208 protein-coding genes and 1 pseudogene (2 of these 209 only partly in view) are annotated in these 230,686 nt (G+C 56.8%); 98 read left to right on the forward strand and 111 right to left on the reverse strand.

Going from position 1 to position 230,686, the window contains the following annotated elements; genetic code table 11:
- The 5 genes from ACWHYZ_RS22105 to ACWHYZ_RS22125 form a co-directional block, all read right to left on the reverse strand.
- Positions 1-45 carry the 5' portion of a HEAT repeat domain-containing protein gene (locus ACWHYZ_RS22105; protein ID WP_447984824.1) on the reverse strand. It extends 1,065 nt beyond the left edge of the window, so the window shows 45 of its 1,110 coding nt (coding positions 1-45); the start codon lies at positions 43-45; its stop codon lies off the left edge, out of view.
- Between the two features lie 69 nt (positions 46-114).
- Entirely contained in the window at positions 115-1,200 is a 1,086-nt protein-coding gene (locus ACWHYZ_RS22110) for a HEAT repeat domain-containing protein (RefSeq protein ID WP_447984825.1), read from the reverse strand.
- A gap of 24 nt (positions 1,201-1,224) precedes the next feature.
- Positions 1,225-2,592, reverse strand: a complete 1,368-nt coding sequence (locus ACWHYZ_RS22115) for a HEAT repeat domain-containing protein (protein WP_447984826.1) — start codon at positions 2,590-2,592, stop codon at positions 1,225-1,227.
- 17 nt (positions 2,593-2,609) lie between these two features.
- Positions 2,610-3,032, reverse strand: coding sequence for a hypothetical protein (locus ACWHYZ_RS22120; RefSeq protein ID WP_447984827.1), 423 nt, complete (start codon positions 3,030-3,032; stop codon positions 2,610-2,612).
- Between the two features lie 5 nt (positions 3,033-3,037).
- On the reverse strand, positions 3,038-4,093 hold the full coding sequence (locus tag ACWHYZ_RS22125; RefSeq protein ID WP_447984828.1) for an alkaline phosphatase family protein: 1,056 nt from the start codon (positions 4,091-4,093) through the stop codon (positions 3,038-3,040).
- 163 nt (positions 4,094-4,256) lie between these two features.
- Between ACWHYZ_RS22125 and ACWHYZ_RS22130 the strand changes: the two genes are divergently transcribed.
- Positions 4,257-5,519 carry a hypothetical protein gene (locus ACWHYZ_RS22130; RefSeq protein WP_447984829.1) on the forward strand — a complete coding sequence of 421 codons (1,263 nt, stop codon included), beginning with the start codon at positions 4,257-4,259 and terminating at the stop codon, positions 5,517-5,519.
- A 14-nt stretch (positions 5,520-5,533) separates the two neighbouring features.
- On the opposite strand, the gene ACWHYZ_RS22135 is transcribed toward ACWHYZ_RS22130, so the two are convergent.
- The 3 genes from ACWHYZ_RS22135 to ACWHYZ_RS22145 form a co-directional block, all read right to left on the reverse strand.
- Positions 5,534-6,418 (reverse strand): peptidoglycan-binding domain-containing protein, encoded by an 885-nt coding sequence (locus ACWHYZ_RS22135; protein WP_447984830.1) that lies wholly within the window; start codon positions 6,416-6,418, stop codon positions 5,534-5,536.
- A gap of 329 nt (positions 6,419-6,747) precedes the next feature.
- Entirely contained in the window at positions 6,748-9,426 is a 2,679-nt protein-coding gene (gene polA / locus ACWHYZ_RS22140) for a DNA polymerase I (protein ID WP_447984831.1), read from the reverse strand.
- Positions 9,427-9,446: 20 nt separating this feature from the next.
- Complete coding sequence (locus ACWHYZ_RS22145) at positions 9,447-9,857, reverse strand: PGPGW domain-containing protein (RefSeq protein ID WP_447984832.1); 411 nt, start codon at positions 9,855-9,857, stop codon at positions 9,447-9,449.
- 49 nt (positions 9,858-9,906) lie between these two features.
- Between ACWHYZ_RS22145 and hutH the strand changes: the two genes are divergently transcribed.
- From hutH to ACWHYZ_RS22165, 4 genes are all read left to right on the forward strand, one after another.
- The gene (hutH, locus tag ACWHYZ_RS22150) at positions 9,907-11,484 is read left to right on the forward strand and encodes a histidine ammonia-lyase (protein WP_447984833.1); all 1,578 of its coding nucleotides are present in this window, start codon (positions 9,907-9,909) and stop codon (positions 11,482-11,484) included.
- Complete coding sequence (locus ACWHYZ_RS22155) at positions 11,481-11,870, forward strand: hypothetical protein (RefSeq protein ID WP_447984834.1); 390 nt, start codon at positions 11,481-11,483, stop codon at positions 11,868-11,870. The genes hutH and ACWHYZ_RS22155 overlap by 4 nt, the downstream gene beginning before the upstream one ends.
- A 1-nt stretch (position 11,871) precedes the next feature.
- Complete coding sequence (hutU, locus tag ACWHYZ_RS22160) at positions 11,872-13,524, forward strand: urocanate hydratase (RefSeq protein ID WP_447984835.1); 1,653 nt, start codon at positions 11,872-11,874, stop codon at positions 13,522-13,524.
- A gap of 62 nt (positions 13,525-13,586) precedes the next feature.
- A complete protein-coding gene (locus ACWHYZ_RS22165; RefSeq protein ID WP_447984836.1) occupies positions 13,587-14,006 on the forward strand; it encodes a DsrE/DsrF/DrsH-like family protein in 420 nt (139 codons plus the stop codon).
- Between the two features lie 78 nt (positions 14,007-14,084).
- On the opposite strand, the gene ACWHYZ_RS22170 is transcribed toward ACWHYZ_RS22165, so the two are convergent.
- The 8 genes from ACWHYZ_RS22170 to ACWHYZ_RS22205 form a co-directional block, all read right to left on the reverse strand.
- Entirely contained in the window at positions 14,085-14,741 is a 657-nt protein-coding gene (locus ACWHYZ_RS22170) for an endonuclease III domain-containing protein (RefSeq protein ID WP_447984837.1), read from the reverse strand.
- A gap of 58 nt (positions 14,742-14,799) precedes the next feature.
- Positions 14,800-14,994, reverse strand: a complete 195-nt coding sequence (gene rpsU, locus ACWHYZ_RS22175) for a 30S ribosomal protein S21 (RefSeq protein WP_447984838.1) — start codon at positions 14,992-14,994, stop codon at positions 14,800-14,802.
- A 53-nt stretch (positions 14,995-15,047) separates the two neighbouring features.
- Entirely contained in the window at positions 15,048-16,598 is a 1,551-nt protein-coding gene (ftcD, locus tag ACWHYZ_RS22180; RefSeq protein ID WP_447984839.1) for a glutamate formimidoyltransferase, read from the reverse strand.
- 2 nt (positions 16,599-16,600) lie between these two features.
- Positions 16,601-17,782: an imidazolonepropionase gene (hutI, locus tag ACWHYZ_RS22185; RefSeq protein WP_447984840.1), complete on the reverse strand. Its 1,182-nt coding sequence runs from the start codon at positions 17,780-17,782 to the stop codon at positions 16,601-16,603.
- 206 nt (positions 17,783-17,988) lie between these two features.
- Complete coding sequence (locus tag ACWHYZ_RS22190) at positions 17,989-18,336, reverse strand: hypothetical protein (protein ID WP_447984841.1); 348 nt, start codon at positions 18,334-18,336, stop codon at positions 17,989-17,991.
- A 35-nt stretch (positions 18,337-18,371) separates the two neighbouring features.
- Positions 18,372-18,707, reverse strand: coding sequence for a hypothetical protein (locus ACWHYZ_RS22195; protein ID WP_447984842.1), 336 nt, complete (start codon positions 18,705-18,707; stop codon positions 18,372-18,374).
- A gap of 341 nt (positions 18,708-19,048) precedes the next feature.
- A complete protein-coding gene (locus ACWHYZ_RS22200; RefSeq protein ID WP_447984843.1) occupies positions 19,049-19,297 on the reverse strand; it encodes a sulfurtransferase TusA family protein in 249 nt (82 codons plus the stop codon).
- A 35-nt stretch (positions 19,298-19,332) separates the two neighbouring features.
- Positions 19,333-19,866 carry a DsrE/DsrF/DrsH-like family protein gene (locus ACWHYZ_RS22205; RefSeq protein ID WP_447984844.1) on the reverse strand — a complete coding sequence of 178 codons (534 nt, stop codon included), beginning with the start codon at positions 19,864-19,866 and terminating at the stop codon, positions 19,333-19,335.
- A gap of 143 nt (positions 19,867-20,009) precedes the next feature.
- Here ACWHYZ_RS22205 and ACWHYZ_RS22210 point away from each other — a divergent pair, with 143 nt between their 5' ends.
- Entirely contained in the window at positions 20,010-20,675 is a 666-nt protein-coding gene (locus ACWHYZ_RS22210; RefSeq protein WP_447984845.1) for a S16 family serine protease, read from the forward strand.
- A gap of 20 nt (positions 20,676-20,695) precedes the next feature.
- Here ACWHYZ_RS22210 and ACWHYZ_RS22215 read toward each other — a convergent pair whose 3' ends face one another.
- A complete protein-coding gene (locus ACWHYZ_RS22215; protein ID WP_447984846.1) occupies positions 20,696-22,702 on the reverse strand; it encodes a cation:proton antiporter domain-containing protein in 2,007 nt (668 codons plus the stop codon).
- A gap of 56 nt (positions 22,703-22,758) precedes the next feature.
- Between ACWHYZ_RS22215 and ACWHYZ_RS22220 the strand changes: the two genes are divergently transcribed.
- Positions 22,759-23,508, forward strand: coding sequence for an HAD family hydrolase (locus tag ACWHYZ_RS22220; RefSeq protein ID WP_447984847.1), 750 nt, complete (start codon positions 22,759-22,761; stop codon positions 23,506-23,508).
- Positions 23,509-23,513: 5 nt separating this feature from the next.
- On the opposite strand, the gene ACWHYZ_RS22225 is transcribed toward ACWHYZ_RS22220, so the two are convergent.
- Entirely contained in the window at positions 23,514-25,145 is a 1,632-nt protein-coding gene (locus ACWHYZ_RS22225) for an MBL fold metallo-hydrolase (protein ID WP_447984848.1), read from the reverse strand.
- Between the two features lie 69 nt (positions 25,146-25,214).
- On the reverse strand, positions 25,215-25,637 hold the full coding sequence (locus tag ACWHYZ_RS22230; protein ID WP_447984849.1) for a VOC family protein: 423 nt from the start codon (positions 25,635-25,637) through the stop codon (positions 25,215-25,217).
- A gap of 165 nt (positions 25,638-25,802) precedes the next feature.
- Between ACWHYZ_RS22230 and ACWHYZ_RS22235 the strand changes: the two genes are divergently transcribed.
- The 4 genes from ACWHYZ_RS22235 to ACWHYZ_RS22250 all read left to right on the forward strand — a co-directional run bounded on the left by ACWHYZ_RS22235 (position 25,803) and on the right by ACWHYZ_RS22250 (position 28,698).
- Positions 25,803-26,639, forward strand: coding sequence for a formylglycine-generating enzyme family protein (locus tag ACWHYZ_RS22235; RefSeq protein WP_447984850.1), 837 nt, complete (start codon positions 25,803-25,805; stop codon positions 26,637-26,639).
- A gap of 115 nt (positions 26,640-26,754) precedes the next feature.
- Positions 26,755-27,606, forward strand: coding sequence for a uroporphyrinogen-III synthase (locus ACWHYZ_RS22240; RefSeq protein WP_447984851.1), 852 nt, complete (start codon positions 26,755-26,757; stop codon positions 27,604-27,606).
- Positions 27,607-27,790: 184 nt separating this feature from the next.
- Positions 27,791-28,210, forward strand: coding sequence for a TraR/DksA family transcriptional regulator (locus ACWHYZ_RS22245; protein WP_447984852.1), 420 nt, complete (start codon positions 27,791-27,793; stop codon positions 28,208-28,210).
- A 32-nt stretch (positions 28,211-28,242) separates the two neighbouring features.
- The gene (locus ACWHYZ_RS22250; RefSeq protein WP_447984853.1) at positions 28,243-28,698 is read left to right on the forward strand and encodes a PA2169 family four-helix-bundle protein; all 456 of its coding nucleotides are present in this window, start codon (positions 28,243-28,245) and stop codon (positions 28,696-28,698) included.
- A 45-nt stretch (positions 28,699-28,743) separates the two neighbouring features.
- On the opposite strand, the gene ACWHYZ_RS22255 is transcribed toward ACWHYZ_RS22250, so the two are convergent.
- The 3 genes from ACWHYZ_RS22255 to ACWHYZ_RS22265 are packed head-to-tail and all read right to left on the reverse strand — an operon-like array spanning position 28,744 to position 30,881.
- A complete protein-coding gene (locus ACWHYZ_RS22255; RefSeq protein ID WP_447984854.1) occupies positions 28,744-29,706 on the reverse strand; it encodes a formylglycine-generating enzyme family protein in 963 nt (320 codons plus the stop codon).
- 37 nt (positions 29,707-29,743) lie between these two features.
- A complete protein-coding gene (locus ACWHYZ_RS22260; protein WP_447984855.1) occupies positions 29,744-30,385 on the reverse strand; it encodes a hypothetical protein in 642 nt (213 codons plus the stop codon).
- A gap of 19 nt (positions 30,386-30,404) precedes the next feature.
- Entirely contained in the window at positions 30,405-30,881 is a 477-nt protein-coding gene (locus ACWHYZ_RS22265) for a DUF4149 domain-containing protein (protein ID WP_447984856.1), read from the reverse strand.
- Between the two features lie 217 nt (positions 30,882-31,098).
- On the opposite strand from ACWHYZ_RS22265, the gene ACWHYZ_RS22270 reads away from it, so the two are divergent.
- The gene (locus ACWHYZ_RS22270) at positions 31,099-32,103 is read left to right on the forward strand and encodes a zinc-dependent alcohol dehydrogenase family protein (RefSeq protein ID WP_447984857.1); all 1,005 of its coding nucleotides are present in this window, start codon (positions 31,099-31,101) and stop codon (positions 32,101-32,103) included.
- A 175-nt stretch (positions 32,104-32,278) separates the two neighbouring features.
- On the opposite strand, the gene ACWHYZ_RS22275 is transcribed toward ACWHYZ_RS22270, so the two are convergent.
- Positions 32,279-32,887: a YceI family protein gene (locus ACWHYZ_RS22275; protein ID WP_447984858.1), complete on the reverse strand. Its 609-nt coding sequence runs from the start codon at positions 32,885-32,887 to the stop codon at positions 32,279-32,281.
- Between the two features lie 173 nt (positions 32,888-33,060).
- Between ACWHYZ_RS22275 and tdh the strand changes: the two genes are divergently transcribed.
- The gene (tdh, locus tag ACWHYZ_RS22280) at positions 33,061-34,095 is read left to right on the forward strand and encodes an L-threonine 3-dehydrogenase (RefSeq protein WP_447984859.1); all 1,035 of its coding nucleotides are present in this window, start codon (positions 33,061-33,063) and stop codon (positions 34,093-34,095) included.
- A 77-nt stretch (positions 34,096-34,172) separates the two neighbouring features.
- Positions 34,173-35,363, forward strand: coding sequence for a glycine C-acetyltransferase (locus ACWHYZ_RS22285; RefSeq protein ID WP_447984860.1), 1,191 nt, complete (start codon positions 34,173-34,175; stop codon positions 35,361-35,363).
- Here ACWHYZ_RS22285 and ACWHYZ_RS22290 read toward each other — a convergent pair.
- The 29 genes from ACWHYZ_RS22290 to ACWHYZ_RS22430 all read right to left on the reverse strand — a co-directional run bounded on the left by ACWHYZ_RS22290 (position 35,353) and on the right by ACWHYZ_RS22430 (position 72,682).
- The gene (locus tag ACWHYZ_RS22290; protein ID WP_447984861.1) at positions 35,353-36,312 is read right to left on the reverse strand and encodes a response regulator; all 960 of its coding nucleotides are present in this window, start codon (positions 36,310-36,312) and stop codon (positions 35,353-35,355) included. The genes ACWHYZ_RS22285 and ACWHYZ_RS22290 overlap by 11 nt on opposite strands.
- A 17-nt stretch (positions 36,313-36,329) precedes the next feature.
- Complete coding sequence (locus ACWHYZ_RS22295) at positions 36,330-38,468, reverse strand: ATP-binding protein (RefSeq protein WP_447984862.1); 2,139 nt, start codon at positions 38,466-38,468, stop codon at positions 36,330-36,332.
- Positions 38,469-38,504: 36 nt separating this feature from the next.
- On the reverse strand, positions 38,505-39,626 hold the full coding sequence (locus tag ACWHYZ_RS22300; protein ID WP_447984863.1) for an ATP-binding protein: 1,122 nt from the start codon (positions 39,624-39,626) through the stop codon (positions 38,505-38,507).
- A complete protein-coding gene (locus ACWHYZ_RS22305) occupies positions 39,623-40,030 on the reverse strand; it encodes an anti-sigma regulatory factor (protein WP_447984864.1) in 408 nt (135 codons plus the stop codon). The genes ACWHYZ_RS22300 and ACWHYZ_RS22305 overlap by 4 nt, the downstream gene beginning before the upstream one ends.
- Complete coding sequence (locus ACWHYZ_RS22310) at positions 40,011-40,400, reverse strand: STAS domain-containing protein (protein ID WP_447984865.1); 390 nt, start codon at positions 40,398-40,400, stop codon at positions 40,011-40,013. Before ACWHYZ_RS22310 ends, ACWHYZ_RS22305 begins: the two co-directional genes overlap by 20 nt.
- A gap of 127 nt (positions 40,401-40,527) precedes the next feature.
- Positions 40,528-41,478 (reverse strand): STAS domain-containing protein, encoded by a 951-nt coding sequence (locus ACWHYZ_RS22315; RefSeq protein WP_447984866.1) that lies wholly within the window; start codon positions 41,476-41,478, stop codon positions 40,528-40,530.
- Positions 41,479-41,646: 168 nt separating this feature from the next.
- Positions 41,647-42,891, reverse strand: a complete 1,245-nt coding sequence (locus ACWHYZ_RS22320; protein WP_447984867.1) for an acetate/propionate family kinase — start codon at positions 42,889-42,891, stop codon at positions 41,647-41,649.
- Positions 42,892-43,007: 116 nt separating this feature from the next.
- Positions 43,008-43,931 (reverse strand): MlaA family lipoprotein, encoded by a 924-nt coding sequence (locus ACWHYZ_RS22325; RefSeq protein ID WP_447984868.1) that lies wholly within the window; start codon positions 43,929-43,931, stop codon positions 43,008-43,010.
- A 439-nt stretch (positions 43,932-44,370) separates the two neighbouring features.
- Complete coding sequence (locus ACWHYZ_RS22330) at positions 44,371-45,558, reverse strand: methyltransferase domain-containing protein (RefSeq protein ID WP_447984869.1); 1,188 nt, start codon at positions 45,556-45,558, stop codon at positions 44,371-44,373.
- 257 nt (positions 45,559-45,815) lie between these two features.
- Positions 45,816-47,252, reverse strand: a complete 1,437-nt coding sequence (locus tag ACWHYZ_RS22335) for an efflux transporter outer membrane subunit (RefSeq protein ID WP_447984870.1) — start codon at positions 47,250-47,252, stop codon at positions 45,816-45,818.
- Complete coding sequence (locus tag ACWHYZ_RS22340) at positions 47,194-50,445, reverse strand: efflux RND transporter permease subunit (protein WP_447984871.1); 3,252 nt, start codon at positions 50,443-50,445, stop codon at positions 47,194-47,196. The genes ACWHYZ_RS22335 and ACWHYZ_RS22340 overlap by 59 nt, the downstream gene beginning before the upstream one ends.
- The gene (locus tag ACWHYZ_RS22345; protein WP_447984872.1) at positions 50,442-51,668 is read right to left on the reverse strand and encodes an efflux RND transporter periplasmic adaptor subunit; all 1,227 of its coding nucleotides are present in this window, start codon (positions 51,666-51,668) and stop codon (positions 50,442-50,444) included. The genes ACWHYZ_RS22340 and ACWHYZ_RS22345 overlap by 4 nt, the downstream gene beginning before the upstream one ends.
- 91 nt (positions 51,669-51,759) lie before the next feature.
- Positions 51,760-52,659 carry an NmrA family NAD(P)-binding protein gene (locus ACWHYZ_RS22350; RefSeq protein WP_447984873.1) on the reverse strand — a complete coding sequence of 300 codons (900 nt, stop codon included), beginning with the start codon at positions 52,657-52,659 and terminating at the stop codon, positions 51,760-51,762.
- 83 nt (positions 52,660-52,742) lie between these two features.
- Complete coding sequence (locus ACWHYZ_RS22355; protein WP_447984874.1) at positions 52,743-53,246, reverse strand: DoxX family protein; 504 nt, start codon at positions 53,244-53,246, stop codon at positions 52,743-52,745.
- 386 nt (positions 53,247-53,632) lie between these two features.
- On the reverse strand, positions 53,633-53,899 hold the full coding sequence (locus ACWHYZ_RS22360) for a DUF2630 family protein (RefSeq protein WP_447987630.1): 267 nt from the start codon (positions 53,897-53,899) through the stop codon (positions 53,633-53,635).
- A gap of 386 nt (positions 53,900-54,285) precedes the next feature.
- Positions 54,286-55,452, reverse strand: a complete 1,167-nt coding sequence (locus ACWHYZ_RS22365; RefSeq protein ID WP_447984875.1) for a zinc-dependent alcohol dehydrogenase — start codon at positions 55,450-55,452, stop codon at positions 54,286-54,288.
- 349 nt (positions 55,453-55,801) lie between these two features.
- A complete protein-coding gene (locus ACWHYZ_RS22370; RefSeq protein WP_447984876.1) occupies positions 55,802-57,862 on the reverse strand; it encodes a sigma 54-interacting transcriptional regulator in 2,061 nt (686 codons plus the stop codon).
- A gap of 261 nt (positions 57,863-58,123) precedes the next feature.
- Positions 58,124-58,792, reverse strand: coding sequence for an HAD family hydrolase (locus ACWHYZ_RS22375; protein ID WP_447984877.1), 669 nt, complete (start codon positions 58,790-58,792; stop codon positions 58,124-58,126).
- Between the two features lie 59 nt (positions 58,793-58,851).
- Complete coding sequence (locus tag ACWHYZ_RS22380; RefSeq protein ID WP_447984878.1) at positions 58,852-59,337, reverse strand: universal stress protein; 486 nt, start codon at positions 59,335-59,337, stop codon at positions 58,852-58,854.
- Between the two features lie 300 nt (positions 59,338-59,637).
- Positions 59,638-60,147, reverse strand: a complete 510-nt coding sequence (locus tag ACWHYZ_RS22385) for a DUF3015 family protein (RefSeq protein ID WP_447984879.1) — start codon at positions 60,145-60,147, stop codon at positions 59,638-59,640.
- Positions 60,148-60,350: 203 nt separating this feature from the next.
- The gene (locus ACWHYZ_RS22390) at positions 60,351-61,454 is read right to left on the reverse strand and encodes a M48 family metallopeptidase (RefSeq protein ID WP_447984880.1); all 1,104 of its coding nucleotides are present in this window, start codon (positions 61,452-61,454) and stop codon (positions 60,351-60,353) included.
- Positions 61,455-61,554: 100 nt separating this feature from the next.
- The gene (locus ACWHYZ_RS22395; protein WP_447984881.1) at positions 61,555-62,238 is read right to left on the reverse strand and encodes a TIGR00266 family protein; all 684 of its coding nucleotides are present in this window, start codon (positions 62,236-62,238) and stop codon (positions 61,555-61,557) included.
- 319 nt (positions 62,239-62,557) lie between these two features.
- Complete coding sequence (locus tag ACWHYZ_RS22400) at positions 62,558-64,030, reverse strand: amidohydrolase family protein (RefSeq protein ID WP_447984882.1); 1,473 nt, start codon at positions 64,028-64,030, stop codon at positions 62,558-62,560.
- 106 nt (positions 64,031-64,136) lie between these two features.
- Complete coding sequence (locus tag ACWHYZ_RS22405; protein ID WP_447984883.1) at positions 64,137-66,722, reverse strand: tetratricopeptide repeat protein; 2,586 nt, start codon at positions 66,720-66,722, stop codon at positions 64,137-64,139.
- A 284-nt stretch (positions 66,723-67,006) separates the two neighbouring features.
- Positions 67,007-69,382, reverse strand: a complete 2,376-nt coding sequence (lon, locus tag ACWHYZ_RS22410) for an endopeptidase La (protein ID WP_447987631.1) — start codon at positions 69,380-69,382, stop codon at positions 67,007-67,009.
- A gap of 195 nt (positions 69,383-69,577) precedes the next feature.
- Positions 69,578-70,186 (reverse strand): class I SAM-dependent methyltransferase, encoded by a 609-nt coding sequence (locus ACWHYZ_RS22415; RefSeq protein ID WP_447984884.1) that lies wholly within the window; start codon positions 70,184-70,186, stop codon positions 69,578-69,580.
- A gap of 205 nt (positions 70,187-70,391) precedes the next feature.
- Positions 70,392-70,823 carry a bactofilin family protein gene (locus tag ACWHYZ_RS22420; protein WP_447984885.1) on the reverse strand — a complete coding sequence of 144 codons (432 nt, stop codon included), beginning with the start codon at positions 70,821-70,823 and terminating at the stop codon, positions 70,392-70,394.
- 236 nt (positions 70,824-71,059) lie between these two features.
- Positions 71,060-72,250, reverse strand: a complete 1,191-nt coding sequence (locus tag ACWHYZ_RS22425) for a class I SAM-dependent rRNA methyltransferase (protein ID WP_447984886.1) — start codon at positions 72,248-72,250, stop codon at positions 71,060-71,062.
- 105 nt (positions 72,251-72,355) lie between these two features.
- On the reverse strand, positions 72,356-72,682 hold the full coding sequence (locus ACWHYZ_RS22430; protein ID WP_447984887.1) for a PilZ domain-containing protein: 327 nt from the start codon (positions 72,680-72,682) through the stop codon (positions 72,356-72,358).
- Positions 72,683-72,989: 307 nt separating this feature from the next.
- On the opposite strand from ACWHYZ_RS22430, the gene ACWHYZ_RS22435 reads away from it, so the two are divergent.
- The gene (locus tag ACWHYZ_RS22435; protein WP_447984888.1) at positions 72,990-73,217 is read left to right on the forward strand and encodes a hypothetical protein; all 228 of its coding nucleotides are present in this window, start codon (positions 72,990-72,992) and stop codon (positions 73,215-73,217) included.
- A gap of 108 nt (positions 73,218-73,325) precedes the next feature.
- Here the strand turns inward: ACWHYZ_RS22435 and ACWHYZ_RS22440 are convergent, their stop codons facing one another.
- Entirely contained in the window at positions 73,326-73,679 is a 354-nt protein-coding gene (locus tag ACWHYZ_RS22440) for a hypothetical protein (RefSeq protein WP_447984889.1), read from the reverse strand.
- Between the two features lie 11 nt (positions 73,680-73,690).
- On the reverse strand, positions 73,691-73,903 hold the full coding sequence (locus ACWHYZ_RS22445) for a hypothetical protein (RefSeq protein ID WP_447984890.1): 213 nt from the start codon (positions 73,901-73,903) through the stop codon (positions 73,691-73,693).
- A 103-nt stretch (positions 73,904-74,006) separates the two neighbouring features.
- On the opposite strand from ACWHYZ_RS22445, the gene ACWHYZ_RS22450 reads away from it, so the two are divergent.
- Positions 74,007-74,459: a TraR/DksA family transcriptional regulator gene (locus ACWHYZ_RS22450; RefSeq protein WP_447984891.1), complete on the forward strand. Its 453-nt coding sequence runs from the start codon at positions 74,007-74,009 to the stop codon at positions 74,457-74,459.
- A 132-nt stretch (positions 74,460-74,591) separates the two neighbouring features.
- Complete coding sequence (locus ACWHYZ_RS22455; RefSeq protein WP_447984892.1) at positions 74,592-74,744, forward strand: hypothetical protein; 153 nt, start codon at positions 74,592-74,594, stop codon at positions 74,742-74,744.
- Positions 74,745-74,771: 27 nt separating this feature from the next.
- Here the strand turns inward: ACWHYZ_RS22455 and ACWHYZ_RS22460 are convergent, their stop codons facing one another.
- From ACWHYZ_RS22460 to pfp, 3 genes are all read right to left on the reverse strand, one after another.
- Entirely contained in the window at positions 74,772-75,842 is a 1,071-nt protein-coding gene (locus ACWHYZ_RS22460; protein ID WP_447984893.1) for an efflux RND transporter periplasmic adaptor subunit, read from the reverse strand.
- 281 nt (positions 75,843-76,123) lie between these two features.
- A complete protein-coding gene (locus tag ACWHYZ_RS22465) occupies positions 76,124-76,420 on the reverse strand; it encodes a hypothetical protein (protein WP_447984894.1) in 297 nt (98 codons plus the stop codon).
- 308 nt (positions 76,421-76,728) lie between these two features.
- Positions 76,729-77,991, reverse strand: coding sequence for a diphosphate--fructose-6-phosphate 1-phosphotransferase (gene pfp, locus ACWHYZ_RS22470; protein ID WP_447984895.1), 1,263 nt, complete (start codon positions 77,989-77,991; stop codon positions 76,729-76,731).
- A gap of 260 nt (positions 77,992-78,251) precedes the next feature.
- Here pfp and ACWHYZ_RS22475 point away from each other — a divergent pair, with 260 nt between their 5' ends.
- The 6 genes from ACWHYZ_RS22475 (at position 78,252) to ACWHYZ_RS22500 (ending at position 83,555) form a co-directional block, all read left to right on the forward strand.
- Positions 78,252-78,704, forward strand: coding sequence for a PRC-barrel domain-containing protein (locus tag ACWHYZ_RS22475; RefSeq protein WP_447984896.1), 453 nt, complete (start codon positions 78,252-78,254; stop codon positions 78,702-78,704).
- Positions 78,705-79,031: 327 nt separating this feature from the next.
- Positions 79,032-79,934, forward strand: a complete 903-nt coding sequence (locus tag ACWHYZ_RS22480) for a YihY/virulence factor BrkB family protein (RefSeq protein WP_447984897.1) — start codon at positions 79,032-79,034, stop codon at positions 79,932-79,934.
- Positions 79,931-81,049, forward strand: a complete 1,119-nt coding sequence (locus ACWHYZ_RS22485; protein WP_447984898.1) for an AI-2E family transporter — start codon at positions 79,931-79,933, stop codon at positions 81,047-81,049. The genes ACWHYZ_RS22480 and ACWHYZ_RS22485 overlap by 4 nt, the downstream gene beginning before the upstream one ends.
- 114 nt (positions 81,050-81,163) lie before the next feature.
- Positions 81,164-82,519: an HD-GYP domain-containing protein gene (locus tag ACWHYZ_RS22490; RefSeq protein ID WP_447984899.1), complete on the forward strand. Its 1,356-nt coding sequence runs from the start codon at positions 81,164-81,166 to the stop codon at positions 82,517-82,519.
- Between the two features lie 35 nt (positions 82,520-82,554).
- Positions 82,555-82,923: a response regulator gene (locus ACWHYZ_RS22495; RefSeq protein ID WP_447984900.1), complete on the forward strand. Its 369-nt coding sequence runs from the start codon at positions 82,555-82,557 to the stop codon at positions 82,921-82,923.
- Positions 82,924-82,991: 68 nt separating this feature from the next.
- Positions 82,992-83,555 (forward strand): HugZ family pyridoxamine 5'-phosphate oxidase, encoded by a 564-nt coding sequence (locus tag ACWHYZ_RS22500; RefSeq protein WP_447984901.1) that lies wholly within the window; start codon positions 82,992-82,994, stop codon positions 83,553-83,555.
- Here ACWHYZ_RS22500 and ACWHYZ_RS22505 read toward each other — a convergent pair.
- A complete protein-coding gene (locus tag ACWHYZ_RS22505; RefSeq protein WP_447984902.1) occupies positions 83,541-84,536 on the reverse strand; it encodes a chemotaxis protein in 996 nt (331 codons plus the stop codon). The two genes, ACWHYZ_RS22500 and ACWHYZ_RS22505, sit on opposite strands and share 15 nt — an antisense overlap.
- 389 nt (positions 84,537-84,925) lie before the next feature.
- Here ACWHYZ_RS22505 and ACWHYZ_RS22510 point away from each other — a divergent pair, with 389 nt between their 5' ends.
- Positions 84,926-85,219 (forward strand): RNA recognition motif domain-containing protein, encoded by a 294-nt coding sequence (locus tag ACWHYZ_RS22510; RefSeq protein ID WP_447984903.1) that lies wholly within the window; start codon positions 84,926-84,928, stop codon positions 85,217-85,219.
- Positions 85,220-85,668: 449 nt separating this feature from the next.
- On the opposite strand, the gene ACWHYZ_RS22515 is transcribed toward ACWHYZ_RS22510, so the two are convergent.
- A complete protein-coding gene (locus tag ACWHYZ_RS22515) occupies positions 85,669-86,820 on the reverse strand; it encodes a sensor histidine kinase (RefSeq protein WP_447984904.1) in 1,152 nt (383 codons plus the stop codon).
- 240 nt (positions 86,821-87,060) lie between these two features.
- Positions 87,061-87,510: a hypothetical protein gene (locus ACWHYZ_RS22520; RefSeq protein WP_447984905.1), complete on the reverse strand. Its 450-nt coding sequence runs from the start codon at positions 87,508-87,510 to the stop codon at positions 87,061-87,063.
- Between ACWHYZ_RS22520 and ACWHYZ_RS22525 the strand changes: the two genes are divergently transcribed.
- Positions 87,509-87,721 (forward strand): hypothetical protein, encoded by a 213-nt coding sequence (locus ACWHYZ_RS22525; RefSeq protein WP_447984906.1) that lies wholly within the window; start codon positions 87,509-87,511, stop codon positions 87,719-87,721. The genes ACWHYZ_RS22520 and ACWHYZ_RS22525 overlap by 2 nt on opposite strands.
- Before the next feature lie 846 nt (positions 87,722-88,567).
- Here ACWHYZ_RS22525 and ACWHYZ_RS22530 read toward each other — a convergent pair.
- From ACWHYZ_RS22530 to ACWHYZ_RS22565, 8 genes are all read right to left on the reverse strand, one after another.
- Positions 88,568-88,792 (reverse strand): hypothetical protein, encoded by a 225-nt coding sequence (locus ACWHYZ_RS22530; protein ID WP_447984907.1) that lies wholly within the window; start codon positions 88,790-88,792, stop codon positions 88,568-88,570.
- Between the two features lie 147 nt (positions 88,793-88,939).
- Positions 88,940-89,170 (reverse strand): hypothetical protein, encoded by a 231-nt coding sequence (locus ACWHYZ_RS22535; RefSeq protein ID WP_447984908.1) that lies wholly within the window; start codon positions 89,168-89,170, stop codon positions 88,940-88,942.
- A 159-nt stretch (positions 89,171-89,329) separates the two neighbouring features.
- On the reverse strand, positions 89,330-90,385 hold the full coding sequence (locus tag ACWHYZ_RS22540) for a FecR domain-containing protein (RefSeq protein ID WP_447984909.1): 1,056 nt from the start codon (positions 90,383-90,385) through the stop codon (positions 89,330-89,332).
- A gap of 152 nt (positions 90,386-90,537) precedes the next feature.
- Positions 90,538-91,269 (reverse strand): hypothetical protein, encoded by a 732-nt coding sequence (locus tag ACWHYZ_RS22545; RefSeq protein ID WP_447984910.1) that lies wholly within the window; start codon positions 91,267-91,269, stop codon positions 90,538-90,540.
- 41 nt (positions 91,270-91,310) lie between these two features.
- Positions 91,311-92,057 (reverse strand): hypothetical protein, encoded by a 747-nt coding sequence (locus ACWHYZ_RS22550; RefSeq protein ID WP_447984911.1) that lies wholly within the window; start codon positions 92,055-92,057, stop codon positions 91,311-91,313.
- Positions 92,058-92,422: 365 nt separating this feature from the next.
- Positions 92,423-92,557 (reverse strand): hypothetical protein, encoded by a 135-nt coding sequence (locus ACWHYZ_RS22555; protein ID WP_447984912.1) that lies wholly within the window; start codon positions 92,555-92,557, stop codon positions 92,423-92,425.
- 463 nt (positions 92,558-93,020) lie between these two features.
- Positions 93,021-93,362, reverse strand: a complete 342-nt coding sequence (locus ACWHYZ_RS22560; protein WP_447984913.1) for a hypothetical protein — start codon at positions 93,360-93,362, stop codon at positions 93,021-93,023.
- 34 nt (positions 93,363-93,396) lie between these two features.
- Positions 93,397-93,801, reverse strand: coding sequence for a hypothetical protein (locus ACWHYZ_RS22565; protein ID WP_447984914.1), 405 nt, complete (start codon positions 93,799-93,801; stop codon positions 93,397-93,399).
- A gap of 332 nt (positions 93,802-94,133) precedes the next feature.
- Here ACWHYZ_RS22565 and ACWHYZ_RS22570 point away from each other — a divergent pair, with 332 nt between their 5' ends.
- The 4 genes and pseudogenes from ACWHYZ_RS22570 (at position 94,134) to ACWHYZ_RS22585 (ending at position 96,987) form a co-directional block, all read left to right on the forward strand.
- Positions 94,134-94,601: a CBS domain-containing protein gene (locus ACWHYZ_RS22570; protein WP_447984915.1), complete on the forward strand. Its 468-nt coding sequence runs from the start codon at positions 94,134-94,136 to the stop codon at positions 94,599-94,601.
- A 313-nt stretch (positions 94,602-94,914) separates the two neighbouring features.
- A pseudogene (locus ACWHYZ_RS22575) lies at positions 94,915-95,199 on the forward strand (DUF3391 domain-containing protein); the annotation flags it as partial.
- Between the two features lie 52 nt (positions 95,200-95,251).
- Positions 95,252-96,154, forward strand: coding sequence for an HD-GYP domain-containing protein (locus ACWHYZ_RS22580; RefSeq protein WP_447984916.1), 903 nt, complete (start codon positions 95,252-95,254; stop codon positions 96,152-96,154).
- 227 nt (positions 96,155-96,381) lie between these two features.
- Positions 96,382-96,987, forward strand: coding sequence for a hypothetical protein (locus ACWHYZ_RS22585; protein WP_447984917.1), 606 nt, complete (start codon positions 96,382-96,384; stop codon positions 96,985-96,987).
- A 93-nt stretch (positions 96,988-97,080) separates the two neighbouring features.
- Here the strand turns inward: ACWHYZ_RS22585 and ACWHYZ_RS22590 are convergent, their stop codons facing one another.
- Both ACWHYZ_RS22590 and ACWHYZ_RS22595 read right to left on the reverse strand, forming a co-directional pair.
- Complete coding sequence (locus ACWHYZ_RS22590) at positions 97,081-98,640, reverse strand: PAS domain S-box protein (RefSeq protein WP_447984918.1); 1,560 nt, start codon at positions 98,638-98,640, stop codon at positions 97,081-97,083.
- Complete coding sequence (locus ACWHYZ_RS22595; RefSeq protein ID WP_447984919.1) at positions 98,637-100,301, reverse strand: hybrid sensor histidine kinase/response regulator; 1,665 nt, start codon at positions 100,299-100,301, stop codon at positions 98,637-98,639. The genes ACWHYZ_RS22590 and ACWHYZ_RS22595 overlap by 4 nt, the downstream gene beginning before the upstream one ends.
- Before the next feature lie 407 nt (positions 100,302-100,708).
- Here ACWHYZ_RS22595 and ACWHYZ_RS22600 point away from each other — a divergent pair, with 407 nt between their 5' ends.
- Both ACWHYZ_RS22600 and ACWHYZ_RS22605 read left to right on the forward strand, forming a co-directional pair.
- Positions 100,709-101,701, forward strand: a complete 993-nt coding sequence (locus ACWHYZ_RS22600) for a multicopper oxidase domain-containing protein (protein ID WP_447984920.1) — start codon at positions 100,709-100,711, stop codon at positions 101,699-101,701.
- Between the two features lie 226 nt (positions 101,702-101,927).
- Positions 101,928-102,767: a hypothetical protein gene (locus ACWHYZ_RS22605; RefSeq protein WP_447984921.1), complete on the forward strand. Its 840-nt coding sequence runs from the start codon at positions 101,928-101,930 to the stop codon at positions 102,765-102,767.
- 275 nt (positions 102,768-103,042) lie between these two features.
- Here the strand turns inward: ACWHYZ_RS22605 and ACWHYZ_RS22610 are convergent, their stop codons facing one another.
- From ACWHYZ_RS22610 to ACWHYZ_RS22620, 3 genes are all read right to left on the reverse strand, one after another.
- Positions 103,043-103,447, reverse strand: coding sequence for a hypothetical protein (locus ACWHYZ_RS22610; RefSeq protein WP_447984922.1), 405 nt, complete (start codon positions 103,445-103,447; stop codon positions 103,043-103,045).
- 98 nt (positions 103,448-103,545) lie between these two features.
- Complete coding sequence (locus ACWHYZ_RS22615; protein ID WP_447984923.1) at positions 103,546-103,905, reverse strand: hypothetical protein; 360 nt, start codon at positions 103,903-103,905, stop codon at positions 103,546-103,548.
- A gap of 61 nt (positions 103,906-103,966) precedes the next feature.
- The gene (locus ACWHYZ_RS22620) at positions 103,967-104,197 is read right to left on the reverse strand and encodes a hypothetical protein (RefSeq protein WP_447984924.1); all 231 of its coding nucleotides are present in this window, start codon (positions 104,195-104,197) and stop codon (positions 103,967-103,969) included.
- Between the two features lie 439 nt (positions 104,198-104,636).
- Between ACWHYZ_RS22620 and ACWHYZ_RS22625 the strand changes: the two genes are divergently transcribed.
- From ACWHYZ_RS22625 to ACWHYZ_RS22640, 4 genes are all read left to right on the forward strand, one after another.
- A complete protein-coding gene (locus ACWHYZ_RS22625; RefSeq protein ID WP_447984925.1) occupies positions 104,637-106,103 on the forward strand; it encodes a sensor histidine kinase in 1,467 nt (488 codons plus the stop codon).
- Between the two features lie 2 nt (positions 106,104-106,105).
- Complete coding sequence (locus ACWHYZ_RS22630; protein WP_447984926.1) at positions 106,106-106,681, forward strand: hypothetical protein; 576 nt, start codon at positions 106,106-106,108, stop codon at positions 106,679-106,681.
- An 810-nt stretch (positions 106,682-107,491) separates the two neighbouring features.
- On the forward strand, positions 107,492-112,351 hold the full coding sequence (locus ACWHYZ_RS22635) for a multicopper oxidase domain-containing protein (RefSeq protein WP_447984927.1): 4,860 nt from the start codon (positions 107,492-107,494) through the stop codon (positions 112,349-112,351).
- 255 nt (positions 112,352-112,606) lie between these two features.
- The gene (locus tag ACWHYZ_RS22640) at positions 112,607-116,320 is read left to right on the forward strand and encodes an alginate lyase family protein (RefSeq protein ID WP_447984928.1); all 3,714 of its coding nucleotides are present in this window, start codon (positions 112,607-112,609) and stop codon (positions 116,318-116,320) included.
- A 380-nt stretch (positions 116,321-116,700) separates the two neighbouring features.
- On the opposite strand, the gene ACWHYZ_RS22645 is transcribed toward ACWHYZ_RS22640, so the two are convergent.
- Positions 116,701-117,426, reverse strand: coding sequence for a protein-L-isoaspartate(D-aspartate) O-methyltransferase (locus tag ACWHYZ_RS22645; RefSeq protein ID WP_447984929.1), 726 nt, complete (start codon positions 117,424-117,426; stop codon positions 116,701-116,703).
- Positions 117,427-117,680: 254 nt separating this feature from the next.
- Here ACWHYZ_RS22645 and ACWHYZ_RS22650 point away from each other — a divergent pair, with 254 nt between their 5' ends.
- Positions 117,681-117,890, forward strand: coding sequence for a hypothetical protein (locus ACWHYZ_RS22650; protein ID WP_447984930.1), 210 nt, complete (start codon positions 117,681-117,683; stop codon positions 117,888-117,890).
- A gap of 101 nt (positions 117,891-117,991) precedes the next feature.
- On the opposite strand, the gene ACWHYZ_RS22655 is transcribed toward ACWHYZ_RS22650, so the two are convergent.
- Both ACWHYZ_RS22655 and ACWHYZ_RS22660 read right to left on the reverse strand, forming a co-directional pair.
- Positions 117,992-118,183, reverse strand: a complete 192-nt coding sequence (locus ACWHYZ_RS22655) for a hypothetical protein (RefSeq protein ID WP_447984931.1) — start codon at positions 118,181-118,183, stop codon at positions 117,992-117,994.
- Between the two features lie 254 nt (positions 118,184-118,437).
- Positions 118,438-119,175, reverse strand: coding sequence for a response regulator (locus tag ACWHYZ_RS22660; protein WP_447984932.1), 738 nt, complete (start codon positions 119,173-119,175; stop codon positions 118,438-118,440).
- Positions 119,176-119,417: 242 nt separating this feature from the next.
- Here ACWHYZ_RS22660 and ACWHYZ_RS22665 point away from each other — a divergent pair, with 242 nt between their 5' ends.
- From ACWHYZ_RS22665 to ACWHYZ_RS22690, 6 genes are all read left to right on the forward strand, one after another.
- On the forward strand, positions 119,418-119,561 hold the full coding sequence (locus ACWHYZ_RS22665) for a hypothetical protein (protein ID WP_447984933.1): 144 nt from the start codon (positions 119,418-119,420) through the stop codon (positions 119,559-119,561).
- 77 nt (positions 119,562-119,638) lie between these two features.
- The gene (locus ACWHYZ_RS22670) at positions 119,639-120,208 is read left to right on the forward strand and encodes a thioredoxin family protein (protein ID WP_447984934.1); all 570 of its coding nucleotides are present in this window, start codon (positions 119,639-119,641) and stop codon (positions 120,206-120,208) included.
- Positions 120,209-120,226: 18 nt separating this feature from the next.
- Complete coding sequence (locus tag ACWHYZ_RS22675; RefSeq protein ID WP_447984935.1) at positions 120,227-120,643, forward strand: cupredoxin domain-containing protein; 417 nt, start codon at positions 120,227-120,229, stop codon at positions 120,641-120,643.
- Positions 120,644-120,796: 153 nt separating this feature from the next.
- Entirely contained in the window at positions 120,797-121,522 is a 726-nt protein-coding gene (pxpB, locus tag ACWHYZ_RS22680) for a 5-oxoprolinase subunit PxpB (RefSeq protein ID WP_447984936.1), read from the forward strand.
- The gene (locus ACWHYZ_RS22685) at positions 121,506-122,276 is read left to right on the forward strand and encodes a 5-oxoprolinase subunit PxpA (RefSeq protein WP_447984937.1); all 771 of its coding nucleotides are present in this window, start codon (positions 121,506-121,508) and stop codon (positions 122,274-122,276) included. Before pxpB ends, ACWHYZ_RS22685 begins: the two co-directional genes overlap by 17 nt.
- Complete coding sequence (locus ACWHYZ_RS22690) at positions 122,263-123,249, forward strand: 5-oxoprolinase subunit C family protein (protein ID WP_447984938.1); 987 nt, start codon at positions 122,263-122,265, stop codon at positions 123,247-123,249. The genes ACWHYZ_RS22685 and ACWHYZ_RS22690 overlap by 14 nt, the downstream gene beginning before the upstream one ends.
- 13 nt (positions 123,250-123,262) lie before the next feature.
- Here the strand turns inward: ACWHYZ_RS22690 and ACWHYZ_RS22695 are convergent, their stop codons facing one another.
- The 5 genes from ACWHYZ_RS22695 to ACWHYZ_RS22715 all read right to left on the reverse strand — a co-directional run bounded on the left by ACWHYZ_RS22695 (position 123,263) and on the right by ACWHYZ_RS22715 (position 126,242).
- Positions 123,263-123,394: a hypothetical protein gene (locus ACWHYZ_RS22695; RefSeq protein WP_447984939.1), complete on the reverse strand. Its 132-nt coding sequence runs from the start codon at positions 123,392-123,394 to the stop codon at positions 123,263-123,265.
- 22 nt (positions 123,395-123,416) lie between these two features.
- Positions 123,417-123,830 (reverse strand): hypothetical protein, encoded by a 414-nt coding sequence (locus ACWHYZ_RS22700; RefSeq protein ID WP_447984940.1) that lies wholly within the window; start codon positions 123,828-123,830, stop codon positions 123,417-123,419.
- Positions 123,831-124,068: 238 nt separating this feature from the next.
- Positions 124,069-124,539, reverse strand: coding sequence for a methyltransferase family protein (locus ACWHYZ_RS22705; protein WP_447984941.1), 471 nt, complete (start codon positions 124,537-124,539; stop codon positions 124,069-124,071).
- 9 nt (positions 124,540-124,548) lie between these two features.
- Positions 124,549-125,268 carry a Crp/Fnr family transcriptional regulator gene (locus ACWHYZ_RS22710; protein ID WP_447984942.1) on the reverse strand — a complete coding sequence of 240 codons (720 nt, stop codon included), beginning with the start codon at positions 125,266-125,268 and terminating at the stop codon, positions 124,549-124,551.
- An 812-nt stretch (positions 125,269-126,080) separates the two neighbouring features.
- A complete protein-coding gene (locus tag ACWHYZ_RS22715) occupies positions 126,081-126,242 on the reverse strand; it encodes an FmdB family zinc ribbon protein (RefSeq protein ID WP_447984943.1) in 162 nt (53 codons plus the stop codon).
- Positions 126,243-126,465: 223 nt separating this feature from the next.
- Between ACWHYZ_RS22715 and ACWHYZ_RS22720 the strand changes: the two genes are divergently transcribed.
- Positions 126,466-127,038, forward strand: a complete 573-nt coding sequence (locus ACWHYZ_RS22720) for a hypothetical protein (RefSeq protein WP_447984944.1) — start codon at positions 126,466-126,468, stop codon at positions 127,036-127,038.
- Positions 127,039-127,295: 257 nt separating this feature from the next.
- Here ACWHYZ_RS22720 and ACWHYZ_RS22725 read toward each other — a convergent pair whose 3' ends face one another.
- Positions 127,296-129,749 (reverse strand): family 16 glycoside hydrolase, encoded by a 2,454-nt coding sequence (locus ACWHYZ_RS22725; protein WP_447984945.1) that lies wholly within the window; start codon positions 129,747-129,749, stop codon positions 127,296-127,298.
- 325 nt (positions 129,750-130,074) lie between these two features.
- Between ACWHYZ_RS22725 and ACWHYZ_RS22730 the strand changes: the two genes are divergently transcribed.
- Entirely contained in the window at positions 130,075-130,488 is a 414-nt protein-coding gene (locus ACWHYZ_RS22730; protein WP_447984946.1) for a DUF2238 domain-containing protein, read from the forward strand.
- Between the two features lie 155 nt (positions 130,489-130,643).
- On the opposite strand, the gene ACWHYZ_RS22735 is transcribed toward ACWHYZ_RS22730, so the two are convergent.
- Together ACWHYZ_RS22735 and ACWHYZ_RS22740 are read right to left on the reverse strand one after the other, a co-directional pair.
- Complete coding sequence (locus tag ACWHYZ_RS22735) at positions 130,644-131,231, reverse strand: hypothetical protein (RefSeq protein WP_447984947.1); 588 nt, start codon at positions 131,229-131,231, stop codon at positions 130,644-130,646.
- A 564-nt stretch (positions 131,232-131,795) separates the two neighbouring features.
- Entirely contained in the window at positions 131,796-132,314 is a 519-nt protein-coding gene (locus ACWHYZ_RS22740; protein WP_447984948.1) for a hypothetical protein, read from the reverse strand.
- A gap of 112 nt (positions 132,315-132,426) precedes the next feature.
- Here ACWHYZ_RS22740 and ACWHYZ_RS22745 point away from each other — a divergent pair, with 112 nt between their 5' ends.
- On the forward strand, positions 132,427-133,320 hold the full coding sequence (locus tag ACWHYZ_RS22745) for a methyltransferase domain-containing protein (RefSeq protein ID WP_447984949.1): 894 nt from the start codon (positions 132,427-132,429) through the stop codon (positions 133,318-133,320).
- Positions 133,321-133,564: 244 nt separating this feature from the next.
- Complete coding sequence (locus tag ACWHYZ_RS22750) at positions 133,565-134,248, forward strand: CPBP family glutamic-type intramembrane protease (RefSeq protein ID WP_447984950.1); 684 nt, start codon at positions 133,565-133,567, stop codon at positions 134,246-134,248.
- Between the two features lie 463 nt (positions 134,249-134,711).
- Here ACWHYZ_RS22750 and ACWHYZ_RS22755 read toward each other — a convergent pair whose 3' ends face one another.
- Both ACWHYZ_RS22755 and ACWHYZ_RS22760 read right to left on the reverse strand, forming a co-directional pair.
- Entirely contained in the window at positions 134,712-135,533 is an 822-nt protein-coding gene (locus tag ACWHYZ_RS22755; RefSeq protein WP_447984951.1) for an AAA family ATPase, read from the reverse strand.
- A 226-nt stretch (positions 135,534-135,759) separates the two neighbouring features.
- Positions 135,760-136,806: an IS110 family transposase gene (locus ACWHYZ_RS22760; RefSeq protein ID WP_447984952.1), complete on the reverse strand. Its 1,047-nt coding sequence runs from the start codon at positions 136,804-136,806 to the stop codon at positions 135,760-135,762.
- Between the two features lie 136 nt (positions 136,807-136,942).
- Between ACWHYZ_RS22760 and ACWHYZ_RS22765 the strand changes: the two genes are divergently transcribed.
- Positions 136,943-137,977: an IS481 family transposase gene (locus ACWHYZ_RS22765; RefSeq protein WP_447982970.1), complete on the forward strand. Its 1,035-nt coding sequence runs from the start codon at positions 136,943-136,945 to the stop codon at positions 137,975-137,977.
- Positions 137,978-138,017: 40 nt separating this feature from the next.
- Here the strand turns inward: ACWHYZ_RS22765 and ACWHYZ_RS22770 are convergent, their stop codons facing one another.
- The 5 genes from ACWHYZ_RS22770 to hsdR are packed head-to-tail and all read right to left on the reverse strand — an operon-like array spanning position 138,018 to position 146,991.
- A complete protein-coding gene (locus ACWHYZ_RS22770; RefSeq protein WP_447984953.1) occupies positions 138,018-139,433 on the reverse strand; it encodes an AAA family ATPase in 1,416 nt (471 codons plus the stop codon).
- Between the two features lie 41 nt (positions 139,434-139,474).
- A complete protein-coding gene (locus ACWHYZ_RS22775; protein WP_447984954.1) occupies positions 139,475-141,316 on the reverse strand; it encodes a DUF262 domain-containing protein in 1,842 nt (613 codons plus the stop codon).
- 21 nt (positions 141,317-141,337) lie between these two features.
- Positions 141,338-143,077: a restriction endonuclease subunit S gene (locus ACWHYZ_RS22780; RefSeq protein ID WP_447984955.1), complete on the reverse strand. Its 1,740-nt coding sequence runs from the start codon at positions 143,075-143,077 to the stop codon at positions 141,338-141,340.
- Positions 143,074-144,525 carry a type I restriction-modification system subunit M gene (locus ACWHYZ_RS22785; protein WP_447984956.1) on the reverse strand — a complete coding sequence of 484 codons (1,452 nt, stop codon included), beginning with the start codon at positions 144,523-144,525 and terminating at the stop codon, positions 143,074-143,076. Before ACWHYZ_RS22785 ends, ACWHYZ_RS22780 begins: the two co-directional genes overlap by 4 nt.
- A 6-nt stretch (positions 144,526-144,531) precedes the next feature.
- Positions 144,532-146,991, reverse strand: a complete 2,460-nt coding sequence (hsdR, locus tag ACWHYZ_RS22790) for an EcoAI/FtnUII family type I restriction enzme subunit R (RefSeq protein WP_447984957.1) — start codon at positions 146,989-146,991, stop codon at positions 144,532-144,534.
- Between the two features lie 177 nt (positions 146,992-147,168).
- Between hsdR and ACWHYZ_RS22795 the strand changes: the two genes are divergently transcribed.
- The 3 genes from ACWHYZ_RS22795 (at position 147,169) to ACWHYZ_RS22805 (ending at position 149,279) form a co-directional block, all read left to right on the forward strand.
- Entirely contained in the window at positions 147,169-147,750 is a 582-nt protein-coding gene (locus ACWHYZ_RS22795; protein ID WP_447984958.1) for a DUF2726 domain-containing protein, read from the forward strand.
- A gap of 274 nt (positions 147,751-148,024) precedes the next feature.
- Positions 148,025-149,002, forward strand: coding sequence for a DMT family transporter (locus ACWHYZ_RS22800; RefSeq protein ID WP_447984959.1), 978 nt, complete (start codon positions 148,025-148,027; stop codon positions 149,000-149,002).
- A gap of 31 nt (positions 149,003-149,033) precedes the next feature.
- Positions 149,034-149,279: a hypothetical protein gene (locus ACWHYZ_RS22805; RefSeq protein ID WP_447984960.1), complete on the forward strand. Its 246-nt coding sequence runs from the start codon at positions 149,034-149,036 to the stop codon at positions 149,277-149,279.
- A gap of 169 nt (positions 149,280-149,448) precedes the next feature.
- Here ACWHYZ_RS22805 and ACWHYZ_RS22810 read toward each other — a convergent pair whose 3' ends face one another.
- Positions 149,449-149,739: a nucleotidyltransferase family protein gene (locus ACWHYZ_RS22810; protein ID WP_447984961.1), complete on the reverse strand. Its 291-nt coding sequence runs from the start codon at positions 149,737-149,739 to the stop codon at positions 149,449-149,451.
- A gap of 142 nt (positions 149,740-149,881) precedes the next feature.
- On the opposite strand from ACWHYZ_RS22810, the gene ACWHYZ_RS22815 reads away from it, so the two are divergent.
- Both ACWHYZ_RS22815 and ACWHYZ_RS22820 read left to right on the forward strand, forming a co-directional pair.
- Positions 149,882-150,397 (forward strand): response regulator, encoded by a 516-nt coding sequence (locus ACWHYZ_RS22815; protein ID WP_447984962.1) that lies wholly within the window; start codon positions 149,882-149,884, stop codon positions 150,395-150,397.
- Between the two features lie 166 nt (positions 150,398-150,563).
- Positions 150,564-150,863, forward strand: a complete 300-nt coding sequence (locus ACWHYZ_RS22820; protein ID WP_447984963.1) for a PilZ domain-containing protein — start codon at positions 150,564-150,566, stop codon at positions 150,861-150,863.
- Between the two features lie 204 nt (positions 150,864-151,067).
- Here the strand turns inward: ACWHYZ_RS22820 and ACWHYZ_RS22825 are convergent, their stop codons facing one another.
- A complete protein-coding gene (locus ACWHYZ_RS22825; protein WP_447984964.1) occupies positions 151,068-151,505 on the reverse strand; it encodes a response regulator in 438 nt (145 codons plus the stop codon).
- A 306-nt stretch (positions 151,506-151,811) separates the two neighbouring features.
- On the opposite strand from ACWHYZ_RS22825, the gene ACWHYZ_RS22830 reads away from it, so the two are divergent.
- Positions 151,812-153,068 (forward strand): putative DNA modification/repair radical SAM protein, encoded by a 1,257-nt coding sequence (locus ACWHYZ_RS22830; protein WP_447984965.1) that lies wholly within the window; start codon positions 151,812-151,814, stop codon positions 153,066-153,068.
- Between the two features lie 2 nt (positions 153,069-153,070).
- Positions 153,071-154,492, forward strand: coding sequence for a UdgX family uracil-DNA binding protein (locus tag ACWHYZ_RS22835; protein WP_447984966.1), 1,422 nt, complete (start codon positions 153,071-153,073; stop codon positions 154,490-154,492).
- A 22-nt stretch (positions 154,493-154,514) separates the two neighbouring features.
- On the opposite strand, the gene ACWHYZ_RS22840 is transcribed toward ACWHYZ_RS22835, so the two are convergent.
- The 3 genes from ACWHYZ_RS22840 to ACWHYZ_RS22850 form a co-directional block, all read right to left on the reverse strand.
- Positions 154,515-154,952, reverse strand: coding sequence for a response regulator (locus ACWHYZ_RS22840; RefSeq protein WP_447984967.1), 438 nt, complete (start codon positions 154,950-154,952; stop codon positions 154,515-154,517).
- Between the two features lie 142 nt (positions 154,953-155,094).
- The gene (locus ACWHYZ_RS22845) at positions 155,095-156,753 is read right to left on the reverse strand and encodes a Na+/H+ antiporter (protein ID WP_447984968.1); all 1,659 of its coding nucleotides are present in this window, start codon (positions 156,751-156,753) and stop codon (positions 155,095-155,097) included.
- A gap of 68 nt (positions 156,754-156,821) precedes the next feature.
- Complete coding sequence (locus tag ACWHYZ_RS22850) at positions 156,822-157,796, reverse strand: DUF5996 family protein (protein WP_447984969.1); 975 nt, start codon at positions 157,794-157,796, stop codon at positions 156,822-156,824.
- 441 nt (positions 157,797-158,237) lie between these two features.
- Here ACWHYZ_RS22850 and cynS point away from each other — a divergent pair, with 441 nt between their 5' ends.
- The 3 genes from cynS (at position 158,238) to ACWHYZ_RS22865 (ending at position 160,385) form a co-directional block, all read left to right on the forward strand.
- Positions 158,238-158,690 carry a cyanase gene (gene cynS / locus ACWHYZ_RS22855; protein ID WP_447984970.1) on the forward strand — a complete coding sequence of 151 codons (453 nt, stop codon included), beginning with the start codon at positions 158,238-158,240 and terminating at the stop codon, positions 158,688-158,690.
- 85 nt (positions 158,691-158,775) lie between these two features.
- Complete coding sequence (locus ACWHYZ_RS22860) at positions 158,776-159,654, forward strand: formate/nitrite transporter family protein (RefSeq protein WP_447984971.1); 879 nt, start codon at positions 158,776-158,778, stop codon at positions 159,652-159,654.
- A 326-nt stretch (positions 159,655-159,980) separates the two neighbouring features.
- A complete protein-coding gene (locus tag ACWHYZ_RS22865) occupies positions 159,981-160,385 on the forward strand; it encodes a hypothetical protein (protein WP_447984972.1) in 405 nt (134 codons plus the stop codon).
- 64 nt (positions 160,386-160,449) lie between these two features.
- Here ACWHYZ_RS22865 and ACWHYZ_RS22870 read toward each other — a convergent pair whose 3' ends face one another.
- The 4 genes from ACWHYZ_RS22870 to ACWHYZ_RS22885 all read right to left on the reverse strand — a co-directional run bounded on the left by ACWHYZ_RS22870 (position 160,450) and on the right by ACWHYZ_RS22885 (position 163,923).
- On the reverse strand, positions 160,450-161,334 hold the full coding sequence (locus ACWHYZ_RS22870; RefSeq protein WP_447984973.1) for a response regulator: 885 nt from the start codon (positions 161,332-161,334) through the stop codon (positions 160,450-160,452).
- A complete protein-coding gene (locus tag ACWHYZ_RS22875; RefSeq protein WP_447984974.1) occupies positions 161,331-162,242 on the reverse strand; it encodes an HDOD domain-containing protein in 912 nt (303 codons plus the stop codon). Before ACWHYZ_RS22875 ends, ACWHYZ_RS22870 begins: the two co-directional genes overlap by 4 nt.
- Complete coding sequence (locus ACWHYZ_RS22880) at positions 162,217-163,446, reverse strand: ATP-binding protein (protein ID WP_447984975.1); 1,230 nt, start codon at positions 163,444-163,446, stop codon at positions 162,217-162,219. The genes ACWHYZ_RS22875 and ACWHYZ_RS22880 overlap by 26 nt, the downstream gene beginning before the upstream one ends.
- Before the next feature lie 84 nt (positions 163,447-163,530).
- The gene (locus ACWHYZ_RS22885; protein WP_447984976.1) at positions 163,531-163,923 is read right to left on the reverse strand and encodes a response regulator; all 393 of its coding nucleotides are present in this window, start codon (positions 163,921-163,923) and stop codon (positions 163,531-163,533) included.
- Between the two features lie 491 nt (positions 163,924-164,414).
- Between ACWHYZ_RS22885 and ACWHYZ_RS22890 the strand changes: the two genes are divergently transcribed.
- Positions 164,415-164,837 (forward strand): hypothetical protein, encoded by a 423-nt coding sequence (locus ACWHYZ_RS22890; RefSeq protein ID WP_447984977.1) that lies wholly within the window; start codon positions 164,415-164,417, stop codon positions 164,835-164,837.
- A gap of 316 nt (positions 164,838-165,153) precedes the next feature.
- Positions 165,154-165,405, forward strand: a complete 252-nt coding sequence (locus ACWHYZ_RS22895; protein ID WP_447984978.1) for a hypothetical protein — start codon at positions 165,154-165,156, stop codon at positions 165,403-165,405.
- 632 nt (positions 165,406-166,037) lie between these two features.
- On the opposite strand, the gene ACWHYZ_RS22900 is transcribed toward ACWHYZ_RS22895, so the two are convergent.
- From ACWHYZ_RS22900 to ACWHYZ_RS22910, 3 genes are all read right to left on the reverse strand, one after another.
- Positions 166,038-167,732, reverse strand: a complete 1,695-nt coding sequence (locus tag ACWHYZ_RS22900) for a phospholipid carrier-dependent glycosyltransferase (protein WP_447984979.1) — start codon at positions 167,730-167,732, stop codon at positions 166,038-166,040.
- Positions 167,729-168,490 carry a glycosyltransferase family 2 protein gene (locus tag ACWHYZ_RS22905; protein ID WP_447984980.1) on the reverse strand — a complete coding sequence of 254 codons (762 nt, stop codon included), beginning with the start codon at positions 168,488-168,490 and terminating at the stop codon, positions 167,729-167,731. Before ACWHYZ_RS22905 ends, ACWHYZ_RS22900 begins: the two co-directional genes overlap by 4 nt.
- 995 nt (positions 168,491-169,485) lie before the next feature.
- A complete protein-coding gene (locus tag ACWHYZ_RS22910) occupies positions 169,486-169,884 on the reverse strand; it encodes a hypothetical protein (RefSeq protein ID WP_447984981.1) in 399 nt (132 codons plus the stop codon).
- Between the two features lie 1,664 nt (positions 169,885-171,548).
- Between ACWHYZ_RS22910 and ACWHYZ_RS22915 the strand changes: the two genes are divergently transcribed.
- Positions 171,549-172,067 (forward strand): CBS domain-containing protein, encoded by a 519-nt coding sequence (locus tag ACWHYZ_RS22915; protein ID WP_447984982.1) that lies wholly within the window; start codon positions 171,549-171,551, stop codon positions 172,065-172,067.
- A 57-nt stretch (positions 172,068-172,124) separates the two neighbouring features.
- Here the strand turns inward: ACWHYZ_RS22915 and ACWHYZ_RS22920 are convergent, their stop codons facing one another.
- From ACWHYZ_RS22920 to ACWHYZ_RS22940, 5 genes are all read right to left on the reverse strand, one after another.
- Complete coding sequence (locus tag ACWHYZ_RS22920; protein ID WP_447984983.1) at positions 172,125-172,466, reverse strand: DUF190 domain-containing protein; 342 nt, start codon at positions 172,464-172,466, stop codon at positions 172,125-172,127.
- 30 nt (positions 172,467-172,496) lie between these two features.
- Complete coding sequence (locus ACWHYZ_RS22925; protein ID WP_447984984.1) at positions 172,497-175,730, reverse strand: DUF2309 domain-containing protein; 3,234 nt, start codon at positions 175,728-175,730, stop codon at positions 172,497-172,499.
- On the reverse strand, positions 175,718-177,025 hold the full coding sequence (locus tag ACWHYZ_RS22930; protein WP_447984985.1) for a proton-conducting transporter transmembrane domain-containing protein: 1,308 nt from the start codon (positions 177,023-177,025) through the stop codon (positions 175,718-175,720). Before ACWHYZ_RS22930 ends, ACWHYZ_RS22925 begins: the two co-directional genes overlap by 13 nt.
- Entirely contained in the window at positions 177,022-178,719 is a 1,698-nt protein-coding gene (locus ACWHYZ_RS22935; RefSeq protein WP_447984986.1) for an NADH-quinone oxidoreductase subunit 5 family protein, read from the reverse strand. The genes ACWHYZ_RS22930 and ACWHYZ_RS22935 overlap by 4 nt, the downstream gene beginning before the upstream one ends.
- A 630-nt stretch (positions 178,720-179,349) precedes the next feature.
- Positions 179,350-179,730, reverse strand: a complete 381-nt coding sequence (locus ACWHYZ_RS22940; protein WP_447984987.1) for a hypothetical protein — start codon at positions 179,728-179,730, stop codon at positions 179,350-179,352.
- Between the two features lie 29 nt (positions 179,731-179,759).
- Here ACWHYZ_RS22940 and ACWHYZ_RS22945 point away from each other — a divergent pair, with 29 nt between their 5' ends.
- The 29 genes from ACWHYZ_RS22945 to ACWHYZ_RS23085 all read left to right on the forward strand — a co-directional run bounded on the left by ACWHYZ_RS22945 (position 179,760) and on the right by ACWHYZ_RS23085 (position 220,470).
- Entirely contained in the window at positions 179,760-181,427 is a 1,668-nt protein-coding gene (locus tag ACWHYZ_RS22945) for an NADH-quinone oxidoreductase subunit 5 family protein (protein ID WP_447984988.1), read from the forward strand.
- A 39-nt stretch (positions 181,428-181,466) separates the two neighbouring features.
- A complete protein-coding gene (locus ACWHYZ_RS22950; protein ID WP_447984989.1) occupies positions 181,467-184,721 on the forward strand; it encodes a DUF2309 domain-containing protein in 3,255 nt (1,084 codons plus the stop codon).
- Entirely contained in the window at positions 184,684-185,013 is a 330-nt protein-coding gene (locus tag ACWHYZ_RS22955; protein ID WP_447984990.1) for a P-II family nitrogen regulator, read from the forward strand. The genes ACWHYZ_RS22950 and ACWHYZ_RS22955 overlap by 38 nt, the downstream gene beginning before the upstream one ends.
- A gap of 614 nt (positions 185,014-185,627) precedes the next feature.
- Positions 185,628-187,028, forward strand: coding sequence for a sigma 54-interacting transcriptional regulator (locus ACWHYZ_RS22960; protein ID WP_447984991.1), 1,401 nt, complete (start codon positions 185,628-185,630; stop codon positions 187,026-187,028).
- A 300-nt stretch (positions 187,029-187,328) separates the two neighbouring features.
- On the forward strand, positions 187,329-187,595 hold the full coding sequence (locus ACWHYZ_RS22965; RefSeq protein WP_447984992.1) for a hypothetical protein: 267 nt from the start codon (positions 187,329-187,331) through the stop codon (positions 187,593-187,595).
- A 35-nt stretch (positions 187,596-187,630) separates the two neighbouring features.
- Positions 187,631-189,241 (forward strand): phage tail sheath family protein, encoded by a 1,611-nt coding sequence (locus ACWHYZ_RS22970; protein WP_447984993.1) that lies wholly within the window; start codon positions 187,631-187,633, stop codon positions 189,239-189,241.
- 27 nt (positions 189,242-189,268) lie between these two features.
- Positions 189,269-189,790, forward strand: coding sequence for a phage tail protein (locus ACWHYZ_RS22975; RefSeq protein WP_447984994.1), 522 nt, complete (start codon positions 189,269-189,271; stop codon positions 189,788-189,790).
- 29 nt (positions 189,791-189,819) lie between these two features.
- Positions 189,820-190,572, forward strand: coding sequence for a T4 family baseplate hub assembly chaperone (locus ACWHYZ_RS22980; protein ID WP_447984995.1), 753 nt, complete (start codon positions 189,820-189,822; stop codon positions 190,570-190,572).
- On the forward strand, positions 190,569-191,270 hold the full coding sequence (locus tag ACWHYZ_RS22985; protein ID WP_447984996.1) for a hypothetical protein: 702 nt from the start codon (positions 190,569-190,571) through the stop codon (positions 191,268-191,270). Before ACWHYZ_RS22980 ends, ACWHYZ_RS22985 begins: the two co-directional genes overlap by 4 nt.
- Complete coding sequence (locus ACWHYZ_RS22990) at positions 191,267-192,631, forward strand: DUF4255 domain-containing protein (protein ID WP_447984997.1); 1,365 nt, start codon at positions 191,267-191,269, stop codon at positions 192,629-192,631. Before ACWHYZ_RS22985 ends, ACWHYZ_RS22990 begins: the two co-directional genes overlap by 4 nt.
- 2 nt (positions 192,632-192,633) lie before the next feature.
- A complete protein-coding gene (locus ACWHYZ_RS22995; protein WP_447984998.1) occupies positions 192,634-194,541 on the forward strand; it encodes an ATP-binding protein in 1,908 nt (635 codons plus the stop codon).
- Entirely contained in the window at positions 194,538-194,801 is a 264-nt protein-coding gene (locus tag ACWHYZ_RS23000) for a hypothetical protein (protein WP_447984999.1), read from the forward strand. Before ACWHYZ_RS22995 ends, ACWHYZ_RS23000 begins: the two co-directional genes overlap by 4 nt.
- Entirely contained in the window at positions 194,786-200,623 is a 5,838-nt protein-coding gene (locus ACWHYZ_RS23005; protein WP_447985000.1) for an eCIS core domain-containing protein, read from the forward strand. Before ACWHYZ_RS23000 ends, ACWHYZ_RS23005 begins: the two co-directional genes overlap by 16 nt.
- Complete coding sequence (locus tag ACWHYZ_RS23010; RefSeq protein WP_447985001.1) at positions 200,620-201,276, forward strand: CIS tube protein; 657 nt, start codon at positions 200,620-200,622, stop codon at positions 201,274-201,276. The genes ACWHYZ_RS23005 and ACWHYZ_RS23010 overlap by 4 nt, the downstream gene beginning before the upstream one ends.
- A complete protein-coding gene (locus ACWHYZ_RS23015) occupies positions 201,273-201,629 on the forward strand; it encodes a LysM domain-containing protein (RefSeq protein WP_447985002.1) in 357 nt (118 codons plus the stop codon). Before ACWHYZ_RS23010 ends, ACWHYZ_RS23015 begins: the two co-directional genes overlap by 4 nt.
- A 47-nt stretch (positions 201,630-201,676) precedes the next feature.
- Complete coding sequence (locus tag ACWHYZ_RS23020) at positions 201,677-202,807, forward strand: hypothetical protein (RefSeq protein WP_447985003.1); 1,131 nt, start codon at positions 201,677-201,679, stop codon at positions 202,805-202,807.
- A 42-nt stretch (positions 202,808-202,849) separates the two neighbouring features.
- Positions 202,850-203,365 (forward strand): phage baseplate assembly protein V, encoded by a 516-nt coding sequence (locus ACWHYZ_RS23025; protein ID WP_447985004.1) that lies wholly within the window; start codon positions 202,850-202,852, stop codon positions 203,363-203,365.
- Between the two features lie 67 nt (positions 203,366-203,432).
- Positions 203,433-203,753 (forward strand): hypothetical protein, encoded by a 321-nt coding sequence (locus ACWHYZ_RS23030; protein ID WP_447985005.1) that lies wholly within the window; start codon positions 203,433-203,435, stop codon positions 203,751-203,753.
- A 32-nt stretch (positions 203,754-203,785) separates the two neighbouring features.
- Entirely contained in the window at positions 203,786-204,142 is a 357-nt protein-coding gene (locus ACWHYZ_RS23035; protein WP_447985006.1) for a GPW/gp25 family protein, read from the forward strand.
- Positions 204,143-206,551 carry a putative baseplate assembly protein gene (locus ACWHYZ_RS23040; protein WP_447985007.1) on the forward strand — a complete coding sequence of 803 codons (2,409 nt, stop codon included), beginning with the start codon at positions 204,143-204,145 and terminating at the stop codon, positions 206,549-206,551.
- 50 nt (positions 206,552-206,601) lie between these two features.
- The gene (locus ACWHYZ_RS23045; RefSeq protein ID WP_447985008.1) at positions 206,602-209,565 is read left to right on the forward strand and encodes a putative baseplate assembly protein; all 2,964 of its coding nucleotides are present in this window, start codon (positions 206,602-206,604) and stop codon (positions 209,563-209,565) included.
- A complete protein-coding gene (locus ACWHYZ_RS23050; protein ID WP_447985009.1) occupies positions 209,562-211,628 on the forward strand; it encodes a hypothetical protein in 2,067 nt (688 codons plus the stop codon). Before ACWHYZ_RS23045 ends, ACWHYZ_RS23050 begins: the two co-directional genes overlap by 4 nt.
- Positions 211,629-211,658: 30 nt before the next feature.
- Positions 211,659-214,004 (forward strand): DUF6519 domain-containing protein, encoded by a 2,346-nt coding sequence (locus ACWHYZ_RS23055; protein WP_447985010.1) that lies wholly within the window; start codon positions 211,659-211,661, stop codon positions 214,002-214,004.
- The gene (locus tag ACWHYZ_RS23060; RefSeq protein WP_447985011.1) at positions 214,001-215,224 is read left to right on the forward strand and encodes a glycosyltransferase; all 1,224 of its coding nucleotides are present in this window, start codon (positions 214,001-214,003) and stop codon (positions 215,222-215,224) included. Before ACWHYZ_RS23055 ends, ACWHYZ_RS23060 begins: the two co-directional genes overlap by 4 nt.
- 397 nt (positions 215,225-215,621) lie before the next feature.
- Positions 215,622-216,260, forward strand: a complete 639-nt coding sequence (locus ACWHYZ_RS23065; protein WP_447985012.1) for a hypothetical protein — start codon at positions 215,622-215,624, stop codon at positions 216,258-216,260.
- An 814-nt stretch (positions 216,261-217,074) separates the two neighbouring features.
- A complete protein-coding gene (locus ACWHYZ_RS23070; RefSeq protein ID WP_447985013.1) occupies positions 217,075-217,689 on the forward strand; it encodes a hypothetical protein in 615 nt (204 codons plus the stop codon).
- A 41-nt stretch (positions 217,690-217,730) separates the two neighbouring features.
- Positions 217,731-218,309, forward strand: coding sequence for a tetratricopeptide repeat protein (locus tag ACWHYZ_RS23075; RefSeq protein WP_447985014.1), 579 nt, complete (start codon positions 217,731-217,733; stop codon positions 218,307-218,309).
- 720 nt (positions 218,310-219,029) lie between these two features.
- A complete protein-coding gene (locus ACWHYZ_RS23080) occupies positions 219,030-219,251 on the forward strand; it encodes a hypothetical protein (RefSeq protein WP_447985015.1) in 222 nt (73 codons plus the stop codon).
- A 490-nt stretch (positions 219,252-219,741) separates the two neighbouring features.
- Positions 219,742-220,470, forward strand: a complete 729-nt coding sequence (locus tag ACWHYZ_RS23085; protein WP_447985016.1) for an MBL fold metallo-hydrolase — start codon at positions 219,742-219,744, stop codon at positions 220,468-220,470.
- 332 nt (positions 220,471-220,802) lie between these two features.
- Here the strand turns inward: ACWHYZ_RS23085 and ACWHYZ_RS23090 are convergent, their stop codons facing one another.
- Positions 220,803-220,970: a hypothetical protein gene (locus tag ACWHYZ_RS23090; RefSeq protein WP_447985017.1), complete on the reverse strand. Its 168-nt coding sequence runs from the start codon at positions 220,968-220,970 to the stop codon at positions 220,803-220,805.
- 135 nt (positions 220,971-221,105) lie between these two features.
- Here ACWHYZ_RS23090 and ACWHYZ_RS23095 point away from each other — a divergent pair, with 135 nt between their 5' ends.
- The gene (locus tag ACWHYZ_RS23095; protein ID WP_447985018.1) at positions 221,106-221,321 is read left to right on the forward strand and encodes a transposase; all 216 of its coding nucleotides are present in this window, start codon (positions 221,106-221,108) and stop codon (positions 221,319-221,321) included.
- Positions 221,322-221,492: 171 nt separating this feature from the next.
- On the opposite strand, the gene ACWHYZ_RS23100 is transcribed toward ACWHYZ_RS23095, so the two are convergent.
- A complete protein-coding gene (locus tag ACWHYZ_RS23100; protein ID WP_447985019.1) occupies positions 221,493-222,173 on the reverse strand; it encodes a polysaccharide biosynthesis/export family protein in 681 nt (226 codons plus the stop codon).
- A gap of 1,047 nt (positions 222,174-223,220) precedes the next feature.
- On the opposite strand from ACWHYZ_RS23100, the gene ACWHYZ_RS23105 reads away from it, so the two are divergent.
- The 3 genes from ACWHYZ_RS23105 (at position 223,221) to ACWHYZ_RS23115 (ending at position 226,013) form a co-directional block, all read left to right on the forward strand.
- Positions 223,221-223,904 (forward strand): response regulator, encoded by a 684-nt coding sequence (locus ACWHYZ_RS23105; RefSeq protein ID WP_447985020.1) that lies wholly within the window; start codon positions 223,221-223,223, stop codon positions 223,902-223,904.
- 494 nt (positions 223,905-224,398) lie between these two features.
- A complete protein-coding gene (locus ACWHYZ_RS23110; RefSeq protein ID WP_447987632.1) occupies positions 224,399-225,343 on the forward strand; it encodes a sensor histidine kinase in 945 nt (314 codons plus the stop codon).
- Positions 225,344-225,569: 226 nt separating this feature from the next.
- On the forward strand, positions 225,570-226,013 hold the full coding sequence (locus ACWHYZ_RS23115) for a response regulator (RefSeq protein WP_447985021.1): 444 nt from the start codon (positions 225,570-225,572) through the stop codon (positions 226,011-226,013).
- 329 nt (positions 226,014-226,342) lie between these two features.
- Here the strand turns inward: ACWHYZ_RS23115 and ACWHYZ_RS23120 are convergent, their stop codons facing one another.
- Positions 226,343-226,984 (reverse strand): hypothetical protein, encoded by a 642-nt coding sequence (locus ACWHYZ_RS23120; protein ID WP_447985022.1) that lies wholly within the window; start codon positions 226,982-226,984, stop codon positions 226,343-226,345.
- Between the two features lie 172 nt (positions 226,985-227,156).
- On the opposite strand from ACWHYZ_RS23120, the gene ACWHYZ_RS23125 reads away from it, so the two are divergent.
- From ACWHYZ_RS23125 to ACWHYZ_RS23145, 5 genes are all read left to right on the forward strand, one after another.
- Positions 227,157-227,531: a response regulator gene (locus ACWHYZ_RS23125; protein ID WP_447985023.1), complete on the forward strand. Its 375-nt coding sequence runs from the start codon at positions 227,157-227,159 to the stop codon at positions 227,529-227,531.
- Between the two features lie 442 nt (positions 227,532-227,973).
- On the forward strand, positions 227,974-228,564 hold the full coding sequence (locus tag ACWHYZ_RS23130) for a hypothetical protein (protein WP_447985024.1): 591 nt from the start codon (positions 227,974-227,976) through the stop codon (positions 228,562-228,564).
- 123 nt (positions 228,565-228,687) lie between these two features.
- Positions 228,688-228,897, forward strand: a complete 210-nt coding sequence (locus ACWHYZ_RS23135; protein ID WP_447985025.1) for a hypothetical protein — start codon at positions 228,688-228,690, stop codon at positions 228,895-228,897.
- Positions 228,894-229,475 carry a CHC2 zinc finger domain-containing protein gene (locus ACWHYZ_RS23140; RefSeq protein WP_447985026.1) on the forward strand — a complete coding sequence of 194 codons (582 nt, stop codon included), beginning with the start codon at positions 228,894-228,896 and terminating at the stop codon, positions 229,473-229,475. The genes ACWHYZ_RS23135 and ACWHYZ_RS23140 overlap by 4 nt, the downstream gene beginning before the upstream one ends.
- On the forward strand, positions 229,472-230,686 hold the 5' portion of the coding sequence (locus ACWHYZ_RS23145) for a DUF3987 domain-containing protein (protein ID WP_447985027.1). It continues 219 nt past the right edge of the window; the window shows 1,215 of its 1,434 coding nt (coding positions 1-1,215); its start codon is at positions 229,472-229,474; its stop codon lies off the right edge, out of view. Before ACWHYZ_RS23140 ends, ACWHYZ_RS23145 begins: the two co-directional genes overlap by 4 nt.

Raw genomic sequence — 230,686 nt, forward strand, 5'->3', positions numbered from 1 at the left:
GTGTACGAGTTCGGAAATTAGAGTTTCGAGTGATTCTTTCGGCATGATCCCTTAGAAAAACACGGCGTGATCAGTGAAGCGCTTGTTCAATAATCACCCCTCATTCGCCGCTCATCACGAGACTCGTCCCGCTCTCCATCCCAATTGACTGAGGGCCTCTTTCGCATAGTAGACGATATTTTGGTCGCGCTCTTTCTTGATGATCTCGAGAAGAAACGGAATCGCCGAAGGCCCAAATCGCGTCAGTGCCGTGGAGGACTCCGAGCGGGTCACGGTGTAGCGTAGCGCAGCGATTAAGGCAGGGATCGCCGTTTCGTCCCCGATATCGCCCAGGGCGCGGACCGCCAATCCCATGACGATCATCTCTTGATCCCATCGATCCCCGCATCCATCAAGCGGCCGGCTCTGATCCGGCCGGCTCGATCCGTTCACAATTTTCACGAGCGCCGGCACTGCACGCCGGTCGCCGATTTTGCCAAGAGATTCCACAGCGACCGGCCTCACATCGAGATCATTCAGTGCTGTCAGGAGATAGTCGACTGCCCGTGAGTCTCCGATATCCCCTAGTGCACGAACGGCATCAGTTCGGACCGCTGTATCCGGGTCGTTAAACAAGACAAACAACAATGGCTCGACGGTGTCCGGCGATCGCATCTTCCCCAGCGCTTCAATGGCATGGAGCTTCACGAGCCACTCCTTGCTCTGAAGCGCTTCAAGTAAGGGAGGCACGGCCGCCGCGCCGATACCCGCCAGCGCCGCAGCTGTTTCGACGCGAACAGCTTTCACTTTATCCTGTAGTAACGGCACCATCGGAGCGATGCACCGTGGCTCAGCAATCCGGCCAAGACCTTTCGCTGCATGCATTCTGACAATCCAGTCGCTGCTGGACAGCGCGCCGACAAGGACATCCAGCACACGGCTGTCTGCAATCGTCGCCAGAATGGACGTCGCAGATTCCTGAACCGTCAGATTCGAATCTTCCAGACAACAACCTAGCGCGGGAACAGCCGCCTCACCTATGGCCCTCAGGGCTTGCATGGCCGCTTCGCGCACGGCTCGATCATCATCGCCAAGCAACTGCACAAGTGGCCCGACGGCCCGCGCATCGCCGAAGGTTCCCAGGGTCGCGGCCGCTTCCTCACGAACGGCCCAGTCTTCATCCTTCAGCGCAGCAATCTGTTCGAGAACGCTGTCTGCCATGGTGAGCACATAGGCGCCGCGTCGTTACATGGCCCCCTTGGCGAGATCGCCGGACGGCCCAAAGCGACCGGTATCCCCCAGGGGCATATTGACGCGTAGATTGTCGGCTTCGCTGGAATTGACCGTTTCATCCTCCTGGGGTGGCTCCCATCCCAGTTTCTTTAAGGTCTCTACAACCACTTGCTTGAGCGCATCGGCCAGGGTCAGTCGGCTTGTTGCAAAGGACATGACCCGCTCGCCTTCCGTTTCCACTTCCGAGGCTTTCGGGTCGTGCAGGAATGCCACCAACGGCTCGATGGCCGTATCGCCGATGAGCACGAGCGACGCTGAGGCGCGATCGCGCAAATTGGCATCTTTCAGGAGCATGATGAGGTTGGGGATCACGCGCGGATCGCGAAAGTGCCCCAAGGCCGTCGCGGCCGCCTCCTTGATAAAGGCTTCCTCGCTGACGATACAACCGGGCGTCGGTGTCCCATCCTGAGGAATGCCCTTGCCTTTCAACGCAGCCAACACGGGCGGCAGTGCCCGCGCATCGCCGATCATGCCGAGCGACATAATGGCATGCCGCTTCACTGCCCCGTCCTTCATGGCTTCGATCAGGCCATTCACGGCGCGCGGATCGCCGATCATGCCCAACGCGATCGTGGCATCCTCGCGGACCGCGCGATCAGGGTCCTTTAACATGTCGAGCAATTTGTCCACCACCTTGGGATGCTTCACCCAAGACCGGCCGATCTGATAGTCGGTAGTCATGCCGCCCAATGCGCGGACGGCGTGGCAGCGCACGACAAAATCCTTATCAGCCAGCGCGTTGAACAAGGGGTCGACCGATGGCTCCCCAATCGTGACGAGCGCCGTCCCGGCCGTCTCTCGAACGGTTTTCGACGAGTCCCTGAACAATCTAATGAGCGCCGGCACGGCTTTCTCAGCACGGATTTTCCCCAAGGCTTCAGCCGCCGCGCTCTTCACCGCCCCATCGCGGTCACGACACGCCACGATCAAGGGGTCCACCGTTCGAGCGTCTTTAATGTCTCCGCAGGCTTTGGCGGCATGCTCGCGCACACGCCAACGCTCGTCTTTTAACGCGTGAATCAGCCGCTCCACGGTCGGCTCGCCCAGATGAACCATTGCCGCCACAGCCTCATTGCGGACTTCCATGATGGGGTCGTTGAAAAGGCCTATCAGGGCTTCGACTGCCTTTGGACCGCCGATCTTCGCCACGGCCCAGCCCGCCAGCGTTCGAACCGACCAGAAATCGTCTGCACAGGCCTGGAGCAGCGGCTCCAGCGTACTGGAGTCGGCAAGTTCGGCCAATGTCTTCGCTGCCTCTTCCCGCGTCGCATCGTCGACGTCTTCCAGGGCTTCGAGCAAATCATCAATTGCCGGTGTCATGGCAGAACCTCTTGCAACTATTTGAAGCTATATTCAGGCTGACCGCCATAGGGCTGCGTTCTGCTGCATTTGATCGTCAACTTTTGCGTCCCGCGCCCGGACACGCATTGATCTAGCGTCGTCGGAAATTCCAACACCCCATCCAGGTTGATGGTAAACGGAAAATCAAAGGTGAATGTTCCAAATCGATACGAACCGGGCTTGAGCTTGAGTTCGCGTGCCGTGCTCGTACGATACGCCTCGGTGTTTTCAGGATCCATGCTCCATATCAATGGCGTGACGCCCGGCACATACCACCAGCTCGGCGGATGCAGCGTGGTCGCATCAATGGTAATGGTATGTTCCTTGGTATAGGCAGCCGGGGGACCCGCCTCGGCAATCGCCACTGCCGCCACGGTAAGGTATGCGCAGAGTGTGAGAAGTAGTCTGATGCGTTGCATGGTAATTACTGAACCGCTGAAGGGGGTGAAGGCTGATCTGCCGCGGCAGTCCGGGCCGATCGGAAGATTTCCTCAACGGGACGACTGTCCCATTCCGTATAGGTTTCCAACCCCAGCGTGCGTAACACGGTGGCGCCGGTGTCCAGGATCGAAACAGGCTGTGCGATCGTATGCCCCGCTTTGATGCCTGCCCCAGAGGCCAACCAAAGCACATGAGGCGGCTGCGATGCGCTCTCGTGATCATTACCTTTTGCCTGCACCGATCCCATATCATTGAGCGAAGTGACGAGTACCGTCGTCCGGTTGTACAACCCAAGCTCTTTGTATAGATCGAGCACCGAACCCATGGCTGCGTCCACAGTCTTTAATGCATCGCGATACGGCTTCGCATTCCAGCCATCCGCTTCACCGGCGCGAATAGGTTCGGGTAAATGGACGACCAGGAAATGCGGTAGCGACAAAATCGCATGGCCATAGCCATGTCCACTGGTCGCCTTCTTAAAGTATTGACGGATATAGCTGACCAGGGTCGCCGGACTGCATTCAGGCTTCAGCGGCCCGCACATTTGATAATCCGTATACGGCTCCGGCTTCGCCAACTGATAGAGCGACTCATCCATAAAAAAAATCGCGCTGTCCTTGCCGCCGCTCAAATCCAGATAGTCAAAGACGGTGGGCGGCCGAGGATAGCCACGAATAAAGTCGAAAGCATTCCAAGTGATCCCGTGCTTCTCGACCGGCATGCCGGTAAAGAGCGACGCCATGGCCGGCAAGCGAAGCGGTGGCGTTACCGCAGTGGCCGACCAGGTGACCGACCCATCCTTCACAAGCCGACTCAGTACCGGCATCGCACCTGTTTTGAGGGAATCTTTTCCGACACCCTCAAGGACAAACAGGATCACATGTTCCGGCTGAATATCAGGTTGTGACGCCTGCTTGGCGTCCTTGGACGGAGCGGCGCCCGTCTTCGCGGCATATCCTACGGGGAGAATGGGAACCCCAAAGAAAAGTCCTATCGCGAATATCGTTGTGAGTATCACACCCGATTTAAGAAAGCGCATACACACCCACTATATTCAGGTTCCACTGGATCGAAGCCCTGTAACTTATCATGCGCATTTTCGGCCGGTCAACCCTTCGCGGGCTTGAACGGCAAGCCGATTCGGCCTCATGCCTGTCGTTCGCTCCATTGAACATCGCCGCGGATTCAGGTAAAGATTCGCTATGCCGATCGGGAACAACTTTCAACACGCGGCGTATTCACGATCCGATCCGGGAGACCGAGTCGGATATCGAGAACTGGTCGTCGGTGCACCTGCGGATTCGTTGGCCTGGCAAGACGCCATGGCTCAGATGGGGCGTGAGCTCGCTCAGGCCGGTGTGCGGATGGTAGTCTTTCTGCACGGCACAGCATCCGGAACCGATGTGTTCGGCATGCAACGTCTAGACGAAGTGGGCGGATTAAAGCGCGGATACTCCCGCGGGATCGCCGGTCTGGATGCACTGCTCGCACTTATGCGGGACGGCACCAACGGCGTGTCTGCCTTGAAAGATGCAACACCGCCTCTCCCGGATGACGAGTCGACCAAACGGTTGATCGATAATCAGGCCGGAGACGCAGCCAATTTTTCGCACGCCTATGTCGAGCTGTTCAGGAAAGCCATCAATCGATCAACCGAACGACCGATAGATTGCCAGCGCATATTATGGTCGTCGGAACATCATCACATTGGTCGATCACAAGCAGCCATACAGGTTATCAGTCGGCTGCGGGCCCTTGCGACCGAACAAAAGCTCCAACCAGCCGACCGTATCTTAGTGCAAGCCCACGGTCATGCCGGTCTCGTGATGGCGTTGGCCTCGAATTTAATGGCGCCCAACCAGTCGCCCGTCCGCGCCTCGTTTTTGCAAGCACTCAAGGCCTATTCAACGCACACGGGCAAGTCGACACCAGACATTGACCTGCTCGAACAGTCGCCCGATCAGGCCCTAAATGGCGCCAAGCTCGATGTCGTCACATTCGGAACGCCAGTGCGTTATGGGTGGGATCCTTCCAGCCTTGGTCAGTTGCTGCACATCATCAACCATCGTCCAATGCGAGTCGACGGGAAACGTTGGCTGGCCAAAATGGAACTCCCGCAGATCACCATGGAGATGCCGATCGCGTGGGGCGGCGATTATGTTCAGCAGCTCGCAGTCGGAGGAAGTGATGCCGTGCCGGCCTCACCCGAGGCGAAGGCTGTGAACAAAATTCTGTGGGAACTGTTGGAGCCCTACGAAGGGTTTGAACGCTGGCTCGAATGTGCGCGCAAAAGCGTGCGATGCCACAACGACGGCCGTTGCTTGCTGGTGGACTACAAGGATTCGACGGCGATAAGCAGCGCGAAGGACCACATCTATGGTCATGCGGCGTACACGAGAATGAATACGATGCTGTTTAATACGACGGAAATCATGCGAAGTCTGTATGTACCGGTAGGCACCTGACACGTACCGCAGCCCTACTCCTTCGCATCTTCAAAATTAAAATCTCCTGTCTTCATGATACGGCGGTATCCCTCTTTGCGGGCAGGATCCAAGTTATTCCATATCGTAACACCATCGTCTAAACGCAGTGTCACGTCTGGGCCACCTGAACGCCGACATGGCTCCCCGATAGTGCGAGTGCGTACACGTGTCACCGTCTTTTGCGAGCGGCTCAGTCGTAGGGTTTCGGTGACGCAGTCCCGCTCTTTTGGTTTGGTGACAATTTCCTGATCATCCCATCGTTCCACTTCTTCATGGTCCATGCTCAGAATGAGCTGATTGCCCTCCCCGATCATTGCGGTCGATTCCAGGCAGAAGTTCCATTTCCGGCTACATTCGATGTGTGTCGTGTGGAGAGACATCTCTTCGCGGCCGTTCGCGGTCGTCCACGTGCCACTGGCCGAGACAGACGCCTCCCACCCATCCCCGGCAAACACGGCAGGTGGCAATTGCACGGGAAGCTGTTCGAGCCAATCCGCATCCTGTAGCAGCTTCTTAAGAGTCGGATAATCGAGCTCCCCGCTCCCCGACAATTTATTCGATTCTTGGTAGTACTGAACGGCCCGTCTGGTTTTGTCATCGAATCGACCGTCAAACGGTCCGACCCCATACCCGAATCGTCCAAGCAACATCTGAGCAACCATGATCAATCTTCGCCGTTCTTTGGGATTGGCGCGCACCTTGTCCAATTGTGCCATCACTGCGCGCTCCTCATCTGCCTCGCTCGGGGAACCGGTAGGCTCTTCGCCCAGCAGACGATTCACTGGTCGGACCGTTGGATCGGCGCCTCTTCCATCAGCATCGGCGGATAGAGAAGGACCGAGCATGAGCGAGATGCAGAGTAAAACCAGAACAGGCATGGAGTATGTGCTTGGCATAGGCACCTCGCTCATGGTTGAGAAAAACAAGAAATCCGTAGAGGAGAAATCGCAACGAACCGCCACAAACCAGCAGGATGTCGAAAAAGCTGTTCAGCAAGGTCCACTGTGCGCATTGCGGCGCCGAAACGTCAGCATAGAGGTCAGGATGTCCCCAAAGCCCATCCAACGAGGCCGCAGCGAATGAGGAGCTGAAGCGTACTGTTACCGTACGGTGAGCTCTGAGCGACGCGAGAACAAAGCTGGGGGAAATGGCGCATCTTGGCTCGGCTAGGGTCGGACGGATGCAATAGTGCTTTTTCAACATCCTCTTAGGGATGTGCTTGCCGCCAATTGCAGCCGACGCCGATATCAATCTTGAGCGGCACTGTCACGCCAAGGCGGACGCCGGTCTGTTCCATTTCCGACTTGGCAAGTTGCTTGGCTTGCTCTAGATCCGGCTCCGGAGCTTCGAAGATGAGTTCGTCGTGAACCTGGAGGATCATTTTTGTGGTGGGAAGCTCGCTCTTCAACCGAGCACCTACCGCAATCATCGCCATTTTGATGAGATCGGCGGCAGAGCCTTGAATGGGATTGTTGATCGCCATACGCTCGCCAAACCCGCGTTGCGTCGCATCCGGGCTGTTCAACTCAGGAATCGGCCGGCGGCGGCCTAAGATCGTCGTGACATAGCCGGTCCGTTTCGCCTCTTCGAGCGTACGATCCATAAACGCTTTCACACCTGAATACCGCGCAAAATACGCATCGATGTACTCGCGGGCTTTCTGCTGGGGAATGCCGAGTGTCTGCGACAATCCGAACGGACTAATGCCATAGAGAATGCCAAAGACAACCGTCTTTGCGATTCGCCTCATTTCTCGCGTGATCTGTTCCGGGACAAGATTGAAGATATCGACCGCCGTTGCCGTATGGATGTCTTCACCTCGTTCGAACACCCGGAGTAGACGTTCGTCACCGGAGAGATGCGCCAAAATGCGAGGCTCGATCTGACTATAATCCGCCGCAATCAGTACATGACCCGGCGCGGCGATAAAGGCTTCACGAATGCGCAGGCCATACTCGCCCTTGACGGGAATGTTTTGTAGATTGGGTTCTGTGGATGACAAACGCCCCGTCGCCGCCACGGTTTGATTGAGCGAGGTATGGAGGCGGCCTGTTTCCGGATTCACCAACGCCGGCAGCGCATCGATATACGTGGACTTCAGTTTGCTCAAGCTGCGACACGCCAGAATATGAGCCGGCAGTTCGTGTTGCGCGGCCAGTTGCGTGAGCGTGTCTTCATCCGTTGAGTAGCCGGTCTTGGTTTTCCGGATAGGCTTGAGGCCCAATTTCTCAAATAGGATCGCGGCGAGCTGCTTGGGGGAATTGAAATTGAACGACTCACCGGCCAGGGCAGTGATCGTGCAATTGATGCGGTCCATTTCCCGATCCAATTCCTTGCCCAAATTATGGAGCACGTTCACGTCCAGCGCAAAGCCATTGCGTTCAATTTCCGCAAGCACAGGCACGAGAGGCATTTCGACGTCTTGGAACAAACGCCAACTCCCCTGCTCCACGAGCCGGTCCTTGAGAATAGGGACCAGACGGACAACCACAGCGGCCGCTTCAGCCGCCTCCGCAGCAGACCCCTCATGTCGATTGAATAGATCGGCAGGCGGCTGATCCGACTCCTCGGCTTTGGCGGCGCCCAGATGATAACCCAGTACATCAAGCGCGACCGCCTCCAGTGTGTAATTTCGACGGTTGGGATTCAGCAGATAGGCGGCAATCATCGTATCGAACCAGGGCGGCGCGAGCGGCAGGCCGCTTCTCTGTACGGCCAACAGCGTCGGCTTGGCATCGTGCAGGGCCTTGAGACGCGTTTGGCTCTTTAATACATCCCCAAGGAGAGCCGGGAAATCCCCGCTCCCCTTCAGTCGAGCAAAAGCCGTCGTTCCGTTCGCCAAAGCCAAGGCCACACCACGTACGTCTGCTCGCACACCCATGGCATCGTCCAACACGCAATAAACGGCGATCGAATCTTCGGGCCCCATGGTGTCAATCGACCCGGCGAACATACGCGCCGCCGTGGGATCGCCCACGTTCATGACGTCGGCGCCCAGGGCCACCGTGGCCACAGACGGCTGAATCGCTTTCAGGAGCGTGGAAAACTCGAGTTCCTGAAGGAGCGCGATAAGCGGTTCAGAGGGAGGGGGCATGAGCCGGAAGGCTTCGCAATCAAACTCAATGGGACAATCCACCTGAATGGTGGCGAGGCGGCGGCTCAAGCGCGCCATGTCCGACTGTGCCAGGAGGAGATTTTTTGCTTTGGTCGGCGTGACCTCATCGATTCGCTGCAGGAGTTCTTCAATCGTCCCGAATTGGGTAATCAGCTTGGTGGCGGTCTTCTCGCCGATGCCTTTGACGCCTGGAATGTTATCGATGGTGTCCCCCATCAAACCCATAACTTCCACCACCCGGGCCGGTTCCACGCCAAACCGCTCTCGGCATTCGGCCTCGCCGAACCATTTATCTTTCACAGGATCGTAAATGCGGACCGTCGGCGCCAGCAGTTGGAACATGTCCTTGTCGCTAGTCACGATCACCACATCGAAGTCTGCGGCTTCAGCTTTGCGCGCGAGCGTGCCGATGAGGTCATCCGCTTCCAGTCCGACTTGCCGAATCACCGGCACCGCCATCGCCTGCACGACACGATGGATCAAAGGGATCTGTGCCTGCATGCCGTGAGGCATTTCGGGGCGCTGCGCTTTGTATTCTTTGAACTCCTCATGTCGCTGCGTCGGCCCCTTTTCATCAAAGACGACCGCTAAGCAATCCGGGGTATGCTCGCGGAGGACTTTCAATAACATCGTTGTAAAGCCATAGACGGCGTTGGTCTGCTGACCTTTGGAGTTGGAAAGCGGGGGCAGTGCAAAAAACGCCCGATAGATATAGGCGCTTCCGTCGATCAAATAGAACGTCTTGCGTGTGAGGTGTTGCGCGCCAACCATGATGAACGGTGACGAAATGGCTACGAATGATGCGCGACCGTGAGCGGCGGTTGGCCGAACTTTTCGCGCACCTTGTTAATGGTGTTCAGGACGGCCGGCTGGCCGATCAGTTTCCGTTCTAATTGGCGTTTCCCTGGAAAATCAACGAGAGAAATGCCGATCAGCATGGTAAGAATCCCCTGTCCGGGCAGAACCAACATCGCAATGCCGGCTGCCAGCAAGACGAAGCCCGCCACATTTTTGACGACATGGCCGATGAGCCTGAGAACGGGATGATGATTCTCCATCCATTTTCGCGGATGGCGTTCGTCAAAATAATTCGGGGGCAGTCGAACTAAGATCAAGGGAATGGCGATCAGGCTTCCAATAAATCCAACGATGGAAAGGATGACTAGGCCTGAGAGAATGTCTTTCGATAAGAGTGCCTCCATCGGTGGTTATCCTAGCATGAGAAACGGGCAAAGGGCTATAATCCGCCCGATGAGCCCTGCCGCACGCACATCAACACACACCGCACTCTTACTGACCGGGGAAGATCTCACTCCATCTCAGTTCCTCGAAGTCGTCCACCGGAAGCGACTGGTCCGGTTGTCGCCTGAAGCCGAGAGACGGATGAAAGCCGCTCACCGCGTGATCCAACGCGTCCTCACGCATCCTGAGCCTGTATATGGCGTGACCACAGGCTTCGGCAAACTGGCCGACCAGCGCATTTCTCTTTCGGATATCGCCCAACTACAGCTCAACTTAGTTCGAAGCCATGCGGCCGGCGTCGGCGATCCCCTCACCCCGGAAGAAACCCGTGGCCTCCTCTTGCTTCGGGCCAATGTCCTGGCCCGTGGCCATAGCGGAGTACGGCCGTTGGTGGCCGATTATTTGCTCACGCTCTTGAATCGCAATATCCTGCCGATTGTTCCATGCCGCGGGTCGGTCGGTGCGAGCGGTGATCTCGCTCCGTTGGCGCATCTTGCGCTCGTGCTGATCGGCGAAGGGGAAGCGCTCGTGAACAATCGGCGTCTGCCGGGACGGGCCGCGTTGGCACATGCAAGGCTACAACCACTCCAACTCCAAGCCAAGGAAGGACTTTCACTGGTCAATGGGACCCAGGCCATGCTGTCGCTCGGCTTGTTGGCGCTCCGTCGATGCGAGCAGTTGGTCGATACGGCGGACGTCGCAGGCGCGTTGTCTGTCGAAGCGCTCAAAGGTACGCCGGTTGCTTTCGAACCGCGTATTCAAAAACTGCGTCCCTATCGCGGGCAGCAGACTGTCGCCGCCAATCTATCCGCGCTGATGGCGGGCAGCGCGATTCGCGCCTCACACGTCGGCTGTCCGCGGGTGCAAGATGCATACAGCCTGCGGTGCATGCCCCAGGTGCACGGAGCGGTTCGCGATGCGCTGGATCACGTCCGCGCGACGCTTGAGATCGAGATCAACAGTGTAACGGACAATCCTTTGGTCTTTCCGGATCGCAATGAAGTCGTGTCGGGAGGAAACTTTCATGGCCAACCGTTAGGGTTGGTCTTAGACTATCTGGCGATCGCGATGACCGAGCTGGCGAGTATTGCCGAACGGCGCATCGAGCGGCTCATCAATCCGGAGTACGGCGATCTGCCGCCATTTCTCAGTCCGCAGCCGGGCTTGCATTCCGGCTTTATGCTGGCGCAAGTCACAGCCGCGGCCTTGACGTCGGAGAATAAAGTCCTCGCCCATCCGGCCTCGGCCGATTCGATTCCCACATCCGGCAACCAGGAAGATCATGTCAGCATGGGGATGGGTTCGGCATTGAAGCTACGACAGATCGTGTCGAACGTTGAATATATTCTCGCGATCGAACTGATATGCGCCGCGCAAGGCGTCGACTTTCATCGCCCGCTTCAACCCGGTGTCGGGAGCCGCCTTGCGTTACAATCCATTCGTCGACGGGTCCCTCGTCTCACACAAGACCGCGTGCTGGCCATTGACATTGAACGGATTCGCGCGCTCGTTGCTGACGGGGTCTTCAGTGGCGTTCTACCTGCCATTCGCATGTCGACATCCATTCGACGAAGGAGAGTCCCATGAAGAGACTGAAGAATCTTCCTGCTATCCGCGTCGTGGCGACCTTGATCCTGTGTGTCGAAAGTCTGTTCCTGCCTGCTTCGTTTGCCGCGGACCCATCGGTATCGACCGTACCGGACACCACCACAACCCAAGACCTCGAGATTGAGATCACGAAAAAGGGGCTCGGGAAGGAGGTCTCCCTTCGAAAAGGGGTAAAAGAGTGGTTCATGCTCGTAGAAGTGACGCCCGAAAACACGGTCGTCATTCGGCAAGAAAAAGAAAACGATGCGTATCTCGTGGACGAGAGCGAAACTCACGATCGGCCGCTTACCGCCAGCGAGGTGGACACCGTCATCGATGATTTCATTAACAGCGTCAAGACCCAGACAAAATTAAAACAGAAGTAACATGTCGATTCGCGCGCCTCGTACTACCGCATTGTCGTGTAAAGGCTGGCCTCAAGAAGCCGCCCTTCGGATGCTGATGAACAACCTGGACGATGAGGTGGCGGAAAGCCCGCAAGACTTGATCGTCTATGGCGGAGTCGGCAAAGCCGCTCGAAACTGGGAGGCGTATCACGCGATCGTTCGGGAACTGCAGGCACTGGAGCACGATCAGACCCTGTTAATCCAATCGGGCAAACCGGTCGGCGTGCTGCGCACGCATGACTGGGCTCCGCGCGTTCTTCTCGCCAACTCGAATCTCGTCGGCCATTGGGCCACGTGGGACGAATTTCGTCGCCTCGATGCTCTGGGGTTGATGATGTTCGGTCAGATGACGGCAGGATCATGGATGTACATCGGGACGCAGGGCATCGTACAAGGTACGTATGAAACCTTTGCGGCCGCCGCGGATCGCCACTTCGGCGGAAATCTAAGTGGCCGATTCATCCTCACGGGCGGCATGGGCGGCATGGGCGGCGCTCAACCGCTGGCAGCCACGATGAACGGGGCCGTGATGCTGTGCGTGGAAGTGAATCCGGCAAAGATTTCCCGGCGAATTCAGACCGGATACTGCGATCGCATGACGGCCTCGCTCGATGAAGCACTGCAGTGGCTCTGGGCGGCGCAGCAAGACCGGTCGGCGCTCTCGGTCGGGTTGATCGGAAATTGCGCTGATGTGTTGCCGGAACTCGTCCGTCGACGCGTAGTCCCTGATCTCGTAACGGATCAGACCTCGGCACACGACCCGCTGAACGGATACGTCCCATGCGGTCTCTCATTGGAGGAAGCAGCGGCGCTTCGGCGGCAGAAACCCTCTGAGTATACGGAACGCGCACTCGATTCGATCGCCGCACACGTTCAGGCCATGCTGGCGCTTCAACAAGCTGGGGCGGTGGTTTTTGACTATGGCAACAATATTCGCACCATGGCGCATCAGCGCGGCGTGCAGGATGCCTATGGCTTTCCCGGCTTTGTGCCGGCCTACATACGTCCGCTTTTTTGCCTAGGCCGCGGACCGTTCCGATGGATCGCCCTGTCGGGTGACCCGGCGGACATCGCGGTCACCGACCAAGCGGCGCTCGATCTGTTTCCTCACAATACATCGCTCCGACGATGGATCCGCCTCGCGCAGCAGCATGTGCCTTTCCAAGGGTTGCCTGCTCGAATTTGTTGGTTGGGATACGGCGAACGCGCCGCCATGGGGTTGAAAATCAATGAATTGGTCGGCAAAGGAGTGTTGAAAGCTCCTGTTGTGATTGGGCGAGATCATCTCGATGGGGGATCAGTTGCGTCTCCCCACCGCGAGACCGAAGCGATGCGAGACACCAGTGACGCGGTCGCAGATTGGCCTATCCTGAATGCCTTGCTCAATACCGCCTCGGGCGCCAGTTGGGTCTCATTCCATCACGGCGGCGGCGTCGGCATGGGCTATTCGCTCCACGCCGGACAAGCGACCGTCGCGGATGGGACACCGGGGGCACATGAAAAAATAGAGCGGGTGTTGACCAACGATCCCGCCCTGGCTATCCTGCGGCACGCCGACGCAGGCTATACGGACGCACAACTGGCTGCGGAGCAAGGCCGCCTATCCATTCCTTGCTCCAGGCCTCTCACCTAGACGCCGTTGTTGTTACTCACCGGCACCAACGTTATAATTCTCTCGACCTCAATGGAGTCCTTATGAAGCCAAAGCCGCGATTCGTGATTTTCGCCCACAATGCGACATACGATAAATTGCACCAAGTAGCCACACTGGGATTGACTGCAGCCGCGATGGGGAAAGACGTCATGGTCGTCCTGCTATTTTGGACGATCAAGAAATTGGCTCAAGGGCAGATCGACGTCATCGACTTTCCGCCGGAGTACAGTGGGAGTGCTGAGGAAGTCGCCCGCTTACTGAAAGAAAAAAAGGTGCCGAAGATTTCGGAGATGTTCCAGGAAGCAAAACAGGTCGGCCAGTTTCGGCTCGTCGCGTGCAGTGCCGGCCTCGAATATATGGGCGTCGAACAGGACACCGTAGCCAAGAACGTCGATGAAGTCATGGGCCTTCCCACTATCCTCTCACTCACTGCGGGCGCAGAAACGACTCTTTTCATCTGATGATGAAAACGGAAGGCAAAGTTTTAACGTTCAAAGTTAGAAAAACGTTTTAAACATTGCCTTGAATTTTTTAATTTCTCACCGCGACCGAGTCACGCCTACTCGATCGCAATACTTCGTCAGCTTACAGCGGCTACAGTGAGGCGAGACTGGTTGGCAGATGTTCTGACCGAATGGAACGAGCAGGTCGTTCAAGGTAATCCAGTATCGGGAGGGAAGTTTTTGACACAAAGCTTCCTCGCTTTGGGCAGGCGTCTTGGTTTGAATATACCCCCATCGATTACTGATCCGGTGCACGTGGATGTCCACGCAGATACCAGGCTTACGGTATCCGACTGTCACGACCAGGTTAGCCGTCTTCCTTCCCACACCGGGCAAAGTCAGAAGGTCATCAATTGAATCGGGAACCCGCCCCTCGTAGACCTCGAGGATACGTGCAGACATGGCATGAATCTGTTTGGCTTTTGTCCGAAAGAACCCGACCGGATAAATCGCTCCTTGGATCTCCGGAAGCGGCAGCTTCAGCATGGATGCGGGATCGGAGGCGAGCCCAAACAAGCGTTGGCTCGCCTCAGCGGTCGTGCGATCTTTGGTCCTCAAACTGAGGACGCATGCGATCAGAATCCGGAATGGATCGCGCGATTCTTTGGCAACCACTCCGACGACGGGCTCTTGCCATTGCCGGACTTCGCGACGAAGGATGCGCAAGGCGGCATGAATTTCTTCATTCCGCATGAAACACTAACTGAAATTGAACAATGAGACAGGTGAGAAGGAGATCAGGCGAGGATGCTTACTCCATCTTCCGTTTCGCGAGCCATTTCTGACGGCGGCGCTGGGCTTCACGCTGCTTTGCCTTTTTCCGGACACTGGGCTTCTCATAAAACCGCCGGCGTTTCAGTTCCCGAAACAGACCTTCCCCGGCAAGCTTCTTTTTGGCGACCTTAAGCGCCTTTTCAACATTGTTATTGAAAACTTTGATTTCCATATCGGCTACGTGATTCCTTCCAATACGATGCGAACTGGTTGAGGTCGAGGAGTCTAGCATAGCCTCTTGAGTTCCACAAGACTTTGTTCAAGGATGTGGATACGATTCGCAATTTCGCTGTCAACCGATTGATTTTTAGACTGTTTTACATTCGTGCTGACGTTTTCAAGTCCACCTTCGATCGCTGCCCGCGCCATGAAGAGCCCGACCTTTAAATCTGACGATACGGAGGCCTTCGTCTGCTGCCGCAACGCGAGGAGTAGCATCGCGACATCATTGGCCAGTTCGGCGGTTTTTAATGGAACGAGCGTGGCTGCCCGCAGATTTTGCAAGATGGCTGCCTGACGGGCAGGATCGCTCTTCAGCATCCGATAGGCCCGAACGACGCATGCATACGCATCGGCATCCGCCTGCACCAATTCTTTAAGCTCCGCAGCCAGCAATTGAAGCCGTTGCTCGTTAGCTTCCAGCTCTTCTAATTGTTCATGTCCACGACTGTCCTCTGGTTTCTGCGAAGGCGGCCCGATCCGACACGCCATGATGCCAAGCGAGGCAGCGAGAGCTCCCGCCAAAGCGGCGACACTTCCTCCGCCCGGTGTCGGGGTCCCATCGGATACGACCTGCAAAAATGAAGACACGGATCCACCGAGGTCCTGCAAGTGATTGCCTGGGTGTTGTCCTGATGCCTCAGTTTCTCGACCCATAACCATTTCCAGTCGCGTCTCCAATACTTGGGACGAGTTGAAGCGTTGCAGTTTTAAACTAGACTCGGCCGCCTGGATCAGAGCTTGCTGAGGAATCAGTCCAATGATTTCACTGCCTGCTATCTGCACCCCCCGCTGTTCCGCTTGGTGTCGGACGGCTTCGAACGCCACATGAATCGGCGTTTCTTCATAGTTGGTCAAGTTCATAGAGACTTGAACAAGACGGCAACTGGCGAGCTCGACGCCGATGGCTTTGACATAGGGAAGTCCACCGCTCGAGAAGCGAACGGTTTTGGCAATACTTTTTGCAATTTCGATGTCGTCTGTGCGGAGATTCACGTTGTATGCAATCAGCGGAGGGCGAGCACCGACGACGGTCGCTCCCGCAGACGGATGCAGTTGTGACGGGCCGAAGTCCGGCGCCCATGTGAGATCTGCTCCCATTCGGGCCGCTAGACCTTCGATGCCACCTCGCCGGATCGCTTCCAGGTTGGTCCGCTCAGCACGCGACGCCGATCGCTCATAAAGGAACACCGGAATATGGAGCTCTCGTCCTATCCGCGCTCCCAGTCCTCTGGCGAGTTCCACACACTCTTCCATGGTGACGCCACGGATAGGGACAAACGGAATCACGTCCGTCGCGCCGATGCGGGGATGTCCGCCCTGATGTCGTCGGAGATCGATGAAGTCCATTGCGATGCGTGTGCACTGAAACGCCGCTTCAGAGACGGCATCCGGATTTCCGGCAAACGTCAGCACAGACCGATGGTGGTCCGCGTCCATTTCCTCGTCCAGGAGTAAGACCCTCGGGACCGCTCGAATCGCCGCCACCAGCGCACGCACCGTGTCCGCTTGACGCCCTTCGCTGAAATTTGGAATACACTCGACCAATTGCTCCATGGCTACGCGTGACCTTTCGACCATACGACGAGACCATTTTTCACGACATGCATACAATGATTCATTCCGAAGAAGTAAGGAATTTCTCGATAATCGGATACATCCATCATCACGAGGTCACCTTGCTTCCCCACCTCTAGTGAGCCCATTCGCTCGCCCCGCTTCACAGCATGCGCGCCATTGATCGTAGCGGCGACGATCGCTTCTTCTGGACTCATGTGCATGTACGAACAGGCCAAGGACAGCATGAGTTGCATATTTAGACATGGAGAACTGCCTGGGTTAAAATTAGTGGCCACTGCAACCGGGACACCGTTGTCAATGAGTTTCCTGGCCGGCGGATATCGCGTGTCGCCGAGGTGGAGTGTCGTTCCGGGCAAAAGTGTCGCAATCGTCCCGCTCTTGCTCATCCGCCTCATATCATCCGCCTTCACATGATCGAGATGATCGACCGACACTGCACCCAGGGTGGCCGCGGCAGAGGCTGACCCTGAATGAGTGAGCTGTTCACTATGCAGTTTCAAGGCGAGTCCGGCGCGCGAGGCGGCGTTCAACACCTGTTTTGCTTCAGACACCGAGAAGTAACTACGATCGCAAAAGACATCGCAAAACTCCGCCAAACCTGCTCGGGCAACGTGTGGGATCAAATCCCGTATGATCTGCTGGAGAAACGCTGACCGCTCAGTTTTACATCGACCAGGCACATCATGAATCAAGAGCGTCGGGACCACATCGAGGTTGACACGACCGGCCGCCGCCCGAATCGCCGTGAGCATTTTGACTTCCTGGCTGATGTCAAGTCCATACCCGCTTTTGACCTCTACAGTCGTCGTCCCATATTCAAGAAATTGTTGCGCGGCTCGGCAGAGCTGATCCACCAGGGCTGGGAGTCGAGTCGCTCGCATATATTTCGCGCTTGCTTGAATTCCGCCGCCCGCTCGGGCGATGTCTTCATAGGTCTCCCCTTGAATGCGGGCCACATATTCGTCGACGCGGGATCCTGCAAATAAGGCGTGCGTATGTGAGTCGACAAATCCAGGCATGACTACACGACCTTGAGCATCTAGTGTCTTCGCGCGTCGCGCCAGCGGATCCTTGCGAACGCGGTGTGCCGGTCCGACGGCAGAGATGACCCCATTTCGAATTAACACGGCGCCATTTCGAATCGACTTGACGTCCCTCATCTCGCGGCCCCGACGGGGGCAGTTATCGCCCCGTAGCGTCAGGAGCTGTCCGCAATTGTCCACTAACAAGGACTTATTGGCGATTGATGGCATAGGAGACCGGGCTTGCGAGGGGCCGGATATACACCGCGGGGTACCGTAATGCCATCACAAGGTGAAGTCAAGACGATGGCGCGGGGGGTTCTCGGGCAGACGGCAGAACTACGTTAAGCACTCATTCGGGCTTCGGCTAGGGCGCAGGCGGCACATCCTTTCATGGTGCATCGCCAATCGAGACCCGGGTACGGAACAGGGGAGGTCGTGTTATCGGTTGGACGGTACCGGTGATACCAGCCGTGCTCAAGCTCGTACGCCTGTTCGGATGTCGAGGTCATGGCAAACCAAAAATATCGGTATTCGGAATCCCTCGCCGTCCGCCGAATCGCATCCGCTACATCGTCAGGGCTGGATCCGACAAAATCCGCTGAGGTGCCGTTGCGAGAAAGAATAAAGGCCCCTGCTGACTTTTCTCGGAGAAAGAGATGGAGATATTTGAGGATGAATGGTCCTGACATCTTTTCCCCCTTGGCATGTGGTGCACAACGGTGCATTACATGGTGACTGGGTCTTCCCGCACAATGGCAATCTTCGAGAGGGTGGCCAACAGCGTCAACGAGGTTGGAATCGGTATGTCTGCTGCGACATATAAGACAGCGCGTCTTGCGTGAAATCGGATCAGCGCTTGTCGCAGCCTGGTGATGTCAGATAGGGCGAGATTGAGCCGCCTCCAATAAAACAGCGCCACTCGCTCGAGCGAGGAGCGCACGAGCATGCCGTGATAGATACCGTCTGCGATGATCGGCTCAAACTGGACGGTGTCTGTCTCGGTGAGGACAGATGGACCGATGTGGTGTAAATCGCCGGGATGGAAGGTTCTTACGCTCACGTGTCAACCTCCTAAAAGAGGATGGGTAAGTGAACTGCTTCTTGGGATAAAAACGCTGCTGCATAGAAGGCGGGACCTAGAGGAGACGGCAGACAACCTGTGACGGAGAGAGTTCAGGTTGATCCTCCACAAGAGATAGCGTCCTATATCAATGAGAATAGGTCTTGTCAAGAAAAAAGTACAAGATACAGGATAGCTAAACATCAACCGATCCAATATGTTGTGGATAACCATGAGGAGAATCTGTTGGTCTGAACCGGGGGAAGCTGTGGATAAGGTGAGAAAAAGAAGCCGGATACCTTGCGAGTATCCGGCTGCGAGGCTGCGGAATAATATGGAGATCAGCGCACGGTCTTTTTCACAAACGCCTTATAGATCAGCTTGGGCGCTGCCCCTTCTTCCTCCAAGCCCACCATCTCATGGCCGGTCGTGGAGCACCATGCCGGCATGTCTTTCTTAATCCCTTCATCATCGGAGATGACTTCTAACACTTGGCCCGCCACGAGCTCTTTGATCTTCTTTGACGTCATAATGATCGGCATCGGGCAAAAGTACCCGAGCGTGTCCAACTTTACATCCGCCTGAATCATGCACTGCCTCCTTTCGGAGCCTTCCGAATCGATTCTCAAATAAAGAGGTTGACGCTGCCCTGTTTGGCCTCTGCCAGATAAGTGGTCACTCCGGCGAGCTGATCGACGCCTCCTATCAACGTATCTTTTGTAATGCCCATGAGACCCATGGTGGTCGTACAGGCAATGAAATGCACGCCGAGGTCTTGAGCGGTTTCGATTAATTCCGGGATGCCGGGCATGCGATGCTCACGCATCACACGTTTCATCATCGAGGTCCCGAGACCGCCAAAGTGAAACTTCGACAAAGGCAGCGCCTCCGCCCCCCCTTTATTGAGTATCCCGAACGTGCGGCGAAGCCAATCCTTCGCGGAGCTGGATGCCCCTTTGCGTCTAATGGCATTTAGTCCCCAGAAGGTAAAGAACATCGTGACACGCATGCCCATGGCCGCTGCGCCCGTCGCAATGATAAAGGCCGCCATGGCACGATCCATATCGCCGCTCAGCAGCACGATGGTCACTCGGTCCGGTTTCGTTTCCTGCAATTCAGCGAGGGCTGCGGCTGGTTCTAATTTGGTGGCATTCATCATTCACCTGCTTTCGCTGTATGTTCGCTGAAAATCACGCGAGACACCGTAAATTGACTATAGTCCCTGGTTCTTTTCGGTGTCAAGGCAACGCCGGCACTTCCACATAGCCGCCCGGCTGCGATTTTGATATAAGTGTTTTCTCGATGATACCTATTCCGCCGCATCAACCAGGCATCGTGCTCGGGATCGCTGTCCTACTCTTTTCCCCCTCGTTTGCCTGGTCGGAACCCCACCGGTTTGCGACCGTTCCGGCTCTGGCCATCGGTGTGATCGGCGGAGCGCAGGTCGGCAGCTTACATTACATCGTCATTCAACTGGATGAAGACCGAATGAACCGGGGGCCAACAATTCAGTTTAGCGAACGATCTCATGGATCCGCTGTCGGAGATGAATGGAAAGAAGGCGTACAGATAGCCGTCACCGCTGCTGCCCGGGCAATCAAAGAGGACGCCACAGGCTGGACGGTCACAATCAAGAATCGTGCGTATGCAAATTACACGAATGGAGCGAGTGCAAGCAGCGCCATCGCTGTGGGGTTGATTGCCGCTTGGCGCGGGGATGCACTCAGGCCGGACGCCGTGGTCACAGGCCTGATAACGGCGGACGGACACATCCAACCGGTCGCCGGCTTACCAAGCAAGCTGGAAGGGGCCGCCCGCTCCAACATGCATATCATGTTGATTCCGGCAGGTCAGGCCCGTACTGATGAGTGGGATCTCTTCGAACTGGGACGCCAGCTCAATATCACCGTCATCGAGGTCGGTACGCTGAACGAAGCGTATGAGCTTATGGCCGGACGCCGTCCCTAAATCGGTCTCCTCCACGACACCTATTCCGTCTTCGTATCGATCAACAGTCCGATGGCGCGCTGAATTTGCGCGCGAGTCCCCAACAAGACCAGAATATCACCGACTTCAAGCCGCACTTTTTCTGAAGGGTTCGACTGAGTGATGCCGCTCCGCGTCAACGAAATCACTGATGCGCCCGTTCTGGGACGTATGGAAACCTGCATGAGGGATTTGCCTGCCGCTGGCGAATCCGGATCGATCCGGCACGTTTCTACTTCAACGTCTGTAAGCGTCCCGCCTCGCATATGATGCGCCAGTTCCGGCAAAGCGCTACGGCGGAGTAGGGCATAACCCTCGCGACGCACTTGTTCGGCCTTCTGCATGACGAATTCCTGCGGCATTTTGTACGTACGGAGGACCAGCGCAAAGATCTCAATAGAGGTTTCAAACTCCTCGGGAACGACATCATCTGCGCCGAGTTCTTGAAGTTCTTGAAGCTCGCGTAAATACCGAGTTCTGACGACAATGTGTAAGTGCGGATTGAGCCCCCGAGCAATTTGGACGGTGCGTCTGGCGGAAAACGGATCCGAAATCGCCACGACCAGGACTCGCGCGTCGTCGATGCGTACATGGCGAAGCACATTCGGACTTGTGGCGTCCCCATAATAGATTTGGACGCCGTTCTTCGCCTCTCGCCGAACCTTATCGCCATCGAGATCCAGGACGGCATACGGGATCTCGGTTTCACTGAGCACGCGGGCCAAATTCCGTCCATTTAACCCATAACCGACGACAATGACATGGTCCTTAATCTTCACATGCATGGATTCGGATTGCGCCAGATGGGCCGCCGTTTTTCCGGGAAGCCAGTGTCGAGCGCGCTGCAACGCTTCGGCCCGCCGCGCAAGCCTAGGGGAAACCTGAATCAAAAACGGCGTCAACAGCATCGTCAGAACAGACACCGCGAGAAATAACTGATAGGGTTCGCCGACCAGCAGGCCGGACTCCTGCCCTTCTTGAGCCAAAATAAACCCGAACTCTCCCACTTGGGCCAAGGCCATACCCGCTAGAATGGCCGAACGCGGAGGAATGCCCGCGGCCAAGACTGATCCGGTGGCCGTAATAAACTTGCCGACTATGACAGCCCCAACCATTGCGAGCACGAGCCATGGATGTTCGAACACGACCCGGACATCCATCAACATCCCGATGGACACAAAAAAGAGGCTATTGAAGCTGTCACGAAAGGGCAGGACTTCGGCCATCGCCTGGTGACTATACTCGGACTCGGAAATCACCAGGCCTGCAATGAACGCCCCGAGCGCAAGGGACAATCCGCTCAGCGAGGTCATCCAGGCAATGCCCAGGCAGAGGACGATAATCGTCAGCAAAAAAAGCTCGCGGCTGCGGCTGCGCACAATATGATCCAGAAGTCGGGGAACAAGGAACCAGGCCGTGACAACAATCAACGCCACGAGTCCGACGGATTTCAGCAACACCCCCAACAACGGAAGCACGGCTCCGTCGATCGGCTGGGCCAGCATCGGCGTGAGCAGCATCATGGGCACGACGGCGAGATCTTGAAAGATTAAGATCCCGATCGTGATGTGCCCATGAGGCGAATCCGTCTCGCCACGATCGGCCAGCATCTTTAGCACGATGGCCGTACTGCTCAAAGACAAGAGACATCCCCAGAAAATGGCTTGTCCCGAAGACAAGCCAAAGAACCGGCCGATGATGGCCGTCAGTAGCACGACACTGCCGACCTGAAGCGGCCCGCCAATCAATAACAGGCGACGGGTGGCCGTGAGGTGCGCCGTCGAGAATTCGATCCCGATGGTGAAGAGCAACATCACGACACCGATCTCGGCCATGACGTGGACCTGAGCCACATCGGACACCAGGTTCAGACCATGCGGACCGAGGAGCGCACCGGCCGCTAAAAATCCGGCAATGGACGGCAAGCGAAGACGCTGAAAGATCAAAACGACCGAGATGGACACTGAAAAGATGATCAGCAGATCGCTCAAAACATGATTATCTGTCACGCACTCCTCCGACTATCGTTCGGCTCAAATCAGTGGTCCGTACCATACAACAGGGTATGGAAGCGAGCAAGCGACAGTGCGCGCGTGGTACAGTGCACCCCGCTATGGTCGATCCGTCGCTCCGAGCAGTGCTGTTCGATTTCAACGGTGTCATTGCCGACGATGAAACGCCCCATCTCCTCGCCTTTCAACAGGCTCTAGCCGAGGACGGGCTCCAACTGACCAAGGAAGATTACTATGGGCGTTATCTTGGAATGGATGAGCGGAATTGCTTGAACGCCATGTTAACCGCGATCACCGGCTATCCCGATCCCGTGCGCGAGCAGAGGATCCACGAACGCAAAGCCGTCCTGTTTCGAGGATATGTGGCGCACCACCACCCACCCTTGTTTCCCGGCGTCGTAGAGTTGGTCACGCAAGCGCGCCAACGCTATCGACTCGGCATCGCAACAGGTGGAAGACGCGAACAGGTCCTGTTGGCGTTGAGCGGCACGCCGATTGAGAAGGGGTTCGATGCACTGGTATCCGCTGAAGATGTCCCCGTCGGAAAACCGCACCCTGCCATTTACTTGCACGCCCTCGACCGACTCAATGAGATACGCCGGCCCTCGGAGGCACCGATCATTTCTGAGCAATGCCTCGTCATTGAAGATTCACTCGCTGGAATTATGTCGGCCTTAGCCGCAGGCATGAAGGTGTTGGCGGTCGCGACAACCTACCCAAGCGACAAGCTGACGGACGCACACTGCATTGTGCGCACCCTGCACGGTGTCACGCTCGAGCAATTGGAGGCATTGTTCCGGTGATGGCGCTAACGAGCGCGATGCAAAGCGGCAAGAAATGGCGGATCGCCATGATCGAGACGATAGAGGTTCAACGGAGCCAGCGCCTCTGCGCCTGAGACGATGTCCGTTCCGCCGTCTGACCGCGCGCGGAAGATATCCATGGCGTGACTGTAGTGGTACCCGCAGCCGTGCGGCGCGATGAGTTCTGCGAGCTGTGCGGGCGGCTCCCAATTTGCCGTGAGAAGCGCCGTCCGCGCCGGATTCCGATCACTGAACATGAACGATAAATGGTCCGGATACCAATCGGCGCCGCCGGTCGCATAGGAAACGAATAATCGGGCCTTGGCTGCCGCAACTAACTCCGAAAGATAGCGATTCGTCAGATACCCGTTTTCCCCGGTGTCGAGCCATGTCCCTGGAGGGCAGAGGCTGGCATGTGCCGCATAGGTCCGTATCTCGAGCAGTTGCTGTTGCGAGGCGAAGACGATGGCCATCGGACCGTACTGCTTCACCAACTCATCGATAACACCGTCCTTGACCGCCGACTTCCCGGCATTCGTGGGTCCGCTGTCGACATGCACCAGGACGTTTCGTCCGCGATCCGCAATCAGATAACAGTTTCTCGGCATCTCGATGTCGCACGGATCTTCGCCGAAGAACGGGACGGACACCACGGCGCCGCCATCGAATTTCCATGCGTCGCCATGCGCGAGCTCGACGATCTGCGTAAATCCGAATTCTCGAAGGAGTGCGGGATAATCATAATACAGCGTGCGACGGTTCCGTCGGCTCGGAACAATGACCGGGATCTCTTTCGGAAGGTGCGCCAGCGTGCGTGGATCGACATGGTCGTCATGATCATGGGTCAAGAAAATCGCGGCAGGCCGGGGCAAGAGCTCACCCCATAGGGATGGCACGGGCGACTCGGCAAACCACGGCATGAGCCAGGGATCGAAGAGCAGGCACTGATCATGTTGTCGATACAGCAACGCGGCATGCCCGAAATGGACGACATCCTGATCGCGGACGGTGGAGAGCCAGTGCGCGCGAACAGTGGTCTGCGATCCCATGCTCAGACAGTCGTACTTCTTGAGTACGTCCAGTAATTCCGTGATAAAGCGGGAGACATCGCGGCCCAGCGCGGTGGCGACCGTACGAAGTTCTGAAACTCGGTAGGTGCCGTCCAGATAGCCGAGAAACTTGCCGACGGCAGGGCCGATCGGTCCATTAAACGGCAATGGAATCGCTTGCCGCTTGACCGAGTGAAAGACGCGCAGACCCATATTCGTAATCGTAGCCGACTTCGTCTGATCTTTAGGATAGTCCCACAGAAACGTGCCGTCCGGCCGGCGGCGGCAGGTAATGTGACGGCTTAGTTGTGGCCGCGAGTTCACCAGCTCGGCATAGGCATCTTCCAGGAGCGTTCGGCGGGAGGGATCATCTAAGGAGGCCCGGTGCGAAAACACGTCACTGATGGCGGTCTCCACGCCGCTCAGCAAAACGCGGTGGGCTTCGTGCAGGCTGGCCAGTACCTCAGGCGCGACTCCGCCAAGGAACGGCAGCGGCCCGGGCGCTTCACCACTTTCGAATTGGACCCACGCCCACGGCGCCAGACCGATGTAGTGATCGTTGCGAAGGGTGTCCCAAACAGTCGCCATAGAAGATTAGTACAAAATGAAGAATGAAAAGTGCAAAATAGAATTTACATTTTACATTTTTATGTTGAATTATTCCGGCGCTTCACCGGAGATGTGCGGTTCATAGAGCACCTGCACGGTGTTCCCGTCGGGGTCGGCCAAGTAAAACGAGTAACTGCCATCGCGGTGCCGTTTGGGACGTTGGACAATTGTTGCCAGAGCCTGTTCCGCCTGGCGAAACAGTTGATCCACCGTATCAGATGAATCGACGATAAATCCCACATGATCGAGATATTGCCCACTGCCCTGCTTATACTCGGCAAGCTGGGACAGCGGAATTTGATGGAGCGCCAAATTGTCCTGCCCGGAGCTGAGGTACACATTCTCCAGGTCAGGGTGCCACACGACCCGCATGCCGAATAGAGCTTCATAGAAGGCGCGTGAGCGGGTAAGATCCGCGACCTTGAGCGCTACATGCCACAGACCTTTCACTCCCCGTGACGGATTATTCATGTCTCTCCAGATTCATTGCCGTGCCACCCGCACTCGCGCTAGTTATAGGGTGCACTCTACTCTCGGGTCAATCTCAATTCCCGAAATTGCTGAAACTTGCTCACACTCGCGGTGAACGGTGTGATACGATTCCGATCTCACTATCTTATCGCCCAAGAGGAGCCTATGCGAACCTTTGCGCTATGCGTCATCAGTGCCCTGGTCCTATGGTCTCAGTCGTCGGCCGCCGCCGAACCGACCGCGAATCCGGCGACTGAAGTGCTGGGGAAAGACGGCGCGCCAATGATTCTGATACCGGCCGGTCCCTTTCCGATGGGCGTTCCGAAAGGCGACCGGGACGGCGGACGCGATGAATATCCCAGGCACGAGGTTATACTCGACAATTATTACATCGACAAATACGAAGTGACGCATGGACATTACGCCGAATTCGTCAAAGCCACGGGGCACCGGACCCCGGAAAATCCCAAGTATCCTAAACGCACCCTCTGGAGCGATCATCTTTCCGAATCATTGGCGGAGCGCCCGGTCATTAACGTCGACTGGCAGGATGCCGATGCCTACTGCCGGTGGGCCGGTAAACGGTTGCCGACCGAAGCCGAATGGGAAAAGGCTGCACGCGGGACCGATGACCGACGTTTCCCGTGGGGGAACGTCGAGCCGACACAGAAGCATCTTAACTTTGGCCAGCAGTGGCAAGGCGAAAAAACGCTGATGCCCGTCGGCAGTTATGAGGCCGGCAAAAGCCCCTTCGGCGCATATGACATGGCCGGCAACGTCTGGGAGTGGGTCGCCGATTGGTACGACCCTTTCTATTATGAGAAAAGTCCGGAGGCCAATCCCAAAGGGCCGGACACCGGGACCTATAAAGTCCTGCGAAGTTCCGGGTGGTCAGTCGAGACTCCCCTCGTACGGCTCTTTACACGAGTCAGGAGCGACCCCACGAACAGGAATGACTCCACCGGCTTTCGCTGCGCCGCCGATGCGGCACAGCAAAATTAAAAATGCCATCAATGACACAGATGAGTTAACAAGGATTTTCGGACCAATCGCTTCTATAGCAAAGAAAAACTTGCTTTAACGTTTTGCTTTTTAATTTTGACGTTTGCATGGAGCTATGATTACTCGGCACGAATTCAACGGCCTCCGGGTCGCGGCCTTTGAAAGTCGGATGGCGGACGAGATGAGTCGCCTCATTGAACGCTATGGGGGACAGGCCCTGGTGGCGCCGTCGATGCAGGAGGTCCCTCTTCAGGACAATCGTGAAGTCCTGGAGTTTGGTCGGCGGCTCTTTGCCGGGGACGTCGACATAGTCATTCTGCTGACAGGCGTCGGCACGAAGGCCATGATCGATGTCTTACGCACGCAGGACGACCTGGATCGGATTAGGACCGCCCTATCCAAAACGACGCTCATGGTTCGTGGGCCGAAGCCAAAAGCCGTGTTGCGCGAGTTTGGGCTGACGCCCACCATCGAAGTTCCGGAGCCGAATACTTGGCGCGACATTCTCGATACGCTCGATCGCACAAACCCGGCGAACGGTCTTCGGATTGCCGTGCAGGAATATGGCGTGACGAATACCGACTTGATCGAAGCCCTGCGCGGACGTGGCGCGCAGGTCATTCGTGTGCCGGTCTATCGATGGACATTGCCCGACGATATCGCACCGCTCCAGCGAGTGCTCGAAGCGATTCTTGAGGGGCAGGTGGACGTGCTGCTCATCACCAATGCGGTACAGGTCGATCACGCGCTCCAAGTCCTGGCACGCATGTCCGGCCGAGACCGGTTTCGTCAGGCATTACCCAGGCTGATGGTGGCGTCCATCGGGCCTACCGCGACAGAACGACTGCACAGTTATGGGTTCCCCGTCGATCTCGAACCCTCTCATCCCAAGATGGGCGTCCTTGTCAAAGAGTCCGCGGGACGGGCGATGGAGATTCTTCAGACCAAGCGTGCCGCGTTCACCTAGCTGCTGTCGCCGTGGTTCGTCCCATGCCGACGTTCGGCTTATTGACCATACGTTTGACCATTAATACAATAGGTAGGTAAAGCCCTTACACTGGAAAAGGCAGCCATCCGATAGGACCCGACTGAATTGTTTCTTATATGTACAGCTAGTTTCGATGAAGGTATCCAAGGAAGGGAGAGTGACAATGGGACAAGCGGGAGTGGCAACGAGACCGACAGAGATAGCGGCTGGAAAATCCATGGACGCGTCCACGAATAAATATCGCGAGATTGTTTCCAATCTCCAACAGCAGCGTGCAGACCTCCTTCAACTTGTGACCGCGAAACCACTGTCTGAAGGAATCGAAATCACAGCCTGTCCTGATTTGAATGATCAGGCAACGGCCGAGGTGGACCAACATTTCATGTTGAGTCTGAAGGAGCGCGAACGAAATCTTCTGAAGCAAATTGACGATGCGCTTGCTCGCTTAGCCGCCAATCGATATGGCATCTGCGAGGAGTGCGGCGAAGAGATTCCCTTACGGCGTTTGCAAGCCCGCCCGATGACGACCCTCTGTATTGCATGCAAGACATTACAAGAGGAAGACGAAAAGATTCGCCAGTGATACGCCTCGGGGCGATCGGAAGAGAGTGCGATATGAGCACGACGAATGAACTGGTCATCGACACGTTCAATCGTGTGTTGGCGATGTGTAAAGCCAGTGAGCAGACGTTCAGGATTGCCGCGCATGCCGTCCAAGACACCGAACTGCGAACGGCATTCAAACAGTATTCGCATCAGCGCGCACGGATGGCTTCGGAGTTGCGCATGGGAATCCGTCTGTTGGGAGGAGAACCCGACATGCTGAATGGCTTAACGACGCCATCGGCACTAGTGGAAGTCATCTCGCCATCCACGCCAGATGAACAAGCCATCTTGCAGGAATGCGAGCACACGGAAGCAGCCGTCAGTCACATATTCGAAGAGGCGCTCGACGATCCCAATGTGCCGTTCGAGCTCATCATCGCGCTCCGAAGACAATACGGCGAAGTTCGCCTGACCATCGATCGCCTTCACACGCTCGAACGCCCCTTGGCCGCAGGCGCTTCTTAAGCCAGTTCCGCAGACCTCAGAGATCTCATTCGCACACCTTTTAGGCTAGGAAGCCGGCTGACCCTCCGGTTTCGCATCGCCTGCCTTTTCGGCGGCACCATCGGGCAGTGAACGCGCACATCGGAATCCCAGCCAGTTCATCTTTACATTCGGATCGGCGCCGTTCCGTTGGGCCGCCCGTACGGCGGGCGTGCTGTCGATCCACCCACCGCCGCGAAAGCCTTTTTGCGTGCCCTGCGCCGGCCCCATCGGATTGCGGTCAGGTCCCATCGCATAGTATTTGGGGTCATACCAATCCGCAACCCATTCGGCCACGTTGCCCGCCATCTGAAAGACCCCATAGGGACTGAGCGCATTATCATACTTATCGACCGAAATGATGGGAGGATACAATAACAACCGCTCGGGACGATCCCGTACCGGACCAGAGAGGCCCGTGCGACCGAAATTCGAACGGCTAAGCCCCGCGGGTTGGTTCCCCCAGGGATAGATACGCCCATCTTCGCCGCGTGCCGCCTTTTCCCATTCGGCTTCGGTGGGCAGCCGTTTGCCTACCCACCGGCAATACGCATCTGCCTCGTGCCAGGACACGTGCATCACGGGATGGTGCATCATGCTTTCCTGGAAGTTCCCACCGTCGTACCGCCAATCTATGAGGGGAGGACGATCCGTCGCCAGGACAAACTTCAGAAAGTGGAGGGCCGTCACTTCATATTTATCGATTTCATAGGCATCGAGGTAAATTCGTCGCTGCGGCAACTCCGGCTGATAAGAGTTCCTATCAACGTGTTTGCTGCTGCCCATGAGAAAGTCCCCGGCAGGAATTTTCACCACGTCGTCCTTCGTCGGAAGCTTGGCCCGCTCCGTGGCTATTTTTTTCCCTTCGGGTGTCCATTCGTTGGTCATGTCTGCCACATCGAGTCCCCAGACGAGTCCTGTTCCCAAGAGTGCGGCCCACAAGGTAAAGATTGCCACACGACTATCTATTCCCCAATACCGTTGATTCACGAGCCCACCTCTTCCGTGGCTATATTGAACCATTGCCCTACATCGGTCGCTGCTTCGATTGTGACTGTTCCGTATTATCGAATTGTTCTAAAGGCTGAAAATTTACAGGCAATTGAAAGAGAAAATCAGAAATTGGCCGAAGGGCGACGTGGCGATACTCGACCTGCCAGCTGCCGTCCTTCCGCGCAAGCTTCAGCGGGAAATGAATGTCCGTGGCAAGCCACTGATAATAGACGTTCTCTCGATTCGCTTCCCGCACAGTCACTTCATAGAGCGTGGTCGGATGCCCATCCAGCGTTTCCGTTCCAATTTCTTCCCGCTTCACTTCGCCATCCAACTTTTCGTGGACCTTCGGCGCCTGTTCCGGATCATACGGGACCGTCTTAAAATGACGCATGCGGGACAGGAGCAACCACATGACGTGTTTGTCCTTGCGGACAATGGTCACATTGACGGGATTGAGGTCATGATGCTCCAGACGCCAGCGGTCGTCTCGATAATAGATATTCGCTTTTCGGCTGTGTCCGTTTATTTTGGTAATCTGATCGGCAGAGAATTCGAGCGCCCACGCCATTCCTCCGGCGTGCAGCCACACAACCAATGAGGCGCTGACCAACCATCGGAGCATGCGAAAGTCTAACATACCTGCCGCGGCCGTTTCCGTAGACAGACCCATCATAGACACAGTTCAGCGACGTCTAGATCCTCGCCAAAGCCACGGCTAAAAATAGCACGATGACGCCAAGCAAAAGTCCCAGGCGGGCTACCACGGCCGAGAGACGAATGAGCAGAAGATCGGCTGGGCTGGGCGTTTCAGAAGCCTCGCGCCTGAGCCGTCCGACCAACGGCCCTAGCCAGACATCGTGCACGCCCGTGAGCAATACCAATCCAGCCACGATCCACAGTTTCAGCTGTAGCACTGACCGCCAGGCCTCAGGCTCTTCGAGCGTGCCGGTTCCCGAGCTGATCAGTAGCGGTCCTGAGAGCACGAGGATACCGATCATGATCCACACGATGATGCGGAAACGCCGGGCAAGCGTTTGAAACAGTATCCGGCGGTCGGCACCAAACGTGCCTCGCCGGAAAACGGGGACCAACACAACCGACAAGAACACCATCCCGCCCAGCCATACCACAGCCGCCAACACATGGATCCAAGCCAGAAGGATCATCATCGTGATGTGTCCGCCATGGCTATGCGAATAGTCATAACACGCATCGCTGCTCCATTCAGCACCATCGTAAAGCGGGGCGCATCATACCATACGGACGATCAAAACTTTAACGACCTGGTGATTGATTCACAGATTGATCCACACCCATCGTTCTCAATACAATCTGCCTATACTCGTCAGCACACCACCAGAGGACGAAAGCGGATCACAGTATCTTATGAAAGCTATGGTATTAGAGCGCGGCGGAGATGTAGGCGCTTCCCCCCTTGTCCTGAAAGACATGCGGATCCCGGAGCCGGCCGCGGACGAGGTTCGCGTTAAGGTGACCGTATGCGGAGTCTGCCGGACGGATCTGCACATCGTGGAAGAGGACTTACCGGCTATCAAGCGCCCGATTATTCCCGGCCACGAAACGGTCGGAACAATTGATCGTGTCGGACGTAACGTACGTGCGTTGAAAGAAGGGGACCGGGTGGGTATCGCCTGGCTCCAGCGAACGTGCGGGCATTGTGAATTTTGCCGAAGTGGTCGAGAGAATCTCTGCTCGACGCCCACCTTCACCGGATACCATGTCGACGGCGGCTACGCGGAATATGCGACGGTGCCGGAGCATTTTGCCTACCCGATCCCTTCAGTCTTTACGGATGAAGAGGCCGCCCCTCTGCTCTGCGCCGGCATCATCGGCTATCGCGCGCTCCGCCTCAGCGGCATCCGGCCCGGCCAGCGACTGGGCATGTACGGCTTCGGAGCATCGGCCCACATTACGATTCAAGTCGCTCGTCATTGGGGCTGTTCCGTCTTTGTCTGCTCGTTGAGACAGGAGCATCAGGCTCTGGCCCGCGAATTGGGAGCAGCCTGGGTTGGAGGCGCGACAGACATCCCCCCTGAAAAACTCCATGGCGCCATCATTTTTGCTCCGGCTGGCGACATTGTCATCCCCGCGCTCCGGGCATTGGACAAAGGCGGCACCGTCGCCTGCGCCGGCATTCACATGTCGCCGATTCCGTCCATCGATTACGACCGCGAGCTGTTCGGCGAGCGCATTCTCCGCAGCGTCACCGCGAACACTAAGCAGGACGGACTCGACTTATTGCGTGAAGCCGCCGGGATTCCGATTCGTCCGCATACGCAGCGGTTCAAACTCGAAGAAGCGAATACGGCGTTGCAAGCATTGAAGGCGGGAACAATTCAAGGGGGTGGGGTGATAGCGATGGGAGCGTAGAGATGAGTGTATTGAATCGAGCATGCTCAGTTACCCTGCAAGGCTGCGGTCGTTCGGGCGCCCCCCTAGAACAGGACGTTGAAGGCCCGAACAACCGAGAACGCAGCTCGGGAAGGGGCGCGTCTTGGCGCGCCTGGGGCTGGGCGGGTGAAATGGAGCCTTTTCAGCATCCTAGTCACTTCGCTTTAATGGCCTCCACATCCAACTTTATCAGCACCTCATTGCCGACGATCACGCCGCCGTTATCAAGGGCCTTGTTCCAATTGATCCCGAAGTCCTTCCGGTTGACCTTGCCTTCCGCCGTGAAGCCTGCACGGGTATTGCCCCAGGGATCTTTATTCACGCCGTTGAAGTTGCCGACAAGCGTCACTTGCTTTGTCACCCCGTGAATGGTGAGGTCGCCGATCGCCGTATAGCCATCGCCGTTCTTGTGATAGCTCTTCAGCTTGTAAGTCATCGTCGGATACTTCTCGACGTCGAAAAAGTCAGGGCCTTTTAAATGGGTGTCGCGCTTTTGATGGTTGGTCGTGATCGATGGTGTCTTGATGGTCGCTTCGATGGTCTTGACAGTCTTGGCGTCTGGGTCCATTTCGATAAAGCCGGTGTAGTCCGTGAATTGCCCGCGAGTCTTCGACACCACCATATGATCCACGCTGAACCCGATGGTCGAATGGTCAGGATCCACATCATATCGAGCTGTCTCCGCGGAGGCCCGCTGTACAATGCCGACTATCAATGCGATCCCTACCGCCGTTCCCAGAATGTTGCTTAGCCAATGCTTCATCGACTCCTCCGCAAAAGGTAAAGGTGAGAGGTAAAAGTTGATCACTGGTCTGCGTCGTTTCACCATGGAGAAAAGCCTACTGGTTTACGATGGGACCGTCAACGCCAGTCTTTAAAATAGGGATTCGGCCCTCACTTTGCCCTTACGTTCTACGTTTGCCTTATAATGAGAACATGCGCGCGCTGGTCAAGACCAAACCGGAACCCGGATTCGTGTTGCAGCAGGTTCCCGACCCTCGGCCGGGCGACGGGGAAGTCCTCATCAGAGTTCAAGCGACCTCGCTCTGTGGCACGGACGCACATATTTATCGATGGGATGAATGGGCGCAGCAGCGCATCCATCCTCCCCGAATCATCGGCCATGAACTCTGTGGCGAGGTGGTCGAACTGGGACACGGCGTCACCTCGGTCGTCGTCGGCGATTATGTCGCGGCGGAATCCCACCTCACGTGCGGGGTGTGTTTTCAGTGCCGGACCGGCCAAGCACACGTGTGCAAGAACTACCGCATTCTTGGCGTCGATGTGGATGGGTCCTACGCCGAATATGTCGTCCTACCGGAGCGTGTCCTTTGGATCACCTCCCGGGATCTCCCACCGGAACTCGCCTGCGTCCAAGAGCCGCTGGGGAACGCCGTCTATGCGGCGCTGGTCGAGAATTTGGCTGGGCGATCGGTCCTGATCAGCGGCTGTGGTCCGACCGGGCTGTTAGCAGCGGGAGTGGCCAAAACATCCGGGGCGTCCATGATTATCGCAACCGACGTGAGCGGCTATAGACTTGGACTCGCCAAGCAAATGGGAGTCGACCATGCCCTCGATGCGAAGGCTGAGGCTCCCGAGCTATTGGCGGCCACAATCCACGACCTTACACAAGGTGAAGGCATTGATGCGGCACTGGAAATGTCCGGGGAACCCACAGCACTTCACCTGGCCTTCCGAGCCGTCAAGAATGGGGGACGTGTCAGTTTGTTCGGCATCCCCAAAGGACAGGTCAGCTTCGATCTCCCGAACGAAATTATTTTCAAGGGCATCCGGGTCTATGGCGTGACGGGACGATGTTTGTTCGACACCTGGTATCGCATTGCCGGTCTCCTTAAAGCGGGGCTGGATATCCGTCCTGTGGTGACGCATCGATTCCCTATGGCGGATTTCGCCCAAGGGTTCGACCTCATCGAAGCCGGACAATGCGGGAAGGTGGTCTTGATTCCGTGATTCTTGAAGCGATCAGCCATCGGCTCTCATCCCTCAGTCCTGACTGGAGAGCCCGGAGCTGAACGCTGACGGCTAACATGTCTTACCAGTCCTTAAAACACGCCATCGAACAACAGCTCACGGACATCCGTTCGGCCGGTCTGTACAAGACCGAGCGTCCTGTGCTCGGCCTTCAGGGGGCGGAGATCCGAGTGGCGCAAGGCCATGTGTTGAATCTCTGCGCGAACAACTATCTGGGACTCGCCAATCATCCCGACGTCGTGCAGGCGGCAACCGACGGATTGCGTGAGCATGGCTACGGCATGGCGTCTGTGCGATTCATTTGCGGAACGCAGAATATCCATAAGGATCTCGAGCAGGAGATCTCGACGTTTCTCGGTACCGAGGATACGATTCTTTACAGCTCTTGCTTTGACGCCAATACGGGGCTATTCGAGACCATTGTAGGGGAAGACGATGCGATCATCAGCGATGCCTTGAACCATGCCAGCCTGATCGACGGCATTCGCCTCTGCAAGGCCACGCGGTTCCGCTACGCCCATTCGAACATGACCGAATTGGAAGACGCGTTGAAGGCGGCGGCATCGTGCCGGCTCCGGCTGATCGCGACCGACGGCGTCTTTTCGATGGATGGCGATCTGGCGAAGCTGGATCGAATCGCGGACCTGGCGGAACGCTATGACGCCGCCGTCGTCGTGGACGACAGTCATGCGACTGGCGTGCTCGGAAGAGCGGGCCGCGGCACGCCCGATCATTATGGCGTAGCGGATCGGATCGATCTCATGACGAGCACCTTAGGCAAAACACTTGGTGGCGCGTCAGGAGGATTCACTTCGGGCCATAAGGAAATCATTGAACTGCTCCGGCAGCGATCGCGTCCGTACTTGTTTTCCAATTCGCTGCCGCCGGTCATTGCATGTGCCGCCCGCCGGGCTCTGAAATTGGTCATTGAAGGTGACGCGTTACGAACCACCCTGCGCGAGAACGCCGCCTTCTTCCGCTCGCAATTGACGGCTCTGGGCTATGACGTAGTGTCCGGCCGCCATCCTATTATTCCAGTTCTGCTCGGCGATGCGTCGCTGGCTACACAGATGGCGGAGGAATTGTTGCGCGAAGGCATCTATGTGGTCGGGTTCAGCTATCCGGTAGTGCCGAAGGGTCAGGCGCGGATCCGGGTTCAGATGTCAGCGGCCCATACACGCGATCATCTCGACCACGCGGTGGCGGCCTTTGCCAAGGTAGGAAGGCGGTTGCAGATCATTCGTTAGCCGCAGGACGACCCGTGTGCGAGGGCTGATATTTACTCAGTTCCTTGGCGAGGCGGTCCATCTCCTTTTCCATCTCGATCATCTTTAATTCCCGCCCAACGACAACATCTTCGAATTGCTCCAGATCGGTCACTTTCTCATGAAGCTCAAGCCGCGACTGTTGCAGCTCTCGAACGCGTTCTTCCAGCGACGCGTTCAAGTGGCGGATTTCCTCATCTTGCCGACGACGATCAGTGATGTCCGTCATGACACAGACGGCTCCCTGGCTTGCCCCATTGTCCGTGGCAGGATGCATCGTCGCCTGAAACCATCGCGTCCCGATCTGCAAGACGGTCTCCTGTCTGGCGGCCGGGGGCCACGACAAGCACCCGTCGCCGCCCTTCTCTAGGGAGAGAGCGAGGATATCGACATAGCGCTGCCCGACGATATCTTGGAACGGCTTCCCGATGATCCCAGCCATCGCGCGATTACAGCGAAGGATCCGACCTTCCTCGTCCAGCAGGAGGATGCCGTCGTTGATGGCATCGAACGTCACTCGCCACTCGCCGGCCGACACACGTAACCGGTCTTCGACCTCTTGGATGCGGACCAGCGATCGTACGGTGGCGACAAACTCTTCGGGCTCAAACGGAGAGACCAAATATCCGTCGGCCCCTCCTTCCAAGCCGCGCACTTTATCTTCATGGCCCACGAATGAAGCCGACATTTGCAGGACCATCGTCCGGAGCCCAGGGTCGGCTTTGATACGTCGGCACACTTCAATGCCATTGAGATCCGGCAGAAGGACATCGAGACAGACCACGCCCGGTCGTTCTGCAGCAATGATTTGTAAGGCTTCTTCCCCCAGCGCGGCTTCTTTGACTTCGAAGCCCGCGTGTCTTAACATCCGGCACTTCGCGTAACGGTTCGCTTCGGTATCATCCACGACCAGAATTAGATTCTTCCGCATAGTCCCCTCATTTTTCGTCACGCGCCTGTGGCAAGGCCGACGCGCTCGATCGCCTGGCGGACGGCAACCAGCAAGGCGTCTCGCGTTAAACTATGTTTGGGAAGAAATCCCGCGGCTTGCTGCAGCAGGCGTGCACGCGCTTCATCGTCGACAATTCGGGACGTGACGATGATCACGGGAATGCTTTGAGCCACAGGGTCATGTTTCAGCGACTCCAAGACCTCTACACCACTGAGGCCCGGCATCACCAGGTCGAGCACAATCACCTGAGGCAGGTGCTTCCGAGCCATGCGAAGGCCTTCCTCGCCGCTCACGGCTTCCATCACGGCATACCCCGAGTCCTTAAAGAGGCTCTTCAAAACGTATCGGGACGGCAGCTCGTCATCGATAATCAGCACGTGAGCGTCCGGCATCCGTCGAGTGCGCTGGGTGAGCTGACTCACGAGCCAGGAGCGATCCACCGGCTTGACGCAATAAGCATCAGCGCCGAGCGACAGTGCTTTTTGCTGATCTTCAATACTGGTCACGACCAGAATCGGAATATCTTTCGTGGCTCGATCGCTTTTGAGGCGGCTTAAAAAGAGCCATGCGTCTTCTCCGCGCAGGAGAATATCCAGAATAATCGCCCTTGGATGGACCGCGTCCAATGCATGTCGTGCTTCACTCAGCGTCCGGACCGGGAACAATTGAAAGTCGGTATGCTTTAAGTACTTCTCGTACAAGACAATGGTCCCGGCTTCATCTTCGACCAATAAGACGGGAATGCGGGACTGGTCGATCTCTGGAAGCGGAATCGGCTCTTCCGGCGTGCCGCGCTCGAGGTACACGCGCGGAAGGCACACGGAAAAGACGGATCCCATCCCCGATTGGCTCTGCACTGAAATGGTTCCGCTCAAGAGTTCGGCCAATTTTTTCGACAAGGGAAGGCCGAGGCCGGTCCCTTTGACGCGTCGCTGGATGGGATTATCGAGCTGGGTGAATTCCTGGAAGATTAGCTCGTGATCCTCCGGCGGAATGCCGATGCCGGTGTCGGCCACGGAGAAGGTTACGGTGTCGGTCTCCTGGGAGAACGCCGCGGTGAGGCGAACTTCTCCCTTGGTGGTAAATTTCAGGGCGTTCGATAAAAAATTACGAAGGATCTGCGAGACCTTCCCTTCGTCGGTCTGCATCATCGGAATGCCGTTTGGCTCTTCGATGATCAGTTGCACATCGGAATTGAGCAGGAGGGGACGCAGCATCCCGCGCAGCGCGCTGAACAGTGTGGCCACATCGCATTCTGCCGACCGGATCACCACCTTGCCCGCTTCTATTTTGGCAATGTCCAACAAATCGTTCACCAGTTCAAACAGATCGTCGGCTGACTGTTGGACATAGGTCAGTTGCCTGACCTGCTCCGACGTGAGAGGGCCGTCGGTTCTATCGAGGAGAATACGGCACAGGGCTTGGATCGAATTGAGCGGCGTGCGAAATTCATGGCTCATATTCGACAGAAACTTCGACTTCAATTCATCCGCCCGCCGAAGATGATCGGCTTTCTCGTCCAGTTCCGCATACAGCGCCACCACGCCGCGGTTCGTATCCTCGAGTTCGCGGTTGAGCTGAACCAATTGCTCTTGACGCCGCTCCACTTCTGCCAATGCGCGCAACAGCTCCTGGTTCTGCCGTTGCATTTCTTCGAAGGGATTTTCCGGCCGCGCCTGCGCCAAGCGGTCCAACAAGGATCCGAGGGCAGCCGGCTGAAGCGCCGGGGCTCCTTTGGGAAAGAGTTTGGTGAGCCACACGGTCGTTCCCGAACCGGCGGTTGATTCAATGCAGAACTGATCGACGAGCCGGCGCGCGCCGATGATGCCTAAGCCCATACCGGTCTTCGAGTGATATTGGCCGTCCAGAATTTCCTGAAGGTTCGCGATACCTGACCCTGAATCGGAGACTTTGACGCGAAAGAGCTGGGGGGCCGTTTTGCCTTCGACAAAAAACTCGACCTTTCCAGCGTGCGCGTACTGAAAGACATTACGAGCCAGCTCCGACACTGCAGTCGCCATGCGAGTCTGCTCTTCAGTAGTGAATCCAAGCAATGAGGCAATGTGTCGGGCGCGCTGCCGCGCGAGGACGACGTCATGCTGATACTGAATCACTACCGTGAAGAGAGGAGTCATGGAGAGTCGATCCTCAATTAAAAAGTGCAGTACCTTTCATATTCGCCTTTGCGGCGACCGAACTTGCTTTGCCACCACGACCGTCACATCGTCCCGCCCGCGATCGTGGTCTCGGTAGAGCACGCTCGCAATGACCGTCGGATGCCGCTGATACAGTCCCGGGTATTCATCGATGTTCCAATGGGAGCCTAAGCCGTCCGAATGCAACACTAACAGTGCGTCATCCGACCAAGGGTAATTGAATTCCGTGATCTTTCGCATTTCGACGCCCGCCGTGCCGTTCAAGGACACCATATTTCTCGTTCCGGCGGCGGACACCACCGCTCCCGCAATGTTTCCCACACCGGCGAATCGGACGGTCTGGCGCCCCAGGTCAATATCGGCAACCGCTACCGCTGCCCCACGGGTGCTGCGCAACCCGGCGTGGATTACCTCCAATAACCGGGGCAGCGTCCGGGTGCCCGCCGTCCCGAACAGTCGAGCAGCTTGCATGGCGGCATCCGAGGCAAGAGGGCCATGCCCAAGACCATCTGCCACGAAAAGTTGCCATTGGCCTCCCTGCTCAGTCGCGTTCCAGTGATCGCCGCACACGTCTTCACCCTTTTTCGGCTTGGTGATCGCTCCTATTTCCAGAGCTTTCATCCGCGAAACAGACGGTAAGGGAGCGGAGAAGAGACACGACAACACGACCGTGCCTTGACCCGGCCGTGAAAAGAGATCAAATCCATCAGACAGCCGCCGAACCGCTCCAAGACCCGTGCCGGAACTGCCGGCCGTGGAATAGCCATCGCTCAAACATTGCCCAGCATTGGCAATACCGGGACCTTTATCTACCGAAACAATTTCCAACCGGTCCGCCCCTGCCGTGTCGCGCGCCATCTGAAGGTACATTTCCCCGCCACCGCCGTGCTTGACCAGATTCGTCCCGAGCTCGGTCGCAATAAGCGCCGCCTTTTCAGCGAGCGTGTCAGAGAATCCATTGCGTCGAGCAAGGTCGGCTGCCGCGCGCCTGGCGCCCGGCACTTGGCTGGAATCCGTAATCAAGATCCACATCGAATGGAACGGCGTGAAGTTCTCCAACTCGGAGACCGCCTCCTGCTGGAAGGGGGAGCCGGCGTCTTTCTCGATCACAGTATCCTCTCCGGAATTCGGGCTCATTTCCATCTCGTGATCATAACTCGTGTTCCTTCGCCGACACGCGAGTCAATCTGAAATTCGTTGACCAATCGCTTCGCGCCGCTTAATCCCAATCCTAGTCCGTTCCCCGAGGTAAATCCATCTTGTAAGGCTTGCTCGATGTCGGCAATGCCGGGCCCCTTATCTTCGAACGTCAGCCGAATGCCGCTTTTGGCATGATGGGTAATGAATTCCAGGTAAACAGTCCCCTCTCCACCACCATGGTCGAGGATGTTGCGGGCCAATTCGCTCGCAGCCGTCACCATCTTTGTTTGCTCCACCAGGGTGAAGCCGATCTCGACGGACCTCGCACGGACCCACTGCCGCATGCGAACGATATCTTCCGACGACTGGATCGGAATCGATTCAGTCACGGACAACGGCACCGTTCGCTTCCTTTCGTTCGATCGACTCTCGAAGCAATTCCATGCCCTTGTCCACATTGAGCGCCGTTCGCACCCCGGTGAGCGACAACCCTAATTCGACCAGCGTAATCGCGACAGCCGGTTGCATGCCGACCACGACGGTTTCTGCATCAAGGATCCGCGACATCGACGCAATGCTACCCAGCATGCGTCCAATAAAGGAGTCCACTACGTCCAACATCGAAATGTCGATCATTACGCCGCGTGCATGCGTCTTGACGATCATATCGGTGACGTCATTTTGCAACGTCATCGCCAAACGATCGTGCATATCCACTTGAATCGTGACCAGGAGAAACTCGCCCAGCTTGAGAATCGGAATGCGTTCCATGAGGCCCCTTCCATCAGTGCGAGGGTTGAATTCCGAGTGAGAGATGATACGGATCCAGAGTCCAATAATCCGGCGATGGGTGCATGAGAACGGATAGCACCGTCACTCCATCTGGTGCCTCAGCATGCTACATATCATGCGAACGACCGCCGCGTGGTGCCCCTTTAGGATGTCCAGGATTGCCGTTGCCGAGGTTCGAAGGCGCCGAGTCCGTACTCACGGCGCTTTTTCTGACGACGTACCCTGTACGCTGAAAGGCGATGGAGAGGGCATCGGAGAGCGTCGCCTTGGTGATCACGTCCTTAAGATCCACGCCGAGATGGACGATGGTCTGAGCAATTTGGGGCCGGATGCCGCTGATAATGCAATCTGCCCCCATGAGCCGGGCGGCGGCGACAGTCTTGAGTAGATGTTGCGCCACTAACGTATCGACAATCGGAACACCGGTAATGTCGATGATCGCAATGGCCGAACCGGTCTCCACGATTTTCTCCAGCAGGTTTTGCATGACGACCTGTGTCCGCTCGCTGTCCAGGGTACCGATCAACGGAAGGGCCAGCACCCCATCCCACAACCGGACGACCGGCGTGGAGAGTTCCATGAGTTCACGTTGCTGTCGGACAATCAACTCCTCGCGGCCTTTTTGATAAGCGTCAGTGGTCAACAGCGCCAGTTGGTCGAGCAGGTCCGTCGCATTCCAGACCTCTCTCGACAAACCGTCCGCATCTTTACTGTACTCCTGATGAAGGCGATCGAAAATCGGTTGTTTCAAGGACAAGACAAACGTGGCGGTCTCGGACGGAGTGAACCCCTGACGCGCACGCGATGCGGATATGTCGCACAGGAAGCCCTTCAGCGCAGCCCACTCTTGTCGGTCCAAATCGGCGGCGGTGCCGCGGTGGGTGGCTTCAGACAAGAGCCTGATGAACTCTGTGGACTGTTGACGCAGTTCCGATTCCTTCATCAAATCGCTTCGCAATGTCGTCGCCGACAATTGATGCGTCAGCCATTCTTTCAGCACGTCCTGTTCACACGTTTTTAGAATGTCCGGTATCCTGCTCTTTGGTACTGCACTCATGCCTGTCACCCTCCTCTGCTAGAGTCCCGGATACTTCCTTCGACAAAGAGCCTACCTTGTACCAGAGACGCCGACAAAATGATGTAGGCCTGAAGGTTACGTATAAGTACTTCTTCTAGGTACACATTGAGGTTCCATGCAATACCCTCAAGGCGCGCACGGAACCTATCATGCTCGGATGGATTGCAGGCAGACCACCGTTTCGCGGGCGATGGCAGCTTCTTCGTCAACCCCGATGACATAGACCGGCAGGGAGGCCGAATCAGCACTGATTTTCATCACTTGACCAGGCTGTGGGTTCTCAGCCGAGGCATTCCGTTCCGGATCCAGTACCAGGCCGCACCAGGCCATCCCGGCACAGATCCGCGCCCGAATCGCCGCAGCATGCTCACCGATGCCACCGCCGAAGACTATGGCATTGGAGCCGCCCAGGACAGCCAGATAGGCGCCGATGTATTTCCGCACCCGATAACAGAAGAGATCGAGCGCGAGGGCAGCTTGTGGATGTCCCTCTTGTTCGGCCTTCAGCAGATCCCGAACGTCGTGCGAGAGCCCCGAGACTCCGAGCAACCCTGATTGTTGATTCAACCACTGCTCGACCGTTTGAGGATCTACGCCTTCCCGACGCGATAGATAGGCCACGACGGCCGGATCGATGTCGCCGGACCGCGTTCCCATCACCAATCCCTCTAACGGCGTCATGCCCATCGAGGTATCGATGGATCGGCCGCCCCGGATGGCTGCCGCCGAGCAGCCGTTTCCCAACTGAAGGGTGATCAGTTTCACCTGGTCGAGCAAATGGCCGGTCGCCGCAGCATAACTCGTAGCGAGCGCGGCATGGGCGATGCCGTGAAAGCCATAGCGTCGGATGCGATGTCGTGCCGCAAGGTCGGTCGGGATGGCATAGGTCGACCCCGTTGCCGGCATAGCCGCGTGAAAAGCCGTATCGAAGACGGCGACCATCGGCACCTCCGCTGTCAGAAGAGAGCGGCTGACCCGTATCACGGCAAGACCTGGAGGATTGTGCAGCGGAGCCAGCTCATTGAGCCGCTCGAGTTCGGTGATTATGCTATCAGTGACACGCACCGGCTGGCTGAAGCGATCCCCACCATGGACGACACGATGTCCCACCGCCTCAACGGAAGCCTTGTCAAATTGCTCAAAAACCCACCGGACGGCACCCTCATGGTCGCGAATTTCACGCTCTGCCGTCGCCGTATTACCGAAAATCTGTAGAGCAGCACGCTGGCCGATCCGGGTGATTGAGCCTGCTATCAGCGTCTGGAGCGTTGAGGTTTGAGAAGCGACATTTGATGATTGATTGATGTGGTGGTCCGACGAACGCGGGAGAGAAACGTCACACAACCGGAACTTGAGCGAGGAACTGCCGCTATTGAGGACAAGTACTCGCACTGTTAAGTCCTTTGTCCAGAGGGCTGTGCGGGGTTCCGCCAAAAGGCACTTCGGTTGGGTCAGTCGGTCACATGATTGTACCACTCAGCGCTCGTCGCTGAGGACCGAACCTCTCGCTACTCCTTGATAGACTGCGCTCGCTTCTGCAGATAGGCATTGCGGATAGTAGCGTAGAGATCGACCGTTGAGTCTTCTACGCCTTGAAAGTTTTCCAGATTGATGGAGCGCTCATTGATCACGTCTACTGTGCGGGTTCCGAACTGAAGCGCTGTGATGGTGTTGCGATGCGTGTGCCCGATCAGGGCAGGTGCGTTGTTTATTTGAATGGACGGGAACACCAAATAGTTGATGGGGTCCAAAAAAATGTCCCCGATATAGCCGACCAAATCACGAACCGTCGTCACAAATGGCGGGATTGGAAGCACGAGATACCGGCCGGGTTTGACTCCATACCTGCCCAACGTCTGGCCAAAATCTTCATCCGTCGTTTCCCAGCCAAATACTTCTTTCGCAAAATCCAGGTATCCTGCCAAGCCTAAAGTGCTGTTTACGAGAAAACGGCCCATCTCGATGCTGGCTCCTTTGAACTTGCCCTGGAAGAGATTGTTCATAAAGCGCGGCATAAAGCGGGCATTGTGAAAAAACCGCCGAATGCCTAGTTCGATCTCATCCGGCACGACCTTATCATAGACCGTCGCCACCGGCTTTAAGAGATACTTATCTACCTTCCGGTTAAAGTTGAAAATGGCGACGTTAAACGGCTCCCATGGATCGTATTCTTCTACTTGCTCGGACTCTTCCCCTGGCTTTTGGAACGGGTCGTACAGATCGTCGACGGCCTGTTCCTCCTGGCTGCCTTGCTTGGGAGGCGGTTCAGCACGCGGAGGTTCTTTTTCTGCAGCCACCAAGGCGGCCGGAGCGGCAGGACTATCGGCACTCCGCGCTCCGTCAACATCAGACTCCAAGGCAAGAGCTCGATCTATCTGTCCACGGTCGATGATCCGGATGGGATCATTACCGTCAGCTGTCCCAAGAGACATCGAGGCTGAAGGCGTTCGCGTCAGAGGATCGAGGGAAGACTCAGACCATCCTGCACAGCCGGCTAAGTGAACCGCAACCGAGAGTAATAACGCCCTGCAGATTACCGCACCTGCCCATCTTTGCACTCCATCCTCCGCTCGCGTGATGCCATTGAATTGCCGCGGCACTCTATCAGAATAGAGCAGTACTGAAAAGCCTTATGTATTCACGGGAGAGCCTTGTGCTCTGGAGAGTCCGTAAACTGAACCACACCTGCGCCAGAATATATGCAAATAAAATTCCAAACAGTCTTTCAGATTCCGCTCAAGGCTAATTTCTATCACTGGCGGCATTATCCAGACGCACGATCTTGCCATGTATGGAGGCTGAAGAAGGGAACAAGCGCCTGTACCACTGGACCAAGGCTGGGACTAATGAGTCACTGAGCCCAGGGCTAGTCTAGCAGCAGGCGCCATCGGGAGTGCACGCCGCCGCCGTTCCAGACATGCCATGGCTGGCCCGATTGATCACGGCAAAATGGGAACGATAGGACTCTGATTGCAGGACCTTGAAGCTTTTGGAGCAGATTTCTAATGACTGTCCCCGTGAATAGACATGATGATCGTCATCGTGCACTTCTACAAACGGCCCGGTGAGGATAGCAAAGTCACCCTTCCACACACAGGGAGCGTCTTCAGGCAGGATGGCGGTCAAGCGTGGGTCCGACGCATGCAGCAACAGCGGCTGGTCTGTCAGGAAAAAGAGATCGCGGAATGGCGGAGTTTGCAGTAACTGGAGCGAGCGATGATCGAGCGCTCGCGAAATTCCTCGCTCATAGGTATGCCGAAGTTCATCTGTGACACGGCGGAATGGTCCTCGGAGCGTGACAAAGCCGGCGCTCTTTGCGTGATCAGAGACGGGTAATTTGTAGCCGGTTAATGTCATAGACACAAAATGGAGTCCATCAACGATTTGCCATGGGGTAAATTTGACCTGATGGATGCCCAGGAATCCCGCCTCGAACAGGCCAGTCATATAGTCACGGACCTGCAAGGCGCCGGAGAGGCAATTCCCCCATTTCTCCGTATCATAGAGAAGGTAATTGGGCACGGGTTGATCAGCCACAATATCTGAAATCGTGAACCGACCGCCTGGCTTTAGGACTCGGTACATTTCCCCGAAGACCTTTCGTTTATCAGGAGCAAGATTAATCACGCAGTTGGAGATGATCAGATCGATGGTCTGATCTTCGACTGGCATCGCTTCCGCTTGTCCTTTACGAAATTCAACATTCGATGTGGTATAGCCAAGATTGGCGGCAACGGTCGCAGCATGTTGGCGGGCAATAGTCAGCATGGTCTCTGTCATATCGATGCCAATCACACGACCATGAGGACCGACACGCCGCGAGGCTTCGAAGCAATCAATGCCTCCCCCTGATCCAATATCTAAAACGGTTTCACCAGGGCGTACTGTGTCGAGTCCAGCAGGCGTTCCACAACCGTATGAGATACGCAACACTTCTTCGGGAATGAAGGACCGAAGGTCTTGAAGGTTATAGCCAGTCGGACAACACATCTGCTCACCCGTCAACGCCGCACGGGCATAGCGTTCGCTCACCGCTCGAACAATCTGTTTATCAGGCATATTTGACATGTTAATTCTTAGCGCCTATGCACGGGAGGTCGTGCCGAACCAACCGGATGTTGTCCCTCCGCATGGGAGCGTGATTGCAATGCGGGCCACACTATCACAACAGCGTAGCCTTCCGTATGCATGCAGAGCGAACGCGTCGGACTTCAGGCACCGCGTGATGCCGGTCATCCAACGTTGTTGCTCTGTAGTCCGTAACCATCGCATCAACCTGACATTCCCTAAATCGGCTTGAGCCGGCGTTACGATGATTATCCTTTGGTCCTGAGGGCAAGGCTCGGTTCTGCCGGCCTTGTCCCGTTCGGTGGCCAGCCGCCACCCAAGGCCTTGTAGAGTTGCACGATCGAAACAAGATGCAAGCGGTGCGTGCCCGTGAGCGACAATTCCGCATCGAACAGATTTCGCTGCGCGATCAGCACATCCAGATAATTCGCAAGCCCCCCTTTGTAGCGAAGATTGGCCAGCCGTAAGGCAGATCGTAACGCCTCGACCTGCTCGGCTTGCGCATCACGCTGTACGCGGGCGGTCCGTACTGCCACCAGGGCGTCTTCGACTTCCCGAAACGCCACCAGAATCGATTGCTCGTATTGAGCCAGCACCTGTCTAGCCTGCGCTTCAGCGGCCTCCTGTTGAAATCCTAGGATGTTTGCATTGAACAGCGGGGCCGTTAGGCTCGGTCCCAGCACGCCGAATTCTCCTCCTGCGATACCGCCGACATCAAAGATCCTCGACAGCTTGGGATTTGCCACGCCAAGAATGCCGGTGAGAGAGAGCTTCGGAAACCGGTCGGCTTTCGCCATCCCGATTCTGGCGGTCGCCGCATGGAGCGTCTGCTCTGCCTGCACAATATCCGGACGGCGCTGCAACAGCTCCGATGGGAGGCCAGGCGGCACCGACGGCGGCACCACCTGTTCGGTCAACGATCGGCCGCGCGGGATCGCTTGAGAATGGCGCCCCAGCAGCACGCTGATCTGATTTTCTTTTTGGACCATCTGCCGCTCCAACTCGGCGGCCCGGGCCGCGGCGTTCGCCCGTTCCGCTTCGAACTGGTCGGCATCCAGTTTGGAAATGACGCCCTCCCGCAGCCGGGCTCTCGCAATTTTTACGGAGTCTTCCCAGGACTTCAGCGTGTTCTTCGCAATATCCAACTGCATGTCGAATTGCAGCAAATCGAAGTAGGCTTCCGCCACCCCGCTGACGAGTTGCAAAACGATGGCCCGCCGGTTCTCTTCTCTCGAAAACAATTCGGCACGGGCCGCCTCGTTCGACCGCCGGATGCGTCCCCAGATGTCGATCTCCCAGTTGAGATTCCCCTGAATGTAGTAGTTGAAAGGATTCGGAAACCCGGGCACCAGGAATCGAGTCATCCGCCCAAATGCGGGGGCATTGCCCTGCACGCTGAGTTGCGGGATGAAATCCGTTCGAGCGACCAGCAAGCGCGCGCCATACTCTTCTAGGGTGGCAATGGCCTGAGTCAAATCCTTATTCTCTTCCAAGGCAATACGGATCAGCTTCTGAAGCGTTTCATCCTGCAACAAATCCCACCAGGGCAGATTAGCCATAGAGGTTCTTTCGGCGTCTTCCGCCATGCGGAAGGAGTCCGGAGTGGGAAGGTCCGGTCGTGAATAGTCAGGGCCGACGGCGCACGACGTCAGCAGCATCGCGAGTATCGCGACTAGCATCGCCATTTCTGTCTCCTCCATATGAGGCCATCTCTTCTGAATCAATGGGCTGCGGCTCCGGCGGGCATGGCACCTCGGGAGGACCAGGCCGAACCGGCGTTAATTTCTCAATGAGTACAAAGAACAGCGGTACGAAAAAAATTGCCAAAAACGTCGCCGCCAGCATGCCGCCGAAGACGCCGATGCCGATGGAATGGCGGCTGGCAGCTCCTGCCCCGGTCGCCATGACCAGCGGCAACACGCCGCCGATAAACGCCATCGAGGTCATGATAATGGGCCGGAAGCGAAGTCTTGCAGCTTCGATCGCGGCCTCAACGACGGGCATGCCGTGCTCATACCGGCGTTTGGCAAATTCAACGATCAGGATGGCGTTCTTGGCAGACAGGCCAATGAGCGTGACCATGCCGATTTGAAAGTAAATGTCATTAGTCTGTCCGCTGACCCAGACGGCGAGCAAGGCACCGAAGACGCCGAAGGGCACGGCGAGAATGACGGCAAAGGGCACACTCCAACTCTCGTATTGTGCAGCCAGCACGAGAAACACCATGAGCAGACCGAACCCGAAGGCGAACATCGATTGCCCACCCACCTGATGCTCCTGGTAGGAAATCCCGCTGTAATCGAGCGAGTAGCCCTTGGGGTTCAACGCTTGCGCGGCCGCGCGATCGAGGGCCTCGAGCGCCTGCCCGGAACTATAGCCCGGCGCCGCAGCACCGAGGACCAGCGCCGTGTTGTAGCCATTGAAGTGAGTGACAGGATCCGGCCCGCTGGTATAGTGAGTTGTGACCACGGTATCGATCGGAATCATGATCGGTCCCTGCCTATTTTGGGGCCGCTGGGCGCGTACATAGATTTTCGAAATATCTTCCGGCCTGGAGCGGAACTCCGGCTCCGCCTCCGTCTGCACGCGGTAGACCCGGCCGAACTTCACAAAGTCATTGATATACAAATTCCCCCAGAAGGCCTGGAGCGAATCAAACACATCCGAAATGGGGACGCCAAGCGACTTGGCCCGTTCCCGGTCGATGTGCGCGTAGATGCGGGGTGAACTGACCCGAAAGCTCGTACTAATTCCGCCAATCGCCGGCTCTTGTCTTGCTTTCGCCAGAAACTCTTGCGTGACCGCGGCAAACTGTTTGAAATCGCCACCGCTGGGATCCTGCACTTGTGCAGAAAAACCGCCGGTCGCGCCGAGGCCCCGAATCGACGGCGCGTTAAAGGCCAAGATCATGGCTTCCGGAATTTTCGCGAACTCGGCGTACGCGGCGCCGATCAGCTCCTTGACGTGCTCCTTCCGCTCATCCCACAGACGGAGCGGCGTGAACATCGTGGCCGTATTGGAACCGCGTGTGCCGAATACAAAATTTTGTCCCACGAGCGCATCCGTGCTGTGGATCGCCGGAATGGAGAGAAAATACCGCTCGAGTTTACTCACTACGGCATCCGTACGTTCTTTAGAAGCTCCATCGGGAAGTTGCACGACGCTGATGAAGTAGCCTTGGTCTTCTTCGGGCAGGAAGCTGGTGGGAATGATGTTGAAGAGACCGAGTGCCGTCATGATCAGCACCACGAACACCGCAATCGACAGGGCGGAATGCTTCAGAACCCTACCCACATTGCCTGTGTAGCGCGCCTGCGTCCAGCTGAAAAACCTATTGAAGGTCCGGAAAAACGGACCGGACTGCCCGGCATGCCCAGGTTTGAGCAGAATCGCGGCGAGCGCAGGGCTGAGCGTGAGAGCCACCACGCCTGAAATGGCGACCGACATCGCGATCGTAATGGCGAACTGCTTGTAGAGCTGACCGGTAATGCCGCCTAAAAACCCGACCGGCACGAACACCGCAGCCAAGACCAGCACGATCGCAATCACGGGGCCCATGACTTCCTGCATTGCCCGCTTGGCCGCCTCCTTCGAGGAGCAACGTTCCTCGGCCATGTGCCGCTCAACGTTTTCGACAACGACGATGGCGTCATCGACCACCATACCGATTGCCAAGACCATTCCAAACAGCGTCAGCGTGTTGATGGAAAATCCCAGCGCTTCCATCCCTGCGAAAGTGCCGATCAATGACACCGGCACCGCGACGGCCGGGATAATCGTGGCACGCCATGTCTGTAGGAACAGGTAGACCACGAGAATGACGAGCACCATGGCCTCAGCCAGTGTTTTGACGACTTCTTTAATGGAAACTTCGATGAACCGCGTTGTGTCGTAAGGAATGTCGTAAGTCATGCCGGCCGGAAAGGTTTTGGCCAGCTCATCCATCTCATGCCGGATACGCCGCACGGTATCGAGTGCATTGGCACCCGGGGCCAGAAAGGTTAGGAGAAAGGTCGTTGGTTTACCCTTGAACCGTCCTTCCAAATCGTACGACTGTGCGCCAAGTTCAACCCTCGCCACATCTTTCAAGCGGACCATCGCTCCATCCGGCATCGCACGGACGATCATCTCTTCAAACTCTTTAGCGTCCGTCATGCGTCCCTGCGTGATGACCGGAATGGTCAGTTCCGTACCAGGGAGCGCCGGCTCACGGCCGACAATCCCGGCCGGAAAATCCCGGTTCTGCTCCCGGACCACGTCTGCAATATCGCTCGGGGTCAGACTGAGTTGGGCCATACGGACGGGGTCGAGGATAATCCGCATGCTGTAATTCTGCGCGCCGAAGACCATCGCATCGCCGACGCCTTCCAAACGCTTGACGTTATCGAGGATTCGGAGAATGGCGTAATTTGAAATAAACAAGGCGTCGTATCGAGGGTCTTTGGATTCCAGCGTCAGCACGGCGACGAGATCCGGCGACACTTTTTTGATCGTAATACCTCGGCGAATCACTTCCGGCGGAAGCTGCGGCTCCGCCAGTTTCTCACGATTCTGCGTCTGCACCGTTGCGATATCGACATCGGCGCCAATTTCGAACGTCAGTTTGATGGTGACGTGGCCGTCATTCGTGCTGGTGGAATCGTAATAGAGCAAATGATCGATGCCCGGCAATTGAACCTCAATCGGCCGTGCCACAGACTCGGCAATGACCTCGGCGCTTGCACCCGGGTAGTCGGCATCGATTTGGACGACCGGAGGCGTGATCTGCGGAAATTGCGCGACCGGCAGGGCCTGCATAGCGACCAAGCCGACGACCACGATGATGATCGAGAGGACAGACGAAAAAATGGGACGATCGATGAAGAAACGCGGGCTCACGGCGTGCCCTCCTTCTTCGTCTCCGCCGCCGCCCCGTCGACCGCCGTGTGAGATGGTTCGGAGCGTGGCATGGCCGGTAATCCTGACGACGCCACGACAACCGGTTTGACCTGGGCGCCTGGCGCCAATCGCTGCATACCATCCAACACGACCCGATCGCCGTCCCGGAGTCCTTCTTCGATCAGCCACTGGGTGCCTTGCCAGCCGGTGGCTTTCACATCGCGAATTTCGATCTTGTCGCCTTCTCCCAGCGCATAGACGAAGGGTCCCGTCGGCCCTTGCTGCACCGCTCGTTGCGGGACGAGGATGACGTCGGTTTTGACGGATCCTTTGAACCGCACTTTCATAAATTGTCCGGGGAGTAGCACCCGTTCGGGATTGGGAAACGACACGCGCGCTTCTCTCGATCCCGTGTCGACTCGTAAGCCCACATCTGCGAAATCCAGGACGCCGTCATGTGCGTAGCTGGTGCCGTCGGAAAACGTGATCGTGCCGCGTAGCTTATAGATGTCCGGTTCATGAATTCGCTTGGACGCAATGTCGCGTCGCCGTTTAAGCAGGAAGCTCTCCGGCACGCTGACGATCACGTACATGGGATCGACTTGATGGATGATCGTCAAGAGATCGGTCTGGGCGGTGACGAGACGGCCCTCATAATACCGGGTCCGCTCGATGAGGCCGGAAATCGGCGCGGTGATGAGCGTATTGTCCAAGTCGAACTTGGCCTTCACCAACTCGCCTTTTCCGCCTTCCAACGCCCCTCTCGCGTTCAATTCTTCGGCAATGGCATCATCAAGATCTTTTTGGCTGACCGCTTGTTCCTCGACCAGCGGTTTGACTCGATTCAGATTTTGTTTAGCCTGAATCAGACGCGCTTCGGCCTGTGAGACCTTTGCCTGCGCGCTCAGCACGGCGGCGCGAAATGGAATCGGGTCGATTTGATAAAGACGATCCCCTTTCTTGACGTCACGCCCTTCTTCATAGAACCGTTCTTTAATGGTACCGGTAACTTGTGACCGGATCTCAACCACCCGGGAGGCCTGGGCCTCACCGATAAACTCAGGCTCATCCGGAACGTTTTGAAGGCTGACGGTGACGACCTCAACCGTGGGAACTGGCGGAGGCTGGTTCGAGGCCGCTTCTTTCTTACAGCCGGGCAGGATCAGCATTCCTGCGCATAGAAACCACACCAGCAATACCAGGCGTCTCGGATGTCCAATCATGTTGAGCTCCTCAGGACCATCGACAAACTCGGAAAAGGACGGATATCCCCACAATCATGCCGTGTATCTCTTGGTGATCGTTCAGCGCGGTTCATGCAGCGGGGCCGCCCGCCCCGCACTCCAGTGAGGCGGACATCCAGTCGGACAGGGCCTCGGACAGCGTCACCAGGCCGCGAGGCCGACAGGCGCCGTTCCCTTCGTACGTGATGTAGCCATTCCCGAGTCCCGCGTACATCTCTTCAAATAACCTCGCCACGTCTTCCGAAAACCCCATCGCCGTGAACGTTGGTAGCGCCGCACTGAGTGGAAGTGGCTGCACTTTCACATGTCGATGGAGATGCGCGCCCATGACCGCCGCGACATCGTTTGGACTGTAGTCTTGTGGACCGGACAGTTCAAGAATTCTTCGTCCCTTTGGTTGATCGAGTAAGCATTCGGCCGCAATATGCCCGATATCACGGACCGCGATCATAGGGATCTTCCGACTCGGAGCCAGAAAAGAGGGCAACACGCCTTGCGACCGGGCTACGGGCAAGACGGGCGCCCAATTCTCCATGAAGTAGGGCGCCCGTACAACCGTCATGCTTTGCGCCACCGTGCCAAGGCGGCGTTCGGCATAGTGCAGCCCCCGAATAGGTCCGGTGTCTGTATTCAAATGCCCTCCGATTGATGAGAGCAAGACGATATGGCGAAGGCCGCTCGATTCAACGGCAGACGCGATAGCATCTGCTGCCACCTTGCAATCCTCGATATACTCCTTGGCCGTGTAGGTCGGCGGCATCAAAAAGTACCCGCCGCTGACACCTTTTAAGGCCTGCGTGAGCGCCGGAGTATCCTGCAACGAGGCCACCGCCACCTGCGCTCCTCTTGCCTTCCACGCATCGCCTTTTTCTGGGGTTCTCACAATCACGCGCACAGACTGCTTCCGTTCTAGGAGTGTCGCCGCCACGACCGACCCGGTCCGACCTGTGACCCCTGCGACGGCAAACATGATGGTGCTCCTTCCCCTACGGCTGACGAGCCGCTCTGTGTTCAGAAATGTTCCGGTAATATCAATGCACAGACCTTCTCACATTATCCAACGGCCTTGAATTCTTTGTTACCTCGCAGGCCTCGCTCGTCGGGCTGCCGACCCGAGATCCCTCGGGCGATCACGCCGTCAATCGACCATTTGCCTCCACCGGCGAGGACTAAGGCGGCGCTCATGCCGATCACGAGTAAATGGTACTCGAAGCCTTCTCCCTGTTGTCGACCGAACCAGTTCATAAAAAAGCCCTGAGGCCAGTGGCTTGTGGCGATCGCCCCCAGCATGATTACGATGAAGCTGGCGGCGGTAAACCGGGTTAGGAGCCCCGCGATGAGGGCTAGGCTTCCCAACGATTCTCCGATAATCACCAGAAACGCGACGAGCCACGGCAAATGCATCACGTCGGTAAAAAATCCCATCGTGCCGCTGAACCCGTTGCCGCCGAACCAACCGAACAGTTTCTGGGCTCCATGCGCAAACATCACCACACCGAGCGTGGCGCGAAGAACTAAACTCGCCCATGAGTCGTCTGTTTTAAATAACGCTTCCATGGTGCTTCTCCTTGTATGGGATCTCTCTCATGCTTATTGCCGCTTGTTAACGCAAGGACCATTCCAGGATCGAGATGATGCAGGAAATACAGCTAAGTTAGTGTAGCGTCATCCAAATGCTATCTCGGAGAAGAATCAAAGATGACGGTAATGGGGTCGGCGTGACGACGGGGGTGACGAAAGGTCGTCACTGACGAAGGATTTCGTCAGCGATGAAGGTTTAAGCGCCGCTTGTCTTACTGTTCAAATTTGGAAACGATGATGTCCATTAGAGAAATGGACAAAAACATCCCCTCGCCCTCAGCTCCGAGGTCTCTTCAATGCCCGGCAAACGGATCTTCTCAGAATCGTAGCACTCCCTTCCTCAGGCTAAGGTGGCTCCCGGGCTACTGCTCATATTTCTCGACGACCTCTGGTGGACGGACCCGCGCCTCGTTGGGATCACCGCCGGTGTGGCGAAGGGCTCGACGTTGCCGCAAGAGATCCCAGCACTGATCCAATTCCACATTAATTTTTGACAGGCGCTCGCGATCCGCATCGCTCATAGAATCCTGTCCATAAAGCCGATGCTCCTCAGAGATCAGGCCTTCAATATAGTTGAGGACCGGCCGATCGTTCGTGTCGTTGTCCATAGGATGCCCTCCTGCACTAATCTTGTGTATTGTGCGTCGATCGCGGGACCGCGAACTCCCACTCAAAGGGTGAAGGGAACACAGTGACTTGGCTCCCGCTGGTCAGCTTCGACTCTCATCTCTCGCGGCGGTTTAAATCGGGCTCCGGAGGATCCACACAGAACCTCGATCAATGGACGCTCCAGAACTTTTCACCAGGAGGGGAGAGGACGGGCGTAGCAGCCGGACGATATGGTGATGACGGGGTTTCGCAACAACGGACACGCCGCTACAGCGGAAGTTCATTACGGCAGTCTTTATAGGTGGCTTGTCCGGTAGTTGAACGAACAACGGCTTGCTTCGCCATACTTTCTCCTTCCGACCGCGTCAACACCGAGTTCCACCTTCGATGGTAAGCCATTTATGGTTTAAGGCTTGAGCACAACCTTAATACACTCGTCCTCCTTGTTCAGAAACATGTCGTAACCTTTGGGCGCTTCCTCCAGCGGCAAACGGTGCGTGATGATGAAACTCGGGTCGATGGTTCCGTTCTGAATCCTTTCCAGCAACGGACGCATGTAGCGCTGCACGTGTGCCTGGCCTGTCTTAATGGTGAGAGACCGGTTCATGATGGACCCCATAGGGAACTTGTCGATGAATCCGCCATACACGCCGATGACCGATACGGTCCCGGCATTTCGACAGCACATTATCGCCTCACGCAACGCGTGGGGCCGATCAGTTTCTAACATCATCGCTTGCTTTGCACGATCGTAGGCGCCGATGATTCCGGGCGCATGAGCCTCCATGCCGACGGCATCAATGCACGAGTCGGGTCCGCGTCCGCCGGTCATGTCCATGAGTGTGTCATAGACGTTCGCCTCTTCGTAATTGATCGTCTCCGCGCCGCCTTCCCTGGCCATGCGCAAGCGTTCGGGAAAGCGGTCGATGGCCACGACACGTTCGGCTCCCAGCAGGAACGCACTGCGAATCGCAAACTGACCCACCGGGCCGCACCCCCAAACGGCAATGGTGTCTCCCGGCTTGATGTTGCAATTCTCCGCCGCCATGTACCCGGTCGGGAAGATATCGGAAAGAAACAGGACCTTGTCGTCCGACAATCCGTCCGGAACCTTGATTGTTCCGACATCGGCAAACGGCACACGCACGTACTCGGACTGTCCCCCCGCGAAGCCGCCCAGCATGTGCGAGTACCCGTAGATGCCTGCAGGTGCATGCCCCATCATTTTTTCGACCATCCAGGCATTGGGGTTTGAATTCTCACAGAGGGAAAAGAGGTCTGCTTGACAGAAAAAGCACTTGCCGCACGAGATCGGGAACGATGCCACGACCCGGTCACCCACGCGTACGTTTTTCACCTCACTGGCCACCTCAACGACTTCACCCATAAATTCATGACCCAGAATGTCACCCTTTTCCATAGTCGGAATGAAGCCGTTGTACAGGTGCAGGTCCGAGCCGCAGATCGCTGTCGAGGTGATCTTGATGATCGCGTCATGTCGGTTAAGAATTTTCGGGTCGGGCACGTCTTCCACCCGCACGTCGTTCTTGCCATACCAACAGGTAGCTTTCATGACCTATCTCCTTTCAGCAGTCAGAGACGTGCAATCACGTATGTAGAACCGGGGCCCGCTTCAGTGCAGTGTCACGCTTCCCCCGTGACGTGCGCCGGAGGGCGGTTGGCTGTTCGGTAGTTGATCGTCCGTTTCGCCTCATCTCTTGGATCGCCATGTTATCGTCCCCCTTCAATGCGCCGCCTGGAAGATCGTTTGACCCCGGTGCCGTGGCGCGCCGAGTCCTTCCCTTATTTATGATAGGGATCCGTCCGGCGCTATCGGGGGAAGACTCAATGCGATGCGAGGGATGCGGGAAAGATCAGTGGAAGGATGGCTGACGCTTGCACCATGCGAGGCATTGAATCAATTACCGACGCGCACGTCGAACGATCCCGAGCTTGTGCATTTTTGAATTGAGCGTCGTCCGCTTCATGCCGAGCCGGGCGGCGGCGCCGGATTGGCCGCCAATGATCCAATTCGATTGATCAAGAGCTCGAAGGATATGGTCCCGTTCTGCATCTTCGAGCGTCGGCATTTGTTGAGTGGGAGGAATGGGGGCGGCCTTCAATTCCGCGAGAGGCACCTGCAATGTTGTGCCTTCCGAGAGAATCACCGAGCGTTCGATGAAATTTTCCAGCTCACGGACGTTCCCGGGCCAATGATACCGAGAGAGGGCATCCATGGCATTCGTAGGAATCGTCGTGATGACTTTGTTCATGCGGGCGGCATACTGTTGAACAAAATAGCGAACGAGCAAGGGAATGTCGCCGGCTCGCTCCCGCAACGACGGCATGGTCATGGGAAACACGTTTAGCCGGTAATAGAGGTCGCTGCGAAAGCGGTTCTCACCGACCATCCGAATGAGGTCTTGGTTTGTGGCGGCCACGAGCCGTACGTTGACCCGAATGGTGCGAGTCCCGCCCAGCCGCTCGAATTCACGCTCTTGCAAAACCCGCAGCAATTTCGATTGTAACTCGACCGGAATGTCACCGACTTCGTCGAGGAAGAGCGTGCCGCCGTCAGCCAGCTCGAAGCGCCCGATCTTTTGGGCGATGGCGCCGGTGAAGGCGCCTCGTTCGTGGCCGAAGAGCTCGCTTTCCAGGAGGCCGGTCGGGATGGCCGCGCAATTCAATTTCACGAAGGTGCGTAGGTGTCGCCCGCTGAGCCGATGAATGGCACGCGCGATCAATTCCTTACCGGTGCCGGTCTCCCCCAGGATCAGCGCGGTGGAATCGGTCGGTGCGACTGTTTCGACTTGCTTCAGAACCGTTCTGAGCGCCAGGCTGTCACCGACGATTTCTTCAAAACGGTGTTCGGTTCGGATTTCCTCCTCAAGATAGAGTTTCTCCTCGGCCAATTTGTTTTTCAATTCCGTAATCTGCCGATACGCCAGGGCATTTTCCACGGCAATGGCAAACTGGCTGGCGACCTGGCTCAACAACTCAACCTCATCCCCTGTAAAGACCCGACGGTGCAGGGTGGCGACGTTCAGGGTGCCTAGGACGCGATTGTGCAACAACAGCGGCACGCAACACAGCGATTTGACGCCTTCCGCCACCAATAGCTGCCCGATTTCCGATGGAAATTGCCTGAGCTCCTCTTCTTGGAACGCCATAGGCTTACGGGACGTCAACGCCATCCCGGCTGGAGTGCCCTCTACCGGAGTTTGCAGTCCGTCTTGGATAAAACCGTTTCCATCAGGAAAATGTGAAGCCAACAAACGGAATCGGTTCTGCTCGGGTTCATGCAAGACAAGACTCGTGCGATCATGTGGCAGAGCGCGGCGAAGCGAGGTGACGATTGCGCCGAACAGGTCGCGCAATTCCAACGCCGACACGACTGAATTATTGACGTCCAAAAGTAGGCGCAACCGATCACGATCATGGGTCAGGTCCTGATAGTGCAGAATATTGTCCACCGCCACGGCAATTTGCTTTCCCACTTGCAGCAGGAATTCGATATCCAGCTCGCGGTAGGCCTCCTTCTGCAAGCTGCCGAAGCCAATGGCCCCCAGCTTGCGGACAGCCGTCGTTAACGGCACCACGCACACGGATTGCATGTCGTCTTCCCGCATGAGGTTGATGACTTCCGGCCAGCGGTGTTCTTGCTCGAGATCGGAAATCAGAAGCGTGTGCTGAGTCTCCCAGACCCACCCGTCCGGACAGTCCGCCACGGGCCATTCGCGACCGCCCATCACGTCGGCCGGCACGTTGCCCTGGATTGTGTGCCATCGCATCACGCCTCGTTCAGCATTGTGTAAGGACAGGCCGACCACCTTCACCCGGGCCACGCGAGAAAGTCGATCGGTAAGATCGCGCACCACCGCCCCTACGTCGACCAGACGGGCAATGGATTCGGAGATGCCAAGAAGAGTGCGGTAGCGCTCTACCAACAAGTCGACATGTCGCGACTCAGGCGAATCATTCATCCGGCTATCCATTTCTTACACGTTTCCCATTGAGGCACTCAGTGACGCAAAGCAGCGACGGCGAGGGGAAAGAGTGTAAGCAAGGCAAGACAAGCCTACTTCACATAGGACATCGACGTAAAGTGGATGGATACCGGACATGATAACCGTCTAATGCTTGGACGGCGACACGGATGATGCCGGAACAGGCTGATTGAGGTCGCCCAGACATACCGGTCAGCGGCTCCTGACGAGCCGTCTTTCAGTTCAAGATCGGCACGGTTAACCGACGAGGGCTTGAATATCATACTTCAGTAAGTCACCGATTCGATCGATGGTGACATCCGGACATGGAAGGCCAGCCAACGCATCCCGGTCCGTGGCATAGTGCCCTTGGCGCGGAAACACCGTGGTCACACGGGCGCCCCAGGCTTTCTTCACTTCTGTCAGAATCCGAAGTTTGTCGTCGATCAGTACATAGTGGGTGGCGGGGTACCGCCGTTCAATGTCGTCGAGTTCACATTCCTTATGGATATAGATCAGCACATGCCCGTCCACAGCTTGAAACAGTCCTGACTGTTCGATCTTGCGGGGCTGAAAGACGACATCTCCGTCGGACAGAATCACCGGCTGACCCCATTGCTTGACGTGCGTCACCACCTCGATCGCATAGGGAAAGAGCCGATCTGCAAAAGGGTAATTCACGAGGAAAGAGGACACGGTGAGAAGATGAGGATCGCGCGGGTCTTCTAACCGGTAGCGCTGCAATGCGCCCAGATAGTCGGCATAGCCCAATTCCTCCCGCAGCTGTTCAAAGATCATCCAATAGCGTTGTTGCCGTTCATGGCCGACTTCTCGTTCAAGATGTTCCCTCAAATCGTCAGTGACACCATCGTTGTCCAGCAACGTGTTATCGACATCGAACAGAAAGATCGTCTTGGTTGGCGTCACGTGGGTTCAGGCAGCTTTGATACTCAAAGGCTCTTGCATCTCGCTCCATGGTAGCAGACTCACTCTACCACCCACACGGCCAGACCAGCCGCATCACGAAGCAACTGATCCGTGACGCCGCCCCCGAATAACCGCTTGGTTCTGGACGTCCCATAGCGCCCAACCGCCACCGTGCTATAGCCATCCCCATAGGCTACTTCAAGAATATTTTGAGCGATCCCATCTTCATGCCCAAACTTCAGGTCGACCCGATCGAGCGGGAATCCCGCCTTCCCAAGCGCTTCGCGCGCTTTCATAAGATAAGGACACTCCGCTTCCCGCTGAGCACGGAGCCACTCGGTTTGTTCTTTCTTGAGGGCATCCTGCAATTGATCTTCAAGCACCGGGCTTTCGCTTCCTCCGTGTTCTAATAATTTTCTCGGCATGGGCCGAAGGACATGAAAAAGCGTGACCCGGGCATGGGGAGTTTCCCGGAGAAGGCTGCCGACGTACTCAACGAGACGGGTCGCATAATCCGTCTCATCAATGGCGACCAATATCTTCATGAGAGTCCCTTACTACTCCGCTTGCATCTTGATGCCGCGTCTAGTGATGATCGCACCTTACGCCATGCGACCCTTCGTGCGAATCCGCTCTCGTCCTACGCCTCGAGGAAGACGACGTACCCGGATAGTCAAAACGAAGTGGGCTGGAAACTTATTGCCCGACAGCAGGCGGGACGCTGGACACACCACTCTTCTGGCCGAGACCGGTTCCTAATGCTCTTAGAGGCAAAGAGCACGCTCGTAAGACCGAGCAAATGAACGGCGCGCTTTTAAGGCAGTCTTAGAAGCGCGCCTATAACTTTAGCCTTTGGCAGCGAGCTGGGCAAACGCGGGGTCGCTTGCCATGGTTTGGTAGAGACCATTCAGCATCGTGACCGGCGTCGCGTTCTCAGCTTGAAGGATCGCGTCGTAATGCTCCTGGACGAGGGCGAAAAATTGCGGCTGCAGTTCCACCGGCACGCCCATGAGGGTTGCAAGGGACGAGAGGTGTTCACCGGAGCCTTGGGCCATTTCTTGGGTCAGACTGTCGAAATTGATACCCGCAAACACATTGACTCGCTCCTTTTGAACAATGACGCCATCGTTTGTGCAACCGGACGTCCCGCTGGTAATGGCGAAGGTCTGCATGCCCGTTGCATTGGTCGACGCGATCAATGATTGTTGAAGGATATGCTTCTTGGAGGCAGAATCGGCCCACAACATCGCCCCAAGGCCACATCCCGGACCCGACTCCATTGTACCGGCCGCGGCGTGCGCAGCGATGGGCGAACATGTCATGAGCATCGCAGCAAAAAACAACTCTTTCTTCATGGCTTTCCTCCAATGTTAGAAGATCACTGCCGACTCCACATGGAGGATTTCCACCATACGGAGAGCAATACGGATTAACATCTACAGTGTAATCTACTCGCACTTTAACTGACGTGATCGAGGCGTCCATATCGGCATGGTTGATGATTGCATGTATTAAAATCGGCCTTCACTTGTAGGATCAGACAGACGCCATCAGTGCCTTATAGCCCGTCCTTCAGACCCTGCCAATCGAATGCAAGGACAGCCGGTGTGTCGGCAGGCAACACGTCTTGTTCTTGCTTCAGCCGTGCGGCACGCTCGGCGCTCATGGGATGGGTCGACAGCAATGCCACCGGCGCGCCTTCCATCTTTGCCAGACGTTCAAAAAACTGAATCATGCCTGCCGGAGAGATGCGGGCTTGATGGAGTAAGTGAAGACCCTCTAAATCCGCTTCGGTTTCTTTCTCGCGGCTGAACTTCATGGTGGTGAGTTGAATGCCCAGGCGTTCCAGCGCCCCAATTAGCCCCTGCTGATTGCCCAGTAGAACCATCGCCAACGCCATGACGCCGACGGATTGCACCATGCTTTCTAGGCCATGACGCAAGAGCACATGATTGACTTCATGCGCCAATACGCCGGCCACCTCTTCAGGGCTCTCGGCCTGCTTCAACAAACCCGTATAGACAATCACGGAGCCGCCCGGGAGGGCCATGGCATTGACGGCATCATTTCTCACCACCGTGACCTCGAACCGATATGGGGTGCCGGAAATGTGATCCGTCAATCGTCGCGTAATCTCCTGAACAGCCTTCACGGCGGGCCCTTCTGTCACCACACGCTCTCCCATCAGCATCTGCTGACGGGCCGATTCGCCGAGAGTGCGTTCCCATTCAATTGGAATGCGATTGACCGCCATCCGCACGAGAACATCTGAAGCAACCCAAAGTCCGGCGAGTACCGCGATAATCGACGCCACCGCCGTCCAGATCCAAACTTTGGTCGACTGGCGTGCTCGTGCAGCGACTTTGATAGACTGATGAGTGTGTCGGCTGACGTTAAGATGGGCCGATGTTTTCAGCGCGTGGATGACGGCCGGATCTTTCGTGTATACCCGATGCTCTTCCCCATCGATCATCCAACTTAAGACGAGGTGATCATGATCAAAGCCGCCGCTCTTGATCACCAGTCGCTCCAAAGGCATCGTCTGGACCTTTGAGTCCGATAACCCGATGTTGAGTTCGGTAGAAGACACATCGAGACGGCATGGCAGGCCGGTCGCAGAGAGCGTGCGGCTGAAGTAGAGAGCGTTGGGCGTAAAAGGCATAGGGTAGAGTTATATGGAGGGAGAGATCAGAGTAAATCGACGGTGGCCATAAGTGGGACTTTCACTTCCCTGTCTACCCCCCATAGCCCTAACCCCCTTTTCACTCCCCGGTAGGAAGGAATTGGCGCACCCACGATCCAAAGCCACGCGGATTGCGGCTTTGAATGTAGACGACGCCCGGCCCTCGAAATCGGCAGACGAAGCCTTCGCCTGAGGTCAAGCTTGCGATCCAGCCTGCGGCGGCCTTTTCAATGTTATAGGAGGTTGTCGCCGTCCAAGCCACCAGATGGCTGTTGTCGACAATGTATTCCTGGTCAGGCTGCAGCGTAATCGTATGGATCGCCCCGAAGCTGTTCAATACCAATGGACCGTTACCGCTGATCTTGAGGATAAAAAACCCCTCTCCACCGAGAAGCCCGCGACTGAGGCTCTGCATTTTACTTTCGATCTTAACGCCCTCGGCTCCCGCCAAAAACCCATCTTTCTGCACCAAATATTCATTCACGCCGTCAAGTTCGAAGGTAAGAATGTCTCCCGGCACAGTCGGCGCCAGCAGCACTTCGCCGGGTCCACGGCTGGCCCGGAGGGTCTGAAAGAAAAACTTTTCGCCTGACAGCACCTTCCTCGACAGGGCACCAAGAAACCCGCCTTCCATCTTGCTGTCCACGTCGATGGTGGGCGACGAGGCCACCATGGCCCCCGATTCCGCTTTCACGCTTTCCCCGGCCGCCAATTCAATGCGGACCATTGGAAAGGCGCCAGGATAAAGAATCTCGCTTTTCATCCGTCAAATCTCCTCAACAACAACGGTCAGGCACTACTGTCTCCTATTCCTTGCCAGATTAGTCTGATCTCTTTCCTTGACCAGACCGATGGTGGGATGATGGGGCCAGGGAGGACGTCCCCCTGTCTTCTCACAGAGGGAGAAGCCTATTGTCCCCACTGAGCACACCGAGCAAGCACTTCCGATCTTCCTTAACCACCCAGCATCCGAGGGATGGTGAGCCTGTCCCCTACTGCGCAATCTATCTCACCCGCCACCCCGCCTGACAAGCCGCCTCTTTCGGTAGAGTGCGCGCGCATGCGAGTTCGACAACCGTCCCTCATCTCCTCACCCATCCATAGAATCGTCGGCTCGGCTCGGGCGACTCGTCAAGATAACTCATTTTGATGCGATTGAGATAGTCGGTCGGCACATCGTGTCTTGTCGCAGCCGTATCGATATGAAAGAGGCGGGCGGCATTCAAGCCGAATATATGCTCCTTCACCTCGCGAGTCAGCACAGGATAGCCACGTTGTTCAATGAGACGGTCGGGAATCTGAAACCGACGGAACGCCTCAATCTGCCATTGGGGCGTGCCATACCAAATGGAATCCGTCCCCCACAGCACGTGATCGACCCCGAAGGCCTGGATGATCTCGCCCAACAAATGTGCGCAGACCTCGGGATGGGTGATAACTAATTGACCGAACGTCGATCCCAGCTCCATATAGACATTGTCGATCTTCGGGTTAGCCAACTTCATTCGACAGAAGTCGCTGGTCCACGGTATCTGTCCTGTCCGAGCAAACGTGTCCTCTATCGAGGTCACGGTTTTGAAGCCGGAATGGTAGACGAGAAAATCAATATCCGGAAAGTCAGTGGCGGCTTGGATCAGATCGCGTGGGTGGTTGTACTGTTCCTCGGGACCCAGGGGCAGCCCCTTATGGACGCATACGCGCGGCACACCAAGCGCGCGCGCCTTCTCCAGCATCGGATAGGCAAGCTTCTCGTCATCCATCCACCATCCGTGCGACACGCCTTTTGGCGGTGACCCTGTGTAACACTTCCATGCGTCAACTTTGAGCGCCCCAGCTTGCATCTCCATAAAATCGAGATCGGCTGACCCCAGTTGCGGCGTCACGAGACCATGGGCCAACATGCGTTGTGAATCGGTCAGCCGGTTCAGTTCATCCCGGATATGTGTCATTTCCTTGGGCGGCACCACCGCTTCTTGCGGGTAAGGGCCGGGGGGCGTGCTGATCAGCGCCATCGACGTGTCGCTATCCAGAAACACTTCTTTGACGAAATTCTCCCACGACAAATCGGATAGGGTCCCCCGATCCTGTGCGAGCATGGGGTTCACGCCCATGTCCTTAGCCCGCCGGCGAAGACCCAATAGCGCCTGTTTGCCGACGGCGCCGCGACGTCGCGTTTCGTCATCAGTAGGATCATAGTTTGAGCTCACATAATGGGTCTGCACGTCAAAGATAAAAAATGGAGCGCCTTGGCGTTCAGTGAATGCGGCTGCTTCAAGGAGTTCGACATCAAGGACATCGAAAAACTTGCCGAAGACGGTATTCATAGCGAGGAAGGCCGCCGCCATCCCACCGGCTGCTTTCAAAAAATCACGCCGACGGACCCCAAGTCGGGAGGCGGCGTGCGTCGCATCGGAGTGGATCAGCGACTCGACGCGGGCCTGAGCCGACGTTTGAAGTGGCGGTACGAATTCTTCGTTGGACACAATGCGGGTGGGAAGCGGGGAGGAAAAGACTCCGCCCTTTTGGAACCGCGATGAACCATGTGAATCGAACATAACGGCCCCGCTATAAGGTAAAGAGAAGCTCGATTCTGTGATAAGCCCTCGGGCGTGTCAAGCGAGTCGCTTTGCAATGGTTTGTGTAGGCAGTAAAGAAAACAGGTTACCGAAGAAAGGGGATGCTCACGTCGAAGGTGGGATCGCCGCCGTCGTCCTTGTGATCCATGCCGACGCTATAGAGCGTGCCTCGAGTCGCATTGAGCAACATGGGGAGTTCGGTGAAGGGATCATAGAAGTTCGGTCCCGCTTGGGCAATCCGAGCCACAAGGCTCATGTCCGATGAGGGAGTACGAAGCCTTGCTTGCAACCCCACAAGCCGAAGGCGGGCATCGGTTTCCATGATCGTTCCGATGATGGCATCCCAATCGGGCGTTGGGTCGGGACCGATGAGATTGTCGATGGGATTCAATAGATAATCGAGCCAGGTGCGAGCCGGCGTATTGGCAAAATCGTAGAATGTCGGCGTCCGTGAATGAGGCGACCCTGCGGCTTTAATCAAAGCATCGTAGTATGCGGCATACATATTCAGCGTCCGCTGTTTCGGCAGGGATATCTTTGCCACGACGATGGCGAGTGAGCGATCGGCATCGACGTGGGGACGAACGCGCGTCTCCATTCGTTTGACCGACAAAGCGAATTCGTTTTGCATTGGCCACCGAAGCGACTTCTCTTCGAGGTCCAGAGGGCGTGCCATTCTAATCACGCGCTGGAGGACTTTGTTTTCAACGGTCGGTCGGTTCAGGAGCGCCGACATCATGGCCAGATCGTCGTTGATGGCGTCGGTAGCCATCGTTTTCATAGACACGGTTTTGGCTTGCGCCAGGACTTTCCGCCATGCGGTGAAATCGGTCTCGAGGCGATCCAAGCCCGTATTGATCGTTTGCGTAAATCCTTCCGCTACATAGAGTCGGTGCACGGCAAGGATCCGCCCGCAATCGGGATTCCCCAGATGGCTGAATCCCCAATCGTCAAATGATAAATTTAGCCATCGTCGATACCGACTCGCCAGTTCACCTCGCGGATCAATTTCCTCTTTGACTCGGGCGCCTTCCCCCGCAGACTGCGTCGATGGATCAGACGCATTAAACCAGTCGACCGGCTTTTGCCGCTCCATCGGCCGCGGCTTCATGCTACTCGGACAGCCGGCAGACGATTCCGTTGCCACACTCAACCACCGATCGTATCCGACCTGCATGGGGTCCAGCGACGGGGGGGCACCGAATCCTACCAGGAGGATGTATCCGTTATTCTTCCAGTCTTCCACCGCCTTGGACGGCGCCACGTTGATCACACGCTGAAACGTCTCGGACGGTTTCTGCTCAAGCCCAACCCACAATGACGCCGTCCCTCCGATAATCAGTATCGCCCATGCCATGATCGCGAGGGATACGAATAGGGCCAGCTTGGTAAATGAATTCGTGGTCTCCCTGAGGCGCCGGCTTAAAATTCCTAGTCGGCATGAGAGCCATCGACTTATATCCCGGCCGGAACGACGGCCCGGCTTGGGGCCGCCTATGTCCATGGCAGTGGCCTTTTCGACATCCGCTGCTACGACTGGGGTTTCTTCAGGGGACATTATGGAGATGGGCCTTCCCAGAACACGTTCCCAATACGTGCCCTGTGTCGAGCCGTGAGCATCTTGCTTAGATGACTCCTTCGATTGGCCGTGTTCTGCAACCTCTTCTGCTCTATTGGCGACTTCTCGTGCGGCGTCTGATCCGCAGAGGGGAATCGGGGAGTGGTCAGAAGAGAGGTCCACGCCATCGGGCTCACAGACTGGATCATTGCCACCTGTGATGCCATCCGATTCCGGTTCCGATGATTCCAGCTTCTCTTCATCAGCCGCATCGTTTTTCGGAGAGAGCTGCTCTGTAGAGATTTGATTGACCGGCGGAAAGGGAATCTTTTCATCCGGCTCTAAACGCGTGGGCGGAATCGCCGGTGCAGCGGAAATCTGAATGACCGGTAGCGGATCAATATCTGAAGCGCGCTCTAATTCGTCACAGTCAACGTCAGCAACTGGCGCTGCTTCAACGTCCACCTCTGCTTCCAAGCCGCTGTCATCAGTATCCGTGTCGGCTTTGACACATGCTTCCTCAACAGGCTCCGATAAAACGGCCGCTGTGGCGCCGAACTTCGCGCCGGCATCATGATCTTCGTCCGATGCTGCCGTGGTTACGGGAGTGTTCGGCTGCGGCCTCGTGGGCTGCAGTTTGGCGGCAACCCGGTTGGCCACAAAACTAGAAGGGGCTAACTGCTTAATCTTCTCAAAGAGGTCCTGGGCGTATGTCGGCCGCTCAGGATCGGCGTCTTCCAAGAGAATGTCGATGGCCTTTTCATACTCGAACACCGCCCCAAGAGGATCGCCCTTTGCCTCATGAGCTGCGCCAAGCATTTCAATAAATGCCACACACCGTGGCCCGGCGATCAAATATTCGCGGAGCAACGACTCGACTTCGGAGTAATCTCGGCGCTGCAAGGCTTCCTTGACCAGAGTTTCGAAGGCATTTTTCGCCGTAGCCAGGTTACCGAATTTCAGAAGGAGTGTAGCGAGGAGGCGACGCCCTTCCTCGTGAGATGGATTCGAGGCCAACAAATCCTTCAGGGTGGCGAATGCTCGACTGAACTTTCCATCGCCCATGTGGCGACGGACTTCGCGTAATAACTCCGCGCTCTTATCTTGTTTCACGGATTTCGTGCCATCCTGAGGAACTGGGTAGAAGTGTAGCACCGGATGGCGACTTCGTCGAAAAATGGACTAGGGAGAACAGGGCGTTCTGTGCCTACGATAAAAGCACCGGAAAGCCAAAAATTGCGATAGTTGGCCCACTCTACTGAGTCAACGATCTCTCGCGGTTTTCTTGCCGTACTTCATCATGGCAATCATGCCGTGAAGACTGGAACGAGTAGGAAGGTGGGGAATTGAACGCTGCACCAGGCCGGGACGCTAACAGCGTCCCGGCTGTATCCAGCTTAACTGCACACCATTTCCAAGACCGAGGATCTTGCAACACCTTCCCAGCCACGGAGTGCCGCCGCGAGTACATCATCGATGGTCTCGCTCAGCACAAACGTCATTTCGGCCCGAACCTCCTCGGGTATCTCCTTGAGGTCCTTCTGATTGGCTTTCGGCAGAATGATCCGGGTAATTCCGGCACGCCGTGCCGCCAGCACCTTTTCTTTAAGCCCGCCGATCGGGAGAACAAGCCCGCTCAGGCTGATCTCTCCGGTCATCGCGGTGTCCTGACGGACGGGCAACCCGAGATACAGCGAAGCCAATGCCGTGGCCATTGTAATGCCGGCCGATGGTCCGTCTTTTGGAATGGCCCCCGACGGCACATGGATGTGAACACCGTTTCGTTTAAAGCGTTCCGTATCGATCCCTAAAGGCTCGGCGTGCGACCACAGATAGCTGCGAGCCGCCTGTGCCGATTCCTGCATCACTTCGCCTAATTGTCCGGTGAGGGTCAGTCCGCGGCCTCCCGGCAACAGCGAGGTTTCAACATAGAGCACGTCGCCGCCCGTTTCTGTCCAGGCCAGCCCAGTGGCGACGCCGGCCGGCAGGGCCTTTCGTGCTTCTTCAGGCATAAACCGCTCGGTACCCAACCAGTCGCTCAGCTGCTCACGGGTAATCGTGACGGGCGCCGAGTCCGGTCCTTTCTCCGCCAGCTTCAGCGCCACTTTTCGAGTGACCCGCCCGAGCATCTGCTCGAGCTGACGAACACCGGCCTCTCGAGTGTACCGGCTAATGATGTCCTTGAGCGTCTCCTGATCCAATCGAACCTGTTCGGCCGTGAGACCCGCCTCCTTCAGCCGCCTGGGCCAGAGATACCGCACGGCAATCTCCAGCTTTTCTTGTTCGCTGTATCCCGGCAAGCGAATAATTTCCATCCTGTCTAATAGCGGCTGAGGGATAGGATGGAGCGCATTCGCCGTCGTAATAAAGAACACCTGCGACAGATCGAAGGGCAGATCGAGATAGTTGTCCCGAAACGTATGGTTCTGTGCCGGATCGAGCACTTCCAGAAGCGCCGCGGCCGGATCGCCTCGGAAATCCCGTCCCAACTTGTCCACCTCGTCCAACATCAGGACCGGGTTGTTCACCCCTGCCCGCCGCATGGCCTGAATAATCCGACCCGGCATGGCACCGATATAGGTGCGGCGGTGACCTCGGAGTTCGGATTCATCATGCACGCCACCCAGACTCATGCGCTCAAACGTTCGGCTCATAGCACGGGCAATCGATTGCCCCAAGCTCGTCTTTCCTACGCCCGGAGGGCCAACGAGGCAGAGAATAGGAGCCTTGGCCGATGGATTCAGCTTCAGCACGGCCAGATGCTCGACGATCCGTTCCTTCACCTCCTGAATGCCGTAATGGTCCTCGTCCAGTACCTGTCGCACGCGTGCCAAATCTAACTGGTCGGCCGATGCCTTCCTCCACGGCAACTCCAACACCAGCTCCAGATAGTTCCGAATGACCTGATGCTCTGGGGATGCCGCCGGGGTCTTGCCCAGCCGTGTCAGCTCACGATTGGCTTCTTTACGAACCGCTTCCGGTAGATCGGCTTGATCGATCTGTTCCTTGAGATGAGTCAGTTCGCTGCTGTCACTATCTTCCTCACCGAGTTCCTGCTGAATCGCCTTCAGCTGTTGGCGCAAGACATACTCACGCTGAGATTTCCCGATCTCCGCTTGCGCATCATTCGCGATCTTGTTGCGCAACTGCAGAACCTGCACTTCATGCGTCAACACGGCGTACAGCCGCCGGAGCAGGTCGTCCTGTGTCGCCGCTTCGAGTAACGCCTGTTCGGCCTCCACGGTGAGATTCAGCAATGACGCCACCCGATAGGCCAGCGCCACCGGATCGCGCTCTGCGTGCAAGGCTTGGACGACGTCGCGTATCCCGGACGACTGAAGGAGACCGGGCAATTCGTCGATCTTATCGAGCAACGCACGATGCAGCGCATCGCTTTCCGTCCCGGTATCCAGCGAAGCTGCCACCTGGCGCGTGCGAACCTTCAGAAACGGCGCCGTCTGTTCGACCTTCAGCAACACGACACGCTCGAGCCCCTGCAGCAAGGCCTGAACCACACCCTCCGCCGTCCGAACAGTTTGCTTAATCACCGCCTTTGTTCCGATCGTGAAGAGATCGTCGATACCCGGTTCATCCTGGTCGGGGTTTCGCTGCGCGACGACGACGACCGTCTTTTCTTCGGTCTCCAATGCCGCTTCCAGCGCCGCCACCGAGCGAGCCCGACCCACTGTGATCGGGAGCATGACGCCCGGGAACAGAACCGACCGCTTGATGGGAATGACGGGAAGCGTTGAAACAACTGAATTCTCTTTCAAATTTTCCACATCGCACCTCAAATGTTAATCGCCGCTTGTTGGTTATTCTCATACATAACCATATTCTGTGCGAGGAAAAGGGGGGGGGACCGTCGAATTGCAGGCAGACGGCGAAAAGCGGTGTCGCCAGGCCGTCTGGCATTGAACGAGCTGTGGATGATCTATTCGGCGGACCTTCACGAAGGCCGCCGCTCGTTAAGCCCGTGATCGAGCAATGGGACGTCGGTCAGAGTCATCTGATCGACGGGCGATAAGATTCAACCACCGTCCCTTTCGTTCGTGACCGGAGACCGTTTTGAGCTCTACGATTGTCCATCCTGTACGACCCACGACTTGGGCCAATTCCCGCTTGTGCCAACGACTGATGTACCGGCCGGGAATCCAGCCACTCTGCAACGCGCCTGAGCCCCGACCATGGATTAGGGTCGCAGCGAGTCTCCCTCCTGGTGTGGTGAGATCGGCCAAGGAGCGCAGGCAGACTAAAAGGGAAGACTTAGGAAGGTGAATCAGTGAAGCGGCCGCCCAGATGCCGTCAAACACTCCGGGGACATAGGGCAAATATCGGATATCGGCCCGCACGAGACTAAGGCTGCGACTGCGTCGACGCGCATGGTCCAGAAGTCGAGGACTCAGGTCGAGTCCGATGACCCGGAAGCCGGCTCGCCTCAGCGCCCGGCTATCCTGCCCGGCCCCGCATCCGAGATCGAGCAGGCGCGCTTTCCCCGGCACTTGCCGCAGCACCTCTCTTAATAGAGGTGGCCATCGATAGGCGCGACGCCCCCACACCTGAATAAATGTTTCCAAATGCAGATCATACGCTCGACAAGTGCGAGCAACGGCATCGTGCGTGGAAGCGATGATTCGACTCCTTCGGCAGGGCAGGAATTGAGGCGCACCACAACCATGGCCATTATGAAGAGTACTGCCGACGGAATAAAGACTGAGCAGCAGGGGAAGCGTGCTTTCTCCAGGGTTCCAGGAGAAAGCACGATGAGGTCCGGAACAATCTTTAGCCTACCATGCGTTTGGCATTGCCCGCGGCTTGATTCGCTTGACGCGCCTCTTCCAGATCATGCACTTGGGCACCCGTCATCGCGCAGGTGCCGTCAAAAGTCACACCTTCCTCAATGGAAAACGCAGGCGCCTTGACCGACCCGCTCAGCATGGCGGGCGACATCAGTTTTACCCGTTCTTTGGCCACAACGTCGCCGGTAATTTTTCCCTTGCTCACGACAGTCCCGGCATGGACGGTGGCGGTAATGACCGCTTCCTCTCCGACGATCAGCGTTCCGCTGGTTTCAATTTCTCCGTCAACCCGGCCGTCGATTCGGACGGTCCCTTCATAGGTCATGGCACCCTTAAATGTGACGCCTTTCCCGACAAAAGCAATGATCTCGCCCTCTTTGGGGCCGTCCGTAGACACATCCTTCGTGCTCCCCATATCACCCTCTTTTTTCCACATTGCCTACCCCCTATTCGTCCGCCTGAATACCGCCCAAAGTTGGAGGATGATAGTGACCTTTTCCGTGGCATGGCATCAGTGAACGAGTCATGCGATGTAAGACATAAGCTTACGCATATGCACTCGACGGAAGGCACGACCATGCTAGCAGTCGGCGTCCCGAGGGTCGGCGAACAGCTGAAGAGAGATGCCGACGGCAGTGATAACCTAATTTCTTAGAAGACCTGGAAGATAAAGCATTTCAGATAGCTCGTCTCCGGCATCGCAGGGAGCATGGGATGGTCACGGGATTGGGAACGGCTTTCAACAAGCTTTAGCTGCCGCTTGGCGTCTCGCGCGGCATCCAATATTGTGTGCCATAGACTCTCCTCGCTCACATGATACGAACACGAGCACGTGGCCAAGAATCCTTCGGGGCGAATCAGTCGAAGCGCGCGTAAATTAATGTCCTTGTAGCCGGCGACCGCATGCGGCACCGCGTGCTTACTTCTGGCGAATGCCGGAGGGTCCAAAATGACGAGGTCGTATCGATGTCCGGCCCGATCCAGTGCGCGCAGCTCTTCGAAAGCATCGGCTTGTCGATACTCACAAAGCTCGCTCACCTGGTTCATCTCGGCATGCCGGCGCGCCATAGTCAGGGCCTCGGTACTGACGTCTACTCCAAGGACAGACCTCGCGCCTTGCAAGGCCGCTTGGATCCCGAACGCGCCCGTATGGCAAAACATTTCCAGAACGGCGGCACCTTTCGCCAGTGAGGCGACTGCCAGGCGATTTTCACGCTGGTCACAGAACCAGCCGGTCTTCTGTCCCCGTTCCACATCTACCTCAAACCGGGCGGGTCCCTCCGTAATCTCGATCCGTGTCGGCGATTGGCGCCGCAGGAAACCTTGCGCCATAGGTAGGCCTTCCAATGTACGGCTTTTTACATCGTTGCGCAGATAGATCGCCTCGGGTTTGATCTGCTGCCTCAGCAGATCAGCCAACAGTTCCTTTCGACGGTCCATTCCGAACGACAGGGTTTGCATCACCAAGAGATGGCCATAGCGATCCACGATCAACCCCGGCAGCAGATCACCTTCTCCATGAATCAGACGATAGGCATCGGTCCCCGACACCACTCGCCGACGCAATTCATGAGCCTCCCTCAATCGTCTCGCCCAAAAAACCTCGTCAATCGGCTCCTCCTCGAACGTGAGGAGGCGCACCCGAATTTTAGAATGCGGATTGAACAGGCCACGACCGTAGAACCGACCTGAATGGGTATAGACGTCGACAAGGTCGCCCGCTTCAGGCACACCGTTGACGCTGCCGACTGCTCCCGCATAGAGCCAGAGATGCCCGGGAACAGTCGGCTGATCTTTGTTCCTCTGTAATGTAATGCGAGCTGTCGGCGTCTCTTGCGTCATAGGTGATCCTTATCCTGTTCGTGGCGTGCTGTGTGAAGTCTTGAGCTTTTTATGAGAGGATCAGGAAAGATCCGAAGCGGAATGCTGGAACGGTTCGAGCTCGCTCTAATGTCCGACGTCTTGCTTTAATTTCATGATGACTCGAATCAATCGGTCCCGTTGGGCGGCTTGCAGACTGATAAATTCGAGGCCGAACGTGCGGCCTTTTATCCAGCGAACGACCGCTCGATCGACTCTCATCGGCCACGAATAGTCCGATAGAAAGAGTTCCAGCTTCAGTTCAATCCCGTTCGGCGGCTGTGTCTCGCTTTGCACCCGGCATCCGGTTTTCGAAAGGTCGGAGAGACTGCCCTCCCCTTCCACGGCGACATCAATCCCTGAAAAAAAGACACGAGAACGAAGGGGAAAACGTTCGGTTACCCGTGGTTTCATCTCCCACCCTATCACCAATGAAGCGCTATTACATAACATACTTGCGTTTTCAACCCAACCTGGTGGTCGCGTACAGCCAAGTTTTATGCACTAAGCATCGCGATCCCACGAGACAATTGTCTGGGTCCGTATCAGTGCGCTTGATCCCATACCCGATTGGAGTGCAGAACTGGCGCCAATGGACTGACAGACAACTGCCACTGTTGAGGACTTCACTGGACGACTAGAATCCCTAGTCAGCACGGCGGCATAGCGCTCGATCGTTGCGTAGGCGTGTGTCGCGAAAGAGAAGGAAAGGAGGGGCGCCATGGCCATCCTAGTCGTCTTAGGCACAATCGTACTCGTGACGGCCTTATATGCTTTTGGAGTGTTCGACACGCCTTATATCGGACCGTTCCGGATTGTCTTTTACTTTTTTCTGTTTTTTTTCATCGCCACGCTCGTGGTCGGAGTCATGACAAAGTTTCAATATGGCGACTATGACCTTACCCCGAACAGTCGAGAAAGCCTGGACGATAGAGCATCGTCGCATTGAACGGCCGCAAGTCCGATGAGTCGATGCGATACAGGAGCATCTGGATGGTCATTGCTCTGGGCGTAGGGATTTCCCTTGGCGTACTGTTTCTAGGCGACTATCTATGGATCAATTGAATCCACAGTAAAGTGGCACACCCCCTGGCACCATGCCGTGCGCAACACATAGCGGCAGTTCCTCCGGCGACGGGTCTTCTCGAGGAGACTCTTGCGTAGCGGGTCGTGCGCCGGCGGCTTTAAGCTCAGCGGCTCTTTTCTTGGCGATGGATCCTTGCGGCATGGATTCTCGAACGGTGTATGCTTCATGGCGACTATTATTCTTGCTGGACGGCGTTAATCCTGCCGGCGAACCACTGCTTTTCCCACCCTTTGCTCCTTGCCGCGAGATGGTAGGCTCTTCCGAGCCCATCAGCGCCTGCGTCTGCGCCCCAGTGTCCTTACCGGGCTGCGATGTCGCGTTCATCTCCTCCTTGATCATTCCCCGTGGAGGCACGCCGCGCTGATTTCCGACTCTTCTTCCAATGCATAATGCGTGATGCCTGTTTTTGCGGCGCGTTGTTGATATTCGGCATGGAAGCTCCTCCCGGATGTTTTGGACAGCCTAGCAGCGCCGCTACTGTTGGCCATCCGACACCACCTGATCAATAGTCGGGACACGGACGACTGATTCTGCGTAAGCGGTGACATCGGGCCCTCCTTCGCCTGCCCTTTCAGCGCGAATGCCGGTTAGCCGATAGCTGGATCCCGGACTTGGCCATACAGTGCGCTGATACGGGCTATGGGGGATGACATGAATGGAAACCAAGTAGAAGACAACGCGGGTGCGGGCCAAGACGCGATCGACACAAAACCGGACGACCGCAAAGAGGCTCTCAGGGCCATGCTCCTAGAGCGACGGAACGTCTTGACGCGCGACATCGATGAACTCTTGGCAAGACATCGGACCGATCAACTGATACAGCGCGAACAATCGGTCGCGGACACCGGGGATATGTCCCTGCAAGACTCGACCGGGGATCAGCAGATCTCGATCCTGGAAGTCCGGAACCGCATGCGGAATCAAATTGATGAGGCATTGCGGCGACTCAACGAAGGCACCTATGGAATCTGTGAAGATTGCGGACGCCAGATTACTCCGGAACGGCTGAAAGCGGTCCCGTTTGCCCGGCGGTGTGTGGAGTGTCAACGAAAGGCTGAGGTCATTGAGCGAATCGAAAAGGAACCGGACCGGGAAGAGATCTAGCATGCCAAGTACGCCTTTGACATGGAAGAACACGTCCGCAGCTCATTCCGCGCGGTAGGACTATGCCTGTATGATCGAATCGGAGACCGCCCGCCGCCTTCCTCTGGCGCGACGGCGCTACGATGAAGCAAGATGTTCACGTCAAGCGCGCTCGTGCCGGCCACCGATCTCGCGCAATTCGAACCGATGGAGCCACGCAGGCAAATGAGACGCAAGGAAACAGCGGTGACGAGCCGTGTCGGGCAAAAGGTAGAAACGGTTTTGGGTGGAATTCTGTCGAAATAGCCTTCCGCGCCGTTTCCTTTTATACATTTACTTCGCGGCGACGGTGGTCCCATCCTTGATCTTCTGATGTCCGACGCGAACGATTTCGTCGCCTTCATGGAGGCCATCAAGTATCTGCACCCGGTTGCCCTGGCGCATACCAAGCGCCACTTCCGTCCATCGCGCCGTGTGATCCTGCACTCGATAGACGAAATTCTTATCGCGTTGCGGGATGACCGATTCTTCAGGCACGAGCATGGCGTTGGAGTGTTCCCCAAGGGTGAGATTGACGTTGGCAAACAAACCGGGACGGAGGGTGCCCCCCTGGTTGGGAACCCGTGCTCGCACACGGACCGCACGGTTTGAAGAATCCACCCGTGGATCGAGGACGTAGATATCTCCGCTAAATGGATGCGTCGGATCGGCATCCGTGACAATCTCTACGCGCTGTCCGATCGACAACCGGGTTAAGAATGTCTCCGGAACTTTAAAGTCGATCTTCAAAGTGTGCAGATCTTCGAGATTAACCAGGTCCTGACCAGTCTGGACATAGTCGCCTGGCGAAATCCGGCGAATCCCGACATAGCCGGAAAATGGCGCGCGGATTCTCGTCTTGGCCAGACGAGTCTGGTACAGCGCATAATTGGCTTTGGCGATGCCCAAGCTGCTGATCGCTTGATCGATCTGCTGCTCCGAGACGAACGGATTCTGATTCCCCGTCAGTTGCATCATGCGATCGTAGGTGAGCCGGGCGATCTTCAATTGCGCCTCGGCATCCGCCATGTGGGCTTGAAGTTCTGAATCGTCCAGTTCGATTAAGACCATCCCCTTCTCCACCGCCTGCCCCTCAGTGAACAACACCCGAGTGATAAGCCCCGGGATTTCAGGCCGTATCATGACGGATTCGTTGGCTTCCAACGTCCCTACCGCCCGTACGATTTCGTCGACACGACCGATCGCCACGGAGGCGATTTCGACAACGGTCGGGGCCGCCGTGTCAGGAACGTTCGCGAGGCTGGTGCCCTTGCCGGATCGGTGGACGAGAAGGAGGAAAGATGCCGCTAGGACACTCAGGACGAGACACACAAAAAGCCATCGCTTGATGACAGCACGTCGCATAGCGGTGGTCGATAAAGGGGTAGGAGGCACGGGAAGTAGATCCCGGGTCCGATAGTCGCACGAAAGACGAAGCTGAGCAATCAGGTCGAAAACGTAATCCCGCAGCAGAAACGTTTCCCGAACACCGTTGGTGTACGGAAGAAGGATGGACCACTCAGGTCAGCGTGTTTCAGGAGTCAGGGCATGCCGTGGCCGGGATGATCTTCCCCATCACGCCAAAGTCCGTTCGATGAATCCGTAGTGCCATACCGCGAATACCCATCCGGAGAACGGGCGCTCGCCTACACCATTTCAGGTCGATTTTGATGGATGGTTAATCGCAATCTGCCGTAGCGAAGCGGTTTCTCCGGATCGCGCGTATACTTTGCTTCATCCTCCCCGACGTCCACCTTCCCTAAGGGGATCGTCAGGTCTTGCCGAAGATGCGGAAAGGCTGTCTCAAGCGCGAGGGTAACGACTTCCGCGTTGCACCCGGTGACTTCCGCATTGAGATCTCTCTCATCCTCGAAGTCCACCGTCACACGTTCTTCGGGATCGATCCACTCACGAATCCTCTTCGCTTTGGTTTCATTGTCCATGAACCCTTGACCTCCAACATGAATGCCGGTGTCTCTCTCCAGCGCAGAAAATATGCCCCTTCAGTTCACCCTCAGCGCTTCTCCATTGGCTGCTGATCCACGTAAGATGCTGCCTCTATTAAACATGCTCTCTTCACTGTCAGTGGTCGGCGCTACTGCCGATGTGACGTAGGAAGGAAGGAAGTGGGGTGACCGGTAGCGTAGACCATGGAACAGTAAGGCTGTGGCTCTATCCGCCGAAATGAATATCGGCCTTCAGGAAAAGCACGCGATGGCGGCGGAATCGAAAGGATCATGAACCCGCTCCCTTATGCCTCATTCAGCAGGTAGGCAAACCGTTCGTGAAATGCGCGTGGTGTCAGTCCCACCGTCGCGGACAGCCGCTCGAGCATCGTTCGATCCTCCAAGTCTTCAGCACATAACCGAATCATGAACCGGCGAGCGACGTGATAAGACTCGGAGTCAATGTCTACCATACGGACCCGTGTTCGTCCCGTTGCTGGATCCACCATGCGGTCAAATGGAATCGGAGTAAAACGTCCATTCTGAATGGATACCATCGCGGCGTTCCCGCCCTCCAGGAGAAACTGCGCGGCACAATAGCCGAGGTCCCTCGTATACTCCATGTCATACGGGATGGGATCGGCGCACCGCAGTTCGTATCCGATGTTTTTCTCGACGAGGGTACAAGGAATGCCGAACGAGGCCAGCTGTTGCGCGACTGCCCGCTTCAACACTTCTCCGATATTGACCTCCGCCAGTCTCAAATGGCCGTGGGGATCCCGACTGACACCTTCCAGTCCGGCCAAGTCGTGCCCGTCTAATAATTCCGCAAGCCCCTCGGCAAGGACGGCGACGCCGTCGGCGCGTCCCATGGTGAGGCGCTTCACGATCGCGCCCGTCAAAATGTCGACGAGCGTCGCCAGCCGGACAGGTTTGTGGCGAAACTCCTCGGGGATGATCGTCAGCGTCGCACCGGCCGCCTTCCCGACTCCGAGCGCCAAATGTCCGGCCTTGCGACCCATGGTGACGACCAAATACCAACGCGATGTCGTTTGCGCATCGACCATGAGATTCTTCAGGAGATCAACGCCTACATGACGCGCCGTTTGAAACCCGAACGTCGAGATCCCGTGGGGAAGATCGAGATCATTGTCGATTGTCTTTGGGACATGCACGATCTGCAAGCGCCCTTGGGCCATCTGTTCGAGTTTCAATGCGGAAAAGGCAGTATCGTCCCCGCCGATCGTGATGAGCCCGGAGATCTGTAACTGGAAAAGCGTCTTTAGCGTGCTCTCCAAATGCTGGCTGTCTTTCGTCGGATTGGCGCGCGATGTGCCCAAATGGCTGCCGCCCCGAAAATGGATTCGGCTGACTTCGTCGATGGACAAGGGTTTTACGCGCGTCGTGTCACCTTCCATAATCCACCGAAAGCCGTCTCGTATTCCGAGGACGGTTCGACCGCTTACGATACTTTGAATCGCGGCGGCTCCAATCACGCTATTGATGCCGGGCGCCGGTCCTCCCCCAACGAGAATACCGATAAGCCCGGATTTGCCCTTTGTAGCCATAGTGTCCACTATCCCTTCGTACGTCAGATTTTTCGTGTGTCGTATAGCACTACTGATTCCAGGAAAACTGTCCTTCCACATTCCAATTTGGATTGGGACTTTGGCTGCTAGCTTACCTCACTTCTGGCGGATCTCCAATGAGACCAATCAGCATTTTCGCTGGCGATTTCGATCCTCCGTGGGGCAAGCGAGAATAGAGGTTGCCAGTGGGTCTCACTTGGATGAGAATGAAGAAGGGATTCACTATGTGGAGGATGATCATGCGTCAAGTTGGAATCGTGACGTTGGCACTCATGGCTGTATTGACGGCGAACGCGCCCTCGGTCGAGGCACGCGATAAGAGCGGCGTGCTGAAGGTCAGTGCTGTAGTAGGCATGAAGGTTCAAGACACAGAGGGCAACAAGCTTGGGGACATCAAGGATCTTGTCATTGACCCTGCCGACGGCAGCATCGGATATGCGGTCCTTGATTTTGGAGGATTTCTCGGCATCGGGGAAAAATACTTTGCGGTGCCGTGGGAGGCGCTCCAGTTGACACGCGATCGTACAGCTATTGTGCTTGACGTCAGTAAGAAAGATTTGAAGCAGGCGCCGGGCTTCGATAAGAACAATTGGCCCGACTTGGCAAGCGAGGAACAGGCGCTCATCATCTATGAGTATTACGGGATGCCGCTCCCGGGAGACACGCAGGAGTCCACCAAAAGACGACAGTGATCAGAACCAGATAGTGGCCGGCGTCTGCTCTGGCCGGTCACTGTTGCGATCCTCCTGCCGAGCATTTCATCATACGCGTGTACTCGGTTTTCTGATTGGCTCACTCTCCTGCCGAAACCATGATGACTCCACCGTGCTGCAGAAGACACAAGACGGCGACCACTGCGTAAGCGTTAGCCCTTCAGCATATTTCTTCAATATCCGTCCGCGTGGCGCATAGTCGATGGCTACAATAAGTAACACGTTTGTTTATTCTTGGCCGGCATGCGAATGCTCCCCGGGCGTCTTCACCCCACGGCGCTTACAGACGTGCAGTGCACCATACACATGAGATTACGATTACAATGGCAAGTCCTGAAACACGCAGGCATGAAATGGTGGAGCGATAATGCGTTGCGTCTAAGCGCGTCCCTCTCTTACTACACGCTCTTCTCCTTAGCACCCATGTTAATCATCGTCATTGCCGTCGCGGGCATGATATTCGGACAAGAAGCCGTGGAAGGCCGGCTGATGGAAGAGATCCAGGGCTTAGTAGGTGTGGAGAGCGCCCTGGCCATTCAAAGTATGATCCAGCACACCCGTCAACCGGACGCCAATGGGACGGCGACTGTTATTAGCCTCGCGGGCATGGTTGTTCTATCGACCGGAGTCTTCGTCGAACTGCAAGATGCGCTGAATTTGATTTGGCGAATCAAACCGCAGGACACGTCCACCACTGCGCTCTGGCGAGTGTTGAAAGGCCGCATCTTTTCGTTCTGCCTGGTGATCGGCATAGGCTTTCTCTTAATTGTGTCGCTCGCATTAAGCACAGCGGTGGCGGCTGTCGGCCGTTTCTTTAGCACGCTGCTTCCGGGGCCTGAAATGCTGCTTCATGCTCTCTCGGCCGTCGTTTCCGTGGCACTGTTTACTGTCCTGTTTGGGATGATGTTCAAAATCTTGCCCGACACCTCGATCGCCTGGCGGCATGTATGGACCGGAGCGTTTGTGACGGCCATGTTGTTCACTATCGGCAAGGTCGGCATCGGGCTGTATCTTGGGAAAACCGGTGTAGCTTCAGCCTATGGAGCGGCGTCGTCGCTCGCGGTCATTCTCCTTTGGGTGTACTATTCAGCCATGATCCTGTTCTTTGGCGCCGAATACACCTATGTCACCACCAAATTGGCCAATGCGAATCTCGGTCCAGCCGCCGACCTCTTACCCGGCATGAACACGGGACGCGTGGTATCATGAGATCCGCACCGCCCCGTCCCCTTCGCACTGCGGACCGTCATCTGTGGCAAATCCAGCCTGTTGTGGATTTCGTTGGACTCCTGCTCATTGCATTGATCCTCTGGCTGATCTACGATCTGCGCCGATTGTTTGCACCGGTGTTCATCGCCCTTGCCCTTGCCTACCTCGTCGAGCCCCTGGTCGAAGCAATGGTCTCAAGGATTGGAGTACCGAGATGGGGCGCCGCACTCCTATTCACGATCGTCCTCACGGTCTGCATGGTACTGCTTGTGACATGGGTCGGTCCCTTATTGACTGATCAGGTAACAGCACTTTCCGCTCGTGCTCCCGACTACATCAAGACAGTCGATACCCGATACCACTTGCAGCTGGCGAACATGAGCGATCATCTGGCGCGTTTCGCAAAAGGCCTTCAGGAGAAACCGGTCGAGACCCTCTCGCCGGTCCTCACAGGAACCGGTCAGGCGGTCAGCTTGTTAGGACGGATCGTGGCAACCACCTTGGAAGTGCTGGTCTCCACATTGTTGGTGCCAATCTTCTTTTTCTTGCTGGTCTGGCACTTTGGCGAGGTCCGCTCGACGATTCAGCGCCTTGTTCCAGGGGGTCGGGGGGCCAAAGTGCGGCGCATCCTCTATCGAATGAATGAGGCTGTGAGCGGTTTCATTCGCGGCCGCTTACTGATCGGCATCATCACCGCAACCGGACTTGTGGTCGGTTGGGCGTGGTCCGATGTTCCCTACTCCTTGCTGCTCGGACTCATTAGCGGAGCGCTGACCATTGTGCCCTACCTTTCACTTGTAGGGTGGCCCATCGCTCTATTCCTCAAGTACTTGGACGCCGTCTCATCAGGAGGGACACCGACCTGGCACGACGTGGTGCTATGGCCCAGCGTCGTGTTCATCGTTGTCGCCTTTCTCGAGGGATGGGTTCTGACGCCGTGGATTCAAAGTCGCACGATGGAGATGAGCGGGCTGACGGTCCTACTGGCCGTGCTGGTCGGCGGAGCAATTGGCGGCGTCCTCGGCTTACTGTTGGCGATTCCCTTCATCGCCTGCGCCAAAGTGTTGATGGAGGAGTTATGGGGATCGAGTCGCGACGAGCGACTAGAAGCGTAATCGCTTCCAGGCCTGTTGATCTTCCAGTGCATCGAGCATACGAGACAGGCCTGGCCTACAGTTTCAAGGAGCGCCATCCGATGAATAAAGAGAAACAGCGGCGATCGACATTCAGTGGCTTGGACACTGCAAACAGATCCACACGACGAAGGGTACGAACCGATTTCCATAGACCGTCTTGCGGTCGGGATGGAAATCTGGCTGAATTGCCCCTGGTATAAACACCCCTTTCCAAAAAACCGCTTTCGGATAAGGTCGGCAAAACAGATTGGAACGCTCCGCGACCTCAACTTGACCACGGTTCATTACCATCCCGCTTCGTATAGACCTGCCCCTGATTCAGAACCGCAGCCGGATCTTTGCCTTGACGGAGCATGTCTTGATGGACTCGAAAGCATTCCCACTGAGTTGGTTGACCCCGGTGATGATCGCCCCCCTCGTCAAGCGCTGTCTTCCTCCACTATTCGGAGTGGACTCCGACAAGCGAATCAGGCCTATCGGGACACTCTCCGGAAGAGTTCGGATTGTCTGCGGCAACTATGCGCGGGACAGGAAGCCGGCAGCAGCAGTGTCAGCGCACTCGTACAGACTCTTGTAGATCAGATTATGAAGAGAGAGACACCAGTCGCATTGGCGGACGTCTTGCACCTGAATGTCTCGGAACGCGCGCACGCGACCCACGGCCTTCATTGCTGCATCCTCTCATTGCTGGTCGGGCGGGAATTGGAGCTCGAGCCGCAAGAAATGAGAATCCTGGGGATGGCGGCACTCCTTCATGATATCGGCGAGCAGCGGTTGCCGTCCCAAATCCGATTGAAGACAGAGCCGCTCACCCGAGCAGAGAAGAGTTTGTTTGAACTGCATCCCTTGTATAGCAAAGAAATGCTGGACCCACTCTTTCGCATACCGCGCGGAGTGGCAGACATCGTCGCCCAGCATCACGAATGCATGAACGGAACCGGCTATCCAAGACGATTAACCGACGAGCAGATTCTTCCGCTCGCGAAGATTGTTCGCGTGATCGACGAATATCAGTATCTCACCAATCCACGCGAGGCCCATCACCGCCTTCATCCGAATCAAGCCTTAGCGGACCTCTATGTGAAGCGCCAGCAACAATTATCAGTCAAGGTCATCATTGGACTGGTCCGCGTGATAAGCGTCTACCCGCCCGGCACGCTGCTGGAGTTAACCGATGGCTCAATCGGCATCGTGCTGTACACCAACTCGCGAGACCGGCTTCGACCTGTTGTCATGGCGTATGAGGAACGCAGTTCGGAGCTTGAGGTACATGTGGTGGACCTTCATGCACGACGGGACCTCTCTATCCGGCGGGTCATGAGTCCGGCGGAGGTTCCTGCTCACCTGGTCGACCGTATTACGCCTGCCGAAGCGCTCAATTGCCTTTTGGAGCAGACAGACGTGACGAACGAGGCGGCGCGAAACAGAAATCATCAGGTCACTGATTGAACCCACTTGGAGTGACACCGGAAAAGGCGGCTCATATGTCGAAGCGCATTGTCGTGGCAGATGATGATCCCGATATGGTCGCGTTCATGACGCTGCCCCTCACGAAGCGCGGCTATGAGATCGCCGCCGGCGTAAATGGTCAGGACGCCTTAGAGCTGGTACGGCGTCACCAGCCTGATCTTGTGATCTTGGACGTGTGCATGCCATTGCTCGATGGACTGGACGCTTGTCGGCAGCTGAAAGACGACGAGGAATTGAAGCATATTCCAGTGATGCTCATTACTGCCACCGCGTCGTTGCTTCCCGCGCCCGACGTGTTGTATGCCTTGCAGGTCGAGGGATATCTCATCAAACCGTTTCCCGTGCGGGTGCTCGTGGAGAAGATCGAGCAGCTCATCGGATAACACGGCGGGCCGAATCAAAGCCCATTACTACACACCACCGTTTAACATTACGGAAGGTAAAATCGCTCATGCATATCGAGGCTGAAGTTCAATCGCTGCTCCACGCCACACGGGTGGGCATGCTGGCCACCATCGGCGAAGCCTTCCCGCTGGCATCGGCGGTGCCTTTCGTGTCTGTACAAGGGTGGACCGATCTCCTCTTGCACATCAGCACATTAGCGGCGCACACACGGAATCTGCTTCGCGACCCACGCATGTCGCTTCTGATCATGGAACGCGACGGGCCGGAGAAAAATCCTCTCGCCCTGAAACGACTCATCTTGCAAGGAACGGCACATTCCCTCGATCGGGAATCCCCGACGTATGACCTATCGGCTCGTCAATTCACCGAGCGTTTTCCCGATGCGACCGTCACCCTGGCTCTCGCGGACTTCCAACTCTGGCAACTCAACATCCAGTCCGCCCAGTTCATTGCCGGTTTCGGGCGCGCCTATACCACCGCAGCAAGTCAGCCGGGTGTGTGGGAACACCAAGGTCGGCGCGAATCAAGGCCGAAACGTTTATCGGCGCTGCCGACAGCCGGAGGAGTGCCTAGTGCGTCTCTGACCGGGTTGAAACTATGGAATGTGTGAGAGAGCGGCGGGCTGGTTCAGCCGAGGTGTCGCGCCCTCGGCACAGTATTTTAATACAACCGCGCTCAGTTCTTGCGGATCGAACTTACCGACATAGTCCGTGGCGCCGACGGCTTTGCCGTGTTCACGATTGCAGACGCCGGTGAGCGACGAATGGAGAATAATCGGGATATCATGGAATCGTGCATCGGCCCGGATGCGCTTTGTCAGCGTAAAGCCGTCCATGGTGGGCATTTCGACGTCGCTTAACACGAGATAGATGATGTCCCCCACAGCCTTGTGCTGTGCCTCAGCTTCGTCCGCAAGATGAACGAGCATGTCCCAGGCTTGCTGGCCGGTGGTCGTCTCAATTCCTTTGACGCCGAGGCGCGCAAGCGTCTTGCGAATCTGCGTGCGGGCCACCGCTGAATCGTCAGCAAACAGGACCCGTTTGCCGGTCAAGGCCGTTGGTGCAGCCTGCACCTGCTGTACAAGCGCATCTTCATGTTCCGGCATCAGGTCGCTCAATATCTTTTCCACATCAACGAGGAGCACGGTCGTGTCCGCATCGATCTTGGCCACCGCCGTAATGGTTCCGGGTTTGAGCTTATTTTGAACAAGTTCCGGCGGCGGTGCCACCTGACTCCACGACACACGGACGATCCGGTCGACATGCCGTACATGGAACGCCTGAACATTCCGATTGTATTCCGTGACGATGAGATGGTCGGCTTTGCCGTCCTGGCGGGGAAATTCCGGAAGGCCCAGCACGTTCCGAAGATCAATCACAGGCAGCGTCGTCCCGCGCACGGACAGCAGCCCTTCAATGCGGGCGTCCGTTTCAGGCAGGCGGGTCAAGACCGGCAAGGAAAACACTTCTCGCACCTTGAAGACGTTGATACCGTAGATCTCAGCGACACCCATGGAGAACAGTAATATTTCAAAACGGTTGGCGCCGGCCAGTTGCGTGCGGGCATCGATCTCTTGAATGAATGATGACATGTTCAGGCTCTGTTGTTGTATCGGAAGGCACGTCGGCGATCTTAAGATTAGTGCGTATATCCGCACACGTACGTGTTCCTCCGATACGGAGCTCGGTTGTGGCCTACGATCTTATGAAGCAGTCTGCGCACTTACGATGCCTCATGGTTTCGCGCCTCGAAGGTCATCAGCCGAATAATCTAGAAGCACTATATCATCCCCGGTCCCCGCTCTATTAGTTTGTTTGTCCTAAGCACATGGCCGACAGTCATGGTTCCGTTTGATCCTATTTTGCACCTAATACGTCGGGTGTATAAGGATCATTATTAACAGCAAATGGCGGCAGTGCAGTCGAGTATTGGGATGACGGCCTCCCTCCTTCGATTGGTCGTCCCTATTGTGAGGTCACGATGAACTTGTTTGTAGATGGCTTGCCCGCCTGGTTCAGCAGTGAGGACCTGGCTGATTTGTTTAACAACTTTGGAACGGTCTTCAAAGCCGAGGTGGTAAGGAATAAAGAGGGGAGCTCGCTGCAATTCGGGTTTGTTGCGATGGGAACAAGTCGAGAAGCTTATAGGGCCATGGCTTCCCTGAACGGGTCAACCGTCAGGGATCATCTTCTCCTCGTCATGCCGGCTGAAAATCAATGGTCCCCGGGTCGCGCACCCTATTCGACTCAGGATAAGCCGTCGTCTTTCGCGTAGCGCCTTCCACGAAGGAGACGAAGGGCTCCCGAACCTGTCCTATATCGCTTGGCGCTCGAGTTGGCGAAGCGTAGCTGTGCTTCTCGCCTAATGTCGTCCAGCTCGCATTGAAGGCGATCCAGTTCCCTCTCGAACTGATGCCAATTCGCGCTGCCTGGGGTAAGCACGTGTGCCTCCCTGTTTCGCTGTGGTCGAGAGAGGGTGCGGGATCTCACATAGACGTGAGCCATCGCAGGCATGTCACGATCCAATCGAGACTCGATGAACAACAACCCCAATACATCCATGTTTAATTCAGGAATAATTCTGAGCTCCGAGAAACGTAACAGGCGAATATGAGCGGAGGATTAATTAAAGCTTAGAAATCTCTAAGGCAGCGGACGATCCCATTAGGAAGTTGGGAATTGCGGGTGAACGAGGCTCGACCGCGGTCAGAGCAAGCCGCGGTCTCACAAACTATAAGGCACCTGTTCCGGCGCTGTCTCCAATGGAATGGCCGACTGAGTGACCGGGAAGGTGAGGACGAAACGGGCGCCCCCGGCAGGACTACTTCTAACTTCGATGCGACCGCGATGCGCATGCATGATGTTCGCGCAAATCGAGAGACCAAGTCCGAGGCCGACACCTGAAGGTTTGGTCGTAATAAACGGTGTGAAAAGGACATGAGCAATCTCCGGCGCAACGCCTGGGCCTGTATCGTCAACCTCCACGATCACCGATCCATTTTCTTGTCTGCTCGCAATCGTGATCCGTTTGATCGAGGCGTCGCTCATCGCGTCTTTGGCATTGAGTAAGAGATTCACGAGCACCTGTTCCAGCTGTGTTTCGTTGCCCTTGATAAACATGTCGACGGGGGAACGGGTGAAGGTCGCCGTAACGCTGGCGAGTCGCAGCGGGTCTTGAACGAAGCTCAGGGCCCGGTGGATGACGTCGTCTATGCAACACGGGTGCTGCGGAGCTTCGCCTCCTCGTGCGAACACACGCAGATGGGAGACAATTTCAGCCGCACGCCTAACCTGCCCCTGAGCCTCCTCGATCGCAGACGTGACTTTCGCATAGTCGAGCTCGTCAGTGCGGGCAAGGTCCCGCAGCATACTCAGATACAAATTCACGTTGTTCAGGGGGTTATTGAGTTCGTGCATGATGCCTGCCGCAAGCTGCCCTATGGTCGCCAGTTTGCCCGCATGGATGACTTCCTGCTGTTTCTGCCGCACGATGCGCTCCCGCTCCGTTGCCTGCTGCAGGAGCATGGCCAATTGATCCGACAGATGTTGCCGAGAGTCGAGAAACCACACCAACACTCCTGCCGCAAGCACAAAGACAGCAAGACGGGTGGCATCATCCGGGGCAGCGATTCGAAACGAGTACACGGGTGGAAGATGAAAAAAGGCGCTTCCAAGGCTACCGCTAACGACACCGACGAACCCGCCGATGCGCCGGCCGTACCAAGCGCTGATCGCGACGGCAAGAAGAAGCGGCAAGAATATTACGCCCGGCAGGATCGGAAGGATCGTAGAGGTGAGGCCAAGTGCACAGGCCACTGCAAAGAGCGGAATACCATAGCGGAAAATGAGTGGAGGGACTCGCCCCGCCTCCCGCATGATGTAAAACCTCCTTGCAAATCACTACCATAGGTCGCTACGACGTGGTAGGGACGTGCGCCCCCTTCATCGGACGGCAAAAAACTGCGCAAGCAAGGGATAAACGAATCTAGTATATCTACTGGTTCGATTCAAATGACGTAGTCCCGGGGTCGGCCGGGATGAGCTCTGCAGGAGTCGGTTGGGCGTCGGACGTGGCAGTGCGGGTATGGTGAACTCCTTCGGAACTCGCGGCGAGACTTAGGACGCCTGTGAAAGCGGCTCAGGCGCACGCCGCGCGACATGGGAGGAGGGGCCGTTGGAGTGCGGTGAGACCGTCCGATAAATAATCAGTTTGGCGAAATGGCGAAACAACTTTGCAGCCACTTTTGGCTGCTCAGTAATGAGCGACTCCACATTGGCCTGGCTCAGGACAAGAGACACGCTGGGCATCAAGGCACTCACACTCAATAGAGAAACGTGGGCGGCCACGACGGACAACTCATTGAGCACGTCGCCGGTTGTATATCTCCGGACAATAGTCTTGCCGGTTGCATTGATGGCTTTCGCTTGCAGCACACCACTCATCACAAAGAGAGCTTCATGGTTGGGATTGAAGGAGAGCCTTTCGCCGGGCGCCGAGCACAGGCTGCGTCCATAGCCTTCTAAGACAAGAAGCTCTTCCTGTTTCAGATCTTCGCGAAAGTCCATGAAGTCCTCCATGTTCTATGCCGGCACGCCGACCCGACTCGCGGGCTTATCCTATGGCACGGTCCATGATCTTGACGGAATCTATCTCATCATCACCCGCGAGGTGATCATGGAGCAGAACCGATATGGTCGCACAGGCTCATGCATCCATCTACAGCGAGAAGGCGGGAAGAGAGCGAGCCTACGTTCTGGAAAGTACTTTGCCAAATGATAGTCCCATTTCCGTGCTGGCGCAGACGCTCGCGCTACACTTACGAGTCCTTCAGAGCTGCGATTCACGCGACCTATGCGATCAAAAGCCTCAGAGAATCTTCGCGCGGAACACATTTTTCACTTAGTGATGACCACTATTGTAAGTATGTATATATACGTTATTATGTCAATGGTCATAAGTACCTTGGCGCCGGGCATTAAAGTCCACTAAAAATTACATCAGGTGTGCAAAGCATGTACGTGGGAAGTCCCTCGCCACCACGTCTCACAGCTATCACCTTAGTGGCGAGAGACGGATGTCAGGGTCCGCCGGGTCTCCGGTCTATGGATAACGATGATGTGAGAGGAGTCAACGTGAAGATTCAGCGTCGACAGATATTGAGCGAACCGTTCATGGATGGTCGCCTCAACATATTGAAACTTCACACCGAATACACTTGGCGGGCCCCATCGAACAACCGCCACGTTGATCTTGAGAGGCGCATCAGGCAGCGACAATAGCAGCGTCAGATACGTGTCCGGCCCATGCATGACGATTGGGTCTGAGAGCCTTTCAGTGAAAGATTGCTCGCCATTCCATGGCCATCCATACGCCGGAGAAGAGACCCGTGAGTGATCTGAGATCGTGGATACGCACGTGGAGTCAATGTTGCAACAGACATCGTCTCGGGTGCTCGAACGTTGCGCCTTTTTCTGTCACGTCCTGCGCGACTTGCCGCGAGGACTCAGCCGGAGAACGGCTTGCGCAGAGCCGTCTTCAGGACATCAAATCCTTTGGTCGTCACCGTCTCAGCGCCATCCGTTCGGATGAATACCTGTTCGGGGAGTATAGCGCGCTCCTTCCTCATCCTCCGGCAACGGCCGACTCCTGAAGCAGGACGACGGCATCGTCCGAAGGCGCGGCGATTGGCAGATGATGTTTTTGCAAGGCTCGATGCATGACGATCTGAGCATCAAGGATGTTGCCGCAGTTAACACATCGCCACATCACACACTCCCGTAAATCGACGCCCGCCAGGACATTGTATCGATCAGCCAGCAACAGCCCCTGACATCGTTCGCAGTTCATGATGGCCTCCTTGTTCTCAATGGGTCCTGCCATAAACACTTCAAGAAGCACACCTGGGAGAATACCCGAGCAAGGTATTGATATATTGAGGAGTACCCAGGTGGCAGCAAGAAAAAGACTCCCCCGAGAGTCGTCTCACGTGAGACGTCATGAGACAACCGATGACAAGCCGCAATCCTGGATGTAACCGAGCGTGGCGGAGGGTTTTCCCGGCGGGAAGGTGATCCATATCTCCGTAGCCGTTATTGACTGAAATTCTGCGCGAGCAGCCCCGGCTTGCTCAAGCGAAAGGGGAGGCATGAAGAAACGCTGATAGGCGGAAGGGAGCGTGACGATGAAGAAAGCGGTGATGTCCTCAGACAGCAAAGATTCGAACATGGCGCCGAACTCCTACGCCGTGCTCAACGCACTTGAGGAAGGCCGACACCCCCTTTTGGCTGTTACACCGATGGAATTCCCCGACACAGGAATTCCCCGATCTCATGGCGAGCCCGCCGCTATCGTTCAATCCCATCACGTGGAAATGTTCATCATCCTTCAGCGTCGACGGACTCCTCCCTGTCCATTGCCGTTGACTTGACCGTTTCCCAGCAGTGAGTTCAACAGTTGGCCCGTACTAGAAAGGGCGGCCGGGACCGTTGCGACAGTCGACGGCGCTAGACCGGGCGCAGGCGAGACAACCGGTGAGACGCTTGCAGGTAGGGAGGCTACAGGAGCGGGCGCGGAAGTGGGAGGGGAAGCTGGGCTCAGGCTCGCCACTGGCGCTCCCGCGGTTGCCGGAGATATCGCACTCTGTCCGGCATGTAAAGCCGCCGCTGCAGCGCCGGAGATCACGGCAGGCGGCGTAAACAACATGGGAGCGAATGAAGAGATACTGGCAAGGATCTCCTTAGCGGGTTTCTCGGTCGGCACATCTTTAAGCTCAGTCGCTTCCACCACAGTTGTCAGAGCTGGAAGATGCGACTGCGACACAAGGCGAGGATGCTGCGCCGCATCTACAATCGCAACTTGACCAGGCCTCACCGTGACCGATGCGCTATCTACAGTCAGCAAGATGCTGCCTTCCGGGCCAAGATTGAAGACGCCGGAAGATGCGGGTATCCCGCCGACCACTGACCCGATTTGACTTAGTTGTTCCCCCGCCCACATTATAAAATACGCGCCCTGCGATACCATTCGACCCATTGGAGTCTGCACCGTGATCCCGTTCGCCGCACCGGGTAGTGGACCGACATTAACTCGGATAATACCTCGCTCGCAGATCAGCCGCGCCTGTTGCGATCCTCCAATAGAAAATTGAGCGAGCTCAACGCGGCTATTTTCTCCGATGGTCAGAAGGATATCCTGCGGAAGAAGCACCTTCACACGCGAGGCAAGCTGCGTTTCAATCACGTCATGGGGATGCACCTGCCCATGAAAGCTTACCAACTGCGGCCGTGCATTGCCCGCTCGGGCGACAAATGCCTGACCCTCGACTGTTAACACGTGCCCCTGCCGGCTCTCGTCAACTCGGGCCCAGCCAAAAAACGGGAAGAACATGACGGTGATGAATGGAATGGTCATGAAGACCAATAGGCGGTGCGCGATAGCCATGACGTCCTCCTGTGTAGGATAGCCTAGGTACAATAGCATAGCTATGCATGATCTAGATTACTGTAGACTAAAGCAGCGGTGCAGCGTGGGCGTACGACTTACTGACGATGCACTGGCCCGTCAGTTAGGTTGAAGCAGACACATCATGCCTGTTACGGCAGATGGCGAATGGTCAGATCAAGCGGGATGAGTGGTCCTCCGTTTGCGGACATGGACAGCGCCTCAAGGGCTCTTCCGTGTTGGTTCTCCGTTCCATACCCTTCAACGGTCACCTGAGTTCCTACTTTAAACGACCGCCGAAATTCCACACTGACATCCGGCGGTAACCGCACTTGCGTGCCATCGGAGAGGACCATTCCATACACCTCGCCACTCAATGGACTGTAGAGCAGGACCCGGATGAGACCCTCAACCTTTAGCGCCGTCATGGCCAAGCGATCCAGCGGTAGTGCCGGAAGATCGAGACGTAAAGGGACAGTAAAGCGAGTGCCGGTCGACTCATTGGAGATCACATTGGGAGTGACGACCTGATTGCCGTTTTTCCGTATGCCTTCCACCCGGATATGGTCCCCCGGCTTGATCGCCTTGGTGAAATCCGCCACTGAGCGTGACGTCACGTGCATCTGGGTTCCGTCGGTTAACAGTATTCCCTCGACATCTCCACGCGGATCCATCAGATACCGTTCTACGATGCCGTCAGCCACGAGGCGTTCGTGCTGAATCGGCGCCCTTTCAGCAGATGCTGAACCCGCCAAGGAGACCGAAGGGTCCTGCAACGCGTTACAGACACCGGCAGACATGCTGACGATTCCCAGAATGATGCCGAGGCGGCTAGAGCTGGAGGTGGACACCAGTGGGTGGCTTGTCTTGCAGACCCTCATCATGCTGCCCCTTGAACTCGAATGCTCCATCAAGGCGTGGCCCGCTACGGCTGCTTGCTAAGAGCCTGGCGGAGGGCGCCCAAGGTGTTGTAGTTCTCGCTTGGAACCACTCCGTACGATGCGGCTTGTTCACCGGTGCGCGTTCCCAGCATATAGACTTTCCATCCGGCCAGAGGAAGACGATCGTCGAAGGTCGGCGTTCGTGGGTCCCTTTGCCAAATCCCGGCAAACTTCAGCTTGGTGGACTTTTTCTTTTTTTGTTTTGATTGCTCCGGCGCAAATGAGAAGGTAAAGTCAAAGCCCACTTTCCCTGGCGCAAGCGGGGTCGCCCGGCCGACCACGCTCCACGGTGGTGAAAAATACCCTTTTGATCCGGTCGTCCCAATCCGTATCGGGTCCTTTTTTTCCTGAATGGCCATCTTCTCGTGGCCCGGCACAGAACCCGGCCCATCCGGATAGGCTCGCCCTAAGATGTATTCCACCAATTGCAATTGAAGACCGGCCCGATCCAATACCTCGAGCTCGCCTCCGCTAGGCAGCTCGCCGCCAGACACGGCCACTGCTTTTCCCCCAACGAGCAACAGTGTCAGAGTCGTGACTTCGTTCTTCTCCTTCGCCTCCTGCCGAATCAAGATGTCACCGCCCGACCCTATCTCCATCGTCGTCAACGACTGTCCGTCGAATCCACCCGGGCGGAGCTTAATGCGATTGCCTTGCAGCCATTCGTCTTGCCCCGCCTTCGCGGGAAACGCCGACATCATGCCAATGGTCTGGATCAAGACTGCCATCACACAGACCTTCCTTAGCTTGCCCAACACGTTGCACGAAGCCCAAATTCCACCGTTATTGAGAGTCATCGGTCATATGCCCCTTGCTGCCTTGATGAAGAGTATTGTTGTCCGACTGCACATCTTATGAGGATCGGCATGCGTCAGTCAAAATCAAAAACCCGTTGTCAACAGAGTGGGAGGACGAGCAATGAGAAGACGTGCGGGTTGAAGGAAAAGTCCAGCAGTATAGCGCCTGACTGATCGATGGTGACCATCCGCGTCTGCAGGTTGCCGGCGACGTCGGTACTCAGGTCTCCCCATCGGGCGGAAAGGTCTGCACTTTAAGCGGCTGCCGCGCCAGCCACTCGGTGTATCCCACCTGCAAATCATGAATCGTATCGATTCAGCGTGTGTTCCTGGTACCCCGTCAAGATCTCGCCGGTCTGAAGTAACTCTAAAATGCCCTTCGCCGTGCGATGGAATTCCTCTATTCTTTCTTCCTTCTCGCTGATCGTCATCATAGCGTTGTCTCTTTCCGGCAGTGAAGCAAAGTCCATTCGGCATAGCAAGAAGACCTCGCACTTATCCCCTTAGACTAATATAGGATCAGACCAAACTCCCTAACGCTCTGACAAGCTCAATGATTCCACAGGGAATGCAGGCGGAGGTAATATGCCTTACGCTGCCACCAGGACAAATCGGACAACTACTGTGGCGGTCGGGTGAGCGGCTCTCTACATACAGCGCGACTCGCCGCCTCCCACCTACCGAGTAGGATTCATACCTCGGAAGAATGGGACTGATCTGCGGGGGTAGCTATTTTCTGAATGGGTTTGAGTGCAGCTTGCGGCGTTCCAGGAATGCACACGACTCGCCTGGCTTTACTATCCCTCCCGGTCTCTCAGGCCGTACTCGCCATACCAGTACCGGCATGGCGAGTACGACGGGCGCGGGGCATTTCGGCCATAACCATCTTGTGGTTTGCTACTTGCCCTCGCTTGATTTCGGCATGCGGGTCTTGTCTTGTATGGATGGTTTGGCTTCCATGCCGGTGTCAGATCCCTCCATCATGCTGTTATCCTGAGAACCCCGGAGACGCTGAGCTACATGCGCATCCTCCGAAGAGGCGCCTTCGAGAGAAGACTGCTCCAGAGTGAGGCTGAGTTGTCCCGGGTCATTCGCCAACGCTTGATTTGTCACTGGAGACGTATCTTTCGATGCCGGGTACCCCGGATGCTTCGGAAGCAAGGCGGGATTAGCAAAGGCAAGCGAACCGAGACACCCGACACCCAGAAGCACTGCGAGCATGGCAACATACCGTTTCATGATCACCCTCCTTGAGCAAAAAATCGTCATGGCCTCACCCCGGACGGTACGAGGAGTCACCCGGACCACCTATAAGTGGCACTGCCGTCGCAAACGCCGGATCGTGTGGTTGTAAACCAAGGGCAATCCAATAGAGCGCGTGCGCGGCAATGCCGTTGATCCCATGTGCCTGCGACCGGAGCATCGTGAAAAACTCTTCCATTGCGGTAGCGATCATGCGTGAATCTCCATGAGTGATGCCCTGTCCGACGACATTCAATTTCTCAAGGTACGGACTCCAGTCACCCTCCGGATAGAAGGCTTGGTAGATGGCGAGGGTATCGCGTAACTCATCGAGCCAGAGTTGTCCGGCAAGAGCGCCTCCACTCAGCATGAGCCACAGTGCGATGAACGCCATGATACCGATCAACCAAGGCTTATTATTATGTGTAAGAGCCATAAATGCCCCCTTCTGTGGCATACAGACTCGTTGATGGGAGTGCACTGTAACTCGAGCCGCATCATGCGCCCATTCCCCGGCTGGATGATTTCCTTTCACCTTCATGGGTGACCGGATGCCCACCGCATCATGTCCGCTTTCCTCTAAATTGCATGGTGCGCATGGTGTCCATTCGCCGGTATGTTCGCGCCGTTTTTACAGCAGCGTGAGACTAAACCCTACGTGACGTCAGACGAATTGGACGAGAATTGCAGCCGATATCCCATTGCCGGTAGACGCGTACACCAGCAATCGTGTGAAAGCTGACCAATCTTGCCGCCTAGGAGGTGACCATGGCGAGGGCAGAATCAGGCGCAAGCCGGTTATTACGAGAGGTGATGACGACGAGAGTCACGACTCTTTTGCCGACTGACACGGTGCAAAGCGCGGCTCAACGAATGAAAGCATTGAACGTCGGATCGATTCCCATTTGCGAGTGTAATCAATTGGTGGGCATGCTGACGGACCGCGATATCGTTGTGCGGGTGATCGCTGATCGGCACAATCCTGAGACGAAACAGATCCAGGACGCCATGACCCGACAGGTGGATTATTGTTATGAGGATCAAGACGTGGACGAGGCGGCGCAGGTGATGCAAGATCGTCAGATCCGCCGCCTACCAATCATCGATCGAGACAATCAATTGGTGGGCATCGTCTCGCTGGGCGATTTAGCCGTGAAAACCAACGAAGAAAAGACAATGGCACAGGCGTTGGAACAGATTTCATTACCCGCCGAACCCCGAAGACAAGTGGGATGACGGACAAGCGCTCACGTTGCACCGGCGGAGTCTCCTCATGACGCCGCCCCCCATGACTTTCCGCGCCAATGGGGGGGTCCCTAATGATAATTAATGGCGGGACGCCGCAACCCCCCCAGATAAATGGCGATGGTCGAAAGGTGGACGGCGTTGATAGGTTGCACATCATGTCGGCCGGATACTTACCGTTCCTCAAGACCCGTTCCGTTCCAGCCGATATAAGGACATGTATAAGTACATGTTTGCTCAATTCTTTGATACCCCGGCGAAGCTGGGGTATACCTCCATCGCATTCGGCTCGCTACGGATTGGGATGCAGATTTGGATCGATCTGCCTTGGTATAAACATCCGTTTCCTAAAAACCGGTTTAAGATTGCGACGCCGAAACAGCTACAGACCATTCGCAGCCTCAAGTTAGATTGTTTGTTTTACCACCCGGCTCTGTCTGATCCTGAATCGACGATTGCGCCGGATGTCCCCTCATGTTCACGTCTCTCAGGGCTCCACGCGTTAATCGAAGATCCGGAGGTACACTCATCACCCTCTGGGTCCAAGCCACCGGGGGCGCCACATCTTGCGTTACAGCAGGCCAACACTCTGTACGGACAAACCTTGCGCCGCAGCCGAGAAGCGCTCAAACAAATCGCAGATGGGCCAGACCGTTGGAGCGGCAGGAGCCAGGACCATCGTGTCGCAGTTTACCCAGCAGCTCCTCCAGCCAGAGGCATTCCTCGGCATGGCCGACGTCATGCATTTAAGCGGGATGGATCACGCACAGGCCGTTCATGGGGTGAACACGTGCCTACTGTCCCTCCTCGTCGGACGGGACCTGGAATTGTCCACGAACGAGTTGACCCTGCTTGCGCTCGCCGGACTCATGCATGACGTAGGTGAACATCGTCTACAGTCATCCATTCGATTCAAACGCGAGCCGCTGACGAGAGCGGAACTCAAGGTGTATCAATGCCACGCTGTCTACAGTAAGGACCTCATTCTGGGGCTGCCAAGCATCCCGCCGGAAATCGCCGGCATTGTCGAGCAGCACCATGAACGTCTTGACGGGAGCGGTTACCCGCAGGGGATATCTGCCGCACAGATTCATCCGCTCGCACAAATCTTGGCCGTTGTGGACGAATACCAGGACCTGATTAATCCTCCATTCATGCACGACCGGCTGCAGCCGAATCAGGCGCTGTCCGAGCTCTACGTGAAGCGGCAGGCATCGCTGTCGATCAAGGTGATTACCGCCCTCGTCAGAGTACTCAGTGTCTATCCCCCCAGCACGCTGGTAGAACTCTCGGATCGCTCAATCGCAGTCGTTGCGAGCGTCAATTCAGCAGACCGGCTCCGCCCCATCGTCCTGGTTTATGAACAGACTGAACAGGAGCTGGAGACGCGCATCGTGGACCTGGGGAACCAGGCGGACCTCAGCATTGTCCGCATGGTCCAAATAGGTGAACTCCCGCCCTCCTTCTTGAATCGTATTGCCCCTGCAGAGGTCCTCAAATTTATGCTCGTCGCAGAGATGCAGCCCGAGGGGCAGAAGCGCTAATGGGCCTGCAGCTCTCTCCGAACGGCACTCTTCCCTTCGAACTCATAGATTCTTTCTTGTGTACGATCTATCCAACACTGTTTTATTTGGGAGACAGCACGAACGGTACCGCCCGGTTATGAAACCAAACTTACTCACGGCGTATATACGCATTCATACTCAGATATATTCAAATAGTGCCTCGTGGCATATGGCTTGCTCAACCCTCTGTCAAAAGGGAGGGCATCATGCCTCGACCACAACCAACGCCTTCGTTCAACACACAGGTAGTGGGTCTCATGGTGTTGCCGCTCGCATTCGCCGCCTGCACTTTGACCGGAGAGGTGGCCGTCAAGGTTGAGAGCCTCAGTCATCAGGTGGTGCCGATCACAGGAAAACGTCTCTTCGTGGATTTGAATGAAGGGGCTGCCAATCTGTTTCGCGAAAATGAAATCGCGACAAAAATCATGCACACGCTGGCGGCAAGAGGATACGCCCAGGCCACGACGCTGGCAGATGCCGACTATCGTGTAGAGTTTTCCTATGGGTTTCAGAAGCTCCAAAAACCATCAGGCGGAGGCCCAGCGGTTCTCGTAGGCAGAGGAGCAGGGACCGCGCCGCGCTATAAAGGCCAACTGACGCTACGGGTCTTTTCCATTTCGAATCCCTCTCAACCGCTCTGGGTCGGAGAGGCGGACGGAAGTCAGCAGAGTCCGCATATGCACAGCATGATCGACTATCTCATCGCTGCGGCCGTCAACCATCTCGGGGAAAATATGTCCCGGCCCGTCTCGTATACCTTCAGTGAGACGGACGCTGTGTCAACCGGAACGGCCCCCCTCTCCGACGAATAGGAATGCACATCAACCGCGCTCAAACTGGAGATCGTTCGCCAATCAGAGGCAGCAGTAGCAACCATTCACGATGCGCGTTCCTATCACGATAATTTATCTATTGGCAGTGATGTCCTCTGCCAGTCCCGCCAGCCGATATACGTTCCCGGCATGATCCCGTACTGGAAAAGCGCGATCCCGAATCCAGCGAATCGTTCCGTCGGGACGAACGATCCGATATTCTTCGCAGTAGTCGCCGGCGACTTGCTTCGTTAACGAGGCCATTCTGACTCGCTCCCGATCCTCCGGGTGAATCGCATCGAGCCACGATTCGGGCGACGCGTACAGGCTGGCACACGACCGCCCCCAAATCTCTTCGTACGCCGGGCTGACATACAGAATCCTGCTCTTTTCCAGATTGCTGAGCCAGAACACTTCACGAATAAGCTCAATCAGCTGACGAAATCGCTCCTGGCTCTCGCGCAGCTCGTGCTCTGCGCGTTTGTATTCCGTAATGTCACGGACAACGGCCGACGCACCGAACACTTCGCCGGCCTGATTTTTCAAGGGCGATACCGTCAGGCATACGGCAAGCAGCCTTCCATCCTTTCGTTTCCGAACCGTCTCCATGGCCTCAACCGCTTCCCCTCGCGCAATGCGCTGGAGAACAGACTCCAGTTCATTGGGACGGTCTTCAGGTAAGAGCATCGAGACCTTACGGCCTTGTACCTCCTCGGCCGTATACCCGTAGAGACATTCAGCGGCCCGGTTCCACGTGACAATAATGCCGTCCAACGTACCGCTCACGATCGCATCGTTCGAGAATTCAACAATAGCCGCTAATCGGGCCCTCGCTTGTTCGGCCTGCTTGCGCTCACTGATATCTCGAATGATTCCGCTATAAAATGGCTCCTCCGCCGTGCTCCCTGTGCCGATTGACAGTTCGGCCGGAAACTCTTGTCCATCCTTTCTCAACCCATACACTTCGATGGTCCGTCCGATGACCCGGGCCTCACCGGTCGACTGCAACCGTTCAAATCCCGCTTGATGAGCAGCCCTAAAGCGGGACGGCATGATGATCGTGAGCGGCTTTCCGGCGACTTCTTCATACGTATAACCAAACAACCTTCGGGCGGCGTCATTCCAGAACACAATATCACCGCGTCGATCCGCGAGAATAATGGCATCATTGGCTGTCTGCACTACGCTGTGAAACCGTTCTTCACTGGCACTGAGATCGCGCTCGACCCGCTCGGCCTTCACGGCTAACGCCTGCACGCCGATGGCTCGCTGCAGCACGGCCAGCAACTCCTGCGGATTGTAGGGTTTAATGATATAGGCAAACGCCCCTTTGCTGAGGGCCCCGACGGTGTCTTCCTCTTTCGTATAGGCGGTAATGATGATAATGGGCAGTTTCGGATCGATCTCTTGCAGGCGCTTCAGCACAGTGATCCCGTTGATGTCCGGGAGGCCGATATCCAACAGAACGGCCCCATAGTGTCGTTGTTCGACTAAAGAAATAGCGCCGCCCCCAGTGGAAACCACGTCCGTGCGATACCCCTTGTGCTGAAGAAGATCCTGAAGTGCACAGGTGATATCGCGCTCATCATCGACGATCAAGATCGAGGAGCTCGACTGTCGATCAGGAACGGGAGTCTGAGATTCCATAGTCATTGGGGCTCTGGGCGAAGGGGAAACCGCTGCTCTTGGTGAGGGGTCGCCGGCATAGGCGGCAACCTGAAGACGAACTGACTGCCTTCGCCGCAGGTGCTCTCAACGCGTATCTTTCCGCCATGCAGCTCAACGAGGCTTTTCGTAATCGCGAGGCCAAGCCCGGCTCCGCCGCTTTCCGATCCTATCGTCGGCAGTCGGTAGAATCTTTCGAAGACCTTGTCAAGCTTGTCGGCCGGGATGCCGGGTCCCGTATCGCGCACCGTGACTTCTACACCGCCATCGTCACTGGTGGCCAAGCTGATGTCGACACGTCCGCGCTGTGGCGTAAACTTCACGGCATTCTGGATCAAATTGGCCAGAATCTGAAAGACCCGATCGCGGTCTGCCTGGATGGCCGGGAGGTCTTCGCTGTGGCTCGTGACCACGATCATCTTTTCCCGGGCAAGGCTCTGCAGGCCCTCCACAACTTCTTTCACCACGTCGGATAACATGACAGGGCCCACGCGTAACGTGAGCTGACCCGCTTCAATACGGGCTAGATCAAGCAGACCGCTAATCATCCGGGTCAACCGGTCGGCATTATGTTCGATACGTGTGAGGTATGAAACCGCCTTGTCAGGCAAAGAGCCGGCGACACCGGCCAGCAAATTGTTGGAATAGCCCTTAATGGCGGTCAAAGGAGTCCTGAGCTCATGGGAGACGGTGGCCACGAAAGCGGACTTGAGCTGATCCAGCTCGCGCAACTTTTGATTGGCGGCTTCCAGATCACGAGCCCGCTCTTCGGCACGCTGTTGCATGCGCCTCTGCTCCGTCAGGTCACGGGTAATCTTGGCAAATCCGCGTATTCGGCCCGTGTCATCCTCCAGCCTGGTAATAATGACATCCGCCCAAAACCGGTTCCCGTCCTTCCGGACGCGCCATCCTTCATCCCGAACACGTCCGGCGGTGCGTGCGACAGACAACAACCGCTGAGGTTTCTTTCGCTGAAGATCAGCCTCAGTGTAGAAGAGGGAGACCGGCTGCCCTATGATCTCGTCTGCCCGATACCCTTTCATGACTTCTGCACCCATATTCCACGTCATGACCCGTCCGTGAACGTCGATCATGAAGATCGCATAGTCCTTCACCTGCTCCACCAGCACGCGAAAGCGTTCTTCGCTTTCGTGGAGGTTGAGCTGAGCCGCCTGCCGTTCAGCCATTTCACGCTGCAGGCTCTGGAGTGCTCCTTCCAGGTCTTCTGCCCGGCGCTGCAACGTCGCTCGGTGCTGCTCCAGATCGCGCGCCAGGTGACGCAGATGAAGCGCCCGCCGCACCAGTGCTACAAAGTACCCAGGCTCGATGGGTTTCTGAATGTAGGCGTACGCGCCGCCGTTCAACGCGCTGACGGCCAAATCATGATCGCCATACCCGGTCACAAGGATGATGGGAGTGTTAGGTCGAAATTGTGAAATCCGGCGTGTCAGCGCAAATCCATCCATTTGCGGCATTCTGATGTCACTGATAATCACGTCATAGTCATGTCGCTCGGACAGAGCAATCGCTGCGGCCGCGGACAGAGCCGTATCACACTTCATGTCTGCGAAGTGGGTTTGCAGAAGTGCGCAGACCGCTTTTATACCACCCGCATCGTCGTCCACAATCAGAAACGTGACCGTACTCATGAAGACAACCGCTGATGCTGGGTAAAGCACGGGCATGCGCCCAGGCACACTTCATTCCCTTTTACTATCGCACTTCGTTCTTCTCGTCACAGTCGAATTGAATCTAATACAATCATTCTAAATGTCTTCCATCGCTGTAGGCGGGTCGCGTAGTTGAAGCGTCAGAGGGGGGAGGTCTGGATTCCGTAGGGTTGTTCTTGGAAAGCATGAGGATTGTCGGCCATTAGGACCGATCACTCTCCTCGTGCCCTACGCTCATGACGCATCACGCCGACAGTCAGCCTGGTGGCGTGCACGTATGGTTCTTTTGGCAAGGGCGTGCGGCAATGATTCGGCCAGCTTGGTATGCGGAACAGTGATCCGGCGCCACTGCATGAGCTAAAGAGACGGAACCGTGAGGAATTGGAATGATGCTACGGACTACATATCTGCTGGTGTTGGCGCTTGGCTGTTTGGTATTCACCGCAGCCGCATCGCCGGCGGCGACCCGAGAATACTTCATTGCGGCAGAGGACGAAGTTTGGGACTATGCGCCCGCTGGTACAGATGTGACGCATCATGCCCCTTTACCGCCAGAAGTGGACGGTCATACGAAGTGGCACAAGACGCGGTTCATCGAATATACCAATGCAGAATTTCACACTCGCAAGGCACACCCCGCATGGTTAGGTATTTTGGGGCCGATCATCCGTGCAGAGGTCGGCGATACTGTCATTGTACAATTTAGGAATAAGGGGGATCGTCCCTACAGCATGCATCCGCACGGTCTCCGCTACACGAAGGACGACGAAGGAGCGTATTATCATCCGGCCGGACGGGGCGGACGCGTGAAGCCCGGCGAGAGCTATACCTATACGTGGATCGCTGATGAACGGAGTGCGCCGGGCCCCCGGGACGCCAGTTCGATCGTCTGGTGGTATCACTCTCACGTTGATGAGCCGGAGGACATCAATGCAGGACTGCTTGGTCCCATCATCGTGACCGCGCAAGGGAAAGCGCGGCAGGACGGTTCTCCAAAAGACGTTCAGCGCGAGTTTGTCACGTTATTCATGATTTTTATCGAAGCGGAACAGGCCCAATCCGACAAGCAGGGCGGCGTTGAAATGATGTCGATCAATGGCTACCTGTTCGGGAACCTAACGGGGCTGGACATCCACCAGGGGGAAACGGTCCGATGGTACGTCTTGGGAATGGGAGATGAGCGCGATCTGCATACCGCACATTGGCACGGCGAAACCGTTGAGTGGAATGGCCGACACACGGACGTGATCGAGGTCTTGCCGGCCACTATGGCAACCGTGAATATGGCCGCCGAAAACGTAGGGACCTGGATGTATCATTGTCATATGGCGGAACATATGAAGGGTGGAATGCACACGACGTTTACCATTCTCAAATAGATCGTCTCCGGACCCGACCTCCGCCTCAGGATCCGCCATCTTGCGCCGACACCTCATCCGGGTGCACCGGTGGCTCATCTCTTCTTCACATCGATAATCGCGCCATAGAGACCGCCTCGGATGAGCCTCAACGTAGGACGTACACCGATAGGCCACGAGTTGTAATTATGCTAATCGTCCGCGCGGTCGTGGACCGCCTTCTTATATGATAAATGAAAGGACCGCCATGCGAGCGATAGTCTATGCCATGATCGTCGTGTTCATGACGATCAACGCAGGCTGCCACACACAACCGGTGTTGACCGGCTCGTCCGATGATGCCGTGACATTCACGGCTCGGGATCATGCCTTCGACGGACCTGAAAGTATGGGCGCAGGTCATATCACCATGCGTCTCGTGAACCAGGGACACGATCCCCATCTTGCCCAATTGATCAAACTGACCCGAGGAAAGACGGCAAAGGATTTTGTCTCGGCCATCGAGGCGGAGCCGCTCGCCACACCGGCGTGGGCAGTCTATGCGGGAGGCCCGAATGCGGCGATGGGCAATGAAACCGCCGAGGCGACCCTTGATCTGAAAGCCGGAGACTATGTATTGATCTGCCAGGTGCCGGACCGGCAGGGAAAACCGCACTTCGCCAGCGGGATGATCAAGCCGGTACGGGTCATCGAAGATCAACGAAGACGACGCCTCCAAAACCCTGACCATGCGGACTCCGTGATACGCGCCCTCGATTTTCGCTTTCACGTCCAGCAACCGCTTCGAGCAGGAAAGCAGCGGGTCCGATTCGTGAATCGCGGAGTTCAGCCGCATGAGGCTGTTCTGGTTCAGCTCAATCCCGGCGCGACGCTGAAAGATTTCGTGGCGTTTTTTGAACCCAATGCCTCTGGTTCTCCCCCGGGGCGCCCTGTAGGAGGCATGGCCGGCCTGGAACAGGATCAGGAAGGAAGTTTCATGGTGGATTTGACACGAGGCCGCTACGGTTTGATCTGTTTCTTTGTCGACCCTGAATCCGGGATGCCGCACTTCGCAAGGGGCATGTCCACTGAATTCGATGTGGAATAGAAGCCGGGACCGACGCCGATAGTTTGACTAAACCATTTGGGGGAAATCCGTCTTGTCAAAGGCATGGCGGTATCCGGCCGCCTGCGGTTGTTTGATGGGGGCGCTCTCCACTTCGGCGATAACATCATACGCAGGGCCACTACGTGCCGCCGTTCGGGCAGACGCCCTGGCTGATTGAACACGACCTAGCTTGACTGCACGCTGCCCGTTGATTGCACTGTTCAACAGGAAAATGGAGAGGAACAGAACGAATAGATCGTGTGGTTCCTCCCAGGCTATCCTCGTGTCGGTGTCTGAATGTCCTGCTGAATGTGGTCGAGCAGCTTTGGCGACCAGTCTATAAATGCCCGGCCCCAAACCCAACCCGCCTTCCGGGTATCGATCCACACCCTCGTCGAGCCTGTACCGCCTTCTTCGAGCCACACCGTAATCGTCTCACCTCTACCCGTGAATTCAGAATGCCGGCCTCCTTGAAGGTGATGCCGATCTGGGCTGTCCTCAAAGATGTCCAAATTAAGCCGTTGAAATCCGTGGCGCGCCGCGTCCTGTACCTGAGCGAGCGGCGCATCATACGAACGCGACAGCGCATCGGAATCTCGCACGGGTGCTCGGGAACAGGATGAAAGCCCTACGGACGTGAGAAGCAACAGGATGACCACATACCAACAATGTTTGACCATAGGGTTGAAAATCCTTTATGTGCCTAATTGCCGTTCGCGGCTCATGGCAAGTTGTAAGACTGCCTTTCGATGAACTGTCACGCAAACGGCACCGGCAATCAACTCTCCATCATTTGCAATCGCGCCTCGAATTCGTGTCCGCACTTGACGCACCGAATACAATCCCTTTCCAGCGTTAATTCCTCCATCCGAACCGCCATTCCGCCGCAATCGGGACAGCGAGCCACATGGCGCCGCTGATCGTCCAGCGTTTCATACCGCGAACCATGAAGACAGTACACCGGGCTGCCGTCCAATTCCCACGGTTGCCCTGCCTTATCCACTTCCGGCAAGACGATATAGTGACGGCCGGCATACTCGGTAAGCGGCGGTCCTGTTGAAGCCTGGCGATAGATGAGCTTTCCGGACCGGGCCTCAAATAGACTATCTCCCTTCACAATCGCTTTGGTAGGACCCATGTACATCCTCCCTCGAATGGGGCTGCCACAGTGACTGCAGGCTCAGCCTCTCTTAAAAGGCCTACTTAGCGGGCAGCATGAGATAAAAGGTCACCGGAATGACAATGGCAGCACCCCAGGTCAACATTCTATTCCGAAAGGTATCGTTAATGCCGTAGACTAAAATAGTCGCGATCGCCGCATAGTAGATAAATGCGTTGCCTCTCGAATAGCCATGCGATTCTTCAGCCCATGCCACTGTCGGCAAGATCCAGAAGAGCGGTGCCCATAGCGCAGCGATGAGTCGGTTCATAGCGTCCTCCTTTGAAGGTGATGAAATGTGAGGGGCCGTCGAGAACTCGTCGAAGCAAACAGGGCTATATGGATAAGTATGCTAGCGGTACGAGACGTACTGCGAGGAAACGATAGATTAGCGAAGGACAGCCAAACTACCCCGGATCATCCATGGCTTACCCTCCTGAAGGGAAGCAATTGGAAAGCAAATCCGAGCATGGACCCCCCGGCCAGAGATGTCAATATCCAAGAAAATACCGATCGACTCACCCCGCAAGCGCGGATAAGGGCCACTGTATCTTTACAATTATGATGACGGTTAGTGAGGCGATTCTTTCGTAGCCGGCACATTTTGCCTAGGACTCTTTGGTACTTGATGAAAGAGCGATACAGCCCCCCGTACATTGACCATAGAGAGATTACTGCTAGACTTTTTGCATCTCTGATGGAGTTCCGGCATGGGTCCGATACGATTGAGTATTTTTGGACGTCTGACAATCGGGTTTTTGGCGATTATTGTTGTCATGGCGTCGGTCAGCATGTTTGCTCTTTACCAGATTCGTCAGATTATCGAACAAAGCACCTCATTGGTTGCGCACCATTATCCAGCGATCGATACAGCGAAATGGCTTCTCGCGAACATCTATGCGCAAGAGCGGAGCGACCGAGAGTATCTCGCCGTCGGCGATCACGTGTTCCTCGAGAAGTTCAATGAGGAAGCGAACGAGTTCCGACGAACCGTCGCCTCGTTGAAACATCAGGATGGGTCGCAGGATTCACGCCGGTTTCTGATCGAAGCGGAGGCCTTGCAGGAAAAGTATGCAGCGTTGTTCCATCGATATACGACACCGAAAGCATCGACGCCTCGTCAGAAACTGTCGGAGTATGAGAACCGACGGGAGGCCCTAATTGGCGAGATTTCGGCGGCACTCCAGTCATCATTAGACATCCATGAAACCCTGGTCGCTGCGGCGCTGAAAGACTCATTGCAGCGGTCGCAGCAAGCCGAGCGGCTCACAGCCTATCTGGGAATAGCCGCCCCCATATTAGGGATCGTGTTCGCGGGCGTGGCGACGTATACCATTGTGGCTCCTCTTCGACGACTGCAGGAACATATCCGAAAGATCGGCCTAGGTGAGTTCCGGAACGCCATTAATGTGCCGGTCCCGAGCGATCTGCGCGATCTCGTCGAATCCGTTCGATCGATGGCCACGAAACTACAAGAACTCGATGACATGAAGGCGGAATTCCTCTCTCATATGACGCACGAACTCCGCTCACCCATGACGGCCGTCCACGCGGGGACACAGCTACTACTGGAACAAATACCGGGCCCCATCACCGACAATCAGCGCAGCACGCTGCAAATTATGGAAGAAAGCAGCCGCGAAGTGATCAGCATGATCAGCGGCCTGCTGGATCTAGCCAAATTTGAGTCCGGCATGATGGTCTATCATCCCACGTCGATCGACCTCATGCGTAATGTCGACGCGGCGATTCAAAAAGTGCGGCTGCTCGCCGAGCGCGAACGCATCCGAATCATCGTCAATGCGCCCTCCGAACCGGTTCGTGTCCATGTCGATGAAACTCGCATCCAACAGGTCCTGGATAATCTCCTGTCTAATGCACTCAAGTTCAGCCCGGAAGGCGCACTAGTGTGTTTAAAACTGGAGCCGGACGTCGAGAAGAAGACGCTGCAGATTTCCGTGTCGGACACGGGGCGCGGCATCGCACCCGAATCACTTCCGCATATCTTTGAGAACTTTTATGGTGGTTCTACCGGCACGCCAAGCAAGGTGCCGGGCAGTGGAATAGGGCTCGCGCTCGCTAAAAAAGTGGTGGAGGGCCACGGCGGCCGGATTTGGGCCGAAAGTGAATTGGGGAAAGGTACAACGATGCGCTTTATTCTGCCGCTGGAGTCATAACGATGTCGATGATGAAATGCCGGCATGTGTCTACTGCGGCCGCTGTGGTGATCGGCGTGGTCAGTGTGGTCGGCTGCGCCACGACATCGTCCCAGCCGTCAAAGCCGATGTCCTCTTCATCTGACCGTCCGGCTGACCGTACCGCCGACCGTCCGGCTGCAGTCCTGAAACCTCGGCCATCGACCATCGAAAGCGAGAAACGCTTGTTGCTGTGCGGCCAGGAAGGATCGTGCGATCGGCTGCACTTTATGACGGCGCTCTCGACGCTACACACCAATTCCGATGCGGCAGTGGCCCACTTCCGAGAAGTCATCAGGACCGCGCCGAAAAGTACGGCGGCGAACCTAAGTAGGTCATGGCTGAACGTATTAGGGACCTCTTCGAGGCTGGAGGAGAAGCAAGTAATCACGGATACTATCGACTGGCTTCTTCTTGAGCTCTTGAATCGGGATAAGCAAGTAGAAGAACTGTCAAAGCAGCTCAACGCCTTAAAATCCGTTGATCTGGAGATGAAGGAACGAACATCTCGAATGAAGCCTCGAATCACTCCCCTACCCACGCTCGAGAGCGGACAGTGAAGTGCGTCGAACGCTCAAACCGTCTTGCCCTTCGACGTGAATGCGACTCTTTAGTTCTTGTAGACAGTTCACCGTCGTAGACGATCGTATTCATCGCCACCTACCACGAATTCCATCCGACGATTCCCAGACAGAGCGGCTGAGGAATCTACCTTTGTCGAATGGACCAGGGTACGGTTCGGATCGACTGAAACAACATCCGAGAGAGCCTCAAGCATCCAGCATTCCGACTCACTGGTGAATGAATCCATGGGACACCAGACAATAGAAGTAGACCTCACATCTCGACTCCGCCTGCCTTGTACCGTACGTCCCCGCCATTTTTATAGAAAAATGATGGTCATACAGGTGAAGCTTTTCAATAAAGATGCCCCTACACCAACACAGCATGGCACACATCTGCTTTCTGTCCTGAATCCTGCACATAACCGCGCGATGCTTGAGGCCATCCGAACTTACCGTTAGCGATGCCTGCTTGACGAGGACTTAGAACGCCGGCACGCGCGAATTCTCATCCTTACGCAGCCTGCGCATCATCCTATAGAGACCTGCGATAGGGTTGAGGGGGGAGTATTCCTGCGGTGTCTACGAGCCAGCTCCATCCGGCCTGATTCCTGTCGAACACTCCCTTGGCTTAGTATCCATCCCCTCGCTAGATGGATCTCAGAGGGGGCGGCCAACCCATATGAAACAAGGCCTGCACAAAGGACACTTGGGTGGCACGCTGAACCCGGATAACGTCTTATTCACGGCCGTATGGCTCTTGCACATCGCTGTCGCCCCGTTCACTTACTTCCATGGAGGGGGATCATGAAAGCTCTTAGACCTTCACTTCACAGAATGGCGGGTACGTACGTGTTGGGTGGCACCGTCCTGCTGCTATGCGGGCCATTGACGGCGTGGGCTGAACCGGCCCCGAAGCATACGGCGCTCGATCCACCGTCAGCGATGTCCCACCCTCACGCGAGCTGGACCGAACAGCTGAAAGGGCAGACCGTCCTTGAGGACGTGCTCGAGGGGCGACCTGAACGGGCCGCGATGGTCGAACGTCAGCACGAGCGCATTATGGTGCAACTGAACCAAGATGCGGCGATGCAGCATACCGGTGGCGGTTACAACAATATGGCGATGATGCACCAATATGGCGCCGGCGGGCAGGACCTACTGCTCATGTCCGACCAACGGACTGAACCGGTTGCTCGAGAAGGTGGCCGATGTCCCGCCCAAGCGCCGGTGCGGTCCTATGATATCTCGGCCATCAACGTCGAAATCTCGCTCAACCAGTGGCTGGATTTCTACCCGGGGTATATGTACGTCCTCACCGAGAATGTCGACAAGGTGCGTGAAGAAGAGGAAAAGAACAAGGCGGCGCGTGAGATGGAGGGGTACGACCCCGGTGGAGTCATCAATGGCTTGCAGAGCCAATGGATTCAACCGCTGGTCATTCGGGCGAACCAGGGCGACTGCGTCAAGATCAAGCTGCAGAACAAACTCGAGGGTGGCGAGGAAGTCAGCCTCCACATTCATGGGTCCAGCATGATCATCGGCACGACGGGAAAGGCGGCGACGACGACGAACACTGAGTCGATCGTCGCACAAGGGGCGAGCCAAGACTTCGAATGGTATCTCCATCCCACAATTCAGGAAGGCGCCCGGCAGTTCCACAGTTACAGCAACGACCGGGAATTGACCGTCATGGGCCTCTTCGGGACGTTTGTGGTGGAGCCGAAAGGGTCCGAATACCTTGAACCGGTCGGAAGCGGTGACCCCACGCCGATGACCAGCGGCTGGCAGGCGATCATTCGGAACGGAACCGGTCCGGACTTCCGGGAATTTGTCATCATCTATCATGAAGTCGGCGACGAAGCCTTCCGCCCGGTCAACAAGAAAGGCGAGTTTCTCCCGCAACGCGATCCACTCACCGACACGTACCGGCCCGGCGGGCGCGCGCTCAATTACCGCAGCGAGCCGTTTGGGATTAACCAAATGCACCTGCAGCATGAGTACTTCGGCTTCGAAGATGAATCGCTGGGGTATAGCTCCTACACATTCGGAGATGCCCCCACGACCATCCCGCGATCCTACATCGGCGATCCGGCGAAATATCGCTTGGTGCATGGCGGGTCGGAAGTGTTCCACTCGCATCATCCACACGGAGGCTCGATCCGGTGGCCTCGCAGCCCGCGAGCCATCGACGAGATGCCCCTGTGGCACACCGCAAAGAATGGACCCGTCAAATATCCCGTGATTCGCGCGAAGACCGACCGCGTGGATACGGAAGTGATCGGGCCGTCGGAGGCGCTCGATCTCGAGACCGAGTGCGGGTCGGGGCTGTGTCAGCAACTGTCGGGCGACTTTCTGTTTCATTGTCATGTCGCGCACCATTACGTCTCCGGGATGTGGGGCTACTGGCGCGTCTACAACACGCTGCAGCAGGGGGACTATCACAATGACGTCATGCCGGATCTGCGCGAATTGCCCGACCGCCAGGGCCGCATCAAACCCGGTGTGACGTCGGATGCGCTCGTCGGCAGGACCGTCGACTGGTTTGGAAAAACCTTCCAGATCGTGGACAAGGGAAAGTCCAATTGGAAGTCCAATCCGGCAGTGGTGACTATTAAGGATTGGGTGGAGATGCAACTACCGACGCAGGGAAAGCCCGGTCATAAAGACGATGAGAAGGCCCAGATCGTCGCGTACGATGCGACGGTGCTCGATTGGACATGGGAAGGCCACCGGGCAATGACCGAAAAAGAAAGCACGATCGTGAACCCCAAGTATAAATCAAAAACTCCGGGACAGCGGCAGCCCATTTTGTTTGAGCCGACCACCGGGAAAGTCGCATTCCCGCACTTGCGCCCTCATTTTGGAAAGCGCGTCATCTTCTCGCCCGGGCATGTAGGCGCCCCGTGGCTGGAGCCGATCCACGTCGACGAGAATGGGGAGCGGACGGCTGAGAATGCGAAGCCGGGAGAAAATGGCCGGTGGAGCTTGTGTCCCGAAAATGCCGGCCGCAAATACTACAACATTCACTTTATCAAGCTGCCCATCACCATGTCGAAGAAGCAGGGCAAGGAGCCGCCGCTGGTCGATCCCACCGGACTCATCTATGTGCTCCACGAAGAAGAAGCGGCCGTGCGGGCCAACGACGACCTGAAGTACCCCCTGGTCTACCGCGCCAACATATACGACTGTGTCGATTGGATGTTGACCAGTGAATGGGAGGACGACGATTACACCAATTTCCAATCCTCGAAAATCAACATCCATCCCCATTTCCTCCAGTTCGATAATCAGGCGTCGGACGGTGTCATCACCGGTATGTCTTACGAGCAGTCGGTCCGTCCCTTTACAATGCTGGAGAAGAAGACCAAAAAGGGCCTGCCTGCGCCAATGAACTCCGTCATAACGGCACCAGCGAAGAAAGGCGCGGCGAGCATTACGGTCAAGAACGCGGCTCAGTACCATGTCGGGACCGAACTGCTGGTCGGCGCCGATAATGTGAAGGGCAATGAAGTGGCGCGAATCAAGGCGATTAAGGGGAACACTATCACGTTCCAAAAGCCGCTTCGGTTCGACCATCCGGCTAACGACATCGTGACGGTGGAATTCGTACGGCAACGGCTCTGGGCGGATTCGGATGTCGGAACGGTCTTCTGGCACGACCACGCCTTCGGGGCGACCACCTGGCCGCATGGCGGTTTCGGAACCCTGCTGATCGAACCGGTTGGGTCGACCTATCATGATCCCAAGACCGGCAAGGAAATCCGGAGTGGCCCCATTGCCGACATCCGAACGTCGGAACCGGTCGGATATGGTGTCAATGGCAGCTTCCGCGAATTGATGGTGCAAGTTCACGATACGGTCCCGCACACGGTCAATATCGTGACTGCCGGCAATCCGCCGGGCCAGCCGATTGAAGTGGCCTTAGAAGCCGGCAAGACGGTGTCGTTCATGATGCCCGAGAAGATTGCGATGACGCCGATGCCGTTCCTGAACGGTGGGACACACACGACCGGGAGCGGCCTAAACTTCCGGGCGGAGCCTATTGCGCAGCGATTGGCCAATAACCCGGATGCCTCACAAGTCTTCAACAGTGCCATCCATGGAGATCCGGATACCCCGCTGCTGCGCGCATATCTTGGAGACACGATGGTCTTCCGGCTGCTGCATTCCCTTATGAACGAAACGATGACTTGGACGCTGTCGGGGCATACGTTTCTCACAGAACGGTACGCGGGGGATGCGAATAGGAAAAATTCTATTCATATCGGCATCGCGGAACGGTACGACTTGGTCGTGCCGCAAGCCGGAGGGCCAAGGCTTCAGCCGGGCGATTATATCCACTTCAATGGGCGCTCCTCTAAATTCTCTGAAGGTGCGTGGGGCATCGTCCGCGTGTTAGACAAGGAAGTGCCTGATCTTCAGAAACTTCCAGCCGGCTATTCGGCACGAAACGAACTGCCGAAGGCGCAGGCCGTCTGCCCGGAAGATGCGCCCGTCAAGACCTTCAACGTGATCGCGCAAGACTTCCCGAGCATGAAGTTCAATCCGAACGCGCCCGAAACAATCGAGGTCGACTTCGAGCGAACGATCCAGATAGCGAACGCCGATGCCAAAATCTACACGCTTGAAGAGGACGTCTCGAAGGTCGCAGAAGGCGTGCAACCCATGCCGCTCACGATTCGCGCGAATATTGGAGACTGCATTAAGGTCAATCTGAAGAACAAGATGAAGGAGAGCCATGCGAGTTTCTCGGCCATCGGACTCGCGTTCGATCCGAAGGACTCGCTGGGCGCGAACGTCGGGAAGAATCCGGGCGATCAGACTATTGCCCCGGGAAGTGACCGCACCTATACCTACTATGCCGATCCGTTCCTGGGCGAGACGAGTTCGCTGGTCTGGGACTGGGGGAATGTGATGCTGAATCCGCGCAACGGCCTGTTCGGCGCCGTCATCATCGGTCCCAAAGGATCGAAGTACCGGGATCCCAAGACGGGCGCGGATATTTCGACGAAGAACAGTTGGACGGCGGATGTGATCATCGATCGAACCATCCCGGGAAACGAGATGCGCATGAACTATCGCGACGTGGCACTCTTCTTCCAGGACGAGGACAATATCATCGGCACCAGCTTCATGCCGTATGTGCAAAACGTCGCGGGACTCACCGGGGTCAATTACCGTTCGGAACCGTACAAATACCGGGAGGAAGTTGGCTGTTCACTGGGCAAGATGTTTCAGCCGTGTACGGCCGACAAGCCGGAAGACCCGGTGACGCCGACCATCGAGGCGCACGCCGGCGATCCCGTGCGGATCCATGTCTTCGGCGCGAACAACGAACAAAATCAGATGTTCAGCGTTGAGAAGCATGAGTGGCCGATCGAGCCATACATGCGCGGCGCCGATGAGATCAGCGTCGTGGAATTCAGCGGTTCGGAAGTGATCGATGCATTTATTGGATCCGCCGGCGGTCCGTATAAATTACCGGGCGACTATGTCTGGAGCAACCAACGGTTGCCCTACTCCCAATCGGGGCAATGGGGCTATTTCCGGGTGCTGCCGGCCGATGACCAGCGGCTGCTTCCCTTGAACCGCGGCGGAGTGGACGTCAAGAAAGCCGCTGCCGAGGATCAAGGCGCCGAAGCGTTTCCTGTTGCCATTCGGTAGACGGGGTACGGTCAGTCACAGCAATGCAGTCCTCAGGCACTTTGGACTGGCCTCCTTACCCTGAGGGCTTCCCGATGGGAGGTCATATGGTGACCTCCCATCGGCTCTTCATCCGTAGCTGCGATCACCAAAAGACAGTGAAGTGGCCGCTGATTCGGCAGGCCGTAAACGAATGCCGGTCCAACGAGGGCGAGCTGGGAGGACCGCGAACGGCTGGGCCATCCGTTCGCGATCTAATGCTCAAGGAGGAACATTATGTCCAAGGTTTTGCGAACGGTAATGATGGTCGCTCTTGTATTCGTCGGTCTAAGCTGCGCCCAACGCGACGTGTCGAGGGCGCCCGGCTTGCCGTGGATGAACACGAACCTCACGCCGGAACAGCGCGCCGACCTGCTGATTCCGCGGATGACGCTCGAACAGAAGGTTCAGCAGCTCTCCAACGACACGCGGCCTGCGGAGAATCCTGCGAACCGGCCGCCGGGGTGTGAATTCACGCCGATCGGGCGTCACATCCAAGGTATCCCCGAACTCAAAACCCCAACCGTACGCATGATCAACGGCGGCACCGGGGTCCGCGGGGGTGACTGCCTCCCTGAGCCTGTGGCGACTGGGCTGCCGTCAACCCCGGCCAGCGCGGCGACGTTCAATCCTGAACTGAACCGTCGATTAGGCGATATCCTGGGCGATGAAACCCGGCGCGACGGGCACCAGGTCATGCTCGCGCCCGGTATGAACTTGCACCGTCATCCCTACGGTGGACGTAATTACGAATACCAAAGCGAGGACCCGTACCTGTCAGGGGTGATGGCAGTGGAACAGATCAAAGGCATCCAGGCCCATGGCATCCACGCGAATGCGAAGCACTTCGCCGGCAACGAGCAGGAAACACAGCGGCGCCAAATGGCCACCGTCATCCCACCACGCGCGCTGCATGAGTTGTACCTGCTGCCGTTCGAGATGACGGTCAAGGAGGCTCAGCCAGCCTCCGTCATGTGCGCCTTCCCCGAAATCAACGGCGTCTCCGCGTGCTCAAGCCAGGACCTACTCAAGACGACACTGCGCGAACGTTGGGGATTCGGAGGATACGTCATCACCGACCGACGCGCGGTGCACGACGTCGCCCCCTCGATTAAGGCGGGGGTGGACTGGGAGCTGTCCCATATCACACCCCTGCATTATTCGCTCGATCCGCAGCCAGGGCAGCGCGGGAATCCGGGCAGCGAAGGCATCAGGGCCGCGCTCGCCAACGGCAGCATCACGGTCAGCGACCTCGACCAGATGCTCCGGCGTCGTTATGTCCAGATGTTCAAGTTCGGGCACTTCGACACAAACTTCGATGCGCTCTACGGGTCAGTTCCCGACTTCGCCGCCCACGGCCGGGTGGCTCGCGAGATTGCCGAGCAGGGGATCGTCCTGCTCAAGAATGAGAACAACTTCCTGCCGCTGAACGCGACGAACATCCGATCGGTCGCGCTCATTGGCGCACAGTGGTACGCCGGCATGGCGAAGTTGCCGCCGCGGTCCGTCAGGGCCAACAACACGAACGTCGTCGCTCCCTACACGGTCACGCCACGGCAAGGCCTCGAGAACGTGCTGAGGGCGATGGGCTCCTCAGCCACGGTGACATACCAGAGTGCAGGCGGGACCGGACGTGCAGCTGCCCGAGCCGCCGCTGACGAAAGTGCAGCTGCCCGAGCCGCCGCCGAGGAAAGTGCAGTTGACCGAGACGCCGCTGACGAAAGTGCAGCTGACCGAAACGTCGCTGTCGAAAGTGCGGGCGGGACCGGAAGCAAAGCTGACCGTGACGCCGCTGTCGAACTGGCGAAGAAGTCGGACGTGGTGATCGTAATGGTGGGGGACAACCCGCACGAGCTGTGCGACCGGGAGTCTCTGAGCCTGCCGATCATCCCGCCCGCCGATGTCAATTTCTGTGCGTATGACGAATTGAACGAGGGCGAGTATGATCTGCCCAACCCGCCACGAGGCGGGGGAACCAACCAAGAAAGGCTCATGAGAGAGCTGACTGCCGCCCCAGGTGTGGCGCAGAAGATGGTGGTCGTGCTCAAGACCGAGGGTATGGTCTTGATGCCGTGGCTCGACAAAGTGCCGGCGCTGCTCGAGGCCTGGTATCCGGGGCAGGAGGACGGCAACGCCGTTGCCAACATCCTCTTCGGCGTGCGCAATCCGTCCGGCAAGCTGCCGATGACCTTCGGCAATTCGGAACGGGAGGCTGCTTATGCCACAGAGGCGCAGTTCCCCGGCCTTTGGGTTCCTCCCCCGCATTGGTTGAACCGGCAACGGTTCTCCGCGCAGTACACGGAAGGGCTGCAGGTGGGCTACCGGTGGTACGAGGCCAACAACGTGACCCCGGTGTTCCCGTTCGGGTTCGGTCTGTCATATACGACGTTCGTGTACAGTGGTCTTTCAGTCGGAAGCACCTTTCAGCAGACGGGTCACGCCGTGGTGACGGTCACGTACACGATCACCAACACGGGCCCCAGGCAGGGGGCTGAGGCCTCGCAGGTTTATGTCACGCTGCCCGCGGCGGCGGGTCAACCATCCAAGCGGCTGGTCGGGTTTCGGAAGGTCGATCTGATGCCAGGCGCGAGCCAGACGGTGACCCTCACCATCGACTCGTCCGCGTCGAACCATCCGCTCTCCTACTGGGTGCCCGAGAACGACGCGCCGGTACCAGGGTGGGGGCGCGGCGGCTGGGTGACAGCTCCGGGGGACTACACCGTCCACGTTGGAACCTCCTCGGCCGAGACCCCACTCGAACAGACCATCACTCTTGGCTCTCCCAATCCGTCGGCGACGGTTCCGTCGGCACCGGGCGCGCCGTCCAGCAGTCCTCAACTCCTGATATTCGACAGCGCACATGTGGCGCGCGTACGTGATAGTTTGCGTCGGGGAGAACCACAGTTCAGGACCGCGCTGACGGCGCTCGAAGCGGACGCGAACCGCGCGCTGAGCGTCGCGCCGATGTCCGTGATGGACAAGGACATCACACCGCCGAGCGGCGACAAGCACGACTACATGAGCCAGGCGCCGTACTGGTGGCCCGACCCGTCCAAACCGGATGGCAGACCGTACATTCGCCGGGACGGCCGGCGGAACCCGGAGATCGATCGAATCACCGATCGCGAGAATCTCGAACGCCTCACCGATACCGTCTCGACGCTCGCGCTCGCCTTTCATTTCACCGGCCGCGAACAGTACGCGCAGCACGCCGCGCGACTCGTTCGGGTCTGGTTCCTCAATGCGGCGACGCGGATGAATCCACACCTGCGGTTTGGGCAGGGTATTCCGGGCATCGCTGAGGGGCGAGCGGCCGGTATCATCGAGACCCGGTTCCTGCCGGCGATCATCGATGGCGTGATACTTCTGCAAGGCTCGTCGGTGTGGAGCGCGCCAAACGACACGGCATTCAAGGACTGGATGCGGGACTACCTGAAGTGGCTCCTCGAGAGCTCACTTGGACGCGACGAGGCGCGCAGGGGAAACAATCAGGAGACCTGGTACGACGTGCAGGTGGTCTCTCTCGCCCTCTATACCGGGCAGCCCGAGGTGGGGCGGACGAACTTCGAGCAGGCGAAGGCCGACATCCGCGAGGAATTCGAGCCGGACGGCAGGCAGCCGCGCGAGCTCGAACGCACACGCGCGTGGGACTACAGCACTTTCAACCTCACCGCCTTCACGCAATTGGCTGCGCTCGGCGACCGCGTGAATGTGGACCTCTGGCACTACCGCACCGCAGATGGACGCAGCCTGCGCCAGGGTCTCGACTTCCTGGTGCCATTCGCAACGGGCGAAAAGCGCTTCCCGTACATGCAGATCACAGAATTCCGTCCATCACTCCTCCACGTGCCCCTTCGACGGGCTGCAATCGGCTTGAACGAGCCGGAGTACCGGGATCTCGCGCGACAAATCGGGGGTGAGACGCCAAGGCTGGAACTGACCCTCCCTTGATACGGGTTCAGTACGGACGTCCATGCACCAGCGTCGGGGCTTTCAATCACACAAAAGCGTTCTAATTCGGCGAGACTGCAACAGCGAACCTTGCCCATAGTCTTCGAGACATCATCGTCACATTTACCGACATAATTTCTCAACACCAACCCTTTAGATACTGTCAACGATTCCTTCGATTCTTTCAGCGAGCAATGACTCCGCCACGATTGCACGTTTCGCCTCAACGCTGAAATCCATCACATCAACACAGGACTATAAGGCCACCCTGGAGATGCTAAATACTCGCATGTGTAAAAAGCTCGCACTCCCGGAAGAAGGACACGTTCATAGCGACACGCATCCTGATCTCCATACTGCCTTTCATCGGCTCGTGATCTTTATCGTGGTAAGCCGTCTGGATCAACGAGAGGGACAAAACGGACACGGCCAAGATCACTGCGAGTATAGCCATCAGCCGTGCGCCGATAGAGGACGAGATGCTGTTCGGCTCTGCCGACGGGAAGAAGCAATCGTCCCCCGCTGGCCAGTTGTTCCAGTAAGGCATGCGGAATGTCTAAAGAGGCGGCCGTGACGATAACAGCCTGGAATGGCCCTGCTTCAGGCCATCCACCGAAGCCATCCCCGACTCGCGTGTGCACATTGGTGTAGCCGAGTTCCGCGAGCGTGGCGGCCGCCTCCTCCGCCAGCGCCTCTACTATTTCAATCGTGAAGACTTGAGCCGCAATTTCCGCCAGAATGGCCGTCTGATAGCCCGACCCCGTGCCAATCTCCAGGACGTGATCCCCCGGCTTCAGCTCAAGCGCCTCGGTCATGAACGCCACGATGTACGGCTGCGAGACGGTCTGACCGTAGCCGATCGGCAGAGGTCGATCGGCATATGCCAACGGGAGGGATTCCTCGGGAACAAAGCGATGACGCGGCACCCGCCGCATGGCCTGGATGACAGCACGATCGCCGATACCTCGTTCGATGATCTGCTCTTTGACCATGTGGTCGCGTCTGAGGTCGAGTGGGAGATCGGTGAAGGACGGCGCGCTCGACTCGACCACCCAACACGCTCCACAGACCAGCTGAACGAGAAGGAGCAAGGTCGCGCGGCTCATGGTTGCAGGCGTACAGGAGCTGACCTTGAGGAGTCATCGTCTCGTCTAGTAAGCAGAATTGTAACATGATCCCCGGAAGGAGGCGGAGACCACCGTCTCATGAGACAATCTGGACTGTCTCGATAAGACCACGCCCTCTGCGCTATGCGCTTAAGCGGCTGACATCGCGGCACGATCACGGAGATCGCCTCAGGCATGCCCAATGAATGAAGGATAGGGCACTGCGCAATAGTCCGGAGAAACGGAGGCATCCCATGATGTGTTCGACATGTCAGAACAGCTTAGTAGCGACTGAAATCCGGGACCGTGATGGAATACCCTTTGTCCTCTGGGAGTGCCCGCGCGTCCACAGAATCCTGCCCCAGGTGACGGGCAAGCCAGGGGGACTGTGGAACAGCCTACGTCCTGCCTCGTTTATTCTCGTGCCGGCACTCATCGCCGTCGTAACGATGCTGTTTACTTAAGGGGCTGTTTGCATGGAGACCGGCAGCAGCGTACGGCTAGGCACCCCTCCGCATGAAGTCAAGCGTTGATGGGGAAAAGGCGAGTCATGCATGGAGTGAGATTATGTCCCTTCGTTCACGGATTTGCCTTCTGACAGTTTATGTAGGAGCGCCGTCATTTCATCCATCTTGCGAGCTCCATCCCCGAGTTCACGTTCCATTCGTTCAATGAGCTGCAGACAGACCTTGAGTGACTCGATTAGCTGCTCCTGACTCATCGTGGGCAGCTTCTGTTCGATTTCGTGCCAATCCATTCACCATACCTCCCTGTCATTTCCTGTCGTAAGGCCAGAACGCTCGTGTCGAGCTGTATCTTTTCCGGAAAGTCACAAGAATTCTAGCATGATCCCTCGGAGGGGGGCGCCGTTCTCTTCCAGCAATGCCTTCTGGTGAAAGGTGATAAGACGATTGTGGCTACTCTGGAGAAATGAGCGTAACGTGGACTATTCATCAACGCCTGCTGGACAACCGATACTTACTCAGGCAGGACTTTTCTCGTTCCGTCAGTCTAAACATCCTGTTTCATACCGCTCACTGGATGCAGAGCCGTCACGCGGACTGTGCGCCCCCGGTAGGGTACGGCTCGTCCTCGAATTTCAGCTCGAAACGTCAGGCCATTTTTCTTCCGGCACACGGCTTCGTACCGCATCTCGTCTCCCGACAGATTCATGCGGCGGGCGACGTCCCGAAATTCCGGCGGGTGAAACTCAGCGGGGGCCATGCCTATGACTTCCTGCCGCTCGTAGCCGAAGAGACTCAGAAATGCCTGATTGACGTCGAGAACATGACCATTCTCACTGAGCGCAATCGCCTCAAACGCCGCCTCCGTCAGGATACGAAAACGCGCCTCGCTCTCCTCCAGCGCACGAGTCAGCTGCCGCAGCTCGATCGCCCGCTTCAACCACGCCGAGAGGAACACACGGTCGAGTGGTTTTTGGAGAAAAGCATAGGCGCCGCTCTCCAGCGACTTAACCGCCAAGTCATGTTCGCCGTGCGCGGTCATCAGCAGGGTGGGAGTGCTCGGCCGCATCTGACGAATCTGTTGCATCAGCGCGAGGCCATCCATGCCGGGCATCTTAATATCCGTGACGATCGCATCATAGTCGACAACTTTAATCCGCTCCAACGCCATCTGACTGGACGGGGCCGTGTCAATTACCGAGTCCGGCAAACGAAGCTGAATCGCTTCGGGGAGGATGACCAGAAGGTCGGGATCGTCATCGACGATGAGAAGACGGCTGGGCATGTAAGGCCCCCTACGACACCATGAGACACTACCAAGGCATGATGTAGATGTAACGGTAAGAATACCTGTTGGAGGCCTATCATGTCACGTGGCTTAGGCTCATAAAAGATCTCTGTAAGGGCCTGGATGAATATGCGCGGTGGAAGGCAAGCCGCTGTTAAAGAAAAGGTGAGCCGCAACGTTCACATGAGACATCAGCGGGACTGCACCGGGTTTTCCCACGTCAACGTTCCAAGGATTAAATGACGCGGATGCGACGTGAGCGGATGCAACCTGAATGGATGACGAAGATTCATACCATCATCGCACACGTCCTCGACCCGGCTCTTGAGTCGCAAGGAAGTCTGCTGCTACTGTATCGGGTGGGAGCCCACACGGCAGGTTAGTGCCTGTTTCTTGGTAAGAGTCCGTTTTTCGCCCGTAGTGAGTACCGGTCCTTTTTCAATGACAGAATGAGGTATCTATGTCAGTGGCCTCGATAATGCTCCCACTCGGAACAGCCGCTCCTCAGTTCGCGTTGCAGGATGTCGTGAGCGGGCAGATCTATTCACTCGACTCGTTTACCGGAAAGCCCGCATTGCTGGTCATGTTCCTCTGCCGCCACTGTCCGTATGTTCAGCACATCGAGCACGAGATCGCCAAGATTGGACAAGACTACGTGGACACAGGGCTTGGCATCGTCGGGATCAGCAGCAACGATCCTGCCCACTATCCGGATGACGCGCCGGAGCGCCTCAAGGAAATGGCCCAACGCCTCGGATTTCGATTTCCCTTTTGCTTCGATGAGACCCAAGAAGTCGCGAAGGCGTACAAGGCCGCCTGCACGCCGGACTTCTATCTCTTTGACGCCGAGCGCCGGTTGATCTACCGCGGACAATTCGACGACAGCCGACCCGGCAGCAACAAGCCGGTCACCGGCCGCGATCTGCGCGCAGCGATCGATGCCGTGCTCGCCGGAAAGCCGGTCGACCGCAACCAGAGGCCCAGTATCGGCTGCAGCATCAAGTGGAAGCGCGGCAACGCCCCTGCGTGAGCCTTCAAGAAATGTAATATGTTTCGGTCTCAGCTTCCGGCGCGATGGAATCCGGTCATTCCTTTTCTTGGCATCATCCTCTGCCTGTGTCTCGCGTCCTTCGTGGCCTGTGACGCACCGAGGCAAACCGTATTCCTCACCGCAGAAGACTACCGGTTTGTGCCAGACTTCGTTCAGGTGAAAGCGTCATCTCCTCTCAGGCTCTCGGTCTACAACGCCGGCCGGGAAGTCCATGAGTTCGACAGCCCGATCCTGACGTACGCCGCCGAGACACCGCCATCTCGGGCGACCGATGAGCCTGCCGATTCCTCCCCCACCATTCTTCGCCCCGGGCAGTCCCTTCGGATTGTCCTTGCCCCTCCACCGGGGACCTATCTCTATTCCTGTCGCCGCAAAGGTCACGCAAACATGGCGGGCACACTGATCGTCGATTAGGCGGGCGCCGGCAAGGTGAAGGTTCTTGAGCGTGCCGTAAACTCGCCATTTCATTCCCGTCACCTTCTTCTGTGCCACAGCCGTGCTGCTTTACGAGAGACGATAAACCCTATAGGTTATATCCGCCTGTAGACCTTCACCTGACACGACACCATGTCTGACGCACCTACATTGAGGGCATCCACCTTCCGGTTCCTACCTCTCGGCGATGCAGCCGTCACGATCGAATTCGGAAACGAGATCAATCCGACGTTGAACGCGCACGTCATTGCATTTGCCGACACCGTGCGCGCACAAGCCTGGGAGGGCGTCTTAGACGTTGTCCCCACCTATCGCTCGGTGACGATTCATGTCGATCCCCTGTACTTGGACGTGAACACCTTGATGGACCGCCTGTGCCGGCTTTCCCACACGAACTCATGCCAGGCGACATCGTCCGGCCGGCGTCACACGATCCCGGTGTTGTACGGAGGCCCGTATGGCCCAGATCTACAAGACCTCGCGGCCTTTGCCAAAATGTCTGTCGCCGATGCCATCCGATTGCACGCTTCCGTCGAGTATAGGGTGTACATGCTCGGCTTTAGTCCTGGATTTCCCTATCTCGGTTCGGTGCCGGAGCCATTGGCCATGCCTCGCCTGGCGGCACCGCGCATCACGGTACCGGCCGGCTCAGTCGGGATTGCCGGAAGCCAAACGGGTATCTATCCGACGTCAACACCGGGCGGATGGCGCCTGATCGGATGCACCCCGGTCTCCCTCTATCGTCCGAACGACCCCCGACCGTTCCTCCTGAATCCCGGGGATCTGGTCCGGTTCGAGCCGATAGCCCCACAGGACTTCGATCGCATTCGAGGTGGACTGCATGATGACGCGGATTGATTTGAACAGCGACATGGGGGAAAGGGACACGCCTGAAGGGCGCGCCATCGACGCGGACATGATGCCGCTCATCACGTCGGTGAATATTGCGTGTGGGGGACACGCAGGGACACCGGACCTCATGCGCCGGACAGCACAACTCGCAGCGGAGTATGGCGTAGGCATCGGGGCGCACCCAGGATTCCGTGACCCCGCCCACTTTGGACGAACGGAACCGATCGTCTCCTCGCAGGAAATCAAAGTGCTCGTCATCACTCAGGTTGAAGCGCTGGCTAACGTGCTGGCACGCGAGGGCCTCACGATCAAGCATGTGAAACCCCACGGGGCGTTGTACAACATGGCCGCCAGAGATTCCTCAGTCGCCCAGGCCATCGTGAACGCGGTGCAAGCTATCGATCGCACGTTCCTCCTGTATGCCCTGGCAGCCTCGGAACTCACTAAAGCGGCGCGGGCGGGGGGTCTCACTGTCGTTGAGGAAGCGTTTGCAGATCGAGCCTACCGGGCGGATGGCAGGCTCGTGCCACGGTCAGAGTACGGCGCCGTGCTGCAGACAGAGGAGGACGTTCGACGGCAGGTTCGCCAACTCATGAGGGGTTATGTGATGAGCATCGATGGGGCCTCGTTGCCGGTCCGAGCCGACAGCGTGTGCCTTCACGCCGATACATTCGATGCCGTTCCTCTCGCATGGATGATCCGCCATGAATTCGAGTCGGCGGGCATTCGTGTCGCGGCGGTGCACAATGAACATGCGTGAGCCAGCCCATATTACAGTGGTCAAGCCGGGGTGGTTTACGACCGTGCAAGACCTGGGTCGATACGGTTATCAGCAGTATGGCGTTCCCGTCAGCGGCGCGATGGACCGATATTCATATATCGTCGCCAATCGACTGGTAGGCAATCGAGATCGGGACGCCGCGCTGGAAATTACCCTCAAAGGTCCGGAACTCCTGTTTGAACAGGATACGATCGTTGCCGTGACGGGAGCCGATCTCACGCCGTCCGTGAATGGCATCGGCATGCCGCTCTGGGCCAGCGTAGTGGTAAAGGCAGGCAGTCGACTCGCATTCGGAGCACGCCGTGCAGGGGCTCGCAGCTACCTGGCCATCGCCGGCGGCATCGATGTGCCTGTCGTATTGGGAAGCCGGTCAACCCATACATCCAGTCAGACCGGCGGAATGAAAGGCCGTGCGTTAACACAGGGTGACGTGTTGATAAGCGGAGCGAAGTCCTCGCACAGGAGCACGAGGATCGGGCGGTCTATTCCGGGGAGCTTGCGTCCCGCCTACTCGTCCCGCACCACTCTTCGCGTCCTGCCAGGCCCGCAACGCGCCTCCTTCTCGGAACAGACGCTCGAAGTGCTCACGACAAACGCTTACCGGCTCTCCAGCCAATCGGATCGTATGGGATACCGTTTAGAGGGGCCCAAGCTAACGCACGCGGGAACGGGGCAGTGCATTTCGGATGGAACAGCGATGGGCGCCTTGCAGGTCCTTCCGAATGAACAGCCGATCCTCCTGATGGCGGATCGACAAACTACAGGCGGGTATCCGAAGATCGCGGTCGTGATTTCAGCGGACCTCCACCTGGCCGGGCAATTGATGCCTGGCGACACGGTCGAATTCAGAACGACCACCCTCCCCGAGGCCCTGGCAGCCATAAAGGCGCAATCGCACGAGTTAAACCAGACGATCCCGGCGTACCGTCCGCTCTGTGCGGAAAATGGCTGAAGCCGCACCGACTTCAGGGCTCTTCATCTTCGGCATCCTCGATTGCCTGCTTGATCGACATGACGAACGCCTCCGGCTGCGCCAGAGCATTCTCCGTCAGCTGAAATTCTGAAACCAGCACCCCCGCCTTGTCGACAATGATCAAACGATAGCCTGGGTTCACTCAGCTAATACCCGCGCCCGGTGCTGCCTCCGCGTCCCATGCGATCCAGTGGAAGCGCCTCGTACCGTTGCTTTAGATCCGGATGCTCGTTGAGATAGCGCTTCACCGCCGCCTCGTCGGCGAAGACCTCCGGGCTGCGTTTCCGATACTCGTCAATGGTCAAATCATACTTCTCGAGAAGCTTGCCGAGTTTCGAGTTGATATCCGTTCCCATTTCGCGCATCTGTTCGGGCGACGGCCGCTGTCCTTCCTTGAACCGCTCGCCACCCGCAAAGTAGTTCGTCATCATCTCGCCGATATCAATGCGTGCGTTAACGAACCTTTCGACATCAGCCGGTTCTGCGGCAAGGCCGGGGCCCGCGAACAGGGCGAGACCTAAAGAGATTCCGATGATGTGACGTGTGAGATTCGTGACCATGATGTCCTTTCATTATGTAGAGTACAAAATGCGGTCTGTCGAACAGCGCCATCATACCATCCCGGCCGGACGTCGTGCACTTCTCGCCCGATCTACACGTCGCTCCTTTGCAATCAGAAGACCGAGGCCTCAACTCTGCGTCTGAAGAACGCTACCGAGAATTGAAAATGCTGACGGACACGTAGTGCCATCTGTACATGCAGGGACGTCAGAATCATGTTGACGGACGTGTCAGGCCTCATAGCCACCTACGCACCTGAGATGCGTAGGCCACGAACTGTTGCCCGAAGAGAGAATGAAGCGCTTTTTCCTCCGGTTCGATTTGGAAGCGATTCATGTAGAAGATGAATAGCGGAAGAAACAGCAAGGCCAGTGCGTTCGACAAGAACAGCGCCCATCCGAGCAAGACCAATAGAAACCCGAGATACATCGGGTTGCGTGTGAGCCGATAGATGCCGGACACGACCAATGAGGACGCTGACTCTGGTTTCAGAGGATTGACCGTCGTCCGCGCTTGCTTGAATGACGCAATCCCGAACCCGCTGATTATGAGGCCTGCAACGGCAACAGTCGCTGGCAGAAGCGCACGGGCGGGAAACTCGAACCCGAATGCCGGCATGGCCCATGAGGCGAGCCACATGAGCGAAGCCACGAGGAAAACGACTGCGACCGGAGGAATCTTCAACTCGAGCCCGTGCATCGGGTCCATTTCTACGGTCTAGGGTTCTCTCATTTCTCGCTTCAACCGGATTTTGTTCATTTCAGCTTGAACCCGCGCGTAACACTCACAGGCAATGGCTTCAAGGCCCTCTCGATTGATAACCCTGCCCACGCCGTTCTGATAGTCGATGAGATGGTCGTGTATGAATTGATCCAGTACGGCGCAGGCGCTTGCCTCCCGAATCGTCAGCATCTCGGCGACCAGTTCAGGCGGCAACGGAAACGAATCGGTGCGCGCACGATCCTGTTTTGTCAGAATCCACCGGGCAAAGCGCCGTGGAATCGTGTGTACCTTGTTGCATGCCGCAGATTGAAAGACTTCGAAGAGAAAAGCGTGGACATAATGATGGACAACGTGGCGCATCCCGGCCTGTGCCCTCATCATCGCCCAAAATTTCTGAGCGTCCATCTTTATGGCATGGCCGGGCGTCTCACATATGGCATGCGCAAAGGCTTCATCATCATCAAAAAACATGCGGATCCCTATCATGCCTTCATGGCCGACGACCGCCACCTCCACCTTTTCCCCATCCCTCATCACATTCATCAGTGAGACGATCGCCGTCGTTGGGAAGTACACCTCATGTATGATGTCTCCCGAATTGACCAGAACGCGACCCAGAGGAAGATCGAGATCGACTAAATACGGCGCGACGCGCTCGAACTCCTCAGGCGGAAGGGCGGCCAGGAGTTGGTTGGACAGACCCTCGGCAATCAAGATGACCTCTCGCGTAAAGATGCTATTTCTACGCGGATGATCCAACAACGGATGCCAGTGGTTCGGTCATTTCGTATCCTCATTGCGCTGTCAGGTAGTGATCTGTTGTGGGACGTCCGCACAGGGACAGGGCGCAGGAAACCGAGGTCTTACACTTCTTAAAGCGTTGGCGACAAATCAACGTCAGTATTCGAACTTCACCCTGACAGGCCGATGGTCATTCGGCCGATCCTCGCGATGTTTACCCATTCCGAACCTGACCGTTATATTCCGCGTGATGGACCTTCCCGAGTTCGGCACTCTCCGCAAGGCCGTTGTCCGAATCGGTTCTCGAGAAAGGAGGGCATGGTCCAAGAGCATTCGTATTCTTTTCAAAGATGGCGGTATATCGCTGACCACCTGATACCAGTCGTCCATCCATTCGATATTAAACGTCGCCACTTTGATCGTCGGCGTTGAGATTGCCTTATTGATGGGTTGTATGGTCAAGACCTTTGGTTGGCGCATCCCTTATCGAACGTCTTCACGAACAGGGGCGGGTGTGACAGATGACGAAGTCGTCATCTTTGGGGACTGATACAAGAGACAAGACCGGCCTCCCATTGTGAGTTGGGAGCAAGAACAACAGCACTGGGGAGCCGGCAGCAGACGGATCTCTAGATTTGGGCGAAGATCGCCGTCTCGGTAGATGATGCGCAGCGAGCGAGAAACTTCGACGCCTCCTCCTCAATCGTCTGGGAGAAGGGAGTATTCAGCCTCTGTGCCCCAAACCGGTGAGACATCGAGAGGTACGGTGTAAGTTCCGATAGCCGTCAACTCTTCCGACTCGTCTTGGCACTCACACTACTGATCAACTGCTCCATTCGCTGACTCTGGCACGACGGACAGGTCACCCCGCTCTCGTGATCCCTCAGCGTCAGGCTCAGCACGGATTCCTTGCCACAGTCGAGGCATTTGTATTCGTACATCGGCATGCGGATCCCCTCCTCACTCTCGTGATGACGTATACAGTCAGTGCCGAATCACCATGAAGAATAGTCGCGTGGAACCATGGGGGCAAGAGGGAACAAATCACTACGCAATCACGCCTTGTGAGTCGCGATAAATTCCTGATGTCCGGGTTCCTAATTGACAGCAGAACGGCCGTGCTCTACGTTATGCGCCAGTAGAAACCCGATCACCACATGAGGAGAACCTATGCAACATCTCGCGCCTACTTTCAGGATCAGTTTGGCTTGGCTGTGTGCCGCGGTGATCTTCACCGCCGTGTTTTCTCTTGCCGGTGTCGCATCGAGTGCCGGCACTGAATACATGCCGATTTGCAACCTTCCTAAGTGCCTCAACCCGCAAGTCACCTCCAAATCCGGAATCGGAACCGCTAACGCCATGGTGGAAGCGAAAATCGCGCCCGAGGACGCCGAGAAGTGGTGCGCAACGTACAAGCCCCGAGACAAGTATTGCGCGAAAGAGCAAGTCAAAAGCGGCTGGGTCGGATTTAGAAGTCTGTATCGTGCCAGCGCAGACTGCGTGGCAGGTCGCATGACCGCGATTGATGGTGGCACTTATACCTATGCCGGAGTCTGGGAAGACGGCGCCGGAAAGGGCCGGCCACGGTTCGCCACAAACCGGGTCGTCGCGCAAAAATGGGATGAGCCCGGAGTGTCAGTGGATGGCAGTGGGACCATCACCGGATGGGGTGGCGGCAGTCCCAACCTCGCCGCTCAGTGGGAAGTGCTGTGCGCCGGCGCGCCGGCACCAGCGGTGAAGTGAGCGTAGGCGGTCTGCTCCCAATTGTTGCATGCCATAGAAAAGCCCTGAGGAATCGTACACCCTCAGGGCTCTTCGTCTTCTAACTTCCCGATGAGTTGTCTTCTTCGACGTCTTGAAATGGCCTCATAGCGAGATGAAAGAGCGCCATCTCGTGATTCATGGCTGTTTCATCGAAGAGATCAGCGGCCGCTCAACGGCAAGCCGCAATAAAGTACCTTGCAGAAAGTCTCGACTCTTTGTTTCCCTTCTACTTTCGCTCACAAGGCCTTCCACTGAATGTGCCGGAAGAGCACATGACCGGTGTGCGTCTGGAGGCCGATGAACCGCGGTTGCGCCGGCGTTGAGGGCAGACCGCGTTGCGGCGATTGAGGATCCCCCGTGAAGTTGAAGCGATTGATGACCTGCCCGTTCAGGGCAACGGTAAACTTTGCCCCGTTGACGGTGATCTCGTAGTCGTTCCATTCGCCGAGTGCTCGGACCGTCACTGGTCCATCGCTTGGTCCTTTAAAAGAGTAGATGGCGCCCGTGCGGTGGACGGGCGCGTTATCGGGACGGCCCAGTTCGTCGATCTGAATCTCGAAGCCGAAGTTGACACCCACATAGGCAGTGTTGTCGTAGCCCTGAGCCTCTGGATCGGGAAAGCCAATGTATACGCCTGAATTGTCATCCTGCGCTGTCATCATCCACTGTAACCGCAGGACAAATCGCGGTGGAGTCGGCCGGGACAACCACAGAAGGCCGAGGTCCGTCCCGGGAAGCGACTCAAAGGCGCCCCGCCGGACGCGGAACGTGCCGGGGTTATCACGCCCCGGTTGGTTGCGAATGGTCGACATTCTCCAGTTGCCCAGCGTCTGACCGTCGAAAAGCGCTTCAAAGCCGGCATCGGCTACGAACGCGGGCGGACTCATGATGTGGTCCCCCGTGCGTCGCGCCAACGCAATGCCGGTAAGCATCGGATTCGGCGAGCCAATGCTCGGGAACAAACATGGGCCGGCGGCGTACAGGTTTTCGGTGTAATGGAGCCGGCCCATAGGATCAGTCACGCTTCTGGTCGCGTCGGTGCCCATCCATAACGTACCCGTTTCATGGTGTGTGGTCCCTAACCCATCGCGATTCTTCTGTATTTCTTGGATTGGTTGCCCATCGGCGAAGATCGCGGCCACCTTCGCCATCGTGGCATCCATCACATCCCAAAGATCATTGTCCCCCTGCTGGGCTGTAATCGTGACCAAGGCACGGCGCACGTCATATTCATCCCTTTGCAGGTCGAGTTCCACGCGGCTGGGATGCGTCCCCGGATCGTTGAAATCTGCGGCAGCCATTTGGCCAATCCCCCGGATTGCGATGGCCACGTGCGTATCGGTCGACGTTCGGAGTTGGTCGAAAAAGTCCACGTCCGGGATTTTCCGAAAGAGTTCATCCTCGGCCCCAGCCGTGTTGCCCCCGCCTGTCGCCGAAATCTGAAGATGAAAATGGCCAAGAACATCGCCGTTCGGTTTCTTGGCACGACACTTCAGGAATAAGGCCGACGCCTGTAGCTCGTTCGTAATCGCTGACAAGTTTTTAATCGCCGCGCGTGGGACACGGATGACCAAATTCGACCGGAGATGGGCAAGCAAGTTCTTTCCGATCAGCGGAAGGGTTGGAATGCTCGTGCCGTCGAACGAGACAAGTGCCAGCCGGGCACTCTCGATCGTACCAAGGGCCACCACCGCGGCTCCGCCGGGGGCCAGCTCAATGAAGCCGTTGCTCGTGTCGACACCGGTCACGAGCCATGTGCCTGATGAAGTCTGAGTTTTTCGCACCGACAAGACGTGAGTGTTTGGGAGGACCATGAATTCTTTGTTCGCATCGTCACCGTTCGAGTCGGAGGCCGCCGTACGGGCGGCCTTCATCAGGAGCGGGATGGTGCTGAATTTATTCATCGGGAAAAAGCCCGCATGAGGAGGCCGGGCCTGTACCGCCAGGGGCGCTTCCAGCTTCAATAGGTTTCGGAGATCATCCGGCGTGAGGCCAGCCGTTGAATCCAAGCCGAGGAGCTGCGCCGGATCAGCGCCGGGTCTCAGCAACGGGGACGGCGGTAGCTGGCTTAACGGGATCGCAGCCCCTGCCGTCCCAATTTGCCGAAAGAGTTGCGCACGCAAGGCATTGTGCAGCTCGCCGAAGATGAAGTCATTGGTATCATCGACCCCGATCTGCCGAGAACTTTCGTCGAAGTAGCGTGCGTCCAAGTCGGTCACCGTGCTCGCAGGCCAGGTCGTAAGCTCCTCGGGAAGAAGTCGCGGGGACCATCCGCCCCAATATACCGAACGCCCACCAATGGCGTAGGCCAACCCCTTGAACGCAGTGGATGACTTCCACGGAATACCCCACACCTCATTGCGCGGGGGTTCAGGCTGCGGCGCGTTTTCATTGAGGAAGAACGGATTCGGCGGGTCCGTGAACCCTTGGATCCCTGTGTTCTGCACATGTTCGGGAACAGTGAATGGGCCCGCTTCAATCACGAGCGTGCGTAGTCCACCGCCTGTCTGTTTTTGACGAAACCAGAGGTGTTCGGCAATCGCCGCGCCAAAAGTGCCGCCGCCGATGACGATGAAGTCAAAGGGACGCCCGCCACCTCCCTTCCATGCATTGATCTCGCTGATGTCGTTACAGAGATAGCGCCCTTGAATGTCTTTCGTGAAGGAAGTGGTCTCCGTTGTCTTTGCCATGTGCCCCTCCAGTGTTGTCCTAGACAGCTATGGGAAATGGAAAAAGACTTGCCGATATAACAAGACCTCAAGAGGAAAGACGCGCGTTGGTAAGATGATCGTGGCCGTTCTAGCATGCCCGCCAAGGTCAAAATGTAAGCATCTTGAAATGGTTGGTTTTTAAATCGGCTCTAGTATCGATACGTACCATTGCGTCGCGTACTTCGGTGTTCTCACAGAACTACTCGTCGCGACGTTCATATTGTGTGGTGAACAGATCCTACACAATGCTGACCGGCTACACCTAGAAAGAAGGAGGCGTCAAGCGGTATGTGGATAGCCAGTGATGCAACGGTCTCGCCTCGCAGCGCCTCATTCCTCAGCTGATGTTGGCGTGGGACCCGGCGTTGTTCGTCGTCATGGCGATCGCCGCTGCGGGTCCGAGGATCTGGTGGGGGCCAATATCCTGCCCGTCCTGTTCGTCAGCGTCCTCGTGACCACGCATCGGAGAGTTCCGCTGTCGAACGCCTCGTATGTCCTGATTACGGTATGGCTCACGCTCCATACCGTGGCGGTTCATTACACGTACCCAAAGGTCCCGTTTGGCATCTGGCTGGACCAGTGGTTCGATTTTCACCGCAATCACTTCGACCGGATCGTCCATTTCAGTTTCGGATCTTTCCTGACACTCCCGCTCGTCGAAGTGTTCCGCCGCCGATGCAACGCGAAGGGTGTTTGTCGGATGGGTTGCTGGAACTAATTGATCGGCGTCGAATGGAGCGCTTGGGATCGACGGACTTGGGGTTCAGTGGCCTGTTAAGTGGCGTATTGCCACACAGAGCAAGCCCAGAGCGGCTGAGGTCGGCTTCGCGACTAAATACGACTCCCCGAACCCTTTTCGCCTGCTTAATGTTCTTACGGCTTCAGAACCGAGACCGCGAAGGCTTCAGTGATCTTCGCGACCACTTTGTCACCCCGCTTAAGCTTGTCCAGACTTTTCACCTGCTCGTCCACTCTTATCGTCAGGGCATCGCCCTCTGGTCCACGTAACTTCACCGTCCGATGATCGTAATCGATCGCCTCGACAGTGGCGGCTACTTCCGCAGTCTTCATCTCAAACCGCCCCGGCTTTTCCCTGGGCGGAACCGCTTCGGCGACCTCCACCTGGTTTTTTATCCGACCCTGGTCGAGTTTCCGCATCCCCAACGCGACGGACTCGTAATACTCAGTCACGACTTCATCGCCTTTTTGTATCTGGTCAAAATACACGACGTCATCATGGACCTTCATGGTAATTGTGTTTCCCTGGGGTCCCTTCAGTGTGACCATGCGCGTGTCGTAATCAATCGCCTCGACCGTCCCCCTCATCTTGACGGAATCAGAGAGCACGATCGGCATACCCTCCTTCTGGTCCGCTTGCTTTCCGTTTGCTCCCGCGAGCGCAAGTGGCACGCCCACCAGAAGGGCGACCGTCAGGATAAGGACTGGCCGATGAATGTACATGTCACACCTCCCCCTCTGCTCGCGAAGGTGGGCTGCGTTGGCCCGTGGTCGTGCGGGTCTGATGGCCATCAACTCTTCCGGCTTCTCTTCGCCATCACACTGCTGATCCTGCACCATTCGCTGACTGCTGCACGATGGACAGGTCACAGCGCTCTCGTGATCCCACAGAGTCAGCTTCAGCACCGATTCCTTGCCGGAGTCGAGGCATTTATATTCGTACACGGCACGGCGATCACCTCTCCACCCATGCGGAGGAAGTACGCAACCATTGCCGGCAATCACTCTAGTACGAATGTTAGTTGCGGGTGTCGAAGGGGGCAAGAGCGAAGGAATCACTACGCAATGAGTTTAGTGAGATGGTCGCTGACAAGAGGGTGATGAGCAACGAAGGCCGCATATAGCGAGACGGGGAGCTTGCAAAACGTTCCTGCCTCGGCCATGTGTCTTCCTCAAAGCCAAGACATTTAGTGATGCCCAGAGGCCGCCAAAAAACTAGACGGCCGATCTGTCCGTACGCCAGATGTTCGGACGATATGGCGGAAGTGTGGAGGTCTACACTTGAACTCAATGCACCTTTTGCAAGAGTCCTTCAACGACGGCGGAGTTCGGCTTGCCGCCGACGATCATGTCCTTATCGCCCATGTGGGCGGTAGATTGTGTCGTCACCCGCATCTTCAGGCCTTCCGGATCCAGGACATACTCGAACAAGGTCGATTGCTGGTTCTGTTGCAGGTAGCCCTGGCTCGCCCGTTCAAAGGAAAACACAATGCCGATCGAAAGCCGGCCCTGTCCTTGCTCCAGCGTCTTCACGAGTACCCGTTGCACTCCGCCTCCCGCCGGAACATATTCCACCATCTGCCCGACCTGCGACAACTCGACCTGACGTGTCACCCGTTTGTTATTGGTGTACGAGTACATGGGAAAGCCCTGCGGACCAAAATCGATTTGGACTTCGGCTGCACTCCCATCAGCGCCGGTGAGCGTCCCTTTCCACGAGCCGTTGAACTGCGCCGCTTCGACGGTAGCGGCGATCACGGGCACCAAGACTCCAATCGCCACACCCGCTATGAGTTTCGATGTCATGATGTAAACCTCCTGATGCGTGAGGACGCGAGGAGTGAAGGACCGCTCCATGGTGTGGTACCGTACCGGAAACCTTGTCGTATGACAATGGAGAGCCCCCAGAAGATACGTGATGGTCGTACCAGCTGGGATGTTTCCAAAGATGAGCCTGTTCCTTGTTCCGCTCGCCATGCGAGTTTTCTTCGACAAAAAGGCGTATCTTCACACTGCATGGAAATTCAAACAGCCGGGAGGGAGGTTCTCCATGACGCAATCGGACACAATTCAGGTCTTTGATTCACAGGGGGAAAGTTACAAGCAGGCCTTTCAGGTATTTCTGGACCATACCGATCAGAAACGGAATGCCAAGCGATGGTTACAGCAGGTGGTGGACGCCATGCCCATCCGACACGTCTTTATCGATGCCGGGGCAGGCAATGGGGCGGTGACTGGCTCATTCGCCGAGGCGTTTGACCGCACGATTGCCATCGAACCGAACGTCTATCTCCTCAGCCACCTCCAACAGGCCCTTCCGCGTGCCGAAGTGATCGGAGAGCCGATTCTCAAGGCCAATCCCGCCGCCAAGGGCGATCTTGTCCTTTGTTCACACATCTTCTATTACATTCCCCCTGAGGAGTGGCTGGCACACCTCGAATGCCTGGTCTCCTGGATGTCACCAACGGGCGTCACCGTCATCATTCTGCAGAACCGGGAAAGCGGCTGTATGAATATGGTCCATCACTTTTTCAATCACCGGTTCGAACTGCGCCACGTCATGGACCTCTTTCAACAGAAGCACAGGGACCGTTATGAGGTCGTCACGACACTCGACCCCGCGCATGTCGACACCCCCGACTTTGCCTCCGCCTATACGGTGGCTGAATTCATGCTGAATCTGATCCAGATGCATCAACCGCCTCGCCGACAGGACGTGGAAGCCTACCTCAAAGCTCATTTCGCCACCGCCGGCGGCAGGTATCGCATTCCCGTGCACCAGGATTTTATCCAGATCCGCGCCAGGCGCTGAGCACTTCGTCACCTGAGCGGAAAAAGGGTGACGTTCTGAGGTTCAAAGAAACAACGTCACAAGGCGAGTGTTCCGAAAGATAGAGATCGTCCCCCCTTTGTTTTCTGCCCGCGTCTCTTCTCATTTCCCAACGGATTTGAGCCACCAGTGGCCCGCTAGACTTAAACGTTCCGGTGGGAGGTAAGATACAAGGCGTGCTTCCAGATGCGCACTGCATACTCATGTACAGCCTCGGGCAGGGAAGATGACTCACCGGCGAAGGGTGGCGTGCGAGCTACTGATCCTAGCGGTGTTAACGATCACCTTCCTGCTGCTGTTTCCACGAAGACCAATCTTCGTCGATATCGGATTCGCCCTGTTCGCGCTGGGGCTCGTCCTCCTCAATATGAATTACACACGGACTGAGATCTGGGGACAGTGGCCGCTCGAAATCGAACGAGCACGGCTACCGCATGGTATCTTAAGCACGATGGTGCTGACCGCCCTGGCGGTGGTCCTATTTCTGCTGATGGGAGCCGCGATTGGGTATCGCGGAGCAGATTGGCCCGGTGTAGCGGCGAGAATTCTGCATCGGAAACTGCCGATCGCCATATTGATGTACTTACCCTGGGCGTTCATCCAACAAACACTCTTTCAGTTCTATCTATTGGGTCGGCTGCGGACGCTCTTCCCTTCGCTCCATCCGCTCTTTCAGTCCGCGCTGAACGGCCTTATCTTCGGCGCAGTCCATGTCACAGACATCAGAATTGCCGTGCTGACGGCGCTTGGCGGCACTCTCTGGAGTGTGTTGTATCTCCGTTATCGCCTCCTCTGGCCTCTTGCTGTTTCTCATGCGCTCCTGGGCGCAACATTTTATTATTGGGTCTACGGCTACGATTTGGCGAGCCGATGGAGTGTTCTCTTCGCAAATCTATTGAATCAAAGATAAGCGCACACAGATCTTCTCAGCCGAAAGTTGTTGATGACTCAGTGGCGGGGAACAGGAAGTGAATCAGTTTCTGTCGACGATCCGCGCCAGGCGCTAAGGACATCTGGCCTGAGCGGAAAAAGGTGTGACGGGCTGAGGGTCAAAGAAACAACGTCACAAGGCGAGTGTCCGAACGATAGAGATCGACCGAACCGGCTTAAAACCGATCTTGAGCAAAAAGGCTGTTAATGTAGCGACTCGGCAAGAGCCTGACCTTTATAGGTCAGGGTAGTTTAAGAAGTTGGAGCCGAACGAGTATGACCGCGACGGGCTAGAGAATCACGGCCCCCATAGACCTTGATAAAGAAATTCTGGTTAAGGAGTGGTGAGCGAAGAGGCCGGATGTAGCGAGACGGGCAACCCCCTGATAGTTGCGTGCCAGGCACAAGAAACAAAGACGTGGCCCCATTGTTTTTGTGCATTTTTATGTGATCGCTTCTAGCAGGGCGTCGTAGTGCTCCTTGTTCCATCGCTGTACTGCTCCAAGGCAACATGCGATCACCGCTTTGCACTCACTTGTGTCAGGCACTGTTAGTGATCTGGTCACGGTCGTATTGTGCGAGTAGTGGTTAATGAACTTCCACACGCGCTCCTTCTCTGCGACATCAGGAAACAGCTTCTCCATCTTCTTCTGTAGCCCGGCGTAGGACGGAATCATAATCCCTCCGAAGGCCTCCATATATCGCCGCGTGACATTGGGAAGATTAAAGAGTTGTGCGAAGTCGACTTCAGCTAGCGAGGTGAACTGATGCAGTACAGAGAAGAGATAGTGATACTCCGACTTGAATAAAATGAGCTCTGGTGGAATTTCGCGAATAACCGATTGGCTAACTGAAGATCGCTGTATCAGAAAGGCCCGCCATTTCTTCAGATCCTTGTGTGGCAGCGTTTTACTTGGCTTTTCTACATCAATCAGCCAATCCCGAAGGAGATTGAAGAACTCGAAGTTATGAGTCGAAATAAACAACTGTCGACAGCCAACAAGCTGGGTCTTTATCAATGCAACCGTATTGAACAGGTGATTGGCATCAAGGCTCGAAATAGGATCGTCAATGAAAACTGTTGTTTCCGTGATGTCAGCTCCCTTTTCTGCGAGCCGCGTGATGAAATAGGCAAATGCTATGGCGGTCTTCTCTCCCTCGCTTAGGTTCTTGGCAGCAACGCCTTGGCGAGTGATAAGAAACCGATTGTCTGGTGACACAGTGAGTTGAAGGTCATCTTTGCCAAAATAGCCTCGAAGATACAAGTTGTGAAAGCTAGAACTTAATCTGCTATGTCAAAGGTCAAGGTCCCTGAGAAGCCCTCCCAATCTGCTATTCGTGATCGGAACGCCGACCACAGGTCATCAATTCGAGGGATATCGATGAGAAGAAGGAGCATACTGACAGACGCCCCGTCACTGCCGACGAGGCAGATAAAGTCACGCTCCTTCCGTCCTCTGAATCCACAGTTGGCTTCTCGGCGCCATGGACTTACGTAGGGTACGGCTGCCGGAGGATCACCACGCGTCTGGCGTGCAGGAGCAGACGACGGGCCACAGCGACCACAGCGCGCTTCGCACCTGTTCGTAGTTTCAATCGGTCATAAATGGATCGCATCCCGGGATCTTTTGTGAGAAACCGCCACGCGGCTTCTATGAGCGTCCCGCGGAGCGCATTTTTGCCGGACCGGGTAATGCGGCCCATACGGACCTTGTCCGCACTGGAGTGCTGTGAGGGCGTCAGCCCAACATACGCCGCCAATTGATCGCCGTGCCTGAATCGGTGCAGGTCGCCTAATTCTAACAGCAACTCCATCGCCGCAATGAGACCAATGCCCGGAATGGTTCGGAGCCATTGAACCTGCGATCGATAGCGGTCCGTTTCTGCGAGTGATCGGAGCAATTTGGTCTGCTTGACGATCTGACCCGTGAGGAATTCGTACTCCTCTAAGAGCCGTTGAAAACTGTCCTGCAACCACGCGGTAGAGAACCGGAGACGCTGTAAGTTCTGTAGGTAAATACGGGTCCATGGCCCTGTGGGCTCAGGAAGCTCAATGCCGTAGAATCGGAGTTCCGCTTTAATGCGATTTTGCGTGCGAACACGATCGCCAATGAGCTGGCGGCGCCGCCGAATGACCTGTCGGTGCATCCGACCCTCTTCGTCTGGTACCCAGACCTGCTTCAGCAGCCCCTTCGCTAACAGCAGGGCCAGTTTTCGGCTATCCTTCCGATCGGTTTTCACTCGATTGCCCGCCTCCTGAGGAATCAAGCTGGGCGGCGTGACGATACAGGTGGCGCCCACCGCCACCAGCCGATCGTGAAGCCAGTACCCAAAATATCCCGCCTCGTAGACGACGTGCAGCACGGCACGGCGGTAACGACTGAGGAGGGCCTGCAACGCATCCCATCGACCGGGAATCGTGCCGTGGAAGAGTTCTACCTCCGTTGTTCTGACCGTGACATGCCAATTCTTTCGGTGAAGATCAATGCCAACAAAGAGCACTTGCCCCACGTCCTGCTGCTTTTTCTTGGTCGCCATAGAAGCCTCCATCATAATGAGTAGAACGAAGACTTCCAGGAAGTACTGATCCTTCTCACTGCAGGCAATACTCTCTCCAGAGCATAGTGACTGACAGTCAGATAGAGTCCTCGCCTTCAAGAAAGGAGCGAGGACGATGACCACGGAGCAGAAGATCATCAAGACCAAGGTGGGTGTATTGGAACTGGCGAAGCAACTGGGCAACGTCTCCAAGGCCTGCCAGCTGATGGGGTATAGCCGAGATAGCTTCTACCGGTTCAAAGAACTGTACGAGACGGGCGGTGAGGCGGCGTTACAAGAGATCTCCCGGCAGAAACCGCTACTCAAGAATCGCGTCGCCCCGGAGGTGGAGCAGGCCATCGTCCAGATAGCAATTGACCAACCCGCGTGGGGCCAAGTCCGCGTCGCGAACGAACTGCGCCAGCAGGCCCTGACGATTTCACCGGCCGGCGTCCGGGGTATCTGGCTGCGGCATGACCTGGAGACCACGCGGAAACGCCTGAAGGCGTTGGAGGCCAAGGTCGCCCAAGACGGGCGGGTGCTGACGGAAGCCCAGGTGGTGGCCTTGGAGAGGGCAAAGGCGGACAAAGAAGCCCATGGGGAATTTGAGAGCGAATGTCCCGGCTACTGTGGCGCGCAAGACACGTTCTATGTCGGGACCCTCAAGGGCGTGGGCCGGATCTATCAACAGACCTTCATCGACACGTACAGCAAGGTGGGCTTTGCGAAGCTGTACGACCGCAAGACACCGGTGATGGCGGCGGAACTGCTAAATGACCGGGTCTTGCCGTTCTTTGAGCAGCACGACATTCCGCTGAATCGGGTCCTTACCGATCGCGGCACGGAGTATTGTGGCGCACCCGAACGCCATGAGTATGAACTGTACCTGGCCGTGGAGAACATCGATCATACGCGGACTAAGACCCGGCATCCTCAGACCAACGGGATCTGCGAACGGTTCCACAAGACCATGTTGAACGAGTTCTACCGTGTGGTGTTCCGGAAGAAGATCTATCGGACGCTCGACGAACTCCAGGCAGATTTGGACGTGTGGCTGCGGGAGTATAACGAACAGCGGTCCCATCAAGGCCGCTGGTGCTACGGCAAAACGCCGATGCAAACGTTTGGGGACAGTGTGCCGCTGGCGAAGGAGAAAATGTTAGCAGCCTAAACCCGGTGAGGACTTGCTGTCTGTCCGATGAAGTCTTGAGCTATACATACAAGTTAATGCGCTCTGCTCCCGTTGCTGCCTTTGAAACCTCTTGTTCAAGTGTGAGGATTTCCGCATTTAAGGTGTTCAGTTCCTCCACCTTTTCAGCGATGGTCTTCTCCAAGTCACTAATCGCCAGCAGCTTTCCCTTGTAGTCTTGCTCGAAAATAAACTGAGCCGCATGGTGCTTCTCAAGCTGAGCAATTGAATCCTTCTTCAGTTGCTCAAATTCTCGGGTCCGACGGTTATGAGCATCGATTTCAACATTAACGGAACTGACTAGATTTCTTAACTCCTCAGACAGATCCGCAGTATTAGGGCATGTGGACACAGCAAACGCCTTTGTCTGCTTATCGTGAAGTGCTCCAGCTAGTGTCATCAATGCCTTCTTTCGCTGTTGAAGCAGTTCTTCCAACCTGCCCTTTAAGAACCCATACTTGTTAGACAATTCCGGGTAGAACCGTGCCTCGTCGTCAAGACTAAGAGTCTCAGATGCTGCCAACTCTATTTCTTGAATTAGCGAGACGAGATCGCGCATAAGATTCTCGTAATCAGTCGAGAAGTGCTCGGCTAGCTTATCCAACAGACCTGATGGAAGGGCAGATCCACAGAAGTGGCAGTTGTCACTCGTCTCGTGCAGAGAACGACCGGAATTCACCCACTTTTCTAGTTCTGGGTCAGCTTTAAAACGCTCAATCGCCTTTGCGCCAACCGTCCTCTTGAGCAATTGAGCTGCTTTGTCCGTAAGCGCAGAAGTTGAGGTTAGTACATAACTCTTGCGCGAAAGCTCCGCCTTCTTGTCAGAGGAGAGGGAAGTTGCCATCACACGTTGGAAGGCGGAATCACTCAATACAGACTTATCTACATCAACCACAACAACATCGATCTGCTGCCCGAAGCGCGTCTTGTCGTAATCTGGGAGAGAAAGGATCTTCTTGATATCTCTGGCTTTCGACGTTTTCGCTAACTCAATGCTCTCAGCAATGCTCTTCTTTTCTGCGCGTTTCTCTTCAATCTCCATTCGGAGGCGGTCCCTCTTATCCTTCTTCCTTTGAAGGGTGTTCTGTTTCTCGATGTCCTCCTTTCCCAAGATCAAAATAGGGTTCGCGTTTCCATCATCAAAGCTGAGGTTGTCACGAATGAAATCCGCGTTGAACACTCGAACAACAAACCCACTCCACCCGTTTGCAGACTCATGAATTTGGCCATCTTCCGTTTCAAGTCTGGTCTCCGCCCCGGTGAAGTCCGGGTGGGATTGCTTGAGCTCAAAACACCGAAACACACGTGATAGCGTGCTCTTACCCGAGTAATTCCAACCATAAAGTAGGTTATATCTATTGAACACTGGAAGTTCGGGCGTCCATCGAAAATCGGAGTAGACCCCGAACGACTTTATTCGTTGAACCTTACGAATCATCGCCAGGGGTTTTCCTTTCCAGTGGTCGGTTCGAAAAAGAGTCAGTTCCAGATGATTCCAACCAGCTTATAAAGCAGCTTGTGCCGAGCTTCCAGTTCGTCCGGCCCAAACTGGTCGAGCGCCTCTAGTTCGAGACCATAGCGATTTTTGAGTCCTGTCATATCCAGCTTTGACTTGTAACTGTCGGCTCGTAGAGTCTCATTCCAGTAAAGTGTGTTGGCATAGGACTTCAGCTTGTCACGGTAGGGTTCATTGTTGCTGGAGATGTTGTCCTTGCCCTTAAGCAAAAGAATCCCGCCGAGCCGGTTGCGCTCCTGTTCAAAGCGCTCTTCTTCCCCGTTAAAGAGCGCCTTGTTTTCCTCATTCCATGAAAGAATATGCTCGACATGGAAGCCAGCCTTCGCTCCTGTTTTCGTCACCAGATCAGAAATGGGATGCTTAGGATTAAGGTTCATGTTTTGGGCAAGGAACTCATCGACCCGCGCGAAGAAATAGCGTTTGAAGCGGGTATTCAGGTTGATGCCGGTCTGTTTGAACGCTGCATAGCTTAGAGGTTCCGCGTCCTTCACATTGCGGCGAGCAGCAATCATCGCTGTCAATTGGGCGTCGAATGCTGGACGAATAGCCACTATTCCTTTGCCTCGAATGGCTTCTGAGATGGGGAAAAGAGAATCCGCAAACTCGTTGCTGTCGTAAGCACTCTGGAGCTGGAGTAGAGAGAAGTAGCGATCGATTTCGCGTGCAATAATTGTGATCTTCTTGTCCTCGTCCGGGTCATTCGGCACGCAAGCGGACAGCACCAGGAGAAATGGCGCATCGAGATCCAGAAGCGCGTTGTAGTAGACATACCGAAACGCCGTTTGATCTCCGGCGTAGGCTTGCCGCAGCTTGATGTACAGGTCGGTATAGTAGGTGAAGTCGCCCTTCAGAAACGCTTTCACCTTGGCCGGGCTATGCATCAAGCCAAGCGACTTATCCATTTCTGGTTTAAACATTGCCCGGTGATAGTCTCCGTCAAAGCGTTGGCCGTCGTTGCGTGTCGGAGAAAACTTTGACTTGAGGTAGAAACGAAAAAAGCTATCGAGTTCGTCTTCCTTGAAGGCGTTGATGGCAGCGGCACGCCCATCCCAGAGGCTGTTGTAGTCCTCCTTCTCCAATTCGATCTTATTGATCTGGCCAAGTAACTTGCCCTTGAGAATCTCATAGGGTCGTAGACGCACGCCACGGTCATTGATGACTTCGAAGACCATTGAGACATCGGTCTGTTCAACCGACAGGTTGATCAATACCAGGCGATGCAGAAAATAGAAAACGAACGTCTCGAAACAGCGCTTATCATTCAGCTCCCTGTCCATGAAGGTGCTGATCGTCACGTAGTTATTGACCATGTTTTGCGCCGTGATGCCACTGCTGCTGTTGATAATCTTTGTGTCCATACCATCGAACAGCGCTTGTTGGGTGGCCCTGTGACCGACATGGTTCATCCAAAACTCTTGTTCGAACCCGGACTGCCCCGCGATCTTGCTATCAATCCAGCCAGCTAACTTCGACCCATGTGCTTTTGCTAGATGGCGCAGTTTGATCAAAACCAGTGACAGCGTAGTTAGGCGTTGCTGCCCGTCCACCACATAGACCCGTCCTTCCACGACGTTGGTGACATAGGTATTCAGGTAATACCATGGGTAATGTGCCGTGATAGTTTCCTTGGCTGGGTCAAGGTCGCTGGAGCGGGCGTATTGCTCTTTGAACTTAAAAAATATGTCGTCCAGCAGCCGTAGCACCGGTTCGTCCGTCCACCGGTAATCGCGCTGGTAGAAGTCTATGTAGTAGGCAGTATTGGAGAAAACTCGATCAATGTTCTGCTTGTCTGGCGCAATATCCATGCGTTTCCTTCCGCTACTAGATCAGGCTGCCGATACGAGAGCATTGTGAAGAATGGCTTCGATGAGGCCGCGGCTTTCGGTTTGGATGGTGGTGATCTGGCATTCAAGCCGGTCGCACAGGGCCAGCACCTCTTGGACTTTGGCGACGATGCGATGTTGTTCGGCGAGGGGTGGGATTGGAATCGGAACCACTTTCAGCTTTTCTTGTGAAATGTTCATTTGCATGACCGCCATGCCTGACTTACTATTTTCGATCGCTTGCAACGAGTAGCCAGCATTTAGTGCAAGTGCGATGAACCTCGGTTCCAAGCCTGAGAACAGATGGAATCTAATGATCTTGTCAGAAATCATCAGTCGCTTCTCGACAACTTCAACTAAGCAACAAATCCCAACTCTGTTTTTGGGGCCAGCCCGTGTAATAAGTATGTCCCCAGCGTTTGCCTCATATTCCGGCCGCGGCTTCAGTTTTGCCGGGAGCGCCTTGTGTTGCCGATCATCGAAGCTCAATTTCTGAACGGCCGTCGTTTTCAAGATCCCCCAATCTGTTTTAGACACTCTTGGCTTGGGTTCGCACTCCGGACTCCAGCCAGAATCCATCTGAGTGATGACGTTGCCTAGTAATTCCCACCTCCATGTCATGGGGAGATCGTATCTGGCGTCCCTGTCTCCCAATGATGTGGGGTTCCGCTTCCTAACCGCGCCTTCCTTCACAAGCCGCGCCCTGTCCGCCTGAATCCTCTTGAGAAGTTCGGAGGCAGGTTCGTCGGTGAGGTCTTGGGATACGAGTTGGCCACGGACGGCAAGATTGAGGATGGTCTGGCGGAGTTGGTTGATGTGTTCGGGGCGCGTAGTGAGGTGCCGGAGGTGATTGAAATAGAATCGGGCGTGCTCGCGGAAAGCGGACGCATCATCGGCGGGCTGGTTCAGGCGATGCAGGGATGCGGCCGCCAGACGATCACGCCGGCTCTCCCTCTCCGCCTGTGCCGCCTCCAACCGATCACACTGCGCCATCAATTCATCCACCTTTGCGACGATGCGGTGCTGTTCGGCGAAGGGTGGGAGGGGAACAAGTGCTGGAGCCATTCGCTTTAGGGTGACTCGGGTGATTGCAGCGCCCTTCATGAAGCCGCGCATTTGCATATAGAAGAACGGGGACCGCAGAAACTCAGCTATGAGACGGTTGTAAACTCCGGTGGATAGCTTCAACAAGGCGACGCTGGACAGCATGCTGAATGGTTCATCGAGGTCGTTGATTGTCACGATGCCGGTCGTAGCTCCGTCCTTGATGTAGAGAATGTCACCCTTTTCGGGGTTACACCGCGCATAGATCTCATGGTGAACCTTGGCCGTCACGTACGAGATGTCTGCGAGCGATACGCCTTCAGGCTTTATGTTCTTTGCCGTAATGTATTTGAAGTCGCCGTCTGTCAGGTTGGTTGGGGAATGGTGTGTGCCGTCGGTGAGTTTGGTCAGCACGTCGATTAAACGCACCCAGCGCCAGCTTGCCGGAATCTCGAAAGGGAATTCAGTCTCCTCGACTTGAGAGATGCCTACCTGCCGTCTTATGTCGCCACTCCTCACTAACCGAGCCTTCTCCACCTGAATGCGTTTGAGCAATTCGGACGCCGGTTCGTCGCTCAGCTCTTGCTCAACGAGCTTTCCCCGCACCGCCAGGCCGAGGATGAAGCGACGCAGCTTAGGGATGGCATCGGGCGTTTCGCTGAGGCGGTCGAAATGGGAAAAGAATTGTGCTGGATTCATCGCAGCAGGGCCTTCTCCAGAATGGCCTTTAGCTGGTCACGAAGGTTGGCGGTCTCCCTTTCGGCTGCGTCGAGTTGTTGCAGCAGTTGCTCCGGATCGCCGTGGTCGTCGGCGACAGTGTGCGGGTTTTTGAAGTCGAGGTTGTAGCCACGGGCTTTCACTTCATCGGCGGTGACCTTCCAGGCGACATCTGTTTCCTTGCGTCCCTTGCGCTTTGCCCCGCCCCACCAATCCACACACGGTTTCAGGTGCTCGACGCGGATGGGCTTGGTCATCGAGTACGCCTTCTGCCCATCGGGAATGCGATGCTCGTAGAACCAGGTCTCTTTCGTCGGCTGGCCCTTCTCGAAGAACAAGAGATTCGTGCCGATGCTGGCGTAGGGTTTGAAGACGCTGTTGGGCAGGCGGACGATCGTATGAAGGTCGCACTCCTCCATGAGATGTTCCTTGAGCCGCGTTTTTACGCCTTCGCCGAACAGCGAGCCGTCAGGCAGGACGACGGCGGCCCGCCCACCGGATTTGAGCAGGCGCACGATTAGAGCAAGAAAGAGGTCCGCCGTCTCACGGGTTTGGAAATGCTTCGGAAAATTGCTCTCGATGCCATCCTCTTCCTTGCCGCCGAAGGGCGGATTGGTCAGCACGATATCCACGCGATCCGCTTGCCCGTAACTGATGTAGGGCCGGGCCAGCGTGTTGTCGTGGCGGACGAAGGAGGGATCATCAATGCCGTGCAACAGCATGTTCGTCACGCACAGCATGTGCGGCAACTGCTTTTTCTCGCATGCGCGCAGAGCCTGCTGCATCTTCTGTTCGTCCGCTAGTTTCTTCACATACCGCTCGCGCATGTGGCGAATGGCACAGGTGAGGAAGCCGCCGGTCCCGCACGCTGGATCTAAGAGAATATCGCCGGGATGTGGATCGATGCGGTCGGCCATGAGGGCGGTGACGGCGCGCGGGGTGTAATACTCGCCTGCGTTGCCGGCACTTTGAAGATCGTTCAAGATCTGCTCATAGATGTCGCCGAAGTGCTGACGCTCCGTGAGGTTGTTGAAGTCAATGATATTGATCTTGTTGATGACCTGCCGCATGAGCTGGCCTGACTTCATATAGTTGTAGGCGTCTTCAAACACATCGCGTACAACACGACGGCGGCCGTCCTTCGCTCCGGACAGCTCCTTGAGAGAGGGAAATAGCTGGTCATTGATAAAAGCCATGAGGGGTTCGCCGGTCATACCCTCAGGGTCGGCGGCCCAGGTGCGCCACTGAAACTTTTTTGGAATGGGTGAACGATAGCCCTCCTGCATCGCTTCCAGCTCCTGATCCTGGTCGTCGATGATCTTGAGGAAGAACATCCAGCAGAGCTGAGAGATGCGCTGTGCATCACCATCAACGCCGCTGTCCTGCCGCATGATGTCTTGAATGGACTTGACGGCGTTTCTAACTGACATGCGTATTCAAGCTACCTTTCCATACAGGGCGGACTGAAGTTCATGCACCGCTTTTTCAAAGCCGTTTCGTCCGCCGAAGGTTTTCAGCAATTCCATCGGAGTACCCATGACGTCGAACGGCGCAACTTTTAGGATGCGCGGATCATCGAGGCCAGTGACGCCTTCGTCCTGGTATTTCTGCAGCAGCGCGTCCAGCACCGCGCGGGCTTGGACGCCGTACTTGGTGAAGACATTCCGCTTACGGACATTCTCCACACGTTCACGTCGAGTGAGCGGCGGCTGATCGAAGGCCACGTGACAGATGAGATCGAACGGGTCGAGATCCTTGCCTACTTCGTCGGCCAACGGTTCGAGGAGCAGGCCCTCGTTTTCCAGCTCTTCGATGACAGCCTGCTTGCGCTCCGCGTTGTTCCAACGTTTTAGAAACGCGTCGAGGCTGGCATAGCGACTGCGGAGCGTCTTCTTCGAATAGTCGCGCAAGCTTTCGGTGACCAGCTTACCGTATTCATCGAGATACTCGATGCGTTCAGCAACGACGCTCACTTCGTCGCCGCGAATGTAATACTTGCGTGGGGCAGCGCCACCTGGCGGGATCGTGATATCCGGCGAGACGGGATTGACGATGATTGTTTCCTCCTCCCCGGGTGTCGGGGGGATTGGGTCTTCTTCATCGATCTGAGGCGGCACATCATCCGGTGGTGCAACCGGATCGTTCTCCCCCGGCTCATAAATCTGCACCGGTTCACCATCAAAATCAGGATCGGCGAAGTGGTTGGTGGCCTTGCGGAAGTCGATCAACGTGAAATAGTACTTCTTGGTGTCCTCATGGACCCGGGTGCCGCGGCCGACAATCTGCTTGAACTCAGTCATGGAGCCGACTTCGCGGTCGAGCACGATCAGGCGGCAGGTCTGAGCATCGACACCGGTGGAGAGTAGCCGTGATGTGGTGACGATCACCGGATATTTGGCCTCCGGGTCGATGAAATTGCCAACCTGTGCCGTGCCTTCCGCGTCATCGCCGGTAATCCGCATGACGTAGCGACTATTCTCCTGTACAAGATCGGGGTTCTCATTGGCCAGGGCCTGACGCATGCGGGCGGCATGCTCGGTATCCACGCAAAACACGATGGTTTTCTGGAAGCGGTCGCCGCTTTCCTTCAAGAACTCGCTGACTTTGTGCGCGACGCGCTTGGTGCGTTCGTCGATCACGAGGTTTCGATCGTAATCTTTCTGATTAAAGATACGATCTTCGATCTCGTTGCCATACTTGTCGGTCTCTCCCTTTGTCGGACGGTACCCTTCCACGTCCACATCAAGATGGACTTTTACCACTTTATATGGAGCGAGGAAGCCGTCACGGATACCCTCCTTCAGCGAGTAAGTGTAAACAGGTTTGCCGAAGTAGTGGATGTTGGAGACGTACTCTGTCTCCTTTGGTGTGGCAGTAAGCCCGATCTGGGTGGCGGCGGAGAAGTAGTCAAGAATTTCGCGCCACGCGGAATCCTCTGCTGCACTCCCCCGGTGACACTCATCGATCACGATGAGGTCAAAGAAGTCCTGCGAGAGTTCGCGGTAGAGTTTCTGCCGATCCTCAGGGCCAGTGAGGGCTTGATAGAGTCCCAGGTAAATCTCATACGAGGTGTCGATTCGCCGATGCTTCTTGTCTACGGCGGTCTGCAGATCCACCACGTTTCCGTCCTCGCGCTCGATGGTCTTGGAGTTGGTGCTGAGCTTGGCCATCGTTTTACCGAACGGGCGGAAATCGTTAACCATGGTCTGATCAACCAGGACATTGCGATCGGCGAGAAAGAGGACGCGTTTTTTGCGCTTGGCTTTCCATAAGCGCCAAATGATCTGAAAGGCAGTGTAGGTCTTCCCAGTGCCGGTCGCCATGACGAGCAGGATGCGGTCCTGGCCTTTGGCGATGGCCTCGATGGCCTTATTGATTGCGATGCGCTGATAGTAGCGTGGCTCCTTACCGCTGCCGTCGTCGTGAAAGCTCTGAAGGAACACTTCCTCTTGCGCAGGCTTCAGGCCTTTCCACGAGCGGTACTTCTGCCAGAGTTTCTCCTGCGTGGGGAAGGCTTCGAGCGGTATCTCGGTTTCCGTCTCCCCGCCCTGCCCGGTTCGGTCGTGGAACAGAAACGCGTCGCCATTCGATGAGAAGACAAAGGGAATGTCGAGCGTCGCCGCATACTCCAGGCCTTGCTGCATTCCACCGCCGACGGGATGGTGATTGTCTTTTGCTTCGATGACGGCAATGGGGATGTTGGGCTTGTAGTACAGGATGTAGTCGGCAAACTTCGCCTTACCCCTCGTGACAAGCTTGCCGCGAACGATAATGCGGCCCTTGGTGAAGTAAACCTCCTCACGAATCTGCGATGCTACATCCCACCCGGCCCGTTCTAGGGCTGGCGTAATGAACTTCGTGCAGATATCGCGTTCGCTAAGGTCCTTCTTATTCATGCATGCAGAATATCGGGCCTAAGGCAAATTGGGGAGCAGTTTAGCGAAGTAGAATTTCGAAAGCTACTGGAGGAAGGTAAGCAGCCGAGATCAGCGTGACAGGAAGCAGAAATACCAAGAGCTGCTATAGTTTTCGCACGGTTCCATTGTCCTGTCATAACGAAAGGCGTTCATCTGATGTTTACTCCCTTTGATGTCCTGAAGCAGAACGGCAGGTTTTTTCTTTTAGTAGGCGTCATTCTTCTTGTGGCTCTATTGGCAAGATCTTTTATAGGACAATTGGTGGATCGATTACAGGGGCGACGTACACCTTCCATCCCTCAAGCGCTAATTCCCTCCGGCATTACGCTTAAAAAGAGGAACATCCTGAGTCGCGGTGAAATGGCTTTCTATCACACATTGAAAACCGCGGTCGGCGATCACTACGATGTTTATGCCCAAATTCCTGTCTGGGCGCTTGTGCATTGCGCAAGTGAAAATCGAAAGGAAGAGTGTGCCTTCACTAATCAGATCAACCTGAAACGAGTTGATTTTGTTCTGGTGAATCCCACGTCCCTTGAGACTGAAACCGTCATTGAACTGGATGATCGATCCCATCAGCGAGACAAGACCAAAGAGAGAGACAGTTTTGTTAATGCGGTGTTGTCGCGCGCCGGTATTCCCATCATTCGTATTGCGGCGGCCGCCGACTACAACGAAGAAGATCTTCGGAACAAGCTTGTCTCTATGAAAGGCCAAATGCCACGGAAAGAAGGATAAGCTGTAGAGAGTGTGCTAGGAACCAGCATCCTGCGCTTGCTTTTATAGAATCTTTATCCCTGCATTCCCCCCGCACCGGTATCTTCCACGATACGCTCTGTATCCGCTGAGATACCGCACAAAACAAGCATCTCGCGCCTTTCATTTCGTTATTCCTAAAAAATCAGCACGATTGATTTATCCACTTTGTGGTACGATGAATGCGTGCTCCATCACCATGGACTCATGGTTCAAAACGCCATCTGATTTCAGAAAGCGAGCAGATGGAGATCCTGTGTCGCCTCACGCGACGTCCTTCCCTCCCCTCCTCTGTCTGCTCGCTGCGGTGGTCTTGCTGAGTTCCATCACCCCGACGATCAAGTATGTGTTTCAGCACAGCGATCTCCATCCGATCGCGCTGGCGACTCTCCGCGTGTTGATCGGCTTCTGTGTGCTCATGCTGAGCACGATCCTGTGGGACCGTCGCGGTGTGAAGGACATGGCCGGACCTGCTACGGTGCCGGTGGCCCTGCTGGGACTGTTGGGTGTCGCGTCGTATGCGGTGGCGGCGTGGGGCCTGCTGTATACGAGCGTGACGCACTACATTTTGATCTACAGTCTCATGCCATCCATGGCGGCCCTGTTTAGTAGTTTGCGTGGAAAAGAACAGGTCACCTCGTTCAAGATCATGGGGATTCTGCTGTCGCTGGCCGGCTGTGTGATCGCGATCTGGGATGGGCATCATGGGTTTGGGGCCGGCTCCGCCATCGGCGACGGACTTGTGCTGCTGTTCACCATGATGATGGCCGCCTACGTCGTTTTAAGTGCCGGCGTCGTCCAACATGTGAGCCCGTTACCGGCGAACACGCTGATGTTCGGCGGCAGCTCGCTGCTGTTGTCGCTGGTCATGATTCTGTTCGGGGCGATGGGATGGACCGTGCCGATGTCCGCGGCGATTTCGCCGGTGATCCTCGTCTTGGTGGTCTACGTCGGCGCGGCGACGGCTGCCGTCTTTCTCTTCCGGTACATGGCCCAGCGCTCGTTAAGTCCCATGACGGTCGGCGTCTACCATAACCTGGTCCCTGTGTTGACGATCCTCCTCGCCTGCCTCTGTTTTGGTGAAGAGCTCGAGGGTTCGACCATCATCGGCGGTGTTTGCATCATTGCGGGAGCGGAGCTGGTTCGTCGAGGAGGTCGCCTTCGCTGGATACCGGCCGGCCCCAAGACTGCGAGAGGATGGTTGGGGCCCGCCATCAGCGCACGGACGAATTGACCCATTTTGAGTTATCGTGCCCGGAGGCATTATGATTGAGCAGATACACATCGAAGAATTTCAGATGGATTTGGACCAACTGCATCGACGTGCGGTTGATCTGACGCGTGAGTTGGGAGACGTGAACTACGCGTTACGGGAAAAACGCCGGGAGCTGGAGACGCTGGGTGCCACGCTGGATGCCCGCGTGCATGAGCAGACCCGTGAGCTGAAAGAGGCCAACGAGCAACTCCGGGAATTGAACTGGCTCAAGTCCATCTTCGGACCCATCGATTGACGTGTCGCCGTCGGCTTCACCCTGGCTAGTCACAGCCGATGATTGCACGACTGAGCGGTACTGTAGCGTGCGTCGTATCGGCGAAAGAAGCGCTACCGGCCCCCGTCCTGGGCTCTTGTGATGTGGTCGAGGGTGTCTTGAAGGTGGATGAAGGTCGATGCGACCGCCTTCATAAGGGGACGGCTTCGCCGTGGATGCAGTGTTCCACATATGGACTCAGATCTGCGTCCCTGAGGATGTCGACCTTGCGCTCCAGGAGTCTTTCTAGTTCCTTGCCGAGCTCGATCGCATCCCGGACGTTGCGCCCGCACTCCATCTCCACGAGAAATTCGATGTCATCGTCAGGCTGCTCGTCGCCCGGTGCCCCTGCACCCAATACACGGACGTTGTGGGCCCCATGCTCGGCCGCAAGCTGAAGGATGCGATCTCGCCTGATTCTGAGCAACTCTGTGGTGTTCATAAGGCTTCTCCCTAAAGGATACGGCAGCGTTTGCCACGCGGGCTACGGGCATTTGGCCTCACAGCGTGTAGGCAAGATTGGCACAAGATTCTCAGCCTTTTACCGTCTTGCGTTGGACGCGTCTATCCCTTAGATATTCACCATGCATAATATCCTGCTCATTGATGATGATCCCGTCTTCTTGGACTCGGTCGCCGAAGCGATGAAATGGGGTCATCGCGACATCAACATGACAACGGCCGCCACGGCCGAGCACGGGTTGCGCCTTCTCGGTCGGCGGCATTTCGACGCCGTGATCAGCGATTTTCAGATGCCCGGGTTAAACGGAATTGACCTGTTACAGGAATGCGCCGTAGCCTGCCCGGATACGCCGGTCATCGTGGTCACGGGCTACGGTTCCAAGGCGTTAGAGCAAGATGCGTTGAAGCATGGGGCCTATGCGGTTCTTCACAAGCCGGTCGACTCGGATGTCATCTATTCGGCTGTGACGCGTTCGATTCTTCGTTCCCGGATGTTGCAACGCGGTTTGCCTTCTGCCTTCACCCCACCGGATATTCATCTCCGCGAATTGGCGAATCACCGTGAGCGGCTTTCCGCCAGACTGAAACTGCTCACTCAACGCCTCGACGATGCGTTGGGAACGGACAAGCCCGAGTAGAAGTTCTCCCCGATTCTTTCCCGCTTCACAATTCGGCCGCCGTAACTCCGTGCGCCTTTTTGCCGCCACTATCGCCACTTCAGCATGTGACCGTATATACCCTCGCATGGAGCTGGATAAATCGTGCCTACCCTGATATACATAGACACGACCAGTTGGAGTATTCATGATCCAGCGACAGGCGTATCGCTTTCCCGTTAAACTGCCTGTGACGTTTTCGGGTGAACGTGAGGGAACGGGCGTGCTCTATGACGTATCCGTCAAGGGCTGCCGCATAGTGAGCCGGACGCCGCTTCGCATCGGCCATGCCGTGAGCCTGCTGATCTATCAGGGCGCCGGACGCGCCCCTATCGCGATTGCCACGGCTGAAGTCCGGTGGGCCGTGGCGCTACAGTATGGCCTTACCTTTCAGTCCTTAGAGGCTGAGGAACCGATCCGCGAGCTCATCGCCTCCCGAACGTCCTAGCCATCCATCACTTCCCCACCGCCGTACTGAATAGCAATCAGTGGCGGTCTTCGCCTCGAGATTCCGAGACTCCTCGCTTCCCGGAGAGTGATCGACTTGTGAGCGAACATGCCGGCTAGCGCCCTCGGCCTGTCGTCTCTCAGACTGAAGCTGTGACTTCCGTTGAGGCTGGATCGATTTACTTGCGGAGGTCGTTGTTCGGCATCAATGACAATCGCGACGGCCTTGTGCGAGTGCACGGCTGAACAACGCAATCATCTCGTCGCGCACAAAAGGCTTGCGAATGCTGGCATACACACCTAGCGCGCGTGCTTCGTCCAATGACGGCACAACATCATACGCAGTCATTAATACGATCGGGATAGATTGGCACAGTTGACGGGCCTGACGTACGAATGTGAGTCCATTGATCCTCGGCATACGAAAATCGGTGGCAATGAGCTGGTACCGATATGGTGACGCCTGAAGGCATTGGAGCGCCTCGTGTGGATTGAGATACGTGTCGATCACGACCGGGGCCAACCAGAATCTGAGCGCGTCAGAAAGTCCCAACAACAAATCAGGGTCATCATCAACTAAGAGAATCCTGGCTGGCTCCTTAAGAGCCGGCCGTCGTCTGCGCTGCTCCATGATAGTTTGCATGGCTAACCACTCCTGTATTGCTGAGGATTGCGTAGGAGTGTCTTATATAGCCGGGTCGGACCGTCACTGACCATCGTGCGCACTATGAAAGGTATGTCGTAAAGAGTATGACGGTGATTATCCTACATGGATGAAAACTATCCGAATGCGGTTCCGTCATGGCGTGCTTCATCGCTGTCCGCTATGAAATCTGCTCGCTTACCATACCGGCCCTATACCCTGCCGCTAATGTGCTTGCGCTGGTCCTGATTCTCAACGTGGTTCCGCTGCTACGACGTCATTCTTGGCCATCCAGTATAATGAACGATGCCGCTTACGACGAAGCTGAAGATTCTCGCGGAAGCCGCCAAATATGACGCGTCATGTGCCAGCAGCGGCTCCCGTCGGCCGGGAAATAGTCAGGGCGTCGGGCACTCCGATGGCCACAGCATCTGCCACAGCTTTACGCCGGATGGCCGCTGTATCTCTCTTCTGAAACTTCTGCTGACCAATCACTGCATTTACGACTGCGTCTTTTGCGTCAACCGTGTCTCGAGCGACACTCCCCGGGCTGCCTTTACGCCGCAGGAAGTCGTGGACCTGACGCTGGACTTCTATCGGCGCAACTATATTGAAGGCTTGTTCTTAAGTTCGGGCATCTTTCGCTCGCCGGATGACACAATGGAACAGCTCATTGTGGTCGTGCGAACGCTACGGCGCATCTATCATTTCGGCGGCTACATTCATCTGAAAGCTATTCCCGGGGCGGCTCAGCGGCTGATCGAGGAGGCGGGGCGGTGGGTCGATCGCCTGAGTGCGAACATCGAGTTGCCGACACAAGCCGATTTGGCGCAGTTGGCGCCGGACAAGAACTTGGAGATCATTGAGGACACGATGGCGCAGATTCACGAAGGCGTCCACGCTTCTCATGGGAACGCCGCGCGCCGGGGATCGTCTCCTTCCTTCGCGCCGGCCGGCCAAACGACGCAAATGGTGATCGGGGCGACCCCGAGCACGGATGCCGCCATACTCTCCACGGCGGCGCGACTCTACCATCGCTATGGTTTGCGACGCGTGTATTATTCCGCGTTCAGTCCCTACCCCAACGCCGATCCGCGTCTGCCGCTTCAGCCCCCTGCGTTGCTGCGCGAGCACCGTCTCTACCAAGCGGACTGGTTGACCCGGTTTTACGGGTTTTCGGTTGACGAATTGACGACGGCGGAGGATCCGAATCTGCCCTTCGATGTGGACCCAAAACTTGCCTGGGCGCTCCGCCATCGTGAGCAGTTTCCTGTCGATCTGAATCGAGCGCCGCGTGAGACCTTGCTGCGCGTTCCCGGGCTTGGCTACAAAAATGTGGACAAGGTGCTGTCCATTCGTCGGTTTCATCGGCTGACGCTCGATGATCTCCGTAAACTGCACGTGCCCATCCGGCGGATTCGACCGTTCTTATCGACACCCGGTCACTCACATTCGGGAAATCTGTTACACCTGGATCGGGACGATCTTCCGGCACTGCTCACGAAACCTGCTCAGTTGGAACTGTTTACCGCGGCATTCGAGGCCGATTCCGGGCAGACTTAAGCATGCATGAGGTTCGATTCATCCCTACCGCCGAAGGCTGGCTCGCTGCCGCGACCACGCAACTTGCTGCCACGAGACCGCCATTGGAGATTTTCTGGACTGAAGCGATGACGGAGCAGCACGCGTTACTGGGCCTGTTTGACAAGGACGACCGCGACCCCAAGCCGTCGGAACATGACCGTCGAGTTCACATTCCGGCCCGGTTCGTCAAGATAACTCGCGCAGTGGCCTGCCATCGTAACCCGCGTAAATGGGCTTTGCTCTATTCCGTACTGTGGCGGGTGACATTCACGCAACCGCGACTATTGGATATCGAGGTGGATGACGAGGTCGGCACACTGCTCAAGATGCAACGGCAGGTACAACGTGATGCGTATCGCATGAAGGCGTTCGTGCGGTTTCGCCGCCACTTTGATGTCGGTGGAGAACATTATGTGGCTTGGCACCAACCTGATCATGCGGTCCTCCCACTCGCGGCGCCGTTTTTTGTCGAGCGGTTCTCCGCACTGCGGTGGTCGATTCTGACGCCGGATCAATCGGCGCACTGGAATGGCGAGGCGCTGCAATTCGGCCCTGGGGTAGCGCAACGCGACGCGCCTGGTGAGGATGCGGTAGATGGTGTCTGGCGAACCTATTACGCCGCCACGTTCAATCCGTTGCGGATCAACCCAGAGGCGATGCAGGCCCAACTGCCGGGACGGTTCTGGAAGAGTTTGCCTGAATCGCGTCTCATCATGCCGCTGACGCATGACGTCCGGGCGAGTGTGAGTCGCGTGGCCGGCAGCCGGCAACGGATGGCTACTCTACCCCTGGCCGGTACGCTGCCTGAACTCGAACAGGCTGCCGCGACATGCACCGGCTGCGACCTGCATCTCGCCTCCACGCAGACCGTTTTCGGGCGAGGCCCCGCCAATGCGCGAGTAATGTTAGTCGGTGAGCAACCGGGTGACCAGGAGGATCTCGCCGGCGAACCTTTTATCGGCCCGGCCGGTGAGGTGTTGAATCAGGCTCTGGAACAGGCGGGCCTCCGGCGTTCGCAGCTCTATGTGACTAATGCCGTGAAGCACTTTCGATTCGTCTTGGAAGGTAGGCATCGGCGCCATCAAGCGCCTCGACCGTCCGAAATCATGGCGTGCCGACCTTGGCTTGAAGCGGAGCTTCGGGCGGTTCAGCCGGAGATTGTCGTCTGTCTCGGCCGAACCGCTGCTCAGGCGCTCATCGGCGGACAAGTGTCCGTGGTCCATCAACACGGCAACTTTTTCACCAGCCCCTTGGTTTCCCGCCTCCTGCTGACGTTTCATCCGTCCAGCATTCTTCGCGCTCGCGATCATGCGACGCACGATCGGCTGTTCGGACTTTTGGTCAATGATTTGAAAAAGGTATCATGCGAACTACGAGGAGAGGCAGTCATGCCCTCCTCATGAACACCTGCTACTTTCTTCCCTCTCATTCATCCTCATCGTCATAAAAATACTTCTCGCCCTCACTGACGGCCCTCACCGCCTCACTCAGTTCAGCATAGAGCCTTGTCTTAGAGATGAACCCGCTCGCGCCTGCCTTTTGCCAATGCCGGAGCGGAATATCCTTCGCGAAGGAGATCACTAGAATGGGTAGCTTGGGATACAGGTCATGCAGCGTGGCGACAGTCTTCAACTTCGTCTGCCCGGGGAGGCACACGTCAAGAATCAGGACATCCCATTGTTCATGCCCTAGTCGGTTCCACAGAGCTTCAGGCGTGTCGGCCGTGCCGCATACAACCTCTTCCCCCTGGGCTAAATATTCATGCAAGGCAGCACGAAGGTGTGAATGGGCTTCTGCCAGCAGAACACGGACCATAGCGGCATCGCTCCCAAACGATCCCGGCAATTGGAGCCGGAACTTCATCGCTTGGCTATCAGTGGAATGGACGTTTTTGAAACACGGAGGTACGGCCATTCGGGAATGGGCTCGAACGGCATCTTCCTTATATGTATCCTGATTTCAGCGTGTTGCAGGGTTTTGGTACAGAGGTTTCCTGTAATCAACGCTACAACTTTGGTGATAGCCGATCACTTATTTCGATCCCGCCACGGCTCGGGACGGCTTCGTTCGATCGGATGTCACCGAGCCCGAGGCGAATCGCTTCGACATCCAGTTCTTGTTCCAATCGATGGAGCACTTCATCGCCGATGACACCGCGATTGCGCAAATCGATGGCCGCTACTCGCTCGGCGGTCAGCGTCTCGTGCCGCAACCGGCGAAACGCCTCCGCGCCTTGTGGGGAGCAATCCGGATCGTCCTTCTCCGGATGGAGAAAACGCTGAACCCGCCGCCCATAATGAATCCGAAGCCGATCGAGATGATCGGGCAGGGTCCAGTCCGCCATCGCCAGATCATCGAGTCGATTCAACGCCGCGGTCGCCGTCTGCTGCCGTGCCAGGGCCTCTTCCTGCGCCAGCGTCTGATCGACCTCTAGGTTCAACATTCGAATCAGCGGTGTCAGCGAGAGTCCTTGCAAAACGAGCGTCGAGAGAATGACGACGAAGGTGATGACGATGATTTCGGCGCGGTATGGAAACGGAGCGCCGGAACCCACCGCGTGCGGCAACGCTAGCGCGGCCGCGAGGGAAACGATGCCGCGCATCCCAGTCCACGCAATGAGGAAGATATGGCTTGGCGGTATGGCCTCGCGTGCACGAATTGACGGGATGAGTCCGCAGGAAAGATAGGCTGCCAAAGGGACCCAGATTAACCGCACGCCGATGACCATGACGCTGATGAGTGCTGCCTTCAACAATAATGCGCTGAGGCCGCTGGCCAGTATTTCTTCACGGAGCGAAGCGACTTGAAGGCCGATCAGAATGAAGATGATGCCGTTCAGAATGAAAATGACCGTTTCCCAGACCGCCCGCCCCTGTATGCGCGTCATCGGGGACACGATCTCGCTGAAATACCGACGCAGGTATAGACCACCCGCGACGCATGCCAGCACCGCCGAGACCTGAAGCACTTCTCCGATGACCCAAGCCACATATGACGCGAGCAGGGTCATCGCGATTTCACTAAAACTGTCCCGGGTAAAGCGTAGCACCCAGCGTGTCAGCGCTCCCACCGCAAGGCCGGCGGCGATGCCACCTACGGCGGCCAGCACAAATTGGATCAGCGTGTCGCTCAGGATGAAGGAACCGCTGACGGCGGCCCCGACCGCCGTTCGATAGAGCACCAGCGCGGTCGCGTCATTGACCAAACTCTCTCCCTCAAGAATCGTGACGAGGCGTCGGGGAATGCCAAGCTTTCGGGCAATGGCAGTCGCGGCGATCGCGTCGGGCGGGGACACGATCGCTCCCAGCACCACCGCCCCCGCCCAACTGATTCCTGGTAGGACTTCATGCACCAGGACAGCTACCATGGCAGTCGTCACGAGAACCAGGCCTACGGCTAACCAGGTAATCGGACGGAGATTCTGGCGGAAATCCCGCCAAGAGGTGAAATAGGCCGCCCCCCACAGAATGGGTGGGAGGAAGACCAGAAACACGAGGTCGGGATTCAGTTGAATGCGCGGCATCCCCGGCACGACACCGAGAATCAAGCCGCCGACCACGAGCAGGATGGGATAGGGCAGCAGGATCCGGTGCGCCAGCGTGGTCAGCGCCAATACCACTGCCAGCAGAATCACGATGATCTCGAGGTCGTGCAGGCTTTCCATGCTGATACTACCTCACACCCTCTGGCTTCTCCCTGCCCAGCGCTGTTTCGAGCAACCCACCGGAATCGTCAGCGATACCAGCTATGTCTTGACTGCCACGTCGTCCCTTCTGCACGCTCCAATGCCACCCGGTCCCACTTCCCTAGGACGGCCGCCGCTTCATAGGTGCTTTGCGCGAACGCCATGAGGGCGGCATCCGGGGATGCGGCGGTTCTGACCACTTCATACGGTAAGATAAATTCTCTCAATTGTGAATGGTAAAAAGCGCCCTCCGGCTGAACGGGATAATCCGCAAACCCTTGCGGCTCAGGGTAAGCATAGGCATAAAAGGCAGGCATCCCGAGACCGGCGCCGGGCCAAAACCCACAGCTGCTGACTTCGTGTGAATAGGCGTCGCGTGCCACGAACCGAGCGAGATTGGGTGCACCGGGATGCTCGGGGGCAGGGCGGCCGGAAAAACGCGTCGCGGCCAGATCAAAGCTTCCCCAAAAGAAATGGACCGGACTCGCTTTGCCGATAAACCGTCCGCGAAATTCCGTCAACACCCGGTGAGCCTGCAGCAGGATGCGCCAGCACCGCTGGGCGTATTCGGGATCGTAGGCGGCATGCTTTTCATCCTGTTCAAAGGGAGTCCGGTCGGCCACTTCAACCGGCGTGGTCCAAATGGTGACGGCCAGACCAAGCGAGCGCAGACTCTCCATAGTCTCCTGATAAAAGTCCGCCACGGAACGTGCCTTCAGGACAATGGTACGGCTCTCTCCATCCGCAGCCGTGATGCGCAGGAGATGATCGAGCCAATCGACATCCATTTGAAACAGGCGAGCCCCCATCGGAATTGGTGACGTTGTCAGACCGCGCGATGTCAGATACAGGGTCGAGTGCCACCAGTGATTGACGTAGGGGGCCAGGCCGAGTCGAATTTTGCCGATGACCTGCATCCACATATGTACGGTCGCATACGTGTCTTGCCAAGCGTCGAGCGGCAAGCTCGGCCACACTTCTGTACCGGACGAAGAGATCATGCCCTGCTCATTCTTAGCCATAATGCCCTCCATTGCTTCCGAAGGAGAATGAGACCCACGTGCCGGTCGTCGCTGACATGTGCAGCTTACTTGTTCTCCCCGGCTTTGCCTGTCCGCCTTCACCTTACGTACGCAGGAAATTTCGAAGTGTCCCGGCGGCGCACGCTGACCCTTTGAAAGGGTTCCTGCTCAACGCAGGACGAAGGTCCTAAGCATTGCGAATCTCTTGACAGGAGAACAGCACGCGCCTATAAGTAGGAATCTAACACCGGGGTGACAACGACGTCTCCCCTCCGCGATTCAGCTTCAGGACAATGACGTCCTTTTGGTTCATGGTGGACCGGAAGGGCGTTTTTTATTGCCATCCTTCCGGTTCGATTCGGCACCATCTACTCTCGTCTGTTTTTAATATCACTATAGGGCTCCGCTCTGACGAGTGGAGTCCGACAATGGAGGGCGGCCATGGATAAGAAAAGTGTTGTCGGGAAGTTGTTAGCGGCCAAAGAGGCGTGTGGAAAAACCTATGATCAACTAGCGGATGAGCTCGGCGTATGTAATGTCTATGTCGCGCAACTGTTTCGGCGGCAGGCGCAGTTGAAAAAAGGCACCGAAGACAAATTGGTGAAGCTGGTACCGATGCTCACCGAGGACCTGCTCCGGGAAATGCGCAAGGCGCCCGTTCGGTCGTACGATCCGGCCATTCTGCAAGAACCGCACGTCTACCGGATGACGGAGGTATGCGCGCACTACGGGGAGGCGATGATGGACATCATCCACGAGCAATTCGGCGATGGCATCATGTCGGCGATCGATTTCAGGTTTAGCATTAAGAAAATCAAAGGCAGCCAGGGCGAGGATCGGGTCTTGATGACCTGGAATGGCAAGTTCTTGCCGCACATTGAACAAACGACATAACCGGCATCCTTCGTCTGTACCCGAGAAGGATCACACGATTCTCGGGGGGACGGTGACACGTCGCCCCGAAGCGAGGGAGGATGTCATGGACTATGTGAGGCCGCAGGATATCGCAGGCTGCATGGAGGCTGCCGGGGCGTCGAAAGTCCACTTGCCCATCAAGGATCTACTGATTCGCGGCGCGTTGGCCGGCGCTTACTTAGGTGTGGCGACAAGCATGGCCGTCGGGGCGACGCTCCAGACGGGCCAGCCGATCGTCGGCGCACTGGTCTTTCCGTTTGGGCTGTGTCTCGTCGTATTGCTCGGGACGGAATTGCTCACCGGAAGTTTTGCGCTGCTGCCCTGTGCGACCGTGGCGGGGAAGCCGGGGGCAGAGATTGGGCGGGTGCTTCGCAATTGGGGCTGGGTATTTCTCGGCAATCTGGTGGGAAGCGTCGCGTATGGGGCTCTGCTGGCTATTGCCTTGACGATGAATGGTGCGGGGGACATTGCCCCGGTGGGGAAAAAGCTCGTCGAGATGGCGCAAGCCAAGACCACGGGGTACGCCGCCTACGGCATGGCGGGAATGGTGACTGTTTTCACAAAGGCGATCCTGTGCAATTGGCTCGTGAGCCTGGCGGTCATCATGGCCTTTTCCGCGACGTCGGTTGTCGGGAAGGTGGTAGCGCTCTGGGGGCCCGTGACATTATTTTTCTCGCAAGGCTTCGAGCATGCGGTGGTCAACATGTTTGTTATTCCGATCGGGATGATGATGGGGGCTCATGTGAGCTTACAAGATTGGTGGTTATGGAATCAGTTGCCGGTTACTGCCGGTAATCCCGTCGGCGGCGTGGTCTTTACCGGCCTGGCGCTGTATCTGAGTCATAGGCCGCAGCCGGCGAAGGCCGCCCCCACGACTGACCGGCTGGTTGAACCGGAACTGGTCGGTGCGCCGGCAACGATCGCGACGCCGCGGTCAATCTAACCTGAATCCTGGTTGTTTGCGGGGCTCCGGTTTGTGCTGAAGGGAGTCCCGTTTTCTTTCCCTCCATTCACATCATCGCGCAAGATCTGCCCTTGCCTTCAGCCCCGTTCGATACAAGCCACGGAAATTTGGGCCGAACGCCCGCATACAGATCTTCGTCCTTTGTAAACCCGAGCCTCCTGCATTGAGGAGCACGTCAGTCTCACTTCATGCGTGGTAATCGGTCCTACATACCGCTCGACAGCCTCTGACCTCCTGATTTTTCCGATCACACTGATGGGAGCGCCCAATGAACTGGCGTAGGCTCACAGCAGGAGGAAATGATCATGAGCATTCAATGGAGCCCATTGTTCGGCCTTTGTCTGGTTCTCGGGACTGCCCCTGCACTTGCGGCGCCTCTCACTGATGACAAAGACGGGACCGCGTCACATAAGCCAGGCTTCGAGCGTCAGGATACCGGCATTTCGGATCCCACGGTGAATCCGGGCCAAGCAGCAGGCACGCGTACGGTCAATGGCATGGTCCTGCGGCTGCAAGACGGCGGTTATGTGGTTCGCGATGGGAGAGGCCAGGACATCACCGTTTTGGTGGATGAAGACACCGCAGGTGATAGGGACATCAGTGCCGGGGACTACGTTGAGACGAAATTGACCCGGCAAGGCCGAGCCATCATGATTCGGAAGGAGTCTTCATCCGACACACCGGAGCTGAAGGGATCGTCCACGAAATGAGGGAGCCGTGTCGGCAGGTGACGTACCTACGAAGCGACGAAGAGCACTTTCAGTCTCGTGAACCTTAGCCGTCAACGGCTGTCTTGGCCGCCTCAGTTGCAAACAGAAACACGGTCGACGCACGCCCTTCCCCTCCGGCGCCATTCGCGATTGCGCGACACGATATCTGCAACGCGAGGTCCGGCTTCACTTGCACCCGCAGATCTTTGATCTTCATCAAAGGCATCGCGCTCACATCCTTCAGCGGTTCATGCACTGATTCCGGCAGCACATCTGATGACCACGCTCCCACCAGCGAAAACAGGCGCGGAGCGGCTGGGGGAGCAAACCACGCATTGGCCAGTGTGTTGGCAAAAACGATCTGTCCGGACGGCTCGACCCCGATCACCGCTGCAGGAATTTCGTTGAGCAGCTGCTGTGCGATGCCTAGGGCGGTGGATGAAATGGACAAGTCTGCCTGGGTGCCTTCTAATCCGCTCTTGAGCTTTTGGTTCAGGGTGGCCAACTGCTCGTTCCGTTGTCCGAGTTCCTCCAGCAATGCGCGGTTTTCACGGTTTCTCGCATGGTGCTCCAGACCCGATCGGACCGTCAGTTTAATGTCTTCCTCCTGAAACGGTTTGTACAGAATCTTATAAATCTGCCCGCGATTGACTGCCTCCACCAGCACGTGGGCTTCGGCATAGCCGGTGAGGATTATTCGAAAGGCGTCGGGACACAGAGGTGCGGCTTGCTCCAACAATTCGATGCCGTTCATCTCCGGCATTCGATAATCGGTCAGGATGAGTGCGACGGACTGCGTGTGGAGGATCTGTAAAGCTTCTGGTCCGCTGGCCGCAATCAAGACGTTGACCGGCTCCGCTTTCAGGATTCTCCGAATCGAGCGGACGATACCCGGCTCGTCGTCGACACATAGAATGTATGGCTGGTCCTTCTGCTCAGTGGCCGTCATGCCGCACTCTGTTCGATCATCGCCTTTGCTTCCTCCACAATCCGACCTATGTCTTTCTCCAGCTTTTCGACAATGCCGGGCGTTACGCCTTTTATGCCGGCAATCGAAGCTTTCAAGGATTCCTGAAAGCCTTCTTGCTCGCCCTGGCCAGAGATCACCAGATGGGTTGCGGCGCTCGTAAGCATCACTGCGAGTTGGTCCGCGGCTTGGACCAGTGCAACCATCATCCCCTCGTTGGTTTCAACGGCGTACAGGGCATCATGATGATGCCGCGCCATTTCGATGTACTGTTGCGGCAAATGCCAGTGGTTGAGGACTTCGGCGCCGAGTTCTTGGTGATCAAATCCCAGGATGGCCCGCTCTGCCTGGTCGGTCGTGATCTCCGGATGCTCCTGCTCGTACCGGCGTATGTCGCCGAGGTGCTTGGCGTAATAGACGGCGGTGGCCAATTCCCCGATATCGTGAAGCAATCCGCCCAAGAACGAATCAGCCATGGGTACATGCGGAGAGGCAAATCGTTGGGCCAGCCACCGCGCCAAGATCGCTGTGAGCACCGAATGACTGCGAAGGGCGTTCGATTCGTATCGCTCGTGGCCCAGCGCTTGTGGCGTCTTCAAACGGACGAGCAGCGTAAAGGCGGCACAGATCGAGACGATACTGACCTGGCCCAAGACCACGATGGCATGGTCGAGCGTCTTGACTTGGGTACGTAAGCCGTAGAATGGAGAGTTCGCGATTCGGAGGACTTTTGCCGCCAAGGCGGCGTCTTTCGAGATAAGCCGCGCGAGTTGCGGAGCCGAGAGATCGTCTCGCTCGCCGAGGCGTGAAATTTCCAGGCCCACCTGGCTCAGTGGTGGGAGATCGCCGGCTTGAATGAGCTTTTTATAGCTTTCGACAATTGCCGGCATGCTGATCCTCTTTCGCCTGTGGACCGCCCTGCCCGATCGGGAGCCAAATGCGAAACGTCGTCCCGACTCCCACCGTGGACTGCACTTCAATGCGTCCCTGATGTTTTTTCACGATTTCGGAACTGATGCTGAGTCCCAATCCCGTCCCTTTTCCGACTTCCTTCGTCGTAAAAAACGTTTCAAAGATGCGCGAGATATTTTCAGGAGGAATCCCGCATCCCGTATCGCTGATCTCGACCATGATCTGTTCATCTCGACGTGCCGTCACAATCCGAATTTCCCCATTTTGTTTAATGGCGTGGCTGGCATTAACGAGCAGATTCATGAATACCTGGTTTAATTCCTGCGGATAGCACAGGATCTCGGGTATGTCTCCGTACTGTTCGATAACCTTGGCTTTATACTTCAGTTCATACGAGACGATTTTGAGCGTCGATTGCAAACAGCGATTGAGATTCGCGTGCTTCTGCGCCCCTTCCCCCGTGTGGGAGAATTCTTTGAGATTCAGGACAATGGCGCGGATTCGCTCCGCGCCGTCTTGCGATTCTTGTAGTAGGGATGGCAGCTCATCCAGGATTTCTTCGAACTCCTCCTTCGCCTTGATGTCCTCCACACCGGCGAGCGCGGCCGTCACTTCTGCCGACACGGCCCCCGCCTTGACGAGTGCGGCGACCCTGTCGTACAGCTGCACGATGCTCAAAAGTCCTCGCCCATAGTTCGTGATGTGATTGAGATTGAGCACCACAAAACTCAGCGGATTGTTAATCTCATGAGCAATGCCCGCCGCTAATTGCCCGATCGACGCCATCTTGTCATTCTGCACAAGTTTGAGCCTCAGCTCGTTCTGCTCTTTTTCGGCCCGCTTGTAGCCGGTGATATCGGCGCCATGGAAATAGACCGTCTGCCCCCCGGGCACTCCATACGCGCTCCACCCGAACCATCGATCCTGAATCTGGCTTTCTAAGCGCCGCGCCTGCGTCCCAGACTCGAGACATTGCCGCATAATCTCCACAATATTGACGGGGAGGATTTTCAAAACGTCAGCGTCCTCGAGCCCACAATCTTTCTGAACCTGTCTGGCCGCGAGATTGAGATACGTGGCATGGCCGTCTGAATTCAAAACCAGTACGGGATTGGGGTTGAGATGAGTGAAGGTGACGAGTTCCGGATAGAGAGCTTCAGGAGGCAAGCCAATCGTGTGCACGTCGATCAATCCTGTTTTACCCGGGCCATCGCCCGGGATCAAAGAGTTGCGCCCGTCAATTACGTGACCGCCGATCAGAATCGATCAATGGTGGAACACATGCTTTTCAACGCACTTCGCAACGGTTTTCACCAATGCCGCCGGTTCAAACGGTTTGGCGAGATAGGCAGAGGCGCCATTGGTGAGAAACTCGGAGGCGTCTTTGTACTGAGGATCGCCGGTCAGCACGATGATCGGCACCGATGGGAATTGTGACCTGAAATAGGCGACGACTTCCTTGCCTCCCACTTTTGGCATATGCACGTCGCAAATAATGACATCCAGCCGGAGAGGGTTATCTCCCGACCGAGCGGCTGCGATTCCTTTTTCCCCATCCTCAGCTTCAATGACATCATAGCCGGCTTTCGTCAGCGTCCGATGCACTGCCTTGCGAAGATTTTGTTCGTCGTCCACGACTAATACCCGACCTGATGCCATGGTCTGCCTCCTTGTTTGTTCAGCCGCTTAGCGGCATAGAAACGGTCCTACAATTCAGAGCTGTTTGGCTCTACATGAGGTCCTTATCGGGAGATGAGGTCAGAATCTTTAGGCGGTGAGTATTCGCATCGAAGAAGCAGATCGTGTAATTTTTTGCCGCAAGACTTTTTCCGCGAGAGTTTAAATAGATTGGACCGGCACAATGCTCAGCGTCAGCGTTCCCACGCGTCGATGGTGGGTTGCTTGCTTACGAATTTTTTGTCCGGGATCAAGATAATCTGCTCCCCGCTTGAATCCTCTTTGTCCTTTATGTCTGCCTTTTATACACAGGCTTAGTGTATCTATTTCGCATGGGCTGTATCTTATTGTTATGAAAATGCGGGCAGCAGTAAAAGGGAAGTCAACAAATTTCAATTCGTTCGGTCACCATAGCTTCGTGCATCGAATTTGCAAATCTCTCAGGGGTGATTGTTTCACCGGGAGGTGCTGTGATGGCTGTGAAGGATATCGTGCGGACATACCTTGTTGACGAAAATGATCATGTGCGCCGCCTTCCATGGCGACGCTATGCCCGACTTCTGCAAGGCGAGGAGCGGGTTCCGGCCTTAGCCGGACATGCGGTTCGTTTTGCTGAATCCCTCTATGGTGTGGAAGATGGCCGCATCGTGTATGCCTTGGCCCATTTTCCGCTGGTCTCGTTTGACGATAACGGGTGCAGGAATTGGGCGGAGTCACATAACGAACATGAGATGCGGTCGTGCGAAAGTTGCCGGCTGGAGGAGAGTGACGCGCATAGATTTCATTTCGCTGAACGCCTGGATGCTCTACGCTGGGAACCAACCGAATCGATCCTTAAACAGCTCGAACAGCAGATCCCGCACGTCGATGGAAAGGATCACCGGCCCATCATGTGAGACGAAGACCTCGCATGGCCCGGTTCTGTAAGGTTGAAAGGACCGGGCTCCGCAGACACACCCGCAGGCGTCCGTCGGATCCATCGTTCATCTGTCATGGTTCGTACGATTGACGGCCATGTCGGCGCGGTGTACGGTTTGTCTACCCTGAATGACAACGGCGTCTTCAGGATCCAATTCACACAACATGATGGCGTGGACAAGGGAGTCCTCACCGGTAGGGCGAGAGGACGCATGTTGCTTTTCCGTGTCGACCTCTCTGCACAAGGCAGTTTCAAATGGAACACTCCCATCGAAAATGAACTATGGAGGAGAAATGGAGACCGCTAACGAGGCTTTCCTAAGCGAACGTGCATCGACTTCCCTCGACGAGATGTTTTCCATGGAGGAATGGGTGGTTGACGTGCTTGAACGTGAGGGAGTGCAGACGCTTGATCAGCTTGGGTTACTGCTGCCATCGGGAAATTGGGCGCAGCTATTCCTCGCGCTTGATCGCATGAGTCGATCGGGATGCATTGCGCTCTGGTCGAATGGGCGCGGCGACTATCTCGCCAAACTGAAAGACTGACCGTTCCTCTCCTTAGAATGGCCGTCAGAATCCCTTCTGGCGGCCATCCTATTTATCCCTACGCTCTCCAAGATTTGTATCTGAGCTTTTCCCAGCGACATGATCAAAAAGCAGCACATACCAAGTTTGTGTTTTATAGAGTCTGACGGCAACGGAGGAAGAGTCGTCATGCTCGTTTCTGCAGTAGAGTAAAAGTGCTGGCTGCTGTCAGCCGCCTTCCTTAACGTGACTTACACGGTCGGCTTTTGTCCTACTCTGCCAATCTGGTCGGAGTTCGTAAAGCCTTGCTAAGCAGCTCTACGGCCCTTTGGTTTAACGGGTCTGGGGCGATCTGGTCCCCGGTCCAATGCATGGATGAACACATCCTGTCCTCGCAACTCTGCTTTAAATACACGCTTTTGTGCGCTCTCTTGCGTGCGATGCCAAAACGACTTGTCATTTACCCACACGACATAGCCGCTGTTTTTCACGGAACACCCCTTTCTTATGAGTAAGCGTTATTAACGAATGACCAGGAAGGGAAAAATGCCATAGCAAGGTCGGAAGATCTATTGCCAAATATCTTTTTTTTATGTCCGATATTTGGATTACGAACAATGACTTTCAGAGGAGGTTTGGGATCGTGCTCGTTGCTAACTCTCGGCGATGAGAATCCATCCGTATCGTTCTTGAATGACAGGATAGGCGACCGTTTCCTCAGGCAGTTTGTCACGCACGGAAGCTGGCAGAATAATCATGGTGCGACCCGGCTCGTTGACATACGTCCGAATATTGTCTTCTTCATTCCGGCGTATCACCACGATCTTCCGTTTGGCATAGAAGACGGTTGATGGTCGATTCGGCCCGTATACGATCAATCGGTCTGTAGGTTTGAGGAGCGGCCCGGCGATTGAGGCCAGTTCTTGCGGAGGGGCGAGGAAATATCGGCTGAGCTGGGCCAATGTGAAGTGCCACGTGATCAGCATAACCAGCGCGACCGTCGTTCCCGCGATCCAGAATACCCCTTCGCGCCGGGACTGCGAGAGCCCTACATAGGCCAGTCCCGCCATGCCGATCAGGAGCACCGCCGCTGTGGCATACGGTCCAGCACCGAAGTCAAACTGTGTGGCGTATGGAAAGTCTTTCGACACTTTTTCGGCAAAGACGTTAAAAACGGATGGCAGCGCAGCAAACATCAAGGCGAGCACGCTGCCTAATATGATCGTTGCCATTAGTGCAGGTCGAAAGCCACGGGGCGCGGGGCTGTGCGCGGCGCGAGCCCAGTACAGGGCAGTGACGATGGCGGCTGCGGGGTAAAGCGGGCCGACATAATGCGGGAGCCGGGTGGCCCCCAGGCTGAAAAAGACAAAGGTGGCGACGAACCAGAGTGCGCCGAACAGTTCCAAATCATCTTTTCCTGAGGCCTCGCCACCCTGGGTGCGCTCGTTCGAGGCGCGTTGAAAATGGCGATGCCTCCACCCTTTGTAACTGTCATAAAGAGCCACGGCCAAGAACGGGCTCCACGGGAAGAAACCTACAAGGAGGACGGGCACGTAGAAAAAAATCGTCCCGCCCCAACCATAAAAGGGATTGAGAAAGCGCGAAAGGGTGTGCATCTGCGCCTGGGAGCTGTAGGTCGACCCGTGCAGCATGAACATGGTGGCATAGTATGGGAGAGCCAAGGCAAGAAAGACGACCAACCCTCCGAGAGGGAACCCTTCACGCCAGTACCGCCCCCACTGCTTCGTGACCGTCAAATAGGGTACGATACCGAGAAGGGGTACGAGGAAGCCCGGCGGTCCCTTATCCAACGTCCCCAACGCCATCGCCGTATACGAGATGACCAGCCAGTGTCGGCGTCGCTCCGTGCCGTTGAAGCCTAACCAAAACGCATAGGCGGCCAGGGTCGTGAAAAACATCAGGACCATGTCGGTCAATGCCTGCCGCCCCAAGATGATGACTTCGACATTCAACAGGAGCATCAACGCGCCAAGCACTCCGATCGCCGTCCCACGGATACGCGCCAAGAAGAGATATTGCATGCTGACGAGCCCGATGGCGAACACGGCCGATGGAAGACGGGCTGTGAGCTCATTCGCGTCGAAGGCGAAGTACGAAGCGCTCATCAGCCAATAGAGGAGAGCCGGCTTGATAAACCGTGGCTCATAATTAAACGTGGGGGTAATCCAGTCGCCGGACTCTAGCATCTCCCGGCCGGCTTCGGCATTTCTCCCTTCGTCCCGGTCCGTGAGCCCCACCGATCCGAGCCCGGATAGAAAGAGGACGCAGGCCAACCCGATGACCAACAACAGGTGAGTGCCCTTGCCGACCTGATTGGATTCGTTCATTCGATCGGAGGACGAGACATCAGCGTCTGAGAAGGAGCTTCGCGCTTGAGCGTCGACTGATCCTGACGCACGCGGTAGCGCAGGCAGCGGGTCTGCATCCAGCGGACGGCCATCAAATCGTAGAGGCTTTTGAAGAGTCGGTTGCCGATGCCGTATTTGGCAACCCCATGCATGCGGGGATAGTGCGGGACCGGCACTTCCGTCACGGTGAACCCGTGCATTAAGGCAAGGGCCGGGAAAAAGCGGTGCATCCCCTCGAAGAGTTGCAACTTCTCGATGACCGCACGACGAAACATCATAAAGCCACACCCGGTGTCATGCATGCCATCATGTGTCACTGCATTGCGTACGACATTGCCGATCCGCGAGGAGATTTTGCGGATGAGATGGTCGTTTCTAACTGCGCGCCGTCCGCACACGACATCGTACTGCGCCAGATGCGGCAGGAGCGTCTCAATGTCCACCGGCTTGGTTTGCAGGTCACCATCCATAATAATGATCACCTGCCCACGGGCTTGCTCGAATCCGGCGTCCAGCGCGGCGGTTTTTCCATAGTTTTTGTCGAAGTGGAGCACGCTTACAGCGTCGTGTTGCCTCGCAAGTTGATCGAGGACCGCACTGCTCCCGTCCACACTCCCGTCGTCAACAAACAGGATTTCAAAGGCGGCGTTCTCAGATTCGGACCGGGCTCCTAAAACTTTGAGCAACTGTTCGGTGAGAGGGGCGAGATTATCCCGCTCATCCTTGATTGGTATCACCACGGACGCCCAGGGTCGCTTTGCACTCGAAACAGACAGGGGAACTCCTCAATTGTACAGACGACAATGAATACGCGCGGCATGATCCTACTGAAGAACAATGGGCGTAGTCAAACCGATGCGCCGCAGACCGTGGATTGGAAGACGACGCTAGTGAAACTTCATCGCTGCAGGAAGCTAAGTGACCTCGAAGTCGCCCTTGAAATTCCTGATCTCAAGCAGCGGGTCCATAAACAAGTTCCCTTTCTGCTGCGACCTTCCCTCTGACAACTGAATCGGATGACACCTGCATTTGAACGAACTGCAGGGCTTTTAAATGACCGGCAGTTTCCCGGGAGCGGTCGTATCTGCTGTTGGTTAGTTGGAGGTCGATTCCGTGAGCTGGCAGTACTGACGGAACCGATGCTGTTACGAATGAAGAGGCGAGCCGATTCACCGAGGATAAGTCATGAACCTTGGTTACACTACAACAACCACTTCAACGGCCACCGAATGAAGAACACTGGACAGCAGCCGGCATGGCGACGGCTGCTACACTGTCCGTAGCATGATACCAAAGACAACCCGCTTGGCTTTCCTCGTCGTTCTTATGTCGTGTGCGCTTCTGTTTGCCGCTCCCATCGAGTACCATCCCGTCATCTTCATCTTCGCGGCACTGGTCGGGCATGTAGGCGTCGTACACTGGAGTCGTTTACACCCCATGAAGCTACCTGGCTCTGATCTTCTGCCTATCGTTGGCTAGACACCTCGCCTCACCGGGTCCTGAAACACAATCATGGGCACCTAACACTCCGGCGAAAATCAAAATCGTGTTGCACCGACTGGACCAACGGACGACGTCCTGCTGGTCTAGGGAGCATTTATTATGGCTGCAGCGCTTCTTGGAGCGTGGGGGTAGCTTTATAGTAAATTTAGCGTAGCAGTCGCACGATACGGCGGGCTACCCGGCTACTTTCAGACACTGCAAAAAGCCCTGGCCGTCTGCTACTAAGTGGTCAACCGGGAACCACCTTGCCTTTGCAGAAATAGCCGTCGCCCTTTACGCTGCTGACAGCTGAAAGCAAGGCGACCGGGCTGAGCTTACCAGACTCATAGGTCACCACCGCACCGCCCTTTACGGTCTTGAAATCAACTCCTATGACACCAGGAACCCGTTCCAGCGCGGCCCCAACCTGGGGCAAATAGAACTCGCAGAATTGCCCCGTGAGTGAAAGGACTGCCCTCCTTTCAGAACCGGTGCGCTCTTCCTCATCAAGGGAAGCAACAGCCGTTGCCGGCCTTACCGATGAAGCCACACCTCGCGGTGGCACACAATCCTTTGTCGCGCACGCCGCGGTCATCAACACGGTGAAGCTCAGGGCGGCGGACAAGGCTGCCTTAGAGAACAATCTCATAATGATCTCCTTCGCTGAATGCGCACGAGTCCTGACTCGAACCTTAAGTACTTCTATATACAATGACGTATCGTGCCAACATGAGTGTTGTTGTCTTATGAGTGCGTGTCCAGCAGAGTAAACCTTACATAGTCTAGCGCACATTTCACTTTGCGCAAGCTGACCGCACTCCGTAACCGCTCAAGCCGTGCAAACGTGATCAACAACTTTGGCCATGTATCGTAGTCTAATCATCCCTCACCAATGCTTACGCAACAGTTAAGTCCCGGTTCAGCCCGGAGAGTTACAAATTCCGCTCGACCACATCGGCCGGCACCAGGCGGCCAGCGTTGGCAGAGTCTAGGTTCGCTTGAAATCGAACGTCATCTGGCTTTTCGGGATTACCTGCGGGAGCGGCCGGATATTGCCCGCGCCTACGATCAAGAAAGGCCCGCTGCCAAAGCCTTCATCCTAACGATTCGCCCGGCTGCGGTGATTGCAAGGAAGCGTGAATAAAGGCCGCCGAAGCTGACGCACTTACTCGATAGCTGACGAAATGTCGCATTAGTCGCGTGGACATAACGTCTCCAGCGCATTTCAGATGGCTGGTTTGGAGCATTACGAGTGGCTGATTCAAGTAGAATACGCAGTGAGAAAACGGACTCCAACATCCCGAATGGCTACGATCAGCGAGAGAAATGTCCCCGGGATGGCTGGTTGACGCGAGCACTCTCTTCCTACTTGAAGGTGACCTCAGCATCCTCTGAAAGCGTGTGCACCTCTCTGTTCAAAATAGGTTCAACTGATCTGTGTCTTTGATTCCCTTTTTTCTCACGCTCGACATGGAAGGTAGAGAGATACAAACAACAACTCTCTTACCATCCCACAAGATATCGCGGGATTCGATTTTGGCCATCAAGCCAGAATTCCGTGCTTCGGATTGCTCACGGTCGACTCTGAGATACAGCGCTTAGAAAAGAGCCTCGCCGAGCTCAATCCATCCATCCCTTGAGTCCAAGGTTTTTGGCTTTAGTGATTCAGGCTCGCCAAAAGCTTGTAGACACAAAACGAGCACGCTCCTTCATGATTCGTCGTAATTCACCCGAACGACTGAGTCAAATACATCCTACAGCGTATGGACTTGTTTGGTGTCGCATTTTAGCTTCGAAATGGTCTCTTTTCGCGTAGCTGTTTTGAACCATCTTTCCTAAGTTTTCTTCTTTGTGCCTCCGGGAGGGATCACCCATGGAGCCCGCTATTAGACAAGAGTACCGTCCAATCGATCCAACGGCCGTAAAGGCTACCCAGAAAGAACAAGAGGTTCAGGACTGGGAGATAAAAGTAGGCAAGGCCATTTTCTATGCTACCTGTGCCACTGCTCTTTGGTTCTTCTATTGGTTGAATGGAATTCAGTGTCCCTGTTAGGCCGGTCACTCTGCACCCCATTCATTGGTGACAGGCGGGATCGCAATAAACTACCCAAGCGTTTTCTTTTTCACACAGTTGCATTGCTATCGTCACGCACAGCAATCCCGCAGAGAATGGGGGTCTACCGTCAACGATGAAGCTGTGAGTATGCCTTCTGTTGTGCAGGCGAAGGTGCTGCCTTCCTTCGGTACAAATGCATCTTTGGCACTACTTCGGCAGGAAATAAAATGGCTTCGAAGTGAAGAAAGGAGGCCGCTATGCTGATCCATGAGGTCATGTCAACTGGACTAGCCACCACCATGAAAACAGAGACGGTCCGCTCCGTCGTCGTGAAAATGCTCATCCGGCGTTGCGGAGCTATCCCTGTGGTTGAGGATGGCGATCAGTTGATCGGGATTGTGACCCTACGCGATGTGATGATTCCGCTTTATCCGAACTACGGCGACTACATTCACGACAATGTGCACAGCCGGGATTTCGTTGAAATGGAAGCCGGCTATTCGGAAGTTTTAGAAAAGAAAGTAGAAGACGTGATGAGTCGGAATCCGCTGACCGTCAGCCCAGACGATCCGGTGCTGGAAGTCGCATCCTATATGGGACTGAAAAACTTCCGGCGCATCCCAGTAGTGGAGCGCAAAGGCAAGCTTGTTGGGATGGTGACCATCGCCGATATCAACCGAGGCCTGTTTTTTGCGCAGCAATCTGTGGCTGGTGAAGGGCGGAAGGGGCGATTGCTAGAAGAACACGCCTATGAGACGCAAGGCCGATCGGCGTGAGGACCGATCATTGGTCTGCTCACTTGCACGCACATCGAACTGAGGCTCAGCGCGAGGTCAGGAGCCTGTTCTTGGCTTCCCGAAGTATTCCCGTCGGCTCACCGCCACATCAGCCACGAACATCACCCCGGAGTGCCTGTCGAACAGCGGCCGCAGTCCGGCTAAGATTGGCTCAACTTTCTCTTCAGGTACCACGGTCATAATCATCACGAGGCTTTCCTGCTCATTGAACATAAAGTGGGCCTCACGAATGCCGTGGTGGCCTTTCCCGGAGATATTGCCAATGACCGTGTAACCAGTCGCTTGTACCTTATCCAGCAACTCCGTGACAAACGCACGATGCTCGCCCGAGACGACGACACGAATTTCCTTCATCGGATGCAACGTCAGCCCGTTCATTCACCTAACTCCTTTCCATGAATCTTCCGCTCAGGATTCCGGGACACCTTCAACCCGGCTCCACACTCCAGTCGGTCGATACCGGTACAAGGCTCGATCTTCCGGATCGAGCCCGACGAGGTGCACCCACTCGTTGTGATAGAAATGCTGCAGCACTTCGTGCCGACCGATCAGTTTCCCGATGTTCGCGCGCGGCGCTTCGATCACGGTCAACAACCGCATGGGCTCATGATAGGGCGCCTCGCCGTTTATCACCGTCTGCCGAGCCAGCCCCAGCCGCAGATCGCTCCAGGGACCCGACATGATGCCGAGCCGTCCCACGACGTTATGATAAATTTTGCTGCCGCTTCCGTACACCTCGTTATCCACGGCAGAGAAATAATGTTCCATATTGATCCATTGGCCCACGACTTGCGGCCCGGTCATGACGACCTCGAGCAAGCGGTTGGTCGGATCTTCTCGATAATCATAGGAATGCAGGAAGACCCGCCCGGCTAAATTGAGGCCTTTCGTGAGCTCCCGTCGGCCGATGATGAACGAGGTGTTGCCGGCTAAGCCCCATTCCGGTCTCACCTGACTCCAGTCCGCGCTACGTTCCCGCACACAGGCTCGCGCTTGCGCGAGCGACAATGCACCCTTCAGATCAGGGAGCCTGGTACAACGTTCCTGACTCGTGAGCTCAGCGGCCTCGTGCAGATCTTCCAGCAGCCGGGAGACATCCTTTCGATGCGTCGCCGGCACGTCTTCAAGGTCGAAGAGGTGCACTTCATCCGTGGTGGTATCCACTTGGCCGGCGAGAAAATGAGTGTCGGAAGGAATGTCAATGCCGTTTTTCGTCAGCCGCTCTCTCACCTTGGGATTGTTCGCCATCATGGCAAGCACACGGGCATTGGGTTTCCCCTCGTTGCCTCCGCAGGCGCCGCACTCCAGCGCCGATTCAAATGGATTATTCTCGGAGGTGCTGCCGTGCGCACAGAACAACACGATTCGTGCGAAGTTGCGCGTCAACCCCATCATGCGGAGCGCCGTCTCCAGTGTGAGGACCTGCTCATCGAGTGTGAATCCCGTGCGCGTGATCCGTTCCTTCTGCCATGAGACCGACCGCTGATTGATCCGATACTGCCGCCGTAGCGTCTCCACAAATGCCGCGATTTCCTCCTTGGAAAGCGCGAGTTCCTGAGCGGCCCCGATCACAGACGTCTCCAGGCCGGCTTCTTCATTCAAAGCCTGAAGGCGCAAGACCTCCACGAATTCCGGAGGGATTCGGTAACCGCGGATACCGAGTTGGTCACGTAAAGCTTTCCAGATGACGGCGCGCTGTTCCGACAGCAGCATCTCTTCGATATCACTCGATGGCAATTTATCAACCGTGAGGCTGGTCGCGATCGAAGGGACAAAGAGGTGCTGCATCCACGCCTTGAGACGCCCGTAGAGGGCAGGCCATGCCGTTTTGCCGATAATGGGAACGCTATAGAACCATCCCAGCGATTCGACCATGACATAGGGCGTGATGACATTCTCCTTCAAATCGTGAAGGAGCGTATGTCCGGCATGAAGGAGTTTCGCTCTCGATTCGTGCTTGGTCACCATGTGTTCGAGGTAACTGCGGGGGATCTCGCGCACCTCATTGCGAGCCCGCATGATCACCGGAAACTGTTCGGTGTAATGCTCCTTGCCCCATGCGCGATGACGAATAAAGGCGGCGAAAAAGCCGGCGAAGCCGAAGGTCTCATTGTCACCGGTCGATTCCAACTGACGCCGAAAAGGCTCCGACCGCACATCAATACAGTACACCGATTGCGACTGCGGCCGCACCGGAGGGGAACTTTCGGGACGTCCCGTCGTAGCCGTGGACGCCGTCCGCATCAGCATGCCGAACAACTGTTCGTGGTATCCGGCTTCAAACGCCCTCAGCCAGACCGGGCCGTGATCCGGTTCAGGGAAGGCGTCCATCCATGTGACCAGCGTGGCCAGATCGTTCGGCGCGCCATCAAGCAATACCGTCGGCACGATGTCCAACGCCCGGGCGAGCGCCACCAGGCGACGGGCTGCCGTAAGCCGCAAGCACCGGTCCCGTTGGGGTCCCGCCTCGATGTGCAGGCGATCGGCTAAGGCCTTCCATCCGTTGCTTCCGTCCCGTGAAAGGCGCTCTACTTGCTCGGCGTACATGACCGGCAGGCGGCCGGCCACTTGTTCCTTCCTTAAGAAGTAGGCGTGCGGATGGTTGTGCATGTAAGCAGAGATGGCGTGGAAGTTGCCGTCGATCCCCAGTTCTTCGCGTCCGGCTTTTCCGACCAGCTCTCGGACATACCACAGACGGACGGCGAGAAACTTTACCAAACTGACAGGGCAGGCCTGTTGCCAGGCATAGTCCCGCTGCTCCTCCCGCCACTTAATGAATCCAGCCCACCCGGGAAGCGCCGTGAGTTGAAGCGAGAGATAGTCCTGCCGAAGTTCAACGGGAATCCCGAGCATCTCCAGGCTCTCCAGCACGACGTCTTCGGGGTACTCTGGCAGTTCGGCAATCTTACGGCCACTGTCTTTGATGCCGCACGGTGACCATTCCTGAGCCGCGAGGGATTTCCAGGCCGCATAGAACCCCTGTTCCCGTCCCGGCATCGGCCAGGTCGCATGGCCCTCGTCGAGGAAGGCTCCGCACCATTTGATCAATTCGGTGTTGACGAGACTGACGATCTGCGTGCCCAGCGTGCGATCGCACCAGTCGGAGAGGGTCAAATGGCGTCCCAACGCCGCGTTGTCTTCCCGTATGACCGTGGCGATTTGAGCCTCCATTGTCGGCGCGCTCAAAGCCGGCGCGAGGTGATCGACTAAAGCGTTGATGAGTTCTTCGTTCGAACCGTGATCCAACAAGGCATCGAATGGCTCATCCACAGCCGTGCAGAGTCCATGGGTCAGACATGCCCGCAGGACCTCCCGGTGCGCGATGCGGCACGGACCCACGATGACGTATCCATCGCGAACCAACGGCTGTAACGCCTCGTCGAGATGGCGAAGCACTATTCTGCCGGAGCGGAGGTGTCCACGATAGGTCTCGCCGGAGAGATAGCCCCGGCCCCCCAGAAACTTCTGGCCGCGCCGGACCGTCTCATCAAAAGGCAGATACTCGAGGCTATGGAATGGATTGTGGTGCACGAAGGTCCGCATAGGCCAGTAGCGCGCAATCACTTCACCGGCGACACGGACGATGCCCCGAAGCGCCATGCGGCGAGTTTCAAGGTCGGCGGCGGGGTTTATTTGTTCCACGTCAGGAACTCCATCACGACCGTGTGCTGAAGGCTGATTGGCCCCATACTGAAAAGGTGAGCGGGCATGACGCCCAAAGCGACTAGCAGCACGAGGACGATGGCGAGCGAGGCCAGTTCGTAATCGCGCAGGTCTTCATGCCGTCGCGCTTGGCATTGGCCACCAAACAACAGTCCCTGGACGAGGTCGAACACATACCACGAGGCGCTTAGCCAGGCGATGATAACGACGATGAGTGCACCCGACCACGTAAACGATGGAGCGAGCAGCAAGCCGATGAAACCGGAGAATACTCCAAACGGTGGCAGACCCAAGGCCGCGAGCGCCAACAGTGACAGCGCGACCGCAAACCGAGGCATGGGTTGGGCCAGCCCGCTCAGCGCGCGAAGCCCGATCTCACCATAACGAGCCCGCAACATGTACCAGGCAAGGAGCAGTCCGCCGGTCGCGAGGCTGACGGCGCTTAGGTACACCACAGTCTGAGACGGCGCGACCCGAATCGTCACCAAATACCACCAGAGAATGGAGAGAAAGGCTAGACCGCCATAGGCCGCAACCGATGCCGCGCGAGATTGAGTCAATGCCTTTAAGGAGCCGTAGAGCGTTCCTGCTAGAGCCAGGACCCCTATCACCCCCATCAACGCATTTGGAAGCCGAGGGAGCACACTCATGAGCCCATGGAATCCCATGACAGGCAGTAAAAGCGCCAAGAAGGCGGGCAGGTTTCCCGGCAATCCCGTGAGTGCGGCGATATAGCCCTTATGAAACGGCACGAGTGGAAGCCCCACAGCGCATGCGACTGTGAACGCGATGGAGGATACCGGAGGACCCGTGGTTAAGGCCACAACGATCCCAAGCATTCCAAGACCGAACGTCCCGGCTCCCAACCACGCATTCAATCCTGCATGGCTTCGGTAGAGAAAAAGCATCAGACCGACGAAGGCAAGAAGAAGCAACAAGAAGATCAGAGATAAAGAAGTCTCAGAAGACAGCCCTCCCAATCCCAATCCAAGCAGCACCAGCGTCATTAACCAGGCGGCAGAGGTCCCCCCGTGTATCGGCTGTCCCAGCAGTGTGACGAACGCCATGAGAGGAAGGAGCGCGAGCAGGAACAGCCCTCCTGGCAGCGCGGGCAGATTTGCCGCTGCCCACCCAATTGTAGCGAGGCTGATCATCGTGGCGAACAGAAGCCAGAGCTTCAGCTCCCGCGGTCTCCCCCACATGAGCAGGCCCACCATGGCACCCAGGACCGGAGTGGCGACGAGCAGGAGAGGACCAGTCATCTGTGCCGTCACAACGTCCTCCCGAACGGACCTTTGTCGAGGCGAGAGGCCAGGCCCATCACGGCCCGCGCCAATTTCGAATAGATCAAATCGAGATAGAGACGGTTCATGAACAACACGTAAAGACGGATGTGAAGCCTTTCGAGCCAGCGAGGCAGCCGGATACTGTGACCTCGGGTCCGGGCATAGAGATAGGACCAGCCGAGAAGGATGAGCAGGGTCGTCATTGCGACCAGGCCATCGAAGAGTGGCCCTGGAAGCGCGGCAGCCCGGAAATAAGAAGCCACCTCTTCTCGATCAGGATAGAGAAACGCAGTGAAGCGTTCCGCTGCGAAGAGATACGTGAAGACCACGATGGGCAGCGTCAGAAGCATGGCCGCCGACACTTTCCACGAGGCGACGGCGCGCAGGCGGGTGAGCGTCAGGATCGCCTGGGAGGACGTCACCCAGATAAAGAAGAGGAAGATCACCGCGCCTTGCGAATCGCGAATCGGGATCTGCAGGATGCCATGAGCGACGAGCAAAATCACCAGCGGCATCAGCAACGTCGTGAAAAACCCGGTCGACCAGGTCAGCCGTGAGAATTCCTCTTCTTCGATCGCATGGGTGACATGCGGAAACACCGGCTCCTGCCGGGCCTTATGGATGATGTTTCCGCAGTTCAGGAACACCGTGGCCTTGAAGAGCCCGTGCGCGATCAGATGAAAGACCGCCAGTGCGAAGGCCCCTAAGCCGCACTCCATGATCATGTAGCCCATCTGGCCGATCGTAGAGAAACCGAGCGTCTTCTTGATGTCATTCTGGGTCAGCATCATGGAGGCGCCCAGAATGGCGGTGAGCGTGCCGATCACGAATGCGACGTGCAGGGTCGTGGGGCTCAATCCGTACAAAGGCGCGAGACGGTTCATCAGGAAGCCGCCGGCGTTAATGATGCCGGCATGCAGGAGGGCATGGACCGGAGTCGGAGCGTAGAGTGCGGGCGGAAGCCAGATGTGAAGGGGAAACTGTGCCGACTTGCTCATGCCCCCGATGAAAATCAGAAGCGTCACGGCGGTCGCACCGCTCATCTCGACTCCAGGAAGGGGCGAAAGAATGATTGGTGTTTCGGCGGCCCTGGTAAACAGTTCTTGAAACTCGATGGTGCCGTACAGTGAATGCGCGAGCACGATCCCCCCGAGAAACGCTACATCGCCGACGCGCAAGAGTGTAAAGGTTCTGAACGCCCCTTGAAGTGTGGCGGCGTGGCTGAGGTTGTGAGCGAGCAGGTAGAGGAGATAACTCAGGAGTTGCCAGGACACAAACAGCATGAGGAGATTGGCGCTCGATACCATGCAGAGGAGGACGAACGTCGTGACTCCAATGAGGGCGAGAAACCTGCGATAACCCGGATCCTGATACATGTAATTCACGGAGTAACGATAGATGATGGCGCCGACTCCCGAGATCAGGACCATCATCACTGCGCTAAGCCGGTCGAAGTGGAAGCCGAAAGGTAGGGCAAAATTCGTGACCGATGACGGGTCATAGAACCGGAGGCTGACAGCACCGTTCGACACGACTACCAACGTCACGAGAGAGCCAACGAACGCCGCCACTAGAGGTAGAACGCCGAGCCGCATTCGTGCGTGGTGCGTCTCGGTCTCACCGACCAAGACGATGATCGCCGCAAAAAGAGGCAACAGCGGAACGAGCGTCAGAAGCCACATGCCGCTATCCTTGCCCTTTCACAGTTGATGAAATGATGAGCAGTTCAAACAACGCCCAGAACAGCCGAGCGACAACTCTTATTCATCCTTGTGGAACAGTCAAGGCAATCAACTAATTGCTCCATGTCAGCTCCCCTGAGTTTTTGCCGCCACGCCCATATTACATATCAATGACTTACCAAAAGCCATCTATATTTGTGTAGCGCCGTATTTCCAAGTCTTTGGCACCAACCGGAAATTTTCCCACACGAGTTGGCACTGGTCGCGATTCTCGACCTATTTCATAGGACCGTTCGCTTTATAGTTGTATTTTGTGAAGGGGTATCGGGAGTCCTAACCGAAGGTCTTGAAGAGCAACGGGCAGCAGTAGCTTATAGGATGAATTAGCGAGGTCTGCACTGGTATTGAGAGAGTCCTGATGGTCAGCCCCAGATCTGGAAACCTAGTCGCTTTCGTGGAACCGATGACGACCAATCTTGATGCAGAACCATCCGCATGCAGGGAAGTTGCAAAAAACGGCTTCGTTGCCTTAAAGTCGGTCTTCTCAACCGTTCTCTCGGCAAAGTGAGGCTCGGGGAGCGATGAATGCCGTTATACCTGTTTTTAATTCGATGGCTCTGATTGCAAACTTCACCGATAAAATAGACGTGCGATTTCCGCCCTGATTAACGAAGCGCTTTCTCTCTGCCGACGAGCCCACACGCTTTGTTTGGCACCCATTGAAACTCTTCCGCCGAGTCGTCTCACCAATAGTTGTTGCACGGCGAATGCGCGGCCAGAGAGTTGAAGGAAGTTGTGGCCTTGCTCACCGCCACGCGCCTGGTATTGTGCCATAGAAGTCTCGATATCGTTAATGTCGCTCATATGGCTATGACTCTGTCCCAAATAAACCGACACGCGGATCGAGCAGCGCTTGAAGTGATGAGGAATGGCGCCATTGCCGGCTTGTCGATTGGCTTCCGTATGGGAAAGGGCCAGTCCATGGTAGAAGGTTGTGATCTTCCTGCACACCGTGCTCGTCGGTTATTATGGGTCCGCAAATGAAGCTCATACTGCCACTTGTTGCGATCATAGCGCCGCTTGTCGGTGCCGTTCTGATCGTGATGTTTAAAGGACATTTGGGCGAGCGGAGTGCGCGTATTGGCGTGAGCGCACTCGTGTGTTCCGCGCTGGCCTCGATCTCGACCCTTGTGGTGGTCCTCCAGGAGGGAGCGATACCACCTGCAGCCATTCTCGTCGGGCTGGACGCAGTCAATTACACGCTGTACGTTGATCGGCTCGCTGCCATCATGATGGTGCTCGTCAGTCTCGTGAGTTTGGTCATTCACGCGTATTCAACGCGGTATATGGTGGGCGACCCGGGCTTCGTTCGATTCTTTGCGCTCTTGGGAATGTTGACGTTCGTCTTGCTGGGCCTAGTCACCAGCGGAAATCTGCTGTGGATGTTTGTCTGGTGGCATCTTATCACGTGGTTATTGGCCACGCTGCTGGCCTTTAATCCGGCCAGTCGCGCAGCAAAAGAAGCTGGGCGCAAGACGCTATGGGTTCAGGGCATCGGCGATGCGGCGTTTGGGCTTGCGCTGGCGGTGCTGTATGGCTCGTATGGCACGCTCGACCTCACGTTGCTATTTGAGCAGCTCGAAGCGGCGCCGATCCATCTGTCGAAGTGGCTGGGAATCGGGTCGGCGTTCGATGTCGTGTCTGTCGCCTCCGTGCTCTTCTTGATTGCCGTCATGACGAAGTCGGCGCAGTTTCCTTTCCACATTTGGTTGCCGGGCACGATCGAGGCGCCGACACCGGTCTCGGCCCTGCTCCATGCCGGGATCGTCAACGCGGGCGGATTTCTCGTCAACAGACTGGCTCCCCTGTTCGGCCTCGAGCCAATGACCCTTCACCTGATGTTCGTGGTCGGCGGCGTCACGGTGTTGATCGGCGCTGCGACGATGTTGACACAATCCAGTATTAAGCGGACGTTGGTGTACTCTACGATGGGGCAAATGGGCTATATGGTGATGGAGTGCGGCCTCGGCGCCTTCGCGCTGGCGGTGTTTCATCTCTGTGCGCATGGTCTTTTTAAAGCGACCTTGTTCCTGAACTCCGGCGCCAACATTCATAAGTCGAGAGCCGACTTTAAGTTGCCTCCCGGCGCGGGAGAGGAAAGTGCCGGCACCTTTTCACCGGTGGCGTGGGGGACGGGCTTCACGGTGACACTGATTCTGCCGCTGATCACCCTGCTCGCTGCCCATGGGTTCGTGCGGATTGCGTTGCTCGAGGAGCAGGGCGCGATGATCTTCCTCTTTTTTGGCTGGGTCACGTCCTCACAAGCGATCTTCAGTCTCTACCGTTTGAATGCTGTGGCATCCTGGAAAGTATCCCTCATGATGCTCGCGGCCCTGGCGCTCATCGGCCTGACGTATCTTTGGGCCGGCCAAGCCTTCACTCACCTCCTGTATCCCATACCGGGAGAGTCGGCCGAATACTTTCGGGCAGCCGAGTGGGACCGCTCGCTCTTCGATACGTTTGTGCTGGTCTCGACGATGATGGTCATCGCCGTGTGGATCCTCATTTATGGCAAAGCGCATGGCGTGAAATGGCTCATGCCTACATGGGCACAGGCGCTCAGGACCAGGGCATACGTGGCATTTCTCAACGGACTCTATGTGGAAGACCTCGTTCGAGCCATGGGGAGAAAGGCCCGTGGTCTGTAACGAGGTCCATCGGCATCTCGCGTGACTCGAGAACGGATTATGGCCATGCAGAGCGGCACATTCACCGATGCTCAGAGGATGGAGCTGCGGTCCTATGTGCAGTTGGCCGGTGAAGCCTTTGCGGCGTATTGGCCCATGCGGACCTTCATTCACCATAATCCGCTTCACGGTTTCGAAGAGATGCCGTTTGAGCAGGCGGTTCGGCGAGGAGCGGACCTATTGGGCGGGCGCGGCTATCTGCCCAACGAAGCCTACCGCCACTATTTCCAACTTGGCCGCATCCGAGCAGAACACCTCATCGAGGCACTTGCCCCTCTTGTCACCGATCAGCACGTCGTCTTCGGCGGCCGTTCGACCTCTCATCTTGAGCTGTTGACAGCTTCAATGGTCCACGGTGTGATGGAACAGGATACCGGCGGCACCACCGGTTCCCCCAGCGAGGATACGCTCCGCGAAGTGACGGAAGGGATAGGCGTGGTTCTCGATGCCTCTGTCTTCACAGCTCCCGAGCCGCTCCTCCCGTGGGCGGCTCACGAGTTGCCTGTCCGGGAAACGCTCTCCACCTGGTGTGACCGCACGTTGGGAACTGATCTCGTCACACGCATCAATGAACAGATGATCAAGTGGTGCAGCGTATTCTTGGATGAGGGAGAAGCTTCCTGGTCCATGCCCGGTCGAGAGCGGACGTTCTATCGAGCTTGGAAAGCGCTCGCTCCGCACGACCTAAACCTGTGGCTGATCGGGGTGACGGATGGGGCGCATAAAATTGCCGAGCTTTCTGATCGCCCAGAAGATGCCGTGTTGGACAGTCTGCGAGTCTTGAGAATTCCCAAATCGGCTTGGCAGGAATATCTCACATGGCATCTGGCCGCGCTCCCGGGCTGGACCGGCTTCATCAAATGGCGTTCTGCCGAAAGTCATTATCCGTGGCAAGAGCAGTATCCCATCGATCTGGTAAAGTTTTTGGCTGTGCGCCTATTTTACGAGCGTGAACTGGTCGACCAGGCTTGCCGCAAGTCGTTGGGGCTGGCGGGACACTATGAGGCGCTTCATGAGTTCATGGACCTTACGCCTCATGCCTTTTGGCTGAGGCGGGCCTGGAACGCCGGCTGCCTGGCTGAATCGGCCCTCCGAGAGGTCCGAAAGCTGCGCCGAACGCGCGACGCTGCAGCATGGGAGGAATTGGCCACCCGCCTGTATGCGCAAGCCCAGCAGACGCAAAGCCAGGACGCTCGTCATACCGTGGGACGGCGTCTCTTGAAATTGGCTGATGCCTTCGGCCTGCCGGCGACGTCCATTGTCACGACCAGCCCTTCTGATCTACGGACGATCCTCCAGTGGTTAGCGAGCTTTCCGGAGTCGCAACACGGCCAACGGTGGTTGGAGGCATTCGAGTTGTCTCATCGCCAAGCCGTGATTCAGCAGCTGCGCGACGGCATGACCAACCGCGCCCACAGCGAATCACCGGAGCCAAGATCCGGCCCCTCGAGGCCTCTGGCCCAGTTGGTCTTCTGCATCGACGTCCGCTCTGAAGTGTTCAGGTGGCACCTTGAAAATCTTGGAGGCTACGCGACCTTCGGCTTGGCGGGCTTCTTCGGCATCCCCCTGGAGTATCGGGCGTTTGGCGCCGAACAAAGTATCACTCATTGTCCGGTGTTGCTCAAACCCAAGAATCACATCAGGGAGATTCCCCGAAGCTACCATGAAAAAACAGCCGAGCGGCATCGGCTGGCTGCACAATTCACGAAGGCAGGCCACACCCTCTTGCACGACCTGAAACAAAATGTCATCACGCCGTACGTCATGGTGGAAGCGTTGGGGTGGTTCTTCAGCCTTCCGCTGTTCGGAAAGACCTTCTGTCCGCTCTGGTACCATCGCACCACGCAATGGCTGAAGCGGCTCTTTGTACCGCCGTTGGCCACGACCTTGACGATCGATAAATTGACGCGAGCAGAGGCTGAAGAAATGGTTGCCTCGGAACAGCGCGCGCACATCCGGGAAATACTTCGTGAAGAGCTTCACTTGCGGGGGGCAGCCGTCACGCCAGCGTTGCTCGAGAGCATTCGCCTTCAGGCACTGGAGCCGACCAATCCTCGAAAAGGCGGCCATGTGGGCAAGGCGTTGGCCATTTCGCCGTCCGAGGAGGAGGCACTCTATGAGCGACTCCAGCGCGAGTTGACCATGTCCCCGCGGGGTATCTCCGCGCGACTAGACCGGATCACACAAAATGGATTTTCCATCGCAGAACAGGCCTACGGGGTTGAAGCCGGACTCCGGTTGATGGGGCTCACGGCGGGGTTTGCACGGCTTGTCGTGTTCTGCGGGCATGGCAGCACGTCCGATAATAATCCCTATGAGTCGGCGTTGGACTGTGGAGCTTGCGGGGGGAATCATGGGTTGCCGAATGCGAGAGCCTTTGCAGCGATGGCCAACAGGCCGGCCGTTCGTGACATGCTGCACGCGCGAGGCATTACGATTCCAAGCGACACGCATTTTGTCGCCGCTCATCATGATACGACCTGCGACGAGCTGCGCATCGTCGATCTGGAGGACGTGCCGGCAACTCATCGGAAGGATCTGTCCCGTTTGATGGCCGACCTCACCGAGGCCGGAGCGCACGCCGCACGGGATCGCGGGGCCGCGCTTGAAAGCCTGACGGCTGCTCATCGAGCCGGCCTCGCGCAGAGCCGAGCCAGGCGGAGGAGTGCCGACTGGGCGCAGGTCCGTCCTGAATGGGGCCTTTCCAGGAACAGTTTTTTCATCGTCGGAAGACGAGAATTGACGCGCACCCTGAACCTGGAGGGGCGTGCATTTCTTCATTCCTACGACTTTCGTCAGGATGACTCAGGCCGGCTGTTGGAAACCATCATGACGGCGCCTCTGGTGGTGGCGCAATGGATCAACATGGAGCATTACTTCTCGACCGTCGACAATGAAATTTACGGAAGCGGCAGCAAGGTCTATCACAATGTCGTGGGCAGAGTGGGTGTCATGAGCGGGGTCAGCAGCGATCTGCGGATCGGACTGCCGGCCCAGACGGTGTTGGATGGACCGAGACCCTATCACGAACCGATGCGATTGCTAGCTGTAATTGAAGCGCCGAGAGAGCGGATTCAAGCGATTATCTTGAAGCACCCGCTGCTCGGCCGGTTGTGTAATTACCGGTGGGTGTCGCTCGTCGCGCTGGATCCCAAAGATGAGATGTTTTACGCGTATGAGGGGACGACTGGATGGACGCCGCTACAAGGAGGAACACATGGGGAGACTAACGCTGCATCCCATGAAAGAGATTAAAATCGTGGTCCAAGGCGACCACGTCAAGATTGTGACTGACTTGCTGGACCGGGTCAGGGCAACCGGGTACACCATGATTCATAATGTGTCTGGAAAAGGTCATCACGGGTTCCATGAAGGCCATCTGATGTTTAACGACGTCAGTAGTCAGGTCGTCGTATTTACCGTGGTGCCCGAGGAGAAGATTGAGCCCATCCTAGCCGGACTCGGCCCCCTCTTTAACAAACATTCCGGGACCATGTTTGTCAGCGATGTGGCGGTGAGCCGGCGAGAGCATTTCGTGGCGAAGTAAACCCTGTCCGGCGTAACGGATCGCCATCGGGTGTATCGCATCCGATTGTCTCGAGCGTGTCAAAGTATTTATGCGGCTCCTGACGCGCCGCCTCAGCTCCCAAGCACCTCTCTATGGCCTCTAGACCACGGCATCACTCCACGCCGTCTCAGCCCGCGTTTCTGCGGCACGGTACGCTGTAAGTTCTTCGTTCCCAAATGATCGGCCATCAGGCCATTGAGATACTTTACATCATTCTTTCGCCACGGCTGTACCTACTAACATCTACTGACTTGCCTAGATACATATGCTTCGTTAAAGTGCTCTGGCGTAGTAGGGCCTTCTACCGGAGGAAGAATCCCGCCAGTTAAATTCACAGTAGGAACAAGGTGAAGCGGACCAACTCAGGATTGATCACCGCCGGCTCTGGACTGCCATCCTAGTTATCTTCTGGTCATCTATGCGCATATTTGATGATCCGTTTGCCTCACTGATCGTTGAGGTGGGTATGCCGGCTTTAACACGTGAGACTTGCATAGGCATCGCTATTTACTCATGGCAGTTCCTGGGGCTTACTACAGTTCCTATGCACCCTGAGCATTATTCGTGTCGCAACGTCCCAAGGATCGGATGAGATGCATCGATCTCACATCTTAATTCTTGATCTTGCCAATCAATCGTGCCCTGGCGACCATCAACATTCGCTTCCCGCGCTCGTTCGGCAATGTCTGCCGGAAGGCGACATCGGAATTCAGGTCTCGACCATCTTGGCAGTCAATGATCGTGCACCGTGCCCCGAATGTGTGTTGCTTCGGCCGTCACCCGCGATGCCGGTATCGGAGGTGCTGCCATCGTTGCGACGGCAGTGGGCGCACGTTCCCGTGCTGGGACTGTTATGCAGCCAGCAGAGCCATGCGAACGTCTCGCGCGCGTTCAACCACGGTCTTGATGATTTTCTCCTCTGTCCCTTCCGCCCGATCGAACTGATGCCCCGTATCGAGCGGCTTCTGTCGAAAGAGACGATGGGGAGCCATGCGGTTATGCCGGGCACAATCAAGCCGGACCGATTTCGGGTGGATTGTCTGGTGGGCCAGGCCGAATGCTTCGTGCGCGAGGTGGAGAAAATTCCCTTGCTTGCGAATGCGGACGCGACGATCTTGATTGCCGGTGAGACGGGAACCGGGAAAGAACTCTTCGCACGGGCCATCCATTATCACAGTGCTCGCAACGGGAAACCGTTTGTCCCGGTCAATTGCGGAGCGCTTCCGGATCAGCTGTTCGAGAATGAATTGTTCGGACACGTGCGCGGCGCGTTCACCAATGCGTTTTCTCATCAGCCCGGGCTGGTGGCCGAGGCGGAAGGAGGGACTCTGTTCCTCGACGAGATCGATACCCTGAGCGCATCCGCCCAAACAAAGCTCCTTCGGTTTTTGCAGGATCGACAATATCGTCCCCTGGGATCGTCCAAGAGAACCGTCGCGGATGTGCGAATCATTGCCGCAACAAATGCCGATCTCAAGCGCCAGGTCGAAGGTCGGCGCTTCCGTCAAGACTTGTATTACCGGTTGAACATCCTCTCGTTGTCCATCCCACCTCTCCGAGACCGGCCCGAGGATATCCCCGCGCTTGTCTCCCACTTCGTACGTCAGTACGGCACTAAGACGAATCGAGGGCCGGTCACGGTCTCATCCGAGGCTCTTCAAAAACTCCTGCTCTATCCCTGGCCGGGCAATGTGCGAGAATTGGAAGGAATCATCCAGCGCGCGGCTGTGCTGGCCCCTTCACCGCTGTTGGGTCCGGATCACCTCGATCTGCCTCTGCCGGATGGAAGACATCACACCGATGCGACCTCGTTGCGCGAGGCAAAGGCCTGCGCGGTTCGAGACTTCGAGCGGACATATTTAACGAAGCTTCTGGCGGCTTCCAAGGGAAACGTCTCTCGTGCCGCCAAGGCGGCAGGAAAAGAGCGGCGAACCTTTCAACGATTGCTCGAAAAGCATGGGTTAGATCGGCGCGCCTTCCAGGAACTTTGTTGACGCCGTTGCAGCCATTTCCTCCCTCGACCAGCAATGGCACGGATGCGGCAAGGCGACCGCAGTGACTTGGGCATAAGAGCCGCATCGGAATTTCATTGCCTGTTCAGGCGTCCCTGCGAACCAATATCGATACGATGCGGTGCGTACACCTCACCACCTTGTAACCGTTGTAAATTTTCCAGCGATCCTCATAAGTTAGCGTCCTCTTCTTCTGGTACCCGCCTTGCGTGATGTGCGACGGATCCTGGGAAAAGGGTGCCACCTTTGACGACGGATGGCTCAGGTCCTAGCAACTCAGCGGTGATAAATGAAATCCTCCGTTACTTAGTTCAACATCCCGATGCTAAAGACACAATAGACGGCATTGCCCGATGGTGGTTGCCCCCAAACGATCGGAGGGCGAAGCGAGAACAGGTGCAAATCGCGATCGACGAACTGGTAGCCTGCGGTTGGATCATTCATCGGGAGACGACACCGTCACATGTCGTCTACGGTCTGGATAAACAGCATCTCATAACGATTACGAATGTGTTGCGCCAAAGGTCGGCAGGCGCTGCGAACCCCTAAGCTGCCGACCTTTTCGAACGAAGAAAGGAGAGCACATGCCTGTCACCCCGAGCTACCCGGGCGTCTACGTCGAGGAAATTCCGAGCGGCGTGCGAACCATTACCGGCGTCGCCACCTCCATCACTGCGTTTCTCGGCAAAGCCCTGAGAGGCCCGGTGAACCAGGCAGTGACGATTACGAGCTTCAGTGATTTCGAGCGCCTTTTCGGGGGCCTCGAGCGCAACATGACGCTGGGCTATGCCGTGCGTGACTTCTTCGTGAACGGCGGCAGCCGGGCCATTATCGTCCGCTTATACAAGACACCTGCAGGAAGCGCGTCAAAAGCCACTTACGACGTGACCAATCTCACCTTGCAGGCCAATTCGGAAGGCGCATGGGCAATGCAGGTCCGTGCTCGCGTGGACAAGAAACCGGCCACCGATCCCAACTTGCAGGCCGTGGCCCAGCGACTCGGCGTGCAGCCGGCCGATGTCTTCGATTTGACCCTGCGCGATGCCGCCACTGGGTCAATCGAGACATTTTTAAACCTCACCACCAAGGAAAGCGCGCGCCGCGTTGATCGCGTCCTTGCGGCCGAGTCGGCACTGGCGGTCGTGGGCGGGAGCGTCGTCCTCCCTTCGGATACCAGCCCCGCCGCACATGCAGGCGCCTTGACCGATGCCGACGTCTGGACGAACAACACAAAGTCCGTGCCGGCCAAATCTGCCGCTGCCACCGATGTCGCCAAGGACAGCGATCCCGTCGGCTCGGCGGAGTTCAAGGGCAGCCCGTCAGCCAAAACCGGCCTGTACGCACTCGAGAACGCGGATCTCTTCAATCTCCTGTGTCTCCTGCCCGATGCACGGGGCGGCGACGTGCCTGACGACGCCTATCAGGAAGCACTGTCCTATTGCGCCAGACGGCGCGCCATGCTCATCGTCGATCCCAAGAACGCATGGACCACGGTATCCGCCGCGCAGACCGGGGCGGGCGGAATGAATCTCAACGGCGACGCGGCTCGCAACGCCGCTCTGTATTTTCCGCGCATCATCCAAGCCGACCCAAAGCTCGACGGTCAGTTAGACGTCTTTGTACCGTGCGGCCTGGTGGCCGGCGTAATCGCCCGCACCGATGCACAACGTGGCGTGTGGAAGGCACCGGCCGGCATCGATGCGGCTCTCGGCGGCGTGGCCGGCCTGAAAGTCGAAATGAACGACGCCGAGAACGGCCTGCTGAACCCGATCGGGATTAATTGTTTGCGCACGTTCCCTATCTATGGCCGCGTCGTCTGGGGATCCCGCACGATGCGTGGCGCCGATGCGGCGGCGGACGAATACAAATACGTGCCGGTGCGACGCACGGCGCTGTTCATCGAGGAAAGCCTGTACCGCGGCCTGAAGTGGGTCGTCTTCGAACCGAACGACGAACCGCTGTGGGCGCAGGTCCGGCTGAACGTCGGCGCGTTTATGCACAACCTGTTCCGGCAGGGTGCCTTCCAGGGCACGACGCCGCGTGACGCATACTTCGTCAAGTGCGATAAAGAGACGACGACACAAAACGACGTGAACTTGGGCATCGTCAACATCGTCGTCGGCTTCGCGCCGCTGAAGCCCGCGGAGTTCGTCATCATCAAGTTGCAGCAAATGGCCGGCCAGATCCAGACATAGCCGGCCGCGAGACCCAAAGGAGGGCAGATGGCTCAGTTCACAGTCAACGCGCAGCGATTTGATCCCTACAAGAATTTCAAATTCCGCGTGAAATGGGATGGCCGCTATGTCGCGGGGATCAGCAAGGTAAGCGCGCTTAAGCGCACGACCGAAGTCGTGAAACATCGGGAGGGCGGCGATGCGAGCAGCAGCCGGAAGTCGCCGGGACGCACGGAATATGAGGCCATCACGCTGGAGCGAGGCGTCACTCACGATACGGAATTCGAGAAGTGGGCCAACAAGGTATGGAACTTCGGCTCCGGACTTGGCGCAGAAATATCCCTCAAGGATTTTCGTAAGGACATCATCCTGGAGATGTACAACGAGGCCGGCCAACTCGCCCTGTCGTACAAAATCTATCGATGTTGGGTGTCCGAGTATCAATCGTTGCCCGACCTCGACGCCAACGCGAATGCGGTGGCCATCCAGCACCTCAAGCTTGAGCACGAAGGGTTTGAGCGTGATGTGGAAGTACCCGAGCCGAGCGAGCCGAGCTTCACCGGAGCGTAAGGAATGACGCTCCTGCAAGAGAGCAGGCCATGGTGAACGGGATGCTCGCGCAGACTCCGTCGGCCACCGAACTGCTTCACGTATGGGAGGCCGGACAGGCTCTGTCCTCCGTTCAGCGCGCCCTCGCGCTCTTGATGATGGCGTTGCCCAATATGTCGCATCAGGCAGCGGCGGAGATGAGCATCGGCCGTCGGGATGCGCAGTTGCTGTCGTTGCGCGAACAATTGTTCGGTCCCGGCATCATCGCACTCGCGCGCTGCCCCGGCTGCCGGGAGCGATTCGAGCTGAGCCTCAATGCCGAGGACATTCGCGTGGAGCAGCCCCCCGACGGCCTTTTCGACGTGCATATGGACGGCTATGCCGTTCGGGCTCGCGCAGCGAACAGTCTCGATGTGATGGACGCCGAAAGCGTGAGTGATGCCACGGTGCAAGAACGTGTAATGATCGCCAGTTGCACGATTGAGGCGCGGCATGGAGACAGGGTCGTACCGGCCCACGAATTGCCGGACGCCGTGGTGGACGCCGTCGCAGAGCGGATGAGTGAGGCTGACCCGCAAGCCGATGTGAACGTCACGCTGCAATGTCCGGTCTGCGCGCAGGAGTGGAACGCGATGTTCGACGTGGCGGCGTTTTTGTGGCGCGAGATTGATGTCTGGGCGAAGCGCGTGTTGGATGAAGTGCACGCGCTGGCGTATGCCTATGGCTGGTCCGAGGCCGATATCCTGGCAATGAGCGCGCCCCGCCGGCGGCGTTATCTATCAATGATTGAACAGGTACGATGAACTTTCTCGCGAGACTCATTGAACGCCATCGCGTTGACGCGCCATCGTTACTTCCGGTGCTTGAACCGCGCCTGCCGTCTCGATTCGAGCCGATCGGCAGCGTGCCGGTCCCTCGAATGGGCGAGATGCATGTAACGGCTGAGACCCCGCCGCGCCCGTCCGATCTCCCGAGCCGTACAGCCTGGCAAGAGGCGCCGGGGCCACCATCGCCAGAGATTCAAGACCAGTCGGCACGGAGACCGGACCCGCGTGTGAGTGCCGTTCGATCGGCAATCAACGCGGCCCACGCGACGATTCAGATGCCAACACCCCGCCTCACCCCCGTCGCCCCATCGGCGGCATCCTCGCTTACGCACGAGATGCCAACACTACGTCGGGTCCTGAATTCATCCCCTGGGGCCGGCGAATCGGACGATGCCGGAGGGCCGGAGCTGCGCACGCCACCGTCGCGCCGTGCACGGTGGCTCACGCCGAGCGTGGGCCCGAATGCGCGTGTAGTCGCGCCACACGCCAAGCCTACAGATCAAGCAGCGCACGGCAACATGCCAAGCGCCATGCCGACGATTCATGTGACGATCGGCCGCGTGGACGTGCGTGCAATCATGTCCAATACGGCCCCGCCGGCACGGCCGACGTCGAGGTCCGAGAAGAACTCCCTGGAAGAGTACTTGCGCGGTCGCCCCCGAGCCAATCGATGAGCAACGCCTTAGCCATCGGTGCCGTCACGGCGGTGCTGCGTGATTTGCTCAACAACGGACTGATTGACCAGGATGTTACCGGGGCCATCGGTGGAAACGTGACGGTGACGGCGCTGGCACCGGATCGGATCGAGACCGGTGACAGCAAGGAGAAGAGTCAGCTCAATCTGTTTCTGTTTCAGGCGACGCCGAACCAGGGCTGGCGCAATGTGGGTTTGCCGTCGCGTGATGGGCCCGGTGACCGGGTGACGAACCCGCCGCTTGCGCTGGACTTGCACTATCTGCTTACCGCCTACGGTGAGCAGGAATTTCACGGGGAGATCCTCTTGGGCTATGCCATGCAGCTGTTACACGAGACTCCGGTGTTGGCACGTGACGCGATCCGTCTTGCATTGGGCGCGCCGCCCCCGGTAACGGGAAGTGTCTTGCCCCCGGCGCAGCAAGCGCTGGTCGCGGCCGAATTGGCGGATCAGATTGAACAGATCAAGATTTCCCCGCAGAGTCTGAGCACCGAGGAGATGTCGCGCTTGTGGACGGCGCTACAAGCACACTATCGTCCGTCGGCCGTCTACCAGGCCTCTGTGGTCCTCATCGAAAGCAAACGCAGCACCAAGCGCGCCCTGCCTGTACGATCGCACAACGTGAACGTCTTCACATGGCGACAGCCGGTGATTGAAATAATCGAGGCTAAGACCGGTGCGGATGATTGGATTGTCGAAGGCAGCACACTAGTTATGCGCGGGTATCAATTGCGCGGCGGCGTAACGCGCGTCCGCATCGGCGAAGTAGAGATCACCCCTGCACCAACTGACGTCACTGATACCGTGCTTAATGTTCCGGTCCCCGCCGGATTGCGCGCAGGGGTGCAAAGCGCACAAGTGATCCATCGGCTCGACCTCCATACAGCGTCCCCAGATGAGCCGCATCGCGGCTTCGAGTCGAATGTCGGGGCATTTGTCCTTCATCCGACGGTCGATGCGCCGGCCGTCGCATCGCCGGCGGTCGGTGGCGTGACGCCAACTTTGAAGAACGGAGCTCTCGTGATTGTGGATGGCGTGACGTTGCAGTCGGCCAATGTGACGGTCAACTTCGCGCCGCGCGTGGGGCGCCGTCAGCGAGTCACCCTTTTGCTCAATGAACTTAATCCGCCCAACACGCGTCCTGCGCGGTCATACAGCTTCGCCGCTCCCCAGGAGAACGGCATTGTGGCCCCGAACCAGCCCGACACGGCCACCATCGTCTTTGCCGTCAGCTTTGTCGCCCCTGGCGCCTATCTTCTCCGCGTGCAGGTGGATGGCGCGGAAAGTCCGCTTGGGGTGAATGGCACAGGGAAGTACGTGTCGCCATCAATCACGATATGACTATGGTCGATCGACGCAGCAACCGGCTCGAAGCCAATCAGCAAGGCCTCATGGCTGAATTGGCGCGCCTGTACGGAATGTTTCGCTCGGCCGACACGCCGCAAGCCTCACCGGGCCAGGCTCCGGCGCTGGATCGGCTATGCACCGTGTTCGGCCTCTCTCCCTTCGAGCGCGACGTCCTGCTGTTGTGCGCTGGGATCGAGTTGGACAGCGCATTCGCCGAAATCATCGGAGAGCCGACCTTCGAATTGACGTTGGCAAAGCTGCCTGGCGCGCATTGGAGTGCACTCTCGCCCGGCGGCCCATTGCGGCACTGGAGGTTGATTGACCTCCAGGGCGGAAACAGGATCGTGCAGGCCCGTCTGCGCATTGACGAACGGGTTCTGCACTATCTCCTCGGCATCCAGGAACTGGATGCACGGTTGGCCGGCCTGGTGACGCCGGTAAAAGGCTACGAGTCGTTGGCGCCGTCACACCTCAACCTGGTGGAGCGAATCGAACATGCCTGGCGAAAAGTCGGCGACGCCGCACAGCTTCAGGCGGTGCACTTGTTAGGAACGGCCCGGGAGGACTCACGCGCCGTCGCGGCGGCGGCCTGCGCGTGTGTGGGCCTGCGCCTCTATGCGATGTCTGCGTCCGACGTGCCCACCTCCTCGGCCGAGTCGGCGGCGATGCAGCGATTGTGGGAACGCGAGGCGGCGCTCATGGGTGCGGCGCTCCTAATCGAAATCGACGACGGCGATGGGGCAATCAGTCCGGTACGCAGGTTTGTAGAACGCGCCCGGTGCGCCGTGCTTGTCTCGGGCCGCGATGGATTGGGTGAGTGGTCGCGCCGGACGATCTCGATTGACGTGAACAAGCCGCGGACCGATGAGCAGCGGTCGCTGTGGCGGCAGGCACTCGGTCACGCGGGTGCAGAGCTGAACGGCAGCGTAGATGCACTGGTGGCCCAGTTCGATTTGAGTGCGGGGACGATTCGCCGGCTGATCGATGGGCCGTGGGCGAACGAGCGCGGCGCCTCGCCCTCTGCCGATGATCACACACCAGGGAAATATCTCTGGAACGCCGCCCGCACGAGCTCACGCGGCCGCTTGAATGATTTAGCGCAACGGATCGAGCCGGCCGCATCGTGGGATGACATTGTGTTGCCGCCGGCGCAGATGCAGGCGCTCCGCGAGATTGCCATGCAGGTGCGGCACCGCACGAAGGTGTATGAGACATGGGGGTTCGCGCGCAAGGGCCGGCGCGGGTTGGGCATTAGTGCCCTGTTTGCCGGTGCCAGCGGGACTGGCAAGACCATGGCCGCTGAGGTGCTGGCGAATGACTTACAGCTCGACCTGTATCGCATCGACCTGAGCCAAGTGGTGAGCAAGTACATCGGGGAAACGGAGAAGAACCTGCGCCGGGTGTTCGACGCCGCCGAGGAAGGCGCTGCGATCTTGCTGTTCGATGAAGCCGATGCGCTGTTCGGCAAGCGCAGCGACGTGAGGGACAGCCACGACCGCTACGCCAACATCGAGGTCAGTTACCTGCTGCAACGGATGGAGGCGTATCGCGGATTGGCCATTCTGACGACCAACATGAAGCATGCGCTCGATCCTGCCTTTCTCCGTCGCATTCGTTTCGTCGTCCCCTTCCCCTTTCCCGATGTCGCACAGCGGGCCGAGATGTGGCGAACGGTATTTCCATCCGTTATGCCAACTGCGGGTTTGCAGATCGAGAAACTGGCGCGGCTCACCATGCCTGGTGGACATATTCGGAACATCGCCGTGAACGCCGCCTTTCTGGCAGCGGACGCCAACGAGGCCGTGCAGATGAAACACGTTCTTCAAGCGACGCGGACGGAATACGCCAAGTTGGACAAGCCGTTGAGCGACGCCGAAGTCTACGGCTGGGTGGCGGCAACGTGAACATCCGCCTGCACATTGACGAACTGGTTCTGCATGGCTTTACGCCGGGTGACCGCTACCGTATCGCCGAAGCGGTGCAGGGTGAACTCTCGCGCATGTTTTTGGAAAGAGGCGTGCCGCCGGCCTTGGCGAATGGCGGAAACGTGGGCCGCGTGAATGCCGGATCGTTTAGCGCCGGTGCCGCCGCAAAGCCGGAGACCACCGGCGGCCAGATTGCCGAGGCGGTATACGGGGGATTGGACACATGGGCGAGCGAGTAACCGCCAAAGGGCGCGCTTCGGTGTCGCCCGCGCATGCCTCGGGCAAGAGGCTCCAGTGCCGGTCGGCGCAGCCGTTCATCAACGATCCCGCGGACGCATACGAGCGCGAAGCGGATCGCGCGGCGGATGCCGTGCTCAACGGTTCTGCCGCAGGGAGGCGGCCTGCATTCAGCATTGGGGCGATTCCTGTCCTCCAACGCGAAGAGAAGCAGTCGGGGCCGAAGAGCGACGACGAGAAATATCAAGAAGCCGCGAAAAAAGCCGGGGCAGCGTTTTTGGAAACGCCGCCGGGGAAGGAAATCAAAGAGAAAGCGGAGCAACTGGGCGAGGCGTTCATTTCGACGTTGCCCGGCAAGGTCATCACGGGCGCGGCGGTGGCCGGTGCCGTCACCGCCCTGGCCGCGACTCATCGCGAATTGCCCGTCGGCATCCCTGAGATTTCGCTCGACACGATCAAACCCGGCCTTAAGATGAAGATTACTTATGAAGGGCCGGTGGACAAACCCACCAAGGTAATGGCGACGTTCAGCTTCCCGTTAGGAGCAAGCGAAAGGAGCAGCACTAAGAAGCCCGCCATGACGGAGCGTGAGAAGTTTCGCGCCGAGACGGCCAGAATGGCGCGAGACATGGACGCGTTTCGCGAAGGATTGAAGACCCCCGAGGAGCGCGACCGCGAGCGTCGGATGGTCGATGCGTGGATCTCGTCGCGGATAGGAATGCCGGCTGGTTCCCCGCTCTCGTTCGGCCCCGCGGGAAGCTCCTCGGGTGCAGGACCGACCGTGCCATTGACGGAGAAGCAAGGTATCTCCGGCGGCGGGGCGTTTCCCCCGCCGACGGTCAAGCTCACGGGCGAGACGGAACAGAAACCGTCTGAGGACGCGAATAAAAAGGAAGACGAAGGGGCGGTACAGCGCAAGGCCGCGAGCAGCATTGACGTCGACACTGCCCCGGCAGTGCTGAGTGAGACGTTACGGACCAGCGGGCAGCCGTTGGACCCGGGCACGCGTGCGACGATGGAGTCCCGCTTCGGGGTCGACTTCAGCCGCGTCCGGATACACACCGACGCCCAGGCGGCCAAGAGCGCACAGGCCGTCAACGCCCTGGCCTATACGGTGGGTGAGAACGTGGTGTTCGCCGGGGGCCACTATTCACCGCGCACGGCCGAGGGGCAGCGATTAATTGCTCACGAACTCGCGCATGTCGTTCAGCAAAGCGGCGGCGCGCGAGAGATGGCGCTGTCACCCGCGCCAGGGACAGTCATGTACAAGAAGGATGCCGACGCCCCGGAACCCGATCCGCTGGAGGTGGCGTTGCATGGCGACGACGACGCCGTGCGCGCACTGACACACCACAGCGATTGGGAATTGAAGATTGTCCGACCAGACGAAGCCGCCATCTTGCTCATTCATCTGCTTGACGGCGCCACCCTGGACGACGACGAGCAAGCCGGTTTGAAAATTCTACGGAAGGTGGTCTGGCAGCTCATGCTCGATGAGACGCTCGTCGCGTTGAACAAGAGGGACCGCTTCGAGCAGCTCCTCGATGACTATCACGGCGCCGAGTATCGGGACCTGCTCACGCTGCTGTCGACGAACATCGAGCAGAAGCGGGTGAAGGCGATGTATCTGGATGCGTTCATCGCCATGTGGTGGGTACGCGAGTACGAAGAAAAGGCCATCGTGGTCTTGCTGGAGCGGACGACCACAACCGATCAGTTCGATCTGTTGATGGAACAGGACCGCCTCAGTCAACTCCGCGATGCCATCGACAATGACGATCCACGGCGGCGTTACGAGACGATCGTTGCGAGCGTGAACGAAGAGCACGGCGGACGCTTGCAAACTCGCCTGAGCGCCATCTTCGAAATCGATGCCAAGGCCAGTGTCGACAAGGGCCAACGGACGCAGGAAGAAGTGAAAGCGCTGCTGGAACGTGCTGCCAGTGATGTCGCTGCCGAACTGCTGAAGTACCACCGCCGTCTGGCTGTGGCGACCGGAAACCCGGAGGTCGACCCGGGTAGGATCACTGAGATCAATAAGGAGTTCGAGCAACGGCTCACCAAGTTGATTGACCAGAAAAAAGCGGAATTCGGCATCGAACTTAAATACAACCTGGAATTCAACGAGCTTCTCACGAACGCGTTCGGCCATCCCTGGACGAAAGACGACCTCAGCGCGATGGACAAGATTCTTTCCAAAATCCCCGCCGACATCCTTCATTCCAATCCGGAGTTTCAGCTGTTCGGCCGTGCCGAGCGGGCTGAGGGCAAAGGCCGCGAATGGGTCGGTGGTTCGTCATTCAGCCAGTCCGGCCGCATTGAACTGTTCCACGGACTCGATTTGCACAAAGTTGCGCATGAACTCGGCCACCAGTTTCATGACACCGACGAGACGGGCAAACACAAGGACGATCCGTTCGACGTCGCTATTTTCAGAGAATTTGCCAGAGTCTCACAATGGCAGCGACTGACCCGCGACGATTTCGCACGTTTGAGCAAGGACGATACCGACAGAAAAAAGCTGACGGAGGTGAACGACAAGCTCGACAAGCAGCGTCAGAACGATGATCGATATGCGCGGGTAGAATACGACGGCTACTTCTATCGCTATAACCGCTATCCCTTGACCAATTCCCCGAGTTACTACCGCTACAGCAAGGAGGCCAAGTTCATCCGTGACTATGCGGCAACGGATCCGCAGGACGACTTCGCGGACAGCTTCGGCTACTACCTCGTCTATCCCCAGACGTTGCAGAAGAAATGTCCGGACAAATACGAATTCATGCATGTGAAGGTGTTCGTGAGAGAACGCTTGTTGCGCCAAGCCAACCGGGTGTTGAAGCGCTTCGATGATCTCGTGGACGCAAAGCTTGCCCTTGCTCCGCAGGCATTCATTCAATCCGTTAAGACCGCGTACACCGATCCGTTGCGCGTCGATCTCGAGACAGCCCTGACAGGGCAGCGCACGGCGAAGACGCGCGAGGCCGAACAGACGGTCGCCGACAAGCCGACACCCATCTCCCAAACGGCCGAGTCGGAAGGGGTAGCCAGGCCCTATCTCGATAAGCTCGATCATCTGCTCGCCATCCTGAACCGGGCGGCCCTCGCGGGACATGCCCTCGAGCCCAGCCTCGACCTGCAAAGGATGTCCGGCATTGATCCGATCTTAGAATCGGCGCAAGCGGAGCTGGGCGAAAAGCTGATGACGCTCTATCGAGCAGAACTCCTCAAGCTAGTGGAGACGCCGGCAAAGCGGGCGCTCAAGGGTGAGGTCGTGAACATCATGGCGTGGCCGGAGCTCGATGCGCTCAAAGCCAAATACAGAAAGGCCATCGACATCATTCCGCCCTATCTCCCGCTCTATCGAAACGCCAACAAGATGCAGGCACTGTTCGTCAGCTTTGCGCATGCGATGAACAAGAAATTCCAGTCGAGCAAGAAGCGGCCCGACATCATGCGGCATCTTCTCACGCAACGCGACACCGCCCTGCTGCCGGAGGTGGAAGCATGGAAGACGACGGTGTCCGAGCGTATCCGTGATGGAGCGGCTTTCGATCCAAAGCACGTACAGGATCCGGAGCTCATCTTCAAGCGTTACGAGAAACAATGGAAAGCCGACGCGGCGAGGATCGCCACCCAGCGACGCGCGATGAACGGCGCCGAGCCGACCGGCGACGCCGAGGCGGTTCGCGAGGGTCGGGAATCTCCGGGGGCGCCCTTGGATGCCGAGACGCGAGGCTTTATGGAAGAGCGCTTTGGGGCGGACTTCGGAGCCGTACGCGTCCATACGGGACCACAGGCTGCCGACAGCGCGAAGGCTTTGAATGCGCGAGCCTTCACGGTGGGCGAGGACATTATTTTCGGCCAAGACGAATTCGAGCCGACCACCCGTGGCGGGCAAGAGTTGCTGGCGCACGAGTTGACGCATGTCGTGCAGCAGCACGGTGCGATGCCGACCGGCGGTGAGACACGTGAACGCACGCCGCCGGCACTGGCGTTCGAGCAGATTGACCTGCCGCTGGCTGAGGGCGCGAATGAGGAGGCCGTTCAGGCGATCGGGCCGATGGCCACGGCAGCGGAACCTGAGGCGTCGGAAGAGCCGTCCGACACACCGATTGAGGCCGAGCCGCCCAAAGGCGAGAACAGTGTGGCCGCCGCGCCGCTGGACAAAGCTCACACACCGCCGGGTATCGTGCCCCCTTCGCACTCCTCCGAACTGGAAGCCGATCGGATCAGCCGCGCAGTGGTGGAACCGGGCGCGGCGCGCTGGCCCGTGAACCCGCCGGCGAGACACCGTGCTCATCGGACCGCTATCCACCGTAAGCCGGCGCCCACACAGGTGCCCCCGCCGGGCAAAGACATCGTCTTTATCATGGGTGTCGACAAGAACCCGAGAAAGAACCCGTTCTATCGAGAGGCGGTCAAGTACTTCAAGGCGACGCTGCCGAACGCCACGCTGGTCAACGACAACAAGCATCGCAGCCTGGAAAGCGTGTTCGATTACTTGCGCAATGCGGGTGAGCGTGTGGGGAATCTGTATCTGGTCTCGCACGCGAATGAGGACGGCACCCTGTCCTTTAAGCTGCGCGACAGCGATAAGGCAAAAGAACCGCACGTGCAATACGGGGATCTGACCACGGCGCTCACCCAAGAATCGTGGTTGTTCAACCTGCCGAACGGCATCATCGACGAGCAGACCACAATCTACATCAAAGGGTGCAACATCGGGCGCAGCACCCGCATGCTTGATGCCCTGGACAAAGCCTTCGGCGGCGAGGGAAAGGTCGTTGCGCCGACACATAAACAAGTCTTCGGTACTGAGTCGGTGGGCAAGGAAAAGGATAAGAAGGTCGAACACTATCAGGCACTGTCCGTCTATTACATCGAATACAAAGGCAATCAGAAGGTCTCCCCAGCGGATCAGCAAACCGCGTTCATCGACAAGTACCCGGAATTGCCGACAACGCAATGGCAAAAATGGGTGCCGGTCGGCAAAAAAGGAAAGGGCGGCGCGACGCGTCAACTCATCTCCATCCCCTATACGTACCGGTACAAGATCAAGGTCAAGAACAAAGAGACCCGGCGTATGGCCGAAGAAGAGGCGCTGCCGGAGGCCGTTGCCTGGGGCGACACGAACATTGGTCGCGCGGACATGTTCGAATGGCGCATCGCGTCGACCAAGTCGACTGGCGACGGGTGGCTCGTCACGGCCGTCGCCGAGAAGACCAATTACATCGTCGACAAGGTGCTCGTGGATGCGGCAGGCAAGCGGCTGAACCCGCCGGAGACGGACGCGAAATACTTCGGCATGTCCACGTTCGGTGACGAAGCCAAGAAGGCGGCCCCGCAAGCGGCGGCAGGCACTGAAAGCGACACCGCCGCATTGCTTGCGGAACTCGCCTCGATTTCCAAGGCGCTGGCGGATGTGCCAGAAGGAAACGAGCGCGACGAGAAGCTGGCCCGCAAGCGCGAGATCGAAGCATCGCTCACGCACCGCAGCGCGCTGGTGGATGTGAATGTAGTGAAAACGGAGGATTGGCTCGGGGCCGACGAGGTCTACGTCAAGGTGAGCGGTGGGAGCCAAGCCTTCACGTCGCCGGTGACGAAGCTGAACGACGGGCAGAGCCACACGTTTACCGTGCCGCTGACGTCCCTGATGCCCTTTGACAAACCGGTGAAGCTCGAAGTGTTCGATGAGGATCTGGGCTGGTTCTTCGACCGCGATGATCTGATCGTCAAGATGGAGTGGGCGCCGCCGTTCGGCCAAACAACGAATACGGAATCATTGGATGAAGCGGACTATCGCGTGAGGGCTCACGTATGACGACCTTTCCCAATTCCCCGCGCCTAGTGAAAGGCGGACTCGTGCTGATTGATCCCGGCTCGTCCGCCGTGCAGCGCGTCATCACGTTGCAGTACAACCCGGACACGTTGAGCCGAACCTTGCAGACGCAAAGCTTCAGCACGGGCAGCGAGGGCGGCCATCGCTCCGAAGCGCTCCGCTTGAAGGGGCCGCCCATCGAAACGATCAAGCTTGACGCTGAAATCGACGCAACCGACCAAATGGAGATCGGGGACAGCCAAACTGCCCAGACGGGCATTCACCCGCAGCTCGCCGCGCTGGAAACGATTGTCTATCCGTCGAGCGATCAACTCGTTGCAAACAACGCGCTTGCGCAAAGCGGCACGCTTGAAATCGCGCCGATGCAGGCGTTGCTGACGCTGTTCGTGTGGAGCAAGAACCGTATTCTGCCCGTGCGGATCACCGACCTCAGCATCACCGAAGAGGCGTTCGATCCCTCGCTCAATCCCATTCGCGCCAAAGTAAGCCTCAGCATGCGTGTGCTGAGCGTGGACGATCTGGGCTTCGACACGAAGGGCGGCAGTCTGTTCATGATCTATCAGCAGCAGAAGGAACACCTGGCCAAACAGAACCGCGGAGCGCTGAGCACGCTGGGCATTGGAGGCATTCCATGACGGATCCCCTCGCGCAATTACAAGCCTTGTTGCAAGGCGGTGACGCCTCGGTGAATTTGTTCCCGTCGAACAGCCGCTATCATGGCATTCCCACGACGACTATGCCGGCATCCGACGGGCGGATCATTGCGTATGTGCGGCGTCGCTTCGTGCCGTCGCCGGAGCGCTTTGTCACGCTGCAGGAGCACAGCGTCGCGCAGGGCGACCGGCTGGATAACCTCGCCGCGCACTATCTTGGCGACCCGGAGCAATTCTGGCGCATCTGCGATGCGAATGCGGCGATGCGGCCGGAAGAGTTGACCGAGACGATGGGACGGCGCATTCGCATCACCTTGCCGGAAGGCATGGGATAAGGTGCACCACCTCATGAAACAGGCGGGCCGGTGAACCGGATGGACCAATGTTAAAAGGCATCAATCTCACGTTGATGATTGGCCCGGCGGTCCCGGTGCCCGCCTCTCGCGACGTGCTGGAGGCGCTGACCGGTGTGCAGGTGATGGTGACATCCGGGGAGACGACGAGCGGCTTCGAATTGACGTTCAATCTCAGCAAGAATTCACCGTTGCATACGCTGTTCTTTTTGACGGGCGGTGCGATGATCCCGGTTGTGCGGGTCATCATCGTCGTGACGGTCAACGGCACGCCGGAAGTCTTGATGGACGGCGTCATGACACATCACCAGATCTCGCATGGCAATCAGGCCGGCATGAGTACGCTCACGGTGAAGGGGAAAGACCTCACGGCATTGATGGGGCTGATCGACTTCAGCGGCATTCCGTATCCGGCCATGCCCGACTTCGCCCGCGTCGCGCTGGTGCTGTCTAAATACGCCGTGTTGGGTATCATCCCGAAAGTGATCCCGAGCGTGCTGGTTGACGTGCCGATTCCGACCGACCGCATTCCCACCCACAAAGGCAAAGACCTCGGCTACGTCAAGGAATTGGCCGACGATGTGGGCTACTCGTTTTATCTAGAGCCGGGCCCTCAGCCGGGGATGAGCTTCGCCTACTGGGGGCCGGAACTTCGTATCGGCACGCCGCAGCCTGCGCTGAACGCGAATATGGACGCGCATACCAATGTCGACAATGTGGACTTCAAATTCGACACGGAAAGCAAAACGCTCCCGATCGTCCTGATTCAGAACCAGTTGACGAAGGTCCCGATCCCCATCCCGATTCCAGACATCACGCCGCTCAGTCCGCCGTTGGGGGCAATTCCGCCGATTCCCAAAAACTTCGAGATCATCAATGAGTCGGCGAAATATTCGCCCGTCCAGGCAGCGTTGATCGGACTCGCCAAGGCGGCGAAGACGTCAGACGCAGTGACGGCGACGGGGACCCTCGACGTGACGCGCTATGGGCAAAGCTTAAAGCCGCGGCGGTTGGTCGGGCTCCGCGGGGTGGGGACGGCATTCGACGGACTGTACTACGTCAAGAGCGTCACGCACACCATCAAGCGAGGCGAATACAAACAAAACTTCAGCCTGGTCCGCAATGGCTTGATCTCGACGACGGGGAGCGTGCCGGCATGATGCCCTTTGATGAACGCTGCATGAAGGAGAGAGTCCGTCGCGATGAGTGAAACCAAGAAATTCTTCGGCAAATACCGCGGCACGGTCGTCAACAATGTGGACCCCATGCAAATGGCGCGGCTACAGGTAACGGTGACGGATGTGTCAGGGTTAATTCCCGGCACGTGGGCCATGCCCTGCTTCCCAATCGCGGGCAAACAGATGGGCGCCTATTTCATTCCGCAAATCGGCTCCGGCGTCTGGGTCGAGTTCGAACAGGGCAATCCCGACTATCCGATTTGGACCGGCTGTTATTACGGCTCAGCAGCGGAGGTCCCGGCACTGGCGCTGGCGGGCAATCCGGCCAGTCCAAACATCGTGCTGCAGACGACGGCGCAGAACACCCTAGTTATCAGCGATCTACCGGGTCCGACAGGCGGCATCATGCTCAAGAGCACGACCGGCGCGACGCTGATCGTCAACGATACCGGAATCTATATTCAAAACGGCAAGGGCGCCAGTCTAGTTATGACCGGACCGACAGTCACAGTGAATAACGGCGCCTTGGTTATTGTGTAGCAGGATGTGCTGGACGACCGTTTTTGACCATCCTGTTGTTGTCGCCTGATTAGATGAGGGAAGGACAATGCCGGGTTTTGTTCTACATGTCGGCGCGACCGTACTGTGCGCTCATGGCGGTCAGGCCCAACCTACGGCCCCGAACCCGCGGGTGATGGTGGGCGGCCAACCTACCGTGGTGGTGACCGCACCGTACATCGTCGCCGGGTGCCCATTCGCGCCGGGCGGCGTACTCACGCCGTGCGTCACTGCGCAATGGATGACGGCAGCGACGCGCGTGACGAGCAACGGCCAGCCGCTGCTCCTGTTCGACAGCCAGGCGACGTGCGTACCCAACGGCACGCCGCTGATGGTCGTGGCGGCGCAGACACGGGTGACGGCTACATAACGTCCCTCGACAGGGAAGAGCCAGGCTGAACTATGAACATCGACTTTCCATTTCACGTGGATAACCGAAAGCGAACCGCGACGACCGGCGACGACGATCACGTTCACGATTTGATCGAACAACTGATCTTCACGGCCCCTGGCGAACGCGTCAATCGCCCGGCGTTCGGCGGTGGGTTACAGCAATTGGTGTTCGCGCCGAATAGCCAGGAAATGGCAGCTGCAGTTCAGTTCCTCGTGCAAGGGACGCTGCAGCAGTATCTGGCCGATCTGATTCAGGTTGCATCCGTTCAGGTTGACGCCGTTGATTCGACGTTGCGCGTGCAAGTCGACTACGTGATCAAACGGACCCAGCAACGGGTCACCGCGCAATTCAGCACCGAGGTGTAAGTGGCGACTCAGTACTTTTGCAGCAATGTAAGGCGGCGCGATTCAGTCCGTGCCGCGGTCAACGGCAACGGCCAACCGTTCCTGAACGGCATCGATTTTCTCGAAGTCTCGCCGGCCGATCACCAGACGCTGTTGGTGCATTTTCTGCATAATCTGCCCGGTCAGCCCGACGGTGTACCCGCCGGCCCGGCATTGACGCCCGACCACTTCCGCATCGAAGGCGGCGTCCGAATTACCGACGTACGGGTGGAGACGGTCGCCGGCACGTCAAACAACGTCCTCGCCCTGACAACGAATCAAGCGGGCGACTTTTCGACCTACACCCTTCGTTTGCAGACGTCGCCGGTGATCGATGATGCACCGTCCGGTTTTGATCCCCTGCTGGCCGAGGTGAGCTTTTCATTCAAGGTGCATTGCGAAAGCGACTTCGATTGTGCTCAACGTGACCCGTGCCCGGAGCCGCAATTCACAACGCCCTACATCAATTACCTCGCTAAAGACTATGCGAGCTTTCGCCGGCTCATCCTGGATCGACTCGCCGTCATCATGCCGGACTGGCTAGAGCGGAATCCGGCCGACCTCGGTGTCGCGCTGGTCGAGTTGCTGGCCTACGTGGGCGACTACTTGAGCTACTACCAGGACTCGGTGGCGACGGAAGCCTATTTGGGCACGGCGCGACGCCGCGCCTCCGTACGGCGGCATGCGCGGTTGGTGGATTACTTCATGCACGACGGTGCCAACGCGAGGGCATGGTTGGTCTTCGAGACACAAGCTGACCGCGGCACTGTGCTCGCCCCCGCGATTCCAAAATCAACTCAAGTCCTCGCCGCGTCGGGCACTGCGCAGTCGGACGACCCGGGAGTCGTGTTCGAGACGCTGCACGCAGTGGTGTCGCTTAAGGCCTCGCGCAATGCAATCGCGTTGTACACGTGGGGCGACGCGAAATGCTGCCTGCCGACAGGAGCCACGCGGGCTACCCTTCAAGGCTCCAAGGCGTTGTTCGACCTGAAGAAGGGCGATGTGCTGATCTTCGAGGAAGTCCTCGGCGCGGAGAGCGGCTTGCCGGAGGACGCCGATCGCATGCACCGTCACGCGGTGAGGCTGGCTGAAGAACCGGTCGAGCGGGTCGATCCACTGACAAAGACCGTGGTCGTGGACATCGTCTGGCACGCCGACGATGCGCTGCCATTCCCCCTGTGCCTGAATGAGTTTGACGACGGAGCAGGCGGCGTAAAGCAGGCCGCGGTCGTCCGTGGAAACGTGGCGCTGGCCGATCACGGGGTGACGGTCGCCTCTGCGATGGCAGGCGATGATCTTGTTCCATCGCTCGTCCAGGAAGGCCGCCCCTATCGACCCTCGCTGAAACGGAGCGGCTTGACGCAGGCATCGGCCTACGATGCGGTAGTCGCACGTGGAAAACCGGCGGCTGCCGCGATGCAGGTCGACATCCGCACGGTGCTCCCGGCTATCACGCTGCGCGGCGAAGGAGAACTATGGCAGCCGCGTCGCGATCTACTCGGCAGCGACCGCTTCGCCCCGGATTTCGTCGTCGAGATGAACGAGGATGGCCGGGCATCGCTGCGATTCGGCGACGATAAACTGGGACGGCGTCCTTCCGCCGGCAGCACGTTCAAAGCGGTGTACCGCATCGGCAACGGCAAGGCGGGCAATGTCGGCGCGGAAGCACTCACCCGGCTGGTGCCCGCGATTGACGGCGTCAAAGTTCGCAATCCCTTGCCCGCCACGGGCGGACTCGACGCGGAGCCGATCCGAGAAGTGAAGCTGTATGCGCCACAGGCCTTTCGGACGCAGGAGCGCGCCGTCACGGAAGACGATTATGCGGCGGCGGCGCAACGCCATCCCGAGGTGCAACGCGCGGCAGCGACGCGACGGTGGACGGGAAGCTGGCACACCATGTTCGTAACCGTCGACCGGCGAGGCGGAAAACCGGTGGATGCCCCGTTCGAACAGACTCTTCGTGACTTTCTTGAATCCTTTCGTATGGCGGGCTACGACCTGGAGATTGACGCACCGCGTTACGTGCCGCTCGACATCGCACTCACGATTTGCGTCAAGCCGCATACGTATAAGGCCGTCGTGAAAGAGGCACTGCTGGACGTATTTGGCAATCGAGATCTGCCTGATGGCTCCCGGGGCTTCTTTCACCCCGACAACTTCACCTTCGGCCAACCGGTCTATTTGAGCCAGGTGATCGCGCGAGCCATGCAAGTACCCGGTGTCCAGAGCGTCATGACCATCGACCGTTTTCAGCGGTACGGGCAGGACGCGCATGGCGAGATTGACCAGGGCTTCATCTCCCTGTATCGGCTGGAGATCGCACGGTTGGACAACGATCGCAGCGCGCAGGAGAACGGCCGCCTGGAGTTCGTGATGCAGGGTGGGCTGTAGGGGGCCTCATCCCCGCATGCGCGCATTCCTGTGGGTGTTGGAGAATTGAGATGAGCGAGAATAACCTGGATCATTGCGGCTGCTGCGATCCGAACATTCCGGATCCAACCGTGGACAATCCGCCGGGGCTGCCGTCGTTGACGTATCGCATCGGCACTCATGGGGCCTTCATGCGTCGAATGCTGACGCACCTGCCACACGAAGGGATTGAAGATGCGCCGAACCAGATCCGTTATCCATTGGCCCATTTGTCGACGCGGGCAAGCGACGACCCTGCCATTGCACTATTGGATGCCTGGGCGACCGTCGGTGACGTGCTCACCTTCTATCAAGAACGGGTGGCCAATGAAGGCTTCCTCCGTACGGCGACCGAGCGGCGCTCCATCCTCGAACAGGCCAGACTGATCGGCTATGAGTTAAGCCCGGGCGTCGCAGCGAGCGCGTATCTGGCGTTCACCGTGGATACGGCCGAAGGGGCGCCGGTGAGTGCCGTGGTCGCCAAGGGCACGAAGGTGCAGAGCGTACCGGGACAGAATGAACTACCACAGACCTTCGAGACCAGCGAAGACATGACGGCGCGGGTCGAATGGAACGCGCTCAAGCCGCGGCAAATGCGTCCGCAGGAGCTCGCCATCAATAATGCCAAAGTGTATCTGCTTGGCATCAGCGTCGGCTTCGGCAGCGGCGCCGCCACGCTCGATGTGACTCAGACCCACCCTCTTGATAGCGATACGCCCGTGCCGACCACCGGCACGGTTCAGGGCCTGGAGATCAATACGCTCTACGTCGCCGGCACGACAACGAATCTGAAGAGCGGGGATATAATTCTGCTCGCCGGCCGACAGGCGAACGGCACGACGACGCAAACGGTGGTCAAAACGGTCTTGAGCGTTACGGAAGAAAACGAGCTGAATCGCACGAAAGTGGAGTTTGACGCCGCGATACCCGCGTCCACTGGCTATCGCCTAGGCGGCTTGATGAAGGCACAAGTGAAGGTTCAATCCCTGTCTCTCGATTCTCACTCTGTCGACCAACAGATCGTCGCCCAGACCTGGAAGAACAATGAATTGACGGCCTGGTTAACCATGCAGGGCTGGAGCGCCAATTCCGCACTTGGGTACATTTACGGCGCCTACAACTATCCCAAGCCGAAAACGCAACTGCCGCCCGGCTCACCCGGAGCATTCGCCATGCGCGCCAAACTCGGCTTCTTCGGACACAACGCACCCGCCTATGCGAGCCTGACGAACACGGTGCAGGCGGCATTCTATCCATGGGACGGCGGCCTCTCCGTCTGGAAACGATCGCTGAAGCCGAGCATCTCGCCACCGACCGCGGCGCCATACTACGAAGACGCCGACTGCTTCCTAGAACGCTCGGTCCCCGGCATGACCAGCAACGGGTGGGCCGTCTTCGAGTTGCCGACCAAGCAGTTTACCGCCTTCCGCGTGACTGCGGCGACCGAATCGTCGTTGGCCGGCTTCAGCCTCAGTGCAAAGGCGACGGGCTTAAAACTCGCCGCTGCCGATACCGGAACGGTGCTGGGCGACACAACGACCGAGAAGAGCGAGACCTTTAGTGTTCGAAAAACCACGGCCCACGTGTTGAGCGACAGGCTGGCGCTGGTCCAACTGCCGATCGAAGAGCCGATCGGCAAGGGAACCGCCGAACAACATCAACTGACCCTCGATCGCATGGTTCTCAACCTGGAGATGGGGCAACCCATTGCCGTAAGCGGCGAGCGGGACGACTTGCCTGGTGTGACCGTGCGCGAAGTCGTGATCATCGACACGATCGAACACAGCGGGGGGTTCACCACATTGTTGTTCAAGTCTCCCGGCATGAAGTTCAAATATGTGCGCAAGACGGTGACGATCAATGCCAACGTGGTGCTCGCCACGCACGGCGAAACGGTGACTGAAGTCCTGGGCAGCGGAGATACCGCACAGCTCAATCAAGGCTTCATGATAAAAAAACCTCCGTTGACGTACACGGCGTCGTCCGATCCGTCCGGCGCGCAAAGTTCCCTCGACGTACGCGTGAACCGCGTGCTCTGGGAGGAAGCGCCACGATTGGTTGGGCTTGATGCAAAGAGCGAGGCGTATCTGATCCGCATTGACGACGAGGCCAAGGCCAGCGTGATCTTCGGCGACGGGGTCCAAGGCGCTCGACTCCCGACCGGTGTGGGGAACGTAATGGCGACCTATCGGAGCGGCATCGGTCTAGCGGGCATGGTGGCGGCCGACAAGCTGACACTGCTGATGACGCGGCCCCTCGGCATTCGAGGCGTGACAAACCCGTTGCCGGCGTCCGGTGGCGCCGATCCGGAAAGTCGCGACAATGCACGTATCAATGCGCCGCTGACCGTCCTGGCAATGGAGCGCATCGTCTCCCTGCAGGACGTCGAGGATTTCGCTCGGGCCTTTGCGGGAATCGGCAAGGCCCAGGCGGTGGGCCTCTGGCATAGCGGCGTCCGATGGGTTCATCTGACCGTCGCATCGGAAGCGCCTGTCCCGATCGAAGGCGGCACGGTCACCGGCCTGTCCGACCACCGTGTTGACGCGGCTTCGCCGCTTGGGCAACACCTCCAGGACGCCATTGAGCGATCCAAAGATCCGTCGCTGCGCATCCGCGTCGACACGTATCAGCCGGTCTTTTTCAACCTCAGCGCCAACGTGCTGATTGATCCACGTTACGTATGGGTCGATGTCGAGGTTGGGATCAACGCGGCGCTGACGGGGGCATTTGCCTTTGCGTCACGTGCGTTCGGTCAGGCCCTAACGGCGGCCGAGGTCATCCGCGTCATTCAAGCCGTGGCGGGCGTCGTCTTCGTGGATCTTGACGCGCTGTATCGCTTCGATCAGTCCCCGTCTCTCCCCGCACATGGCATGTTGCCCGCTGATGCCGTGCTGTGGGAGGAGGACAAGCCGGAGCCGGCGAGCCTCACCCAGCTTCTGGTGGTCAACCCGCTCGGCATCACGCTCACGCCGATTGCACCGGAGGCCGCGAAATGAGTGGACGACTGTTCAATCTCCTCCCCGCAGTGTATCGCGTGCGCGATCGGGCGCAGGGCGATCCGTTGCGCGCGCTACTCGCCGTGATCGAGCGCGAAGTCGACCTGGTCGAAGGGGACATTGCGCGGCTCTACGACAACTGGTTTATCGAGACATGCGACGAGTGGGTCGTGCCCTACATCGGGGACCTGCTCGGCGTTCGCGGTCTGCTCGCAACGAAAGACAGTACGTTCAGCCAACGCGGATATGTCGCGAACACGCTCGCCTACCGGCGCCGTAAAGGCACGGCTGCCGTGCTCGAGCAGCTGGCACGCGATCTCACCGGCTGGCCGTCGCGTGCCGTCGAGTTCTTCGAGCGACTGGCCACGACGCAACACGTGAATCACGTCCGACTCAAATCGCCGTCCACTGTCGATATCCGCAGCGCGGATGCCATGCAATTCGTGAACACTCCATTCGAAACCGCCGCCCATACCGCCGAAATGCGGCACATCGATAACGCCCGCGGCCGATACAACATTCCCTACGTCGGTCTCTTTCTGTGGCGTGTTCAGAGCTACCTTCTGACCGGCGTGACGGCACGACACATCGATGCGAAGCGTTTCACGTTCGATCCGCTCGGCGGTCGGCGCCCGCTCTTCAACGTGCCCGAGACCGAAACAGGTCTGACGCATCTGACTGAACCAATCAATGTGCCGATGCCGATCTCACGACTGATGCTGCATCACGACCTTGAGCACTTCTACGCTTCGGCGGATGGGGCAAACAGCGTACAGCTCACCATTGGCGGGGCCGCTCTAGACGCCGGACATGTTGTCTCATGCGATTTGTCGGACGCCGGCGCGGGCAATTGGGCGCACGATGCGCCGGCGGGCAAGGTGGCCATTGATCCACAACTCGGTCGTATCGCCTTTGCCGATGCGCCAAGCGATGACGTGACGGTCAGTTTCGCGTATGGCTTCGCAGGTGATCTCGGTGGCGGGCCGTACGACCGGCGCGTCTCGCTGGCCGAGGAGCTCAAAGCCGGGACGACCTGGCAGATCGGTGTGATGGAAAACCCGCCGCCGTCGCAGCATCAAATCAAGGCGACGTTGACCGAGGCCGTCAAGGAATGGAACCAGCAGCCGCCGGGGTCACGTGGGATCATTGTGCTGATGGACAGCCTGACCCATGAAGAGGATTTAAATACCCCGGAGACGCGCATCAAGATTCCAGCCGCGAGCCAGCTCCTCATCGTGGCCGCACAATGGCCTGAAGAAGAGACGGATGACCCCTTGCATCCCAAAGCACGGTTGACCGGCCGTCTGGGACCGAAAGGCGTACGACCGCATCTGAAGGGCACGATAGAAATCGTCGGGACTGCGCCGGCACACAGCCCGACCGCCGGCCGCTTGATTCTGAACGGACTACTGCTCGAAGGGACGCTCAGCGTGGTGGCAGGTCACCTCGGCGCATTGCAGATCGCTCATTGCACACTTGCCCCGAACGCCACGACATTCCTCTGTCAGAGCAATCCGGATCTGGCAATCACGTTCACCCGCACCATTTCCGGAGATCTCAAGCCCGGTGATTCGGCTCGCGTCTTGAGCGTCGTCGATTGCATCGTAGACGGCAGCATCGACGCGCGTGCGCTGAGTGTCGACAGTAGCACGATCTTTGGCCGAACGAACGCGCAGACGTTGGAGGCGACCAATAGCATTTTCGTCGGCCTGGTGCACATCGTACGCCGTCAGGTCGGCTGTGTGCGCTTCAGCTATTTGCCACTCGAGTCCGAGGCCCCTCGGCGATTTCAATGCCAGCCGACGGACAACAACAGCGCCAAGGTGATCGCGCCGCTCTTCAGTTCGGCGGCATTCGGCGATCCCGGCTATGCCATGCTGACAACCGTCTGCCCATCCGAAATCGCCATGGGGGCGGACGATGAAGGCGAAATGGGCGCATGGCATTTCCTCCAGGGGCCGCAGCGGGTGCGCAATCTTGGCGTGGCGCTGGATGAGTATCTGCGCTTCGGCCTGGAGGCGGGTATCTTTTTCGCGCCGCAGCAGGGGCACACTAATTTGTAATGCGTTAGAAATGTAGAGGCAGGAGCAACCATGAAAGGTGATCTCAGTCGTTCAACCTACCGGTCCTCGAACCACTACAGCAGCGTGCGTCTGCAACAGGGACGCGTGCTGCTCGATGCCGATTGGAACGAGCAGGCCGACATCGGCATGCACGTGGATCGTACGACGACCGGCGACGTTGTGGGTGTATGCGGGGCGCCGAAGCATGCACCGAATGAATTTATCCACTTCAAAGTGGCCGTTGAGGAAAATGGCCGTGACCTGCGCATCGCACCGGGACGGATCTATGTCGACGGCATCCTGTGTGAGAACGAGGATCCCAATGGCACGCTCTTCACCCAACAAATCGATTTCCCGGGCGCTACGATGCCGACCGCGAGCGGACCCTATGCCGTTTATCTGGACGTATGGGAGCGACATCTGAGTCCCGTGGACCAGTATGGCAATGACTTTCCCCTCCTGCGGGAATCCGCGCTCAACGGTCCCGATACCGCCACGAGAAGCCAGGTGGTCTGGCAGGTCAAGATTGCACCGGTGGAGAGCAAGAGTTGCGGCGCCTTTACCAGTCCGGCGGACCCCACGGGCAGGTTGCGGGCGCAAGAGGTGAAATCCGCGGATCCCGGCAATGACTGCCTCGTGCCCGCAGGTGGCGGATATCGGCGACTGGAGAACCAACTCTATCGCGTCGAGATTCACGACGTCCTCCAAAATGCAACCACGTTCAAATGGTCGCGCGATAACGGCAGCATCGTCTCGAAAGTCAAAGGCGTCGATTCCAACGCTCTCACCATCGTGGTCGAGGATCCCGGCCGCGACGAAGCCTTAGGCTTTGCCGGCGCAACATGGGTCGAATTGACCGATGAGGAGCGAGTGCTTCGAGGAGAACCGGGCGCTCTTTTTCAGGTCAAGACCGTGACCGGGGCATCCGTGACGGTGTTGAACCCAAACAGTCTGAGCTTCGCCGTCGGCGCGAACCCAATGCTGCGCCGATGGGATGGTACGGCGACGGTCGCGGCTAACAGTCCCATTGAGCTGGAGGCGGGCGTCCAGATCGAGTTCGACGGAGGCACATTCGCTAGCGGCGATTACTGGCTGATTCCCGCACGAACGCTCACGGGTAAAGTCGAATGGCCACGGGATGGCGGCACTCCCCCTGCGCCGGTGTTTGAGAAGCGGCATGGCACGGCACACCACTACTGCATGCTGGCAGTAGTAGATTTCACTGGCGAAACGTTCGGCGCGCCGATCGACTGCCGCGAACTCTTTCCTCCACTAACCGCCATCACAGCATCGGACGTGTCGTACGATCCGGCGAAGTGCGACAACTTGAGCGGCGCCAAGACGGTGCAAGAGGCTCTCGATATTCTGTGTCGGTCGTCCGGTGGCGAGGAGCCGGGCATTCAGATTCAGAAGGTGACGCTGTTGAGCGGAAAGCCCCTGGAAAACGATACGTTTGTCGATCCACGTGAACTCGCGAGAGGCCTCCGCATCACATGCGACAAGCCGTTGTTTCAAGACAGCGTGCGCAACGAAAAGGGACTGCCCAATCCGGTTTGCCTCGTGACGCTGGACTTGCCATGGCCCATCAGTAGCCTTGATCGAGAGCTGTGGAAGGTCGGCAACGCAGGCTTTGTAGGCTTTCAGACCCTTACACTCGCGGGAAACGTCAATGCCGACGGCAACGATATCTTCTGGTCGCCGTCGACGCAAGCGCCCAACAGCGTGCAGCAGTGGCTGGCCGAAAGTTTGCTGAATACGATTCAAAACCAAACCCGCGGCCAGGTGGACCGAGTGCTCGCCCGTCTTACCTTAAAAGGCAATTTCATCTGGGGACGGAACGATTCGAAGGAATATGTGGACGGCGAAGCCTTCGGAGTGCCGGCGGGCCAGGCGACGGGGATCAGACTTCCCAGCGGGAACGGGCGGCGGGGCGGTGATTTCGAGATGTGGTTCTGGGTGGCCCAACCACAACAGCCCACACCCACGGTCACCACGCCGACCGCAACGATCACACGACCGACAATTACAGTTACGGCTCCGACCTTGACGCTGACGCAGCCGACGCTCACCATCACGAGGCCGACTGTGACAATCCCCACGATCGTGCGTCCGCCGGTCGGTCCCGGTGGCCCTGGCCCCACCGTCATCGTTCCGCCGAGGCCCGATCGGGGTAGCGCCGGCCCTCAACATGCGCTCACGGCCGTTAAGGGACTGACCAGGGGGCAGGCGAAGAAGCTCGCGGCCGCCGGCATTCGGGATGCGCGAGCGCTGGCCGACGCGAATTCAACGGAGGTGGCGGCGACATTGGGCCTGAAAAGGCCGGGGCAGGCACAGGTCCTCATCGATGAAGCGAAGCGACTGTCCAGTCAGCCATGAAGGCGCTGTTCGTTCATCCATCGTATCCCAATCAGTTTACGGAAATTGCCCATACCCTCGGGAAACGAGACGGATGGGAGTGTGCCTGCCTCGTCCAGGACAGGTTCACTGAATCCGTTCGCCGTGACGATCCGCCGATTGCCTACTATGGCTTTCAGGAAGAGTCTGCGCCGCTTTCCGGAAACTACTACAGTCAGTGCCTGGAAGAAGGCGTTCGTTGCGGCAAGGCCGTCGTCGAAGCCGTATCCCATCTACATGCCGCGGGCAACGTCGATGTCGTCGTCGGCCATGCGTCTTTTGGGACGATCTTCTTCATTCGCGAGATACTCCGGATTCCCGTGATCGCCTACGTTGAACTGCCCGGATACTTCCCTATTTACTGCCGTGAGGAATTCCCGGCTCAATACCCTGAGAGCCTGATCGATGTGTCGTTGCGCGCACTGATCCACGCAAGCGTTCTTCAGTCGGATCTCTGTCTCGTTCCGTCGCGGCATGCCAAACACCTCTTCCCGGAGGAATTACAACACAAGATTCGGATCCAAGCCGAGGGGTTCAATATCCCCCTTCACGTGCTTGATAAGACCGCCCTCCGCCATGACTTGGACTTGCCAGATCGGGCGACGATCGTGGGATTTGCAGGTCGAACCCTGGAAGCGATGCGTGGATTTGATGTCTTCATTAAAGTTGCCAAGGAGATTCGACGGGTCCGTCAGGACGTTCAGTTCTTGGTCGTGGGTGATGAAATGACGATCTACGGCAATGAGACCGCGTACCTGGTGGAAAAGTCGTTCAAGCGGCATGTTTTAGACACCGAGGGGGTGGACGAACAGGCGATCATATTTAAACCGTTCATGCCCCGCGATCAATTTATCAAGCACCTCCAGGCAATGGACCTGATCGTCTTCCCGACGTTTGAGGGAGCGGGCAACTGGGCGCTATTCGATGCCATGGCCGCAGGGATTCCCATTCTAGCGTCAAACCGTTGCTTCATCCCGGAGGTTATCACCCATCGGGAAGATGGATTACTGTTCGATCCACAGGACGTTGATGGATTCGTCCGTGCCGCCTTGATGATTCTTGCCGATCCGTCTCGGTTCAGCGGGTTCGGCTTCCGGGCCAGAGAGAAAATCGCGCATCGATTTTCCATTGAGAACGCAGCGGACGGGTACGCATCAATTATCGCAGAGGCTGTCGACATGAGACGTGCGCGAGTTGCCTAGCGACCGATGTCCACGGGCCCGTGCTCATGAGTGAAGCATCCCGTCGGCACGTCTCACTCTAGCAGTACGTCCCGACGGGGAAGACGATGCGGAGCGATGACACGCTGGCAAGCTCTGACCCTATAAGGACAGAGCTAGGCACCCCCCTGAAATTCCCGCCAAAAGCCTCTCGCAGTGCGTTGGGATAATGCGCCAATAAGCCAAACGCCCTCACCATCTCACATCTTAGGTTTCACGGCACACCATACCGGCGAGGTGAATCAGATAAACTTCAATCTCGATAAGTACATATGTACAGTTTACTAAAAGACCAAGATCCGCTATAGATTTGTAGTCTCATATACTACGCACTATGACGGTCATGATAAGCAGTAGAATAAGGAAAATAGGGAGCGGAATGTTACGACACACGGGTAAAGGCGACCGCCGGCATGACCGCCCCATCGTTGATTGGCAGCATCACGTGCTGCCTGCTGCGGGGAAACAACTCACGGCGGCCCAGTTGTACGTGGCGTATCTCCTAGTTCTGGCCGTGTTCGCGGCCGACGTATCGCTTCCGCTCGGCACCGCCGCCGCGTGCCTTTACCTAATTCCCCTTGGCTTTCTAGTCTTGTGGTCCGGCCCAACGCAGGCATACCGTGTCGTGCTTCTCGCCACGGTATGCATGACCCTCACCGGCGCGGGGTCTCTGCAATCTCATGCCGAGCCGCAGCCAGTCGCTAATGATAACCGTATCATTGCGCTCACTCTCATTATTGTCATGACGCTTCTCGCTTTGCTAAGGAAGCACACGGAGGGAAATATCAAGATCCTACGGGGTCTCCTACCCATCTGCTCATACTGTAAGAAAATTCGGGACAAAAAGGGGTACTGGCAGCAACTGGAGTGGTACATCGCCGCACGATCCGAGGCCGACTTTAGTCATGGCATGTGTCCAGAGTGCGGGCCTAAACACTTCCCCGACGTCTATGCTGAGAAACTGACACAGAGAGTTAAACCCACCGCCTCAGACGCGCTCGAGAGGCAGACACGCTAAGACGACGATCGCCGCCTCCCCAATCATCATACATGAGCCTTCCTGTTGTCGTGGGACGCTGACCGGGACGATGATAAATCGACCACGTTGCCCCACGCAGCGCAACGCCATGCCTTCAACCATCTGAAGGCCAGAATTGTGCTTCTCTCGACATTGTCCGAAACTCAGCGTCACAAACGCTGAAGTGAAGCTGCAATGGACCAGGAACAGGGCACGTTTCCGCGGCACTGTAGGTGGATTGGCTCACATTCGCGTGAGAGCCACGCCTTGGTCCACGAGGAATGGAAACTGAACTTCACACGTCTGCTTCAAATCAGTTCAGTGCCGAGCGTGGCGTTCAAACCCGAAGCCACCTGTGTCTTGCCAAGGCCTACCGGAAATATCCGCCGTAAGTGAAATTTCTACTTTTCGCGGTTTCGCATAGCGCCATGCGCTTGTTCCCGCCGTATACATGTTAGTTCACTCGACACGGAAAGATTAAGAATAAGCATGCCTCGCCACAACGATCTAGCAGGTTCGTGCCTCAAGGGACTCTATGTACGCCTCCGTCTGGCCCATATCGCCTTATGACACTTATGGCTTAGGTTATCAAGTTTAAACCGGTTGCATTACTTCGTGTCTGGCAGATCCCGATTTAGATCGTGCTATGAGAGGGCTTGCGTCGATTCGGATCGCTCTCTGCACTCTCCAGCGAAAGGGACGTCTTCTTATGGCGAACAAATCAAAATTTAAGAAGCCCTATAACGACAGACTGTTTGCAGGAGGAGTGAGGCGCTTTATCCATTTACGGAGGTTTTATTGGCTCAGGCAGAGTATGAGCACATTGAACATTCGGCGACCAAGAGTCATCGAACTCGGCTGTTATGATGCGAAGACCCTCTCCTTCTTAAATGATGAGCCGGAAGAATATCTTGGCCTCGATGCCAACTGGGAAGGCGGGTTGGATATTGGACGCCTCAAATGGAAAGATCGGCCAAACATCTCATTACAATATTGTCTAGAGCCCCCCGACATACCCATACCCCCGCGCCCTTATACTGTCGGCATCTGCATGGAGACCGTCCAACACATTCCTCCGCATTTGCTGCGCCCGTACCTTGAAAGGCTCAATGAGGTCGTGGAAGGCTATCTGTTCTTTACGATTCCCGTTGAACGGGGAGTTATTTTTTTTCTTCGGCGAGGGTTGAAGAAGATCATGCGCATGGAAGATTACAATTTTAAAAACACCCCTATCCGTGAATTTCTGTACTGTGCTATGGGACGGCTGAATCAAGTGAAGCGGCGTGACAATAAGGGATTCGATGATCGAACAGTTGTCGACGAACTTGCGGGGCTGTGTGACATTGTAAAAGTAAGTGGCATCTTACCTGGGCTACCGTGGCCGAGTTTGAATTTTCAGGTCGGGATCATTGCGAAGACCAAACATTAAAAAGCGTGACTTGCATGTGCGGGCGGCCACGGCGGTGCGAGGTGGATACAACAGCATCACAGTACGTGCAAATTCCGACGCTTGCTGTCGTAGCCATGTTGATCTTGGTTGGGGCAAACACGATATTTGAGCCGGATGATTGCGTCGCTGGAGGGAAATCCTGGCAAGCGTTAGCTGAGCACGGGGAAGCTCGCGCGCAGTTCAAGCTGGCTGCTTGCTACGAGAGAGGCCAAGGAGTACTACAAGACTATGCGGAGGCTATTCGGTGGTATCGACGTGCCGCGGCACAAGGATATCAGGCGGCGATGTGGCATCTCTGGGATATGTATCGCCGGAACCGGGGGATTCCTTTTGAGCGCCAAGCCGCTCACCTTTGGTTACGCGAAGCAGCTCAAGAAGGTGACGCCGTCGCTCAATATTTTCTAGCTGAGGCGTCGATGAACGGAAAATACCAGTCGCGGGATTTGGTGAAAGCGTACATGTGGCTGATACTCTCAGCGAGACAGTCCTTTCCACCCGCCACATATGAACAAGATCTCCTGGCCACACAGCTGTCACCATCGCAGATCGCGGAGGCTCAACGATTGGCCAGAGAACACGAACCGAAGAAGTCACGGTGAGGTTTCCCCAAGGCGATGGCACGACACCAGTAGAGTAGACTCGCGGCTTCGATGGTCCGTGACCATAACGAGCGCATCATAGAGCGGCCACAGTACCCGGAGGAGCACGTCCTATATCGGCGCCGGGCAGGTGGACGTCGGAAGTCGATGGGCAACATCTGACGACAGCTTTGAGTGAACGAAGTCGAGTTCGAGGATGATCCATGGAGTGCGCCCATCCATCAGATGGAAAAGGCGCGCGCGATCGAACAGTGTCTTATGTTTTATCAACCGAAGCAACCGTCGGTTCGCAAGTCTCTATCGTGAAGATATCAAACCGCGGTAAAACAGAAGACTGACTGGACACATCCACACGTTCAGTCTGCAGCACAGTACAGAGAAAGCAGCTACATCGCGTAGCTATATCAATAGCTAAAGATTTTACATACATTGGATGGGCAACCTCCATTCTGCGGTACATCGACTAGCGTTCAGACGCAAGGACAGCCAATAGGATGAAAGCATGCTAGGTGATTTCAGCTAACGTGTCTATCGCAGCTACTACTACGTTTAACTATCTAGCCTAGAAGGGGTGCGCAAGCTTGCAGGGCTCATCGGCATACGTATAGTACCGGTGTGCGGCCATTCGCGATCAACAACTTCAACAAAACCTTCCAACTCTCATGCTGAGCGCAGTTCGTCTCATGCCTGATGGGAAGACACACGCAACGGATAGAGTCGATGGAGTGCCGGGAGAGCGTGCCTTACGAAGCAACCCGCAACCCGGCAGCAACCAACGGACCAGTGAGACAACTTCACCGCAAAAGCAAAGTCATTGAAATCAATGAAGACGATGACGATGAAAATGGGGGTGAGTACGCAAAGGGTTTCCGAACTTTTCTGCTGACCCACCCGGAATTGGCTCGCCTCGATTTGATCCTCAATTCAGACGCCACCGTTTAGGAAAGCGTTTCCTCCACCCTTATCAGGTCTATTCCAGCTCACAGGAGCCTACTTTACCTAAGGCTCACCGTGAAATCCGCACGTGGGCTGGAGTAAGTTGGAAGCTTTACAGAGGTCCTCTTGCTCCCGGCTGTAGGTTCAGGATCTCTGACTGCCGGTGGCTACATGCGCATACGCATTCCCGCCAGAACAGTGCGAAGTGGCGCACGATCTTTCTCATCGAGTGACTAAGAAAGGATGACGCCCCAATAATTGGTCCCTTCTTGTGAGACGGATGGAATGGCTGCCAAGAAGTTGGTAGATGGAATATTCCCAATAAGGCATGGGTCAAAAGCCGGCTGATTTGAAGTTCAGTGACGCTGGATTTTTCAGGGCTTTTCCTCTATCGTCCGGAGGTTGAAAAAGAAATCATGTCTGACAATGAATTACTTTAATTTGGAGGCACACACCTGAATGCCAATAGCGTTCAACCTATGGCAAGGAGATTCTAATGACCGTTACGAATAGGCAGTCCCGGACGAATGTGCACGAAATTGCTGAGGGAATCTATCGCATTAACACGCCGATCGTGATCGAAGGGGTAGGCGGGTTCTCGTTCAACCAATACCTGATCCTCGATGAGGAATCATTGCTCTTCCACACCGGCCCCCGAAAGATGTTTCCACTCGTCCGCGAAGCAGTGGCAAGCGTTTTACCGGTTGAGAGACTGCGCTATATTGCATTTTCCCATGTTGAAGCCGACGAGTGCGGCTCGCTCAATGAATGGCTTGGAGTGGCTCCAAACTCCATACCACTATGCGGCACTGTCGCTGCCACCGTATCGATCGGCGACCTTGCTGATCGGGCGCCCCGTGCGCTTGCCAATGAAGAGTTGTTCCCTCTGGGCAGTCACGCCGTGCGTTGGTTCGACACGCCGCATCTGCCTCATGCATGGGAATGTGGCTTTCTGATGGAAGAACGAACCTCTACCTTGCTCTGTGGCGACCTATTCACGCAGGGAGGCGCTGATCTTCCGCCCATCACGGAGTCGGATATTCTTGGACCGAGTGAGGCCTTCCGCCACAAGATGGATTATTTCTCACACACGAAGAACGCGCGCGTGATGCTAGAGCGCCTAGCCTCGACAAACCCAGCAACACTTGCGTGCATGCATGGCAGTGCATGGCATGGTGACGGAGCAAAACTGCTGTGGGCGCTCGCTGATTCCCTATCTGCATGAAATATCGCCCAACCAGCCGGCTCCACTAGGAGTTGATTTTGACCTTCTGACCTCCAGTCTTGATCCCCAAAGAACTCACAAGAGTACCGCCGGCTATGCGTTGTAGCTGTTCTATCATGCGGGCTGGCCATTTCAAGACGCTTCATGGTGGTCGCTCATAGGAATTCGTAGTTCTATAGCTAATCAGCAGTATAAAGAGGTCATGTCAAAAAGAAGCTATGAAGGGTGCCAATCCCCGGACGAGGTGCGATATGGTCTGTTGTGACGAGATTGCAAACCACTCACCGTAAGGAGGTGGCATGTACTACTGTGGTTTGGAGGTCTCACTGAAGTCAACGCATGTGTATATCGACGATGAACAGCGGCAGGTGTGTGAAGCGAGCCGCCGTCCCGACCACGTCCACCGGGTTGAGCAGAGGCTCTCGAAGGGTACCGATACAGGTGCGTGCCGCAGTCAAGGTGGGAGGGCAGAACGATTGGATCATGGAGGACAATCTCATATAGCCTTCTTTTGCCGTAGGCTTAAGACTACCGAGTAACCATTCTCCCACCCGTCACCGGTACTGGGAGACGTATGGTGGGTCCGAGAACAGACTAGTGACGTGTAACCTCAGCCGCGCAAGTAAGCCATCTATGTGATCCTCGATAATCTCTCGACGCACAAGACCAAACAGGTGCAGAGATTTCTCAGCGACCATCCGACTGTGCAGTTGCACTTCACGCCGGCCTATTACCCCTGCCTGAACCAGGTCGAATTCTGGATCACCAAGATTAAGCGCGACGTCCTCGCCCGAGAAATCTTCACATCTTGGAACGATCTGAAACAGGAAGCTACTCGTGTGTTTGACTAGTGGGGCGGCACCATCGTATGGCGGCAAAGTCGCATCAGAAGGACTCGTGACGTCCGATGTAGTAGTCGGTCCACCCCTGTCACGGGAGTGTTCTATTCGACCAAAGCCTGATTGCATTGGAAGCCTGCGGCATTGGTGAAGCAGGTCGAAGATGCTGAAAACGCCGCTTCATTACTTGATAAGGAGCATGGTTTCTGAAGGGACGACAATGGTGTCCCCTGGCCGGAGAATCACATTCTCACCGACGCCGTCTTTGAGGACAATGTCCAAATAATTGGCCGTCAATCTGACCTCGGTCCTCGGATCTTGCCAACGGAGGATCGCGATTCGGGTTCTATCGGCCTCCGTTGTAAATCCGCCTGCCAATGTAATGGCCTGAAGCAGTGTAGTCTTACTCTTCAGAAAATAACGGCTGGGATTCGCCACCTGGCCCATAACGAAAATGCTATAACTGTTAACCTCCTTCACCATGACCGACACAGCGGGACTCTCAACGAACATTTTCAGCCGTCTGTTGATATCGGCGGTGACCTCCGCTGGCGAAAGCCCGCTCGCCTGTACGTCGCCAATGAGTGGGAGCGAGATTCTCCCGTCTGGGCGCACCATGACGATCTTCGAGAGATCCTTGTTTCGCCACACATTAATGTCTAAGACATCTTCGGGACCGATGTAATATTTTGACGTGACAACGAGAGACTCCTTCTCCGTGCCGTTGAGCCGGCGTGGAGTGTCGGTCGAAACAGTCGCCACATTGAGGTCCTCCGCATTGACGTTAAGAAAAAGTATCGAGACCATGAACATGATGAGCACAACGAGACTCGGCACGGTGCAGATCGCTCTTTTCTTTAGCATGCATCTGCCTTTTCTCTGTCCCCAGGGTTACTCAACTCGCCTGCATGGTCTTCCACCACGATGCCGCGTGCGGCATTCAGCCATCCTGTCGGCATGGCTCGGTCAAAGCCGCATCGTATAGTGCAAGGAGCGAGGTTGCGCAAAACACAAGCTGGCACTCTCCTGGTATCGACGCGTAGTGGCATTGACGATGATCGAGCAGGCCAAATCCACGCTTACAGTTCACTTTTCCTATGAGGGAATCGAGAAAGATGATTTACATCGTCCCATCCCGTTTGTTGACCAACGGACCTCATCATCCTTCTGGATCGTGAGGTTGAGGAGAGATCCCGAGACAATTTCTTGCACAGAACCGGTCCGTGTCATGAAGGGCATTGTGGGCAGAATGCGAGGAACATCGCCATACCGGTCACCACGATCAACCAGCTCAGGATCTGTAAGATTGTGGCTCTTAATCATTCCGGCATAGGGTGTGCTTGAACAAACTGAATCGCGAGATCATGTCCCGAAGGGCCGCCACTGTTTTGGGGCCATCCCATCCCGGGCTCTCGTAGAAATACTGCGATATGATCAGCGTGGCTGTAGCCAGGACAAGTTCAGTGTCTTGGGTGGTCCACGAAGGCACGGCATCGGATGCTGTTGAACGCTGCTCCGTCACCATTAGGCCTGTCTTGCGGCAATCCGCTCGTGTCCCTTGTGATCGCGTATGATGGGCCCATGTTACTTTGCCCCTCTGTCGAGTCCGTGTTCCCGGATTCAATGACCAAATCGGTCCAGACCTGCAGCGTGTTCCATCGAGTCTGCCTCGATCAGGGTGTCGCATGGGAGCCTCCTTTGGCTCGGTCGCGCGCTCGTTTAAGGATGAATGGGGAACCAGGCCCTACCACGGCCACCATCATACCGGCGATCTATGAAGCGACGGTTAACCGAAGATGAAGATTTGCTGAGCATCCACTCAAGCGTTCCGAATCGATCCGTGTTCATGATAGTTATGTAGGCGCTTTCTATGTCAGTCATTCAGTAACGAGAAGGGTGTACCACAGCGTAATGCGACTCCTCATTGTGGAAGACGACGCCAGCGTCGCGCGATTCCTTGAGAAGGGCCTACAGGAAGAACGCTATGCCGTTGATATCGCAACCGATGGAGAAGCGGCGATCGCGCTTGCACAGCATGCCGCGTACGATTTGATTATCTTGGACGTCATGCTACCCCGCAAAGATGGCTTAAGCGTGTGTCGGATCCTGCGGGACAAAGGTCACACAGCGCCGGTCCTGCTTCTGACGGTCCGTGACTCGACTGAGGACAAGGTTTGTGGTCTTGACTGTGGAGCCGATGACTATCTGACGAAGCCGTTTGCGTTCGCTGAATTATTAGCCCGCATACGAGCCCTGCTCCGCCGGGCGACGGTCCCGGGCTCGGGGCGGCTGAAACTCGCGGATTTGGAACTCGACCCCGCTGCCCATCGCGTCTGGAGGAGTGGAACGGAAATCATATTGACGGTCAAGGAATATGCGCTCCTGGAGTATCTGCTGCGAAATGTAGATCGCGTGCTGACCCGCACGGCGATCATCGAGCACGTATGGGATATTCGGTACGATTCGATGACGAACATTGTCGACGTTCACATTCGCGCCCTTCGCGCAAAAATCAATCGGCCGTTTTCCGTGTCGCTGATTAAAACCGTGCGTGGCGTCGGGTATGTCCTGGAGACACCGCCAGGGAAACTGTGAGCTCATTTCGGCGTCGCATTCAACATTCCTCCCTCGGCCTCATCGCGCTTCTCTTGGTCACCTTGGATGTGGCGGTCTATTCGGGTTTTGTAGGAATTCTCCATAAATACGTCGATTCACGGCTCCAGGCTATGGCCGAGAGTTGGGCTGATATCGCGGGACGAAACCTCGGCATGCTGCTTGAGGCGTCCCAAAAGGGGCAAGAGGCAGAAGTACGCTCCGCCGTCCCGAACAAGGGCGAGCAGATTGAGCTGCGCGAAGCCGCACTATCCATACAGATTTTGTCATCGGATGGAACCGTCTTTTGGAAAGGAGCGGCCGTCGCGACGCCTCCATTAGCGGATCCAGCCCATTTGCAGAAAGTCATGAGCGGCGACAAGGTATTCGAAACGGTTCGGGACCCGGCGGGCGTCTCGGTCCGTCGGGTCTGGGTCCCCATGCGGCAGGAAGGCCATGTGCGATACATTCTCCAAGCCGAAACACCGCTTCGGCTCATGGAAAAGGCGTGGAACGGCTTAGCCGCTCTCTTGGCCGGCGCCTCGGTGCTTGTTCTTCTGCTCGCTTGGTGGGGGAGTAATTGGCTGGCACGGCAGGCCCTGACCCCTGTCGAAGTTTTGAGCGAGACGGCGCAGAAGATTTCCGAACCCTCTTCGCTTGGCACACGCCTCAGTCTCGATGCGCCATATGATGAATTTAGACGTCTCGCACAGGCCTTCAATACGATGATGGACCGGATCCAGAAAGTCGTCGACGGCCAGCGGCGGTTCGTGGCCGATGCCGCGCATGAGATTCAAACTCCTTTGACGGCCTTAAAGGGCAATCTTGAAGTAGCGTTCCGAAAAAATCGGAAGGCCAGTGAATATCGAGATACCCTGATCAGTAATCTTGGAGCCGTCGAACGATTGATCAACCTGTGCCGTTCGTTGATCACGCTAGCCAGGCTCGCGGGCCAAGACGCGTTCGCATCGATGCAGCAGTCCGTCCCGATCCAACCACTATTGCAAGAACTTATTGATGAACTTATGCTCCTGGCACAAGACCGCGAGATCACGCTCACGCTAGACGCCGAGCCCGCTCTGTCGGTTTTCGCCAACAGGGAGCAACTTCAGCGTGTCTTTTTCAATCTGCTCGATAATGCCCTTCGCCATACCTCGCCAGGCGGCACGATCGCCGTGCGCTTGAGATCCGACCGCGACAGCACGATCATCGAAGTTTCGGATACGGGTGAAGGAGTCGACTCAGAACACCTTCCACACATCTTCGAACGGTTTTACCGGGTAGATAATGCCAGATCCCGGGAATCAGGCGGGGTGGGGCTTGGCCTGGCCATCGTCAAAGAAATTGTCGGGGCGCACAATGGAGACATCACGCTGACTAGTGAATTGGGCAAAGGGACAACTTTTACCATACGCCTTCCCAGCACCAGCCACAGAGTATAATTTTGAGGTAAGAGGCAAAGAAAGCTAAACCCCTTTAATCGATGTTCCCCGCAAGGGACTCACCCGTCAGTGGCTCTTGCTTTTGCACGGCCTCCTCTATGGGGGCACAGGAGTCGGACTTACCATTGTGCATCGAATTATTTCAGGACATGGTAGGAAAATCTGAGTGGAAGCAGAAGTCCACAAGGGCGCGACTTCTACTTCATGTTACAAGGAGACAAGCGAGATGACGAGAGGACCAATTGATATTCTGCTGATCGAGGACAATGCCTCCGATGCTGAACTGACAGTGCATGCATTTCAGAAATACAGTCGAACGAAACATATTCACATCGTGCGCGACGGGGCAGAGGCGCTCGACTTTGTTCACCGTACCGGCGCGTACGCCAACCGGGATGAGCCTACGCTTCCGAAGCTGATTCTCTTGGACTTAAAGTTGCCTCTGGTCGACGGGCACTATGTCTTGCGCCAGATTCGCGCGAACCCGGCTGTACGCCATGTTCCAGTCGTAGTGCTAACGTCGTCCCGTGAAGCACGGGACATCTACCAATCCTATCAATTGGGAATTAGCAGCTATATTGTCAAGCCAGTCAATTTCGATGCATTCATCGAGACCGCGAAGACAATCGCAAAATATTGGCTGGAATTGAACCAGCCACTAGTTGATTGATCGCTTCACCGTCCTTCTGTTACGGGCTTATCGGAGCGCCCAACCCCGCCCTGCCCCTGAGGACTCCATGTCGACGCTAGGCTCAATGGAATGCCAACTGTTCACGCGGGGCTTAAGCGGGTGTCGACCACATCGGCAGCAGGCCAGTCTTTAAGGAAGTAGCTCGAGAATCCATGTCCGTTTCCCTGCTCCTTCTCCTCACCTAAATATCGCCGATGCAAGTACTACACATTCCCTTGTATTGTGGGCCATTGGAAAGAGCGTGCATCATGCAAAGGCACCAATTGCTAGGCTTATAGTGCATGGTGAGATGAAAAGCTTGTCTTAGATTAATGATTCGTTATCGCTTGATCAAACGCGAGGTCTAAGCAATCGCCGAGGTACTCACCATACGTCTTTAGCGCCATCCTAGCGGTCCCTGTGAAGACAGAAAGAGCAATCGGTATGTCATGAAGCAGTTGATTGAGTTGGTACTCAATCATGGAGGTATGCCAGCTTGCTTCTTTGACACGATTCTCAAGAAATCGAAGACCTTTGATCGCGTCGGGGCCGAGCACTTTAGCAATTTTTGTCATCGCAGCAGCACCATACGTGATGGAGAGCCGCTGAATTTCAAACTCGATAGCGAGTTGGCCATAAGGAGCGTCACCTGAAATAGTCGCCTCGTGCAACGCGCGATAGTTCAGAACTCCATCCGTAAGGGGTTGGCTTAGGAGTTCGTCTGCATTAAGTTGCCGATCATGCTTGGTATTCCACTGATCAACTAGCCATCGCGTGTCATCTACGAAAGCTAAATGATGATCTTTCTCTTGGTTGGCATGGGATACGAGAAATGCTCCAACTTCGGCAAAGCCCAGTTCCTGACATCGTTCTCCGGCGCGCCTAATCCAGCCCTCCACTGGTTCTGTCATTGCCACGCCAAGTGAGCAATACTCAATCAAGAAGAGTTCAAGAATGAGGGCATCCGGCATGTCGAGAAACCGCCAAACTTGATTTTGGGACAGCGCGAGTCGAAAGGGTTGTACTTGTGGGCCATAAGTGGAATGGATGAGATAGGCATGGTCGAGCATCGGCATAAGATATCCCGAGGATGCCCGTGGCTGGTAGTGGGTAAACTCCTTAGGTGTTGATGACGGAGGCGACTTGAATCGCGTTCTAATTATCGATGACGATCCTGTTACGTTGGCCGTCTTGCCTGCTCTTATCAGTAGTCGTCTTCCGGACACTATTGTTGATACGGTTGCGACTGGAGAGGCGGCGCTTGCGTTGCTCCGGACTTCGCCGTATCAACTGATCTTGCTCGATGTTCACATGTCTGGTATTGAAGGGCTGGCGCTTTTACGACAGTTCAGAACCGATGTCGCAGAGACACCCGTCATTGTGATGACCGCAAATCTAACAGAAAGCGTTGAGAACGAAGCGTCCCAAGCAGGCGCCTATGCGTTTCTCCCCAAGCCGGCCTTCCCCGATGTCGTCATCGCAAAGATTCAAGCAGCCCTGCAGCGCACGTCGCCGTAGTGAGTTTTATAATACGAGTTCCTGTACTTTTGGCCCTGTGGCGCTATTCTTGAGAATCAGCATGTCGTGATCACAGGAATGATCATGACGTATCCCCCGAAAACGACGGCAGCTTAAATTGGAGTAAACGGCCCGCTGATTAAGATTCACAGGGCGAGGACTTTCGCCGGCACCTCAATAAGGTGCTCGGTGAGACCAATTGATATATCGATATGTAGTAAGAATGTTGGGGTGAGTGACGGGTTTCGAAAAGAAATGGGAACAGTTCGTACCGGCATACGAGAATATTGACTGACGTTTACTGGAATGGCATGGTATCACAAAATCAACGGCTTGGGCACCACAGCGTAGCCAAGTCGCCGGCGGTTCGTATTGCGTCGAGTTGACCAGAATTGCGCCGGAGGTGGTCACCAAAGGGGTCACCCATTACAAATAGAAAAGCATGCCGCGCCGCCCTGACAAGCCACAATTACCTTTAGAAGAGCTGGAAACTTGGGCTTGCCTAGCCGCTGCCGCCGAGGACAAGTTGCCGCATGATGCCCTGCTCCTGCGGCAAATTATTACCGCGATGCTGACAAGAACACGGACACGCGATGAAGGAGAAGCGAAGTTCCTGGAAGGCCTAGGCCAGTACTTAGCAGGCGCTGAACGGGACCCACGTCTAATCGATAAACAAAGGTTCTATACTGAGACGCTAAAGGCGATCGCATCCGCACCAGTCCCGCGAAAAAGTACCCATTATCTCGGCAGCTTGAATATGCAACGTAAATTGTTAGCGCATTTCCTTAGCGAATATCCCTTTCCAACTAGTGCGAACAAACGGTGGGATTGGGTCAAACAATATTGGAAAGATATTGTCAAATTGCTAGATGGCTTTCCCTGCGGCTGCAACTATTCCAGGACTCTTGAACCATTGAATGAAGATGCCGTAACAACGTGGGTGACTGACCTCGATGTTATGCTGCGAATCTTAGCGCATCTGCACAATTCCGCACCGACCTATATCCAAAAGCTCCTATCCGCCGCGAAGTAACGCTCTTCGTTCCCTATCAGCACCCCAATCTTGGATACTTTCCTCGGGAAGTTGTCCAAGAATCATAAGCTACGCTCGGCTACTCTCGGCCTATGCAAGATATGCCTGCATAGGGAGGTCACAGTGAAGCTACAAAGTGCCGTGAAGCTAGCCAAAGATAAGGATCTCTCGCATTTCACAATCAGACGGCTTGGTTGGGAGGGCAAGATTCGGGAATACCGATGCGGGCGAGCGGTACGCTACAACCCCGAAGAACTACTCGCTTACATGGAGAAGGAGGCCGTCACCGCCAGGCCGAGGCCGGACGATGCACTCGAAGGAAGGCGATCATGACAACCGTCGCCGCCGACGCACAAAAAACAAGACGCCAATTCCGCGTTGACAAAGGAGCTGTGTTGAGGGGCATCAACGCGGACGCCTTTTTCAAAGAGTCCCTCCTTGGATATCGCGTCACGGGGCCAACGAAGGCCGTCGCACATTGCATCTTTCACGAAGACCATCGCCCATCCCTCCACATCGATCTCAACCGCAGGCTTTTCCACTGCTTTGGCTGTGGTGTGGGCGGTGACCTGTTTAGTTTCGTGATGCAACGTGATGGCGTCTGCTTCCCTCAGGCGGTCGAGATACTGGCCCGGTATGCGGGACTTGGAATCGTACCTACTCCATCGTCGGATATGCAGGCGGCGATTGGTGCCCGGAAGCTCGCCGCACGGCGTCGTGATGAGGAGCGACGTTACACCGCTGAGATTCGCACCGCGATCGATTGCTCCATGGATGAGCTGCGCGAGGCGGATCGGCTCATCCGGGTCGCTCGGGACATGTCTATTTTCGCATGGAGTGAGTCTGACCTCGACGAGATCATCGATAACGTGGCCGTGGCCCATCTCATTCTAGAAAGGGACATCCTATGAGCGCGGACCCCGGCATTCAATTGGAGCACCAGCGCATCGCATTTCAGACCACGCTCGCGCGGACGCAGGCCGCGTTAGCCATCCTTGCCGGGGAAAGAGGCGATCCCTCGCACAAGGGGCAGCGGACACCAGAGGCAGTCGCTGCGGCGCCTTCCGTGGCGGCCGGTGAGGCATGGCCGACGCTGGATGCGGCCGCCTTACATGGTGTATGCGGCGACATCGTGCGAACCTTAGCGCCTTGCACAGAAGCGGACCCCATCGCCCTGCTGGCGTCCCTCCTAGGTGAGTTGGGCACGCTCATCGGACCCCAGCCGCACCTAGTGCTGGACGGCTGCCGACATTCCTTGCGGATCTGGGTCGTGCTGTGCGGACTCTCATCTAAGAGCCGCAAAGGCACGGCCGACAAACGAACGCAGCCGGTCATTCAGCGTGCCGATCCATCTTGGACCCGGGGCCTCTATAAAGGAACGCTCAGCTCAGGCGAGGGCTTAGTGTACGCGGTGCGGGATCCACAGTTCCGCGAGGAACCCGTCAAACTGCACGGAAAGCCGACTGGCGAAATGCAACGAATCTGCGTCGATCTAGGGATCGAGGACAAACGTCTGTTCTTGGTGCAGTCCGAGTTTGGCGCTGTACTCAAAGTGATGGGCCGGACCGGCAATTCTTTGAGCGGCATCATTCGTGACGCCTGGGACGGCAGCGACTTGGCTCCGATGACGAAGAATGAACGCATCCGCGCGACGGCCCCGCACATCGGCATTGTTGGCCATGTGACAAAAGACGAACTACTTCGACACTTAGATGACACCGAAAAATCGAACGGCTTCGCAAATCGCTTCCTCTGGCTCCTCGTAAAACGGTCCAAGGAATTGCCGTTCCCGCTCAGCCCCCCAGAGGCAGAGCTGACGAAACTGACCGCCCGTCTAGCCGCGGCCATTGAATCGGCGAAAATCTTGACGGAGATCGGCATGACGGCCGCTGCCCGTGATGTCTGGCAATCCACCTATAGTTCCCTCTCGGCAGACCAACCTGGATTGGCCGGGACCCTACTGGCACGTGGCGAGGCGCACGTGATGCGTATTGCGGGACTCTATGCGGCACTTGATGGGCAGGCGTGCATTGATCGCGCCCATCTCGTGGCAGCACTCGCATTATGGGATTACGCCGAAGCTTCCACGCGTCACATTTTTGGCCAAGCCCTCGGCGATCCG

The sequence above is a fragment of the Nitrospira sp. Nam74 genome (assembly GCF_965152615.1).

Excerpts from the sequence above, each read along its gene's own strand:
- ACWHYZ_RS22110 (WP_447984825.1), bottom strand. The coding sequence starts at position 1,200 with ATGGCAGACAGCGTTCTCGAACAGATTGCTGCGCTGAAGGATGAAGAC.
- ACWHYZ_RS22115 (WP_447984826.1), bottom strand. The coding sequence starts at position 2,592 with ATGACACCGGCAATTGATGATTTGCTCGAAGCCCTGGAAGACGTCGAC.
- ACWHYZ_RS22120 (WP_447984827.1), bottom strand. The coding sequence starts at position 3,032 with ATGCAACGCATCAGACTACTTCTCACACTCTGCGCATACCTTACCGTG.
- ACWHYZ_RS22125 (WP_447984828.1), bottom strand. The coding sequence starts at position 4,093 with ATGCGCTTTCTTAAATCGGGTGTGATACTCACAACGATATTCGCGATA.
- ACWHYZ_RS22130 (WP_447984829.1), top strand. The coding sequence starts at position 4,257 with ATGCCGATCGGGAACAACTTTCAACACGCGGCGTATTCACGATCCGAT.
- ACWHYZ_RS22135 (WP_447984830.1), bottom strand. The coding sequence starts at position 6,418 with ATGCCTGTTCTGGTTTTACTCTGCATCTCGCTCATGCTCGGTCCTTCT.
- polA (WP_447984831.1), bottom strand. The coding sequence starts at position 9,426 with ATGGTTGGCGCGCAACACCTCACACGCAAGACGTTCTATTTGATCGAC.
- ACWHYZ_RS22145 (WP_447984832.1), bottom strand. The coding sequence starts at position 9,857 with ATGGAGGCACTCTTATCGAAAGACATTCTCTCAGGCCTAGTCATCCTT.
- hutH (WP_447984833.1), top strand. The coding sequence starts at position 9,907 with ATGAGCCCTGCCGCACGCACATCAACACACACCGCACTCTTACTGACC.
- ACWHYZ_RS22155 (WP_447984834.1), top strand. The coding sequence starts at position 11,481 with ATGAAGAGACTGAAGAATCTTCCTGCTATCCGCGTCGTGGCGACCTTG.
- hutU (WP_447984835.1), top strand. The coding sequence starts at position 11,872 with ATGTCGATTCGCGCGCCTCGTACTACCGCATTGTCGTGTAAAGGCTGG.
- ACWHYZ_RS22165 (WP_447984836.1), top strand. The coding sequence starts at position 13,587 with ATGAAGCCAAAGCCGCGATTCGTGATTTTCGCCCACAATGCGACATAC.
- ACWHYZ_RS22170 (WP_447984837.1), bottom strand. The coding sequence starts at position 14,741 with ATGCGGAATGAAGAAATTCATGCCGCCTTGCGCATCCTTCGTCGCGAA.
- rpsU (WP_447984838.1), bottom strand. The coding sequence starts at position 14,994 with ATGGAAATCAAAGTTTTCAATAACAATGTTGAAAAGGCGCTTAAGGTC.
- ftcD (WP_447984839.1), bottom strand. The coding sequence starts at position 16,598 with ATGGAGCAATTGGTCGAGTGTATTCCAAATTTCAGCGAAGGGCGTCAA.
- hutI (WP_447984840.1), bottom strand. The coding sequence starts at position 17,782 with ATGAGGGACGTCAAGTCGATTCGAAATGGCGCCGTGTTAATTCGAAAT.
- ACWHYZ_RS22190 (WP_447984841.1), bottom strand. The coding sequence starts at position 18,336 with ATGTCAGGACCATTCATCCTCAAATATCTCCATCTCTTTCTCCGAGAA.
- ACWHYZ_RS22200 (WP_447984843.1), bottom strand. The coding sequence starts at position 19,297 with ATGATTCAGGCGGATGTAAAGTTGGACACGCTCGGGTACTTTTGCCCG.
- ACWHYZ_RS22205 (WP_447984844.1), bottom strand. The coding sequence starts at position 19,866 with ATGATGAATGCCACCAAATTAGAACCAGCCGCAGCCCTCGCTGAATTG.
- ACWHYZ_RS22210 (WP_447984845.1), top strand. The coding sequence starts at position 20,010 with ATGATACCTATTCCGCCGCATCAACCAGGCATCGTGCTCGGGATCGCT.
- ACWHYZ_RS22220 (WP_447984847.1), top strand. The coding sequence starts at position 22,759 with ATGGAAGCGAGCAAGCGACAGTGCGCGCGTGGTACAGTGCACCCCGCT.
- ACWHYZ_RS22225 (WP_447984848.1), bottom strand. The coding sequence starts at position 25,145 with ATGGCGACTGTTTGGGACACCCTTCGCAACGATCACTACATCGGTCTG.
- ACWHYZ_RS22230 (WP_447984849.1), bottom strand. The coding sequence starts at position 25,637 with ATGAATAATCCGTCACGGGGAGTGAAAGGTCTGTGGCATGTAGCGCTC.
- ACWHYZ_RS22235 (WP_447984850.1), top strand. The coding sequence starts at position 25,803 with ATGCGAACCTTTGCGCTATGCGTCATCAGTGCCCTGGTCCTATGGTCT.
- ACWHYZ_RS22240 (WP_447984851.1), top strand. The coding sequence starts at position 26,755 with ATGATTACTCGGCACGAATTCAACGGCCTCCGGGTCGCGGCCTTTGAA.
- ACWHYZ_RS22245 (WP_447984852.1), top strand. The coding sequence starts at position 27,791 with ATGGGACAAGCGGGAGTGGCAACGAGACCGACAGAGATAGCGGCTGGA.
- ACWHYZ_RS22250 (WP_447984853.1), top strand. The coding sequence starts at position 28,243 with ATGAGCACGACGAATGAACTGGTCATCGACACGTTCAATCGTGTGTTG.
- ACWHYZ_RS22260 (WP_447984855.1), bottom strand. The coding sequence starts at position 30,385 with ATGATGGGTCTGTCTACGGAAACGGCCGCGGCAGGTATGTTAGACTTT.
- ACWHYZ_RS22265 (WP_447984856.1), bottom strand. The coding sequence starts at position 30,881 with ATGATGATCCTTCTGGCTTGGATCCATGTGTTGGCGGCTGTGGTATGG.
- ACWHYZ_RS22270 (WP_447984857.1), top strand. The coding sequence starts at position 31,099 with ATGAAAGCTATGGTATTAGAGCGCGGCGGAGATGTAGGCGCTTCCCCC.
- ACWHYZ_RS22275 (WP_447984858.1), bottom strand. The coding sequence starts at position 32,887 with ATGAAGCATTGGCTAAGCAACATTCTGGGAACGGCGGTAGGGATCGCA.
- tdh (WP_447984859.1), top strand. The coding sequence starts at position 33,061 with ATGCGCGCGCTGGTCAAGACCAAACCGGAACCCGGATTCGTGTTGCAG.
- ACWHYZ_RS22285 (WP_447984860.1), top strand. The coding sequence starts at position 34,173 with ATGTCTTACCAGTCCTTAAAACACGCCATCGAACAACAGCTCACGGAC.
- ACWHYZ_RS22290 (WP_447984861.1), bottom strand. The coding sequence starts at position 36,312 with ATGCGGAAGAATCTAATTCTGGTCGTGGATGATACCGAAGCGAACCGT.
- ACWHYZ_RS22295 (WP_447984862.1), bottom strand. The coding sequence starts at position 38,468 with ATGACTCCTCTCTTCACGGTAGTGATTCAGTATCAGCATGACGTCGTC.
- ACWHYZ_RS22300 (WP_447984863.1), bottom strand. The coding sequence starts at position 39,626 with ATGAGCCCGAATTCCGGAGAGGATACTGTGATCGAGAAAGACGCCGGC.
- ACWHYZ_RS22310 (WP_447984865.1), bottom strand. The coding sequence starts at position 40,400 with ATGGAACGCATTCCGATTCTCAAGCTGGGCGAGTTTCTCCTGGTCACG.
- ACWHYZ_RS22315 (WP_447984866.1), bottom strand. The coding sequence starts at position 41,478 with ATGAGTGCAGTACCAAAGAGCAGGATACCGGACATTCTAAAAACGTGT.
- ACWHYZ_RS22325 (WP_447984868.1), bottom strand. The coding sequence starts at position 43,931 with ATGTCTCTTGGGACAGCTGACGGTAATGATCCCATCCGGATCATCGAC.
- ACWHYZ_RS22330 (WP_447984869.1), bottom strand. The coding sequence starts at position 45,558 with ATGCCTGATAAACAGATTGTTCGAGCGGTGAGCGAACGCTATGCCCGT.
- ACWHYZ_RS22335 (WP_447984870.1), bottom strand. The coding sequence starts at position 47,252 with ATGGCGATGCTAGTCGCGATACTCGCGATGCTGCTGACGTCGTGCGCC.
- ACWHYZ_RS22345 (WP_447984872.1), bottom strand. The coding sequence starts at position 51,668 with ATGATTGGACATCCGAGACGCCTGGTATTGCTGGTGTGGTTTCTATGC.
- ACWHYZ_RS22350 (WP_447984873.1), bottom strand. The coding sequence starts at position 52,659 with ATGTTTGCCGTCGCAGGGGTCACAGGTCGGACCGGGTCGGTCGTGGCG.
- ACWHYZ_RS22355 (WP_447984874.1), bottom strand. The coding sequence starts at position 53,246 with ATGGAAGCGTTATTTAAAACAGACGACTCATGGGCGAGTTTAGTTCTT.
- ACWHYZ_RS22365 (WP_447984875.1), bottom strand. The coding sequence starts at position 55,452 with ATGAAAGCTACCTGTTGGTATGGCAAGAACGACGTGCGGGTGGAAGAC.
- ACWHYZ_RS22370 (WP_447984876.1), bottom strand. The coding sequence starts at position 57,862 with ATGAATGATTCGCCTGAGTCGCGACATGTCGACTTGTTGGTAGAGCGC.
- ACWHYZ_RS22380 (WP_447984878.1), bottom strand. The coding sequence starts at position 59,337 with ATGAAGATATTGGTCGCCATTGATGAGACGGATTATGCGACCCGTCTC.
- ACWHYZ_RS22385 (WP_447984879.1), bottom strand. The coding sequence starts at position 60,147 with ATGAAGAAAGAGTTGTTTTTTGCTGCGATGCTCATGACATGTTCGCCC.
- ACWHYZ_RS22390 (WP_447984880.1), bottom strand. The coding sequence starts at position 61,454 with ATGCCTTTTACGCCCAACGCTCTCTACTTCAGCCGCACGCTCTCTGCG.
- ACWHYZ_RS22395 (WP_447984881.1), bottom strand. The coding sequence starts at position 62,238 with ATGAAAAGCGAGATTCTTTATCCTGGCGCCTTTCCAATGGTCCGCATT.
- ACWHYZ_RS22400 (WP_447984882.1), bottom strand. The coding sequence starts at position 64,030 with ATGTTCGATTCACATGGTTCATCGCGGTTCCAAAAGGGCGGAGTCTTT.
- ACWHYZ_RS22420 (WP_447984885.1), bottom strand. The coding sequence starts at position 70,823 with ATGGGGAGCACGAAGGATGTGTCTACGGACGGCCCCAAAGAGGGCGAG.
- ACWHYZ_RS22425 (WP_447984886.1), bottom strand. The coding sequence starts at position 72,250 with ATGACGCAAGAGACGCCGACAGCTCGCATTACATTACAGAGGAACAAA.
- ACWHYZ_RS22430 (WP_447984887.1), bottom strand. The coding sequence starts at position 72,682 with ATGAAACCACGGGTAACCGAACGTTTTCCCCTTCGTTCTCGTGTCTTT.
- ACWHYZ_RS22435 (WP_447984888.1), top strand. The coding sequence starts at position 72,990 with ATGGCCATCCTAGTCGTCTTAGGCACAATCGTACTCGTGACGGCCTTA.
- ACWHYZ_RS22440 (WP_447984889.1), bottom strand. The coding sequence starts at position 73,679 with ATGAACGCGACATCGCAGCCCGGTAAGGACACTGGGGCGCAGACGCAG.
- ACWHYZ_RS22445 (WP_447984890.1), bottom strand. The coding sequence starts at position 73,903 with ATGTCACCGCTTACGCAGAATCAGTCGTCCGTGTCCCGACTATTGATC.
- ACWHYZ_RS22450 (WP_447984891.1), top strand. The coding sequence starts at position 74,007 with ATGAATGGAAACCAAGTAGAAGACAACGCGGGTGCGGGCCAAGACGCG.
- ACWHYZ_RS22455 (WP_447984892.1), top strand. The coding sequence starts at position 74,592 with ATGTTCACGTCAAGCGCGCTCGTGCCGGCCACCGATCTCGCGCAATTC.
- ACWHYZ_RS22460 (WP_447984893.1), bottom strand. The coding sequence starts at position 75,842 with ATGCGACGTGCTGTCATCAAGCGATGGCTTTTTGTGTGTCTCGTCCTG.
- ACWHYZ_RS22465 (WP_447984894.1), bottom strand. The coding sequence starts at position 76,420 with ATGGACAATGAAACCAAAGCGAAGAGGATTCGTGAGTGGATCGATCCC.
- pfp (WP_447984895.1), bottom strand. The coding sequence starts at position 77,991 with ATGGCTACAAAGGGCAAATCCGGGCTTATCGGTATTCTCGTTGGGGGA.
- ACWHYZ_RS22475 (WP_447984896.1), top strand. The coding sequence starts at position 78,252 with ATGCGTCAAGTTGGAATCGTGACGTTGGCACTCATGGCTGTATTGACG.
- ACWHYZ_RS22480 (WP_447984897.1), top strand. The coding sequence starts at position 79,032 with ATGAGATTACGATTACAATGGCAAGTCCTGAAACACGCAGGCATGAAA.
- ACWHYZ_RS22485 (WP_447984898.1), top strand. The coding sequence starts at position 79,931 with ATGAGATCCGCACCGCCCCGTCCCCTTCGCACTGCGGACCGTCATCTG.
- ACWHYZ_RS22495 (WP_447984900.1), top strand. The coding sequence starts at position 82,555 with ATGTCGAAGCGCATTGTCGTGGCAGATGATGATCCCGATATGGTCGCG.
- ACWHYZ_RS22500 (WP_447984901.1), top strand. The coding sequence starts at position 82,992 with ATGCATATCGAGGCTGAAGTTCAATCGCTGCTCCACGCCACACGGGTG.
- ACWHYZ_RS22505 (WP_447984902.1), bottom strand. The coding sequence starts at position 84,536 with ATGTCATCATTCATTCAAGAGATCGATGCCCGCACGCAACTGGCCGGC.
- ACWHYZ_RS22510 (WP_447984903.1), top strand. The coding sequence starts at position 84,926 with ATGAACTTGTTTGTAGATGGCTTGCCCGCCTGGTTCAGCAGTGAGGAC.
- ACWHYZ_RS22515 (WP_447984904.1), bottom strand. The coding sequence starts at position 86,820 with ATGCGGGAGGCGGGGCGAGTCCCTCCACTCATTTTCCGCTATGGTATT.
- ACWHYZ_RS22525 (WP_447984906.1), top strand. The coding sequence starts at position 87,509 with ATGAAGTCCTCCATGTTCTATGCCGGCACGCCGACCCGACTCGCGGGC.
- ACWHYZ_RS22520 (WP_447984905.1), bottom strand. The coding sequence starts at position 87,510 with ATGGACTTTCGCGAAGATCTGAAACAGGAAGAGCTTCTTGTCTTAGAA.
- ACWHYZ_RS22530 (WP_447984907.1), bottom strand. The coding sequence starts at position 88,792 with ATGAACTGCGAACGATGTCAGGGGCTGTTGCTGGCTGATCGATACAAT.
- ACWHYZ_RS22535 (WP_447984908.1), bottom strand. The coding sequence starts at position 89,170 with ATGTTCGAATCTTTGCTGTCTGAGGACATCACCGCTTTCTTCATCGTC.
- ACWHYZ_RS22540 (WP_447984909.1), bottom strand. The coding sequence starts at position 90,385 with ATGGCTATCGCGCACCGCCTATTGGTCTTCATGACCATTCCATTCATC.
- ACWHYZ_RS22545 (WP_447984910.1), bottom strand. The coding sequence starts at position 91,269 with ATGATGAGGGTCTGCAAGACAAGCCACCCACTGGTGTCCACCTCCAGC.
- ACWHYZ_RS22555 (WP_447984912.1), bottom strand. The coding sequence starts at position 92,557 with ATGATGACGATCAGCGAGAAGGAAGAAAGAATAGAGGAATTCCATCGC.
- ACWHYZ_RS22560 (WP_447984913.1), bottom strand. The coding sequence starts at position 93,362 with ATGAAACGGTATGTTGCCATGCTCGCAGTGCTTCTGGGTGTCGGGTGT.
- ACWHYZ_RS22565 (WP_447984914.1), bottom strand. The coding sequence starts at position 93,801 with ATGGCTCTTACACATAATAATAAGCCTTGGTTGATCGGTATCATGGCG.
- ACWHYZ_RS22570 (WP_447984915.1), top strand. The coding sequence starts at position 94,134 with ATGGCGAGGGCAGAATCAGGCGCAAGCCGGTTATTACGAGAGGTGATG.
- ACWHYZ_RS22580 (WP_447984916.1), top strand. The coding sequence starts at position 95,252 with ATGGGCCAGACCGTTGGAGCGGCAGGAGCCAGGACCATCGTGTCGCAG.
- ACWHYZ_RS22585 (WP_447984917.1), top strand. The coding sequence starts at position 96,382 with ATGCCTCGACCACAACCAACGCCTTCGTTCAACACACAGGTAGTGGGT.
- ACWHYZ_RS22590 (WP_447984918.1), bottom strand. The coding sequence starts at position 98,640 with ATGACTATGGAATCTCAGACTCCCGTTCCTGATCGACAGTCGAGCTCC.
- ACWHYZ_RS22595 (WP_447984919.1), bottom strand. The coding sequence starts at position 100,301 with ATGAGTACGGTCACGTTTCTGATTGTGGACGACGATGCGGGTGGTATA.
- ACWHYZ_RS22600 (WP_447984920.1), top strand. The coding sequence starts at position 100,709 with ATGATGCTACGGACTACATATCTGCTGGTGTTGGCGCTTGGCTGTTTG.
- ACWHYZ_RS22605 (WP_447984921.1), top strand. The coding sequence starts at position 101,928 with ATGCGAGCGATAGTCTATGCCATGATCGTCGTGTTCATGACGATCAAC.
- ACWHYZ_RS22610 (WP_447984922.1), bottom strand. The coding sequence starts at position 103,447 with ATGGTCAAACATTGTTGGTATGTGGTCATCCTGTTGCTTCTCACGTCC.
- ACWHYZ_RS22615 (WP_447984923.1), bottom strand. The coding sequence starts at position 103,905 with ATGGGTCCTACCAAAGCGATTGTGAAGGGAGATAGTCTATTTGAGGCC.
- ACWHYZ_RS22620 (WP_447984924.1), bottom strand. The coding sequence starts at position 104,197 with ATGAACCGACTCATCGCTGCGCTATGGGCACCGCTCTTCTGGATCTTG.
- ACWHYZ_RS22625 (WP_447984925.1), top strand. The coding sequence starts at position 104,637 with ATGGGTCCGATACGATTGAGTATTTTTGGACGTCTGACAATCGGGTTT.
- ACWHYZ_RS22630 (WP_447984926.1), top strand. The coding sequence starts at position 106,106 with ATGTCGATGATGAAATGCCGGCATGTGTCTACTGCGGCCGCTGTGGTG.
- ACWHYZ_RS22635 (WP_447984927.1), top strand. The coding sequence starts at position 107,492 with ATGAAAGCTCTTAGACCTTCACTTCACAGAATGGCGGGTACGTACGTG.
- ACWHYZ_RS22640 (WP_447984928.1), top strand. The coding sequence starts at position 112,607 with ATGTCCAAGGTTTTGCGAACGGTAATGATGGTCGCTCTTGTATTCGTC.
- ACWHYZ_RS22645 (WP_447984929.1), bottom strand. The coding sequence starts at position 117,426 with ATGAGCCGCGCGACCTTGCTCCTTCTCGTTCAGCTGGTCTGTGGAGCG.
- ACWHYZ_RS22650 (WP_447984930.1), top strand. The coding sequence starts at position 117,681 with ATGATGTGTTCGACATGTCAGAACAGCTTAGTAGCGACTGAAATCCGG.
- ACWHYZ_RS22655 (WP_447984931.1), bottom strand. The coding sequence starts at position 118,183 with ATGGATTGGCACGAAATCGAACAGAAGCTGCCCACGATGAGTCAGGAG.
- ACWHYZ_RS22660 (WP_447984932.1), bottom strand. The coding sequence starts at position 119,175 with ATGCCCAGCCGTCTTCTCATCGTCGATGACGATCCCGACCTTCTGGTC.
- ACWHYZ_RS22665 (WP_447984933.1), top strand. The coding sequence starts at position 119,418 with ATGACGCGGATGCGACGTGAGCGGATGCAACCTGAATGGATGACGAAG.
- ACWHYZ_RS22670 (WP_447984934.1), top strand. The coding sequence starts at position 119,639 with ATGTCAGTGGCCTCGATAATGCTCCCACTCGGAACAGCCGCTCCTCAG.
- ACWHYZ_RS22675 (WP_447984935.1), top strand. The coding sequence starts at position 120,227 with ATGTTTCGGTCTCAGCTTCCGGCGCGATGGAATCCGGTCATTCCTTTT.
- pxpB (WP_447984936.1), top strand. The coding sequence starts at position 120,797 with ATGTCTGACGCACCTACATTGAGGGCATCCACCTTCCGGTTCCTACCT.
- ACWHYZ_RS22685 (WP_447984937.1), top strand. The coding sequence starts at position 121,506 with ATGATGACGCGGATTGATTTGAACAGCGACATGGGGGAAAGGGACACG.
- ACWHYZ_RS22690 (WP_447984938.1), top strand. The coding sequence starts at position 122,263 with ATGAACATGCGTGAGCCAGCCCATATTACAGTGGTCAAGCCGGGGTGG.
- ACWHYZ_RS22700 (WP_447984940.1), bottom strand. The coding sequence starts at position 123,830 with ATGGTCACGAATCTCACACGTCACATCATCGGAATCTCTTTAGGTCTC.
- ACWHYZ_RS22705 (WP_447984941.1), bottom strand. The coding sequence starts at position 124,539 with ATGGACCCGATGCACGGGCTCGAGTTGAAGATTCCTCCGGTCGCAGTC.
- ACWHYZ_RS22715 (WP_447984943.1), bottom strand. The coding sequence starts at position 126,242 with ATGCCGATGTACGAATACAAATGCCTCGACTGTGGCAAGGAATCCGTG.
- ACWHYZ_RS22720 (WP_447984944.1), top strand. The coding sequence starts at position 126,466 with ATGCAACATCTCGCGCCTACTTTCAGGATCAGTTTGGCTTGGCTGTGT.
- ACWHYZ_RS22725 (WP_447984945.1), bottom strand. The coding sequence starts at position 129,749 with ATGGCAAAGACAACGGAGACCACTTCCTTCACGAAAGACATTCAAGGG.
- ACWHYZ_RS22730 (WP_447984946.1), top strand. The coding sequence starts at position 130,075 with ATGCAACGGTCTCGCCTCGCAGCGCCTCATTCCTCAGCTGATGTTGGC.
- ACWHYZ_RS22735 (WP_447984947.1), bottom strand. The coding sequence starts at position 131,231 with ATGTACATTCATCGGCCAGTCCTTATCCTGACGGTCGCCCTTCTGGTG.
- ACWHYZ_RS22740 (WP_447984948.1), bottom strand. The coding sequence starts at position 132,314 with ATGACATCGAAACTCATAGCGGGTGTGGCGATTGGAGTCTTGGTGCCC.
- ACWHYZ_RS22745 (WP_447984949.1), top strand. The coding sequence starts at position 132,427 with ATGGTCGTACCAGCTGGGATGTTTCCAAAGATGAGCCTGTTCCTTGTT.
- ACWHYZ_RS22750 (WP_447984950.1), top strand. The coding sequence starts at position 133,565 with ATGACTCACCGGCGAAGGGTGGCGTGCGAGCTACTGATCCTAGCGGTG.
- ACWHYZ_RS22760 (WP_447984952.1), bottom strand. The coding sequence starts at position 136,806 with ATGGCGACCAAGAAAAAGCAGCAGGACGTGGGGCAAGTGCTCTTTGTT.
- ACWHYZ_RS22765 (WP_447982970.1), top strand. The coding sequence starts at position 136,943 with ATGACCACGGAGCAGAAGATCATCAAGACCAAGGTGGGTGTATTGGAA.
- ACWHYZ_RS22770 (WP_447984953.1), bottom strand. The coding sequence starts at position 139,433 with ATGATTCGTAAGGTTCAACGAATAAAGTCGTTCGGGGTCTACTCCGAT.
- ACWHYZ_RS22775 (WP_447984954.1), bottom strand. The coding sequence starts at position 141,316 with ATGGATATTGCGCCAGACAAGCAGAACATTGATCGAGTTTTCTCCAAT.
- ACWHYZ_RS22780 (WP_447984955.1), bottom strand. The coding sequence starts at position 143,077 with ATGAATCCAGCACAATTCTTTTCCCATTTCGACCGCCTCAGCGAAACG.
- ACWHYZ_RS22785 (WP_447984956.1), bottom strand. The coding sequence starts at position 144,525 with ATGTCAGTTAGAAACGCCGTCAAGTCCATTCAAGACATCATGCGGCAG.
- hsdR (WP_447984957.1), bottom strand. The coding sequence starts at position 146,991 with ATGAATAAGAAGGACCTTAGCGAACGCGATATCTGCACGAAGTTCATT.
- ACWHYZ_RS22795 (WP_447984958.1), top strand. The coding sequence starts at position 147,169 with ATGTTTACTCCCTTTGATGTCCTGAAGCAGAACGGCAGGTTTTTTCTT.
- ACWHYZ_RS22805 (WP_447984960.1), top strand. The coding sequence starts at position 149,034 with ATGATTGAGCAGATACACATCGAAGAATTTCAGATGGATTTGGACCAA.
- ACWHYZ_RS22810 (WP_447984961.1), bottom strand. The coding sequence starts at position 149,739 with ATGAACACCACAGAGTTGCTCAGAATCAGGCGAGATCGCATCCTTCAG.
- ACWHYZ_RS22815 (WP_447984962.1), top strand. The coding sequence starts at position 149,882 with ATGCATAATATCCTGCTCATTGATGATGATCCCGTCTTCTTGGACTCG.
- ACWHYZ_RS22820 (WP_447984963.1), top strand. The coding sequence starts at position 150,564 with ATGATCCAGCGACAGGCGTATCGCTTTCCCGTTAAACTGCCTGTGACG.
- ACWHYZ_RS22825 (WP_447984964.1), bottom strand. The coding sequence starts at position 151,505 with ATGCAAACTATCATGGAGCAGCGCAGACGACGGCCGGCTCTTAAGGAG.
- ACWHYZ_RS22830 (WP_447984965.1), top strand. The coding sequence starts at position 151,812 with ATGCCGCTTACGACGAAGCTGAAGATTCTCGCGGAAGCCGCCAAATAT.
- ACWHYZ_RS22835 (WP_447984966.1), top strand. The coding sequence starts at position 153,071 with ATGCATGAGGTTCGATTCATCCCTACCGCCGAAGGCTGGCTCGCTGCC.
- ACWHYZ_RS22840 (WP_447984967.1), bottom strand. The coding sequence starts at position 154,952 with ATGAAGTTCCGGCTCCAATTGCCGGGATCGTTTGGGAGCGATGCCGCT.
- ACWHYZ_RS22845 (WP_447984968.1), bottom strand. The coding sequence starts at position 156,753 with ATGGAAAGCCTGCACGACCTCGAGATCATCGTGATTCTGCTGGCAGTG.
- ACWHYZ_RS22850 (WP_447984969.1), bottom strand. The coding sequence starts at position 157,796 with ATGGCTAAGAATGAGCAGGGCATGATCTCTTCGTCCGGTACAGAAGTG.
- cynS (WP_447984970.1), top strand. The coding sequence starts at position 158,238 with ATGGATAAGAAAAGTGTTGTCGGGAAGTTGTTAGCGGCCAAAGAGGCG.
- ACWHYZ_RS22860 (WP_447984971.1), top strand. The coding sequence starts at position 158,776 with ATGGACTATGTGAGGCCGCAGGATATCGCAGGCTGCATGGAGGCTGCC.
- ACWHYZ_RS22865 (WP_447984972.1), top strand. The coding sequence starts at position 159,981 with ATGAGCATTCAATGGAGCCCATTGTTCGGCCTTTGTCTGGTTCTCGGG.
- ACWHYZ_RS22870 (WP_447984973.1), bottom strand. The coding sequence starts at position 161,334 with ATGACGGCCACTGAGCAGAAGGACCAGCCATACATTCTATGTGTCGAC.
- ACWHYZ_RS22875 (WP_447984974.1), bottom strand. The coding sequence starts at position 162,242 with ATGCCGGCAATTGTCGAAAGCTATAAAAAGCTCATTCAAGCCGGCGAT.
- ACWHYZ_RS22885 (WP_447984976.1), bottom strand. The coding sequence starts at position 163,923 with ATGGCATCAGGTCGGGTATTAGTCGTGGACGACGAACAAAATCTTCGC.
- ACWHYZ_RS22890 (WP_447984977.1), top strand. The coding sequence starts at position 164,415 with ATGGCTGTGAAGGATATCGTGCGGACATACCTTGTTGACGAAAATGAT.
- ACWHYZ_RS22895 (WP_447984978.1), top strand. The coding sequence starts at position 165,154 with ATGGAGACCGCTAACGAGGCTTTCCTAAGCGAACGTGCATCGACTTCC.
- ACWHYZ_RS22900 (WP_447984979.1), bottom strand. The coding sequence starts at position 167,732 with ATGAACGAATCCAATCAGGTCGGCAAGGGCACTCACCTGTTGTTGGTC.
- ACWHYZ_RS22910 (WP_447984981.1), bottom strand. The coding sequence starts at position 169,884 with ATGAGATTGTTCTCTAAGGCAGCCTTGTCCGCCGCCCTGAGCTTCACC.
- ACWHYZ_RS22915 (WP_447984982.1), top strand. The coding sequence starts at position 171,549 with ATGCTGATCCATGAGGTCATGTCAACTGGACTAGCCACCACCATGAAA.
- ACWHYZ_RS22920 (WP_447984983.1), bottom strand. The coding sequence starts at position 172,466 with ATGAACGGGCTGACGTTGCATCCGATGAAGGAAATTCGTGTCGTCGTC.
- ACWHYZ_RS22935 (WP_447984986.1), bottom strand. The coding sequence starts at position 178,719 with ATGTGGCTTCTGACGCTCGTTCCGCTGTTGCCTCTTTTTGCGGCGATC.
- ACWHYZ_RS22945 (WP_447984988.1), top strand. The coding sequence starts at position 179,760 with ATGAAGCTCATACTGCCACTTGTTGCGATCATAGCGCCGCTTGTCGGT.
- ACWHYZ_RS22950 (WP_447984989.1), top strand. The coding sequence starts at position 181,467 with ATGGCCATGCAGAGCGGCACATTCACCGATGCTCAGAGGATGGAGCTG.
- ACWHYZ_RS22955 (WP_447984990.1), top strand. The coding sequence starts at position 184,684 with ATGGGGAGACTAACGCTGCATCCCATGAAAGAGATTAAAATCGTGGTC.
- ACWHYZ_RS22960 (WP_447984991.1), top strand. The coding sequence starts at position 185,628 with ATGCATCGATCTCACATCTTAATTCTTGATCTTGCCAATCAATCGTGC.
- ACWHYZ_RS22970 (WP_447984993.1), top strand. The coding sequence starts at position 187,631 with ATGCCTGTCACCCCGAGCTACCCGGGCGTCTACGTCGAGGAAATTCCG.
- ACWHYZ_RS22975 (WP_447984994.1), top strand. The coding sequence starts at position 189,269 with ATGGCTCAGTTCACAGTCAACGCGCAGCGATTTGATCCCTACAAGAAT.
- ACWHYZ_RS22980 (WP_447984995.1), top strand. The coding sequence starts at position 189,820 with ATGGTGAACGGGATGCTCGCGCAGACTCCGTCGGCCACCGAACTGCTT.
- ACWHYZ_RS22985 (WP_447984996.1), top strand. The coding sequence starts at position 190,569 with ATGAACTTTCTCGCGAGACTCATTGAACGCCATCGCGTTGACGCGCCA.
- ACWHYZ_RS22990 (WP_447984997.1), top strand. The coding sequence starts at position 191,267 with ATGAGCAACGCCTTAGCCATCGGTGCCGTCACGGCGGTGCTGCGTGAT.
- ACWHYZ_RS22995 (WP_447984998.1), top strand. The coding sequence starts at position 192,634 with ATGGTCGATCGACGCAGCAACCGGCTCGAAGCCAATCAGCAAGGCCTC.
- ACWHYZ_RS23005 (WP_447985000.1), top strand. The coding sequence starts at position 194,786 with ATGGGCGAGCGAGTAACCGCCAAAGGGCGCGCTTCGGTGTCGCCCGCG.
- ACWHYZ_RS23010 (WP_447985001.1), top strand. The coding sequence starts at position 200,620 with ATGACGACCTTTCCCAATTCCCCGCGCCTAGTGAAAGGCGGACTCGTG.
- ACWHYZ_RS23015 (WP_447985002.1), top strand. The coding sequence starts at position 201,273 with ATGACGGATCCCCTCGCGCAATTACAAGCCTTGTTGCAAGGCGGTGAC.
- ACWHYZ_RS23020 (WP_447985003.1), top strand. The coding sequence starts at position 201,677 with ATGTTAAAAGGCATCAATCTCACGTTGATGATTGGCCCGGCGGTCCCG.
- ACWHYZ_RS23025 (WP_447985004.1), top strand. The coding sequence starts at position 202,850 with ATGAGTGAAACCAAGAAATTCTTCGGCAAATACCGCGGCACGGTCGTC.
- ACWHYZ_RS23030 (WP_447985005.1), top strand. The coding sequence starts at position 203,433 with ATGCCGGGTTTTGTTCTACATGTCGGCGCGACCGTACTGTGCGCTCAT.
- ACWHYZ_RS23035 (WP_447985006.1), top strand. The coding sequence starts at position 203,786 with ATGAACATCGACTTTCCATTTCACGTGGATAACCGAAAGCGAACCGCG.
- ACWHYZ_RS23045 (WP_447985008.1), top strand. The coding sequence starts at position 206,602 with ATGAGCGAGAATAACCTGGATCATTGCGGCTGCTGCGATCCGAACATT.
- ACWHYZ_RS23050 (WP_447985009.1), top strand. The coding sequence starts at position 209,562 with ATGAGTGGACGACTGTTCAATCTCCTCCCCGCAGTGTATCGCGTGCGC.
- ACWHYZ_RS23055 (WP_447985010.1), top strand. The coding sequence starts at position 211,659 with ATGAAAGGTGATCTCAGTCGTTCAACCTACCGGTCCTCGAACCACTAC.
- ACWHYZ_RS23060 (WP_447985011.1), top strand. The coding sequence starts at position 214,001 with ATGAAGGCGCTGTTCGTTCATCCATCGTATCCCAATCAGTTTACGGAA.
- ACWHYZ_RS23065 (WP_447985012.1), top strand. The coding sequence starts at position 215,622 with ATGTTACGACACACGGGTAAAGGCGACCGCCGGCATGACCGCCCCATC.
- ACWHYZ_RS23070 (WP_447985013.1), top strand. The coding sequence starts at position 217,075 with ATGAGCACATTGAACATTCGGCGACCAAGAGTCATCGAACTCGGCTGT.
- ACWHYZ_RS23080 (WP_447985015.1), top strand. The coding sequence starts at position 219,030 with ATGGAGTGCCGGGAGAGCGTGCCTTACGAAGCAACCCGCAACCCGGCA.
- ACWHYZ_RS23085 (WP_447985016.1), top strand. The coding sequence starts at position 219,742 with ATGACCGTTACGAATAGGCAGTCCCGGACGAATGTGCACGAAATTGCT.
- ACWHYZ_RS23090 (WP_447985017.1), bottom strand. The coding sequence starts at position 220,970 with ATGAGATTGTCCTCCATGATCCAATCGTTCTGCCCTCCCACCTTGACT.
- ACWHYZ_RS23100 (WP_447985019.1), bottom strand. The coding sequence starts at position 222,173 with ATGCTAAAGAAAAGAGCGATCTGCACCGTGCCGAGTCTCGTTGTGCTC.
- ACWHYZ_RS23105 (WP_447985020.1), top strand. The coding sequence starts at position 223,221 with ATGCGACTCCTCATTGTGGAAGACGACGCCAGCGTCGCGCGATTCCTT.
- ACWHYZ_RS23110 (WP_447987632.1), top strand. The coding sequence starts at position 224,399 with ATGGAAAAGGCGTGGAACGGCTTAGCCGCTCTCTTGGCCGGCGCCTCG.
- ACWHYZ_RS23115 (WP_447985021.1), top strand. The coding sequence starts at position 225,570 with ATGACGAGAGGACCAATTGATATTCTGCTGATCGAGGACAATGCCTCC.
- ACWHYZ_RS23120 (WP_447985022.1), bottom strand. The coding sequence starts at position 226,984 with ATGCCGGATGCCCTCATTCTTGAACTCTTCTTGATTGAGTATTGCTCA.
- ACWHYZ_RS23130 (WP_447985024.1), top strand. The coding sequence starts at position 227,974 with ATGCCGCGCCGCCCTGACAAGCCACAATTACCTTTAGAAGAGCTGGAA.
- ACWHYZ_RS23140 (WP_447985026.1), top strand. The coding sequence starts at position 228,894 with ATGACAACCGTCGCCGCCGACGCACAAAAAACAAGACGCCAATTCCGC.